The 230,686-nt window shown below is 40.4% G+C and carries 162 protein-coding genes, 1 tRNA gene and 2 pseudogenes (2 of these 165 cut by a window edge); 103 read left to right on the top strand and 62 right to left on the bottom strand.

Annotated features, from left to right (window positions below; translation table 11 throughout):
* The 5 genes from DW173_RS01310 to DW173_RS01290 all read left to right on the top strand — a co-directional run.
* A protein-coding gene (locus DW173_RS01310; protein WP_117706976.1) for a DNA methyltransferase crosses the window boundary here: on the top strand, nt 1–672 show its 3' portion. Its footprint begins 696 nt before the window's first position; only the last 672 of its 1,368 coding nucleotides appear in the window; its start codon lies beyond the left edge, outside the window; the stop codon is at nt 670–672.
* Nucleotides 662–1,654, top strand: a complete 993-nt coding sequence (locus DW173_RS01305; protein WP_117706977.1) for a hypothetical protein — start codon at nt 662–664, stop codon at nt 1,652–1,654. Before DW173_RS01310 ends, DW173_RS01305 begins: the two co-directional genes overlap by 11 nt.
* Nucleotides 1,655–1,656: 2 nt before the next feature.
* Nucleotides 1,657–3,768, top strand: coding sequence for a hypothetical protein (locus DW173_RS01300; RefSeq protein ID WP_117706978.1), 2,112 nt, complete (start codon nt 1,657–1,659; stop codon nt 3,766–3,768).
* Nucleotides 3,768–4,700 (top strand): hypothetical protein, encoded by a 933-nt coding sequence (locus DW173_RS01295; protein WP_117706979.1) that lies wholly within the window; start codon nt 3,768–3,770, stop codon nt 4,698–4,700. The genes DW173_RS01300 and DW173_RS01295 overlap by 1 nt, the downstream gene beginning before the upstream one ends.
* A gap of 309 nt (nt 4,701–5,009) precedes the next feature.
* Nucleotides 5,010–5,097: transfer RNA gene (locus DW173_RS01290), tRNA-Ser, on the top strand.
* Nucleotides 5,098–5,176: 79 nt separating this feature from the next.
* On the opposite strand, the gene nuoE is transcribed toward DW173_RS01290, so the two are convergent.
* The 3 genes from nuoE to nuoF are packed head-to-tail and all read right to left on the bottom strand — an operon-like array spanning nt 5,177 to nt 9,357.
* Nucleotides 5,177–5,653 carry an NADH-quinone oxidoreductase subunit NuoE gene (gene nuoE, locus DW173_RS01285; protein ID WP_008021615.1) on the bottom strand — a complete coding sequence of 159 codons (477 nt, stop codon included), beginning with the start codon at nt 5,651–5,653 and terminating at the stop codon, nt 5,177–5,179.
* Between the two features lie 18 nt (nt 5,654–5,671).
* Nucleotides 5,672–7,438 (bottom strand): NADH-dependent [FeFe] hydrogenase, group A6, encoded by a 1,767-nt coding sequence (locus tag DW173_RS01280; protein ID WP_120143464.1) that lies wholly within the window; start codon nt 7,436–7,438, stop codon nt 5,672–5,674.
* A gap of 11 nt (nt 7,439–7,449) precedes the next feature.
* The gene (gene nuoF / locus DW173_RS01275) at nt 7,450–9,357 is read right to left on the bottom strand and encodes an NADH-quinone oxidoreductase subunit NuoF (protein ID WP_008774971.1); all 1,908 of its coding nucleotides are present in this window, start codon (nt 9,355–9,357) and stop codon (nt 7,450–7,452) included.
* 161 nt (nt 9,358–9,518) lie between these two features.
* Between nuoF and DW173_RS01270 the strand changes: the two genes are divergently transcribed.
* The 3 genes from DW173_RS01270 to DW173_RS01260 all read left to right on the top strand — a co-directional run bounded on the left by DW173_RS01270 (nt 9,519) and on the right by DW173_RS01260 (nt 14,475).
* Nucleotides 9,519–12,287, top strand: a complete 2,769-nt coding sequence (locus DW173_RS01270) for a heparinase II/III family protein (RefSeq protein WP_120143462.1) — start codon at nt 9,519–9,521, stop codon at nt 12,285–12,287.
* Nucleotides 12,288–12,417: 130 nt separating this feature from the next.
* On the top strand, nt 12,418–13,830 hold the full coding sequence (locus tag DW173_RS01265; RefSeq protein WP_032811824.1) for a glycosyl hydrolase family 28 protein: 1,413 nt from the start codon (nt 12,418–12,420) through the stop codon (nt 13,828–13,830).
* A 270-nt stretch (nt 13,831–14,100) separates the two neighbouring features.
* Nucleotides 14,101–14,475 (top strand): hypothetical protein, encoded by a 375-nt coding sequence (locus DW173_RS01260; protein WP_008021620.1) that lies wholly within the window; start codon nt 14,101–14,103, stop codon nt 14,473–14,475.
* Between the two features lie 208 nt (nt 14,476–14,683).
* Here the strand turns inward: DW173_RS01260 and DW173_RS01255 are convergent, their stop codons facing one another.
* From DW173_RS01255 to DW173_RS01245, 3 genes are all read right to left on the bottom strand, one after another.
* Nucleotides 14,684–15,529 carry a pilus assembly protein N-terminal domain-containing protein gene (locus DW173_RS01255; protein ID WP_008021621.1) on the bottom strand — a complete coding sequence of 282 codons (846 nt, stop codon included), beginning with the start codon at nt 15,527–15,529 and terminating at the stop codon, nt 14,684–14,686.
* Between the two features lie 77 nt (nt 15,530–15,606).
* Nucleotides 15,607–16,794 carry a mannonate dehydratase gene (gene uxuA, locus DW173_RS01250; protein ID WP_008021624.1) on the bottom strand — a complete coding sequence of 396 codons (1,188 nt, stop codon included), beginning with the start codon at nt 16,792–16,794 and terminating at the stop codon, nt 15,607–15,609.
* A gap of 29 nt (nt 16,795–16,823) precedes the next feature.
* The gene (locus DW173_RS01245; RefSeq protein WP_008021626.1) at nt 16,824–17,639 is read right to left on the bottom strand and encodes an SDR family oxidoreductase; all 816 of its coding nucleotides are present in this window, start codon (nt 17,637–17,639) and stop codon (nt 16,824–16,826) included.
* A gap of 120 nt (nt 17,640–17,759) precedes the next feature.
* Here DW173_RS01245 and DW173_RS01240 point away from each other — a divergent pair, with 120 nt between their 5' ends.
* Together DW173_RS01240 and DW173_RS01235 are read left to right on the top strand one after the other, a co-directional pair.
* Entirely contained in the window at nt 17,760–18,641 is an 882-nt protein-coding gene (locus DW173_RS01240) for an AraC family transcriptional regulator (protein ID WP_008021627.1), read from the top strand.
* A gap of 72 nt (nt 18,642–18,713) precedes the next feature.
* Complete coding sequence (locus DW173_RS01235) at nt 18,714–20,663, top strand: glycoside hydrolase family 97 protein (protein ID WP_008021629.1); 1,950 nt, start codon at nt 18,714–18,716, stop codon at nt 20,661–20,663.
* 217 nt (nt 20,664–20,880) lie between these two features.
* On the opposite strand, the gene DW173_RS01230 is transcribed toward DW173_RS01235, so the two are convergent.
* Entirely contained in the window at nt 20,881–21,264 is a 384-nt protein-coding gene (locus DW173_RS01230) for a DUF3037 domain-containing protein (RefSeq protein WP_004316036.1), read from the bottom strand.
* A complete protein-coding gene (locus DW173_RS01225; RefSeq protein ID WP_004316035.1) occupies nt 21,242–22,024 on the bottom strand; it encodes a HipA family kinase in 783 nt (260 codons plus the stop codon). Before DW173_RS01225 ends, DW173_RS01230 begins: the two co-directional genes overlap by 23 nt.
* A gap of 153 nt (nt 22,025–22,177) precedes the next feature.
* On the opposite strand from DW173_RS01225, the gene DW173_RS01220 reads away from it, so the two are divergent.
* The 19 genes from DW173_RS01220 (at nt 22,178) to DW173_RS01130 (ending at nt 60,284) form a co-directional block, all read left to right on the top strand.
* Nucleotides 22,178–23,788, top strand: coding sequence for a hypothetical protein (locus DW173_RS01220; protein ID WP_049703405.1), 1,611 nt, complete (start codon nt 22,178–22,180; stop codon nt 23,786–23,788).
* A 76-nt stretch (nt 23,789–23,864) separates the two neighbouring features.
* A complete protein-coding gene (locus tag DW173_RS01215) occupies nt 23,865–25,793 on the top strand; it encodes a glycoside hydrolase family 127 protein (protein WP_120143460.1) in 1,929 nt (642 codons plus the stop codon).
* A gap of 127 nt (nt 25,794–25,920) precedes the next feature.
* Nucleotides 25,921–27,843, top strand: a complete 1,923-nt coding sequence (locus DW173_RS01210) for an alpha/beta fold hydrolase (protein ID WP_008021636.1) — start codon at nt 25,921–25,923, stop codon at nt 27,841–27,843.
* Nucleotides 27,844–27,887: 44 nt separating this feature from the next.
* Entirely contained in the window at nt 27,888–30,167 is a 2,280-nt protein-coding gene (locus DW173_RS01205) for a heparinase II/III family protein (RefSeq protein ID WP_120143458.1), read from the top strand.
* Between the two features lie 101 nt (nt 30,168–30,268).
* Nucleotides 30,269–33,040, top strand: a complete 2,772-nt coding sequence (locus DW173_RS01200) for a two-component regulator propeller domain-containing protein (protein ID WP_120143510.1) — start codon at nt 30,269–30,271, stop codon at nt 33,038–33,040.
* A 186-nt stretch (nt 33,041–33,226) separates the two neighbouring features.
* Nucleotides 33,227–33,742: a sigma-70 family RNA polymerase sigma factor gene (locus DW173_RS01195; protein ID WP_008021644.1), complete on the top strand. Its 516-nt coding sequence runs from the start codon at nt 33,227–33,229 to the stop codon at nt 33,740–33,742.
* A 44-nt stretch (nt 33,743–33,786) separates the two neighbouring features.
* The gene (locus DW173_RS01190) at nt 33,787–36,996 is read left to right on the top strand and encodes a SusC/RagA family TonB-linked outer membrane protein (RefSeq protein WP_199722802.1); all 3,210 of its coding nucleotides are present in this window, start codon (nt 33,787–33,789) and stop codon (nt 36,994–36,996) included.
* Between the two features lie 27 nt (nt 36,997–37,023).
* The gene (locus tag DW173_RS01185) at nt 37,024–38,745 is read left to right on the top strand and encodes a RagB/SusD family nutrient uptake outer membrane protein (protein ID WP_120143455.1); all 1,722 of its coding nucleotides are present in this window, start codon (nt 37,024–37,026) and stop codon (nt 38,743–38,745) included.
* Nucleotides 38,746–38,779: 34 nt separating this feature from the next.
* Nucleotides 38,780–40,246, top strand: coding sequence for an Ig-like domain-containing protein (locus tag DW173_RS01180; RefSeq protein ID WP_004316026.1), 1,467 nt, complete (start codon nt 38,780–38,782; stop codon nt 40,244–40,246).
* Between the two features lie 50 nt (nt 40,247–40,296).
* Nucleotides 40,297–41,562 carry an alginate lyase family protein gene (locus DW173_RS01175; protein ID WP_229067690.1) on the top strand — a complete coding sequence of 422 codons (1,266 nt, stop codon included), beginning with the start codon at nt 40,297–40,299 and terminating at the stop codon, nt 41,560–41,562.
* Between the two features lie 97 nt (nt 41,563–41,659).
* On the top strand, nt 41,660–44,815 hold the full coding sequence (locus DW173_RS01170) for a glycoside hydrolase family 2 TIM barrel-domain containing protein (RefSeq protein ID WP_120143509.1): 3,156 nt from the start codon (nt 41,660–41,662) through the stop codon (nt 44,813–44,815).
* A gap of 187 nt (nt 44,816–45,002) precedes the next feature.
* Complete coding sequence (locus DW173_RS01165) at nt 45,003–47,837, top strand: two-component regulator propeller domain-containing protein (protein ID WP_120143453.1); 2,835 nt, start codon at nt 45,003–45,005, stop codon at nt 47,835–47,837.
* Nucleotides 47,838–48,527: 690 nt separating this feature from the next.
* Nucleotides 48,528–49,043, top strand: a complete 516-nt coding sequence (locus DW173_RS01160) for an RNA polymerase sigma-70 factor (protein ID WP_008021654.1) — start codon at nt 48,528–48,530, stop codon at nt 49,041–49,043.
* A gap of 69 nt (nt 49,044–49,112) precedes the next feature.
* The gene (locus DW173_RS01155) at nt 49,113–52,412 is read left to right on the top strand and encodes a SusC/RagA family TonB-linked outer membrane protein (protein ID WP_118195591.1); all 3,300 of its coding nucleotides are present in this window, start codon (nt 49,113–49,115) and stop codon (nt 52,410–52,412) included.
* Nucleotides 52,413–52,415: 3 nt separating this feature from the next.
* Nucleotides 52,416–54,149 carry a RagB/SusD family nutrient uptake outer membrane protein gene (locus tag DW173_RS01150; protein WP_120143451.1) on the top strand — a complete coding sequence of 578 codons (1,734 nt, stop codon included), beginning with the start codon at nt 52,416–52,418 and terminating at the stop codon, nt 54,147–54,149.
* A gap of 31 nt (nt 54,150–54,180) precedes the next feature.
* Nucleotides 54,181–55,686 carry an Ig-like domain-containing protein gene (locus DW173_RS01145; RefSeq protein ID WP_087321382.1) on the top strand — a complete coding sequence of 502 codons (1,506 nt, stop codon included), beginning with the start codon at nt 54,181–54,183 and terminating at the stop codon, nt 55,684–55,686.
* Nucleotides 55,687–55,691: 5 nt separating this feature from the next.
* Nucleotides 55,692–57,095 (top strand): alginate lyase family protein, encoded by a 1,404-nt coding sequence (locus DW173_RS01140; protein WP_120143450.1) that lies wholly within the window; start codon nt 55,692–55,694, stop codon nt 57,093–57,095.
* A 252-nt stretch (nt 57,096–57,347) separates the two neighbouring features.
* A complete protein-coding gene (locus DW173_RS01135) occupies nt 57,348–58,997 on the top strand; it encodes a glycoside hydrolase 43 family protein (protein ID WP_120143448.1) in 1,650 nt (549 codons plus the stop codon).
* Nucleotides 58,998–59,063: 66 nt separating this feature from the next.
* Complete coding sequence (locus DW173_RS01130) at nt 59,064–60,284, top strand: glycoside hydrolase family 88 protein (protein WP_120143446.1); 1,221 nt, start codon at nt 59,064–59,066, stop codon at nt 60,282–60,284.
* A 162-nt stretch (nt 60,285–60,446) separates the two neighbouring features.
* On the opposite strand, the gene DW173_RS01125 is transcribed toward DW173_RS01130, so the two are convergent.
* The 4 genes from DW173_RS01125 to DW173_RS01110 form a co-directional block, all read right to left on the bottom strand.
* Entirely contained in the window at nt 60,447–60,920 is a 474-nt protein-coding gene (locus DW173_RS01125; RefSeq protein ID WP_032853868.1) for a copper resistance protein NlpE N-terminal domain-containing protein, read from the bottom strand.
* A 57-nt stretch (nt 60,921–60,977) separates the two neighbouring features.
* Complete coding sequence (locus tag DW173_RS01120) at nt 60,978–62,270, bottom strand: hemolysin family protein (RefSeq protein WP_049703120.1); 1,293 nt, start codon at nt 62,268–62,270, stop codon at nt 60,978–60,980.
* Between the two features lie 231 nt (nt 62,271–62,501).
* On the bottom strand, nt 62,502–63,287 hold the full coding sequence (locus DW173_RS01115) for a M48 family metallopeptidase (protein WP_004296962.1): 786 nt from the start codon (nt 63,285–63,287) through the stop codon (nt 62,502–62,504).
* 33 nt (nt 63,288–63,320) lie between these two features.
* A complete protein-coding gene (locus tag DW173_RS01110; protein WP_120143445.1) occupies nt 63,321–65,699 on the bottom strand; it encodes a TonB-dependent receptor in 2,379 nt (792 codons plus the stop codon).
* Nucleotides 65,700–65,880: 181 nt separating this feature from the next.
* Here DW173_RS01110 and DW173_RS01105 point away from each other — a divergent pair, with 181 nt between their 5' ends.
* Together DW173_RS01105 and DW173_RS01100 are read left to right on the top strand one after the other, a co-directional pair.
* Entirely contained in the window at nt 65,881–66,315 is a 435-nt protein-coding gene (locus tag DW173_RS01105; protein WP_004316013.1) for a DUF2007 domain-containing protein, read from the top strand.
* Between the two features lie 26 nt (nt 66,316–66,341).
* The gene (locus tag DW173_RS01100; RefSeq protein ID WP_120143443.1) at nt 66,342–67,160 is read left to right on the top strand and encodes an alpha/beta hydrolase; all 819 of its coding nucleotides are present in this window, start codon (nt 66,342–66,344) and stop codon (nt 67,158–67,160) included.
* A gap of 408 nt (nt 67,161–67,568) precedes the next feature.
* Here the strand turns inward: DW173_RS01100 and DW173_RS01095 are convergent, their stop codons facing one another.
* Together DW173_RS01095 and DW173_RS01090 are read right to left on the bottom strand one after the other, a co-directional pair.
* On the bottom strand, nt 67,569–68,363 hold the full coding sequence (locus DW173_RS01095; protein ID WP_120143441.1) for a DUF4595 domain-containing protein: 795 nt from the start codon (nt 68,361–68,363) through the stop codon (nt 67,569–67,571).
* 6 nt (nt 68,364–68,369) lie between these two features.
* Nucleotides 68,370–69,785, bottom strand: coding sequence for a S41 family peptidase (locus DW173_RS01090; RefSeq protein ID WP_120143439.1), 1,416 nt, complete (start codon nt 69,783–69,785; stop codon nt 68,370–68,372).
* A 180-nt stretch (nt 69,786–69,965) separates the two neighbouring features.
* On the opposite strand from DW173_RS01090, the gene mnmA reads away from it, so the two are divergent.
* The 3 genes from mnmA (at nt 69,966) to DW173_RS01075 (ending at nt 71,707) form a co-directional block, all read left to right on the top strand.
* Nucleotides 69,966–71,033 carry a tRNA 2-thiouridine(34) synthase MnmA gene (gene mnmA / locus DW173_RS01085; protein WP_120143438.1) on the top strand — a complete coding sequence of 356 codons (1,068 nt, stop codon included), beginning with the start codon at nt 69,966–69,968 and terminating at the stop codon, nt 71,031–71,033.
* A gap of 88 nt (nt 71,034–71,121) precedes the next feature.
* Nucleotides 71,122–71,376 (top strand): hypothetical protein, encoded by a 255-nt coding sequence (locus DW173_RS01080; protein WP_004316007.1) that lies wholly within the window; start codon nt 71,122–71,124, stop codon nt 71,374–71,376.
* Nucleotides 71,366–71,707: a type II toxin-antitoxin system RelE/ParE family toxin gene (locus DW173_RS01075; protein WP_008643242.1), complete on the top strand. Its 342-nt coding sequence runs from the start codon at nt 71,366–71,368 to the stop codon at nt 71,705–71,707. Before DW173_RS01080 ends, DW173_RS01075 begins: the two co-directional genes overlap by 11 nt.
* Nucleotides 71,708–71,777: 70 nt before the next feature.
* On the opposite strand, the gene DW173_RS01070 is transcribed toward DW173_RS01075, so the two are convergent.
* The 7 genes from DW173_RS01070 to DW173_RS01040 form a co-directional block, all read right to left on the bottom strand.
* Nucleotides 71,778–72,437: a LuxR C-terminal-related transcriptional regulator gene (locus DW173_RS01070; RefSeq protein ID WP_008770885.1), complete on the bottom strand. Its 660-nt coding sequence runs from the start codon at nt 72,435–72,437 to the stop codon at nt 71,778–71,780.
* Nucleotides 72,438–72,524: 87 nt separating this feature from the next.
* Nucleotides 72,525–73,115, bottom strand: coding sequence for a DUF4251 domain-containing protein (locus tag DW173_RS01065; RefSeq protein ID WP_004305931.1), 591 nt, complete (start codon nt 73,113–73,115; stop codon nt 72,525–72,527).
* Nucleotides 73,116–73,182: 67 nt separating this feature from the next.
* Nucleotides 73,183–74,610, bottom strand: a complete 1,428-nt coding sequence (gene nhaC / locus DW173_RS01060) for a Na+/H+ antiporter NhaC (RefSeq protein ID WP_049703115.1) — start codon at nt 74,608–74,610, stop codon at nt 73,183–73,185.
* A gap of 154 nt (nt 74,611–74,764) precedes the next feature.
* Nucleotides 74,765–75,199: a hypothetical protein gene (locus tag DW173_RS01055; protein WP_008018526.1), complete on the bottom strand. Its 435-nt coding sequence runs from the start codon at nt 75,197–75,199 to the stop codon at nt 74,765–74,767.
* 46 nt (nt 75,200–75,245) lie between these two features.
* Nucleotides 75,246–76,421, bottom strand: a complete 1,176-nt coding sequence (locus tag DW173_RS01050; RefSeq protein WP_004315999.1) for an MFS transporter — start codon at nt 76,419–76,421, stop codon at nt 75,246–75,248.
* Nucleotides 76,422–76,447: 26 nt separating this feature from the next.
* Nucleotides 76,448–78,892, bottom strand: coding sequence for a penicillin-binding protein 1C (gene pbpC / locus DW173_RS01045; protein ID WP_199722801.1), 2,445 nt, complete (start codon nt 78,890–78,892; stop codon nt 76,448–76,450).
* A 148-nt stretch (nt 78,893–79,040) separates the two neighbouring features.
* Nucleotides 79,041–84,671 (bottom strand): alpha-2-macroglobulin family protein, encoded by a 5,631-nt coding sequence (locus DW173_RS01040; protein WP_120143434.1) that lies wholly within the window; start codon nt 84,669–84,671, stop codon nt 79,041–79,043.
* Nucleotides 84,672–84,770: 99 nt separating this feature from the next.
* Here DW173_RS01040 and DW173_RS01035 point away from each other — a divergent pair, with 99 nt between their 5' ends.
* On the top strand, nt 84,771–85,172 hold the full coding sequence (locus DW173_RS01035) for an FKBP-type peptidyl-prolyl cis-trans isomerase (RefSeq protein WP_008021699.1): 402 nt from the start codon (nt 84,771–84,773) through the stop codon (nt 85,170–85,172).
* A 152-nt stretch (nt 85,173–85,324) separates the two neighbouring features.
* On the opposite strand, the gene DW173_RS01030 is transcribed toward DW173_RS01035, so the two are convergent.
* From DW173_RS01030 to DW173_RS01005, 7 genes and pseudogenes are all read right to left on the bottom strand, one after another.
* Entirely contained in the window at nt 85,325–85,687 is a 363-nt protein-coding gene (locus tag DW173_RS01030) for a DUF1622 domain-containing protein (RefSeq protein WP_049703112.1), read from the bottom strand.
* A gap of 102 nt (nt 85,688–85,789) precedes the next feature.
* Entirely contained in the window at nt 85,790–86,065 is a 276-nt protein-coding gene (locus DW173_RS23770; protein WP_233562071.1) for a hypothetical protein, read from the bottom strand.
* Between the two features lie 281 nt (nt 86,066–86,346).
* Nucleotides 86,347–86,520: pseudogene (locus DW173_RS01025) on the bottom strand (GGGtGRT protein); the annotation flags it as partial.
* Between the two features lie 142 nt (nt 86,521–86,662).
* Nucleotides 86,663–87,001, bottom strand: coding sequence for a DUF86 domain-containing protein (locus DW173_RS01020; RefSeq protein ID WP_004315993.1), 339 nt, complete (start codon nt 86,999–87,001; stop codon nt 86,663–86,665).
* On the bottom strand, nt 86,994–87,293 hold the full coding sequence (locus DW173_RS01015; RefSeq protein WP_008021707.1) for a nucleotidyltransferase family protein: 300 nt from the start codon (nt 87,291–87,293) through the stop codon (nt 86,994–86,996). Before DW173_RS01015 ends, DW173_RS01020 begins: the two co-directional genes overlap by 8 nt.
* A gap of 307 nt (nt 87,294–87,600) precedes the next feature.
* Nucleotides 87,601–88,611 carry a GGGtGRT protein gene (locus DW173_RS01010; RefSeq protein ID WP_004315991.1) on the bottom strand — a complete coding sequence of 337 codons (1,011 nt, stop codon included), beginning with the start codon at nt 88,609–88,611 and terminating at the stop codon, nt 87,601–87,603.
* 19 nt (nt 88,612–88,630) lie between these two features.
* Complete coding sequence (locus tag DW173_RS01005; protein ID WP_007759112.1) at nt 88,631–89,332, bottom strand: iron-sulfur cluster assembly scaffold protein; 702 nt, start codon at nt 89,330–89,332, stop codon at nt 88,631–88,633.
* 237 nt (nt 89,333–89,569) lie between these two features.
* On the opposite strand from DW173_RS01005, the gene DW173_RS01000 reads away from it, so the two are divergent.
* The 9 genes from DW173_RS01000 (at nt 89,570) to DW173_RS00965 (ending at nt 97,993) form a co-directional block, all read left to right on the top strand.
* On the top strand, nt 89,570–89,974 hold the full coding sequence (locus tag DW173_RS01000; protein ID WP_008021711.1) for an HsmA family protein: 405 nt from the start codon (nt 89,570–89,572) through the stop codon (nt 89,972–89,974).
* A gap of 436 nt (nt 89,975–90,410) precedes the next feature.
* Nucleotides 90,411–90,911 carry a DMP19 family protein gene (locus tag DW173_RS00995; RefSeq protein WP_008021714.1) on the top strand — a complete coding sequence of 167 codons (501 nt, stop codon included), beginning with the start codon at nt 90,411–90,413 and terminating at the stop codon, nt 90,909–90,911.
* Between the two features lie 82 nt (nt 90,912–90,993).
* Nucleotides 90,994–91,767: a hypothetical protein gene (locus DW173_RS00990; protein ID WP_117809150.1), complete on the top strand. Its 774-nt coding sequence runs from the start codon at nt 90,994–90,996 to the stop codon at nt 91,765–91,767.
* A gap of 32 nt (nt 91,768–91,799) precedes the next feature.
* Complete coding sequence (locus DW173_RS00985) at nt 91,800–92,345, top strand: Yip1 family protein (protein ID WP_004315986.1); 546 nt, start codon at nt 91,800–91,802, stop codon at nt 92,343–92,345.
* A 9-nt stretch (nt 92,346–92,354) separates the two neighbouring features.
* Nucleotides 92,355–92,807 carry an SsrA-binding protein gene (gene smpB, locus DW173_RS00980; protein ID WP_004310798.1) on the top strand — a complete coding sequence of 151 codons (453 nt, stop codon included), beginning with the start codon at nt 92,355–92,357 and terminating at the stop codon, nt 92,805–92,807.
* A gap of 89 nt (nt 92,808–92,896) precedes the next feature.
* On the top strand, nt 92,897–95,644 hold the full coding sequence (gene metH / locus DW173_RS00975) for a methionine synthase (RefSeq protein ID WP_120143433.1): 2,748 nt from the start codon (nt 92,897–92,899) through the stop codon (nt 95,642–95,644).
* An 11-nt stretch (nt 95,645–95,655) separates the two neighbouring features.
* The gene (locus DW173_RS00970; RefSeq protein ID WP_004315984.1) at nt 95,656–96,258 is read left to right on the top strand and encodes a nitroreductase family protein; all 603 of its coding nucleotides are present in this window, start codon (nt 95,656–95,658) and stop codon (nt 96,256–96,258) included.
* Nucleotides 96,259–96,326: 68 nt separating this feature from the next.
* Complete coding sequence (locus tag DW173_RS24370) at nt 96,327–96,452, top strand: symporter small accessory protein (RefSeq protein ID WP_004296931.1); 126 nt, start codon at nt 96,327–96,329, stop codon at nt 96,450–96,452.
* Nucleotides 96,449–97,993, top strand: coding sequence for a sodium:solute symporter (locus DW173_RS00965; RefSeq protein WP_015532799.1), 1,545 nt, complete (start codon nt 96,449–96,451; stop codon nt 97,991–97,993). Before DW173_RS24370 ends, DW173_RS00965 begins: the two co-directional genes overlap by 4 nt.
* 101 nt (nt 97,994–98,094) lie before the next feature.
* On the opposite strand, the gene DW173_RS00960 is transcribed toward DW173_RS00965, so the two are convergent.
* Complete coding sequence (locus tag DW173_RS00960; RefSeq protein WP_004315982.1) at nt 98,095–99,486, bottom strand: transglycosylase SLT domain-containing protein; 1,392 nt, start codon at nt 99,484–99,486, stop codon at nt 98,095–98,097.
* A gap of 44 nt (nt 99,487–99,530) precedes the next feature.
* Nucleotides 99,531–100,142: a uridine kinase gene (udk, locus tag DW173_RS00955; protein WP_032811070.1), complete on the bottom strand. Its 612-nt coding sequence runs from the start codon at nt 100,140–100,142 to the stop codon at nt 99,531–99,533.
* Between the two features lie 108 nt (nt 100,143–100,250).
* Between udk and DW173_RS00950 the strand changes: the two genes are divergently transcribed.
* The 11 genes from DW173_RS00950 to DW173_RS00900 all read left to right on the top strand — a co-directional run bounded on the left by DW173_RS00950 (nt 100,251) and on the right by DW173_RS00900 (nt 115,778).
* Nucleotides 100,251–100,550 carry a Dabb family protein gene (locus DW173_RS00950; protein ID WP_004315980.1) on the top strand — a complete coding sequence of 100 codons (300 nt, stop codon included), beginning with the start codon at nt 100,251–100,253 and terminating at the stop codon, nt 100,548–100,550.
* Nucleotides 100,551–100,565: 15 nt separating this feature from the next.
* Nucleotides 100,566–102,647 (top strand): protein-disulfide reductase DsbD family protein, encoded by a 2,082-nt coding sequence (locus DW173_RS00945; RefSeq protein ID WP_199722800.1) that lies wholly within the window; start codon nt 100,566–100,568, stop codon nt 102,645–102,647.
* Between the two features lie 149 nt (nt 102,648–102,796).
* Nucleotides 102,797–103,399 carry an RNA polymerase sigma-70 factor gene (locus DW173_RS00940; RefSeq protein ID WP_009040891.1) on the top strand — a complete coding sequence of 201 codons (603 nt, stop codon included), beginning with the start codon at nt 102,797–102,799 and terminating at the stop codon, nt 103,397–103,399.
* Between the two features lie 86 nt (nt 103,400–103,485).
* Nucleotides 103,486–104,475: a FecR family protein gene (locus tag DW173_RS00935; protein ID WP_199722799.1), complete on the top strand. Its 990-nt coding sequence runs from the start codon at nt 103,486–103,488 to the stop codon at nt 104,473–104,475.
* Nucleotides 104,476–104,682: 207 nt separating this feature from the next.
* A complete protein-coding gene (locus DW173_RS00930; RefSeq protein WP_120143429.1) occupies nt 104,683–108,126 on the top strand; it encodes a TonB-dependent receptor in 3,444 nt (1,147 codons plus the stop codon).
* A gap of 23 nt (nt 108,127–108,149) precedes the next feature.
* Nucleotides 108,150–109,541: a RagB/SusD family nutrient uptake outer membrane protein gene (locus DW173_RS00925; RefSeq protein WP_087321406.1), complete on the top strand. Its 1,392-nt coding sequence runs from the start codon at nt 108,150–108,152 to the stop codon at nt 109,539–109,541.
* A gap of 27 nt (nt 109,542–109,568) precedes the next feature.
* Nucleotides 109,569–111,542, top strand: a complete 1,974-nt coding sequence (locus tag DW173_RS00920) for a PQQ-binding-like beta-propeller repeat protein (RefSeq protein WP_120143427.1) — start codon at nt 109,569–109,571, stop codon at nt 111,540–111,542.
* A gap of 6 nt (nt 111,543–111,548) precedes the next feature.
* Nucleotides 111,549–112,430, top strand: a complete 882-nt coding sequence (locus DW173_RS00915; protein WP_120143426.1) for a sugar phosphate isomerase/epimerase family protein — start codon at nt 111,549–111,551, stop codon at nt 112,428–112,430.
* A gap of 1 nt (nt 112,431) precedes the next feature.
* Nucleotides 112,432–113,490 carry an MBL fold metallo-hydrolase gene (locus DW173_RS00910; protein WP_117809103.1) on the top strand — a complete coding sequence of 353 codons (1,059 nt, stop codon included), beginning with the start codon at nt 112,432–112,434 and terminating at the stop codon, nt 113,488–113,490.
* 20 nt (nt 113,491–113,510) lie between these two features.
* A complete protein-coding gene (locus DW173_RS00905; protein WP_120143505.1) occupies nt 113,511–114,410 on the top strand; it encodes a glycerophosphodiester phosphodiesterase family protein in 900 nt (299 codons plus the stop codon).
* A gap of 12 nt (nt 114,411–114,422) precedes the next feature.
* On the top strand, nt 114,423–115,778 hold the full coding sequence (locus tag DW173_RS00900; RefSeq protein WP_120143424.1) for an MFS transporter: 1,356 nt from the start codon (nt 114,423–114,425) through the stop codon (nt 115,776–115,778).
* Nucleotides 115,779–115,910: 132 nt separating this feature from the next.
* Here the strand turns inward: DW173_RS00900 and DW173_RS00895 are convergent, their stop codons facing one another.
* Nucleotides 115,911–117,476 carry an ATP-binding protein gene (locus tag DW173_RS00895; protein WP_120143422.1) on the bottom strand — a complete coding sequence of 522 codons (1,566 nt, stop codon included), beginning with the start codon at nt 117,474–117,476 and terminating at the stop codon, nt 115,911–115,913.
* Between the two features lie 154 nt (nt 117,477–117,630).
* Between DW173_RS00895 and DW173_RS00890 the strand changes: the two genes are divergently transcribed.
* The 8 genes from DW173_RS00890 to DW173_RS00855 all read left to right on the top strand — a co-directional run bounded on the left by DW173_RS00890 (nt 117,631) and on the right by DW173_RS00855 (nt 126,270).
* The gene (locus DW173_RS00890; RefSeq protein WP_120143421.1) at nt 117,631–118,284 is read left to right on the top strand and encodes a DUF2490 domain-containing protein; all 654 of its coding nucleotides are present in this window, start codon (nt 117,631–117,633) and stop codon (nt 118,282–118,284) included.
* A gap of 324 nt (nt 118,285–118,608) precedes the next feature.
* A complete protein-coding gene (locus tag DW173_RS00885) occupies nt 118,609–120,513 on the top strand; it encodes a fimbrillin family protein (protein WP_120143419.1) in 1,905 nt (634 codons plus the stop codon).
* 73 nt (nt 120,514–120,586) lie between these two features.
* Nucleotides 120,587–121,078 (top strand): PaaI family thioesterase, encoded by a 492-nt coding sequence (locus DW173_RS00880; protein WP_004310812.1) that lies wholly within the window; start codon nt 120,587–120,589, stop codon nt 121,076–121,078.
* 246 nt (nt 121,079–121,324) lie between these two features.
* Nucleotides 121,325–122,176 carry an ATP phosphoribosyltransferase gene (hisG, locus tag DW173_RS00875; RefSeq protein WP_004310813.1) on the top strand — a complete coding sequence of 284 codons (852 nt, stop codon included), beginning with the start codon at nt 121,325–121,327 and terminating at the stop codon, nt 122,174–122,176.
* A 29-nt stretch (nt 122,177–122,205) separates the two neighbouring features.
* Complete coding sequence (gene hisD / locus DW173_RS00870) at nt 122,206–123,495, top strand: histidinol dehydrogenase (protein ID WP_120143417.1); 1,290 nt, start codon at nt 122,206–122,208, stop codon at nt 123,493–123,495.
* Nucleotides 123,455–124,552, top strand: a complete 1,098-nt coding sequence (hisC, locus tag DW173_RS00865; RefSeq protein WP_182019495.1) for a histidinol-phosphate transaminase — start codon at nt 123,455–123,457, stop codon at nt 124,550–124,552. Before hisD ends, hisC begins: the two co-directional genes overlap by 41 nt.
* A 3-nt stretch (nt 124,553–124,555) precedes the next feature.
* The gene (gene hisB, locus DW173_RS00860) at nt 124,556–125,680 is read left to right on the top strand and encodes a bifunctional histidinol-phosphatase/imidazoleglycerol-phosphate dehydratase HisB (protein ID WP_117809099.1); all 1,125 of its coding nucleotides are present in this window, start codon (nt 124,556–124,558) and stop codon (nt 125,678–125,680) included.
* A gap of 26 nt (nt 125,681–125,706) precedes the next feature.
* Nucleotides 125,707–126,270 (top strand): dual specificity protein phosphatase family protein, encoded by a 564-nt coding sequence (locus DW173_RS00855; RefSeq protein ID WP_004315962.1) that lies wholly within the window; start codon nt 125,707–125,709, stop codon nt 126,268–126,270.
* Between the two features lie 183 nt (nt 126,271–126,453).
* On the opposite strand, the gene DW173_RS00850 is transcribed toward DW173_RS00855, so the two are convergent.
* Nucleotides 126,454–128,379 carry an NAD(+) synthase gene (locus tag DW173_RS00850; protein ID WP_004310818.1) on the bottom strand — a complete coding sequence of 642 codons (1,926 nt, stop codon included), beginning with the start codon at nt 128,377–128,379 and terminating at the stop codon, nt 126,454–126,456.
* A 645-nt stretch (nt 128,380–129,024) separates the two neighbouring features.
* On the opposite strand from DW173_RS00850, the gene DW173_RS00845 reads away from it, so the two are divergent.
* From DW173_RS00845 to DW173_RS00790, 12 genes are all read left to right on the top strand, one after another.
* Nucleotides 129,025–131,958, top strand: coding sequence for a SusC/RagA family TonB-linked outer membrane protein (locus tag DW173_RS00845; RefSeq protein WP_117809097.1), 2,934 nt, complete (start codon nt 129,025–129,027; stop codon nt 131,956–131,958).
* A 12-nt stretch (nt 131,959–131,970) separates the two neighbouring features.
* Nucleotides 131,971–133,488, top strand: a complete 1,518-nt coding sequence (locus DW173_RS00840) for a RagB/SusD family nutrient uptake outer membrane protein (protein WP_008643286.1) — start codon at nt 131,971–131,973, stop codon at nt 133,486–133,488.
* Between the two features lie 25 nt (nt 133,489–133,513).
* A complete protein-coding gene (locus tag DW173_RS00835) occupies nt 133,514–134,404 on the top strand; it encodes a DUF4984 domain-containing protein (protein ID WP_015532815.1) in 891 nt (296 codons plus the stop codon).
* A gap of 19 nt (nt 134,405–134,423) precedes the next feature.
* On the top strand, nt 134,424–135,965 hold the full coding sequence (locus tag DW173_RS00830) for a DUF5003 domain-containing protein (protein ID WP_117810662.1): 1,542 nt from the start codon (nt 134,424–134,426) through the stop codon (nt 135,963–135,965).
* Between the two features lie 22 nt (nt 135,966–135,987).
* Nucleotides 135,988–138,630 carry a DUF4458 domain-containing protein gene (locus tag DW173_RS00825; protein WP_120143415.1) on the top strand — a complete coding sequence of 881 codons (2,643 nt, stop codon included), beginning with the start codon at nt 135,988–135,990 and terminating at the stop codon, nt 138,628–138,630.
* Nucleotides 138,631–138,657: 27 nt separating this feature from the next.
* Nucleotides 138,658–140,358: a BACON domain-containing protein gene (locus DW173_RS00820; RefSeq protein ID WP_087318200.1), complete on the top strand. Its 1,701-nt coding sequence runs from the start codon at nt 138,658–138,660 to the stop codon at nt 140,356–140,358.
* A gap of 7 nt (nt 140,359–140,365) precedes the next feature.
* Complete coding sequence (locus DW173_RS00815; protein ID WP_087318199.1) at nt 140,366–142,429, top strand: S8 family serine peptidase; 2,064 nt, start codon at nt 140,366–140,368, stop codon at nt 142,427–142,429.
* An 8-nt stretch (nt 142,430–142,437) separates the two neighbouring features.
* Nucleotides 142,438–143,199, top strand: coding sequence for a DUF1573 domain-containing protein (locus tag DW173_RS00810; protein WP_049703397.1), 762 nt, complete (start codon nt 142,438–142,440; stop codon nt 143,197–143,199).
* A 21-nt stretch (nt 143,200–143,220) separates the two neighbouring features.
* The gene (locus DW173_RS00805; protein ID WP_225472761.1) at nt 143,221–143,715 is read left to right on the top strand and encodes a lipocalin family protein; all 495 of its coding nucleotides are present in this window, start codon (nt 143,221–143,223) and stop codon (nt 143,713–143,715) included.
* 241 nt (nt 143,716–143,956) lie between these two features.
* Entirely contained in the window at nt 143,957–144,385 is a 429-nt protein-coding gene (locus DW173_RS00800) for a Fur family transcriptional regulator (RefSeq protein WP_004312036.1), read from the top strand.
* 22 nt (nt 144,386–144,407) lie between these two features.
* Nucleotides 144,408–144,968: an NADH peroxidase gene (locus tag DW173_RS00795; protein WP_004297333.1), complete on the top strand. Its 561-nt coding sequence runs from the start codon at nt 144,408–144,410 to the stop codon at nt 144,966–144,968.
* Between the two features lie 94 nt (nt 144,969–145,062).
* Complete coding sequence (locus DW173_RS00790) at nt 145,063–145,698, top strand: SagB/ThcOx family dehydrogenase (RefSeq protein ID WP_008021781.1); 636 nt, start codon at nt 145,063–145,065, stop codon at nt 145,696–145,698.
* Between the two features lie 144 nt (nt 145,699–145,842).
* On the opposite strand, the gene DW173_RS00785 is transcribed toward DW173_RS00790, so the two are convergent.
* From DW173_RS00785 to DW173_RS00765, 5 genes are all read right to left on the bottom strand, one after another.
* On the bottom strand, nt 145,843–146,307 hold the full coding sequence (locus DW173_RS00785) for a thioredoxin family protein (protein ID WP_008021783.1): 465 nt from the start codon (nt 146,305–146,307) through the stop codon (nt 145,843–145,845).
* Nucleotides 146,308–146,324: 17 nt separating this feature from the next.
* Nucleotides 146,325–146,624, bottom strand: coding sequence for a thioredoxin (gene trxA, locus DW173_RS00780; RefSeq protein ID WP_004315954.1), 300 nt, complete (start codon nt 146,622–146,624; stop codon nt 146,325–146,327).
* A gap of 243 nt (nt 146,625–146,867) precedes the next feature.
* On the bottom strand, nt 146,868–149,027 hold the full coding sequence (locus DW173_RS00775; RefSeq protein ID WP_120143414.1) for a S46 family peptidase: 2,160 nt from the start codon (nt 149,025–149,027) through the stop codon (nt 146,868–146,870).
* Nucleotides 149,028–151,187 carry a S46 family peptidase gene (locus DW173_RS00770; RefSeq protein WP_009040909.1) on the bottom strand — a complete coding sequence of 720 codons (2,160 nt, stop codon included), beginning with the start codon at nt 151,185–151,187 and terminating at the stop codon, nt 149,028–149,030.
* 54 nt (nt 151,188–151,241) lie between these two features.
* The gene (locus DW173_RS00765) at nt 151,242–152,486 is read right to left on the bottom strand and encodes an anaerobic sulfatase-maturation protein (protein WP_008021790.1); all 1,245 of its coding nucleotides are present in this window, start codon (nt 152,484–152,486) and stop codon (nt 151,242–151,244) included.
* 157 nt (nt 152,487–152,643) lie between these two features.
* Here DW173_RS00765 and DW173_RS00760 point away from each other — a divergent pair, with 157 nt between their 5' ends.
* The 3 genes from DW173_RS00760 (at nt 152,644) to DW173_RS00750 (ending at nt 155,817) form a co-directional block, all read left to right on the top strand.
* Complete coding sequence (locus tag DW173_RS00760; RefSeq protein ID WP_004297344.1) at nt 152,644–153,378, top strand: DUF4369 domain-containing protein; 735 nt, start codon at nt 152,644–152,646, stop codon at nt 153,376–153,378.
* Nucleotides 153,379–153,420: 42 nt separating this feature from the next.
* The gene (locus DW173_RS00755) at nt 153,421–155,175 is read left to right on the top strand and encodes a tetratricopeptide repeat protein (protein WP_118196586.1); all 1,755 of its coding nucleotides are present in this window, start codon (nt 153,421–153,423) and stop codon (nt 155,173–155,175) included.
* A 165-nt stretch (nt 155,176–155,340) separates the two neighbouring features.
* A complete protein-coding gene (locus DW173_RS00750) occupies nt 155,341–155,817 on the top strand; it encodes a polysaccharide deacetylase (RefSeq protein WP_118196594.1) in 477 nt (158 codons plus the stop codon).
* 109 nt (nt 155,818–155,926) lie between these two features.
* On the opposite strand, the gene DW173_RS00745 is transcribed toward DW173_RS00750, so the two are convergent.
* Entirely contained in the window at nt 155,927–156,685 is a 759-nt protein-coding gene (locus DW173_RS00745) for a lysophospholipid acyltransferase family protein (RefSeq protein WP_004315944.1), read from the bottom strand.
* A gap of 120 nt (nt 156,686–156,805) precedes the next feature.
* Here DW173_RS00745 and DW173_RS00740 point away from each other — a divergent pair, with 120 nt between their 5' ends.
* The 3 genes and pseudogenes from DW173_RS00740 to DW173_RS24365 form a co-directional block, all read left to right on the top strand.
* Nucleotides 156,806–158,059: an exonuclease SbcCD subunit D C-terminal domain-containing protein gene (locus DW173_RS00740; protein WP_008643301.1), complete on the top strand. Its 1,254-nt coding sequence runs from the start codon at nt 156,806–156,808 to the stop codon at nt 158,057–158,059.
* A complete protein-coding gene (locus DW173_RS00735) occupies nt 158,056–160,923 on the top strand; it encodes an AAA family ATPase (RefSeq protein WP_120143412.1) in 2,868 nt (955 codons plus the stop codon). Before DW173_RS00740 ends, DW173_RS00735 begins: the two co-directional genes overlap by 4 nt.
* A 483-nt stretch (nt 160,924–161,406) precedes the next feature.
* Nucleotides 161,407–161,451 (top strand): annotated as a pseudogene (locus tag DW173_RS24365) (hypothetical protein); the annotation flags it as partial.
* Nucleotides 161,452–161,523: 72 nt separating this feature from the next.
* On the opposite strand, the gene DW173_RS00725 reads toward DW173_RS24365, so the two are convergent.
* The 4 genes from DW173_RS00725 to DW173_RS00710 form a co-directional block, all read right to left on the bottom strand.
* Nucleotides 161,524–162,036: an RNA polymerase sigma factor gene (locus DW173_RS00725; protein WP_120143411.1), complete on the bottom strand. Its 513-nt coding sequence runs from the start codon at nt 162,034–162,036 to the stop codon at nt 161,524–161,526.
* Between the two features lie 68 nt (nt 162,037–162,104).
* Complete coding sequence (locus DW173_RS00720; protein ID WP_117810647.1) at nt 162,105–163,007, bottom strand: vitamin B12 dependent-methionine synthase activation domain-containing protein; 903 nt, start codon at nt 163,005–163,007, stop codon at nt 162,105–162,107.
* A gap of 281 nt (nt 163,008–163,288) precedes the next feature.
* The gene (locus DW173_RS00715) at nt 163,289–164,629 is read right to left on the bottom strand and encodes a dihydroorotase (RefSeq protein ID WP_120143409.1); all 1,341 of its coding nucleotides are present in this window, start codon (nt 164,627–164,629) and stop codon (nt 163,289–163,291) included.
* On the bottom strand, nt 164,626–165,369 hold the full coding sequence (locus DW173_RS00710) for a polyprenol monophosphomannose synthase (RefSeq protein WP_120069211.1): 744 nt from the start codon (nt 165,367–165,369) through the stop codon (nt 164,626–164,628). Before DW173_RS00710 ends, DW173_RS00715 begins: the two co-directional genes overlap by 4 nt.
* Nucleotides 165,370–165,628: 259 nt before the next feature.
* On the opposite strand from DW173_RS00710, the gene mfd reads away from it, so the two are divergent.
* From mfd to DW173_RS00695, 3 genes are all read left to right on the top strand, one after another.
* The gene (mfd, locus tag DW173_RS00705) at nt 165,629–169,003 is read left to right on the top strand and encodes a transcription-repair coupling factor (RefSeq protein ID WP_120143503.1); all 3,375 of its coding nucleotides are present in this window, start codon (nt 165,629–165,631) and stop codon (nt 169,001–169,003) included.
* A gap of 87 nt (nt 169,004–169,090) precedes the next feature.
* The gene (locus DW173_RS00700; RefSeq protein WP_004312604.1) at nt 169,091–169,303 is read left to right on the top strand and encodes a hypothetical protein; all 213 of its coding nucleotides are present in this window, start codon (nt 169,091–169,093) and stop codon (nt 169,301–169,303) included.
* A complete protein-coding gene (locus tag DW173_RS00695; RefSeq protein ID WP_004312602.1) occupies nt 169,291–169,587 on the top strand; it encodes a type II toxin-antitoxin system RelE/ParE family toxin in 297 nt (98 codons plus the stop codon). The genes DW173_RS00700 and DW173_RS00695 overlap by 13 nt, the downstream gene beginning before the upstream one ends.
* A 32-nt stretch (nt 169,588–169,619) precedes the next feature.
* Here the strand turns inward: DW173_RS00695 and DW173_RS00690 are convergent, their stop codons facing one another.
* From DW173_RS00690 to DW173_RS00640, 11 genes are all read right to left on the bottom strand, one after another.
* Nucleotides 169,620–171,476, bottom strand: coding sequence for a YgiQ family radical SAM protein (locus tag DW173_RS00690; protein ID WP_004312601.1), 1,857 nt, complete (start codon nt 171,474–171,476; stop codon nt 169,620–169,622).
* A 106-nt stretch (nt 171,477–171,582) separates the two neighbouring features.
* The gene (locus DW173_RS00685; RefSeq protein ID WP_004312598.1) at nt 171,583–171,807 is read right to left on the bottom strand and encodes a sulfurtransferase TusA family protein; all 225 of its coding nucleotides are present in this window, start codon (nt 171,805–171,807) and stop codon (nt 171,583–171,585) included.
* Entirely contained in the window at nt 171,807–172,124 is a 318-nt protein-coding gene (locus DW173_RS00680; protein ID WP_004312597.1) for a hypothetical protein, read from the bottom strand. The genes DW173_RS00685 and DW173_RS00680 overlap by 1 nt, the downstream gene beginning before the upstream one ends.
* Before the next feature lie 79 nt (nt 172,125–172,203).
* Entirely contained in the window at nt 172,204–175,113 is a 2,910-nt protein-coding gene (locus tag DW173_RS00675) for a xanthan lyase (protein ID WP_120143407.1), read from the bottom strand.
* 218 nt (nt 175,114–175,331) lie between these two features.
* The gene (locus DW173_RS00670) at nt 175,332–177,323 is read right to left on the bottom strand and encodes a glucosamine-6-phosphate deaminase (protein WP_120143405.1); all 1,992 of its coding nucleotides are present in this window, start codon (nt 177,321–177,323) and stop codon (nt 175,332–175,334) included.
* A 148-nt stretch (nt 177,324–177,471) separates the two neighbouring features.
* Entirely contained in the window at nt 177,472–178,248 is a 777-nt protein-coding gene (locus DW173_RS00665; RefSeq protein WP_120143404.1) for an amidohydrolase, read from the bottom strand.
* Nucleotides 178,249–178,342: 94 nt separating this feature from the next.
* Nucleotides 178,343–178,897: a 1-acyl-sn-glycerol-3-phosphate acyltransferase gene (locus DW173_RS00660; RefSeq protein ID WP_004312588.1), complete on the bottom strand. Its 555-nt coding sequence runs from the start codon at nt 178,895–178,897 to the stop codon at nt 178,343–178,345.
* Between the two features lie 7 nt (nt 178,898–178,904).
* Nucleotides 178,905–179,174 (bottom strand): hypothetical protein, encoded by a 270-nt coding sequence (locus DW173_RS00655; RefSeq protein WP_004306027.1) that lies wholly within the window; start codon nt 179,172–179,174, stop codon nt 178,905–178,907.
* A 192-nt stretch (nt 179,175–179,366) separates the two neighbouring features.
* Nucleotides 179,367–181,124 (bottom strand): family 43 glycosylhydrolase, encoded by a 1,758-nt coding sequence (locus DW173_RS00650; protein WP_120143402.1) that lies wholly within the window; start codon nt 181,122–181,124, stop codon nt 179,367–179,369.
* Between the two features lie 42 nt (nt 181,125–181,166).
* Entirely contained in the window at nt 181,167–182,648 is a 1,482-nt protein-coding gene (locus DW173_RS00645) for a family 43 glycosylhydrolase (RefSeq protein ID WP_120143401.1), read from the bottom strand.
* 47 nt (nt 182,649–182,695) lie between these two features.
* Nucleotides 182,696–184,156, bottom strand: coding sequence for a sugar-binding protein (locus DW173_RS00640; protein WP_120143399.1), 1,461 nt, complete (start codon nt 184,154–184,156; stop codon nt 182,696–182,698).
* Between the two features lie 287 nt (nt 184,157–184,443).
* On the opposite strand from DW173_RS00640, the gene DW173_RS00635 reads away from it, so the two are divergent.
* The 15 genes from DW173_RS00635 (at nt 184,444) to DW173_RS00565 (ending at nt 214,455) form a co-directional block, all read left to right on the top strand.
* A complete protein-coding gene (locus DW173_RS00635) occupies nt 184,444–188,532 on the top strand; it encodes a two-component regulator propeller domain-containing protein (RefSeq protein WP_120143398.1) in 4,089 nt (1,362 codons plus the stop codon).
* A 280-nt stretch (nt 188,533–188,812) separates the two neighbouring features.
* Nucleotides 188,813–190,093 carry a hypothetical protein gene (locus tag DW173_RS00630; protein WP_120143396.1) on the top strand — a complete coding sequence of 427 codons (1,281 nt, stop codon included), beginning with the start codon at nt 188,813–188,815 and terminating at the stop codon, nt 190,091–190,093.
* 13 nt (nt 190,094–190,106) lie between these two features.
* The gene (locus DW173_RS00625) at nt 190,107–192,965 is read left to right on the top strand and encodes a hypothetical protein (protein ID WP_233562068.1); all 2,859 of its coding nucleotides are present in this window, start codon (nt 190,107–190,109) and stop codon (nt 192,963–192,965) included.
* Nucleotides 192,966–193,204: 239 nt separating this feature from the next.
* Nucleotides 193,205–196,189 (top strand): SusC/RagA family TonB-linked outer membrane protein, encoded by a 2,985-nt coding sequence (locus DW173_RS00620; RefSeq protein ID WP_120143394.1) that lies wholly within the window; start codon nt 193,205–193,207, stop codon nt 196,187–196,189.
* A gap of 19 nt (nt 196,190–196,208) precedes the next feature.
* Entirely contained in the window at nt 196,209–197,795 is a 1,587-nt protein-coding gene (locus DW173_RS00615; RefSeq protein ID WP_120143393.1) for a RagB/SusD family nutrient uptake outer membrane protein, read from the top strand.
* Nucleotides 197,796–197,812: 17 nt separating this feature from the next.
* The gene (locus DW173_RS00610; RefSeq protein ID WP_120143500.1) at nt 197,813–198,679 is read left to right on the top strand and encodes a hypothetical protein; all 867 of its coding nucleotides are present in this window, start codon (nt 197,813–197,815) and stop codon (nt 198,677–198,679) included.
* Nucleotides 198,669–199,739 carry a DUF5007 domain-containing protein gene (locus DW173_RS00605; RefSeq protein WP_120143391.1) on the top strand — a complete coding sequence of 357 codons (1,071 nt, stop codon included), beginning with the start codon at nt 198,669–198,671 and terminating at the stop codon, nt 199,737–199,739. The genes DW173_RS00610 and DW173_RS00605 overlap by 11 nt, the downstream gene beginning before the upstream one ends.
* Before the next feature lie 18 nt (nt 199,740–199,757).
* On the top strand, nt 199,758–202,979 hold the full coding sequence (locus DW173_RS00600; protein WP_120143389.1) for a SusC/RagA family TonB-linked outer membrane protein: 3,222 nt from the start codon (nt 199,758–199,760) through the stop codon (nt 202,977–202,979).
* A 23-nt stretch (nt 202,980–203,002) separates the two neighbouring features.
* Nucleotides 203,003–204,529, top strand: a complete 1,527-nt coding sequence (locus tag DW173_RS00595; RefSeq protein ID WP_120143499.1) for a RagB/SusD family nutrient uptake outer membrane protein — start codon at nt 203,003–203,005, stop codon at nt 204,527–204,529.
* Nucleotides 204,530–204,541: 12 nt separating this feature from the next.
* The gene (locus DW173_RS00590) at nt 204,542–205,339 is read left to right on the top strand and encodes a fasciclin domain-containing protein (RefSeq protein ID WP_120143388.1); all 798 of its coding nucleotides are present in this window, start codon (nt 204,542–204,544) and stop codon (nt 205,337–205,339) included.
* Nucleotides 205,329–207,194, top strand: a complete 1,866-nt coding sequence (locus DW173_RS00585) for a DUF5008 domain-containing protein (protein ID WP_233562066.1) — start codon at nt 205,329–205,331, stop codon at nt 207,192–207,194. The genes DW173_RS00590 and DW173_RS00585 overlap by 11 nt, the downstream gene beginning before the upstream one ends.
* 22 nt (nt 207,195–207,216) lie before the next feature.
* Nucleotides 207,217–209,172, top strand: coding sequence for a LamG-like jellyroll fold domain-containing protein (locus DW173_RS00580; protein ID WP_120143495.1), 1,956 nt, complete (start codon nt 207,217–207,219; stop codon nt 209,170–209,172).
* A 19-nt stretch (nt 209,173–209,191) separates the two neighbouring features.
* Complete coding sequence (locus tag DW173_RS00575; protein ID WP_120143386.1) at nt 209,192–211,684, top strand: M60 family peptidase N-terminal accessory domain-containing protein; 2,493 nt, start codon at nt 209,192–209,194, stop codon at nt 211,682–211,684.
* Nucleotides 211,685–211,689: 5 nt separating this feature from the next.
* Nucleotides 211,690–213,861: an alkaline phosphatase family protein gene (locus tag DW173_RS00570; RefSeq protein ID WP_120143385.1), complete on the top strand. Its 2,172-nt coding sequence runs from the start codon at nt 211,690–211,692 to the stop codon at nt 213,859–213,861.
* A gap of 132 nt (nt 213,862–213,993) precedes the next feature.
* Nucleotides 213,994–214,455, top strand: a complete 462-nt coding sequence (locus DW173_RS00565; RefSeq protein ID WP_120143383.1) for a hypothetical protein — start codon at nt 213,994–213,996, stop codon at nt 214,453–214,455.
* A 367-nt stretch (nt 214,456–214,822) separates the two neighbouring features.
* Here DW173_RS00565 and DW173_RS00555 read toward each other — a convergent pair whose 3' ends face one another.
* From DW173_RS00555 to DW173_RS00515, 9 genes are all read right to left on the bottom strand, one after another.
* Entirely contained in the window at nt 214,823–217,510 is a 2,688-nt protein-coding gene (locus tag DW173_RS00555; RefSeq protein ID WP_120143380.1) for a TonB-dependent receptor family protein, read from the bottom strand.
* Between the two features lie 34 nt (nt 217,511–217,544).
* The gene (locus tag DW173_RS00550; protein WP_147402048.1) at nt 217,545–217,949 is read right to left on the bottom strand and encodes a hypothetical protein; all 405 of its coding nucleotides are present in this window, start codon (nt 217,947–217,949) and stop codon (nt 217,545–217,547) included.
* An 18-nt stretch (nt 217,950–217,967) separates the two neighbouring features.
* Complete coding sequence (locus DW173_RS00545) at nt 217,968–218,375, bottom strand: hypothetical protein (protein ID WP_147402047.1); 408 nt, start codon at nt 218,373–218,375, stop codon at nt 217,968–217,970.
* Nucleotides 218,376–218,462: 87 nt separating this feature from the next.
* Nucleotides 218,463–219,434, bottom strand: a complete 972-nt coding sequence (locus tag DW173_RS00540; RefSeq protein WP_147402046.1) for a hypothetical protein — start codon at nt 219,432–219,434, stop codon at nt 218,463–218,465.
* A gap of 44 nt (nt 219,435–219,478) precedes the next feature.
* On the bottom strand, nt 219,479–220,996 hold the full coding sequence (locus DW173_RS00535; RefSeq protein ID WP_199722798.1) for an O-antigen ligase family protein: 1,518 nt from the start codon (nt 220,994–220,996) through the stop codon (nt 219,479–219,481).
* 290 nt (nt 220,997–221,286) lie between these two features.
* Nucleotides 221,287–221,730 (bottom strand): helix-turn-helix transcriptional regulator, encoded by a 444-nt coding sequence (locus tag DW173_RS00530; protein WP_147402045.1) that lies wholly within the window; start codon nt 221,728–221,730, stop codon nt 221,287–221,289.
* 74 nt (nt 221,731–221,804) lie between these two features.
* Nucleotides 221,805–223,763 (bottom strand): hypothetical protein, encoded by a 1,959-nt coding sequence (locus tag DW173_RS00525; protein ID WP_120143370.1) that lies wholly within the window; start codon nt 223,761–223,763, stop codon nt 221,805–221,807.
* Between the two features lie 155 nt (nt 223,764–223,918).
* Complete coding sequence (locus DW173_RS00520) at nt 223,919–225,106, bottom strand: ATP-binding protein (protein WP_120143368.1); 1,188 nt, start codon at nt 225,104–225,106, stop codon at nt 223,919–223,921.
* 113 nt (nt 225,107–225,219) lie between these two features.
* On the bottom strand, nt 225,220–225,858 hold the full coding sequence (locus DW173_RS00515) for an HU family DNA-binding protein (RefSeq protein ID WP_120143367.1): 639 nt from the start codon (nt 225,856–225,858) through the stop codon (nt 225,220–225,222).
* A gap of 324 nt (nt 225,859–226,182) precedes the next feature.
* On the opposite strand from DW173_RS00515, the gene DW173_RS00510 reads away from it, so the two are divergent.
* The 4 genes from DW173_RS00510 to DW173_RS00495 all read left to right on the top strand — a co-directional run.
* Complete coding sequence (locus DW173_RS00510) at nt 226,183–227,481, top strand: VapE domain-containing protein (protein ID WP_120143365.1); 1,299 nt, start codon at nt 226,183–226,185, stop codon at nt 227,479–227,481.
* Between the two features lie 696 nt (nt 227,482–228,177).
* Nucleotides 228,178–228,804: a hypothetical protein gene (locus DW173_RS00505; protein WP_147402044.1), complete on the top strand. Its 627-nt coding sequence runs from the start codon at nt 228,178–228,180 to the stop codon at nt 228,802–228,804.
* Nucleotides 228,805–229,252: 448 nt separating this feature from the next.
* Nucleotides 229,253–230,638 (top strand): MotA/TolQ/ExbB proton channel family protein, encoded by a 1,386-nt coding sequence (locus DW173_RS00500; protein WP_120143362.1) that lies wholly within the window; start codon nt 229,253–229,255, stop codon nt 230,636–230,638.
* Nucleotides 230,622–230,686, top strand: the start of a protein-coding gene (locus DW173_RS00495; RefSeq protein WP_004325585.1) for an ExbD/TolR family protein. The gene runs 382 nt beyond the window's last position; 65 of the gene's 447 nt are visible here — the first part of the coding sequence; the start codon lies at nt 230,622–230,624; its stop codon lies off the right edge, out of view. Before DW173_RS00500 ends, DW173_RS00495 begins: the two co-directional genes overlap by 17 nt.

The raw sequence follows: 230,686 nt of genomic DNA, 5'->3' as shown, positions 1-230,686 counted from the left end.
GATAAATTTAATGCCATATGCGCTGAAAATATTATAAGAATTAAGAAGATAAATTCTTTGTCATCTGATGTTTTTTCTAAAATAGTATCAGATAATGCTCAAATCCTTACTACTGTTATTGGTGGGAAAGAAATGTTACAAGATGGGAGTGTTGATATGGTTCTTACTTCACCTCCTTATGCTGGAGCTCAGAAATATATAAGGTCTTCTAGTTTAAATTTGGGCTGGCTTGGATTTACTGAATTAGAAGATCTAAGAAATCTTGATAGTAAAAGCATTGGACGAGAAAACTATTGTTTGACGGATGTAAAGGACGTGAAGACGGGTATTGACAGTGCTGATAAATTATTGTCCAATTTGTTTTTGCTAAATAAGAAGAGGGCATATATTGTAGGCAATTATTTGCAAGAAATGAAAATAGCTCTCAATGAGTCGATTCGTGTTTTAAAGGCTAATGGCTATTTTATTATTGTAATTGGAAATAACAAAGTTTGTAATAATGAGTTCAATACGCAAGCTTATCTGACAGAATATGTTGAGGCGCAGGGACTAAAGTTGCAGTTTAAGTTGATTGACGATATAAAATCTTATGGATTAATGACTAAACGCAATAAAACTGCTGATATAATATCAAGAGAATGGATTTTAGTTTTTAAAAAAAATGAGTGCTAATATTACTGAAAATACATTACCTATATATGATAGATTATTATACAAAGTAATAACCTATTATGCTACGATATGGAAAGATCGTCGTTCTGATAAAATATATAATGATTGGCTGAATAATTTTAAAGATTCATCTTGTGAAGAAAAAGAGAAGCTTCATGCGTTATTTCTTCTTTCAAAATTTATGTATTTTGGGAATGTTGAACTTAGAGAGTTATTGAGATGTGTATTTAGAGATTTATTTAAGTATCCAATTGTGGCTGAAATAAGAAGAAATAACAATAATACTAAAGACATATCTTTGATAAACAGAATGTTTAATGATGAATTGTCGAAAACTAAATTTTTAGGTGTGGGAAATCCGTCTGAAAGTGGTGTGCATCTATTATATTATTTTAGACAAGAAAATAATTTGGAAAAAGGGTGTTTTATAAATACACATGAAATCTTTAAAACTAACTTAATTAAAGAAAAAGATGCAAATGATGTTGATATTTCAAGGATTGATATTAAAATTCGAAACAATAATATTAAACGTTATGTATTTATTGATGATTTCTGTGGTAGTGGAACTCAGGCAAAAGATTATTCTAAAGATATAGTGGAGCAGATTAAGCATATTAATAAAGACATAGAAGTAAATTATCTGATGCTTTTTGGTACTGAGGATGGTATAAATTCTGTTAAGAATGAAACTAAATTTGATAAAGTTGAAACAGTTTTTACTATTGATAATTCGTTTAAATGTTTTTCTGACAATTCTCGATATTTCTGCAAACCAATTAATGAAATAGAAAAAGATTTTTGTAAAAATATGTGTGAAAAGTATGGTAATACTCTATGGAACATGCATCCGCTGGGATATAAAGATGGGCAGTTATTATTGTCTCTTTTTCATAATACTCCAGACAATACACTCCCTATTTTTTGGGTAGAGAATACAAATTGGACGCCTATTTTTAAACGGTTTCATAAAATATATTGAATATGAATACATTTCCCAAAAACAACCCTTTTGGCATAACAAAGGCTACAGATTTTTCAGATAATGAGATAAATGAATATTGGGTTAATGTTAATCCCGATTATAAGATTTTGAATCCTAATGAGTTGCTTCCTAAATATATATTAGGAGGGAAAGGTTGTGGAAAAACTCATTTGCTAAGATATTTTTCTTATCCATTGCAAAAAATAAGAAAGGGAAATTTGTCTAGAATAGTAAATGACGATAAATATATTGGCATATATTCTGTTCTTGATGGAATTAATTCGAGTCGCTTTAAAGGAAAGGGCATTGATGAGGAACAATGGAAAAGTGCTTTTGAATATTACTTTGAGTTATATATCAGCGATATTCTTTTGAATATTTCTAAAGATGTATTTGCGGATGGTATTTCTAAAGGTTATAGTGAGAAGGATTTTGTGCGAGATATATCACTTCTATTTTATGAAAATGTGATAGATATAAATGAGCTTCAATCTATTGATGATTTTCTAGAGAGACTGTCTGTTTTGAGAAAAAAGATTGATCTTGAAATTGTAAATGCTGCTTTTAATCGCACATTGAACATCTCAACAATGAGAATATTATTTTCTCCTGGAGACTTATTGTTTGGAATACCTGCTTTGCTATCTAAGAATATAGCTTTACTACAAAATGTACAATTTGTTTATATCCTAGATGAATATGAAAAATTATTTGAATGGCAAAAAGTTTTTGTTAATACTTTAGTTTGGGAAAAAAAACAACCTTGTACATTTTGGATTGGAGCTAGAAAATATGGATATACTACTACGCAAACTAAGACAGAAGAACAAATAAAGCCAGGGTCAGAGTTTCAACCAATACTTTTGGACGAAATTTTTCAGGGAGATGATGTGTTGTATAAAAAATTTGCTAAGGAGCTATATCTTAATCGATTGAAAAAGTATTATTTAAATGATTTAACAGCAGAACAGATTGAAAAACAGTTTTCTGCAAAACTTGAAAAATATTCAGAAGATAAGATTATTAATGAACTTCAAAAGCGATACCAAAATAAGGAGTATCGACATTTTAAAGATCTGCGGACAGAAATAAGGGAAGGCATTACTAGTAAACTTCTTAATGAAGTCGATAATTTGGACTTAAAATTAGAATATTTTATTTCTGATACTGATAATAATCCTTTAGAACAAAAGTATAAGATATATTTACTGTATAAGGAATGGGCTAATTGGGGTACCAAAAAGAGTAAAGTGTTTAGTAAGGTTAATAAACTAACAGTTGATATCGAAGCTATTATGGACTTTGTAAATCAACAATATGCTATATACAAAAAGGAGAAAAAAGGAGAAACTGAATTTACTAATATAGAGGAGAAGTATAAGGCAGATTTTTTAGCTCAGTTAGCATATGAAAATAATATCAAAAATACTTGCTATTCAGGAATTGATGAATTTATAAATCTTTCATGGGGAAATCCTAGAATTTTTTTATTAACTCTTAAATTGATTGTTGAAAAATCAGATCTGCTTGGGGAAAAACCACTAGAGGAGGGATCTGTAATATCTTTGGAAGCTCAATATCAAGGAGTTTTTGAAACAGCAAAATGGTTCTATCAAGATGTGGAAATAATAGGAGATGTTGGAAAAAAATTATATAGATCGCTAAATAGTTTAAGTAGTGTTTTTCAAATATATCGTTTTTCTGATAAACCAACAGATACAAGTGTGTGTGCATTTAATTTTGGCATAGAAAGTATTTCCTCACTGGCTAAAGATTATATAAATATGGCAAAAACACACTCTATTATCGTCGAAGTATCTAATCGAAAACAAAAAAATTCAGGGAGAAAGGAACAGACTTATCAACTGCATAGAATTTTGGCCCCTTTATGGAATTTGCCATCTTCTCGTAGGGGGATAGCCGACTTAGATGCAGACATGATTAATTCTATATTTGATCCTCAGAAATATGACAGGTTTGAAGCTCAATATAACGAGATGAAGTCTCGTTTTATGGCCCCAACTTTTGGAAAGAAAAAGAGTAATAAACAGAGGAAATCAAAGAGAGAAGGTGGTGTAAATAATATTTTAAATCTTTTTGATGAAGAATAATGGATTATACTATTTTTTATAAAGACTCATATACTAATGGGGATTTAACAAATTCTCCTGAGTATGATATTTTTTTGTCCGCATTTGACAATTGTAATAGGACTAAAGAAGTTTTTGAAAGAGTAAAATCATATCAAAAACAATGGTTTATATTTCCACAATATAAGGGTATTCGACAAGATGAACTGCCACTTAAAGATGTATATATTAGTGAATTTTTGTCAGAATCAGAGTATTTTGAAAATTTTATTCTTAATTTCAATGCAAATGATTATAAAACGAAGAAAATTTGTATTGATATAACTGGATTTATTAGACCTCATTTAATTTATTTATTAAAATTACTTTCTCATTTTGGAATATCTCAAGTGGATCTGCTTTATACTGAACCTATCCATTATAAAGATGCAGACGATACGAAATTCTCGGGGTACATTGATGAAATACATGATGTAGAAGGGTGTTCATCTATAAATAATAATCCGAATACTGATAATGATTTGTTGATTATTTGTGCTGGCTATGATGACAACTTGATTGCTAAAATTGCCCAAAGTAAAGGACATTGTCAAAAGAAATATTATATACTTGGATTTCCATCTCTTCAACCTGATATGTACCAAGAAAGTATTTTAAAAATGGAAAATGCAAAACAGTCAACAGGTGAATTTATGAAAATTAGATTTGCACCTGCTTTTGATCCATTTGTTACGGCTCAGATAATTCATGAAATAGTTGAAGAAAACCCAAAATCTACAAATATCTATTTAAGTCCACTTTCAACTAAGCCGCAAACTGTTGGTGTGGCTTTATTTTATATTATAAACTATGCAAAGCTTCCGGTAAGTATCGTTTTCCCATATAGTAAAACTTATACATCTAAGCATGCGGAGGGTATTAAAAGAACATGGAAATATACGATTGAATTTTGAAATACTAAATTGCATAAACTCATCAAAGTAACAAAAATAACAAATAAATTTGTAGTCACAAATTTATTTGTTATTTTTGTATTGTTAAGATGGACGGACACCATGAAGACGATGTGGGACTGAATCAGACAAACTTCGGTTACTAAAACATTACTAAGAGTAAAATTGACATTATTATAACCTTGTAAATAAGGAACTTGTGTAGAAAAGGTTCATAACCCTGTCTCTCCGCTAGGATAGCAGCTTTTAAGCTGCTATTTCTTTTGTGGAAAATATATTTCCATTGTCTGTTTCTTTATTGGAAAATAAGGAGAGGTGCTCGAGTGGTTGAAGAGGCACGCCTGGAAAGCGTGTATACCCCTAAAGGGTATCACGAGTTCGAATCTCGTTCTCTCCGCTTTTTTGTTTGTTGTTTAAAAAATGTTTGAAAGCGGCTGCCTTGATTTTTCAAAGCAGCCACTTTTTATTCTGGACATTTATTCCAACTCCTCGATAATCTTCTTCACATCTATCGGTTGCAATCTTCCGTACACTTTCTCGCCAATCATCACTACCGGAGCCAGTCCGCAGGCACCTACGCAGCGCAGGCAGTCCAATGAGAATTTTCCATCCGGTGTAGTTTCGCCGACTTCGATGCCTAGTACGCGTTTGAATTCTTCGAGCAACTTCTCGGAGCCGCGCACGTAACATGCCGTACCCATGCAGACGGAGATGGGATGTTTCCCTTTCGGGGTCATGGTGAAGAAGGTATAGAAGGTGACCACTCCATATACTTTCGATACGGGGATATTGAGTTTGGAAGCGATGATGCGTTGCATCTCTTCGGGCAGGTAGCCGTGCAGGTGTTGCGCTTCGTGCAAAATATTGATTAGTTCGCCCGGGTTGTTTCCGTGCTTGTCGCAAATCGTTCGGACTTGTTCTGCCACATCGCAGGCTAGTTTTATATCTGACATAATACTCTTCGTTTAAAGTTAATCCATAGATTTGTTGAAATAGTGCGTGTGCAATAGCGTTTCCGATATCTCGCCCAGTGGTTTGCCGAGATATTCTTCGTACAAGGTCTTGATGTACGGATTCTCGTGCGATTTGCGCAAAGGCTTGTTGGCGTCTTCGCGGTAGAGTGCGTTGGCGCGTGCATACAATATTTCCGAGTTGCCGTGATGCAACGGCTGTCCGCCTCCTCCGATGCAACCTCCGGGACAAGCCATAATTTCGATTACATGATATTCGTTGTGCCCGTTCCGTATATCTTCCAATAGATGGCGGGCGTTGCCTAGTCCGTGTGCGATGCCTACTTTTAATTCAAATCCGTTTAGGTTGATGGTAGCACGCCGGACACCGTTAAGTCCGCGTACTTGTTCGAAGTTTACATTTTTCAGAGATTCTCCGGTATAGATTTCATAAACAGAACGGAGGGCGGCTTCCATTACACCACCTGTTGTACCGAAAATAACGCCGGCACCGGTCGACTCACCCATAGGGTTGTCAAACGGGCTGTCCAGTACCAGCGGGAAGCCGATATTGGCGCGTTTAATCAGTCGTGCCAGTTCGCGGGTGGAAATAGAATAATCTACGTCGGGAATACCGTTCACTTTAAATTCATCGCGGGCACATTCATACTTCTTTGCCAGACAGGGCATGATGGATACGACTACCAGCTTTTCTCTAGGGATTCCCATCTTTTCCGCCCAATAGGATTTGGCGATAGAACCGAACATCTGTTGCGGTGAACGGGCGGTGGATGGAATGTCCAGCATATCCGGGAAGTGATGTTCGAAGAAGTTCACCCATGCCGGACAGCAGGAGGTCAGGATAGGTAACCGTACGGACTTATCTCCGTTGAGATAGCGCGTCAGACGGTTTAGTATTTCCGATCCTTCTTCCATGATGGTGAGGTCGGCGGCAAAGTCAGTATCGAATACATAGTCGAATCCCAGTTCACGCAGGGCATAAACCATTTTTCCGGTTACCAGTGTGCCGGGAGGAAAACCGAATTCTTCGCCCAGGGCAGCACGTACGGCAGGAGCTGTTTGCACAATCACCACTTTATCCGGGTTAGCTAAGTCGTCGAGCAGGCGGTTCGTATAATCGCGTTCGGTCAGTGCACCCACCGGACAGACAGCTACGCATTGTCCGCAATAGGTACATTCGCTTTCCGTCATCATCCGGTCGAAGGCAGGGGCTATCGTCGTGTTGAATCCGCGACGGATGGCACCGAGCGCACCGACTGTCTGAACATCGTTACAGACACTTTCGCAGCGGCGACAGAAAATACATTTATCCATGTTGCGCACGATGGAGGCGGTGATTTCCCGCTTGCGGGGAGAGAGCTCGCCTCCATTGAAAGGCATTTCGCGGATATTAAAGCGTAGCGCTAATGTCTGAAGTTCGCAATTGCCACATTTGGGGCAGGTGAGACAGTCGTTGGGATGATCCGACAGGATAAGTTCGGCTACCACTTTGCGTGCGTTCATCACACGTAGCGTACTGGTTTTCACTATCATTCCTTCCGTGCAACGGGTAGCGCAGGCAGGAGCCAGATTGCGGCGTCCTATTACCTCGACTACGCAGATGCGGCAGGAAGCAGGATTGTTCTTTATGCAGGTGCCTTTCAGGTCGATGTGACACAAAGTAGGTATGTTGATGCCGATTTTCGTGGCAGCTTCAAGGATGGTACTTCCTTCGGGGACGGTGATGAAATGACCGTCTATCTGGAGGGTGATTTGTTTATCTTCCATAGTAATCGATTTTAGCAGACAAGAATAGCGTTGAATTTGCAGCGTGCCATGCACATACCGCACTTGATACATTTATCGGGAGCAATGACATGTGGCTTGCGCACCAGCCCGCTGATAGCATCCGCCGGACAGTTTTTGGCGCATAGATGACAACCAATGCAACGTTCCGGACTGATGGTATACGTTAATAGTGATTTACATTGCTTGGAACGACAAGTCTTATCCCGTACGTGTTCCATATATTCATCGTAGAAGTTATCCAATGTGGATAAAACGGGATTCGGAGAGGTTTGTCCCAGTCCGCAGAGGGCCGTATCTTTGATGACTTGTCCCAAAGTGGCAAGTGTGTCCAGGTCTTTTTCTGTGCCTTTTCCTTCCGTAATCTTGTTCAGTAGTTCCAGCAGACGTTTGTTTCCAATGCGGCAAGGTGTGCATTTCCCGCAGGACTCTTCCACTGTAAAATCCAGATAAAAGCGGGCTACGGATACCATGCAGTCGTCCTCATCCATGACAATCATCCCTCCTGAACCCATCATGGAACCGGCCGAGAGAAGGTTGTCAAAGTCAATGGGAGTGTCCAGATGTTTTTCTGTCAGACAGCCGCCTGACGGTCCTCCTGTTTGTACAGCTTTGAATTTCTTTCCGCCTTTGATGCCTCCTCCGATTTCGTAGATTACTTCCCGAAGAGTAGTTCCCATCGGCACTTCGATCAGCCCTACATTATTAATCTTTCCGGCAAGAGCAAACACTTTGGTTCCTTTGGAACGTTCTGTGCCAATCGTTGCAAACCAGTCGGCTCCTTTGGTTAGAATAATGGGAATATTGGCAAGTGTTTCCACATTATTTACATTGGTTGGTTTTCCCAGATAACCGGATTCGGCAGGGAAGGGAGGTTTCAGAGTCGGCTCTCCCCGTTTTCCTTCCATCGAATGAATAAGGGCAGTTTCTTCTCCGCAGACAAAAGCTCCGGCTCCGTATCGTATTTCTATGTCGAAACTGAAATCTGTTCCTAAGATATGATCTCCCAGTAATCCGTATTCGCGTGCCTGATTGATAGCTGTTTTCAGTCGGTTGATAGCTAACGGATATTCGGCACGGATATATACTAATCCTTTGGTGGACCCGATGGAATAACCGCAGACACACATCGCTTCTACAATCGAGTGTGGGTCGCCCTCCATAATGGAACGGTCCATGAATGCACCGGGATCTCCTTCGTCGGCGTTACAAACTACGTATTTGACATCTGACTGTTGTTTGTTGGCAAATTCCCATTTCAGTCCCGTCGGGAAACCGCCACCGCCACGTCCGCGAAGTCCCGAACGTTTGATAATATCAATAACGTCCGTCGGCTGTTTGTTAAGCAGGCAATCGGCCAATGCAAAGTATCCTTCACGGGCGATATACTCTTCAATATTTTCGGGATCGATAAAACCACAGTTACGCAATGCGATGCGGAGTTGTTTCCGGTAGAAATCCATGTGTTTGGAGTCGCTGACGGTATGTTCCGTTTTAGGATCTACATACAGCAACCGTTCGATTCTTCGTCCTCCGATGATATGCTCGTTGATGATTTCTTCCGCATCTTCGGGAGTGACTTGGGTGTAAAAGGTATTATCGGGGATAATTTTCACGATAGGACCTTTTTCACAGAAGCCGAAACAGCCTACGGTGATGACTTCTACTTTGTCGGTGATTTCGTTCTTTTGGATGGCTTTTAGAAGATTGTCTGTAATACCCTGGCTGGAAGATGCCTTACAGCCTGTACCACCGCAGATCAGAATCTGAAGATGTTGCGCACCGGATGCCAGTCCGTAACACTTTTCAGTCACCTTTTCATTACTTTCTTCGCGCAATGAAAGATTGTGCTCTGCTCTCTTCCTGATTGTTGCCAAATCATGGATAGATAAAATTTTCATAAGTATCAGAATTGTTAGTCGGTTTTTTTGCAAATATAGTTCTTTGTTTGAATAAAAGCAGCGTTCGGGCAAATAAAACAGGTCTTAATGAAAGTAATTAGGTAAATAATTCTCTATCTTCGTATTTAATAGGTAGTAAACCTAAAAATGAAATATAAAGTATGAGACAAATTTTACTGGGACTATGTCTTCTTTGCTTATTGAATAATGCATCCGGACAGGAAAACGGACGGGAAATTCCGTTGCCGGAGAAAATGCCGCAAGAACATCCGAGAGTGTTGACTACACCGGATGGAAAGCAGGATACGTGGGAGCTGATTAAAAAAGAGAAATGGGCGAAAGACGTATTCAATAAATTGAAGGAACGAACCGAAGTATATACCAATCTGACGGAGGCTCAACCCGCATGGTTGTTATCCCGTCTGGCCATGTATTGGAAATCTCATGCAACCGAGGTATATGTGAAAGGTGAGACTTACGATCACGCCGGAGGTGAAAAAGCTCCTTATCCAACTGTCCGTTATACAGGAACACGTGGAACGGCTGCTACTCATGGCCGTCCCAAACTGGCAGATGTAGTGCCTTATGACGATGACGAAAACGGAAATGTGACTTTTTGCAATAATGCATTGCCGGAACGTCCTTTGGAAAGTGTACATCCGTCAAAAACGGGACGGAATATCGAAAGTCTGAACCGGGAAATTCTGGGAATAGCTTGTGATGCAGCCTTCCTCTATTGGATGACAGATGAGGAAAAATTCGCGAAACTGGCTGCCGGTGTGTTTGATACGTATATGACTGGAATTTATTACAGAAATGTTCCCATTGATCTGAATCATGGTCATCAACAGACATTGGTGGGATTGACTTCTTTTGAAGTGATTCACGAAGATGCCCTGCATATCGTTGTTCCCTTGTATGATTTTCTTTATAATTACCTGAAGACCAACTATCCGGAAAAGATGGATATCTATGCCGGTGCATTTAAGAAATGGGCGGATAACATCATTGCGAATGGAGTCCCTCATAATAACTGGGATTTATTGCAGGCACGATATATCATGAATGTGGGATTGGTGCTTGAAGATAATAAAGAGTATGCAGATGGAAAAGGACGTGAATATTATATTGATTATGTGTTGAACCGTTCCAGTATCCGTCAATGGAGTCTGACTCGTCTTGCCGATTATGGCTTTGATTCAACAACTGGTATCTGGGCAGAGTGTCCGGGATATAGCAGTGTGGTAATCAACGATTATGCTAATTTTGCCAACCAGTTTGATAATAATTTGAAATATGATTTGGTAAAGGCTATGCCTGTACTGTCGAAAGCAGTGGCAGCCACTCCGCAATATCTTTTTCCCAACCGGATGATTTGTGGGTTCGGAGATACGCATCCAAGCTATTTGAATACGAATTTCTTTATCCGCATGATACAGAATGCGCAGGCAAACGGTAAAACGGAACAGGAGAACTACTTCACTGCTTTGCTGAAATGCTTGAATCCCGAAATTGATAATGAAAAGGGAGAGAAAAATAACGTGCGTGTATCTGTCAATTCTTTCTTTGAAGATAAACCGTTAAGTCTGAATCCGAAAGTGAAAGCAGGGAAGATAGAGGACTATGTTTCTCCTTTATTCTATGCTCCCAATGTGTCATGGCTGGTGCAGCGGAACGGAATGCATCCGCGTCATAGTCTGATGATTTCTCTGAATGCCAGTGAAGGAAACCACATGCACGCTAACGGCATCTCCATGGAACTTTATGGAAAAGAATATGTGCTTGGGCCAGATGCAGGAATTGGTCTGACTTTGTATAGTGGCCTGGATTATGCCGAATATTATTCTCAATTTCCAAGTCACAATACAGTATGCGTAGATGGAATATCGAGCTATCCGGTAATGAAAAGCAATCATTCTTTTGACTTGCTTTCCTGTTTTCCTGCTTCGGCAGAACCGGGAAAGGAGTTTACTTCTGTGACTTATAGCAATGTCTATTTTCGTGAACCGGAAAGCAGGGCGGATCAGACCCGAATGATGAGCATTGTTACCACTGGCTCCGAGACAGGATATTATGTGGATGTATTCCGGAGCCGGAAAGAGCGTGGAGGGGATAAGATGCATGATTATTTCTATCATAATCTCGGACAGACCATGACATTGACAGCAGCTGATGGTACAGACCTGAATCTTCAACCGACAGAAGAACTCGCTTTTGCTGGAGCGCATCTGTATGGCTATTCTTATTTATATGACAAGAAAGTAGCGGCTACCGGTAAAGATGTAAAAGCGACCTTTACCATCGACATGAAAGATAAAGGTGGGGATGATATAGTAATGAATCTCTGGATAAAAGGGGAACCGGATCGTGAAGTTTTCACAGCCTTGTCACCGATGACCGAAGGTTTAAGTCGTACGCCTGGTATGCCATATAATATAAAAGAACAACCAACATTGACTTTCGTGGCCCGTCAGCATGGAGAAGCATGGACTCGTCCTTTTGTCGCAGTCTATGAACCGAGTACGAAGAAAGAACCGTCTGCCATTCAGTCTGTATCCTATTTTGATGCGGAAGAAACTGTTTTGAAAGACTTTGCCGGTATCTGTGTGAAAAGCAAAAATGGGCGTACAGATCATATTTTCTCCTTGTCTGATGCTACGCAGACCGCCACTTATCAAGGAATGAAAGTAAAAGCAGACTATGCAATTGTCAGCAATGAATATGCAGGAAACCGGACTTTATTCCTGGGGAACGGAACACAACTTGTTGCACCCGAGGTGACCGTTCATACGGATCAGGCGGGCAATGTGTTACTCGAAAAGAAACAGGGAAAATGGTATATCCTTTCTTCTGTTCCTTGTACGGTGGTTATTAATAGAAAGAAGATAAAATCAGGAATAACATCGCAACTCACGTTATTACCTATCTGATTAAAATGATTCTGAATGAAAAAAGCATATCTAGTGTGGGGGGATTAATGATACTTATGATGGAATTAAACAGGGTAGGACAAAATGTGTCTTTTCTGTGATGGGAGGATTATATATGGAAATAACAAAGATGGATCTATTTAGGATATTACAAGGTAGAAAGAAGGGGCTATTGCTCACATTTATTGCATTTTCAATTTTTGCAAATGCGCAACTGGTGACTTATCCGGAAGGATTGAAAGCAGGGATGCAACATAATGACGATTATACTGTCCGGGTACGTGTGCCGGGTGGAGAATGGAAAGACTTGTTTGAATATAATGTCAGTGTGGATATGGACAATGTACAATCAGCTTCTATGGTACAGTTTGATATGGGCAGTCCTGTTGAGGTGATGGTAAAGAAGAATAACGGGCTGATTCAAGATGTACAAATCCGACCTTTGGTAAATGGAATCCGGCATACGGTAAATCAGAACACTATTTTATTTACTTTAGAGAAACCACGATATCTATCTGTGGAATTTAATGGTGACCGCTTGCATAATCTTCATCTGTTTGCTAATCCTTTGGAGACAGAAACTTACTCGGAAAGTAGTGCGGACGTCATGTATTTTGGACCGGGAATACATCGTCCCCAGGATGTTCCCAATAATCAAATAAGGATTCCTTCTAATACAACCGTTTATCTGGCACCGGGCGCTGTCGTAAAAGCAAAATTATTGATAGATAAAGCCGAGAATGTACGTATCATTGGTCGTGGAATCCTCGATCATCCACTGCGCGGCATTGAAGTAACTTATTCTAAAAATGTATTGGTTGATGGAATAACCATTGTAAATCCCGATCATTATACAGTTTTCGGAGGTGAAACCACCGGCTTGACCATCAAGAACCTGAAATCTTTCAGTTGTAAAGGATGGAGCGACGGCATTGATCTGATGTGTTGCAATGAGGTATTGATTGATAATGTTTTCATGCGAAATAGTGATGACTGCATTGCTGTTTATGCACATCGTTGGAATTATTACGGCGGAAGTAAAAATATCACTTTACAGAACTCTATCCTTTGGGCTGATATTGCACACCCTGTCAATATCGGCGGACATGGCAATTCGGCGGATGAAGTGGGAGAGACAGTAGAAAACATAACTGTCCGCAATATCGATATTCTGGAACATGATGAAGATGATCCTCTTTATCAGGGATGCATGACGATAGATTGCGGTGATAAGAACCTGGTACGTAATATCTTGTTCGATAATATAAGAGTAGAAAGTATTCAGGAAGGACGTTTGTTCCATGTCAATGTCCGCTTCAATCCGAAATATGACAAGCAGCCCGGACGGGGTATTGAGGATGTTATTTTCCGTAATATAACCTATAATGGAGTAGGCGAGAATCCCTCTCTATTGAAAGGATTAGATGAGAATCGTAGAATAAAAAATGTGACTTTTGATAATGTGATGATAAATGGGGTGAAGATGAAGAATATCGATGGCTTTATAACGAATGAATTTGTGAAAGGGATTAAGGTAAAATAATAATCTTTGTTCGTAACTAAGACATAGCAGAAAAAAGAGACTACCGATAGATGTTGCAAAACTAATGCGTGACTATCCGGATTGTAAAGGGATGTTTGGAATGTTACTTAAGCGGTATATAGAAGAGCATGAGAAAAAAGAATGATGAAAAAGGTCAGACTGTAATATAATTTATTACTTTTGCAACAATTTGCTTATTCGAAAGTCTGTCTAATGGGCATAGTGTCGCAGACTTTTAAATTTTAATCTTTAATTTTTAATCGATATTATATGAAAGTATTAGTTTTCATTTCATTGGTAGGAAGTTTGTTGTTGGCTTCTTGTGGAGGTAGTAGTTCGAAAGGGAACGCAAACGCTCAAGAGGTAAATCCGGCAGATACTATTTATTTAGGTGATTTGCGTGAGAAGTTTGAGGGGGATAGTATTTTCTTTAAAATTGTTGCTCCAGATCTGATGTTGATGGATTACCAGTATTTGTGGGCTGTAACAGAATCGGAAGCAATCGAGAAAGGCTTGACAAAAGAATACTATAAACGTGTGAAGAAAGAAATCACCGATACGAATGAAGCTATCAAAAGAGGTGTGATGAAAGGGGCGAACGTAAAACGTATACCGGATTTCCAAGCATTTCAGGAAAACAAATAATGAATCTTTCCGGATGAAAGCTTTCATCCATACAAATATAAAAACAGGGGAGTCGCTAAATGTAACGGCATCCCCTTTTTATTGTTGTGACGGTTGGGTTTTGTATTGAGAAACTTCAGTCTATGGCTGGAAACTCTAGTTCCTACGTAGGAAATCATTACTTCATATTAGCTTGTAGTGTTTGCGAAAAAAAAATGGCGTTTACAACCTATCGTAAAGGAGTGAATGAACCTATATAAATGCGTTCTATTTTCAGGGAGGTGACATTTATTCCGAATAGGTCGGTCACATCTGATTTATAATCTTCAGTTACATCTTCCACTAACCAATAAGGAATCGGGCCAAGGTCTCGTGTGGTGATACTCTTTGAAGTATCGGAACGTTCGGGAAGTTTAAATTTGCAGTCATACTCTTTACCATTGATTGTAATTTGGAATGTAGTGCCTGACTCTGATGTGGAGCGGGAGAAGCTTCCTTCTATTTTCGGAGTATTATCTTTACTAGTAACAATTGTCACTTTACCACTACTTTTTTGGTCATAAGAGAAAGCTATTCCTCCTGTAGCTTGTATACCCGCTTCATCCTTTATCTTTTTTATGACCGCTTCTAGTTTTTCTTTTTGTTGTTCATCCAACAGACTTTCATCTATTCCTGTGATTCTTGCTTCCACGGAATTCACTGAAAAAGATTGTTTGCCGTTGACGACCTTTAGCCCTATTTTTATGATTCTTCCATCAGCGTCTTTTACCATCAATGACGTGCTGCCCAGTTTTATAGAACTGATTTGAATATCATTGTTTTCATCCACATAAGCTGTAGCAATTTGCCCATCGGCTATTTCTGCTGTATAAGGAGCTACGCCACCTTTAATTCCCAACTTTGTTCCTCCCGTGATTGACAAACTGGCTTCACTAATAGGAGGTTCCGGGTCGAACATTACTTCCCAATATTCATATAGGTAAAAAGCATCAGCTTCGTCGCTGCATGAATAAAATACAGGAAGGGAGCATAATAGAATAAATAGTAGACAGAGCTTCGTCATTTTTGCTTTCATAATATTCTTCTTTTTTATTTCTTCACAAAAGTAAAGCTCCTTTCCTGTATTTCAAAGTATATTGATGAAAAATAAGATTAAAACTCTATCTTATGTTGTTTCTCATCATCCACCACAGCCATCATTCCTTCTACCTGTGCTAAAGCCAGCATACGTCCGTGGAAAGAATAACCGGCATTGTAGCCTTTATCTTCATCTCCGAGCATCATTCGTCCATGATCTACGCGCATGGGAAGTCCCGGATTCTCTTTCTCGAAAATGCGGATGAGATCAATCAGATGTCCTCTTCCTGATAGATGAGAACTTTCGATGAAGTTTCCACCCGGCATGGCCTCTGTACTGCGCAGATGAACGAAATGAGTTCTTCCTGCAAACTTCTTTGCCAATTCACGAGTATCATTATGTGCGCCTGCACTAAGAGAACCAGCACAGAAAGTCAGCCCATTATGCGGATTGTCTACGGCATTCAGGAACCAGGCTATATCTTCTTCATTGGTGACAATACGGGGTAGGCCGAGAACCTGGAATGGAGGATCATCCGGGTGTACGCACATGTTGATACCATATTCATCGCATACAGGCATAATTGCAGAAAGGAAGTAACACATATTCTCTCGTAAAGCGTCCCGGTCTATGTCTTTATATAAACCTAACAGACGTTTGAATATAGCAACCGGGTTTTTATCTCCTTCTTTGATATTACCGTTTACAAATCCTTGTGTCTTGACGATAATAGTATCAATCAAATTGTCCTTTTCGGTATCTGTAATCACTTTGTCCAGTTCGGCAACTTTATGCAGTTCTTCTTCTGTATAGTCTTTTTCAGCTCCTTCACGTTCCAGTATTTTGATGTCGAAGTAAGCGAAACGAATACGGTCGTAGTAAAGCGAACTGGTACCGTCCGGCCAAGGGTACTGTAAATCCGTACGTATCCAGTCGATTACCGGCATGAAGTTGTAACAGACTGTTTTCACTCCGCATTTACCCAAGTTGGCAAGACTTACTTTATAATTTTCAATCAACTGTTCACGTTCCGTACCCGCATACTTGATTGCCTCACAAACCGGAAGACTTTCCACGACCGACCAGCGCAACCCATACGATTCAATATACGATTTTAAATCGTTGATGGCTTCTACTGTCCAAATCTCTCCGTTCGGTACCTCGTGTAATGCAGTGACGATTCCTTCAACACCTATCTGACGGAGCATCGGCAAGGTGATTTTATCTTTCTTGCCGAACCATCTCCATGTTTTTTCCATCATAGCGTTTGAATAAATTAAAAGATTAAATATTAAACGCCGCTGAATGCACTGAAACCACCATCGATAGGCAACATAGCTCCCGTTACGAAACTAGCGGCTTCACTGCACAGGAATTGTACAGCACCATTCAATTCTTTGATGTCACCGAAACGATTCATCGGAGTTTTGGCTAACACCTTTTTACTTCTGTCGGTCAATGAACCATCCGGATTGATTAGTACACGACGGTTTTGGTCACCGATAAAGAATCCCGGAGCGATAGCATTTACACGGATACCATCACCATATTTCAGTGCCATTTCGCTTGCCAGCCATTGGGTGAAGTTGGCTACTGCCGTTTTAGCGGCCGAATATCCCGGTACACGGGTGATAGCGCTATAAGCAGCCATAGAAGATACATTGATGATGCATCCTTTCTTCTGTTTTGCCATTACCTTACCGAATATCATAGACGGATAAACTGTACCGTTCATATTCAGGTTAGTCACTTTTTCCCAGCAAGAGATGTCCATATCATAGAAGTGCTGATCCGGTTCGAGAGTAGCTCCCGGCATATTTCCACCGGCAATGTTCAATAGAATATCGATCTGTCCCCATTTGGCTACGACTTCTTCGGCTACTTTTTCTAGACTGGCAATGTCAAGGACATTGCCGATAATACCGATTACATCGTCACCATATTGTTTGAGTTCAGCTACACGATTGTCCAGTTGCTCCTGACGAATGTCAATAGCTACAACTTTTGCTCCCTGCTGTACAAAGTGTTGGGCAATATTTCCGCCCAGTACACCACCTGCTCCGGTAATAACAGCAACTTTACCGGCAATACTAAATAATTCGTTCATGGTTTCTATCAAATGTTTTTATGAATGGATGCAAAAATAGTGGGTTTTTATACATACTATGATGCGTATTTTTGCAAGATATTTACCTATCTTTGCAAAAGCAGTTTAGAAAGGAGATTTATGAAGAAGATAATGAATGAGAAGTTGACTATTACGACTTCTAATCCCGTCCGTGCCCGCTTTTATGAATATCCACGTTTCACGTATCCGTGGCATTTTCATAGTGAGTATGAAATTATTTATGTGGAGAAGGGAGAGGGGGATTGTCTGGTGGGTGACAGCATTATCTCCTATTCAAAAGGTGACCTGATTCTTTTCGGTTCCGAACTGCCTCATAGTATGCAAAGTCCACCGGACGGCGGGGAAGAATCTGATAACGAAGAAAAATCCGAACCGAAAGTAAGAGGAGTCAATATTCAGTTTGAGAAAGATTTTATGCATTATTCTATTTCTCAATACTCTCAGTTTATTCCTATCAGGAATTTATTGGAGGATGCTTGCAGAGGAATTAAATTCACAATTACCCGTTCGGGGAAAATCATTAAATTATTGGAACAAATACCTTCTGCTAAAGGAGCAGATCAAATCATCCTGTTGCTTTCACTTCTACAGATGATGGCTACCAGTAATCATAAGAAATATCTGACTACTTCTCATTATACTCCGTTCCCTTCTATTATGCGTAATGAAAGAATGGAAAAGGTGATTGCCTATTTGAATAAACATTATACCGAGTCTATCGGTCTGGATGAAATTGCTTCTTATACAGCGATGAATCCTGCTGCTTTCTGCCGATACTTTAAAGAAAACACAGGAAAGACATTTAAAGAGTATGTACTTGATATGCGTATCGGATATGCTTGTAAACTATTGAATAGTAGTATGATGAATATATCTCAAATCAGTGCTACTTGCGGATTTGAATCACCTGTACATTTTAACCGTATCTTTAAAAGGGTGACAGGAATGACACCTACTTTTTATAGGGAACAGATGGAATAAGCTTTTTCAGGCAATAAACATTTGAGTATAATTTCTTCCTCGTTCGTATATAATTAGGAAAGATGAATAAACATGAACGTAAATAGAATGAAGAAAAGAATTTTGCTTTTGTTGTTGGTGATACCGGCATTGGTAAAAGCGCAAGATGTGATGACAGAAACCCGTCAGGAACTGACGTCTCCTGATGGAGCTTATCGTTTTACCTTTTATCAACGTGCGGTGGGAGAGGATAATGCACAAATGTATTATACCTTGACTTATAAGAATCGTCCGGTGATTGAAGAAAGTAAACTGGGTGTTCTGATTGAAAATCAGTTATTTGAATCGGCGTTGGGTATACCGAATGATACTTGTCATTTTTGGTGTGAGAATCTGAAGTTGACAGAGACTGAACATCAAAAGACGGACGAGAGATGGAAGCCTGTATATGGCGAACGTGCGGAAGTACGTGATTGCTACAATGAGATGACTTTGAAACTCAAGAAGGGAGAAGGAAATGGCAATCAGGACGGTGGTTATGATAAGCGTAAGAATTACTTTATGAATATCATAGTTCGTGCCTATAATGAAGGAGTTGCTTTCCGCTATCATTTTCCGGAAATGACAAACGGGCTTTTCTTGCATATCGTTGGTGAGCAGACTAGCTTCACAATGCCTGAAGGAACGATGGCGTATTATGAACGTTGGGCGCAAGGACCTTATGAACTTCGTCCGTTGGAAGGATGGGGCAAAGAGGAGAGTGAGCGTCCTTTGACCTTGAAACTGCCTGATGGATTATCTGTAGCCTTGTTGGAAGCGGAAATGGTGGATTATGTTCGTGGTAAATTCCGTTTATCGGCAGAGAAACCTTCCACTTTGGAGACAAGCCTGTATAGTAGTGCCGATATTATTTCTCCTTACAGTACTCCGTGGCGTGTAATCATGGTTGGCGAACGTCCGGTCGATTTAATTAATAACAATGATATTGTCTTGAATCTGAATCCGGCTTGCAAACTGGCTGATACTTCTTGGATTAACCCCGGGAAGGTATTCCGTTCGGGCGACTTGAAACAAGATAGAGTAAAAGCAGCCATTGACTTTGCGGCAGAACGTGGTATTCAGTATGTGCACATGGATGCAGGATGGTATGGGCCGGAAATGAAGATGAGTTCGGACGCTACTACCGTTTCTCCGGATAAAGACCTTGATATACCAGCTTTGTGCCAGTATGCCGAATCGAAAGGAATCGGACTTATGGTGTATGTCAATCAGCGTGCATTAGTGCAGCAGTTGGATACTCTGTTGCCTTTGTATAAAAAATGGGGACTGAAAGGTGTCAAGTTCGGTTTTGTACAGATAGGTAATCAGCGTTGGAGTACCTGGCTGCATGATGCAGTTCGTAAATGTGGAGAATATGGTCTGATGGTAGATATTCATGACGAATATCGTCCGACAGGTTTCAGCCGTACTTATCCTAACCTGATGACGCAGGAAGGTATTCGTGGAAATGAAGAAATGCCGGATGCCACACACAATACGACTCTTCCTTTCACCCGCTATCTGGCAGGTGCAGGAGACTATACGCTTTGCTATTTCAATAATCGGGTGAAGAATACGAAAGCACATCAGTTGGCGATGGCAGCTGTGTATTACAGTCCTTTGCAATTTATGTTTTGGTATGACAGACCGGAATTCTACCAGGGAGAAGAAGAACTGGAATTTTGGAAAGCAATTCCGAGTGTATGGGATGACAGCCGCGCGTTAGATGGAGAGGTTGGTGAATATATCGTTCAGGCACGTCGTTCGGGGAATGACTGGTTTGTAGGAGCAATGACGAATACGGAAGCCCGCACAATTACATTGACTACGGATTTTCTGGAACCGGGTAAGAAGTATATGCTTCACCTGTACGAAGATGATGACAAGCTGAATACACGAACGAAAGTACGCAGTACTCATAAGAAGATAAAAGCCGGAGATAAGCTTGTTTTGAAGCTAAAAGCAAGTGGCGGAGCTGCATTGCATTTTATTCCGTTTAAGTAGGCAAGTTTATGTTTCTTTTTAGGCACGGATAACGCAGATTACACTGTTGCTTTATGCAACCATCATTTCTAAAACCGTGAAATCCGTGTAATCCGTGCCTGAAAAATATAGTGAGGTATTATTTGCTATAATTAATCAACCACTTCACCATTTCCGGGTCGTAATGAGAGAAGAGGAGAGTTTTCTCATTCATTGAGTGGAAAGGTTATTCAAGGAATTAAAGAACTAATTCCTTGAACAACCTTTCTAAAGTATTATCTAAATCTGTAGAGAATCCCGGATGAGGACGGGACACTTGAATACAGGAGCTTTTTACCGCAGTCAGCCACCGGAAGCGGTCCGGAATATCCATATTGGCAATAACTCCTCCTTCTTTATTTCCCTGACAAATCTTGTCGAAGACTTTCAGACCTTCTATCAGACAGTTGATGTCCAATTCGGAAGAGAACAGTTTCAATTTGTTTTCATCTATTGTATAAAGAGATTTGAGATATTTGCACCGTTTGGAAAACAGTACAATACCTACATTAATAAATTCCTCACGTTCTACTTTAGGAACGAAACGGATAACTGCGTATTCATATAAGTGCCTTTCTTGCATTTTGCGCTTCATTTACAAATATTTCGGAATGCTTGATCCTTTCTTCTAAAAATTGAATATAAACATCTCTCAAGTCTTGCGGAGTTTCCTGTCCTTCCGTCCAGTTCAGCCAGTCGTCAGGGACGGCATTGACTATCTCTCGTATCTTGTCATCGGTAAGTAGTTGTTTGAATGTTGCGTCTACTTCTTCCAGTTGATCGGCAAACGGCAATAGTACATGATCTTTTATTTGTACGAACGGACTAAGTGCGTGTTTCTGCCAATTCGTCCACGAATGATGGAAATAAAGGGAAGCTCCATGATCGATTAACCACAATTCTTTATGCCACATCAGCATATTCGTATTCTTGATTGTACGGTCTACATTGGTCAATAACGCATCCAGCCACACAATTTGCGAAGCAGTTTTACCGTCCACCTTATGCACAACAGGGTCGAACGTCAATGAACCGGACAGGAAATGCAGACCCATGTTCAACCCACGGCTCCATTGCAGTAAATCCTGTATTTCTTCATCCGCTTCTGTCCGTCCGAAAGCCTCATCCAGATTCAAAAATATAATCTCCGGAACTCTGAATCCCAGTGTACGGGCTATTTCTCCCCCTATCAATTCGGCAATAAGGGCTTTAGTCCCATGTCCTGCTCCTCTGAATTTTACGACATATTTAAATTCATCATCCGCTTCAGCCAAAGCCGGCAATGACCCTCCTTCCCGCAAGGGAAGAATATATCTTGTTACGTTTGCTGTACGTAAATCCATATCACTCCTTTCTTAAATTGAGAATAAAGATACAACGTTTTTATGGAATAGTCAGTGAAAGGCTTCCTATAATAATAGTTTTTTTATATTTTTCGGTTGAGTATACTTTCTTCCTGCTACGTATTATATAAAACAATGATAAATGAATTAAACATGAAACTACTTCGATTTTTGGTGTTTGGAATAATGTCCGTTATTCTGTTACCCAGCATTATAGCAGCCGAATGGCAGTGGTCTGTACAACTACCAAGTATTATTTCCAACGAAACGAACGATCATCCGCAAGCATTCTTGTGGATACCTTCCGATTGTACTCAATTGAAAGCTGTGATAATAGGCAATCATAATATGACAGAGGAAACTTTGTTTGAAAATTCTCTATTTCGTGAAAGATTATCAGAAGCGGGTATAGCACTGATATGGATTACTCCCGGATGGGATCAAAGATGGGATATAACTACCGGATGTCAGGAAGCTTTTGAAAAGATGATGGAGGATTTTGCGAATGTCAGTGGCTATAGTGAATTGAAATATGCGCCTATTGTCCCTTTAGGACATTCGGCAATGGCTACCTATCCGTGGAACTTCGCTGCTTGGAATCCCGACCGCACATTAGCCATTATCTCTTTGCATGGAGATGCGCCACGCACTAACCTTACCGGATATGGTCGTGACAATATGGAGTGGGGGAAACGTACGATTGACGGCATCCCTGGATTGATGATTGAAGGCGAATACGAATGGTGGGAAGACCGTGTAAATCCGGCTTTGGCATTCCGTATGATGTATCCTAAAAGTTGTGTCTCTTTCCTTTGCGACACAGGACGAGGACATTTCGATATAGCCGACCGCACCGCTGGTTATATCGCGTTGTTCTTAAAGAAAGCACTGGAATATCGTATACCCGCAACGTATGATTTGAATAAGCCTGTGGAATTGAAGAAGCTGAATCCGCAGAATGGCTGGCTTGCCGAAAGGTGGCATCCGAATCAGAAGAAACGTGCAAAAGCTGCTCCTTATAAAGAGTATAAAGGAGACTCGCACGATGCATTCTGGTATTTCGATAAGGAAATGGCTGAAATGACGGAAGAACGCTATCGCCGGGAGAGAGGGAAGAAACCACAATACTTAGGTTTCGTACAAAAGGGGCAATTACTCACATATAATCCCAAATCCCATGTGAAAGTTGCCGCCCGCTTCCTGCCGGAAAAAGACGGATTGACTTTTCATCTGAAAGCTGTATATACGGATAGCTTGCATACTGCAATTTCTGGCGAACATTCGCTCACTTCTCCTGAAATAACCCGTATCTGTGGCCCGGTTCAGAAAGTGAACGACACAACCTTTACTGTCCGTTTCTACCGTATGGGAATGTACAATCAGCGTCGTACGGGAGATATTTGCCTTCTAGCCGGTAATGATGGTGACAAGCACTATAAAAGCACTGTTCAGGAACTTAGTTTCCGGATTCCCTATCGCAATACGGAAGGTAAACGCCAGTATATTCTTTTTCCGGGTCTTGACGATGTGAAGAAAGGCACGGAAACTATCTCTTTACAGGCAACTTCCGATTGCGGGCTACCCGTATATTACTACGTGAAAGAAGGACCGGCAGAAATAGAGGGAAACAAGTTGGTATTTACTCGAATTCCCCCACGCAGTAAGTTCCCGTTGAAAGTGACTGTGGTGGCATGGCAATATGGATTGGCAGGAGAAGTACAGACTGCCGAACCGGTAGAACGGAGTTTTTTCATTTATCCATGAAATATTAAATTCGTATTTTTGCATTGAGTAATAGGCGGAGTCTATTCGTATCCAATAATAAATAAGGATATTAAAAATGATTATGAATAAGAAATCTTTAGTTGCAATCGCATTATTGGCAGTATCGGCTATATCGTCGGCTCAATCTGTGTACCCCGGACAGCACCAGGGGAAAATGAAAAAAGAGACAGTGGCTCCTGTTCGGGTAGAAAGTTTTGATTTGAAAGACGTCCGTTTATTACCGAGTCGCTTTCGTGACAATATGTTGCGGGATTCCGCATGGATGACCTCTATCGACGTAAGTCGCCTGTTGCATAGTTTCCGGACAAATGCCGGAGTCTTTGCCGGTCGTGAAGGCGGTTATATGACAGTGAAAAAACTTGGTGGCTGGGAATCTTTGGACTGTGAGCTTCGCGGCCATACTACCGGACATCTGCTTTCGGCTTACGCTTTGATGTATGCCGCTACCGGAAGTGAGATTTTCAAGTTGAAAGGGGATAGCCTTGTCAACGGGCTGACCGAAGTTCAGAACGCTTTGAAAGGCGGATATTTAAGTGCTTTTCCCGAAGAACTGATAAACCGTAATATCCGGGGAAAGAGTGTTTGGGCACCTTGGTACACCTTGCATAAACTTTATTCCGGTCTGATAGATCAATATCTGTATGCGGATAATCAGCAGGCTTTGAAAACAGTGACCAAAATGGGCGACTGGGCTTATAACAAACTGAAACCACTTAGTGAAGAAACCCGCAAACTCATGATACGCAATGAGTTTGGAGGTGTCAATGAATCATTCTACAATTTGTATGCTATCACAGGAGATGAACGTTACCGTTGGTTGGCTGAATATTTCTACCATAATGATGTAATTGACCCGTTGAAAGAACTTCGGGACGATTTGGGAACCAAACATACGAATACGTTTATCCCGAAAGTCATAGCCGAAGCGCGTAACTATGAACTGACAGAGAATGAGACCAGCAAAAAGCTCTCGGAATTCTTCTGGCATACCATGATTGACCACCATACTTTTGCTCCGGGATGCAGTAGTGATAAGGAGCATTTTTTCGACCCGAAGAATTTTTCTAAACACTTGACCGGCTATACCGGAGAAACCTGCTGTACTTATAATATGTTGAAGCTTAGTCGTCATCTTTTCTGTTGGACGGGCGATTCATCTATTGCCGATTATTATGAAAGGGCACTATATAATCATATCCTGGGACAGCAAGATCCGGAAACAGGAATGGTCACTTATTTCTTACCCTTACTTTCGGGTTCACATAAACTGTATAGTACCAAAGAGAACTCTTTCTGGTGTTGTGTCGGCAGTGGATTCGAAAATCATGCTAAATATGGAGAAGCTATCTACTACCACAACAACCAGGGAATCTACGTAAATCTGTTTATTCCTTCCCAAGTCACCTGGAAAGAAAAAGGGGTAACCCTTCTCCAGGAAACGGAATTTCCGAAAGAGGAAACGACCCTGTTAACTATTCGTGCCGAGAAACCGGTTCGTACTACTGTTTATCTAAGATATCCTTCATGGAGTAAAAAAGCGGAAGTTCTTGTGAACGGTAAAAAAGTAGCAGTAAAACAAAAGCCAGGTTCTTACATCGCTATCACCCGTGACTGGAAAGACAATGACCGTATCTCGGCTACTTACCCGATGCAGATTGAATTGGAAGCCACTCCCGATAATCCGAATAAAGTGGCTTTATTGTATGGCCCGTTAGTGCTTGCCGGAGAACGGGGTACAGAAGGTATGCAGGCTCCCGCACCTTTCTCTAATCCTGCTCTTTATAATGATTATTATACTTATAATTTCCATGTGCCTGCCGATTTGCGTACCTCATTGAAAGTAGATATGAAACATCCGGAACGTACTTTGCAGCGTACAGGAAAAGACCTGAAATTTACAACAGAACAAGGAGATGTGATTCGTCCGCTTTATGATTTGCATCATCAGCGTTATGTGGTATATTGGGATTTGCAGTCGAAATAGAAAATTTTAAGAACGAATTACACGAATTGCGCGGTTTTATAATTATAATTGCATCAAATATAACTGCATCAAACAACAGCGTAGTTCGTGTAATTTGTGTTTAATACGAAGTTAATAGATAACGAAAATGAAGGGAAGATTATTAATCATAATTTTTATAAGTATCTGTTTTATTGCAGGTTCCTGCAATGTATCATCCGTACAAGGGAGTCGTTATAACTTCTCTTCATTAGATTCTGTTATTCAAGGCTGGGTGAGTAAAGAGTACTATCCCGGTGCTTCTATCTGTGTAGTAAAGAATGATTCTGTCATTTTTCAGAAGAACTATGGTAGCTATACTCCTGACACAAAAGTATACGTAGCCTCTGCCGGAAAATGGGTGGCGGCTGCTGTTATCGGAGCGGTAGTGGACAGTACCAGTTTGGACTGGGATGATCCAGTGGAGAAGTGGTTGCCGGAATTTAAAGGAGATGCCAAAGGTAAAATCCTTTTGCGACAATTGTTATCTCATACTTCCGGAGTGTGTCCCTATCTTCCTGAACCGCGCGTAGATAATTACAATCATCTGGATTCCGCCATTATTGAGATATTGCCGTTAGATACGGTTTTTACTCCGGGAAGCCGGTTCCAATATGGAGGACTTGCCATGCAGATTGCTGGAAGAATGGCGGAAGTGGCAATGGGGAAAGAGTTTGAAACTCTTTTTCAGGAATTATTAGCACAGCCATTAGAAATGAAGAATTCTCATTTTACTCCGATAAATACAGATGGCGGGCATGCCCCGATGTTAGGTGGTGGTCTGTGTACTACCTTGAACGATTATATTCATTTCCTATCAATGATTTATCACGATGGAATGTATAACGATAAGCGAATTATATCTGCACAAACTGTAAAAGAAATGCAGGCCGACCAAGTGAAAGATGCAATAATCCCTTCGAATAACTCGGATAATTATGTAGCGAAAGGGCTAGGACAATCCCACAATGGAATCTACGGATTGGGCGAATGGCGTGAATTAATAGATAAGAAGACGGGCGAAGCCTATCAAATCAGTTCTCCGGGTTGGGCTGGCGCTTACCCCTGGATAAATAAACGTGATAGTGTTTACGGCTTCTTTATTGCCCATGTAGCAGGTTCTTCCGCTAAGGAAGACGGCTTTTCCTCTTTCTATGGCAGTCCTGTGATTTCGCGGACCGTTTCAGAAATACTGAAAGGCAATTCATTGGTCATTAAACAAGGACGTGTCAATGTAGGAAATGGCTCTTTATACTATGAAGAAGCCGGTCAAGGTGAACCGATAATCTTTGTTCATGGTCATTCTTTGGATCATCGTATGTGGGATGAACAATTTTCCGTACTGGCAAAAAAATATCGTGTGATCCGCTATGATTTGAGAGGATATGGCATTTCGTCTTCACAAACGGAAGACTATCAATTCACACACGCTGAAGATTTAGTTACTTTGATGGATTCTTTGCACATCAAAAAAGCGCATATCGTCGGACTTTCTTTAGGTGGTTTTATTACTGCCGATATGTTGGCGTACTTCCCGGATCGGATGTTATCTGCTTTTTTAGCCAGTGGGAACATAAGAAAATCGAAAGGTCCCAGTGAACCGATGACTCCGGAAGAAGCAAGAGTACGTGATAAGGAGATTGCTGCTTTGAAAGAGAAAGGGGTAGATGTGATGAAGAAAGAGTGGTTTGAAGGATTGATGAAGTCAGGAGGAAGTCAGCGGGAACGAATGCGTGAGTCTCTTTGGCAAATGATCGATGAGTGGGATGCGTGGCAACCTTTACACAAAGAAGTACGGGTGGTAGCTGGTTTGGATGCCATCGAGGAATTGAAAAAGAATCATCCCGATGTACCTGCTTTAATTGTTGAAGGTCATTCTTCCGGCAACCGATTCTCAAAAGAACCTCCCATTTTACAATATCTTCCCAATGGAAAACTGAAAGTAATTGACGATTGCGGACACATGCTGAATATGGAACGCCCGGAAGAATTTAATGCAGCATTGGAAGAATTTTTGAAAAACGTTCAATAAAGAATAATATTGTAACTGATTATATATAGAATAGACTAAGTACCATGAAACAAACTATTATTGCTGTTATCTGTTTTTTGTGTGTTTCTTCATTATATATACAAGCACAAAAAATAAATCATCCTTCATTACTGTATACTCCACAACGCATACAGCAAGTGAAACAGCGTATGCAGCATGAACCTAAATTGCAGGAAGCATGGGGAGATATTAAGAAAACAGCAGATAAAGCTTTGCAAAAGAAAGATTTTAATCGATTAGACTATTTGTCGTTAGCTTATTTGATGACTGATAATAAGGAGTATGCAGACGCAATCAAAGAAATCCTCCTGAAAGCTGTGGAAGCCGAATCATGGGGAGATGTGGAAATGATGGCACGTATTCCTGCATGGCGTTCACAACTGGGTATGGCTCATAAGAGTTTTCTTTCCGCAGTGGGGTATGATGCTGCATACAATGTCATGTCTTCTTCAGAAAGAAAAAAGATAGCCGAAGGATTGAAACGGTTAGCCGTAGAACCGGCATTGGGAGACTGGTTGTTGGAACCGACCCGTATTCACTCATTGAATTCGATGGGACATAATTGGTGGACCTCCTGTGTTTGTCAGGGTGGAATATTGGCTTTGAGTCTTCAAAATGAACTTCCTGAAGTTAAAGAATGGGTGGAGCAACTTCACGAATCACTTCCTGAATGGTTTGATTTTGCCGGTGATGTATTGCAACAGAAAGCAAAGAGTTTTGATGAGGCCGGTGGAATGTATGAAAGTCTGAATTACGCCAACTTTGGTATTCAGGAAGCTTTGTTGTTCAGGATCGCTTGGATAAATACTCATCCCGGACAGAATCTGGGTGATATTCCTCAATTGGCAAAATTGCCGAGTTACTTCTCACAAGTCTGCTATCCGCGTACAGGTATGCTGCATAGTTTGAATTTTGGAGATAGCCATAAAAATGTATCAGCAGAATCCAGCATGATGTTATTGTATGCATTGGGGGTGAAAGATCCAACAATATTGTGGTATATAGCCCAGGTGGAACAAGGACAACATCGTGATGGCTTTTTCCTGAATCGTCCCATGGGCTTCCTTTACACTCCTGATTGGAGTAAGGCGCCCGCTGTCCCTCAACTGCCGACTTCTCAATTATTTGCCGATTTTGGTTGGGCTACGATGCGTGATTCGTGGGAAAAGGATGCTACGATGCTGGCTGTAAAAAGCGGTCATACATGGAATCATTCTCACGCAGATGCCAATTCATTTATTGTCTTTCATAAAGGGGTGGATATTATTAAAGACGGGGGAAACTGCTGGTATCCTAATCCTGCTTATCGGAATTATTTCTTTCAAAGTCAGGCGCATAATGTAGTATTGTTTAATGGAGAGGGACAACCTCGTGAGCAGCAGTACAGCGGTTCTACTTTGAGAGGATATTTATATCATCTTCTGGATGCGGGAAATGTGAAGTATGTTCTGGCTAATGGAACAGGTCCTGTATCTAATAATTTCAGTCGTAATTTCCGTCATTTCCTTTGGATGGATAATGTTATTTATATGATTGATGATTTGAAAACACATAAAATAGGGCAATTTGAATGGTTATGGCATACGAACGGGACATATAAAAAGTCGGGAGTTGACGTGAATGTGACGAATGGTAACTCATCGGTTGTGATTCGTCCGTTATATCCTCGTTTGCTGGCTAAATCCGATTTTGTGCATGACTACCCGGAAGATTTGTATTGGGAAGAAATAGAAGCTCCCACTGAAGATTTGAAAGGCACTGAAACCTATTATTCATTTCATTTGCCGGCAGAAGTCAATCGTGTAAAAGGGCTGACAGCTATTATATTAAAGGAGACTCCTAATGAGAAAGACTTGCCACAAATGGAACGGCGGGAAGGACAAGATTGGATTGGGCTTCGTATCCGTCATAAAGGGAAAGTGACCGATCTTTATATTAATCAATTAGCGGACGGCAGGCTAATGCACAGCAACTCATGGATTATGCCGGACGGCTGGATGACAGATGCTTATATGTTTGCTGTCTCTTATCCCGAAGGTACTGAAGCTGCTGATGCAAAAGATTTCTTTATCTGTCATGGCAGTGCATTGAGACGTGATAAGGAGACTTATTTTTCTTCTTTGGCCAAGTTGTTTGTCATTCAAAAGGAAGAAGATAAGAAACTCAATCTTTGGATAGACGGGCAACCGAAGATCCATGCTAGTTTCAGGAGTAAGAAGAAGCCAATAAGAGTAGAGGTTAATAATAAGAGAATTCCAGTTGTGTATAAACAATCCCAATTGAGTATAAAGCTGGTAGATTAACACTCATTTTTATTGAGGAGTGTGTTTTGTTTTTGTATAAACCTACATAAAATTCGGGATATTTTATGTAGGTTTGCATTGTTTCATCAAATATGAATCCTATGAATAATCTGATACGACATATAACAAGCCTTATATTTATTTCTCTTTCTCTGTCTGCCTATCCGATTTCTTATTCTTTTCGTGGTCTGTCAGAAACAAATGGATTATCTGATTTAACGGTCAGTGCCTTGTATAAAGACTCCGTAGGTTATCTTTGGATTGGAACAGCTACGTCTGTTGAATGTTTTGATGGTTTTCGTTTCAAGCATTATCCGATATTCGGAGATGATGAGAAACTGAAATGGGTGAATGTGATTGCGGAAACGCAAGGCAATCAGATTTTGGTGGGAAACGATATGGGCCTTTGGCGGATAAATAAAGAATCAGGTAAATTAGAACCGTTTGTTGCTGAAGTGATAAAATTCGGAGTTCGTTCTTTATTGACCGATGCGCAGGGAACCTTATATATTGGCAGCGAAAAAGGATTGTTTGTCTGCAAAAATAATGAATTGGAGCAGATTACTATCAATGCGGATATGTGGTCATCGGATAATTTCATAGTCGATTTGAATATGGGAGAAAAGGATACATTATGGATTCTGACTCGCTCCAAACTATATTCAATGAATCTGTCTACCCGAAAAATAACTTTATGTCCATGCGGTGACAATGATAGACAGGATTATACTTATCGGAAAATGGCACGAATTGGCTCCAGGCTCTATTTAGGGACAATGGAACATGGAGTGGTTGTTTACGATATACCGACAGGGAAGTTCAGGGATAATTGGATTGATTTGGGATGCAATGTAATTTCTTCTTTGTCGGGTGACGGAAAAGATATACTTTATGTTGGGACAGACGGAAATGGAGTACATTTTGTATCTGTCAAGGAAAATAAGGTTATGAAATCTTTCCGCTATGAACCCGGTACTAATGGCGGAATCCGCTCTAACTCTGTCTATTCATTGCTGGTGGACAGGGAAGGATTGATATGGGTTGGATTCTATCAGTTGGGACTTGATTATACACTGTATCAGAGCGGGCTTTTCTCTACCTATTCTTATTCTCCTTATTTTGATTCAAAAGACATACCGGTACGGGCCATAGCTATCAATGAGAATGAAAGATTGATAGGTTCCCGCAATGGTCTCTTCTATGTTGATGAGACGAAACGGCGTTTTAGGAGTTTCAAGTCACCCCAATTACGCTCTAATATGATAATGTGCATTTACCCGTTTCAAGGAAAGTATTATATCGGTACGTATGGTGGTGGCATGTATATACTGGATTCTTCTACATTAACTATCCGTGATTTTGAACCTTCGGAGTCTCCTTTTGTGAAAGGACATGTTTTCTGCATCAAGTCGGACAATGACGGTTGTTTGTGGATTGCCACTTCAATGGGGTTGTATCAGTATAAAGATGGCGAACAACTCAATCACTATACCAGTTCGAATTCCAAACTCCCGGAAGGGAATGTGCTTGATATATGCTTTGATTCTACAGGAAAGGGCTGGATTTGTACGGCTACCGGTTTATGTATCTGGGATCCTTCCACTCGTAGTATCAAATCAGATGTATTCCCCGAAGGCTTTATACATAAAGAGAAAATCAGGACAGTATATGAAGATTCTTCCCACGAGCTCTATTTCCTTCCGGATAAAGGCCCTATTTTTATTTCCGATTTGTCAATGACTCATTTCCGAAGATTCCAGCCGGGCACTCTTTTGGAAGGGAAAGATGCCATGTTTATGATCGAAGACCGTGAAGGGTGGCTGTGGATTGGTACGAATCTGGGCCTGTACCGTTATGATAAAAAAAGTACAATTGTTCCTTATACTTTTGTAGATGGATTACCGAGTTCTGTTTTTATTACCTGTTGCCCTGTTATAGATGCTTCGGGAACAATCTGGTTTGGCAATTCCAAAGGATTGATTTATTTGACCAGGGATTTACGTGATATAAATGAAGAAAACAGTTATCCCTTGGCTATTACAGATGTATATGTGAATGGTAAAGAACCTTATCATCCTGCTATACAGAGAGAACAGCATCTCTATAAAGTCTCTTTGGAATCGTCGCACAAGAATCTGACTATCTGTTTCTCCGGATTTACCTATTCCGACCCTGCATATATGTCTTATGAATATAAAATGGAAGGGATGGATGATGATTGGCAGTTGTTGGGTGGTAAATCCGAACTGACCTATTATGACTTGTCTTCCGGGAAATATCAATTCAAAACCCGTCGGATTGGTGAGCCCGGTTCGGAAATCTGTTTATCAGTGACTATTGCTTCCTCTTTTAACGCGACCTTATGGGGAACAATTCTATTATTGATTGCAATAATATGCTTAAGCTATGCTTATTACCGGAGAAAAAAGAACTCTCCGGCTCTTGCGGCGGACGCCATAGAAACCGGGAAACCGGTAGTTGAAGAAAAATACAGAAAGAGCAATGTGAGTATGGAAGAATGTTATCGGCTGGCAAACGAACTGGATATGCTGATGCAGGAAAAAAGACTGTATGTTAACCCTGATTTAAAGATTGCGGATTTGGCGTCAGTATTGAACGTCTCTCCATATACATTGTCCTACGTGTTTAATCAGTTCTTGAACAAGAATTATTATGATTATCTGAATGATTACCGCATAGCTGAGTTTAAACGGTTGCTTAATGAGGATGAATATTCAAAATATACCTTAAGTGCTTTAGCTGAACTGTGTGGTTTTAGTTCTCGTACTTCCTTTTTCCGTTATTTTAAAAAGACGACCGGAATAACCCCGAACGAATACGTCCAAAGTATAGGACGAACTAATGAAGATTGATTGCCGGAGTCTCATATAATAATTTGAGACTCCAGCTTTCGGTTATCTAATTAGTTGATTACCAGTAGCTATTACGACTTCTGTTTCCCTTCCAATAGGATGAAATCTATCCGCCCTTTTTTATTGTTTCTTTTCCGTATTTACCATTTATATTTGCCAGCGTAATGATAAACAAAAATCTAAGCAATGGAAAATATAAACATGAAATCCACTCAACTGGTTGCTGACTCTTATAAGAGTTATCATCATTCCGTTTATCTTTATATCTATTATAAAATAGGTAAGGACGAAGAAGCAAAAGACCTGTCACAAGATGTCTTTTTGCGTTTGATGGACTATAAGCAGATATTGCGTCCGGAAACAGTGAAACATTTTATATTCGCGATTTGCCGGAATCTGGTAACGGACTATTTGCGTCGTTTTTACAAAGCTCAAGAAGTAACTTCCTATCTTTTCGACCGGATTCCTACTTGTACCAATGAAGTGGAGAGCCAGATTATTGCCAATAATCTATTGACATGCGAATGGGAGAGAGCCAATCAGCTTCCTGAACAACGTCGGAAGATTTATATCATGAGTCGTTTCGAAAATAAATCCTCGGCTGATATTGCCGCCCAATTGGGAATTTCTTCCCGTACGGTGGAAAACCACTTATTTATCAGTCGGAAAGAAATCCGTGAGTATATCCAACAGTGTATCTAATATTAGAATAAATAGTATAAATGTTAGTTTTAAATTTTATGTATATGAAAAAAAATCTCTTCAGATTCTCATCGAGAAGATTTCTATTCTCTACGGTGATGGCCTCTGCCCTTGTAACAGGTGCTCCGCAGGCGGTATTTGCCAATGTGGGAGAAGTGCAGGCTGTTTCGCAGACTGGGGCAATCAAAGGTAAAATCGTGGATTCCTATGGCGAACCTGTTATTGGTGCCAATGTCAAAGTGAAAGGCACTACCAATGGTACGATAACGGATATGGATGGAAACTTTACTTTGAATAATGTATCAGGTGGTACGTTGGTGATTTCTTTTATTGGTTATAAGACGTTGGAAGTTTCTGTAAAAGGGACGAATCTGGCTAAAATTATCATGCACGAAGATACAGAGGTGCTGGATGAAGTTGTTGTGGTAGGTTATGGTACTCAGAAAAAAGAATCGTTGACAGGCTCGGTAACAGTGGTCGACCAAAAACTTTTTAAGGACAAAGGTACAGTGGCCAATCCGCTCTCGGCTATGCAAGGTCAGGTTCCGGGCTTACGCATCACCCGCTCGTCGGCTGCTCCCGGCGAAGAAGGATGGGGTGTCTCAATCCGTGGCTCTGTCTCAAAGAACAAGGTAGAACCTCTTTTGATTATTGACGGTGTACCAGCCAGTGGTGTGAGCGAGATGGCTCAACTCAATGCCGACGACATCGAAACCATTAACTTCCTGAAAGATGCTTCGGCTGCTATTTATGGCGCAAAAGCAGCGGGTGGTGTGATTTTGGTAACTACCAAACGTCCCGATGCCGGCAAAACCAGAGTGGAATATAGCGGTTCGGTTACACGTAAAATTGTAGGTTTGCAACCCCGCATGATGAGCATGGACGAATGGACGGACGGTGTGCTCCAAGCCCGTTTGAATGATGGCTATGGAGAAGACGACAACTGGGTGCGCTATGCCCGTTTGGCTAAAGCGATGAAGGGGAGTTGGATTAATCTGCATGGTGGAAACAATCCCGATGAAGATCCCATTCCGGGAGGATTCCGTGGTGTGGCCGACTTTGTGTTTCACGATATGAACTGGACTGATGTGCTGTGGGGAAACGCCACTTCTACCCAGCATAACCTCAGCGTAAGCGGAGGTTCGGAAAAATCGACCTACCGACTTTCGTTGGGGTATTTGAACGACCAAGGGACGCTGCAATGGGGGAACAACTCGAACGAACGCTATAATGTACGTTTATTCAACAGTTTCAAGATAAACAACCGTATCAGCTTGGAAACCAACATGTCAGCTAGTCGTCAGCATCAAGTGGCTCCTACACAGATTGGTAGTATATTGGGTAGCAGCATACCGCAGCCAGGGCTACCGGTTTCGACTATTGATGGCAAACCGTATGCGTGGGGAGGCATTCATACCCCCAACTGGTCGGCCGAATTGGGTGGTGACAACAAACTTGTGGTGACCACAATGAATGTGAACGAGATTTTGAAAGTGAACATTTTGGATGGTCTTGATTTTCAGGGAACTTTGGGATACTCAACGAACAATGCGGCCCGTGACGAACAATATCTTTCGGTTGATTGGTATCAATACGACGGCACTCCGATTCTGAATGAGAACTCTCCCTATCCCGCAAAAGAAAAATCATCGTATACTAAAAGTTCTGCGCGTACCGACAATTACACGGCATCAGCTTTCCTCACTTATAAGAAATTATTTGATGAGGTTCATGACATATCGCTTATGGGAGGTGTGCAATACGACTATGCCGCTTACGATTATAGCGGCACCAAAGCAATGGACGTGGAAGCGGCAATCGAATCGCTTAACGGTAAAGGACAAATCTACATAGACAAAGTAGACCGTTGGGAGGAAGCCATTCTTTCTTATTTCGGTCGCTTGAATTATAACTACAAGTCGAGATATATGGTCGAAGTGAATGCTCGTTACGACGGCTCTTCGAAATTTTTGCCCAAGAATCGCTGGAACTTCTTCTGGGGCGCATCAGCCGGATGGCGTATCACTGAAGAAAAATTCATGGAGAACTTGCGTGACTATGTGAATGAACTGAAACTACGTGCCTCATATGGTGAGGTAGGTAACCAAAATGGTATCGGACGCTATGACGGCATCCAACTTTACAACTACAAATCGAACAGCGGCGCTTTGTTGGGCAACTCGAAGGGAACCTATGTGGAATCTGCCGGACTGGTGAGCACCGTGCGTACTTGGGAACGTATCTACAACTATAACTTGGGTATTGACTTCGGATTCCTCAACAATCGCCTTACGGGTACGTTCGAGGTCTTTAAAAAGAAAAACGATAATATGCTGGTTTCGCGTCTGCACCCCGGTGTCCTGGGTGGAACTGCTCCCAGCACTAATAGCGGTAAGTTTGAAGCCAATGGTTACGATGCCAGCTTGACTTGGCGTGACAAGATAGGCAGTTTCAACTACCATGTTGGCGGTACGTTAACCTATATGACCAACAAACTAGTCGATGGAGGTAACATCGTGGTGAGTGCAGGTTATAACGAAGCCGTGAATGGCTACCCACTCAACTCGGTATTTGGTTACCGCTATGTGGGCAAGGTACAAAACCAAGACCAACTGGACTATTATGTGGACAAATATGTGGGCAGCAACTCTATCGCCCTGCCTGCCAACTTGCGTTTGGGCGACCACATGTATGAAGATGTGAACAAAGATGGTAAACTGACACAAGACGACCTTGTATTTCTTGGTTCCGACGACCCCAAATATTCGTTCTCGTTTAATTTCGGATGCGAGTGGAAAGGATTCGATTTCAATACCGTGTTCCAAGGTGTGGGCAAGCGTACCATCTATCGTGAAATTGACTCTTGGAAAGTGCCTTTCAAAGCTATTTGGCTGAACACTACCAACCAGTCGGTAGGTAATGTATGGAGTCCTGAAACTCCTAACAACCATTTTCCTACTTATTCAAACAGTAATGACATCAATAACTATAACTACATTCCCTCTACCTGGTCGGCCGATAATGGAGCATACCTGCGTCTCAAAGAGATTGTACTAGGTTATACATTGCCAAAGGCATGGATGAATAAGAGCGGTTTCATCAGCAACCTGCGTATTTATGTATCGGGCGCCGACTTGTGGGAAAAATCATATATCACCGATGGTTGGGATCCCGAAGCCACCCGCAAAGTGGAAAACAAGCAACGCTATCCGTTTAACCGCACCGTGACTTTCGGTGTGAATGCCACATTCTAATTTTTATTCTTAATATTGAAGATAACAATGAAAAAAATAGCATATATTTTAGGAATCATTTGCGCCATGACCATGCAGTCGTGTTTAGACCTTGAGCCCAAGACACAATTGGCGGATACCAACTATTGGAAGTCGCCCGAACACTTCAAACTTTTTGCCACCCAGTTCTACGGCTGGTCGGCCGACTTTCGATGGCTCGACGACAGTCAGCACGCTGATATTCGCTCGGACTTGTTTGCCGGTAGCACGGTGAACATCTATAGCAACGGAACAAACAGTATTCCGTCATCTGACAAGCATTATACCGACAATTACAATCGTATTCGTCAAACCAATACTTTATTGCAACAAGCCGATGCGTATGAACAACAAGCCGACATCGCCATTTCGGTGGGGGAAGCCCGTTTCTTCCGTGCTTATTGTTACTTTGAGTTGTTGCAGGCTTATGGTGACCTTATCATTACCCGCACGCCGCTCGACATCGACTCGCCTGAGATGCAGAAGGCCCGTAATCCGCGTACCGAGGTAGCTGACTTCATCATTGACGACTTGAAAGAAGCCGCTAAACTATTACCCGTCGATAAGGCTATCAGCAGCAGCGATGAAGGCCGCCTCTCCAGCGAAGCCGCTTTGGCATTTCTTTCGCGTGTAGCCCTCTATGAAGGTACATGGGAGAAATTCCATAATGGCGGTCAAAATACCGAACGTACAAAAGATTTGCTCAATACCGCAGCACAGGCGGCTCATGATGTAATGGCGGGTGGAGCATTCGAACTTTTTGCTCCTCAAGAATTGGGTACGGAAGCTTACAAATATCTCTTTATCTTGGAGAATGAAAAGTCGAACCCTGCCAGTATCAATAAAACAGGTAATAAAGAGTATATCTTTACCCGCCGCCACGACCCTGTTATCAATTCTATCGGCTTCAACATCACCCAAGGGCGTTTGGGCAATGCCTTGTACGTTACTCGCAAAATGGCTAATATGTATCTGCAAAGCAATGGATTGCCCATCAATCCCCAAACGTGGAATTACACGAAAGTGGATGATGAATATAAAAATCGCGACAACCGCATGAACAATCAGCTTATGGTGCCCGGACAAACTTACTGGGGTACAAACGGCGGACGCATCGATTGGAGCGGCAATGCTGCCGAAATAGCCAATGCCTCGCATAGGAACTTCATACCTCAAACGGGTACAGGCTACTTTCCCCACAAGTGGTGTAGCGAACGCGACGGAGTGCCTACCGGTATGGAAGCTTACGATTTCCCCATCATCCGCTATGCCGAGGTGCTGCTGAACTATGCCGAAGCCGTGTTTGAACGCGATGGACAAATATCGGATGAAGACTTAGCCATCAGTTTGAACTTGACACGCAAACGCATCAACCCCGAAATGCCTGACTTGACTAACGACTTTGTTACGGCAAATAATTTGGATATGCGCACAGAGATTCGTCGTGAGCGTACCATCGAATTTTTCGATGAGAATTTCCGCATTGATGATCTGAAGCGTTGGAAAACGGCCGAAGACGAAATGCCGATGAATCTCACCGGTGTGAAGTGGAAAGGTACCGATTTTGAAAACAGATGGCCTGATGCTTCCTTTAAGGAGAAAGATGGTGAAGGTTGCATTATCCACGAGAAAGGACGCAACTGGCACGAAAAGCATTACTTATTGCCGCTGCCCACCGACCAGCTCAAACTGAACTCCAACTTGAAACAAAATCCGGGTTGGAACCAATAATCCATTCATTATTCATTTATAAAGTAATCGAATTATGACATACAAAAATATACTTCAAAAGGGTGCGTTTGCAGCACTGATGACGGCTGGCTTAATGATGACCGTTTCGTGCAACGATGACGATGTATCCCCTGTTTTAGAAGAGAGAGTGCTCGTTAAGGAAATCAACCTTGAAGTGACCCCCGAACTGCCTCTGCTGATAGGCACTGACACTTTGATAAAATATACCGTAGGTCCTGATGAGGCTTTCAACAAAGAGGTGGTATGGAAATCGACTGTGCCCGATGTGGCTACCGTAGATGCCGAAGGACGCATCACGGCAGTGAAGGCCGGTAGTACGGTAATTTCGGCCAAGCCGGCTGTGGGTTATTCTGCCACTTCGACCATTAATGTGAAGGTAGTAAACGAAATTATTCACATCACTGATATCAATCTCACTAACGAAGACCTCGAAGTGTTTGTAACCTCAACTTTGCCCCTCACTTGGCAGACTTCCCCGGCCGACCCCACTTACCCCGGGTTGATTTGGAAAAGCCTTACTCCCGATAAAGCCACTGTCAATGAAAAAGGCGAGGTGAAGGGCATAGCTGAAGGAAAGGCACGCATCCAAGTTACTGCTACCGACGACAAACATTTCACGAAAGAGTTTGAAATTAAGGTGAAGCCCATTATCTATATCGAAAGTATGGAATTTGTGAAAGAAGCAGACAAACTGGCTTTGGGTGAAACCTACACTCCGCAGATGAATGTAACGCCGATAGATGCTACGCTTTCGTACATCGTATGGGAAAGCAGTAAGCCGGATGTTGTAGAGATTGACGAAAAAGGCCGGTTCGTGGCGAAGGCTTATGGCAATGCAGTAATTACCGCTTTGGCCGACTATGGTGACGGTAAACCTGTCAAAGCTACGATGAGTGTCAACGTGAGCGAAGGTTTAATGAACGACCAGTTTACTGTCGAGAACATCTGGCAGCCATTCGGAAACTTTACTCACCGGGAATTTGAATGGATGGAGAATGACGGAGTACTTCGTATTTTCCCCGGTGAAGATAAGACTTACAAAGCTGTCCGCATTTGTCGCAACGGCGGTTTTGGGTTCAACGTAACCAACTATCCCATCTTGGCCTTTAAAATGAAATTCCCCGAAAATGTGTTCGAAGCATCGACAAGTATAGAGTGGTATCTAGATATTTGGGGCGGAAGCGGCATTACCGTAGCCGGTAAATATGGCGAAGATACCGATAAAGGAAAAAATGCCATGACTGTGGTAGATTGCGGTGAATACAAAGTATTCTACGCCGACTTCACGAAGAAATTCCTTGGCAAAAATCAACAGTATATGCCTACCTCATTGACGAAGTACGACACGGTAGAACTTCAATTTTGGAAAATCTGGTATGAAGCCAATGAAACAGGCAGCATCTATGTGGATTGGATAAAGACTTTCGAATCGGAACAAGAACTGAAAGATTTGATAAAGAACGAAAGTGGTAAACAATAGCATCTACTTTCTCTGGAAACTGATTGAATAACAAAATGAAAATTGAATGTATGAAAAATCTTATTTATACCTTCGTGGGCAGCGTAACGCTTGTGTTGCTGACCAGCTGTAGTGCTGAGTTCGAGAACGGAACTCCCGAACCATGGCAACGCGAAATCAACCCCAATGAAAATTATGAGTACACCATCAAGCATCCTTGTCTGGTGAACACCGAAGCCGACTTTGAACGCGCACGCCGCAAAGTGAACGAACGTGCCGAACCTTGGATTAGCGGTTGGGAAAAATTGTGCGAAAGCCGATTTGCCCAACTGAGCTACAACGCAAACCCGCAAGAAGAAATTGTACGTCACTCGCAAGGCGGCAACTTCAATACGGCCGCTTTCGATGCCGGTGCCGCTTATCAGTTGGCTGTACGCTGGAAAATTTCGGGAGATGAAGATTATGCCAAGGCAGCTGTTAAAATTCTGAACGGATGGGCTAAGACTTGTAAGGGGGTGAATTATAAAACATGGCCCGATGACAGCCATCGTCTGCTTGCCGCCGGATTTATCGGATACCAGTTTGCTGCTCCCGCTGAATTGATGCGGGATTACGAAGGTTGGAAAACCGAAGATTTTGAAGTCTTCAAGAAATGGATAGATAAAACTTTCTATCCCATCTGTGATGATTTCTTGGATAACCACTTTAATTCTTCAGCCATTTCGGGCTGGATGAGTTGGGATTTGCCCGCCATGCTCACCATTCTTTCTATCGGCGTGCTGAATGACGACGATGCCAAGATTAAACAAGCTTTGGAGTTTTTCTATCACGGAAAAGGTATGGGCTGTATCGAATGGTCGGTGAAAGGCATGCACGAGGATCCTGCGGGAAAAGTGAAAGGCAGACATTTGGCACAGAGCCAGGAGATGGGACGCGACCAGGGGCATGCTACTCTCAACGTAGGCTTACACGCTTACTTCTGTCGTACAGCTTATAACATGGGCATCGACCTTTTTGCCTACAACGACAACATCATTCTCGACCTCTGCGAATATACGGCTAAGTATAACTTAACTTCGGCCGAAGATGTGGAAATGCCTTTCGAACCTTACTATCACCCTAAATACGGTTGGCACGAGAAGGTGTCGGCCGACGGTAAGGGGCGTGCCCGTCCGGGATGGGAACTCCTTTACAACCATTACGCCAAGGTGAAAGGTATGAATGCTCCATATTCGCAAGCTTTTGCTGAAAAAGAACGCCCCGAAGGATATGGCGAGCGTGGTACTGCCGAAGCCGGTGATTTGGGGTTTGGAACATTATTGTATACTGAAGAATAACTTTTTGAGATTTTCCTACTGATTTCAAGGAGTTAAGAGGTTAGGCTTCTTAACTCCTTGACGTTACTCAATGGAAACCCTTACAACCCTTTATCTTATGATAAATAGATTATTTTCTACCTTATTATTCCTTTCCTGTCTTTTTTGTGGTTTGTCCCCAACGGCAAAGGCGCAAAACAACGAGTGGGAAAATCCCACCCAATATGAGTGGAACAAAGAGAAACCACACGCTGACTTTCGCCTCTACGAGCGCGCAGATGATGCAGTGAACGATAATCCCCAAAAATCGCCTTGGCAATACTCGTTGAATGGTACGTGGAAATTTGTTTATGCTCCCTCTATCGCAGAAAGCATAAGAGATTTTTATCGTACAGATTTATCCGACAATGATTGGGATACAATTATTGTCCCTTCCAACTGGGAAATCCAAGGATTCGGTGAGCCGATAATCCGCAACATTCAGTATGTGTTTTCACCCAATCCACCTTATATCGACGTTGATAATCCTGTGGGGACTTACCGGCGCACATTTACGGTTCCTCAAAACTGGCAGGGGCGTGAAGTGTTGTTGCACTTCGGTTCCATCAGCGGCTACGCCCGTATCTATGTGAACGGGCAGCAGGTGGGGATGACTAAAGCATCCAAGACTCCGGCAGAATTTAATGTGACAAACTATTTGAAAAAAGGAGAGAACTTACTTGCTGTACAGGTGTATCGCTGGCACGATGGCAGCTATATGGAAGACCAGGATTTTTGGCGTCTAAGCGGTATCGAACGTGATGTTTTCCTGACCGCTTATCCCCAAACGACCATTTGGGATTTCTTTCTGCATGCAGGACTGGACGATACCTACCGACACGGGCAATTCCGGGCTACTGTAGACTTGCGTTCGTTCAATACCAATGCAACCCTGCAAAAGGGGACACTTACACTCGATTTGAAGGACGCAGGGGGGAAGACTGTCTTATCAGTGCAGAAAGCATATTGTATCTCAGACATAAGTACTACACTTGCTTTCGAAGGCACTGTGCGCAATGTGCGGAAATGGAGCGCCGAACACCCTTCGCTCTACGACTGTATCCTGACACTTCGAGCCGATGGCGACAAGCAACAGACGGTAGTGGCTCATAAAGTCGGATTCCGCCGCATTGAGATAAAGAATGCACGGCTACTAGTGAATGGTGTACCTACCTATATAAAAGGTGTCAACCGTCACGAGCATAATGATACGTTGGGACATGTGCAGACCCGCGAAATCTTAATGAATGATTTGCGACTGATTAAACAACTGAACATGAATGCCATTCGTACCAGCCATTATCCAAATCATCCGTTATTCTATCAATTGTGTGACCAATATGGTATCTATGTAGTGGATGAAGCCAATATTGAAACTCATGGAATGGGTTCGGTTCCTTATTTCAAAGATACCATCCCGCATCCTGCTTATCGGCCCGAATGGTATGCAGCTCACGTCGACCGTATCACCCGAATGGTGGAAAGGGATAAAAATCATCCATGTATCATCGGATGGTCATTAGGAAACGAATGTGGTAATGGAATCGTGTTCCACGATGAGTATAAGCGCTTGAAGAAATATGACCCCGGTCGTTTTGTACAGTTCGAGCAGGCTTGGGAGGATTGGAATACAGATGTTGTCTGTCCGATGTATCCCAATATGTGGAAAATAACAGAATATCGGAAGTCCGGCAAACAGCGACCGTTTATCATGTGTGAGTATGCTCACGCCCAAGGAAACAGTAATGGCAATTTTAAAGACCTTTGGGATATTATTTATGACAGCCCTAACTTGCAAGGCGGTTTTATCTGGGATTTTATGGATCAGGGATTTAAGGTAAAGACCGAACCAAGAGACGGACGTACTTATTGGACGTATAATGGTAAGATGGGTAGCTATAAATGGCTGGAAGATAAGAAAGGGGAACTAAACACGGGAACTGACGGTTTGATTTCTGCCAATGGTATTCCCAAACCACAAGCGTATGAAGTGAAGAAAGTGTATCAGTACATTCAGTTTAGCGCAAAAGACTTGGGGAAAGGAATTATTTCCATTAAAAACCGTTATGACTTTACCAATCTGGATGAGTATGCTTTCATATGGGAAATATACAAAAACGGAGAAAAAATATCTACAGGGGATTTCAACGTTGATTTAATACCTCACGAAGAGAAAGAGATACGTTTATCTCTTCCTGTTATACCGGAAGACGGGAATGAGTATTTCCTTAATCTCTATGCGCACACCCGGGTTGCTACCGATTTAGTACCTGCCCGCTATGAAGTAGCTAGAGAGCAGATGCAATTAAATAAAAGTAGTTTCTTCACATCGCTTCCGCCTTGTTCGGGAAAACTATCTTATGAAACGAAAGATAATATTTTGTCTTTTCAATCGGGTGCCGTTTCAGGTAAGATTGATTTGAAAAAGGGAATCTTGTTTGATTATATGATAAATGGCAAGCAACCTATCAGGCAATATCCCGAACCTGCCTTTTGGCGTGCTCCAGTCGATAATGATTTTGGAAATAAAATGCCCACTTTGGCAGGTGTTTGGCGGACAGCTCATGTCAACCGTTATGTGAAGAAAGTGACAATAGACGAACAGAATGAAAAAGGATTATCCATCAGGATTGATTGGATATTAAATGATATTCAGGTTCCTTATATGATGGAATATTTGATCTGTAATAATGGTGCTATTGTTGTGACAGGCAGTATCGACCTGACAGGAACGAAACTTCCCGAACTTCCCCGTTTTGGTATGCGTATGGAATTGCATCAACCTTATGAAAACTTGGTCTATTACGGTAGAGGGCCTTTTGAGAACTATATCGACCGTTATTCGAGTTCCTTCATCGGACGATATGAGGATAAGGTTGAAAATCAGTTCTATTGGTATATACGTCCGCAGGAAACAGGAAATAAAACAGATGTTCGTTGGCTGTCCTTATTGGATAGCGAAGGGCAAGGAGTGAGAATTACAGGCTTGCAACCTATCGCATTTTCCGCTTTGCATTTCTCACCGGAAGACCTTGATCCCGGCCTGACCCGTAAATTGCAGCATACTATCGACATTGTTCCACAAAAGAATATCTTTCTGCACGTTGACTTGAAGCAACGTGGATTAGGCGGCGATAATAGTTGGGGAATGTATCCGCACAATGAATATCGCTTGCTTGACAAGAAATATACTTATAGCTATATGATTGAATTGGTAGAAAAGAATTCAGATTAAGGCTATTGTTTGAATCAGTGGCAGATAAAATCTTCAATAGCATTGAGTAAATAAATTCTCCCCTTCGTATTTGTTTTCCATATATAACAAATACGAAGGGACTATTTTTTTGTATAAAGGAATGTGCTCTTTTGGAGATTTTTATGTATGTTTGTCACATGTTTAATATGAAAGGAAGCGGTTGTAAGTGAAGAACACGATTAAATATCTGATTCTTTTAATCATATACTTGGTTTGTGGTGTAAATCTGCAAGCCCAGAATTATACATTTCGTAATGTAGTCATGTCCGATGGACTGTCCGGGTTATTGGTGAATGCCATTTATAAAGACTCGGAAGGTTTTGTCTGGCTAGGAACAGATAATTGTCTCGATCGTTTTGATGGTGTGAAAGTTCGACATTATGAATTTCGAGGCGTGGATTCCGGAAGAAAGAAACGGGTGAACTGCATCACGGAAACAGCCGACAATCAGCTTTGGGTAGGAAACGGTATCGGACTTTGGCGTCTGAATCGTGCGAACGGCCAGTTGGAGAGAATTGTTCCCGAAAAGATAGATTTTGCTGTAAATACTTTACTTCCGGATGGAGATATTCTCTATATCGGTACGGAGAAAGGATTGTTCATTCAAAAGGACGGGCAATTGCTCCAAGTATTGACCGACCGGAATATGCTGGCTGCCTGTAATCGAATTATGGATCTCTGTCTGAATGAAGATAAAAGTGCGTTATGGCTGGCTACAGTGCAAGGTTTGTTCTCTTATTCATTGAAAGATGGTAAGATTGATTCCTGGCATTTCCAGGAGAATGTTCCCGAGGCCGATTATTTCCGCTGCCTGACTCGTATTGGAGAAACCCTTTATTTAGGTACAATGAGTCAGGGAGTAGTTCGTTTCGATATAAACAAAAAGAGCTTTTCGCATACGGTGTCTTTAGGCTGTGATGTCATTTCCGACATATCCAGTGATGGAAAGGAGACAGTATACATTGCAACAGATGGTAATGGCGTTCATTTCCTTTCACATAAAGCCCAACAAGTGGCACGTCGTTTTTGTCACGATGTAAGTGATAAAGAAGGTATTCGCAGTAATTCCATTTATTCACTATTGGTGGATGACAGAGGTGCTGTTTGGGTGGGGCACTTCCAGGCAGGTTTGGACTACTCACTTTATCAGAATGGTCTTTTCCAAACTTATGCTTATCCTCCTCTGTTTAACTCTGCCAATCTTTCCATTCGTTCTTTTGTCAACAGAGGACACGAGAAAGTCATCGGTTCACGTGACGGCTTGTATTATATAAATGAAGCTACCGGAGTCGTAAAGAGTTTTGTGAAACCTGTTTTGACTTCGGATTTGATATTGACTATCTGTTTTTATGAAGGCGAATATTATATTGGTACGTATGGCGGAGGCATGATGGTGTTGAATCCGGAGACGTTATCTCTAAAATATTTTGCCCAGGGAGGAGATGGAGATACAGAGCTATTTCAGAAAGGACATATCTTTTGTGTGCGACCGGATGAAAAAGGAAATCTCTGGATAGGCACTTCACAGGGATTGTTCTGTTATAATAGACAGGCAAAACAGATCAAACACTTTACCAGCGCCAATTCCCAATTGCCGGAAGGTAACGTTTATGAAGTTAGTTTTGACTCTACCGGCAAAGGATGGATTGCCACGGAAACCGGCATGTGTATATATGATCCTGCTTCTCAAAGTTTACGATCTAATGTGTTCCCTGAAGGATTTGTGCATAGGGATAAGGTGCGTACCATTTATGAAGATACAGGACACAACCTTTATTTTATTCGTGAAAAGGGAAGTCTGTTTACCTCTACTTTAACGATGGATCGTTTTCGGAACCGTTCCGTCTTTTCTACGCTTCCTGACAATTCGCTGATGTCGATTGTGGAAGATAACCAGGGTTGGTTGTGGGTGGCTTGCAATGATGGATTGTTACGCATAAAGGAAGAAGGAGAAGAGTACGATGCCTTCACTTTCAACGATGGAGTACCGGGACCCACTTTTACGAATGGGGCTGCTTATAAAGATGAAAAAGGAATATTATGGTTCGGCAACACCAAAGGTTTGATTTATGTCGATCCGAAGCGGGTGGATGAAGTGCGTGGTAAAGTCCGTCCGATTGTGTTTACGGATATATTGGCTAATGGCATTTCTTTTACCAACCCGTCTTTAAAATATAATCAGAATAATCTGACTTTCTGCTTTACGGATTTTGCTTATGGTCTGCCTTCGGCTCTATTGTACGAATATCAGTTGGAAGGAGTGGATAAAGACTGGAAACTATTGGCTGCGCAGAATGAGGTTTCCTATTATGGATTATCTTCCGGAACTTATACGTTCCGTGTGCGCCTTCCGGGAAATGAACAGTCGGAAGCTGTTTACCAAGTAACGGTACGTCCTATGATACCTTGGTGGGGATGGGCACTTTCTGTTTTATTAGTTGTAGGCATTATTGCTTTTATACGATATTATGTGTGGAATCGTATGCGCCGCCTGCTTACTTCTCCTGCATCGGCAATCTCCGTATCCGTAGAGAATACACAGCAGAAAGACCAAACGATAGAACAAGCGGAAGTGATTTCTGAAGAGTCTTCTATCGCTGCAACCGAAGAAAAGTATAAAACCAACAGGCTGACTGAAGAAGAATGTAAAGAACTCCATAAGAAACTGGTTGCTTATGTGGAGAAAGAAAAGCCATATATTAATCCTGATTTGAAAATGGGCGATCTGGCTTCTGCTCTGGATACTTCTTCGCATTCATTATCGTATCTTTTGAATCAATATCTCAATCAGTCTTATTATGATTTTATAAACGAATACCGCGTCACTCAATTCAAGAAAATGGTGGTGGATAGTCAATATTCCCGCTATACATTAACTGCACTGGCAGAACTCTGCGGCTTCAGTTCTCGTGCTTCTTTCTTCCGCTCATTCAAAAAGAGTACGGGAGTCACTCCGAATGAATATATTCGTAGTATAGGTGGAACAGCCAAGGAAGAGTAACTTTTCGACTTATTATCACTGAAATCTATTTTATACTCATATCCCTTTCACCCTTCACACCGCCCTATTCATCGGGGTTAGAGGGTGAAGGACCTCCCTTCACCAAGTGGATTTTCCTTTTACTAGTCTTTTTCTCGTAATCTATTAATAGATAAGTTCTTCTTCTCCCTATATAAACTTCTTTTGGTCCTATTGTAAAGTTGTTTTCTATAGGGAGTAATCTATAAACGCAAGCTTTGTTTTTATAAATGAAACTTGCGTTTATAAAAACAAAGCTTGCAATTATATAATTGAAGCTTTCATTTATAGTTTACCCTTAATCAAACGTAACTTTACAATAAGTGCAATGCAAGTTTATCTTTAATGAAACGGAACTTATCTATTAATGTTCGTACTTCATTAATAGCTTTGATGTGACAATGAAACGATCAAATAATAAAATTGAAGAGGGGAAGAGGATGGGAGCAAACGAGCGTAAGTGGAGCAAAGATACGTTGATTTGAGTGATTTGAGTCTCATTTTATAAAGTGATACTCTCTTTTTTGTAAACGTAATATATTGATAATTAGAGTTGTATATTTAAATGAGTCTACCTAGATTCATTGAGATTGATCTGCTTTATTTTCTGGCTGTTATATCCAAAATCACCTCTATATTTGCATCGTGATCAAAACCGAAAAAGATAGTATTATGGAGACAACAGCTAACACTTCCGACAACATTATCACCCGTTCTTATGAAGAATATTATCAGGTGATTCTTACCTATATTACTTATCGTATCACTCATCGCTACGAAGCGGAGGATCTAACCCAGGATGTATTTGTACGTCTGCTGGACTACAAGCAAATGCTCCGTCCGGACACAGTGAAATATTTCTTGTTCACCATTGCCCGCAATATTGTAATCGACTATATCCGTCGTTATTATAAGAAACAGGAGATAGACAGCTACATCTATGATACTATGTCCACTTCTACCAATGAAACCGAAGAAAAAATTATCGGTGATGATTTAATGACAATGGAACGGACCCGCTTGGCTGCTATGCCCGAACAACGTCGGTTAATTTATACATTGAACCGCTTCGAAAATAAAACGTCTCCGGAAATCGCAAATGAACTGAATTTAAGTTGCAGGACGGTGGAAAACCATCTGTTTCTGGGACGTCGTGAAATGCGCGAGTTTTTCCGGAATTGTATATAATCTTATTCATTAATAAATAACCCTTTGTGCTTATGGAAAAGGAGTCAGAATTTACAAAGAGGTACTTGTATGCCTCACCTTATTTTAGAGAACAAAAATTTAATACTATTTTTAAACCTCAAATTTAATTTTATGAAACGAAGAGGATTAATATTTAATTCGCGGCCTAACAAAACAGCGGTGTTTGCGTTAGGATTAATGCTGGGACTTTGTCCTGTTTCAAAGGCGTGGGCCGATACAAACATGAAAGATAGTCAAGTAGTGGCACAGGCTCAAAAGAAAGTGAAAGGTCAAGTCGTTGATGCAACAGGCGAACCATTGATTGGTGTGAATATTACTGTAATAGGAGGAACAGAAGGAACTATTACGGATATCGACGGAAATTATACGATTGGTGTACCTGCTGGAGCTAAGTTGAAATTCAGCTATATTGGTTATAAGGATCAAATTATAGATGTGGCTGCACAAACTGTGATAAATGTAAAATTGCAGGAAGATAGCGAAGTATTGGACGAAGTTGTGGTAGTGGGATACGGTTCACAAAAGAAGGAGACATTGACTGGTGCTGTAACAGTGGTATCTGATAAAATGTTGAAGAATAAAGGAACGATGTCAAGTCCGTTACAGGCAATGCAAGGTCAGGTTCCGGGTGTTACGATCACTCGCAATTCGGCAGCTCCGGGAGATGAGAGCTGGGGCTTGAAATTGCGTGGTTCTGTTTCTGCAAATAATGCGGAGCCATTGATCGTTATTGACGGAGTTGCTTATGATGGTGTAAATGCACTGCGTAATATCAACCCTTCTGATATTCAGTCTATCAATTTTCTGAAAGATGCATCGGCTGCTATTTATGGTTCCCGGGCTGCAGGTGGTGTGGTATTGGTAACCACTAAGCAGGCAAAGGAAGGAAAAGCGAGAATAGAATATAGCGGTTCATACACTTACAAGATGGTGGGATTGCAGCCGGAGCTGATGACTATGAACGAGTGGGCGAATGCAGTGTTACAGACTTGTCAGAACGATGGTCAGCCGGATTCTTACTCATGGGTGAAATATGCGAAAATGGCATTGGCTAATGAAGGTAAATACATTGATTTGGATCACAGTGCAAATCCTTTCGCTCCCAGCTATTCAGATGTAATGGATTTCGTGTTCATGGATACCAACTGGCAAGACGTGTTGTTCGGCAATTCTTATTCTACGCAACATGACTTAGCTGTTTCCGGAGGTACAGAAAAGAATTTATATCGCTTGTCCGTAGGGTATATGTATGATGACAGTAACTTGAAGTGGGGAAATAATAACAATCAGCGTTTCAATCTTCGTTTGACTAATAAACTGAAAGTCTTTGATAACTTTTCTATTGAATCTGTGATAGCCTATAACCGTCAGGATCAGGTGGCTCCTTCACAACTGAATAGAACATTGACTTCCAGTTATCCGCAACCGGGACTTCCGGCTTCTACGATTGATGGAAAACCTTATTCGTGGGGAACTTGGTTGTCACCGATTTGGTTTGCCGAACTGGGTGGAGATAATAAACTGAAAGTATCTGAAATTAATATCAGTGAGAAATTCACTTACAATATTAATAAACATCTGGATGTAGTAGCAAATCTCGGTTATAACTCCGGAGTAGCTTCACGTGATATAAAGAAGATGGCTATTACTTCTTATAATTATGCGGGAACCAAGATAAACACTAAGGCTGACGGTTACAAACAGGAAGAGTCGTCTTACGAGAAAACAAGTTCGCGTACAGACTTCTATTCTATGGCAGGTTATGTTGATTATCATAATACATTTGCGCAGCATCATAATGTAAGTGCAATGGTTGGTGCTCAATATGAATTGAAAGAATACGATTATTTTGGTGTATCGGTGAAAGATATACAGAACTCGTTGGAAACTGTAAATGGGGCAGGTTTGGTAAATCTGACAGATAAACATGGTACAAAGTGGCATGAGGCTGTGATGTCCTACTATTCTCGTTTAAACTATAATTATAAGTCAAAATACTTATTGGAAGTAAATATGCGTTATGATGGTTCTTCCAAGTTTAAACCGGAAAATCGCTGGGACTTCTTTTATGGAATATCCGGTGGATGGCGTATTACGGAAGAGGCGTTTATGAAGAACATCAAATGGTTGAACGATTTGAAAATCCGTCTTTCTTATGGTGAAGTTGGTAACCAGAGTGGTATTGATCGATATGATGGTACACAATTCTATAAATTTGAATCTCAAAGCGGAGCTTATATCGGTCCTAACAAAGGCACTATCATAGATACGAATGGTAAAATCGCTTCTCTGGGACGTGAATGGGAACGCATTAAGAACTATAATTTAGGATTGGATTTTTCCTTGTTCAATTCCCGTCTGACAGGTACTGCCGAAGTATACATGAAACGTAATGATAATATGTTGATTAATGTTTCTTATCCGGGAGTTCTGGGTGATAACGCAGGTATGTCAAACAATGGAAAATTCAGATCACATGGATGGGAAGTCATGGTAAACTGGTCTGATAAGATTGGAAAAGACTTCACTTATCATGTAGGAGGTACTTATTCTTTCAATACGAATAAACTGACGGATATTGGTGCAGTTTCAGTTCTGAAATCCGGTTTTGTTGATAAACAGCAAGGTTATCCGTTGAATAGTATTTTTGGTTTGCGTTATGCCGGCAAAGCACAGACAGAAGAAGAACGTCAAAAATATCTATATCGCTTCCTGACTGGTAATACTATCGGACTGACAGAACAAAACTTCCGTTTGGGAGATAATATGTATGCTGACGTAAATAATGACGGCAAACTGGATCAGAATGATATTGTTTATTTAGGTACAGATGATCCGAAAATCTCTTTCTCTTTTAATGTAGGAGCAGAATGGAAGGGATTTGATTTATCATTGGTTTTCCAGGGTGCTGCTCAACGTACAATCTTCCGTACGGGAGATAATAACGGTAATGAGATTTGGCGTATACCGATGAAAGCATTATATCTGAACACTTCGAATCAATCGGTAGGTAACACGTGGAGTCCGGAGAACCGGGGTGCTTATTATCCGACATATAGTAATAAGAATGAAATCAATGACTACAACTATCAGGCTTCTTCCTGGTCAGTGGAAGATGGTTCTTACATTCGTCTGAAAAATGTGACATTGGGATACAATGTACCTTCTGCCTTTTTAGCTAAAACGAAAGCAATTAGTTCTTGTCGTGTATATGTAGCAGGTGCTGATCTTTGGGAATATTCTAAAATTAACGACGGATGGGATCCGGAGGCTAGCCGTAAGGTATCAGCAGCAGGACGTTTCCCCTTTGTCCGTACAGTGACTTTCGGATTAAATCTAACTTTTTAATGTATGAAGAATATGAAACTATATAAGAAAGCTCTTTTAATTTTATCGCTTGGTCTGACACTGAATTCGTGTCTGGATCTTGATCCGCAGGACCAACTGGCAGATGGCAACTTATGGGGGGCAGCAGATGATTTTAAATATTTTGCAACTAATTTCTATGGTTGGACTCGTGATTTTACATCGGTAATTTCTGATGGTGCACATTCTGACTGGCGTTCGGACTTGATGACTTCCAGTTCTGTAAATATGTACAGCAATGGTAGTAATCCGATTCCTACTTCAGACGGTAACTATACCAGCAATTATGCCCATATCCGCCGTTGCAATTTGTTGCTGCAAAAAGCGGCGTCTTTTTCCGGTAACGGTGATATTAGTCGCTATGTAGCAGAAGCGAAGTTCTTCCGTGCTTATTCTTATTTTGATTTGGTGCAATTGTTTGGCAATGTGATTATCACTAAAGAACCGTTGGATATTACTTCACCCGAGTTACGCATGAGCCGCAATGACCGTAGCGAAGTGATTGACTTCGTGATTCAGGATTTGAAGGATGCGGCTGAAGTATTGCCGGAAACAATTACGACAGACGATGAAGGGCGTATCTCAAAATGGGGAGCTTATGCATTCCTTTCACGTGTCGCTTTATATGAAGGCACATGGCAACAAAACCGCAATAATGAAGAACGTGGCAAAGCATTGTTGAGTATTGCAGCGGATGCGGCGAAAAAAGTTATCGACAGTAAGCAATTCGAGCTATTCAAACCGGCAGCTTTGGGAGAGATGGCTTATAAATACCTGTTCATTTTAGAGAATGTACAGTCTAATCCTGCGAATCTGACTAAGAGTGCCAATAAAGAATATATATTCTATCGTCGTCATGATGAAACGATTGCTCCGATCGGGACTAATATCACACATGGTTGTGTAGCGAACGTGCAATATATTAACCGTAAATTTGTGAATATGTATCTTTGTAGCAATGGGCTACCTATTGACCATGCCAAGAGTGCTGACCTCTTTAAAGGTTATGGAGGTCTGACTACGGAATTTGAAAATCGTGATAATCGCATGAAGAACTGTCTTCTGGCTCATGGCACTAAATATTGGGATAACGACAAACCGCGTATTGACTGGAAAGGTATGGATGGGGAAGATGCGACCAATGCCATTACATGTAATGTATTCCAAGGTTCCGGTTATCAAAACCAAAAATGGGGTACGGAACGTAAGGTGGCTGATACATTTGAAGGTTACGACTTTCCGATTATTCGTTATGCAGAAGTTTTATTGAATTATGCAGAAGCTATGTATGAGTTGGGAACCACTGGCAAAGCTTTGGATGATGCTTTGAATATCTCGTTGAATTTGGTTCGTCTCCGTGTAAATCCGGATATGCCTAAACTGACTACGTCTTTTGCTTCAGAAAACAGTTTGAATATGCGAGAGGAAATCCGTCGTGAACGTACCATCGAATTGTACAATGAAGGTTTCCGAGTTGATGATTTGAAGCGTTGGAATACTGCTATTGTAGAGATGCCTAAACCTATTCTAGGAGTGAAATGGACAGGAACTGATTTTGCGACTTCATGGGCTGGCGCTTCTAATATGGCAAAAGACTCCGATGGCTGTTTGATCTTGGAAAATAGTCGGCGCTGGGGTAGTAAAAATGACCTGTATCCGCTTCCGGTAGATCAGTGTCAGTTGAATCCGAACTTGGGACAGAATCCGGGATGGCAATAATCAAGTCTGAATAACTTAAAGAATAAGAATCATGAAAAGAGATTATATAAAATATTTTGTTGGACTGGCGGCTTGTTCGTTTTTAGGTCTGACTTCATGTGATGATGATAAGGATTTAGGAGGAAAGATGGACGAAATGATTACAGTATCCACCATTACTCTTAACGAAACTCAATATGATGCAGGGAATAAAACAATTTGTCTGCTGAAGAACAAAGAACTGCAACTCTCTTGGAGTATTGCACCTGAAAATGCAACCGATGCTAATGTGCAATGGACTTCGTCGGATGAATCTATTGTTGCTGTTACACGGGAAGGTAAGGTCGTGACTAAGGATAAAGCAGGAAAAGCTATTATTACATTAACGCCGGAAATCGGTTTCGGTCCGGAAGCTACGATCGTCACTAGAACAGTTGAAGTTATGGACGAATATACCTATATGTCAGCCATCAATATAACGAATGTTCCGGCAGAAGAGATTGCGGCAGGCGATGAATATCAATTAACTGTTTCTTCAGAACCGGCAACTACTACGTTCAAGCGTTATAAATGGACAAGTAGTAACCCGGAAGTAGCTACGGTGGATGAAAAGACAGGTTTGGTGACCGGAATCAGCAAAGGGGATGCGACTATTATAGTGACGGCTGATGATTTCAGTTCGAATCCGGTGTCTGCAAGTTGCGAGATAGGGGTTAAGATAGTAACTCCAATTACCGGAATGACGTTTACTGAAGATAAAGAACTCAATCAATTAGGATACGGACAGGAATACCAGATCAAATATACATTGGATCCTGTAGATGCTACTGCATCTTTACTGACTTGGACAAGTGATAATCCGGAGGTGATTAGTGTGGATAAGACTGGTAAATTGAGTATTAAAACAATGACCAATGGCTCTGCGACGATTACGGCTTCTTATGGACCTGTGGTACAGTCAAAGACGGTGACTGTTGCTGAAGGGCGTTTCTGCTATTCATTTGATAATAGTGTAGGGCCTTGGACTTTGGAGAATGGTGCTACTGCCACTTCGGACGGTGAAAAGACGGTGGTACAAATGGGATTCGATAAGGGTAAGTATCGTGGGGATTTAGTTCTGGTAAAGAATAATAGTGGGAAGACAGTAATAATAACTCCGGCTACATATAGGTATGTTGCTCTGAAAATAAAACCGCTATCTGTTCTTCAATCGGGCAATAATAGCGCAGGGTGTGTTAAATTTGAGATATATGACAATCCTTTAACTATTGGTTATAACTATCTTGGCGGTAAGGGTAGTGCTAATAATTCATTTTCGATATTGAATAGGACACAAGTATCTACAACAGAGCCGAATATTCTTTATTTTGATTTGATGTCAAATTTTGATAATAAGAATCCGGAAGTCAGAACTAAGTTTGATTTGGTGCAATTAAAATTTGTAATAGCTGACTATTTAGCTCCTGCTGTATCCTATGATTTATATTGGGTACGTACGTTTAAAACTTTGGAAGATTTGCAAGCTTTTGTAGATAGTGAAAACAATACTAACGAATAACTACCATGAATAAGATGAAATTATATACAATAATAGGAGCAGGGCTTTTTGCCCTGACTTCTACCACGCTTTTAGCATGTAGCGAAATAGAAGACGGCTCTAATGATATGAGTAGTTGGCCGGAAGTGAAGGATTATGTTACGACTTTGGAACATCCTTGTATGCTTCATACAGAAACGGATTTTGAGTTTGTAAAAGGAAAAGTGCAAGCCGGTGCGCAACCTTGGAAAAATGCGTTCGATCATTTAAGTCGTGGTGAGAATAGCTTGTCACAATCAAATTATAAGGCTTCTCCGGTGAAATTATTGGCGCGTCTCGATCAAAATAATTGGGCAGGCAAATATCCCAATGACTGGAATAACTATACGAAGTTGATGAAGGACGCTGCCGCAGCCTATCAATTGGCTCTTCGATGGAAATTGTCGGAGACTGACGGTGCACAGTATGCAGATGCTGCTGTCGCTATTTTGAATGACTGGGCTAAAACATGTACAGGATTTATCGTGAATGATAAAGGTGAATTTATAGATCCGAACGAGTTCTTGATTTTTATTCAGGTACATCAAATAGCAAATGCAGCGGAGATTATGCGTTCTTATTCAGGATGGCAGGAAGCTGATTTCATTAAGTTTAAAGCATGGATTGCAGATGTCTTTTATCCTCATATTACAAAATTCCTGTCTACGCACAATGGAAACGAATGTGCGCTCCATTATTGGCTGAACTGGGATTTATCTGCAATGACAGCATTGCTTTCTATCGGTATTTTGGCGGATGATAACTTTAAAATCAATGAAGCTATCCAATATTTCAAATTTGGTATTGGTTCGGGAAATATAGGAAATGGCGTTCCTTTCATACATTTAGATCCGGATAGTAATGAAATGCTGGGACAATGTCAGGAATCAGGTCGTGACCAGGGACATGCTACCTTGTGTGTCAGTCTGCTGGGTGCTTTCTGTCAGATGGCAAAGAATGTAGGTGAAGACCTTTTCATCTTTGATGACGGACGTGCATTGGCTATGTGTGAATATGTAGCTAAATACAATATCGGTGGTGCTGAAACCGGTAGTTCAAGTGCCAGTTGGAAGATGACGAGTTTTAAATATACAGATAATGATCTGCCTTATACTACTTATACAAATTGTAGTGGAAGCTGGGATACCATTTCTGCACAGGAAAGAAGAGAGGGAAAGGATTCACGTGGTGAAGTGCGTCCTGCGTGGGAGCTGGTGAATCGTTTGGCGCAGGATTATGGTAAATCAAGCATCTATGCTAAGATGTGGGTTGATAAAATGCGTGAAAATGCATCACGCGGAAATTCCGATGGTGGAGCAGGTGACTATGGACCTAATAGCGGCGGTTATGACCAATTAGGTTTCGGAACCCTGATGTTTGCAAAAGAGTAAAGAAAAAGCTGTTGGTAATATAGCATGATTGTTTTACAATAATCTTGCATAAATAGAAAAAAGTTGGAAAGGGATTAGGTATTTACCTAATCCCTTTCGTATATATAAGTAAATAGGTCAGTAAATAGATTGTTTTGAAATCAGAGATGATAGGATTCAGTTTTAAAAGTGCTTGGTTTTTATATAAGGTAGAAAGAACCTGTTTTTAGGAGTAACGAATCTAGTTTTGAATGAAATTGATTAGTAAGGTATATGCGTAAAAAGATTCTGTTTTTAGCAGGAATGATGGCTTGCGGTTCATTGGCAGGCGCACAAGAAATTTCTAAGACCTGGGTGGCTGATAAGGGGAATGGCACTTATCAGAACCCGGTTCTCCATGCTGACTATTCGGATCCGGATGTCTGTGCGGCCGGAGATGATTTCTATATGACAGCATCCAGTTTTAACTGTATTCCCGGAATTCCTATTCTTCATTCCAATGATTTGGTCAATTGGTCACTGGTAAACTATGCATTACCGGTTCAGGAGCCGGAACCTTTCTTCGATAAGGCACAGCATGGCAAAGGCGTATGGGCACCGGCCATTCGTTTTCATAACGGAGAATTTTATATTTACTGGGGGGATCCGGATTATGGAATCTATATGATTAAAACCAAAGACCCGAAAGGAAAATGGAGCAAACCGGTATTGGTGAAAGCAGGGAAAGGAATGATTGATGCAACTCCTTTGTGGGACGAAGACGGAAAAGTATATTTGATACATGCTTATGCCGGAAGTCGTAGTGGGGTGAACAGTATCCTCGTCATTTGCGAACTGAATGCGGAAGGAACAGAAGTTATTTCCGATCCGGTGATGGTGTTCGACGGAAATGATGGAAAGAATCATACCGTAGAAGGACCGAAGCTCTATAAACGCAACGGATACTATTATATTTTTGCTCCGGCAGGAGGGGTAGCAACCGGTTGGCAATTGGTACTTCGCTCAAAGAACATCTATGGCCCTTACGAATCGAAAATCGTGATGGTACAAGGAAAGACAACGATAAACGGACCTCATCAGGGTGGTTGGGTAGACACCAACACAGGAGAATCATGGTTCGTCCATTTTCAAGATAAGGGCGCTTACGGACGTGTGATTCATCTGAATCCGATGATGTGGGTAAATGACTGGCCTGTAATCGGAGTGGACAAGGATAAAGACGGTTGCGGTGAACCTGTAACGACCTATAAGAAACCGAATGTGGGAAAGACCTATCCGATTGCTACTCCGCCGGAGAGTGACGAATTCAATACCCGGCATTTGGGATTACAATGGCAATGGCATGCCAATAAAAAAGACACTTACGGGTTTACTACCGATTTGGGATTTATCCGTCTTTATGCAGGCAGCCTTTCGAAAGAGTTTGTGAACTTCTGGGAAGTTCCGAATCTGTTGATGCAAAAGTTCCCGGCTGAAGAGTTTACAGCTACGACCAAGCTGACATTTACTGCCAAGCAGGATGGAGAACAAACCGGAATCATTGTGATGGGATGGGATTATAGTTATCTTTCTATTCGCAAGGCGGGAGATCAGTTTATTCTGCAACAGGCAGTTTGTAAGGATGCGGAACAGCAAAATCCCGAACAGATAAAAGAATTGGCAAACATTCCGGTAAAATATCTAAAGATGCCGGGAGTAGCAGATAATGAATGGCAAACAGTTTATTTACAGGTAAAGGTTCGGAAAGGAGCCGTTTGTACATTTGCTTATAGTCTGGACGGGAAGAAATATACGACAGTGGGAGAGACTTTCATAGCCCGTCAAGGCAAATGGATTGGAGCCAAAGTCGGACTATTCTGTGTGACTCCGAATGAAGGCAATCGGGGATGGGCAGATGTCGATTGGTTTCGGATGAATAAGTAATTGACCAATCAATAATTGACAAAGAGAAATAAAGATTAAGAATTAACTCGAAGATATCAGATTAAGATGAAAAAGATTGTAGTAGGTTTGGCTGTAATGTTAGGTTTCTGTACGTGTGCTCATCAGCCGTCCGGTACATTGGATGTGAATAAGGCATTGGACTATTGTGCAGAGCAGACACAACGTACGCTTGCGGAACTGAAAACAGACTCCGGCATCGACTATACAATGATGCCACGTAATATCATGACTGACGAACATCATTGGAATTGTCGGAAAGCGACGAAGGAAGAATGGTGTGCCGGTTTCTGGCCCGGAGTATTGTGGTATGATTACGAATATACGAAAGATAAACAGATTCAGGAAGAAGCGGAGAAGTTCACGAACTCTCTGGAGTTCCTTTCCAAGTCTCCGGCTTTCGACCATGATTTGGGCTTCCTCGTGTTCTGTAGCTACGGAAATGGTTATCGTCTGACCAAGAATCCGGCTTACAAACAAGTGATTCTTGATACAGCCGATACGTTGGCTACTCTGTTCAATCCCATTGTAGGAACTATCCTTTCATGGCCTCGTGAAGTGGAACCCCGCAACTGGCCGCACAATACCATCATGGATAACATGATTAACCTCGAAATGCTTTTCTGGGCAGCGAAGAATGGTGGAAATCCTTATTTATATGATATTGCCGTTTCTCATGCTGATAAAACGATGAAATGCCAGTTCCGTCCCGACTATACATCTTACCATGTAGCGGTATACGACACCATTACAGGTAATCTGATAAAAGGAGTAACCCACCAAGGTTATGCTGACAGCACCATGTGGGCGCGTGGTCAGGCATGGGCAATCTATGGATACACGGTAGTTTATCGTGAAACGAAAGATCCTAAGTATCTTGATTTCGCGCAGAAAGTGACAGATGTCTATCTCGAACGTCTGCCGGAAGACAAGGTTCCTTATTGGGACTTCAGTGCCCCGGGAATACCGGATGCTCCGCGTGACGCTTCTGCTGCGGCAGTGGTGGCCTCTGCTTTGCTTGAACTATCCACTTACCTCCCGAATGGAACCGGAAAACGTTATAAAGATGCAGCTATTGAAATGCTGGCAAGCCTGAACTCTGACAGTTATCAGAGTGGCAAAAGCAAACCGTCATTCCTGTTGCATAGTGTAGGACACTGGCCCGCTCATTCTGAAATAGATGCTTCTATTATTTATGCAGATTATTATTATATCGAAGCCTTGTTGAGGCTGAAACGTCTGCAAGAAGGACACGGGGTATTGGGATAACAGTATTACCGGGCTTATGAATACGGTAATATCAAAGTATCGGTAGAACTAATAAAGTGAATAGTCCGATTAGAATAGGTGATAGTGTAAAAAAGGAAAAGCTCTGCAAGAACGAAGGTTCTATACAGAGCTTTTTTTACTGGTTAGGGTTAGGCTTATTTATTATTTTACCTTGATGATGTCATAATTCAAATTGCTGACAGCTTCTTGCAAGCTATCGTTCACCAAACGAAGAGTGGTGTCGTTAACAACCACGAAATACATCGGAGCTTCACCATCCTTCGGAGTTAACTTAACAGCAGTAACAGGTTTTTTGTTCACAACCTTGTGTACTGTTTGTTGTTTTCCTTTTGAAGTGAAAGTCTTGTTTTGTCCTTGACCTTCAGCATCGAGGTAAGTCATATCCAGTGTATACGCAGTATCCACACCGTCGGTTGCAGCGTTCAGGGTCAGTACATAGTCAATACCCGGACCGTCGGCAGCAGGAAGAGTACCTTCATAAACTTCAGTCAATTCGGTAATCGGAGTCATCGCAAGAGCTAGACTGTCTGCTTGTGCCTCTGCGGCTTTGTTTGCTTTTGATTGGCAAGATGCCAAAGCAGCTACGACTGCTGCTAACATAATTACTTTTTTCATCGTTAAGTGCTTTAAGTTAATATAAATATAGTGAGCTATTGCTCGTTTTTTGCTATCCTATTCCTGTTCATCGTCCCGTTTGATGACAAGCAGTTTGTCTACTCGTCCGCGGTCCATATCCACCACTTCGAATTGCAGATTCTTGTAGGTGAAGATGTCTCCTGCTTTCGGGATGCGGCCAATCAGGAACATGGCCAATCCACCCAAAGTGGTGAAGTCTTCCGATTCCAGATCTTCATAGGATAGGATACCCATTTCCTCCATGAAGTCGTCGATATTCATTGAAGCTTCCACCAGCATTGAACCATCCTGCCTTGTGACGATTTCTTCTTCTTCCATTTCATCCTCTTCAAGGATGTCTCCAAAGATACTTTCGGTCAGGTCGTGCAGTGTGATAATGCCTTCTGTGCTGCCATACTCGTTAACAACAACTCCGAACTTGTTTTTGTTCTTCTTAAATAGCTCTAAAACTTTATTTGCATACAAACTTTCCGGAATAAAGAGGGGAGGACGGGCAATTTCGCGCAGGTTAAACACCTTTTTGTTGCCTACCATCAGGATAATATCCTTTACGGAAACCACACCGATAATCTCATCTTTCCGTTCGTCTACCAATAGATATTTACTGTAATGTTCTTCTTCGATAATCTTCATCACTTTTTCCTGTGTATCATCGGGATGAAGGATAATAAGATCTCTGCGATGTGTCATCAGTTCGTTGGCGCGTTTATCAGAGAAGCGGAATACGTCACGTATCATTTCCGTTTCCTCTTTGTCAATCACACCCTGCTCCGAACTTTGGTGCAGGATCATTTTGATTTCCTCCTGTGTCATGGGGCGTTCTTCGCTTTTCAGACCGATAAGTTTGTTCAGTAACCGGGTAGAGACGCTTAGCAACCACACAAAAGGATAAGAAACCTTCGTCAGCAAAATCATGACCGGGCTGAACAAAGTGGCGTACCGTTCCGGATTACTAAGAGCAATGGATTTAGGAACCAGCTCTCCGATAATCAGAGAAAGATAGGTGATGATTGCTACGGTAGTAATCATTGCCAGGTTGCGTGCGTATGCTTCTGCGCCCGGAATGAGAGAAAAGAAAGGTACGAGGTCGTCGGCAATAGCCACACCACCATACGCACCGGATACGATACCGATCAGCGTGATACCAATCTGAATGGTAGACAAGAACTTTTCCGGTTCTTCCAATTGTTTTAAAACTCCTCGGGCTGATTTGTTACCTTTTGCGACAAGTGTTTCAAGACGTGCTTTGCTGGATGATACCAACGCAATTTCATACATGGCAAAAATGCCATTCAGTACAAGTAAGAAAACGATAATAAGAAATTCCATAAATGGATTAAAATGGTTATTGCTTCGAAATTATATAAAAAAAGAATACTCTCTTTATATATTAATGATAATTAGGTAAAATTGTTTGCTTCGCTATGTCGGTATTTTACAAAACGGAGGAGAATATGGGATATATTAAAGCATTTGAATATAGGTTGTATTGATAAATATTCAGGCACGGAATTATACAAAATTCCGTGCCTGGTAGTAGTCATACGAAAGTCTTGTTTATTACTTCTTAGCGTAGCTGTCTGCTTTGGCTTTTGTACGTTCAATGCGCTTTTGAGTGTCCGGATGTGAAGAGAACATTCTTTGTGCATAGGATGCTTTAGGAGCATCTTTTGCAAGTTCTGCCAATTTACTCAAGGCATTTGCCATTGCATAAGGGTCGATGCCGTTTTTTACGCAGAATTCAACACCATAATCATCGGCTTCATTTTCTTGCTTTTGTGAGAATTGTGCACCGGCAAGAGCTTCTGCCATGGCTCCCAGTTCGGAGTCTGTCAGTTTGGCTACTTTGTCGTTGGCTGCACCTGCCGCGTTCTTCACAGCTGAACGTAGGTAGGCATTTTTCATAGCGTCTTTGGAATCTGTGTGAACCACATGACCGATTTCATGACCTACCACTGCCATTACTTCTTCGTCCGTCATAACATCCATCAGACCGGCGCAGATACGTACACTACCGTCACCGCAGGCAAAGGCGTTTACGTCTATTACTTCATATACGCCAAAGTTAAGTTTCAGTCCGTCCACTTCTTTGATATGTCCCGTCAGTTTCTCCAACCGTTTGCCATATTCAGTATCAGGTTTTGTCAATGGATTATGAGTGTCCATCCATGCCATATATTCCTTACTCATATTAGCAATGTCCGCATCAGATAATGTAACGGCTGATACTACATCTTTACCTGCTTGTAAAGCTTTTCCTAAATTAATCTTCTTGCCGAATTGTGCAGAAGCTGTCATTCCCATGCCTAATAATACGAAGGCAATCATAGCGATTTCTCTTTTCATACTCTTTTTCTAGTTTAATGTTCTATGCATAAATTAATACTCAAATGTTATTCCTAATGTGGGGAGCAAAGTCCCGCTCGATTGTTGGAGGCGTTTCATTTTATAGTGTTGGCTGTCGGCAGGAGCTTCCGGATTCTCGATGATGCCGGTGCTCATCAGCACATCCTGCTGTTTCAGTTTGCTGGCCGTGATATTCTGCAAATCAAGATAGAATCCCAGCATGCAATGTTTCAGATAAAATGTCTTGTCGATACGGAGGTCTACCTGTGCAAAGGCCGGAAGACGTTCCTTATTATATTTTGAATAGTCGTAATATGCTTTGCCTTGTGCATCCCAGGCGGATACCAAAGATGACTTTTCTTCATCGTATGGGGTATAAGGAGCACCACCGATGCAACTGACTTTCATGCCGACACTCCATTGGTGGGGCAGATTGTAAGTTCCCCGTAAATTGAAAATATATCGGTTGTCCCATGCGGATGCAATGTATTCGCTCTCTTTGTCGTTGCGGTATTCACTTTTAAAGATGGTGAAGGAGGAAGCCAGATTCAGTTTCTTGGCGATCAGCCACTTTACCAGAATCTCCGCGCCATACGAACGTCCTTGAGCGGTAGAAGTCAGCAATTCATTGCCAATCACTCCATAGTCATTTCCTTTGCAGGTAAGAGGAATCCCGTCTACAACGGAGAGCGGAATTTTGTCATAGTCTTTATAGAATCCTTCGACGGAGACTTCGAACGTATCTCCTTTGCGCCAACTAATGCCCAGACTTTCCTGGCTGACTTTCATATAACGCAGATTGTATTTGTTGACATACGTTCCGTTATTATCTTTAAAACCGAGTGCCGTGTAAGGAGGCAACTGATAATAAAGTCCTGCATTTCCGCTAACGAACCAGTGCTCGGCAAGTTGGTAGGAAAGCGATATGCGGGGAGAAAGCTGGTCGGAGAGTGACTTCATGGCCGACGAATAATTGTTGGCATCAGCTCTCAATCCCAAGGAAGCTGTGAAACGTTCGTCCATCGAAGAGTAGCTGATAGTGCCGAAAAGTCCCCAACGCATCATTCCCAAATAGGTATGGTAATCAAACGTTTGTGCCTGATTGGTATATGCCTTTTGAAAGGTGGTATTGGTATATTGACTATAATCCAGATTCACTCCGAGATTGACTTTCCAGTTGCGGAAAGAAGAATTGTTTTCGAAGCGGAACTTCGTTTCCTGTTCGGTAGAACGGAGGCGGAGCATCAGATTCTCCGGAATGCTTTCATCATTCTGCCGGTATTTGGTATTGCGGTTGTTCAGGTAACTGTGACTGACTACCACCGATTGCACATGCGGGCCTGCATAGTGACGATATACAGCACCTAAGGTAAACGTTTCCTGCTTGATTTTTGGCAGGTAACTAAGGATATATTCATTGTCCTCGCTATCTGCTTTCGTGTTCAATCGCATATTGTCGATTCCTCCAAGCCCCAATACCGTCAGTTCGTTCTGTTCGTTGAACCGGGTTTTCAACTTGAATTGCGCATCGGTGAAAGTCGGCAGGAAAGGCAGGTCGAGCATATCAAACAGGAATTGCAGATAAGATTGACGCACGGATACCAGATAGGAGGTTTTCTTTCCAATATGTCCGTTAGAGGTCAGAGAGACTTCGGATGCTCCGAGGGTAGCTTTTAGTGAGTTATGCTCCATATCTCCGTCGCGCAATTTGAAATCAAGCACGGAGCTAAGTGCGTTCCCTCTATCAGTGGGAAAAGCACCTGTATAGAAATTTACTTCACGGATCAGGTCGGCATTGAGAATCCCCACCGGACCGCCGGAGGCTCCTTGTGTGCTGAAGTGATTGATATTAGGTATTTCCACTCCGTCCAGATAGAAACGGTTTTCAGAAGGAGAACCACCGCGTACAATCAAGTCATTGCGGTAGCCGATAGGAGAGAAGGCAACTCCCGGATAAGACTGAACAATACGCGAAATGTCCCGGTTGGCTCCCGGACTCTTTTCTATTTCCTGCAATCCGATGATGCGCAGGCTGACCGGACTTTCCAAGTCGCGCCGGAAAGGAGAAGCGGTGACGGTTACTCCTGCGAGTTCGGTCAGGTTCTCTTCCATTTCTATCGAAATGTTCAGATCTTTGGTAGATAAGATATATTCGGGAGTAGTGACACTCTTGTAGCCGATGGCTGTCGCTTGTAGGCGGTAGATGCCGGGAGGCACTTGTTCGATGGTGAAATGACCTTCCGCATTGGTGACACCACCTTTGTTCAGCCCAAGAACCATTACGTTAATGAATTCTAATGGCTGACGGCTGTTTTTCTCAATCACCGTTCCCTTTATTTGATGTACAGGTTGTGCCTGTAACAGGGAAAACAGGATGTTGGAAAATAGTAGCAGTGTCAATAGTTTTTTCATGTGATTGCCAATTGTCGCTGCGAAAGTACGAAAAAAGTATTAAATAATGATATCTTCCGTGAATAAAAATAGAATCACTTCTGATTTGGTTCGTTTTACCTGCTGATAAAGTTAGTCGGGTTTTGTTTCACATTTCATTTTTATATCTTATTTTTGTGGGACATATTAAAACAGATTCCTTATGAAGACTGTAAAATTGATCACTTGTAATGATGCGATGAAGGCACATATCCTTCAGGGAGCATTGGAGAATGAAGGCATCGAGTCTATTCTGCACAATGAGAATTTCTCTACTTTGTATAAAAGTTGCGTAAGTAGTATAGCAGGGGTGGATATATTGGTGGCAGATGAAGACTACGAGAATGCTGTCCAAGTGTTGAAGGATAACGATAGTTGGCCGGAAGAGTTAACGCTTTGTCCGTACTGCGGTTCATCGGACATCCAGTTGGTTTTGAGAAAAGAAAAGCGTTGGCGTGCTATGGGGGCTGCTATCATTTCTGCATTAATGGTCATTCCCCCGGGAGACAACCACTGGAACTATACCTGTAAACAGTGTCATAAAAACTTTGAAATGCCGGTTGCTAAATTTAATCCTGCTGCAGAGCCAGAGGAATAATTATATCTAACTATTTATAACACACAATGGAAAAGAAAAAAAATCTATTAATTGCTCTTCTTTTAATTTGGGTAGCTCCCTCTTTTGCTGCCAAAGTAGATACCTTGTTAATTAAAAGTCCTTCCATGAATAAGGAAGTGCAAGTGGTCGTTGTTACGCCGGATGTTGCATCAGGAAAGAAATCGGTGGCTTGTCCCACCATTTATTTACTGCACGGTTACGGTGGAAATGCTAAAACATGGATTGGCATTAAACCGAATCTTCCCCAAATTGCGGACGAAAAAGGAATCATATTCGTTTGTCCGGACGGAAAGACCAGTTGGTACTGGGATAGTCCGGTCAATCCGTCTTTCCGCTATGAAACTTTTATTTCGTCGGAACTGGTGAAGTATATCGACGAACATTACAAGACGATTGCCGACCGTAAGGGACGCGCCATCACCGGATTGAGTATGGGTGGACACGGAGCGATGTGGAATGCAATCCGTCATAAAGATACGTTTGGTGCCAGTGGAAGTACAAGCGGAGGGATGGATATTCGCCCGTTCCCGAAAAACTGGGACATGGCTAAACAGTTGGGAGAATATGAATCGAATAAGGAGGTATGGGATAATCATACCGTTATCAATCAGATTGATAAGATAGAGAATGGCGATTTGGCTATCATTGTCGATTGTGGAGAAGATGATTTCTTCCTGAATGTGAACAAGGATTTGCATAACCGCCTGTTGGAAAGAAAGATCGATCATGATTTTATTACCCGCCCGGGAGCGCATAATGGACAGTATTGGAATAATTCCATTGATTATCAGATTCTGTTCTTTGATAAGTTTTTCAAGAAATAAAACCGGGAATACTTGACTTTGGCTTTTCAATGTTGTATCTTTGGTACAGAATCATAAAATAGATTGAGGTTAAACTACGATAGAAGGAGGGAGCGGAAGCTTTCTCCTTTTTTGTTGTATCCTTGGGAGTCGTGAGCTTTATCCCGGTTTATAAAAGGGATGAAACTAGAGATTAACGTGTTTTATACCGTAGCTTTATAAAAATTAGACGGTGCGTTACGACTCATTAAACGCTGCATTAGGAGAAGTTAGAGCCTTTGTTAGGTAAAATCAGAGCCTTTGTTTCGGAATAAACAAAGTTGAGGCATGAAAAGTATCTTTATAGGTTAAGAATCTATAATTCTGCTCTTGACAGAAATAGAGTGATTATACTACTTTAAAAGAGAATTCGATGTTCGGAATGAAAGATTATTCGAAAGAAATCGAAATGTTGCGTGTGTATGGATAATAGCTGGCCTGTCCTCCGGCATAGGTCGTCTGACAAATCATCCTGGATGGATTTCCTTTTTTATCAAACCCATACGAATAGACTGTCTTTTCGTCGTTACTTCCTGCAGGACAACTGTGCATGGTGAAATGGCGCGGATCCTTACCCAATAACCCTGCGTAAAGAGCTTCAATATGGAATGTCAGAGGGTGTATTTCCAATAAACCGAGGCAGGGCAAATGATATGTCGAACTTTCTTCTCCCGGTTCATAAATGAACTTGTTTTCAAGGCCGTTCATCTTGGAACTGATAGAGGTTATATCTCCGTTCTCGTATGTAAGTGATGTTGATGAATATTCTGTATCGTCAATATTCTCGACAATTCCGGTTAAGTATCCTTCTGCAGAGTAAGAAAATAGATAAATACGATTTTGTGAAGACAAACTGTATACACATTGACTGGCATAGCCTTCGCTATTTAATGTATATATTAAAGTGAGATAGTCAGTGGTAACTGTTACCTGATTATCAGAGTAGCTCAAGTTTACTTCGTTACTGATTTCTTCTTCGAAATACCGTTGTTTTATAATATGTTGGATCAGGCGTTCATCATCGAACATAAACTTCTCTGTTCTATCTACAGGATTTGAATCGCTTTTGATGGTTTCATTGAAAATCATAGCCCATTGCCCTTTATTCTCTTCTGTGCCCTTTTCATCATCATCCGAACAACTGAATGTCAGTATTGCCAGCAATAAAATAGCTACTATTTTCATCCTTTCTTATTTTAATCGTAATCCGTTACTACTAAAACGCCTACTTGCCGGACTTATAACGCTTTTCTCTATCTTGAATTGCGCTTTTGTGGTCTCTTCGGTTTCCTCGTCCTTTGGTGGATAAGTTTTGTTCAATACCCCGAGAGCTACACTCAACAAAGTCTCTTTTTCATCACCGAAAGGTAGGAAAGTTAAGTAATCGGTTGAAGCATTGACTGCGTATGTCGGTTTGAATCCACCATAAGTGTCATGTTCTGAATTATAGATAGTGCATACAGCCGGATTGATAGACCACAAAAATTCTTCATTGATAAATTGTTCCGTAGCTACATTTTGTCCTTTGGTTGAACTGCCGATAGCTATTAACTGTTGGATTTTTCCGTTCAGGCTATGCATCAACATTTCCGGAGCTCCTGCCGTTTCTCCACTAATCAAAACGATAAGAGTCGTTAAATCCAGGTTCTTGCCACCGGAGGTGCCTAATAAATCAGAATTAAAGATCAGAGTTGCATCTTTTGCCGTATTCTTATCATTATATTCCAAGAATGCCATTGTTTGGTCAAGGTAAAAAGAAGACACAAGAATAGTGCTTAATAGTTGCGTACAATCAATGCTTCCTCCTTTGTTATATCGTAGGTCGAGTATCACTTGATGGATATTCTTTTGGGCAAGCTCATCCGACCATTCACGTAATTCGGTGTTGTATTTTTCCGGATTGTCTTTAGTACCTGCTGTAAAGCTGTTGTACATTAGGTAACCGACTTCACTTCCATCAGTCAACGTTAATATTTTCTTGCAGTGAATAGGGTTGTCTACCAATGATACAGCTGCTCCCATTTCTACAGGGTCGCCTACCGGTACAACTCGGTAAATATCTTCTTCCTCCTCGCCTTCTACTGGCGGCTCTGTAGGTGGTACTTTTTGATATTTTCCCAAAGTTATTTCCAAAGGTCCTGTGCCTTGCAGTAGTTGAGCCTCATATTTTTTGCTGATATACGATGTATCTACTTTTACAATCCAGTCGCCTCGCTTTAGTACGGCAGCAGCTGGCGAACCAGGAATTACATAAGTAATCAATGCGTTGTAGGCAGTATCGATGTCCGGGTTGCGAACCAGTGAATAGTCGAATCCATAAGTAGGCAGCGGAGTCTCCATCACAGAATCTACAAACGAGTAGCTGTCTTTTTTTGATTTCACTTTAGATAAGAACGAGGCAGGTTCCAGAAACAGATTCACATCATCGTAGGAAGGTAGATCTTGATACCACAGATAGTTCTGTTGCATGATGTCGTACATCCATGTATCCAGTGCAGTTTGATGGGCATACTCCGGCCAGCGGTCGACACCACAGGAGAAGAAACCACTGATAGATACGAGGATCAGGGCAGGTATGAGGATTATCTTTCTTAATTTCGTCATCATAAAAAGCTTTTTACTGTGCAAATGTAGGAAATACTTTGCTTATCTACCACATTTATGGTATAAAAATGCCTTCAATGTGTGATTGGGTGTTAGAGAATCTTGCCTTATCTTTGTGACATCAAAGTTTTCGATAGGTATTAGCTAAAATATAGAAAGTTATTAATAGACGGATTTTTATTCATGGAGATAGCTGCATTATTATCAGGAGGTGTCGACAGTTCGGTTGTCGTACATCTCCTTTGTGAGCAAGGATATAAGCCTACTCTTTTTTACATTAAGATAGGTATGGACGGAGCGGAATATATGGACTGTTCGGCAGAGGAGGATATTGAATTATCTACTGCAACGGCACGTAAATACGGTCTGTCTTTGGAAGTGGTGGACCTGCATCAGGAGTATTGGGAGAATGTGGCGGCGTATGCCATTGATAAAATTCGGCAGGGATTGACACCGAATCCGGACGTGATGTGTAATAAGCTTATCAAATTCGGCTGCTTTGAACAGCGTGTCGGGAAAGATTTCGACTTTACGGCAACCGGTCACTATGCCACCACCTTACAACGTGATGGTAGAACTTGGCTGGGCACAGCAAAAGATCCCGTGAAAGATCAGACAGACTTTCTCGCCCAGATTGATTACCTGCAAGTTTCTAAGCTCATGTTTCCCATTGGAGGGTTGATGAAGCAGGAGGTACGTGAGATTGCAAACCGTGCCGGATTGCCTAGTGCCAAAAGGAAAGACAGTCAGGGGATTTGTTTTCTCGGAAAGATAAACTACAATGATTTCGTTCGTCGTTTTTTAGGAGAAAAGGAAGGGGCGATTGTTGAACTGGAAACCGGAAAGAAAGTGGGTACACATCGCGGCTATTGGTTCCACACAATTGGTCAGCGGAAAGGGCTCGGATTGAGTGGTGGTCCCTGGTTTGTAGTCAAGAAGGATATTGAGGAAAATACTATCTACGTATCTCGTGGCTACGGTGTAGAGACACAATACGGTAATGAATTCAGGATGCATGATTTCCATTTTATTACTGATAATCCTTGGAAAGGTCAGGAGAAGGAGCTAGACATTACTTTCAAGATTCGCCACACTCCCGAATTTACAAAAGGAAAACTGATACAGGAAGGGGAGAAGCAGTTTCACATTTTGTCGTTCGAAAAGTTGCAAGGCATTGCTCCGGGACAGTTTGGGGTGATTTATGATGAAGAAGCAAAAGTTTGTGTGGGGAGTGGTGAAATCATCTGTTAAATAGTTTATTTTGATTGGTGAAGATTGGATTATCAGGAGATTTTTCACTACTTTTGTTTCGTAGAATATAAATAAAGGAGGATTGCTTATGACAACGATGGAATTGAAAAGTCTGAAGATGGACTTGGTGGAGGAACTCCTGAGTTTGAATGACAAAGAGATGCTCAATCGAGTGAAGAACTATTTGAAACGACTGAAAAAAATGGAAGCTGAAAAAGAAGAGGAAGAAATCACGAAAGAAGAAGTTCTAGCAGGGATTGACGCCGGACTGAAAGAGGTAAAACTTTCAATGGAAGGTAAGTTGGAGGTAAAGACTGCAAGAGAGTTCATTAATGAATTATGAAATTATAGTTAAGCCGACATTTCAGCGGGAGGCTAAAAGGCTGGCGAAACACTATTCCTCTTTTAAGGAGGATTTTGTTTCATTGATTGATGATTTAGAACAGAATCCTCTGCTAGGAACGGACTTGGGACATGGACTGCGCAAAGTTCGTATGAAAATAACTTCAAAAGGAAAAGGTAAAAGTGGAGGAGCAAGGGTTATAACATTTACTTTAGTCGTTTCTCAACAAGATGCAGTTTTGAATCTTCTCTATATTTATGATAAAGCAGATAGAGCGTCTATATCAGAAAAGGAAATAGAACAACTTCTGAAACAGAATGGATTGAAATAGAATAGAGAAAGGCACTGTTCACTAGTTTGTGCTAATAGGATGTGTAGGGTAATTCTTATAAGGCGGCATCTCAGATGTAGTATTCCGCTAAATCCACAATCCCAGCCCTCATCGCATATTTAGTAGCTTCATGTACATTATTTACTCCCAATTTGCGAAAGATATTCTTACGATGACTGTTTATCGTATGGAAACTAAGATTTTTCTCTGCTGCAATCTCTTTCGTCGTTTTTCCCAATGCAATTTCTTTTAGGATATTCTTCTCCGTTTGTGTCAATAGATGATCGTCTACGCTTGAGGCAGCCAGCGGAGAAGAAGCGCCCGAAAGCAACAGATTGCTGACATGATTGCAAATATACCGTTGTTTGCGGGTGGCACATTGAATGGCAGTCATGATTTCTTCTTTTGAATTATCTTTCATCACTACCCCGAAAGCCATACTGCTGAACAGTACCTGGCGGAGAAAGTTCAGGCTAAGTTCGTCAGAGAATAGAATCCAGTCGGCTTCCTTGAATCTTTCCTGCAAGACAATCAATTCATCCGCCCCGGCAAAATTGAACAGTGTATAATCCAATACAATCACCGCTTGCGGATGCAATCGTAGCTGCTGAATCAGTTCCGCCTTGTTATCAGCTTCTAAAAGGAGGGACACTTCCTTTTGTTTACTTAGCAGGAACATCATTCCTGCCTTACTGATATCCTGATTGTCTGCGATGATAAATTCTCTCATAAGCAACGATGAATAAAAAACTCCGCTACAAATGTACGCATTTTGCGCGATTTGTAGCGGAGTTATGATAAGATTCTTGTATCCGGATTACCAGGAACGTCCTTTGAAGATATTTGACTGGTCAAGCGGAACGATATTTCCGTTCAATGTCAGGTTATTGTTGCTGAAGTTCGGGCTGATGCTAACCGAAGCAGTATTGTTTCCGCTACTCATATTGATAAATACTTGAGCGGAGATGCCGATACCCTGAACGCTGAATGAGCAGTTCACATTTCCTTTTTTGTCGATATTCATCTTCATATCCGAAGAATTACCATCTACTGTAACACCACCGATTCCGTTAGGACCTGGGTAAGGAGTGTTGAAAGCAGTCTGTACGGTAGCTCTGTTGCCGTTCATCAAGACGAAGTTGGTGTTTGAAGTAACAAAAGCACTCATACCGTTGCGGAAGACAACTTGATTAGCTTCCAATACAAATTGCTTGTTCTTCAAAGCCTGTACAGCTTGTTGATAGGCTGCCATGTCCTGCACCTCTTCTTCGGCACGGAGTTTTGCTCTTTCTGCATCTCTTTGAGCTTTTCTTTCTGCGCGGCGTGCTGCTGCGTTACTTTCTTGTGCATACATCATTGTGCTTGCACTTACTAATACTAATGCTACTAATGCAATAAACTTTTTCATAACTTTTTTTTGTTTAGGTTTAATACGTTGTTCGTTTATTGCAAAAACAAAGTGTATGCCAGATTGTTCACGAACGTCTTGCAATTTTATATCCGATGGCTGCCACAGTGATACTCATTAAGGGGCTGATAATGTTGAAAAAACAATAAGGTAGATACACAAGTGTGGGTACACTCAAGATAGTAGCTTGTGTCATTCCGCAACTATTCCACGGAATCAATACGGATGTAACGGTTACTGCATCTTCCGTCGTACGGCTTAGTAAGCAACTTTCATACCCTTTCTTGGCATAAATATCGCGAAACATATTTCCCGTCAGAATGATACTGATGTATTGGTCGGCAGTTGTCAGATTAAGAAACAGGCCGGAGCAGACTGTCGCTCCAACCACGCTGACTGTTTTCTTCATGAAGCGGACGAAGATGGAAGTGATACTTCCCAGCATACCGCTTGCTGTCATTGCCCCGCCAAAACACATGGCGCACAGAATCAGCCAAATCGTATTCATCATTCCCGCCATCCCACGTGTAGCGATTAAATCTGTCAGAACGGCATTGTCTGTATGTAAATTTGTCGCTCCATAGACGGTCATCATCAGTCCTTTGAACAAAGAATCGAATCCGGAAACGGCAACTCCGGAAATCTCTTGCAACAACTCCGGCTGAAATATCAAAGCAAAGACACCAGCTAGCAGAGTGGATAGGAACAGCGTAACGATAGAGGGTACTTTCCGTGCTATCAGTATTCCGGTTACAACAGGGACTATTAACAACCACGGAGTGATATGAAACTTTTCGTTCAAAGCGGTTGCCACCTCCGCAATATGTTGTGTATTGCTGGCATCATGGGAAAGTCCTGCCACTGTGAAAATAATCAGCGTGATGATAAGAGACGGTACCGTAGTAATCATCATATAACGAATGTGACGGAACAGGGGAGTGTCTGTGATGGAAGACGCCAGGATAGTGGTTTCGGATAAAGGAGATATTTTATCCCCGAAGTATGCCCCCGAAATGATAGCTCCGGCAATCCATCCATCTTCAAAGCCTTGCGCCTTTCCGATACCCATCAATGCAATACCGATAGTGGCAATAGTGGTCCACGAACTTCCGGTCATTACAGAAATCAACGCGCAGATGATGCAGGTCGATGCCAGGAAGAAACTGGGATGGATAATTTGCATCCCGTAATAGATTAAGGTCGGCACTACTCCGCTAATCATCCAAATGCCACTCAACGCACCGATTATCAACAGAATGATGATGGCTGTTGCCACTCCGGCAATATTGTTGGTGATGGCGAGCTCGTAATCTTTCCAGGGAATCTTATAAAACGCCATACCAATCAGGATACAAATGGCTGTAGTGGTAAGCAATGACACTTGACTTCCGCCGCTTAGGGCATCACTGCCAAAGGTACGGATAGTGGCAAACAATAATAACACCAGTACAACAATCGGTATCAACGATACGAGGGGAGAGGGAGCTTTTTTCATCTTGATTCTTATAACCTTTTATTTATTTTCCGGCTACTGCTTGTTGATAGCCGCGCAAAGATACAACAAAAAAGAATGAAATCTTTTGCTTCAAAACATCAGGTAATAAAAATTATTAGATGTTTATATTTAATCGGAATATGTAGGAGACGGCTCAACTGGCAAAAGTCTTGCGCCTGATCCACCAGTAACGGATGAAAAGCACTCCTGTCAGGATGAGGGCGATGGATAATCCGGTATAGAAAACAGAAATGAACGTTTCGGGCAGGAGGTGGAAGCTACGGATGGTGATTCCCAGGGAAATCATGAATATCATTGTAATCCAGCTTTTCACATCGAAAAAGGAGAACGGACAATTCCGGCGTTCTTTCTTTTGCTCGATTCGCTGGGTATGTTTATAGTAGAGCCTTCTGAAAACCAATACGAAGAATAATAAGAAAACCACGGTGGCTTCTCCTATTTTGAACATCCAATCTTGGGAAGTGTTTAACCAGGTCACAATTCCTATTCGCAGAATATTGGCACCGGCTATAATCCAGACGGCACCGGCTGTGATAAGTAAGATTTGTCTGTTAACTCCGTATTTCATTGGCGTTTTTTTTATAATAAACGGTTTGAGTGTTCGTTTTGTTGACTCATTTCTTGTAGAAAATCGTAATTAATAAAGAAATCCCGGTTAAAACAACTCCGGTACTGATAACTCCGTGCCAGCCATACAGTTGCCAAAAGCTGCCTGCCAGAAATGTTCCCATAGAACCACCGATAAAGTAAGTAGTCATGAAAACTGTATTAATACGGTTCGAAGCACGCGGATTTAGTTCGAAGATACTTGTCTGGTTACTTAGCTGAATACATTGCATTCCTATGTCAATGATGATGATACCGGCGATGATACCGACAAAGGTGTTTTCACCGACGAAGAACAACAACCATGCAAAGAGAATCAAACCGCAGCCGATAAAGTTGAAGCGGCGTACGCCTACCCGTTTTACGTATCTTCCGACAAAAGAAGCAGTCAGTGCACCGGCTACTCCGCAAAGTCCCAGCATACCGATTACATCGCTGTTGGCGAAGAACGGAGCTTGTCCCATTTTAAAAGCCAGACAGGACCACATGGCAAGGAGGGAACCGAAATTCAGTGCCGCCCGAATCGAATAAATGCGTAGTTGCGGATATTCTTTCACTAAGGCTAACAGAGATTTCATCAGGTCGCTATATTTTCCTTGGAAGTTGGTTTGAATATCGGGAAGGACTTTTAATACAACAATCGCGCAGATAAACATCATGCCTGCAGCAATGTGATACATTTCCCGCCAGCCAATCAGTTCACCGATAAATCCGCTGACGACACGTGAAGCCAGAATACCGGTCAATAGTCCTGATAAGACAATTCCTACGTTTCTGCCTTTATGTTCCGGACGGGAAAACTGCGCGGCTATGGGAATGAATATCTGTGGAATCATGGAACAGACTCCAGTGAGGAATGAAGCGATGAGTATCAGATGGAAGCTGTGTGTCAGGGCAATCGTCAAGAGGGAGAAGATCAGGACGGTGAAATTGACAAGGATGATTTTCTTTCGTTGATATAAGTCGCCTAAGGGGGTGATGAACAACAGTCCTGCTGCATAGCCTATTTGCGTGACCATGGCAATCAGGTTAGTTCTGAACTCTGATATGCCAAGTTCATGGCGTATCATATTTAATAGAGGTTGGATATAATAGATGTTGGCTACCGAGACACCTGCCACAATAGCAAGTGTCCAGAGGATGGATGCCGGTAGTCCTCCGTTTTCTTTTAATGGCTGTTTCATGCGGCAAAGATAATAAAATAAGATGTTTATTCGATGAAGAAAGTAGTGGAAACTGTGTTGCCTTCTCCGTCTACTGCCGTCAGGGAATGTTTGCCGGGAGCGGGTTGCAGGGAAATTTTGTGGAAATCCTGCGTCTGTGTCTGATAAGTGTCGTCAAGATGCCAAAAGATAGTCGCATTGGGGTTGCTGTGTGCCAGTTCGACCGTGAGAAACCCTTTGCTGCCGTCCAATTGTTTGGGTAACTTGATGTGGGCGTTCATCGGAGGGTAGATGAACTGCATGGATTGGAAAGAATCTTCTCCACAGCCGGCTTTGAAAGGTGGCAGTGGTTTATATTCCGGATGGTGCTGCTTATAGTACCATTCCCATACAGGTGGCAGGGCAAACCATGATTTCTGAATGGTAGGTTCGGTATTTGCACAGTTTTCATAGATGCGGTGGCTTTCGTCAGCGGATAGCGTGACGAGATGATGGTAAGGACAAGCCTCCGTCCGTAATTCGGCGGGAAGAATTAATACGGTATCAGTTTCTTCACAGAAACGTCCTTTCAGATGACCGGACTGGCGGCATATTTCTGCATCAACGAAAACGCCTGTGGGACGTTCGAACCACGGTGAAGAAGGGAGGTAACTGAATATATCGAATAATACAGGACCGGCTGTTTGTGCACCAACCAATCCGGGCTTTCCCTCTCCGGTTGCATTGCCTACCCATACGCCTACTGCATAGCGCGGAGTCACCCCCACTGCCCACGCATCACGGAATCCGTAGCTGGTTCCGGTTTTCCATGCGATGGTCTGCATGGATGGAATTGATTTCCAGTCAATCTCTTCGGGGCGGTTGACTTCTGTTAAGGCGGAGAGGGTAAGCCAGGCTGCTCCTGCATTAGCCGAAGTGGTTTCTTCCGAATCCTCTTCTACGGAGATAGGACTGGAGTTACTTTGTTCTCGTTTTTCCTGCTTGTTATGATTGCTTTTATGATTACGGCTTGTTTGCTTCGTATCATTGTTTATTGGCTCTGTATTTTCTGTTTCCAGTAGTATCTGTGCTTCCTTTCCTTGAGATACGGTCGGGGAGGGGCTATTGCTGGAAAGGCTTCGTCCCATTTGTGCATAGGCATTCGTTACATCCCATAATGTTGCTTCTGCACCTCCTAAAATCAGTGACAAACCATAATGAGAAGCCGCCCGATTGATAGTCTTGAATCCCATCTGTTGCAACAAATGGTGAAACTTGGGTACTCCATATCTTTGTAACATGGTTACAGCCGGGATATTCAACGAACGGGCAAGGGCTTCGGAAGCGGGAACGGCTCCTTCAAACTGCATACTGAAGTTTTGGGGAGTAAAGCCGTTGATATTAACCGGTACATCCGGTAACAGCATTTTCGGTAATAAACTTCCTTCCTGTAGCATGGCATTGTAGAGAAAAGGTTTTAAAATACTGCCTGTGCTTCTGGGAGCTTGGATCACATCTACCTGGTTTCCTCCTTGTTTACGGTCGAAATGTACATTTCCGCAGTATGCTACTACTTGATTGGTGGGAATGTCGATAACCAGAATTGCCAGGTTGCGGATATCACTTCGATTAAACTCGTTGCTCCACCGTTCTGCCAAACTCTCTATGTGGGTTTGTATCCCTCTGTCAATAGTTGAACGGGTATATAGCCCGTTTCTTTCCTGATAGAAACGACTGACTAGGTGGGGAGCTATTTGAGGAAGCGGATGCGGCTCGTCGGGTAACGGTTCGCTGACAGCTAATTCATAGGTGGATGCGTCGATAATCTCTTCTTCAAGAAGTTGCTTTAATAGACGGTTGCGTTTGGAAAGCAGTGTCTTTCGTCCTTTGGATAGATGGATCATGGCAGGGGCATTGGGGAGGACAGCCAGCATAGCCGATTCCGCCCATGATAAATCTTCGGCAGAATGACCGAAGTAACGCCAGGCAGCAGCATCCAATCCTACAACATTTCCTCCGAATGGTGCATGAGAGACATACATGGATAAGATTTCCTCTTTAGAAGCCCGAAATTCCAGACGGGTAGCCCATATCATTTCAACGACTTTCTCTCCGAGAGTTCTAGGTTTGTTCCGGGCGAGACGAATGGTTTGCATGGTAAGGGTACTGCCTCCGCTTACGACACGTTTGTTCTTTAAATTTTGATAGAGTGCCCTTCCGGTAGCTAACGGATTAACTCCCCAGTGGTGATAAAAGTGTTTGTCTTCAAAGGTAATGAGGCATTGCTTGATTTTTTCGGGTGTTGTCTTTCGGGGAGGAAACCGCCATTGACCGTCCGAGGCGATGCGTGCTCCCAATAATTCTTCATTTCGATCAGTCACAACGGTAGAATAGGGTACATGAAACAGTTGCCGGGGAAGGCAAAAGATGTATCCTATTATCAAAAGAGTAATGCTTATAGTCATTACTTTTTTAGTGACAGATAATCGTTTGAAGAATTTTATAGGATTCATTTAAATATTAAAAGCTAAGAGACATATCTTTATGACAAATAATTAAGTAAGAAATAATAAGGTACGAAATAATTAGGCACGGATTACACGGATTACGCGGTTTAAGTGAACGAGTAGAACCGTGAAATCCGTGTATCCGTGCCAAGTATTATCGACTGACAATGGTTCTTCCTGCTTTGCTTCGTGCCTGTACGTTTGCATCATACATCGCTTCACATTGAACGGCAGGGAGAATAAAGTTACCAGCATAGGTCGCTTGTAACCTGACAGTGAATACCTTTGTCTCACCGCGGCGCAGATTGAAATAGGTCAACACCCTGTCATCACGTATATCCTGATAGCTGTACTTGCTGACTGATTGACCGGAGCCGTCGGCTGCTGCGTTTTCCGTTTCGGGAGCAACCATTCTTTCATTGTATATTTCCCAACCGGACGGTATGATATGTGTCAGTGCCAGATTAGTGTAATCAGAAGTACCGCTGATATTGGATATTGAGGTGATAGCCATAAAGTCAGTTCCCTGTATGATGTCATTGACAGAGAGCGGTGTACCGTTCAGGTTAGCATATCTTATATCCATGCGGAGGTTATCGCTGATAGCCGGTAACGTATCGTTTAATAACTGCGTACGTGTGATAAGGTCTACGCTAAGCGCTCCCTTTCCTTGATTCTTCACAGAAACAGTGCCGGATTTTGGAGTGGTAGCGATCTCTTTTTCAAACACAGCTTTGGCTGATTTTACAGCAGGTTGCTGTTTATCGTTCCATGACCACACAAAATCCAGTGTGCCTGATAACTTTTCTGCCAGACGTCCCATTGCCATCAGAGCAAAAGCGGTAGATTGTGTACTGAACCAATCCTCTTGTGACAGATTCTTAGAAACGACTTTCGCTTGTTGCAAAGCATCCCGTTCCCGGTTCATCAGGATGAGTGTTTCCAAAATCATTGCTTCGTCACGATCGGAAGAACCGTAAATCTGATTCATGGAAGAGTAGGGGTTCACCGTTGTTTCTACATTATAAACAAGTTCTTCAGCCGGTTTCATCTTTCCGGTCAGTGCGTATGCGGCTGCCAGCCTCCATTTGGCCTGAATAGATAATCCGGTCTGTTCTTTCATTCGGTTCATAGCTCCATATTCCGGTACTCCTGCCAATGCAAGGGTATATAAACGGAAGGCTTGTTGCAATTCCGACTGCCATTGCTGCCAACCGCTTGCTTCCTGCGGCATACGCCAGTTTTGTGCGGCTGCACGTTGGAAGCGCTTCCACTTGTTCAGTACGTTCGCATGAACGGCATATCCTTTTTCTTGCGCCAGCGTCAGGAACATTCCTGCATAAGAACTGATCCATTCGTCGGCAACAGCATTCCCCGGCCAATATACAAATCCGCCGTTGGGGAGCTGACGACCATAAATCTGCCGGATAGCTTCCTGTACATTCGTCTTTATCTTTTCGGCTTCCGTCTTATCTATCGTCTTGAATTGAGCGACAAACAGAAGAGGCAGAGCCTTGGAAGTCAACTGCTCCGTGCAATGGTGCTGATAATTGTATAAGAAGTCGAACCGACGGCTGATATCTACCGAAGGTATGCGGGATACTTCCAGCTTGATCTGATTATTTGTGGAAGAACTGCTTAGGTTGTATGACAATTCTTTGCTTTGTCCGGCTTCTATCCATTGACTGTTGCGCAGGGTTACTACCGGATTCGGATTGCGTACGTCTATTTCAATGGTTTCTTTGGTTTGTTGTCCGCCGCCATTTGCTGTCAGGTGGATTGTAGCCTTTCCGGTTTTGCTGCCTGTTTTTAAGGTAAAGAAGACAAGCTGGTCTCCCGGTTGGGTGAATTTGAGCGATTGTTGGTTAGCTCCTACAATCTGTACTCCTCCACCGGATGCCTGAAGTGATACGGTCACATTCTTCACTTGATTCTCCATCGCAAAGATATTGACCGGAACGGTAATTTCTTCCTGAATACTAAGCACACGGGGCAAAGTAGACAACATCATCAATGGAGTTCGTACGAAGGCAGTCTTTTCCGTATTACCATAAGCACCATCCTGTCCGGCAACCACCATGGCACGTACCGAACCCACATACATCGGAAGTTTCAATGTATGTGTCTGGCTCTTTCCTTTTCCCAGATAGAAAGGACCTATAAACTTGACTACCGGTTTAAAACGGTTTGCTTTAGCATCGGCAGGTTTCAACGTAGCGTCTCCTCCTGTGCTGAAAAGCGAACTGTAGCTTCCGGAAGAAGCTCCCAATACATTATCATACATATCCCATGTCCGGATGCCAAGCGCTTCGCGTGAATAGAAATCATTCCATGGGTCCGGGGTCTTAAAGTTGGTAAGATCCAATAAACCGTCGTCTACGATAGCCAATGTATAAGTCATTGGTTTCCCGCTCTTTTCGCTGACGGTCACGTTGAAGTTGGTTTCCGGGCGTAACACTTCCGGCATCTGTATCTGTGGTTGCAATACTGTCTGACTGTTAGTGACAAATACCGGAACAACGCCGTACATACGGATAGGCAGGTCGTTGACTGTTTGCGCGTGAGGCTGTAGCAGACTAATATGCAAATATACGTTCGGAGTCATCTCCGGCGTAATCTTGAATGTATATTTCGTATCTCCTCCGTTGGAGACTTCTATCCATTCCTGACGCAAAACTGTCGAACCGTTTTCAATGGATACCAGTGCACGTCCTCCCGCTGCCGCAGGAATAATGGCTGTGGCTGTTTCTCCAATTTCGTATGAATCTTTGTTCAGAGAGAAAGCAAGCATCTTGATGCCGCTGGGATCTGTTTTGCTCGAACGTCCGCGCCATTCCGGCCAGTCTATATAAACGGTTCCTCCGGTGGCATGTCCGCTCTCTTTGTCTTTTACGTAAACCAGGTAGCGTCCCCATGACGGATAATCGACGCGGAACTTGAAGGATGCTTTTCCGCCTCTTGTCTGTAAGTTGCCGCTGGCAACAGGTGTGATGGAACTGTTGTTGATGTAAGTGCCAAAAGATTCACCGCTGTTCTCCCACCACCAGCTCCAGCCGATGCGGTATATTTTGTATTCCAGATTAGTACGGTTCACTAGCTGTCCCTGCGTGTTTACAGTTACAATATCGAATACGTGGTCTTTGTCCGTTTCAATATATTTGCCTTTCGGTTGGTTCAGGTTGATACCGACGTAAGATGTAAATGGCGAGAATGGGATTGTTTGGGTGTAGATGCTGGCATCTCCTCCCGGTTCGAATACACGGGTGGTGAAAGTTGCATTCAACATACCCGGTGCTTCGGTTGCAGTCGGAACTTTCAGTGTGACGCTGGCTTTTCCTTCTGCATCCAGTGTACCGTCAAATACATCTGTTTTGATAGTCGTGAAATCCGTAGCCGGATTATTGAAGATATATTGTCCGTAATTCTTAAACTGTGTATTCACTTTAGATAAAGACATTTCTATTTTAGCTTTCAATTTGGAGGCAGTGGCTCCTGTCAGCCAGGTTGAAGTGAGTGGGGCGTAGACATCCTTGTCCGTAGCTTGAAGAATCTTCGGCAATGCCAGGTTTATTTTCAAGCGGTTGGGCTTTATGGTTTCGATACGCAGACCTTTGTGGAAGGTGGTTCCTCCTACTTTAATATATGCATTCCAGAGCCCGGTTGGATCTGTAGCCTGTGTCGGAACGTCGAATGTATAAAATCCGTTCATTCCTTGCGTTGAAATCATTTTGGTGTAGAACTGTCCTCTCGGATTGTATATTTCCAGTGCTACGGGATGCTTGTCGGGGATTCTCTTTTCGCGGTCCTCCAATATAAAGGAAATGTGCAATGTGTCTCCCGGTCGCCATACTCCTCTTTCGCCATATATGAATCCTTTCAATCCCTTTTGAATATCTTTTCCTCCCACGTCGAATCTGCTGACGGACTGTTCTTCACCGTCTACGACACGCACATACGCCTTTTGCTTTTCCGATTCAGCCACGATAATGAAAGGTACGCCCTTCGGAGCGATTTCAACGAACCCGTCTCCATTGGTCTCTCCCTTTCCTATAGGCTGTAACTGGAAGTTATATGCTGTTACTTGTGCTTTCCCTATCGGTTTGGTGTCCAAAATATTGCTTACGGCAATCCATAGTTTGTTCAGTGAATTCCGTTTTACAATCATCCCCAGATTGGAAGCAAACACATTACATGCAGCAATTCGGTCTGAATTCATATAATAAGATGGATGGCATGGATTGTCGCGTTCCGTCCATCGGTACACGCTCCAGTCCATTGTTCCTCCGTTGTAATAATAGTAAGCTTCGGGCGTATTCCAGATGGCTTCATCTTCTTCAGACAAGACACTTCCGCTTACTTTGGTCAACCCATCGGATGTGTTACTGTCGGCGAATTTCATATCCTGATTCTTGTTTCCTCCACAAGGATAAGCGGAGTATTCCTGACGGAATGAAAGTATGACACGGTATATGGCACCCGGCTCCTGATGAATCAACCCGGCAAGATCTATTGAGTAATCCCCCCAATGATGAATGTCTTTGGAAGCATCTTTGGCAAGCCATAATGTTTTCTTATAAACCAGCCTTCCTGAGCGGCGTAGCTCATTGGCTGAGGCGAGCGAATTGGTTTGCATGAACATCAATACATTATTCTCGAAGATACGGATCACACTCAAATCCACGGCATACAGATTGACAGCCCTGAAAGGAATAATCAGATTTTTCGAATCGGGCAGGATGGCGGCGGAGGTAGACATTTCTACTTGTGGTTTCAGACTAACTTCACTGAACGAGATCGTATGTGAAGTTCCCAGCGCTTTACCTTGACTGTCTTTGACTCCTTCATGGATATTCAATGTCAGTTTATTCTGCGTGTTTGCTTCGAAATAGATGAAGACTCTGTTCTCGCTGATTTGGAAGATAGATGAGGAGACTTCCGGAATCTCAATCAGTCCTTTTAAATCCTGGGTAGTGGATAAAGGAGCGGAGAAAACAATCTCAATTCCGTTTTCCGGTTGTTCAATGCGTTCGGCAGACATAAAACGGAAGCAATCTTTAGCCGGTATCAGCACTTCTTCGCTTTGTTTGCGGTCAATGCCGGCTGGGTTACCATTGGCTGTAATGGTCAATGGGTAATCATCAGCTTCTCTGGGTATTTGTCTGATGTTGAACTGATACCGGGTAAGGTTGTCTGTCGTGGTGACTTCTACCGGATAACTCTTCTTGCCATCGCTGGCAGTCAGCATCTTTTCCACTTCCTCTTTTTTCACTACATCGCTGAAGCGTATTTCTCCTTTAATATTTATTTCATCCGGTTGGGCAGCTGTAATTGGTAACGACTCCAACTGCAAAGTGAAGTTACGTTCCTGCACACGGAATGAGAAGTTGAACTCTTTTAGTTTTTTGTCCACTTCAATGAAGTCTCCAAGCCGGAAAGTTCCTTCGTAGAGCGTTCCCGGTTTCAATGCTCCTTCTTCCGGCACAAACTCAATGGTGTTGTTGCTTACCCAATATGCTTTTCCTTTTAATGAAGGGGAAAAGCTGAACGGATTGTTTTTTAACTCACTGTTCAGATCCACCATGGGTTGGTCATGGGTCAACTCTATGCGTATGGTTGAATTCTGTGAAATAACTCCTCCCGTATACGCATTTACATACGGTGCATAATCGGCAGAAGGAATGATGTCTTTTTGAGTACGTGTGCATGAATATAGGCCCACAGTCATCATGATAAGTAGGAGTAGTCCGGTAGCACTAATGCTACGTGTAGTCTTTGTTAGTCCCATAGCGATGAGTTTTTTATAGTTCAACAAACAAATATACAGTTTTTATGCTAAATCCTTTGTTATTCTGATTATTTTTGCAAGTTCTTAATCAATTTATTTATGGGGAAAAAGAAAGAATACAAAGAGGCCAATCGACGATTTCTGAAAAAACTGTCTTTTCAGGAAGGTGTTTTTGCGTTGCCGTGTGGAATTTATTACAAAGTTTTGGAAACTGGTGAAGGTACGATTTCTCCGGGTGCGCGGAGTATTGTTACCGTGCATTACAAAGGAAGTCTGATTGATGGCCGGGTATTTGATAATTCTTATGAACGTACTTGTCCCGATGCCTTACGTCTTAGTGATGTAATAGAAGGGTGGCAGGTAGCACTTCAGAAAATGCATGTTGGGGATAAATGGATTATCTATATACCTTATGCAATGGGATATGGTATTAAATCTTTTGATTCTATTCCTGCTTACTCGACATTGATATTCGAAGTGGAACTGCTTGGAGTTGCATAGAGTATAAAAATGAGCTATATATAATTAGATGCATGGATATTTTTCTTTTAGCTTCTTTATAAAGGATTTGCTTTTGCAAAGGTAGCTAAAAGTAGAAATATCCGGTAATAAAAATATGCAGCTTTGGAGAAAGTTAGTAATGCTGACCTTTCTTATATTTCCTTTATTTCCTTAGATGAACCATCTTCTGCCAGTTCTTTAATCTCTTTATTCAAAAACACGGAAAGTACAGTTCTTACTACAACAACTCCGCCCAAGATTGCCAGCTCATCCAAAGTAGGATCAACTACAGTTTTCAGAATGTCGGATGCGATTAGAAATTCCAGTCCCAGCAAAAGGTAACTGCCGAAATCTGCTCTAAGTTGCCGGATATTATTAATGGTATAAGTTCCGTTGAACCGTTTTATCTCATTGCGTAGGAAGGCAATGAAGCCGACGAGTACGCCATAAGTCACAATCAGTAAACTGATGACACTGATGATAGTAGCGAGTGTATTTAAGAATGTGAGTAGCATTGTTGTATAATGTTTAGTATCTGTTATATAAACAAGTGAAGTTGTATAATAGTTCTCAAATAGATCTTTCGTTAGGATTGAGTTCTCAATCTAATTTGTGTATCAATAAAATACAAATCTCCATCTATTCCATAAATCATCGCCTGCGTACTCAAAGTTGTTCAGCTTTACAACTATATCTTCATTTCCTGTATAGACTTCATTTTCTCCACCTTTACTTAAGAATTCTATATTCAAATTAGAGGGGGAAATCCATAAATTGTCTGAATTGGCCAATGAAATTAGCTCTTCAATTTGCCTTCTCTTATAGCTTTCTGTTGGTCCAAACGTTCTTGTTGCTTCCTTTTTTCTTCTAATGAGGCTGGCTGCTTGCTCCATAATGCTATTGACTTGCGAGTACGCTCTATCCATTGCTTGTGAAATTCGTTGATGTATTCCATAATTTTATTGATTATGAGCTTATGCAGATATGGTTATTAGGTTTATATCCAACAAAGTTCAGTTGATAAATTAGCATTGTTATATAATAATTTTTTGGTGTTTATGCCAATATCTTTTAATAAATATAGAATGGAAACGCTATTCCAAAAGTTTTTGTTTTTAAGTAAAAATAGGAGAGTGCTGTATTGAACACTCTCCTTATGTATAAAAGTAATAAATTACTTACCCAAAGCCTGAGCTATGTCAACAGCACAAGCTACTGTACAACCTACCATCGGGTTGTTACCAATTCCCAGGAATCCCATCATTTCTATGTGAGCAGGAACAGATGAAGAACCAGTGAACTGAGCGTCTGAGTGCATACGACCCATCGTATCTGTCATACCGTATGAAGTAGCGACACTGCATCCCTATAATTCAATCAAATTAATCGTAAATGAATGTTTTACAGGTGAATATTGAAATGCTTTAAAGAACGCTCCAGATTATAAATCTCTCTGTTTTGAATAAATGGTCGTGAATAAGTCACAAACCTTATATATTTAGTAATGCTGTTACTTCATTTTTTAGTTTTGGTAAATGGTTAATAACCATACTCCAAAGTATATCTACGGATAGACTATCATAGCCATGTATGATATAATTTCTGGCATCTACTATTTTACGAGAATTGGTTATAGCTATATCTTTATCAACTTTTAGTATTCTATTCATTGCTTCACCAATAATTTCTATGTTTCTTTCAACGGCTCGTCTAAGGCATAGGTTACTATAGAAGTCATCATAAACTTTAGGAGCATTGCCGAAGAAACTTTCTACTTCTTCAATGGCAGTTAGAATATCTTGCAAGTGTTTCTTTATTAACTCATCCATAGATTAAAGTTTTAGTTGCATCCACATTCTTCTTCAAATATGGATTCTTAATAGTCTGTTCTTCCAGTAAATCTACTTTTCTACCAAACAAATTTTCTAAAGCATATTTGAAATCAAAGAAATTATCAAAGTAATCGCTTACTTCTGCCTTATTAAAATCGACAACTAAATCAACATCGCTGTTGTCATTAAAACGACTCGTAAGAACAGAACCAAAGACAAATAATTTATGTACCTTATGTTTTTTGCATAGGTCAATTATCTTTTGGATATTATTTTCAATCAGCTTCATAGGTGTATCTCCTTTCAATGCAAAGATAATTAATAACTCTTACTTTAACAAGGTATCATTAGGGATAGTTGTATTAATACTCTACTTTTTTTGCATTGGACTAATAAATACTTTCTTTTTTAGTTTAAAGTAGTATCTATATCCATCTTAGTAAAGTGAAATCAGTATTAGGTAGGAATACAAAACTAAACTATATTAGAAAGGTAGGAGAGAGGTAAATCAGCAGTTCAACCTACGAACATACTGAAAATAAAAATCCCCATAACCTTATCAGTTACAGGGATTTACTATATGGTAATTATTTGAATTACTTACTCAAGGCCTGAGCTACGTCAACAGCGCAAGCCACTGTACAACCTACCATAGGATTGTTACCAATTCCAAGGAATCCCATCATTTCTACGTGAGCAGGAACTGAGGATGAACCGGCGAACTGAGCGTCTGAGTGCATACGACCCATCGTATCTGTCATACCGTATGAAGCAGGACCGGCAGCCATGTTATCCGGGTGAAGAGTACGACCTGTACCACCACCTGAAGCTACAGAGAAATATGGTTTACCAGCAAGAACACGTTCTTTCTTGTAAGTACCTGCAACTGGATGTTGGAAACGAGTCGGGTTAGTAGAGTTACCTGTGATAGATACGTCTACACCTTCTTTCCACATGATAGCTACACCTTCGCGAACGTCGTCAGCACCATAACATTTTACTTTTGCACGAGGACCGTCAGAGTAAGCGATTTCGCGAACAACTTTCAGTTCACCAGTAAAGTAATCGAATTGAGTCTGAACGTATGTAAAGCCGTTGATACGAGAGATGATCTGAGCAGCGTCTTTTCCAAGACCGTTCAAGATACAACGCAACGGTTCTTTACGTACTTTGTCTGCTTTAGCAGCGATTTTGATAGCACCTTCAGCAGCAGCGAAAGATTCGTGACCTGCCAGGAAAGCGAAACATTTAGTTTCTTCACGCAGCAACATAGCAGCAAGGTTACCATGGCCGATACCAACTTTACGGTCGTCAGCTACAGAACCCGGGATGCAGAATGCTTGCAGACCGATACCGATAGCTTCAGCAGCTTCAGCAGCGTTTGTACAACCTTTTTTAATAGCAATGGCAGTACCTACGACATAAGCCCATTTTGCATTTTCAAAACAGATAGGCTGAGTTTCTTCACACGTTTTATAAGGATCAAGTCCATGAGCTTCACAGATAGCGTTAGCTTCTTCGATATCTTTGATGCCGTTAGCGTTCAAAGCAGCGATAATCTGTTTGATACGACGGTCTTGGCTTTCGAATTTTACTTCTCTAATCATTGTTTCTTTCCTCCTTATATTATTCGTGACGTGGATCAATAGATTTAACTGCTCCCTGTTCTGCTGTTACGCGTCCGTAAGTACCTGTAACTTTCTTCAAAGCTTCGTTAGCATCAGTACCTTTCTTGATTTCGTCCATGAACTTACCCATGTGTACGAATTCGTATCCGCAGATTTCGTCGTTCTTGTCCAAGAAGATTTGTTTGATATAACCTTCTGCCATTTCAAGGTAACGAGGACCTTTAGCCAAAGTACCATAAAGAGTACCTACCTGGCTACGAAGACCTTTACCCAAGTCTTCCAAACCTGCACCGATAATCAAACCACCTTCAGAGAAAGCTGATTGAGTACGTCCGTATACGATTTGCAAGAAAAGTTCGCGCATTGCAGTATTGATAGCGTCGCAAACAAGGTCAGTGTTCAATGCTTCAAGGATCGTTTTTCCCGGAAGAATTTCAGCAGCCATAGCAGCAGAGTGAGTCATACCGGAACATCCGATAGTTTCAACTAAAGCTTCCTGAATGATACCTTCTTTAACGTTCAGTGTCAGTTTACAAGCACCTTGTTGAGGAGCGCACCAACCGATACCGTGTGTCAAACCAGAAATATCAACGATTTCTTTAGATTTTACCCATTTGCCTTCTTCGGGTATGGGAGCCGGTCCGTGGTTAGGGCCCTTCTTTACAACACACATGTGTTCCACTTCGTGTGAATAAGTCATAATTAGCTCTTTTTTTAGTGATATAATTAAAAATACGTAGTCACGATTCTCTAAATCGCCCACAAAGGTAGTCGATTTATTTGTTTCTGCAAATCGCCTTTTATTACTTTTTTGTGAAAAGAGACAAATCTGTTTACGTTTTTTCGTCGTTTGTAAAGTCGGGATTGCATTTGTGAAAGATTGAGACCGCGAGAACTATCTATCCTGTGCTTTGTTGTTATTAGAAAAAGAAAATTTATGGAACTGAATCAGATAGATATACATTATTTAATAGCGGCAATTTGCGTTATTTCATCTGCGCTTGTGTTTTATACGATAGGTGTTTGGGGAGAACGTCTTCAAAGGAAATTAAAGTTTTGGCATATCATTTTCTTTCTTCTCGGGTTGCTGGCCGACACGGTGGGTACAAGCCTGATGGAGCATATTGCCGAACTGACTCATTTGCATGACGAAATGCATACGGTGATAGGGGCAATTGCTATTCTTCTGATGTTTGTACATGCGTTATGGGCGATATGGACCTATGTGAAGGGAACGCCTATAGAAAAGAGACATTTTAATCGTTTCAGCATTGTAGTTTGGTGCATTTGGCTTATACCTTATCTAATAGGAGTTTATTTGGGGATGCGATTACATGTATAATAAACAGCCTGAATAGAGCCGGCAATTCATAAATCACCTTACAATATTCTTGTCAGCTGACTCTAGCCGGCCATTCGGACAACTATCGTTGTCTGATTAGTCGACTAGAGTTGACTGGATAGCCGACTGGAGTCGTCTGTTATTAAACAGTTGCTTTTCATTCGGGATATATATGCTATTTGCCTGTTTCTATTAATATAGCAAGTATTGGTTCTCACTATGTGGTGAAACTGTGAAATACATATTCTGTGAAGGATGTGAATACCGTGTTTTATATGATTTGTTCACAGGAAGTGTCTGTAAATGAGATGATATGGATCGTGTGAAGAACGTGGAGGACGGATAATGGAGTTAAGATTGGCAAGATTATGGAGGGATTATTACTGGATGTAGAATAAAATTCGTAGCTTTGCTGCATCATTATATAAAGAAGATTATGATCGAAGTTGTAGAATCAGCCTTACAAAAGGCTGCGGGTGAAGGAATGGATGAATTTATCCAGGCGTTTACAGATAAATATAAAGAGGTAATCGGTGGTGAATTGACTGCGGAGACGATGCCTTTGTTGACGGGAGAACAACATTCTTTGCTGGCTTATCAGATTTTTCGTGATGAGATGATGGTTGGCGGGTTCTGTCAATTGATTCAGAATGGCTATGGTGGTTATATCTTTGATAATCCGTTTGCGAAAGTGATGCGTTTGTGGGGAGCGGAAGAGTTTTCGAAATTAGTTTATAAGGCTAAGAAAATCTTTGATGCCAACCGGAAAGATTTGGAAAAGGAACGGACGGATGATGAATTTATGGCTATGTACGAGCAATATGAAGCTTTTGATGAGTTGGAAGAAGCCTATTTAGAGATGGAAGAACAAGTCACAGCATTGATTGCAAGCTACGTAGATGATCATTTGGAACTTTTTGCAAAAATAATAAAGTAACTGATGCAGTATTTTTTAAGTACTTGCATTTATTAATTATGAATTAGAATTTATATCTTTGCAAAATCTAAAAAATATGTTTATGAAACAAGTGAAATTTTTCTTGGTGGCTTTGATGGCTGTGGTTATGGGTATGTCAGTTACTTCTTGTATGAATGGAGATGATAACCACAATGTTACAATGACTGTTCCTGTTAAGTATAATTTTGGATCATTTCTGATGGGGGATGCAACTACGAAGTTGGTTCCAACTACAGAATTGGGCTTTTTGGATGGAAATATGTATATAATTTCATGCCAATATGACCAATCACAGGTGACAGCAAATAGTACTAGTATACCAGTTACTTTGCTATCTACTCCGCTTTGTATTGACCCTAAAGGTAATGAAGGTTTGAATCCTCAAAAAACGGAACCTACTAATCCTCTTTATTCATTGGATAAGCAACAGTCAAGTTTGGTTTATTATGACAAAAATACAATCGTTTTGACAATGCCATATTGGGTGAAAGTTACAAACTCTAGTGTTGAAGATTCAGAAGTAAAGAAGCATTCATTTGTTCTTTCTTATGATCCTGAAGCAATGACTGCCTCTGACACTAAGTTAAAACTATATATTAGCCATGTTGTTGAGGATGCAGGTGAGACCGTAACTCGTTCTAATTTTACATATGCTTATAGGGCTTATTCAATTAGAGCTGCTCTTGCTGCATTTAAGGAGAAAACAGGCAAATTACCGAAATACCTGGAACTGACAGCTGAAATCAATAACTCAAAAGATGAATTGGTCGATAAGGATGGGAAGGAAACTTCGGTTGAACGTTCGGTTGAATATGATTACGCATTTACAGAATAACATTGAACTACAAAGAACTATTTAACATAGCAATGAAATTGATTTCCTCTCCGGCCAAGGCCTGGGAGGAAATTTCTATGGAAGAGGATAGGCGAAAAGTATTTATGGCTTTTGTCTATCCTATGATTGGTTTATGCGGTCTGTCCGTATTCATCGGTTCGTTATTGACGAATGGGTGGGGAGGTCCGCAAAGTTTCCAGATAGCTATGACCAATTGTTGCGCCGTAGCTGTAGCCTTGTTCGGTGGCTATTTTCTGGCAGCTTATGCCATCAATGAAATGGGAACAAGGATGTTTGGCATGCATAGTAATATGCCGTTGACACAACAGTTTGCAGGATATGCATTGGTTGTGTCTTTCCTGCTTCAGATAGTAACCGGACTATTACCTGATTTTAGAATTATTGCTTGGTTGCTGCAGTTCTACATCGTCTATGTGGTATGGGAGGGAGTTCCTATACTGATGGGAGTAGAAGAAAAACAACGATTAAAATACACCCTTTTGTCGTCTGTATTGTTAATACTATGTCCGGCAGTGATACAGATCGTGTTTAATAGACTGACGGCTATACTTAATTAATGAGTAAAGATGAAACAACCTCCTGTAAATATAAAGAATAAACGGGCTACGTTTGATTACGAGCTGATAGATACCTACACAGCAGGTATTGTATTGACCGGTACGGAAATAAAGTCCATTCGTTTGGGAAAAGCCAGTCTGGTAGATACGTTTTGCTATTTTACGAAAGGCGAATTGTGGGTGAAGAATATGCACATTGCCGAATATTTCTATGGATCGTACAATAACCATACGGCACGTAGAGAGAGGAAGTTGTTGCTTAGTAAAAAAGAATTGGAGAAACTTCAGCGGGAGATGAAAAATCCCGGCTTTACGATTGTTCCTGTACGCTTGTTTATCAATGAAAAAGGTTTGGCGAAACTGGTAGTCGCTTTGGCGAAAGGTAAGAAAGAATACGATAAACGAGAATCTATAAAGGAGAAAGACGACCGTAGAGATATGGCAAGAATGTTCAAGCGGTAAGTAAAAACCGCTATAAGATAAACGCCGGACTGCGAAGTGTCTGGCAGAAGATGGCAGAGTAGGTATTTAGGTATTAATGTGATAGGGTAATGAAAAAGACAATTTCTCAAGTCGTATCCGAGCGCATCCTTATTCTGGATGGGGCAATGGGTACAATGATTCAACAATATAACCTCAAGGAAGAAGATTTTCGTGGTGAACGGTTTGCGCATATCCCCGGACAGTTGAAAGGGAATAACGACTTATTGTGTCTTACACGTCCCGACGTGATTCAGGATATTCATCGTAAATACCTGGAAGCAGGTGCGGATATCATCGAAACCAATACATTCAGTTCGACTACAGTTTCTATGGCTGATTATCACGTAGAAGAATACGTGCGTGAGATGAATCTGGCAGCCGTAAAACTAGCCCGTGATCTTGCCGACGAGTACACTGCAAAGAATCCCGATAAACCGCGTTTTGTAGCCGGCTCTGTAGGCCCAACCAATAAAACCTGCTCTATGAGCCCGGACGTGAACAATCCGGCTTATCGTGCTTTGAGTTACGACGAACTGGCTGCATCCTATCAGCAACAGATGGAAGCAATGCTTGAAGGTGGCGTAGACGCCATTCTGATCGAAACAATCTTTGATACCCTGAATGCTAAAGCTGCTATTTTTGCAGCCGAACAAGCAATGAAAGCAACAGGTGTCGAAGTGCCTGTCATGTTATCTGTAACGGTGTCTGATATTGGCGGACGAACATTGTCCGGCCAGACATTGGACGCATTTCTTGCTTCCGTGCAACATGCCAATATCTTTTCTGTCGGTTTAAACTGTTCTTTCGGAGCCCGCCAATTGAAACCATTCCTTGAACAACTGGCAGCTCGTGCACCTTATTATATTAGCGCCTATCCGAATGCCGGATTACCGAATAGCCTGGGTAAGTATGACCAGACACCTGCTGATATGGCTCACGAAGTGAGAGAATATATCGAAGAAGGACTAATCAATATCATTGGCGGCTGTTGTGGAACGACGGATGCCTATATTGCCGAATATCCCGCCCTCGTGAAAGGTGCTAAACCACACGTCCCTGCTCTTGCACCGGATTGTATGTGGCTTTCCGGACTTGAACTATTGGAAGTCAAACCGGAAATTAACTTTGTAAATGTCGGCGAACGTTGCAACGTAGCCGGTTCTCGTAAGTTTCTTCGTCTGATAAACGAAAAGAAATATGATGAAGCTCTCTCCATCGCCCGTCAACAAGTGGAAGATGGTGCCTTGGTGATTGACGTCAATATGGATGACGGACTGTTGGACGCAAAGACAGAGATGACTACTTTCCTGAATCTTATCATGTCCGAACCGGAAATAGCCCGTGTTCCGGTAATGATTGACTCTTCCAAATGGGAAGTGATTGAAGCCGGCCTGAAATGTCTGCAAGGAAAGTCAATCGTTAACTCCATTTCTCTGAAAGAAGGCGAGGACGTTTTCCTCGAACATGCCCGTATCATCCGCCAATATGGAGCGGCCGCCGTCGTAATGGCTTTTGATGAGAAAGGTCAGGCAGATACAGCCGCCCGTAAAATAGAAGTTTGCGAACGGGCTTACCGTCTTTTGGTAGATAAAGTAGGTTTTAATCCTCATGATATTATTTTTGACCCCAATGTACTTGCCGTAGCTACGGGGATCGAAGAACATAATAACTATGCCGTAGATTTCATTGAAGCTACCGCATGGATCAAAAAGAATCTTCCGGGTGCTCATATTAGCGGAGGAGTCAGTAACCTTTCTTTCTCTTTCCGTGGCAATAATTATATCCGTGAGGCGATGCACGCTGTATTCCTTTATCATGCCATTCAGCGAGGAATGGACATGGGGATTGTGAATCCGGGTACTTCCGTGTTATATAGTGATATCCCGACCGATGTATTGGAAAAGATAGAAGATGTCGTCTTGAATCGTCGTCCGGACGCAGCGGAACGTCTGATAGAATTGGCGGAATCGCTGAAAGCAACTATGAGCGGAACTGCCGGACAACCAGCTGCCAAACAAGATGCGTGGAGAGAAGAATCCGTTCAGGAACGCTTGAAATATGCCTTGATGAAAGGAATCGGAGATTTCCTTGAACAGGATTTGGCGGAAGCATTGCCGCTTTATGATAAAGCAGTCGATGTGATTGAAGGCCCGTTGATGGATGGAATGAATTATGTAGGCGAGTTGTTTGGTGCCGGTAAGATGTTCCTTCCCCAGGTTGTGAAGACTGCCCGTACGATGAAAAAAGCCGTAGCTATCCTGCAACCGATTATCGAATCGGAAAAAGTGGAAGGAAGCGCCGCGGCTGGAAAAGTGTTGCTGGCAACTGTAAAGGGCGATGTGCACGATATTGGAAAAAATATTGTAGCGGTGGTGATGGCTTGCAATGGTTATGATATTGTAGACTTGGGAGTGATGGTGCCGGCGGAAACCATTGTGCAGCGTGCCATTGAAGAAAAAGTGGATATGATCGGATTGAGTGGTCTGATTACTCCCTCTTTGGAAGAAATGGCGCATGTGGCTTTGGAACTCGAAAAAGCAGGACTGGATATTCCTCTTCTGATTGGTGGGGCCACTACATCGAAAATGCATACGGCATTGAAGATTGCTCCTGTCTATCACGCTCCGGTGGTACATCTGAAAGATGCTTCCCAGAATGCAAGTGTTGCTTCCAAATTATTGAATCCACAGCTGAAAGCCGAATTGGTGAACGAACTGAATAGCGAATATGAGGTGCTTCGTGAAAAAAGCGGTCTGCTGAAACGTGAAACGGTTTCATTGGAAGAGGCGCAGAAAAATAAGTTGAATCTGTTTTAAATAGTATCACAATGAAAAAGATTTTCTCTTTCTTATGTCTGATTGCAGCAATAGTTGTTGCTATGAGCGCATGTTCTTCTACCAAAGAAGAAAAAGGAACGTCCGAAACCGGAAATGCTGCTTTGGATAATATCTTCGCACGTAAAAGTGTGCGTACTTATCTGAATAAGGGAGTGGAGAAAGAGAAAATAGACTTGATGCTTCGTGCCGGAATGGCTGCCCCTTCGGGTAAAGATGTCCGTCCTTGGGAGTTTATAGTAGTATCCGACCGTGCCAAACTGGATTCAATGGCTGCTGCGCTTCCTTATGCAAAGATGTTAACCCAAGCCCGTAACGCTATCATTGTCTGCGGAGATTCTGTACGTTCGTCTTATTGGTATTTGGATTGTTCAGCAGCAGCGCAAAATATTCTGCTGGCTGCCGAAAGTCTGGGACTGGGGGCTGTATGGACGGCTGCCTATCCTTATGAAGACCGTATGCAGGTGGTACGCAAATATACCAATCTACCTGATAATATCCTTCCGCTTTGTGTCATTCCTTTCGGCTATCCGGCTACAAAAGAGAACCCGAAACAGAAATTTGACGAGAAAAAGATACATTATAATCAGTATTAGTAAGCAAAAGTTTTGTCTTTTCAATAATTTCCTTACATTTGCAACGCTAATTAAAATCTGATACGCAAATGTTTGGAATAGACGACCCTTTTATAATTCTGCCTTACCTTCTTTCAGTGGTATGTGTGATCTTTGCTGCCTGGTTTGGGCTGAAGTATTGGAATAAGGACGACGAAAAAGACGAAACTCGATGAATACATTTACACTCGGCTTGATTGTGATAGGATATCTCCTGTCACTTGCTTACCTCGGCTTTTTGGGATACAAGAAAACAACGAATACCAGTGACTATCTGGTAGGCGGACGTCAGATGAATCCTATTGTTATGGCACTTTCTTACGGTGCTACGTTTATCTCTGCATCTGCTATTGTAGGTTTTGGAGGAGTGGCGGCAGCTTTCGGAATGGGTATTCAGTGGCTCTGTTTCCTGAATATGTTTATTGGGGTTGTCATTGCTTTTATCTTTTTCGGTTTACGCACCCGGCGTATGGGTGCAAAACTGAATGTGAGCACTTTTCCTCAATTATTAGGGCGTCATTTTCGTTCCCGTAATATACAGGTATTTATTGCTGCTGTTATTTTTGTCGGAATGCCGCTTTATGCAGCAGTTGTGATGAAAGGTGGAGCTGTATTTATCGAACAGATCTTTCAGATTGATTTCAATATCTCTTTGTTGATATTTACATTGGTTATTGCTGCTTATGTTATTGCAGGCGGTATGAAAGGAGTCATGTATACAGATGCGTTGCAGGCAGTAATCATGTTCGGTTGCATGCTGTTTCTATTATTCTCTTTATACCAGGTGCTCGGTATGGGTTTTACCGAGGCGAATAAAGAGTTGACTGCTATTGCTCCGTTAGTCCCGGAAAAATTTAAAGCATTGGGACATCAGGGATGGACTGCAATGCCTGTTACAGGTTCACCACAATGGTACTCACTTGTTACTTCCCTTATTTTAGGAGTAGGAATCGGATGTCTTGCGCAACCCCAGCTAGTGGTTCGTTTTATGACTGTGGAGAGTAGCAAACAATTAAACCGCGGTGTATTTATCGGTTGTTTCTTTTTGATTATAACAGTAGGAGCTATCTATCATGCCGGAGCTTTGAGTAACCTTTTCTTCCTGAAAACAGAAGGAGCGGTTGCTACCGAAGTAGTGCAGGACATCGATAAGATTATTCCATATTTTATTAATAAAGCGATGCCCGACTGGTTTGCCGCACTTTTTATGTTATGTATCCTTTCGGCCAGTATGTCTACACTAAGCTCGCAGTTCCATACAATGGGTGCTTCGGTAGGTTCTGATATTTATGGAACTTATAAACCCCGTTCGCGGAATAAACTGACCAACGTGATTCGTTTGGGAGTATTGTTCTCTATTCTGGTCAGCTACATTATTTGCTATATGTTGCCTCATGATATTATCGCCCGTGGAACTTCTATCTTTATGGGGATTTGTGCTGCAGCTTTCCTTCCAGCCTATTTCTGTGCTTTATATTGGAAGAAAGCCACTAAGCAGGGTGTCATGGCAAGTCTTTGGGTCGGAACAATCGGTAGCCTGTTTGCCCTTGTATTTCTTCATCAGAAAGAATCTGCAGCATTAGGTATCTGCAAAGCATTATTTGGACGGGATGTATTGATTACCACTTATCCTTTCCCTGTGATTGATCCGATATTATTTGCCTTACCATTATCTGTATTAGCCATCATCGTAATCAGCTTAGTAACCAAAAAATAAGTATTAAGTAAGTATCAAGTATTAAGTATCAAGTATTACGCCATGCGGATAAGCACCTCAAAGGGCACGGTTAATACTTAATACTTGATACTTAATATTAATCATGCTTTTATTTTCTTCTTGTAGGATTCGTAGCGCGACATGATATCACGGACGAAATTGTAAGTCTCGATACCACGGAAATACCCGTTTTTGCAGACAGGGTCGGTAAAGTATTCTTCATTGCTTTTGAGCAGGATGAAGTTTTCTACATTGTCTTTCCATACCAGTTTGTTCTTTCCGTATTTTTCGGCTAGCGCCATAGCATCGTATATATGTCCCAAGCCGGCATTATAAGATGCCAGAATGAAGTTGAGTCGTTCCTGTTTGTCGGGAATCATACTGAAACTGCGGTCGGTGGCGGCGATATATTTAATGGCTGCTTTCACACTTTCCTCCGGATTCTGCTCCTTGCCGGGAGGTACTCCCATTGCCCGGGCGGTGGCAGGCATTAACTGCATCAGTCCTTTGGCGCCAGCCCAGGAAACAGCGGTGGTATCGAAATTAGATTCAGTATAGGCTAGTGACGCCAGCATACGCCAATCCCATCCGATATCTTTGGAATATTTTCTGAATAAATCATCATAATGAGATATTTTCCCCTCTTTCAATGAAAGGATAGGAGAGTGGGGCATCATTTTACTATTCTCAAAATAACGTTTCATACTGGCTGTGTAGGCAGGAGAGGTCATATTTTCCTGATGCCATTTAGTAGCGGCGGCTGCCAGTTCGGGGCTGTCTTTTCGTACTGCCCACGAAGACCGTTGATCGAAACTGATAGACAGATCGATATTTAAATTAGGATAATAGGTCTTATTTAATTTTGCCAGGTCATTGTCGGCTACTGTATACGGGATTTTTCCTTGCGCCACTTGCGTTATCAAGTCCTCGATGGTAGTACTGTCATTGGTAACTTCATGAATCCGGATGCCGCCTCCTAATTCGCTGTTCAGATTGACGAGGCGGTCGTAATATTTCCCTGGCTTTACGTATATATCTTTTCCTACCAGTTCGGTTACGTCTTTTAATGGCTTCTGTTTTCCTCTTCCTTGCTGAACGATTACTTGATGGGTGATGACATCTTCACCACAATAAAGCAGACTGTCTTTCCACTCTTTGGTGATAGGCAGATTATAGGCAATCATATCTCCTTCGCCTGCCCGCAATTTTTGAATCATCTCGTCAACGCTTTTGGCAACTTCAATCCTAAGCTTTAGTCCCAGACTTTTGGCAAACTGCTCGCTAAGTTCATACTGGAATCCCATTTCCTGTCCCCGGTAAATAAAATAGGAAGTAGAGCTATACAATGTCAATACAACGAGTTCGCCACTATCTTTTATTTGTGGAAGATCACGTGCGGATTCATCCGTTGTACTATGTTGTTTGTTCCGGCATCCGAACACACAACAGAACAATACGAGGAATAAAGGGATAATCAGTGTCTTGACATTCATACCTGACATTTTGCTTTTAACTCTCAACTCTCCATTCTCCACTTTCAACTCTTCAAGTGTTTCTTGATATACATAGTCAGTATATCAATAGCTACCTTATTACTGCCGCCTTCCGGTACAATAAGGTCGGCATATCGTTTGCAAGGTTCGATAAATTGCAGGTGCATAGGCTTTAAAACCCGTGTGTAGCGTTCCATTACAGCTTCGGCAGTACGTCCGCGCTCAATAACATCTCTTTGGATAACACGTATCAGGCGTTCGTCGGGATCGGCATCTACAAAGATTTTAAGGTCCATCATATTGCGTAGCTTTTTATCACATAAAGCAAGGATTCCTTCAATGATAACCACTTCACGAGGTTCGATATGAATCGTTTCGGGCTGGCGCGTACAAGTGAGATAAGAATAGGTAGGCTGTTCAATACTATTTCCTTCTTTCAGCATCATGACATGTTTGGATAGTAGGCTCCATTCAAAAGCATCGGGATGGTCAAAATTGATATTCTGGCGTTCTTCAACCGGGACATGACTACTGTCTTTGTAGTATGAATCCTGTGGTAAGAGTACTACTTCCCCTGCGGGGAGACTTTCTATAATTTTCCGTACGACGGTGGTCTTTCCGGAGCCTGTTCCGCCTGCTATTCCTATAATTAACATCTCTTTAAATGTATATTTGAACCAAATAGAGTATTTTTGCATTACTATTAATGCGATGATTGCATTAACAAGACAAATATAGAAACAATTCATTAAAATAACAACGTAATGGTAAAACACATTGTATTATTTAAGTTAAAAGACGAAGTTCCTGCTGAAGAGAAACTGGTAGTCATGACTAAATTTAAGGAAGCGATAGAAGCTCTTCCTGCTAAAATCTCTGTCATTCGTAAAGTGGAAGTCGGATTGAATATGAATCCCGGTGAAACATGGAATATTGCGCTTTACAGTGAGTTTGATACACTAGAAGATGTGAAATTCTATGCAACACACCCCGACCACGTAGCTGCCGGCAAGATTCTGGCTGAAACGAAAGAAAGCCGTGCATGCGTAGACTATGAATTATAAATCCCAAAAATAAAGATGAGAAAAATAATTTCTTTCCTGCTTTTAAGCTTTGTTGTATATGCATTGCAAGCGCAGATCAAAGATCCGGTAAAGTTTAAAACAGAACTGACACCTCTCTCCGATACGGAGGCAGAGGTGGTGTTTACGGCTGCCATTGATAAAGGTTGGCATGTTTATTCTACCGACCTGGGAGATGGCGGTCCTATTTCTGCAACATTTAATATTGATAATAAATCGGGTGTCGAGCTTGTCGGTAAACTGAAGCCTGTGGGCAAAGAAGTAGCTACTTTCGATAAATTGTTCGAAATGAAGGTGCGTTATTTCGAGAATACAGCAAAGTTTGTACAGAAAGTGAAGTTTACGGGTGGAGCTTACGCGATAGAAGGTTATCTGGAATACGGAGCTTGTGATGACGAGAGCTGCCTGCCTCCTACTCAAGTGCCATTCAAGTTTTCGGGAGTAGCGAAAGCCGGAAATGCTGCCGCAACGAAAACAGAACAACCGAAAGCAGAACAACCGGAACAAAAAGTAGTGGATAAGGCAGATAAGAAAGAAGGGGCAACTCCTGTTGCTTCGAAAGATTCATCTGCTATGATGGAGTTGGTTCCTGCAACTACAACGGAAGCAGCCACGGATATTCAGCCGGCAGTTGCCTCTAGTGAACTTTGGAAACCCGTTATCAGTGATCTGCAAGCATTAGGCGAGGAGCACGGGCAGGAGGATATGTCCTGGATATATATATTCATAACAGGGTTCCTTGGGGGATTATTGGCTTTGTTTACTCCTTGTGTGTGGCCGATTATTCCAATGACAGTCAGCTTTTTCCTGAAACGCAGTAAAGACAAAAAGAAAGGAATTCGTGATGCGTGGACGTATGGTGCATCTATCGTCGTGATTTATGTGGCATTGGGTTTGGCTATCACGTTGATTTTCGGTGCCAGCGCATTAAACGCTTTATCTACCAATGCTATTTTCAACATTCTCTTCTTCCTGATGTTGGTGATTTTTGCCGCTTCATTCTTTGGAGCGTTTGAAATCAGACTACCCTCGAAATGGGGAAACGCAGTAGATAGCAAAGCGGAATCTACGACCGGATTACTAAGTATTTTCCTGATGGCTTTTACGCTTTCATTGGTATCTTTCTCTTGCACAGGTCCGATTATCGGATTTCTGCTGGTACAGGTATCTACCACAGGAAGTGTGGTTGCTCCGGCAATCGGTATGTTGGGATTTGCCATTGCTTTGGCATTGCCGTTTACGCTTTTTGCCCTGTTCCCGTCTTGGCTGAAATCTATGCCGAAGTCCGGTGGATGGATGAATGTAATCAAAGTAACGCTGGGTTTCCTCGAATTGGCGTTTGCGCTTAAATTCTTGTCGGTAGCTGACTTGGCTTATGGTTGGAGACTGCTTGACCGCGAAACATTCCTGGCTCTGTGGATTGTAATCTTTGCTTTGCTTGGATTCTATCTGTTGGGTAAGATCAAATTTCCGCATGATGACGATGATAATAAGGTGGGAGTCACCCGCTTCTTTATGGCATTAATCTCTTTTGCGTTTGCCGTATATATGGTTCCCGGTTTGTGGGGAGCACCATTGAAGGCTGTATCTGCATTTGCTCCGCCTATGCAGACGCAAGACTTCAATTTGTATAAGAACGAGGTACATGCGAAATTTGATGATTATGACTTAGGTATGGAATATGCCCGTCTGAACGGAAAACCCGTTATGCTCGACTTTACCGGATATGGTTGCGTAAACTGTCGTAAGATGGAAGCAGCGGTGTGGACTGATCCGAAAGTGAGTGATTTGATTAATAACGATTATGTACTGATTACTCTCTATGTGGATAATAAGACTCCGTTGACCGAGCCCGTAAAGATAATCGAGAACGGTACAGAACGTACTTTGCGTACTGTCGGTGATAAATGGAGTTATCTGCAACGTGTGAAATTCGGAGCCAACGCCCAGCCTTTCTATGTATTATTGGACAATCAGGGCAAACCGTTGAATAAGTCGTATGCTTATAACGAAGATATTCCTAAGTATATCGAATTCTTGCAGACCGGATTGGAGAATTATAAGAAAGGGAAAAATTAAAATCTTCGATAAGGCACTGTCTTGAATGATAAATGAAATAAAAGCGGTCTCATCTTTTCGGTGAGATCGCTTTTATTTTTTTATTTCAGAAAAAATACATACGTTTGTAACATCATAACAATACCTTTGTGCCCAAAAATAAAGAAAATATGTACGCAACAGACACTCTTGTAAATGAACGGGAATTGGTTCTCCGTCTGATAGACGGAGATGAAGAGGCCTTTTGCGAACTTTATGCCGCTTACAAGAATCGTTTGCTCTACTTCGCCCTGAAGTTCGTCAAGTCGCGTGAATTTGCTGAAGATATTTTTCAGGATGCATTTACGGTAGTCTGGCAAACTCGTCGTTTCATCAATCCCGAAGCCTCTTTTTCTTCCTACCTTTATACCATCGTACGTAATCGTATTCTGAATCAGTTGCGCGACATGGCTAATGAAGATCAGCTGAAGGAACAGATTCTTTCTCAAGCGATCGATTCAACTAACGAGACCAATAACCATATTTTGCTCAATGATTTGAAAGAGATTGTTGCTCGTGCATTGGAACAATTGACACCCCGCCAACGGGAAGTGTTCAAAATGAGCCGTGAGTTACAGATGTCTCATAAAGAAATAGCCGAAGCGTTGGGTGTCTCTGTTCATACGGTGCAGGAACATATTTCTGTTTCTCTGAAAGTGATTCGTTCTTATCTGACTAAATATTCAAGTACATCAGCTGATATACTTTTGATTCTATTTTGTTTAAACTTATAATAAATGTTAATCACACCCTAGCTCTTTCTTACTTTTGTGTATTACTTATACAAAGGGAAGGAAATTAATATTCTTATTTTGAATGTATGATGAAAGATACTAAAACAGAAAAAGATAAATTGCATCGTTACCTGGATGACCTTTATACCCGGGAAGAGGCTTCGCAACTTTTGCAAAGCATAAAAGAGGCAGAAAACCAAGATTTATTGGATGAACTAGCAGCAGAGGTTTGGGAAGAATCCGGGAACTTGCAACCTGCTACTGATTTGGAACGGGAAAAATATAAGAGAGAGGCACGTCAGTTATTGAAACGTATTGAACACAAAAAACGTACCTGGTTCCGTCGGGCATCTGTGGTGGCGGTTAGTACGGCGGCTGTCATAGCCATTATAATAGGGAGTGTCAACTTTTTCCGGTATATGAATGAGCAGCAGGTCACGCTTGCCGAAGTCACTACTTCTTTTGGTGAAAAAAGGCAAGTGACTTTGTCGGATGGAACTCTTTTGGTATTGAATTCTTGTTCTCAAGTGCGTTATCCGGAACGTTTTGTGGGAGATAGCCGTGAAATAGAACTTGAAGGTGAGGGATATTTCCGTGTTGCCCGTAATGAAAAGATGCCATTTGTTGTAAAGACGAAGCGGCTGGATGTTCGGGTATTGGGTACTCGTTTTGATGTCAAGTCCTATTCAACGGATGAGATTGTATCTGTGAGTGTGGAGAGTGGTAAAGTACAGGTTGATTTACCGGAAGCGATGATGAGGCTGACCGCAAAAGAGCAAGTGCTTATCAATACGGTTTCCGGTGAATATAGTAAGAAAACAGAAGATAGGGGAGTGGCTGTCTGGATGAAAGGAGGTTTACGTTTCTACAGTACACCGATTCGGGATGTGGCAAAAGAACTGGAGCGTGTATATAATTGCCGGATTACTTTTGCTCCCGGTCAGGATTTCAACAACTTGATTACCGGTGAGCACGATAATAAGAGTCTGGAGGCCGTACTTAAATCCATCGAATTTATCAGTGGTGATATCAAATATAAGAAAGAAGGCATTAATGTCCTTCTTTATAAAGAATGAGATGAAGAAAAGATAATGTTTAACCTTTAAAAGAATAATAGATGAAAACAGCCCCTTCATGAACCCCCTAAAATGATAGAAGCACTCCAAAGGAATGCCCCTATCCGCAATCCGGACGGATATTCATAAGCTTCGACCCAAATGAATAACGTATCGCGTATTGCTTGTTTTTAATAACTTTAGTCAATTACTAAAACGCACAAATTTATGAATAATCTTCTTATTTGTAAAGGGATAAGTAAAAATAGCTGTTCGTTTTTAGCTTTTTTACTATTCACCTTCATTTTAATTGTTCCGGCTGCTGCTCAAACACTGAAAGAGCACGATATAACGCTTCGCGTGCAAAATGAGCCGGTAGAAAGTGTTTTCAATAAAATCAGCAAACAGACTAATTTTAAATTTCTCTATGACCAGGAGACAGTGAACAAAGCTCCGAGAGTTTCTTTCGACATTAAAAATGCTTCATTAAAACAGATTCTGGGGGAGATAACCACCCAGGCCAAACTTTATTTCAATAGGACCGATCATACAATTGCTGTCAGCAAACAGCCGCTTAAAAAGGAAGAAACAGCTCAACGTACACGCACTATCCAGGGAATTGTTGCAGATGATAAAGGAGAACCGGTGATTGGTGCCAGTGTTCAGATTAAAGGAGAAGGCAGTGGTACCATTACCGATATCGACGGACGTTATTCAATCATGAATGTACCGGAATCTGCCACACTGACTATTTCTTATATCGGCTATAAAACGGTGAATATCTCTGCAAAAGATAAGAATACGGCAAAAATCACGTTGGTGGAAGATAGTAAGATGATCGATGAAGTAGTCGTGGTAGGCTATGGCGTTCAGAGAAAAAGAGATGTTTCTACTTCTATTTCTTCCGTGAAAGCTGAACAAATAGCAGAAGTTTCCGCTTCCGATTTTCGTCAGGCGTTGGCGGGAAAAATGCCGGGAGTACAGGTTACGCAACCTAGTGGTGATCCGGAAGGAAGCGTAAGTATCCGTGTTCGTGGTATCAGCACAGTGAATGCAGGTAGTGATCCTCTCTATATTATCGACGGTGTACCGGTGGAACGTGGATTTGCCAATCTGAATAATAATGACGTTGAATCTGTAGAAGTCTTGAAAGATGCTTCTTCGGCAGCTATTTATGGTAGTCGTGGATCGAATGGTGTAATTATTATCACAACCAAACAGGGGCAGTCGGAGAAAATGAAAGTGCAGTATGATGGATATTATGGTATCCAGAGTGTTTCAAAGAAACTTTCAATGATGAATGCATATCAGTTTGCCGAATTTGCAAAAGATGGGCATGACAACGCCTATTTGGATGCCAATCCCGGTGGATCACCGGACGATCCGAATGGAATGCGTCCCAACTCATGGGAACGTATCCCCACCGAACTCTTTCCTTATCTGAATGGTGACAAAGGACTGACCGATACGGACTGGCAAGACGCTATTTTCCGTACTGCTGCTACTACCAGCCACAATGTATCTATTTCCGGCAGAGGAAAAACAGTCGGTTATTTTATTTCAGCCAACTATTATGATAAAGAAGGTATTATCATTAATTCCGATTTTAAGAAATATAGTATGCGTATGAATTTGGACGGGAAATATAAAAGACTGAAATTCGGTCTGAATTTTTCTCCTTCTTATTCTACTTCCAACCGGGTAGATGCTTCCGGGTCCAATGGTATTGTGCAATCAGCCTTGATGATGCCTCCGGTATGGCCGGTGTATAATGCGGATGGAAGCTATAACTATCAGGGAAACGGATATTGGAGAATTGGGAATGACTATCAGCACAATGCCGTATTAAATCCGGTAGCCATGGCAAACCTCCAATCGGATGTTGTAGACCGTATGGCTATTGTGGGAAAAGTCTTTGCGGAATTGGAGTTATATAAAGGGCTTACCTATAACATTTCTTTTGGTGGTGATTATTACGGTTCGCATAACGATCAATACCGTTCATCGGAACTTCCATTGTTAGGACAGAAATATTATGATGTGAAGTCGAATCCTACTGCATACAGTTCATCTGGTTTTTACTTCAACTGGTTGGTTGAGAATAAAATCAATTATAATACGACCATCAAGGATGCTCATTCTATCAATGTCGTTTTAGTACAATCGGCTCAAAAAGAAACATATAAAGGTGATAATGTAACGGCTACCGATTTCCCGAATGACTATATACAAACAATTTCCGGAGGTACGGTGACGAAAGGTGCATCTGATAAAACACAGTGGACAATTGCTTCTTATCTGGCACGTGTACAGTATAGCTATAAAGGTAAGTATATGGCTTCAGCAGCCATTCGTGCAGACGGTTCTTCCCGTTTTGGAAAAAACAACCGTTGGGGATATTTTCCTTCTGCTTCTTTTGCATGGAGAATAAGTGGAGAAGACTTTTTCACGAAAGCAAAATTCCTGTCATTTGTTGATGACTTGAAACTTAGAGCCAGTTATGGGGTTACCGGTAATTTCCAGATTGGTAATTATGACCACCTGTCTCTGATGGCTTCCGATAACTATATACTCGGTACAGGTAATGGGCAGTTGGTGAATGGATATAAACCTAGTACCATAAAGAATGAGGATTTGAGTTGGGAAAAGAATGCGATGGTGAATGTGGGTCTTGATTTACAAATGTTCAAAGGATTGCTGGGACTGACTGTGGATTATTATAATACCAACACTTCTAATATGTTGTTGAACGTACCTGTTCCTCATTTGACCGGATATAGCACTGCATTGATGAATATCGGTAAAGTAAACAACAGGGGATGGGAAATAGCATTGACCTCGCAGAAGAATATAACGAAAGATCTCGGTTATTCATTCAATGCCAATTATGCTACGAATACAAACGAAGTAAAGGCGCTCGGTCCGGGTAATGCTCCTATCATATCTACCGGTAGCGTAGATCATGCGTATTACATAACGAAAGTTGGTGAACCTATCGGCTGTTATTATCTGTTGGTGCAGGATGGTATTTTCTCCAATGAAGAAGAATTGAAGAAATATCCTCATTTCAGCAATACCAAGCCCGGAGATTTCCGGTTTGTGGATGTAGATGGAGACGGTGTGATGGACTTGGATAAAGACCGTACGATAGTAGGTAACTATATGCCTGATTTCACCTATGGATTCGGGGGAAAAGTGTGGTTTAAGGGATTTGATCTTGATTTCAATTTCCAGGGAGTGTATGGTAATGAGATTTTGAACTTGAATCGCCGATACATTGATAATCTGGAAGGCAATACCAATGGCACTACCATCGCCTTGAATCGTTGGAAGAGTCCGGAAGATCCGGGAAACGGTCAGGTGAATCGTGCCAATCGTAAATCAAAAGGTTATAATGGACGTACGTCAACTTGGCATTTGGAAGATGGTTCTTATCTGCGGTTGCAGAATGTGACACTGGGATATACTCTGCCGAAGAATCTGACCCAGCGCTTTTTTGTAGAAAAGTTGAGAGTATACGTTTCCGGACAAAATCTCTGGACTTCAACTAATTATAGTGGATACAATCCGGAAGTGAATGCCCGGCCGTCTAATTCTCTTTCACCAGGTGAGGATTATGGTACTTATCCATTGGCTAAAACATTCTTATTTGGATTGAATATAACTCTTTAATCATCCTTTAAAATACACGTTGTATGAAAAAATATAAACTAATACTATTCTTGTCAACTGCTTTTCTATCAGTTGCCTGTACAGATAGTTTCTTCGATTTGGAACCAAGTAGCAGTGTACCTACCGATAAGGTATATAAGACAGCAGACGATTTTAATGTAGCTGTGATGGGATGTTACTCTAAATTGCAGACACAGGTTTCCTATTTTACGGAGTGCTGCGAATATCGGAGTGATAATTTGACATTGAGCGCACCTACTGCCGGAACGCAGGACCGTTATGATATCGACCAGTTTGCAGATAAAGCTTCTAACGGCATTCTGGAAGATGCTTGGGCGAATTTTAATAATGGAGTCTATCGTTGTAATCTTATATTAGATAGGATTGATGAAGCCAACTTTGACGCTACTCTGAAAAAACAATATAAAGGAGAAGCCCTTTTCATTCGTGCACTTACCTATTTTAATATGTACCGTCTGTGGGGAGGAATACCTATGACTAATAAGGTGGTAACAGTGGCCGAAGCTCTGAAAATCGGACGTAGTTCAGACCAGCAGGTTTATGATTTCCTTGTCGGTGATTTGAATCAGGTTATTAATGAAAGTATGTTGCCGTCTTCTTATGCAAGTGCCGATATGGGACGAGTGACTTCCGGTGCTGCAATGGCACTGCTCGGCAAGATTTACCTCACTTTCCATAAATGGACGGAAGCTCGAAATGTGTTATCTCAATTGATAGGTAAGTATTCTCTGATGACTACTCCGGACCGGGTTTTTGATGTAAATAATAAAATGAATGATGAGATCATTTTTGCTGTTCGCTTTAATAAGGATGTGGAAGGAGAAGGGCATGGATACTGGTTCTCTATTATTAACCTGACCGACGATACCAATCAGACAAAGGCGCTGAAAGAATGTTATAAAGACGGGGATAAGCGGAAAGATTTGATTACTTATGTAAAGGTGGAAGATAAGGTCTGTGTCATGAATAAATTTAAAGATATCAAGAGCGCGACTTATAACACTGTTGGTAATGACCAGATTATTCTCCGTTATGCCGATGTATTGTTGATGTATGCGGAAGCTTTGAATGAAATTAGTTACAGCAATTTGCAGAATTCAGAAGCCTTGGTTGCTTTGAATGCTGTACATACCCGTGCCGGATTGTCTCCGATTTTGATTACAGAGTTACCCGACCAGGATAGTTTCCGTAGTGCGATCATGCTGGAACGTCAACAGGAATTTCCTTATGAGGGACAGCGTTGGTTCGATTTGGTACGTATGGGAGGTGCTAAGGAAGCCATGAAAGCGGAAGGACATATTATTCAGGATTACCAATTCCTGTATCCTATTCCCAAAACAGAATTGGAAAGAATAAACAACACAGAATTGTTGTGGCAGAATACGGGATATTAATAGGGTTAAACTAAAAGAATTCAGACAATGAAAAAAATAATATATAGCTTGTTGTTTATTCTCACAGTAGTTTTTACTGCTTGTGAAGAAGATCTGCCAAAAGCGAATTTCGATTTATATGAACTGAAGTCACTTACGGCAACAGCCGGAGATATGAATGTGACTCTTGCTTGGGAGGCATACGAAAATGCCCGGCCTAATGAATATTTGATTCTTTGGACTTCCGGATCGTCAGACGCGGAAGGAGGTGAGATGACTGTGGATGCGAAAACAATGACTGCCACAATCAATAATCTGGTGAATGACGTTGCTTACACTTTTTCTGTACAGCCTCGTTATACAGGAGGATTGGCTAGTAAAACGACTGCTGCTTGTACGCCGAAGAATGCGAGATACCCGATTTCTGATCTGACGGCAGCAGCCGGCAATGAAAGAGTGCGTTTGAGATGGACAAAACCTGCCAGTGAACGTTTTACCCGTTATCAGGTTACTGTTAATCCGGGCAATCAGATTATCAATCTGGATGACACTTCATTGGAAGAATACATTGTTGACGGGTTGACTAACGATCAGGAATATACGTTCAACGTAGTTTGTGTTTATCCTACAGGCAATTCTATTCCAGTGGAAACTTCAGCTACTCCGGGATTGATCTATCCTATTCTTGCCAATACGGAACTGGTCGTGTGGGAACCTTGCGCCTTTGCTTATAACGATATGTATTTTATGGCAGGTGAAGTGAAATCGGTAAGCTGGGATTTTGGTGATGGTACGACATCAGGAGAAAACAACCCTGTACATGCATTTGCTACTACCGGAACTTATACAGTAGCTGTTACGGTGACTTATGTAAATAACACAACCGAGTCGGGTAGTCTGGCTGTTACAGTCGGCAATTATAAATGGAATTCTGTCGATTTGAACTTTGGCGGACTTACCGGATATGTAAAGACTTCCAATCCGGTGTTCTCTCCGGATGGAAAAACAATGTACATCCCAACATCTACTCCTGCAGGGCATTTATTTGCTATTGATGTAGTGAGCGGTGAATTCAAATGGGTGTTTGCTATTGATAAGGTGACTTATGGCGGAGGAGCGTTAGTCGGTTCTGATGGCACTATTTATCAGTGTGTAAGTAATGCTTCCGTAAATAATGTATATGCAATAGCACCTACTAATGGTAAACAAAAATGGGCGGTTAAATTGGATGGCGTAATAGGAGCTTTCCCTGCATTGTCTGCAGATGGTATCCTTTATTGTTTGACTAATAAAAGCATATTGTATGCACTTGATGTAGCTAATCAGGGCAGTATCAAATGGCAAAAACAGTTAGATGGTGACACGGGAGGTGCTGTTGTCCTTGATAAAAAGGGCAATGTTTACGCTGGTACGAATGCAACTATTTATGCCTTCAACTCAAAGGGTGAACCGCTTTGGACATTAGAGGGAGATAATAAAGTTACAGAACGAGGAGCTTTTGCGTTGAATGGTAATATGCTTTATGCGACGTTGAAAGGAGGAGGACTTGTTGCTGTCGATATGACAAACGGGACAAAGATATGGACGTATCCGACTACGAAAGGTGATGCCTATTTTCCGATTGTAGATAAAAATGGTAATATTTACTTTACGGAGAAAAATTCACAGACGGTTCATGCGGTGAATTCTAGCGGATCTAAAATCTGGGAGAAAAAAGTAGGCAACAATTTGAATTACAGTGGAGGTGCCTTGAGCACGGATGGTATTCTTTATATAGGTACTCAATCGAATAACAAAGTGTTGGGACTTGATATCACTAATGGAAACATCGTTTTTGAAGAAACTGTAGGACAACAAGTCATGGCAGCTGTTACTATTGGTCCGGACAAACGGCTTTATTGCGGAACGATCGGATCTGGTAATATCGGTGCTGTCAAAGCATTTGATATTAATAAGACTTTGGAGACAGACTCCTGGAGTATTCGTGGTGGTGATATTCAAGGTACAAACCGTCAAAAGTAAGCGATAATGAGAGTTTCTGTTTTTATCTTATTTATAGCGATGACAATAGGTTTATATGCACAGAAATATAAAGTAGGTACTACTACGGCTTTGTGGAAAGTACCTGCTTCCACAGACTTTTCTCAAGCTCGGTCTGTGGGGCTAGAGTATGTGGAAGTTGCATTTAACCAGTGTTATAGAGGCGTTCCGGCAAATGAGGTCATTCCTCGTGTTCGGGATATGAAAGCAAAAATTGATAGTGCCGGTATCAAAGTCTGGTCTATACATCTTCCTTTTTCCCGCACGCTGGATATATCGGTTCTTGATGAAAAGAAAAGGAAAGAAAATGTAGATTTTATGGTGGAGATGATTGAACAGTGTGCTCAATTTCAACCGAAATGTTTAGTTCTGCATCCAAGTTCCGAACCGATTGACGACAGTATTCGGGCACAAAGAATAGCCAATGCTTCCAGGTCTATCGCTTATCTGAAGAAGTATGCGGATCAGATAGGAGCACAGTTATGTATAGAGAATCTGCCGCGGACTTGTCTGGGAAATACTCCTGAAGAACTTTGGGAGATTATCAAAGACATTCCCGGTGTGAAGGTTTGTTTTGATACCAATCATTATACAAAAGGAACGACGGAACATTTTGTAGAAACCATTGGTGAACGTATTGGCACCATACATGCTTCGGATTTTGATTTTGTCAACGAGTGCCACTGGCTTCCTACGCAAGGCGATATTAAGTGGGGAAAGTTAATGCACGCACTCGAAGGAGTCGGTTATGAAGGAGTTTTCATGTATGAAGCGACTAAAGATCATGAAAGCCATGATACACGTCCAACACCGGAACGGGTCGTTGAAACTTTCAATAAAATAATAAATGATTATAAAACACTGAAATAAGATGGATATAATAAGAAAAATTCAATATTTACTGTTTTGCCTTTTGGCAATAGGTTTTGTTGCTTGCGATGATGATGACAACAACAGTACCGAAACAGGTCATGAAGGAATCCTTACTCAATTGGCAGAGGAAGTGGATGCCACAGCACAACAGTTGTGGAGTTCTTCTCCTTTGATTGTCAATGCCGGACGTACTGCTACTTTGACCAAAATTCAGGGGTATGCGGATAAATGTAAAGATGATTATTTCATCAGTTATCTGAATGGTTTCGACCAGGCAAGTACAAGTATGGAAAAGTGTGATCCTATTATCTATTTTTATCGGAGCGCATTTGACCGCGTGATGGATGGAGTTAAAAACTCAAAAGTGGAAAATGGTACGGCAGAGATTTGGGCACTCTATAATATGGGGTATGTGGTTAAGACTCCGTCAGGGTGTTTTGCTATTGACATATCTCATCGTTGGGCAAAAGAACTGGCACCTTATATTGATTTTCTCTGCGTCACTCATAAGCATTCCGATCATTATAACAATGATCTTATTCAGGCTATGTTTGATTTAGGCAAACCGGTATTGTCTAACTACCTGAAAGATACGACATATCCTTATACCGCAAAAGGAGATAAAGATTATGAAATAGGAAAATTCAAAATTAAAACCTGTATCACCGATCACAACAATTCCGGGTTATCTAATTTTGTGACTGTATTTTCGATTGATTGTGGTGAAGATACCGGTAACTTCGTCTTTATGCATGTAGGAGACTCCAACTATAAACCGGAACAATATACGAATCTAGCTTCTCATGTGAATGTATTGATACCACGTTACGCTCCCAATGCACTGACTGAAAATAATATTCTGGGTTCGGGTGCAGGGCAGGTAGAACCGGATTATGTCTTGTTATCGCATATTCTGGAACTTGCTCATGCCGGTGTTGACGAATCGAGATGGTCATTGGAACTGGCACTCGAACGGGCTTCGAAGATTAACTGTGAACAGACCTATGTACCAATGTGGGGAGAAAAAATGGTCTGGAAAAACAATAAACTGAATTAAAATTCTTAATGTTTGAACTTATGAAACGGATATGTAACTTCATACTTCTTCTATGCTTGGTACAACTGGCTGTTGCCCAAAATAGAATAACTGAAATCAAAGAAAACCTGTTAGGAGATCATCCTGATAAAATACTGGTTGTATCACATCGGGCCGACTGGCGTAATGCTCCGGAAAACTCATTGCAAGGTATACAGAATTGCATTGATATGGGAGTCGATATGGTAGAGATCGATTTGAAAAGAACAAAAGACGGACATTTGGTAGTGATGCATGATAAAACAATCAATCGCACCATGAACGGAAAAGGGCTGGTAGAAGATTATACATTAGCGGAATTGAAAGCAATGCGTCTTAAAAATGGCGTCGCTTGTAAAACAAGACATCAGATTCCTACATTGGAGGAAGTCATGTTGCTCTGCAAAGGTAAGATAATGGTAAATATTGATAAGGGCTATGATTATTTTCAGGAGGCTTATGCCGTACTCGAGAAGACAGGAACAGTCGACCAGTGTGTTATCAAAGCCGGGCTTCCTTATGAACAAGTGAAAGCTGAAAACGGTGCTGTGTTGGATAAAGTAATTTTTATGCCTATTGTACAGTTGCACAAAGAAGGAGCCGAAGCTATTATTGATAGTTACCAGACACACATGAAGCCTGCTGCTTATGAATTAGTATTCGACAATGATAATCCGGAGGTTCTTAACTTGATAAAGAAAGTGCGTGATACAGGTTCTAACTTGTTTATCAATTCTCTTTGGCCCGAACTATGTGGCGGTCATGATGATGACCGTGCGGTGGAACTCCATCAACCGGAAGAAAGCTGGGGATGGATCATTAATCAGGGAGCGAAATTAATTCAAACCGATCGTCCTGCGCTGTTATTGGAATATCTGCGCAAAAAGAAACTTCACGACTAACCGTATTTCTTCATGTTAAAACAGCTTATAAACTTTTACAAGGTCTCTTCACCGGGACCTTGTAACGGGGAGGCTTTGTCCTCTTCCGATGAACGTCGTCTGAAGTATCTGAAATGGTCTACCTTCCTTTCGGCAACTTTTGGCTACGGTATGTATTACGTTTGCCGCCTTAGCCTGAATGTCGTAAAGAAGCCCATCGTAGAGGAAGGAATCTTCTCTGAAACGGAGCTGGGAATAATCGGCTCCGTATTATTCTTCACTTACGCCCTCGGAAAGTTCACGAATGGTTTCCTTGCCGACCGTAGCAATATCAATCGCTTCATGACTACTGGTTTATTGGTTACGGCATTAGTGAACTTATGTCTCGGCTTTACCAATTCTTTTATTCTGTTTGCTGTCCTTTGGGGGATTAGCGGATGGTTTCAGTCTATGGGGGCCGCCTCCTGTGTGGTTGGCCTTTCCCGTTGGTTCACGGACAAAGAACGGGGTTCCTATTACGGATTTTGGTCTGCCAGCCATAACATCGGTGAAGCGTTAACCTTTTTGATAATTGCGTCTATTGTCAGTCTCTTGGGTTGGCGATACGGCTTCTTCGGAGCCGGTATTGTCGGTTTGCTTGGAGCTTTAATCGTGTGGAAGTTCTTTCATGACACTCCCGAGAGTCAGGGTTTCCCTCCAGTGAATGTTCCCAAACAGAAAAAAGAGATGAGTGCAACAGAAACGGCGGATTTCAATAAAGCACAGCGCCAGGTGTTGATGATGCCTGCCATTTGGATTCTTGCCCTTTCGAGTGCTTTTATGTATATCAGTCGTTATGCGATAAACAGCTGGGGCGTCTTTTACTTGGAAGCTCAAAAAGGGTATTCTACCCTGGATGCCAGTTTTATCATTTCTATCTGTCCGGTTTGTGGTATCATCGGTACGATGTTTTCCGGAGTGATTTCGGATAAATTGTTTGGTGGTCGTCGCAATGTTCCTGCCTTAATCTTCGGATTGATGAATGTATTTGCACTTTGCCTTTTCCTGTTGGTTCCGGGCGTACATTTTTGGATAGATGTATTGGCTATGATTCTTTTTGGTTTAGGAATTGGAGTACTAATTTGCTTTTTGGGTGGTTTGATGGCTGTCGATATTGCTCCTCGCAATGCATCGGGAGCTGCATTGGGAGTTGTTGGCATTGCCAGTTATATTGGTGCCGGATTGCAGGATGTGATGAGTGGTATACTGATAGAAGGGCAAAAAACGGTTCAGAACGGAGTAGATGTTTATGACTTCACTTATATTAATTGGTTTTGGATAGGGTCGGCTCTACTGTCAGTACTTTTTGCGTTATTGGTCTGGAAAGCAAAATCAAAAGAGACAGATTAGTTCCAAGTATATTAGGTTAGATTGAAAAAACTTGTTTGTAAAAGAATGTAACAGGTGTTTGTTTTCAAAGGTATTGGATTTAATTTCGGGAAGTTCGTTGTTACGATTCTTCCCGAAATGTTTTTATCATATTTACTTTGTCTCTGCCAGCCAACGATTGATATTGCGGGTTTCCGCACTGAATTCCACACCGATCCTCACTACTTCCCGATGATCTTTCTGATAAGGAATTAGGTAACCTTTTTCATTAATCTGTTTTATTGCTTCTTCTGCGGTTCCATTTAGTTTGAATTCAAATACATAGACATATTGGGGCGTTTTGACCACAGCATCGGCACGTCCGCGAGCACTGCGTACTTCTGCTTCTGTGAATTGTCCCATTAGTTTGAATACAAGATAGAAAATAACCTGATAGTGCCGTTCGGTCTGGTCATTCAGTTCATACGGAATATCAGCAAAGAAAGCCTCCAAACGGGTGAGGAAAGATTCATAATCACCTGTGCGTAATTCCTGAACGAATTTTCCGATATAAAATCCTTGATCGTTGTTCTTCATTGGAGTGTAAAACGGAACAAGAAAGTTAATGAATCCGTAGCGCACTTCATCATTCGGAAAATCAAGCCGATAGTTCTGAAACTCTCTGTCGTAATCCTTAATAGTCAGATATCCACTTTGATAAATCAGCGGTATAGGATTATTAGCATCCATTCTGTATTCTACAAAAGAAGAAGCAGGCGCTTCTATACCATTTAATAAAGTACGGAGATCATATTCACTTTTTTGTAGTAGTTCAACCAAGAATGTTGGCGTACCGGTTTGGAACCAATAGCTGCCCAACTCTAATTTACTGAAAGCATTCAATACGCTGAACGGATTGAATACCCCTGAGCCATCCGAGTGAAAATGATAACCGTCATAGTTGCGTTTCATTGCTGCGACTACTTCTTCTGGAGTCTGATGATTTTTGCGACCGAAAATTTCAATCTCGGGTTTGAAAGTACTCTCCAGTTCTTCTCGGGTAATACCGCAAAGTGTGGCATAAGAATAGTCTAGGCTAATGTCATTCAACTGATTCAGATCGCTGAATACGCTGACTTGAGAGAACTTCGTAACTCCGGTCAGGAAAACAAAACGGAGATATGCGTCAGCACTTTTCAATACTCCATAAAAGGCTTTCAATATCTGACGATACTCTTCGAACAATCTCGGACGGGTAATGGCTTGCAAAAGAGGTTTGTCATATTCGTCTACTAATACAACGACGTTTTTTCCAGTTTTCAGAAAAGCTTGCTCGATCACATAGCTAAAGCGTTCTTCGGGGCTACGATCTTTTTTCTCATCACCATAAATAGCTTCCCATTTCTCTAAATATTGGTTTAGCATTGCGATTAAATCCGCTGCCGTCTCATATTTTTTTGCATTCAGATCAAGGTGTAAAACAGGAAACTGCTCCCATTTCGTCTCTAGTTGTTCAATGGCCAAACCATTAAATAGCTCTTTTTTTCCTTGGAAATAAGCATCGAATGTCGAAATTAATAGACTTTTACCAAAGCGGCGTGGTCTGCTTAGAAAATATGGCTTTCCCAAATTGGCCATACGCCATACAAGCGCAGTTTTATCCACATAAAGATAATTCTCCTTCCGTATTCCTTCAAATGTCTGTATTCCAATAGGAAGTTTACGCATTAAGTTGTCCATATCCGATGGTTTTAGAGTTTCTTACGCAAAGATACAATATGCAAATGAGAATTTAAGTAGAATACAAACATTATCTTTTCAGAATAAATTCAGTATTATGCTTTTCCTTTGCCGGAGATAATTTATTATCTTTGTAACTTTAACCCGATAATCAATGAGTAGAATAATATTAAATACTAAGATTTGGCTGTTTGTGTTGTTGCTTGGAATGTCGTTTCCCGCATGGGCACAAAGTGATGATTTCAATACATGGACTAAATTTAAGGTAAATCATAAGATAGATTCCCGTTTCTCGGTTTCAGGCGATTTGGAATTACGTATGAAGGATGATATAAGTCGATTAGATCGTTGGGGACTGACAGTTGGTGGAAGTTATCGCCCTTGTTCTTTTTTGAATCTGGGGGTGGGATATGAGACCCATCTTCGGAATTTGGGTGATTCAGACTGGAAGTTGAGACATCGATATCATATATCTGCCACTGCCAACTTTCGTTATCAATGGTTGAAAGTGTCTTTGCGGGAGAGGTTTCAGCAGACTTTTGACCGTGGTGATTCTGAAACTCGTCTACGTTCTCGTTTGAAGTTATCCTATGCTCCTACAAAAGGAATCGTTTCTCCTTATTTCTCTGTTGAAATTTATCAAAGTCTGGATGATACCTCTTTTTGGAGAGCAGACCGTATGCGCTATCGTCCCGGAGTGGAGATTGCTTTAGCCAAACGATGGTCATTGGATGCATTTTATTGTTATCAATATGCATCTTCGCAAGGCAGACACATTGCCGGAATAGAAGTGGGGTATTCTTTTTGAAATAAATGACGGATAGTAAATAATAACCAATGCTAATATAATAATGTGGAGTTCAGAATGTCTTGTTTTTGCATGTGTTATGTAAATGGCTGATTACGTGCTTTTTATATAAAAGATTAATCTTTTTAAAGGAAAATATTTCTTTTCTTAACTATAATCTGTACTTTCGCTTCCACATTTCAAACTGTAATGTGGGAATTTAAGATTCTACAGTTGCAACAGACGTGTTGTATGGTTTTTCATAACCGAAAGTGAATACTTCCTCTTATGGCATTCTTTCTGCTTAATCAAGAATTTCTTTTTTTGAACTAATAGAAAAACAAAATGAAAACATGCCATAACCTATTTGTGGGAGTAGGTTTTTTTATCCTTTGTTGTACTATGTTTACTGCTTGTGTAAACCATATTTCGGAGGAAGAAGGGGAAATCATTAATAATGGAGATATTCCGTTGAAGTTTGTAGCTGATATTCATGAGATTATGAATACTCGTGTAGTAAACAATAGTTTTGGAGAAAAAGATGAAGTGGGATTATTTGCACTTGCAGGAACTACTACAATGCAAGAAGAACGTTATGCAGATAATCTTCATTTTGTGCGTTCATCTACTGGTGAGTTTGTATCTGATGAGTCGGTTTACTATCCGGATGATGGAGTAACATTGAATTTAATCAGTTATTATCCATATCAGAAGGGCGGGGTAGCAATGGGTGAAAGTTCCATGCAAGTGACCGTTGCAACAACTCAAGATAAACTGGATGATTATTCTCATTCTGATTTTCTAGTTGCTTCCAAAAAGGAAGTATTAGCTAGTAAAGATGCAGTTGCTTTGACTTACAACCACCAGTTCTTTCGCATGAAAATAGTCCTTGTCCCCGGAGAGGAAGAGAATATAGAAGAAATACTATCTGTGAAACCTACACTTTCGGTGAGTGGCTTTTATACTAAGACCATTTATGATTTTCAGAAGAAAACATTCTCTGCCTATTCTGAAGAGAAAGATATTACTCCTGCAGGAGAATGGGAAATAAAAGACGGTCGACTGGTAGGAAAAGAGCTTATTTTGATCCCTCAAGAGGCGACAGCCGGATACCAATACATAACATTGGAAGCTGCCGGCAAACTATATACCAGTTTATTACCATCCACTTTACAATTGGAAAGTGGAAAACAGAGAGAGTTGGAAATAACGTTTGTATCGGCCGAAGATATATTAATGAGTAAAGTGAACGGAGAAATCGGAGATTGGGATGGGACAGAAGTGGACCATACCGAATCGGGTATTTTGCATAAATACATAGATGTATCGAAGCTGACTTTTGAAAAATCGAATGTGTACAAAGTGATACATTCGGGAAAACAAGTAGCCGAAATATGTAAAGAGTATCTTGTAACTCCGGATTTTTCTTCTCAAGCGATTGTTGCCTATCCGATGAAAGAAGACGGTAGCGTTAATTTATCTCAAGGGATTGTAGCACAGTTATTAGGAAAATCAGGAAAAGTGAATGGTGGAAGTGTATCATGGAATATGGAAGATCATTCATTAACCTATGTGGATGGCACCTTATTGGCTCGTAATAATGTTTATGTGCTGGCAGACGGAACAATCTCCTTATCAGTAACACTGGCAGATGATGTGTTACCTGTTTTGGCACAGGAAGATATTGTTCGTGATGTTCGTGGAGGAGTCATCCATAATTATCCGTTAGTGAAGATCGGAACTCAATACTGGATGAGGAGTAATTTGGAGACATCTTTATATGTAAACGGTGATGCGCTCCCTAAATTGAATCAGGTAACAGCAAATATAGCCGGATATTTGCAATCTACTACAGAGCATTATTTTTATACCGCTAATGTTGCGCTTTCCGGTAGGATCTTGCCAACTCACTGGAGTATACCGAATTGGGAAGACTGGAATATTTTAAAAGACTACTTGAAGGGGGAAGCTTCTTTGTTGAAGTCAGGGACCTGGTTGTCCCTGAAGACGGAAGAACAAGTGCAACCTGCAACTAATTTATCCGGTTTTAATGGTATTCCTGTAGGAATGTATGTAGGGGCTTTTCAAGCAGATTATGAGAACAAACATTTGGCATATTGGACATTGGACAATACAAATGCCACCATCGATACTAAGGTTTTCTACATGAAAAGTGATACGAATATCATAGAAGAATCTAATGCGGGTATTGATACGAAAGCTTTCGCTATTCGTTGTATTAGAAAGTAAATCAGTGAAAATTGCATCTCCTTTTCATAAATTGCTTATATTTGGGAAGTAAAACTAACTAAAAGAGAGAACTATGAAGAAGATAATAAATCCCTGGAAGGGTTTGGAAGGGTACAATTGTTTCGGTTGTGCTCCTAATAATGAAGCCGGAGTAAAAATGGAATTTTATGAGGATGGTGACGAAGTAGTGAGCATTTGGAAGCCACGTCCCGAGTATCAAGGCTGGATTGACACTTTGCATGGCGGTATTCAAGCAGTTTTGATGGATGAAATCTGTGCGTGGGTGGTGCTTCGTAAACTACAAACGACTGGAGTGACTTCGAAGATGGAAACCCGTTACCGAAAATCTGTTGATACCAAAGATTCTCATATAGTATTGCGCGCCTCTATTAAAGAAGTGAAGCGGAACATTGTCATTGTTGAAGCAAAATTATATAATGAGGATGGAGAAGTATGCACAGAATCGGTTTGTACCTACTTTACTTTCTCGAAAGAAAAGTCGAAAGACGAAATGCATTTTACGAAATGTGATGTAGAGCCGGAAGAGATATTGCCTTTAATTTGAAATAAAAACTCAAGTTTTTGTGATAAATGTTTGGTGGTTTCAAACAAATGCTTTACTTTTGTCGCAGTTAATAAAAGAAATATGAAATATACAACTACACATCATCATCATCATTTTCCTAACGAATAATCGGTGGGCGTGGATGATATTGTGTATAACTATATAAACGATAACTAAGGCTTGCCGAATACGGTAAGCCTTTTTTTATTTCTCAACGCATATTATAATTAAAAATTAAATAAAGTCATGTTAAGAATCGCAGTACAAGCCAAAGGACGTCTCTTCGAAGAGACAATGGCACTTTTAGGAGAGTCGGATATTAAGTTGAGCACTACAAAACGTACCTTATTGGTGCAGTCTTCCAATTTCCCTATTGAAGTTCTATTCCTTCGTGATGATGATATCCCGCAGACAGTGGCTACCGGTGTGGCAGACCTAGGAATTGTTGGCGAAAACGAATTTATGGAAAAGGAAGAAGATGCGGAAATCATCAAACGTTTGGGATTCAGTAAGTGTCGCCTTTCATTGGCTATGCCGAAAGATATTGAATATCCCGGTTTGTCATGGTTTAACGGTAAGAAGATCGCTACTTCTTATCCGGTTATTCTTCGCAACTTCCTGAAGAAAAATGGTGTAAATGCTGAAATTCACGTGATTACCGGTTCCGTAGAAGTGTCTCCGGGAATTGGATTGGCTGATGCTATTTTTGATATTGTAAGCTCCGGTTCTACGTTGGTAAGTAACCGTTTGAAAGAAGTGGAAGTCGTAATGAAGTCGGAAGCATTGCTGATTGGCAACAAGAATATGAGCGACGAGAAAAAAGAAGTGCTCGAAGAACTGCTGTTCCGCATGAATGCCGTAAAAACAGCCGAAGATAAAAAATATGTATTGATGAATGCTCCGAAAGATAAACTGGAAGAAATCATTGCTGTATTGCCGGGTATGAAGAGTCCTACGGTGATGCCGTTAGCACAGGAAGGCTGGTGCTCTGTCCATACAGTACTTGATGAAAAACGTTTTTGGGAAATCATTGGAAAACTGAAAGGACTGGGAGCAGAAGGCATTTTAGTACTGCCAATTGAAAAGATGATTGTATAAATATATAGGCATCTAATAAAATAGTAACCATGAGATTGATTAAATATCCCTCAAAAGAACAGTGGACGGAACTTTTGAAACGTCCGGCACTGAATACGGAAAATTTGTTCGACACTGTTCGCTCTATTATAAATAAGGTAAAAACAGAAGGTGACAAAGCCGTCTTGGAATATGAAGCTACTTTTGATAAAGTCACCTTGTCTGCGCTTGCTGTGACTCCTGAAGAGATACAGGTTGCCGGAACATTGGTAAGCGATGAACTGAAAGCAGCCATCTCCCTGGCAAAACAAAATATTGAAACCTTTCATGCTTCCCAACGTTTTATCGGAAAGAAGGTAGAAACAATGAACGGTGTGACTTGCTGGCAAAAATCGGTAGGAATCGAAAAAGTGGGATTGTATATTCCGGGTGGAACAGCACCACTTTTCTCAACTGTATTGATGTTGTCTGTTCCGGCTAAAATTGCAGGATGCAAGGAAATCGTACTTTGCACGCCTCCCGATAAGAATGGAAATATTCATCCGGCTATTCTTTTTGCTGCGCAACTGGCAGGTGTCAGTAAAATATTCAAGGCTGGTGGTGTGCAGGCTATTGCCGCTATGGCCTATGGAACGGAGAGTGTCCCCAAAGTATATAAGATATTTGGTCCAGGCAATCAATATGTGACAGCTGCCAAACAGTTGGTAAGCCTGCGTGATGTAGCTATTGATATGCCTGCCGGTCCTTCTGAAGTCGAAGTTCTGGCAGATGCATCTGCCAACCCGGTTTTTGTAGCAGCAGATCTTTTGTCACAGGCAGAACACGGAATAGATAGCCAGGCTATATTGATTACCACTTCCGAGAAGCTTCAAACAGAAGTAATGACGGAAGTAGAACGTCAATTAGCCGAATTGCCCCGTCGTGAAATTGCTGCAAAATCATTAGAGAATAGTAAACTGATTTTAGTAAAGGATTTGGATGAAGCATTGGAACTGACTAACGCATACGCGCCGGAACACTTAATTATAGAAACGGAAAACTACATGGAAGTAGCAGAGCGTGTAACAAATGCCGGTTCTGTTTTCCTTGGATCGTTAACTCCCGAAAGTGCCGGCGACTATGCTTCCGGAACGAATCATACCTTGCCTACCAACGGTTATGCCAAAGCATATAGCGGCGTCAGTCTGGATAGTTTTATCCGCAAGATTACGTTCCAGGAAATTCTCCCGGAAGGAATAAAGGCTATTGGTCCTGCTATTGAGGAGATGGCGGCTAACGAACATTTGGATGCGCATAAAAATGCGGTCACAGTTCGTCTCAAAGCAATTCAAAATTCATAACTTAAAATTTAAAGAAGTGAAAACATTACAAGAATTAACCCGGCCGAATATCTGGAAATTAAAGCCTTACTCTTCGGCACGTGATGAATATAAAGGAGTCACCGCTTCTGTTTTCCTGGATGCAAACGAAAATCCGTACAATACGCCTCACAATCGTTATCCGGACCCTATGCAGTGTGAACTGAAAACATTGTTGTCGAAAATTAAGAAAGTATCTCCCGAACATATTTTTCTCGGAAACGGCAGTGATGAAGCCATCGACTTGGTCTTTCGTGCTTTCTGCGAACCGGGTAAAGATAATGTAGTAGCTATCGATCCTACCTATGGAATGTATCAGGTCTGTGCCGATGTAAACGATGTGGAATATCGGAAAGTATTGTTGGATGATAACTTCCAGTTCTCTGCTGACAAATTGCTGGCAGCTACCGACGAGCATACCAAACTTATTTTCCTTTGCTCTCCTAATAATCCGACAGGAAATGATTTGCTTCGTTCCGAAATAGAAAAGGTACTTTGCCAGTTTGAAGGATTGGTAATGTTGGATGAGGCTTACAATGATTTTTCTAAAGCTCCGTCTTTCCTCGAAGAGTTGGACAAATATCCCAATCTCGTCGTATTCCAGACATTCTCCAAAGCCTGGGGATGTGCTGCTATCCGTTTGGGAATGGCTTTTGCTTCCAAAGAGATTATTGATATTCTTAGTAAAATCAAATATCCCTATAATGTCAACCAGTTGACTCAACAGCAAGCCATCGCCATGTTGCATAAACATTATGAGATAGAACGTTGGGTGAAAACTCTGAAGGAAGAACGTGACTATTTGGAAGCGGAATTTGAAAAGCTTCCATGTACCATTAAACTGTTCCCGTCTGATGCGAATTTCTTTCTGGCAAAAGTGACGGATGCCGTGAAAATCTACAATTATTTGGTAGGTGAAGGAATTATTGTGCGTAATCGCCATAACATTTCGCTTTGCTGCAACTGTTTGCGTGTGACTGTCGGTACCCGTGTAGAGAATAATACCCTATTGGCTACCCTTAAAAAATACCCGGGATAATTTATGAAGAAGAAAGTATTATTTATAGATAGAGATGGTACGTTGGTGATCGAACCTCCCGTAGATTACCAACTCGACTCATTGGAGAAGCTGGAATTCTATCCGAAAGTTTTCCGTAATTTAGGTTTTATCCGCAGCAAACTCGATTTTGAATTTGTGATGGTCACCAATCAGGATGGATTGGGTACATCTTCTTTCCCGGAAGAAACGTTTTGGCCTGCCCATAATCTGATGCTTAAAACATTAGAAGGAGAGGGGATTACTTTTGATGAGATTCTGATAGACCGTAGTTTCCCGGAAGATAATGCGCCCACCCGTAAACCACGTACCGGAATGCTGACGAAGTATCTAAATAATCCGGAATACGATCTTGCCGGAAGTTTTGTTATAGGCGACCGTCCTACGGATGTGGAACTTGCCAAGAATTTGGGTTGTCGGGCAATCTATCTGCAAAATTCACCTGAAACCCTGAAAGAAAAAGGACTGGAAGAAGTCTGCGCCCTTGCAACAACTGACTGGGATCAGATATCCGAGTTCCTTTTTGCCGGAGAACGGAAAGCGGAAGTACGTCGTACAACCAAAGAAACAGATATTGATGTGGCTTTGAACTTGGATGGAAACGGCGCTTGTGACATCTCTACCGGTCTTGGCTTTTTCGACCACATGCTCGAGCAGATTGGAAAACACTCCAGTATGGACTTGACAATCCGTGTAAAAGGAGATCTGGAGGTGGACGAACATCATACAATCGAAGATACTGCTATTGCATTAGGAGAATGTATTTACCAGGCTTTAGGTAGTAAGCGTGGAATTGAACGTTATGGCTATGCTTTACCGATGGATGATTGTCTTTGTCAGGTTTGTCTGGACTTTGGTGGTCGTCCCTGGCTGGTTTGGGATGCCGAATTCAAGCGTGAGAAGATAGGGGAGATGCCGACGGAAATGTTCCTTCATTTCTTTAAGTCACTAAGTGATGCGGCAAAAATGAATCTGAACATTAAGGCGGAAGGACAAAATGAACATCATAAGATAGAAGGTATTTTTAAAGCCCTTGCCCGTGCCTTGAAAATGGCAATCAAAAGAGATATCTATCATTTTGAACTTCCATCCAGCAAGGGAGTACTTTGATCTTTTTATAATAACAATATAGACTTATGCAGAAAAGAATCCTGTTAAGCCTACTTTTGGGAGTAATCTTCTCTATATCTATTTTTAGTCAGAATTTGAAAGTAGAGAAGATTACTCTTCCTGATAGTGAATTAACCAATCTGTACAAGATCGATTCGGGTGTATATCGTTCAGAGCAACCTTCGCATGAAGACTTTAAAGCTTTAGAAAAGTATGGTATTGGCGAAGCTCTCAATCTCCGTAATAGACATAGCGATGATGATGAAGCCGCAGGAACGAACGTAAAGCTTCATCGGGTAAAGACCAAAGCTCATTCCATCAATGAAGAACAGTTGATTGAAGCATTGCGTATTATAAAGAATCGTAAAGCGCCGATTGTTATCCATTGCCATCACGGATCAGATCGCACAGGAGCTGTTTGCGCACTTTATCGAGTGGTATTTCAGAATGTTTCAAAAGAAGACGCGATTCATGAAATGACTGAAGGCGGTTTTGGCTTTCATCGTATTTATAAAAATATCATTCGGAGGATTAAAGAAGCGGATATAGAGCAAATAAGAAGAAAAGTTATGTGTACAGAGGGATTTTAGTATGTAATTTTGTGCAGATACATGTCTTGCTAAAATGTTGTATCGAAGCTATGATGAGGCGTTATATTTTCTCAACTATTCTCACTGCTATGAGAAAAAATTCTCACTATAATGAGAAAATCTTCTCATAGTAATGAGTATTTTTTCTCATAGCAGTGAGAATAGTTTGATGTTTGTACTTCCCTATAAATTCTCTATTTCTTTAAGCCACATAGCTGAATTGGCATCACTAGGCATCCTCCAATCCCCCCGTGGACTAATAGAAATACTTCCTACTTTAGGTCCGTCCGGTAAGCAAGAACGTTTGAACTGCTGATTGAAGAAACGACGGAAGAAAGTGGAAAGCCATTTCTTGATGGTTTCTTCATCATACATATCTTTGAATGTCGTTTTTGCCAAATAGAATATCTTGGAAGGCCGGAAGCCGAAACGTAAGAAATAATATAGGAAGAAGTCGTGCAGTTCATAAGGACCTACCAAATCTTCTGTTTTCTGTTTAATTTCTCCGTTCTCATCCGCCGGAATCAATTCCGGGCTAATAGGAGTGTCTACAATATCAAGCAAAGTAGCTTTCGAGTTTTCGTCCATACCGTTTTCTGCCACCCATTGTACTAAATATTTCACAAGTGTTTTGGGAACACTCGCATTTACCCCGTACATGGACATGTGATCGCCGTTGTAAGTAGCCCATCCCAATGCAAGTTCGGATAAATCCCCTGTGCCGATAACCATTCCCCAAGTCTGATTGGCCACATCCATTAGTATTTGTGTACGTTCGCGCGCTTGCGAATTCTCGTATGTAACGTCATGTACATTCATGTCATGTTCGATGTCCTTAAAATGTTGGATGCAGGCATCTTTAATACTAATTTCACGGATGGATATACCTAATGATTTCATTAGATCGATCGCATTATGGTAGGTGCGGTCAGTCGTTCCGAAACCCGGCATCGTGATTCCGAGAATACCTTTCCGGGATAATCCCAGTTTATCGAAGGTCTTCACGCAGACGAGCAGTGCCAGTGTTGAGTCTAGTCCGCCTGAAATACCCACTACAGCTGTTTTGGCTCCGGTGTGAACTAATCTTTGTGCTAGTCCGGCCACTTGGATAGAGAATATTTCTTCGCAATGTTCATTTAGCTCAATTCCTTGTGGTACGAAAGGATGGGCATTGAACTTCCGGGTTAAGGTCAGTTCTTTGCTGTTGACAAATTCTGTTGCGATAGAAACCGCCTTCTTGTCTCCTAAATTTGCCTGATTAGCGGCGAAGGTAGTATTTATTCTGCGTTCTGCCCGGATGCGTTCCACATCAATTTCGCTGATAATCAGTTGCTCTTTCATACTGAAACGTTCGCTGCGTGCAAGCAGTGAACCGTTTTCATAAATCAGCCCATTACCGGCAAAAACCACATCGGTAGTAGATTCTCCAAAGCCACAAGACGAGAATACATATCCGGCAATACAACGTGCAGATTGTTGGCTGATGAGAGAACAAAGATAATTGTTCTTTCCAATGCCTTCATTATCAGCAGACATATTGAACAGAATTTCTGCTCCTTGCAGTGCCAATGAGGAACTTGGAGGTATAGTAGACCAAAGGTCCTCGCATATCTCAATGCCAAAAGTCGTATCTGAAGTCTCAAAAAGCAGATTTGCACCTATGGGAACGATTTGTCCACACAAGCGTACGTTGTTTGTAGTCAACTGAAGCGCTGATGTGAACCAACGTTGTTCGTAGAATTCTTTATAATTCGGCAGATAGGTCTTGGCTGCAACTCCCAACACTTTCCCTTTCTGAATCACTACGGCTGCATTGATAACTGTCGAATTGACAACGACAGGCATGCCAACAATAGAAATGATATCTAATTGACGGGTGTTATTCAGAATTTGCATCAGCCCCATTTCTGCTTCTTCCAGCAAAAGTTGTTGTCCGAATAGGTCACCACAAGTATATCCGGTGATACTCATTTCCGGGAAAATAATGATCTGCACTCCTTTTCCTTCAGCCACTGCAATCAGACTTTCTATCTTCTCTACATTGAATTTACAGTCAGCCACTTTTACGTGTGGCACGGCTGCAGCTACTTTTACAAATCCGTAGTTCATCTTATACCTTATTTATATATAATGAGTGCAAAAATAGGAAATAGTTTTGAATAATTATCTTTTCTATATTGAATCCTCTTAATAAGCTATTTTGTATGAGTTGTGATGTTGTTATTTGAGTAATTAAAGTAACTGTCAAAATGAACGTTTATATTCAACTATCATTGAAATATGTTGTGGATTTATTTTCATTTATGGGTTTGTGTACTTAAATATGTATCAAAAAGATATAAGTGGAAATTTGGTATAAAATATGCGACATATTGTTTCTTTTATTTAAATATAATATATATATTTGTAGCCAAAATAGAACAATATTAGAAGTGTATAACACCTAAACAGAACAAGTGATATTAGTGTTTAATTTATAACTTAAGAGAGCAGATGGTCATACATTTAATTCACACAGCAGTAACACGAAAAATCTATTTGGATATTTGGCGCAATATTAAGAATTTGCCAAGTTAGTCTATTCCTATTCTATATTTATAGATAATAATAGCCTGTCCCAAGTCGGTGCAGAAAATGCATAAACCGATTTTGGGAAAGGAGTGTATTATTCTACGCGAAGACTGCGTATTCCTTATTGTAGATAAATCTATAAAAATAAATCAATTTCATTAATTTAAAATCAAAGTATCAAAGATGAGAAAATCAATTCTCTTGTTTGTACTCTTTACTCTGACAAGTATCCCCCTGTTGCTTTTTGCACAGGGTGGATATCAGGTAACGGGACACATTATTTCGGCGGAAGACAATCAGCCGATGATTGGTGTGTCTGTTTTGGAGAAGGGTACGACGAACGGAGTAATTACCGATATGAATGGTAATTACAGTATCACAGTGACGAAATCCCCTGCTATTTTGCAGTTTTCTTACATTGGAATGAAAACGATGGAAAAGCAGGTGTCTGCTGCCACTCGCATGAATCTGAAGATGGAGAGTGATGCACAAATGGTAGAAGAAGTAGTGGTTGTTGCCTACGGTGTACGTAAGAAAGGTACGATTGCAGGTTCTGTATCTACGGTAAAAGCTGAAAAGATGGAAGATGTTCCTGCTCCGAGTTTCGATCAGGCACTGCAAGGGCAGGCACCGGGATTAATGGTGCTTTCTGAATCAGGTGAACCCAGTAAGGCAGCAACTTTTCGTATTCGCGGAACAAATTCAATTAATTCGGGGAAAGATCCTCTTTTTATATTGGATGGAGTGGCTATTTCAAGTTCAGATTTCAACACGATTAGTCCTAATGATATTGAGAGCATTTCAGTGTTGAAAGATGCTTCTTCTACTTCTATCTATGGCGCACGTGCTTCTAATGGCGTGGTAGTAATCACTTCCAAGCGTGGACGTATGGGGGAAGCTGCCAAGATTACTTTCCGTACACAACTAGGTTTTTCCCAATTAGCTTCAAAGGACTGGGATCAGATGGATACGAACGAACGTATTCAGTTTGAAAAAGAAGTGGGATTGGATAAAGGACAGGATTACGAGAAATTAAGTAAGATAAATATCAATTGGCTGGATAAGGTATACAATGACAAAGCACCCTTGCAGAATTACGAGTTATCAGTAAATGGTGGTACGGAAAAGTTAAATTATTATGTTTCGGGAAGCTATTATGATCAGGATGGTATTGCAGTAGGTTCTACATTTGAGCGTGTTAACTTCCGTGCCAATGTGGAGGCGAAAGCTAATAAATGGTTGAAAATAGGAACGAATACAATGTTTACTTATCAGGAGGTAGAACAGAGTGATGATGGTGAATATGCATTGTGGGCTCCTATTTCCGCATCTTTTTTCATGTTGCCTTACTGGAATCCTTATAAGGAGGATGGAAGTCTGGCTCTTCAGGATGACGGCAGTTGGAAAGGAACGACGGAGAATCCGTTAGCATGGATGGAAAACAATCCGTTATCAAATAAGAAGTATAAACTTTTATCTACTTTCTATGCTGAAGCTACACCTATAAAGAATCTCACAATTCGTTCACAACTAAGTGCAGATTATGGTCATACTACTTCTTTTTATCGAAGTTTTCCGAGTTATAAGCCAAATAATAATTATGGAGGTGCCCAGCGTAGTTCGTATGATATGCTTAATCTGATGATTACAAATACAGCAAACTACCGTTTTATGTTGAATGATGTTCATTCATTCAACTTTATGGTTGGGCAGGAAGGAGTCGATTATCATTATGAAGGTTTTCAGGTTACGACTCGTGGACAGACAAATGATATTTTGACAAACTTGTCTTCCGGTTCTACCGCTTCATCATGGGGAGATCCCGTTACGGAATATTCTTTTCTCTCTTTTTTTGGTCGTGGTGAATATAATTATGATGATCGTTACTATGCTGACTTTTCGGTTCGTGGGGATGGATCTTCCCGTTTCGGAACAGATAAACATTGGGGAGCTTTTTGGTCAGTCGGGTTTATGTGGAATCTCCGTAAGGAGAAGTTCATGCAAAAATATAAATGGCTTACTAATGCGCAAATAGCGATTAATACCGGTACATCGGGCAACTCTTCTATTAATAACTATGAACATTTGGCTTTAGTTTCCGGTGGATATAAGTATAACAATGAATCAGGTATTGCTATTTCCCAGTTGGGAAATGAAGAATTAAGTTGGGAGTCTACATGGGCTACTAATGTGGCACTGCATTTAGGTTTTATTGATCGTATAAATTTGGATGTGGAGTTTTATAATAAGAAAACTACTAATATGTTGATGGCAGTTCCCATTTCTTACACAACTAGCGGTTTTGGAACTCGTTGGGATAATGTGGGAGCTATGCGAAACCGTGGTGTAGAAATTAATGTCAGTGCAGACGTACTTCGCATCAAAGACTTTACATGGAATGTGAACGCCAATGTTTCATATAATAAAAATGAGATAACCGAGCTTTATAATGGGATAACAGAATATGTAGCCTCTGATACTGGTAGAATGGTTGCGGTAGGTCATCCGTTAGGTGAATTTTATCTGAACCGTTATGCAGGAGTCAATCCTACTAATGGAGATGCTTTATGGTATACCAAAGACGGTGAAATTACTACAGAATATAATGAAAATGACAAAGTGATGCTGGGTAAGACACATGAAGCTCCTTGGCAAGGTGGTTTTGGTACTACACTTTCTTGGCAAGGATTTTCACTTTCCGCACAGTTCACGTGGGTGGCCGATCGCTGGATGCTTAACAATGACAGAGTTTTTCAAGAGAGCAACGGACTGTTCAGTGCCTACAATCAGTCAAAACGTATGCTTTATGATCGATGGAAAAAGCCGGGAGATGTGACTGATATCCCTCGTTATGGAGTTACTCCTCAACTAGATTCACGATTCTTGGAAGATGCTTCTTTCCTGCGTCTGAAAAATTTAATGCTTAGCTATACATTCCCACAGAAATGGTTGCAGCGGACTAATTTTTTAAGTAGTGCCCGTATTTATGCGCAGGGACAGAATTTGTTGACATTTACAAGTTTTACAGGGATGGATCCGGAGTCTACCTCCAATGTGTATAAGGCTCAATACCCTATGTCCCGTCAGTTTACATTCGGACTGGAAGTTTCATTCTAAAATTAATCAGTGATGATAAGAAAAATAAAATTATATATAGTTTTAGTTGCGGTATTGCTTTCGGCATCTTCCTGTCTTGATAAATATCCGCAAGATGCAATTCCGCAAGAAGAGGCTATTAAGACAGTGAGCGATGTACGCCAAGCTTTGGTCGGTATTTATGCACAGTTTAAAAATGCCAGCCTATATAGCGGATACTTGACTTTATTGCCTGATATTCAGACGGATCTGGTATACGCTGTTAAAGGATATACAAATATCTATGGTGATGTATGGCGTAATGAAATATTAGCTATCAATAAACAGGTGGAATATGTGTATGGTGGCTTGTATACTGTCATCGGACGTTGCAATTTTGTTCTTGATAACATTGCTGCTGTAGAGGCCAACACTTCAGATGATGAACAACTGGACAAGTTGGATACCTATAAAGGTCATATCTATTTTGCCCGTGCGCTGGCTTATTCAGAACTGTTGAAGTGTTTCTGTAAAGCTTATGAAAGTGACGAAGAAGCTGCCAATGAACTGGGAGTTGTACTGCAGTCCAGCTACGTTAATCCGGGACCTGTAAAACGTGCTTCTTTAAAAGATTCGTATCAGTTTGTATTGGATGATTTGGCTAGATCGGCCGAATATCTGGCTACGGATGATGACACTGAGGTTATTTATAATTCTGCATATTTCACGATTGGTACAGTCAATGCTTTATATGCTCGTATGTACCTGTATATGCGGAAGTGGGAGAAAGCTGTTGAATATGCTACTAAAGTAATAGATAGTAAGAAATATATATTAGCTGATGCAACCAAGCATAGTTATTCGGTTACTTATAATGATTTTGCATACATGTGGCAGTATGATAATTCTACTGAAATCATTTGGAAAGTAATGTTTGAGGTAAATTCCTATGGAGGGGCATTAGGCACTGTATTCCTCAATTATGATTATACATCTTATAAACCGGATTATGTACCAGCTAAATGGGCATTGGATACCTATGCCAATGCTGATTTACGCTATAATGCTTATTTCGCTACGGCAACGACCGGATTTTCTCATGGGTTGACTTGGCCTCTTTTGGTTAAATACATGGGAAATCAGGATTTTATAAGCCAAAGATTGCTGTGTGTATCCATGCCGAAACCGTTCCGGTTAGCGGAACAATATCTGATTCGTGCAGAGGCTTATTGCCGGATGGGAGCATCTTATTATGGAAAAGCAGGAATTGATATTTCTACTTTACGTATGGCTCGTTATTCTTCTTATGGTGGCTCTACTACGCTTACAGAAGAAAATTGGTTTAAAACTGTCAGTGAAGAACGTATGAAAGAACTCTTTATGGAAGGTTTCCGTCTTAACGACTTGAAACGTTGGCATGAGGGATTTGAACGTAAAGAACAAACTTCGACTATCTCTCCGGGTAATACGTTGAAGTTAGAGAAAGACGATCCTCGTTTTGTATGGCCTATTCCACAACATGAGTTGGATGCTCCTGGCGTGGATCTAGCACCTAATGAAAGCAATAAATAATGTATAAAGATAATATAGAGAAACAATGAAACGATTAATAACAGGAATAGTAACACTTACGACGTTGGCTGTCGGATTCTGGGGATGTAATGATCTTTCCCGGACGACTTACAGCGGTTCCGACTACGTGATGTTCTCCGATACATTATCTATGTATCCGGTGCAGGACAGTGAGAAATGGTTTGAGATTCCGGTAGTAGCTACGAATATATGCGATTATGACCGTTCTTTTGGTGTGGAAGTAGACGATAAGGCTAGTAATGCAATTGAAAAAAAGCAATATGTAGTTGAATCAAATACGGTAACCATTAAAGCAGGGGAGCGAGTTGCAAAGTTCCGGATGAAGGGTGTTTATGAAAATATAGGTAAAACTGACTCTTTGTCGGTTACATTCAATTTGCTTCCGAAAGATGAAAATATATGGGATTTGTACGGTACACGTACTCGTGTTCAAATGCAAAAAGCATGTCCTTTTGAACTAAGTACTTTTGAAGGCTATTGTCTATTGACTTCTTCTTTCTTTAATGCATATATGACGGATACGGAACATCGGTTATTGCAGGCAGAAAGAGACAAGACGGAAGATAATACTATCATATTACATGATTTTTTCTACAAGAATTATGATCTTAAAATTAAGTATGATCCTTCCGATCCGTTGAAACCATTTGTAGAGTTTGATGATCAAATTATAGGTAGTACGGCAGAAGCCTTCGGAACCATTTACGGTAATGGAAAGCTGATGTGTACTCAGCCTGTTGCATACGATTCTTATTATAATGTATGCCAGAAATTCGTATTCTTATATAGCACTATTTATGTGGTGGGTAAAGGTACAGTAGGTACTTATGTGAATATCTTGGAGTGGATTAGTGATGAAGAAGCGGAACAGTATAAGAAAGAGGAAGGACTCTAAACTATAATCGGAAATAAATATGAAAGATATAATGAAATATTATTTGCAATTGATTACGTTAGTGTTTTGTCTCTTCGTATCTGCTTGCAGTGATGATGACGAGACTACAACGCCTGTATTCCCGGATTTGCAGAAAATAGAATGTGAAATCGGAGATACCAAGACACTGACTTTTGAGGCTGCCGATAACTGGATATTGACTTCCTCATCGTTATGGTGCTATTTTGAACAGGATGGTGAGAGGACGTTCGTTTGTTCAGGCAATGCCGGAAAGCAGACAGTCACTATCCATATTAGTGATGATGCTACCGAACTGTTAAAATCTTATAAGGCAGAGCTGACTATGAAGCTGGCAGGAAGCCAGCAGGTGATAGCGGAGGTGACGCGTCCGTCTACTGGTTATGAAGTTCGGGCTTTCAATGCGGACAAGTCTGTAATGTACACAGAAGAAAATCCTTTTGTCATCAATTTTGATGGAACTGACATATTGGTGTTAGAAGCTAATGAGGATTGGGCTTTGAAAAGTAACCCCGAATGGATGGAATTCAATCGTAGAGCATCAGACAGCGAAGTTGTATCTGGCAATGCTGGAGATAATGTCAGCGTCACTCCACAGATGATAATGCAATATAAAAAGAATGAAGTTACCGGCTTTCTGACAATTGAAAGTAGAAGCGGAGCTGTTGCAAAAGTCCCTGTGAAGTATGAAGGTATTCCTGCTGATAGAATTATTGGTACTCTGAAAGATAACATAGAAGTCTCGGTTGATGGAGAAAGTTATATTGCAGGCGATAATAGTTATGATAGCGAGGGAGTTCCTGTAACGGTAATGGCTAAGAATGATGAATATACCTTGGTATGTGTGGAATATGTGGCAGAACGGAATCAGATGACATGGGAGCTTGAATATTCTTATACAATAATGGATTCCTTTAATCGTTGGCTTTGGATAGATGATGATAAAGAAGGGAATATTAATATAGCAGCAAGCGCAAATAATTCGAAAGCAAGAACTGCGTATGTATTAGCATTTCCTAACGTTATATATGCTGAAATTAAGGATCATCTATCCGATCTTGTTTTACTTGAAAAGGGGATTCCAAAGGAATATGATGAAAATATAATTGCTGATATAAAACAGGAAGGAGTGGCAGGAGATCTGATATCTTTGGTTAAAGAAAGTGGTGAACCTATTTTGGATGGTACAGGCAATCCTGTGAAAGCTGTACCTTCGGATATGCCAGATGAACAATTAGAAAGTGAATATGGTACTACAAATGTATTTTTGGTTTCATCGTTGACTTTAGGTGTTAATTATGATCCATTCCATATTATTGTAAATGGCTACTCCGGTTGGAATTTGCAAGCTGAAACTAAGCATAATGGTCAGGATACCGTATGGGAAGGAATTGAAGTTGAGGGAAGGTATATGACAAGTGCATTTGTCAATGTTTCAGGCATGGACGAAAGCAAGAATGGAACAAAGCCTATGGTTATTAAATTAATGGATAATGAAACTATTTTAGGAGTATTGCTGATTCAACCCCGATATGAGGATTGATAACATGTAAAATTTAGCTTATATGAAAACTAAGATATTATTTATAAAAATGTTTGTCCTTTCTTGCATGTTGTTTACTTTAGGGTTTACAGCTGGAAGTTGCTCTGACGATGATGACGTACTTCAGGCAGGATATGGATATGCTCAGTTCAAACTTTATAAAGGTGTTTCGACAGGTACACGTGCCAGTACGAATGAGCTGGATTATTTGCGTGATGCGCAAAAAATGAAAATCGTGCTTATCAATCAGGAAGACGGTACTGAAATTGTACAGACTGTCGGTCTGGAAGCGATGGGCGACGATAGTGAATTTGGCTTGAGAAGTGACAAACTTCAATTGATGGCCGGAACTTATCAGATTATCGGTTTCTATCTGTATAAAGCAGATGGAACTACGCAGGATTTGAAACAGATTCTTTCCGGCGAACCGGATAAAAAGACAATTTTGACTGTAGTAAATGGTGGGTTAGCTGTACAAGACATACAGGTGAAAGTAGTGAATCGAGGGATAGTGAAATTTACTATAACTAAAAAATTTCTACCATCCACTCGGGCAATAGGCGAAGATTATGTTTTCTCCGATATCAAATACATCAATGTAACGGTACAGGAACAGTTTACGAAAAAAGAGACGACTCTTGAGAATATTGCCGTAAAGTATACAGAGAAGCTGGATGATAGTGGAAAGAAGATATCCGTGGCTGTCAGTGATTCATTATTCCGTCTTTCTGCCGGTAAATATAAGATTAAAAGTTATACGACTAAAAAGAAAAATAAGGGGTCTTTGGAATATGGAGAAGTAAACGGTGCTGACTTTGAAGTGCTGGATAATGTGACTACTGAAGTTAACGTTCCGATTAACTTCAGTAAAACTACCGGCAGTATTAAGGATTATCTTGTTCTGAAAGAAATGTGGGAAGCCTTGAAAGGCCCGTCTATTCCGGAAAAGAATCAGAAGGGATGGAGTTATTCGGGTACTACATATCCTTTAGGTACTAACTGGGATTTCAATAAAGATATTGATTTGTGGGGAGATCAACCTGGTGTCGATTTGGATGCCAAAGGACGTGTCACAGGTCTTTCTATCGGTGCGTTCGGTCCTGAAGGTGATATTCCTGAATCTTTAGGAGACTTAACGGAGCTTAGAACTTTATCTTTAGGTAATCATTCCGACCAAGTAGGTGATAATATCATTGAGAAGACGATGGGAACTGAATTGACTGAAGTACAGAAGAACTCTATAAGAAGTGATTATTATAATAAGTTTGTAAAGGTAGATATTGAATCATATTTCTCTGAACCGATACAAGTTGCTTTGAAATGGCAGAAAGAGGGGATACCCGATAGTTTTTCTCAGCCTACTGTAAATAGCAAAGCCAATCGTCCTTCTTTGAAAGATGTCCCGGCCAATCGGTTGACAAATGGAATTCATAGAATACCCGCTTCTATTGGAAACCTGAAAAAATTGCAATATTTGTATATTGCCAACGGTAAATTCGAAGGATTTGAACCGGGGACTGACCTGAGTGGGCTGGAGAATCTGACAGACCTTGAAATTTACAATTGTCCGTCTATGACAAAACTTCCGGAAGAACTGAATAAACTGCCGAACCTTCAATCATTCAACTTGGCGAGTAATCCGAGTTTGGGAGATTTTCATGAGGATTTAGGTAAGTTTGTAGCCAGCGAAAGTATAAGTAAAACATTGCAGATCTTTTATTTGACTTATAATAAACTGACTGTTTTGCCGGATATGTCAATGGTGAAAAAACTTGGTAAACTGGATTGTGCATACAATCAGATTAAAAAGATTGAGAAAGCATTCGGTAGTGATGTTATTTTGGTACAATTGTCAATGGATCACAATCAGATAGAGGAATTGCCACGTGATGAAAGTGGACATTTCTGCGGATATGCTGATGTGGAGTCTTTCTCTTTTGCTTATAATAAATTGAAGAAATTCCCTAATATATTCAGTTCGCAATCTGTATATGTAATGTCTTCTGTTAATTTTTCATTCAATGAAATTGATGGATTTGAGGGTGAAGAGAATGGAACTTTTAAGGGCGTAAATGCCAGTACGATTGCATTGGGGGGGAATAAATTGAAAAAATTCCCGAAGATACTGTTTGATACAAATTCTCAGGTGTCAGCTTTAGGACTGAACGGTAATGGAATAGAAGAGATACCGAAAGGTACATTCAATGCATCAAAATATTCGTATATGATGAAAACATTCGACTTGACTTATAATCACTTATCAAAGCTTCCGGATGATTTTAATGGGAAAAATATGCCTTTCCTTTATGGTGTGGATCTAAGTAACAACCGCTTTACGGAAGTTCCTACCGGACCGATGGACGCTGCCACATTAACTGTTTATGCTGTACGTAACCAGCGCGATGAGAATGGTAACCGCTTGTTGAGAAAATGGCCGGGCAATTTAGGCTTATGTCCGAGTTTGAGACAATTCTGTATTGGTGGAAATGATTTGCGAAAGATTTCTGATACGATATCATCGGCTATTATCGTTTTTGAGATAAAGGATAATCCAAATATCTCTCTCAATCTTTCCAATGTTTGCGATCTGATTAAAGAGGGAAGATATCTCCTCATCTACGATCCGGAACAGGATATTCGTGGATGTGATTATTTGAAAGAATAAATAGATAAATAACAAAAAAGAATCTATATGAAACCATTGTTTAAAATATATTTATGCCTCTTTGCAAGCTTGTGTTTTATTGCTGCTTGTGATGATTCGGATGAGGAAGGCATTTCTGGCTTCACCATCGATGCCCAGGAGTTCACCTTGGGTGCTACAGGTGGAATGGAGTCGGTGAAAGTGGCTTCGGGTACTAAATGGGTGGCAAAGGTCAACCAGCCTTGGGTGAAGGTGATGCCTGCTAATGGTGTCGGAAGCACTAATTGTGAGATTGTAGTGGATTCTACACTTTCTAATGATGTGAGACATGCTGTCGTGACGTTTGTACCGGAAGGACAGTCTAAGCAAGAACTGAAAATACATCAGACCGGATATGGAAAGATGATAGGTCTGGATAAATATGAAGTGGAAGTTGCCAGTATGGCTAACGAGGATAAAAGATATTTTGATATATCGGTGACTACAAATGTCAAATTCAAGGTCGATTATCCTTTGATGGGCTCTTGGGTGACTACTTCCAAAAGACAACCTGATATATCTTTGGATTATGGAGCTCGTCCCCGTACCATCAAGATGCGATTTAAGTGGGATATGAATACGGATCCGAAAGAAAGAATCGCTTCGATTAAGTTCCTTCCGGTGAACGAGGAAGATGAACTGGAGAAAGAGGTAGCTTTGACTATAAAACAGGAAGCTTCACCGGAAATAACAGATGATAGACGGGGAGATTCCATTGCTATTGTCATTGCAAGTACCAAATTGCGTTCAATGATAAGTTGGGATACCAGCGAACGTCTTGACTATTGGGCAGGCATAACCGTATGGGAGAGAACTGATAAAGGTGTGACTCCAGAACAAATCGGTCGTGTACGTTCTGTTGAATTCAAAATGCTGAATACAAAGGAGGAATTACCTGCTGAAATCGGTAAAATCAAATATTTGGAGACATTGGTTGTTGCTAGTAACACGAATACGCAGTTGCTTCCTGCTACTTATAGGATTGGAAACGCATTAAAGGGATTGCAGCATCTGAAGAATCTGACAATAAATGCGATGGGTATTACAACTATCTCAAAATCAGAATTAGAAGGATCTTGTCAGATTTTAACTAAATTGGATTTGAGTAGTAATAACTTTACGGCTATACCGTCTGACTTACAATCCAAAAACTTCCCGGAACTGACTCATTTGAGTTTGACAGGTAATCGTCGATACAGTTCAATTACAGATTTGAACGATACACGTGAAAATCTCGGCTTGAAATTTGATGCGAGTAATAATTATAATTTTAAGAACTTGTTGAAGTGGGAAAAACTGAAATCGTTGTCATTATCCTATAATTTGATATATGGGGAATTACCTACATTCATTAATTCATGGTCACATTTACCGGAAGTTCCTGCTTATACCGATGAAGATATTCAGAGTAACGATACATTAAACAGTGCAAGCGATGAAGTGAAGGAAAAATTAAAGACTATTCCAAGGATTCTGCCTAATGTCGAGAGGTTCACTATTAACTTGAACTTCTTGTCGGGAGATGATTTACCGGAATGGCTACTTTACCATCCGCGTTTCGCACGTTTCGATCCGTTCACTTTGATTTATACACAGGATTCTGGAAAGGATATGAATGGTAATGTTCCGGGATTTAAGAACGAACCTTCTAATTTGGAATGGTTTTACGAGCGTTATCCGAAAGCCAGACCTACATTAACTGAATATTGATTTGATTATGAAAAGAATATATTTAATTCTAATAGCCGCTGTAGCAATCACTTTTACATCCTGTTCCGACCGGGATATGGATACAGTGAAACCTGATACAGGACAGGGAGCTCCAATTATTAATTTACCCGAGGGAGCGAGCCAGGGAAAAATAATGGTAAAATTCAAACCGGAAGCGGCATCCTTTTTGGATGCTGCTGTAACTCGCTCTATCGGAGGTGCGATGACCCGTTCGGGAATTTCGGATATGGATATAATTCTACAACGAATCGGTACTCATAAATTGGAGCGTATTTTCCCGATAGATAACCGCACGGAAGAACGCACCCGCAAGGCAGGACTGAATCTTTGGTATGTTATCCATTTTGATGAAGATACGAATTTGGAGCAGGTGGCTAAAGATTTGTCGCAGGTAGCAGATGTGGCGAAAGTCCAATTTAGCCATATTATCCAACGTTCATACGATCCTAATGTGCGGGCAACAGTTCTCACCAAACAAGCAATGAGTCATGTGATGCGTAACACTCGCGCCATAAATGTCACACCGGATGATACCTATTTTAATCTACAATGGGGGTGTAAGAATGATGGTTCTATTCTTCAGAATGAAGACAAGAATGACAAGGGTGACAAGGTAGTACCTGCTGTAACGGGGGTTGATGTAAATTGTGGAGAAGCTTGGAAACTTTGTACGGGAGATCCTTCCATTATCGTAGCTGTGCTTGATGAAGGTGTGATGTATGATCATCCTGATTTAAAGGGGAATATGTGGGTGAATGAGGCCGAAACATTTGCTTCAAAGGAAGATGCTGATGGAAATGGTTATGCCGGTGACCGTTATGGCTACAATTTCACAGATGATAAAGGTTATATTTCTTATGATGACCCGAATGATACCGGACATGGAACTCATGTGGCTGGGATTATCAGTGCAGTGAGAAATAATGGTGAAGGTATTAGTGGTATTGCAGGAGGGGATAAAGCTAGTAATATAGGTGGTGTAAAGATAATGAGTTGTCAGGTGTTTTCCGGTTCTAAAGGATGTAACCTGTATCAGGAAGCGAAAGCCGTGAAATATGCAGCAGATAATGGTGCCGTTATTTTGCAGTGTAGTTGGGGATACAATTCGGGACTTGCCAATCCCATTAGCGGATATAGTCCGGGTTATACTTCTGATAAAGCCTGGGTAGACAGTGCTCCGCTGGAGAAAGAGGCTTTTGACTATTTTATTCATAATGCCGGCTCGCCAAATGATGTCATAGACGGAGGTATCATCGTGTTTGCTTCAGGTAATGAATATGCAGCTATGGCCGGATATCCGGGCGCTTATCCTGATTATATTTCGGTAGCGGCCGTAGCAGCCGATGGTACTCCATCCAGTTATTCTAATTATGCGCATGGAGTTTCTATCTGTGCTCCAGGTGGAGACAGTGATTATCATCAGAGTCCCAAAGGTAAAATATATTCCACAATACCATCTTCTGCCAGTGAAGATGGTGGGAATTATGGATACATGGAAGGAACGTCACAGGCTTGTCCACATGTTTCGGGAGTAGCCGCACTGGGACTTTCTTATGCTGCCAAATTGCATCGTCATTTTCGTGCAGATGAATTCCGTAAAATGATATTGGAATCTGTCAAGCCGGTAGAACCATATTTCACGGAAATGAAAGTATATTGGTACACAAATGCTTCATTTGGCCAAATTGCAGCCGGACAGATGGAACCTGCTGCTTATACAGGTAATATGGGTACAGGACTGATTGATGCCTATCAGTTATTGAAAGCTGTTGAGGGCAGAGGTGTCGAGATGACTGTTCCCAATATGTATGTGTCCGTTGGTGGTACAAGTAAGATCAATTACTCCCGTTATTTTAAGAATGGAGAGAATATGACTTTCTCATGTAAAGTTGATGATAGCTCGATAGCTGTTTTTCTCACTGCGGAAGACAACATTACTTTCACCTTGAAAGGATTGAAAGTGGGTTCTACGAAAGCTACCGTTACGGCGACTGACGGTACCAAGCAAGATTTCTTTATTACTGTTCGTAAAAACGATAGTTGGTTGTAAATGTGATTATGAAACGATACTTTACCGGAGCCATCAAGTATGGACTGTTCTTTTTCTTTCTTCTGTCTTCTGCGCATAGTTTTGCGCAGGAAACAGGAGGGGAGCAAGTCTTGCAGTTTGAATGTACTGCAATCAATATAGGGACTTTGTCGGAAGACGATGCGCCAGTAACGTATCATTTTAAATACTGTAATGTAAGTAAAAAAACGGTGCGTATCTCTAAGTTGACTACTTCCTGTGGCTGTACGGTAGCCAAGTGTAATAAAGACTTGGTACAACCGGGGGAACGGGGAGAAATCAATTTGATTTTTCATCCTAAGGATCAGGCTGGTGATTTGTATCGGGAAGCATTTGTCTATACCGATCTCTCCGGAAAGAAACCGATGATCAGGCTGGTACTTACTGGCAAGGTATCACCTACCAGCGACCAATGGAAGGGATATCCCGTAGCTATTGGGAATACATTGCGACTGAAACGGAAAGAATGGCAGATTAGAGTGCTTTCTCGAGAAGGAATGCAAGTGGAAAGATTCATTTGTGTCAATACAGGAAAGCAACCTTTAAATTTGTCAGCCTTGATGCTGCCGGAATACATTCGTTTTCGAACAGAGCCGAAAGTTATTCTTCCGGAAACGGAAGCCGACATGATTCTTTCTATTGATAGAAGTTTGTTGCCTCAAAAGAATGAAATTACATTTTGTTTGGTCTTGGACGGCATTTCAGTACGCCCTTCTGAACGGACAGTACAAGTGAAATTATTGTTACAATAATAAATAATATAAAATATGTATATGAAAAATATATTCAGAATAATGCTACTACTCACCACGATGCTGTTTGTGTCATGTGGGGATGATGATGAAGTAAAGCTTCCTGATACTAAGGATGTAAATTATGCGAATATCGCAGGAAGCTGGCGATTGAGTGAATGGAATGGAGAAAACCTGGAAGGTGACACACGTTACTATTATATAACGTTTGATCGGAAGGGAAAAGACGGAAAACGTTCTTACACTATTTATACGAATCTCAACAGTGCTACATCTGAGCAAATTCCCGGTTCTTTTCTTTTGAGTAAAGAAGATGATTACGGAGATATTATTAGCGGTACTTACTATTATCAGCTTGATACGGATGATGAATGGGAATATTCATACATTGTTTCGGGGTTGACTGATACTTCGATGATATGGACTGCCAAAGAAGATATGGGAGAAATGAAAGTTTATACTCGTTGTAATGAAGTTCCGGCAGATATCATAGCCGGAACAAGAGCTTCATTCTAGTTGTATTCTGTTTCTTACTTTATTGCCATCAGATTTTCTTGAAAATTGGGGCATCTTTTTATAATAAAACCGTTTAAGCAAATCTTTGTATTTAAACGGTTTTTATTTTTGTATTTATCTTTATTGGTACAAGACCGCACAAATAAAATCAAAGATTTATTTGGAAATAAAATAAAGACTTCTTATCTTTGCATTAGATTTATAATTGTAATGAATACAACTTTGAAAAGAAAGGAAGATAATGAAACCATACGATCGATTATTAGAGCATAATATCAAGCCTTCCATGCAACGCATCGCTATCATGGAATATTTGATGGAGCATCCGATTCATCCGTCGGCTGATGATATTTACACAGCATTGTCTCCTTCAATGCCGACACTTTCAAAGACAACGGTCTATAATACTTTGAAATTGTTTTCCGAACAGGGAGCGGCATTAATGCTTACGATTGACGAAAAGAATACAAACTTTGATGCGGATACTTCTGTACATTCCCATTTCCTTTGCAAACGTTGCGGACATATTTATGACTTGGAATGTCCGGAAGCGATTAAACAAGTGGAAAATTTGGAAATGGATGGTCATCAGGTATCGGAAGTTCATTATTATTATAAAGGTATTTGCAAGAATTGCTTAAGTAAAGATAAAGAAACACGTATTGACTAATTAATTTAAAATTGAGAAGAAAATGAAGAAATTTAGATGTACTGTATGCGGTTACGTTCATGAAGGTGACGCAGCTCCTGAGAAATGTCCATTGTGTAAAGCTCCTGCCAGCAAGTTCGTAGAAGTTGTTGAAGTAGAAGGTGGCGCATTGTCTTTTGCTGACGAACACGTTATCGGTGTTGCAAAAGGTTGTGACGAAGAAATGATTAAGGACCTGAACAATCACTTCATGGGAGAATGTACTGAAGTTGGTATGTATTTGGCCATGAGCCGTCAGGCAGACCGCGAAGGTTATCCTGAAGTAGCTGAAGCTTTCAAACGTTACGCTTGGGAAGAAGCTGAACATGCTGCTAAGTTTGCAGAACTGTTGGGTGACTGCGTATGGGATACTAAAACTAACCTGCAGAAACGTAAAGACGCTGAACAAGGTGCATGTGAAGACAAAAAACGCATTGCAACTCGTGCTAAAGCTCTGAACCTGGATGCTATCCATGACACTGTACACGAAATGTGCAAAGACGAAGCTCGTCACGGTAAAGGTTTTGAAGGATTATACAACCGTTATTTCGGTGATAAGAAATAATTAAGCCTAATAAACTCTTAAAAGGTCTGTATTCCACAACGAATACAGACCTTTTTTATTTATATTTGTCTATCAATTTTTAAATACCACAGTTATGAGAAAAGTACAACTATTGTTAGTTTGTTTAATGCTTTCAGCGGCTGCCTTTGCTGCTGATAAGGTGATTAAATTGCCGAAGCCTAATTTAAACCGCACTGGTGCGGTGATGAAGGCATTGTCTGAACGACATTCAACTCGCGAATATGCTTCGAAAGCATTGAGCCTGGCTGATCTGTCTGATTTGTTGTGGGCTGCTAATGGAATAAATCGTAAGGAATCCGGAATGAGAACCGCTCCGTCAGCGTTGAATAAACAGGATGTGGATGTATATGTAGTGTTGCCTGAAGGAAGTTATCTGTATGATGCTAAAAATCATCAGTTGACACTGATAGCTGCGGGAGATTATCGTGGTGCAGTGGCAGGTGGTCAGGCGTTTGTGAAAACAGCTCCGGTATCATTGGTTTTAATCAGCGATCTTTCTCGGTTTGGTGATGCCAAAAGTCCACGCAGCCAGTTGATGGGGGCTATGGATGCCGGTATTGTTTCCCAAAATATTTCAATCTTTTGTTCTGCTGCTAACTTGGCAACAGTACCACGTGCTTCGATGGACAATGAGCAGCTAAAGAAATTTTTGAAATTGAAAGATAGTCAGATGCCAATGATGAATCATCCTGTAGGATACTTCAAATAAGGATTCGCAGGAAGACTTATAAGCCGTATAAAGAAGATTTATAAGCCTATAAAAAAGAGTGACGCTATCTCTATCGGATACCGTCACTCTTTGCTTGTTATAGCGTCACTATCCTGACCGGATACCGTCACTATATTTTCTTCATTATTTCAAGAGAAATTCATCAATCGCTTTCTTGTAAGTTGCTTTATCAGCAGCTCCACGGAAAAGCTGTGGATCCCCTTTCATCGGAATGAACACAAACAATGGAATACTTGTAGCATTAAACAAAGCTGCCAGTTCTTTTTGTTTATCCACGTTAACTTTGTAGATGACAATTTTCCCTGCATATTCCTTTGCCAGTTCTTTCATGATAGGAGCTGTCTGACGGCAAGGTCCGCACCAGTCTGCATATAAATCGATGATGGCGGGCTTGTCGCCTTTGTATTTCCACTCCTTTGATTTCTCATAATCGAAGACGTCTTTCAGAAACATATCTTTGTCCATTACGACGACTTCACCGTTACCTGTTACCTCTTTTTTGCCTTGATTGGATTCCCCGCTGTCATTGAAAGCGTATACAATCACGCTTACCATGACAAGGGCTACCACTACTAATACTTTCTTCATTCGTTATCTTTATCTTTTTAACTATAATGCTTTTCAATAACCCCTTGCAGCTCGCTGCTATGGATTACGCCGGAATGTCTCCAGACAGCCTCTCCGTTTTTAAATAATATAAAGGTCGGGACAGCTTGTATGCGATATTTAGTAGCCAGGTCTTCATGCTGGTCAACATCTATCTTTGCAATACGTGCTTTATCTCCTACAATTAATTTTAGTTCTTCTAAAACTGGTTTCATAGCTTTACAGGGTCCACACCATTCTGCAAAGAAATCAACTAAAACCGGTACCGGTGACTGTATTAAATCTTCAAACTTTTCCATAATCTTTCCTTTCTTAGAGTTAAATAGCAGTCATTGGAGACTGCAAATATAAATCCTATTTTATTATAATAACGAAAAAAAGTCGTTTTTGTTCATGCAATAGTAATCGTAAGATTTGTGAAATAGTAATTAGGAGGAGTTTGTCTGAATGAGGATAAGTTGAAAAGAAAAATGGATAATGAACGACGATGTAAATCCATCAGGCTTCATTATCCATTTTTTCTTTATAAATGATTCTTCTGTTTATTCCACAATAGTCAATTCATCAATAATATGAGATGCTCCCGCATATTTGTCGATAATAAATAAGGTATAGCGGATGTCGACGCAAGCGGCTCGTTGTGAGGAAGGACGGAAAGCGATGTCTCCTGTCAAACCTTCAAAGTTGCGGTCGAAAGCAGTTCCTATCAATTGGCCTTTGCTGTTAAATACCGGGCTACCGGAATTTCCTCCTGTATTGTCGGTGTTTACAATAAAGCAGACGGGCATTTCACCGTTTTTACCATAGCGTCCATAATCCTGGGATTTATACAGTTCTTTCAATTTTTGAGGCACTACAAACTCCCAGTTACCCTGATCTTCTTTCTCCATTACACCTTTGAGGGTGGTATGAGCATCATACACAACACCGTCAGCGGGTTCATAAGAAAGTACCTGGCCGTAGGTCAAACGTAAAGTTGAATTGGCGTCCGGATAAATAGGTGTACCTTTTTCCTGTCTCATATCCATCATGCCTTTCACCCATACTTTATGAGCAGCGTCATAGTTCTGATTGGCTTCTTTCATGGCAATGGCTGTTTTCAGGATCCCGTCGGTAATAGAATATTTGAATAATATCATCCAGTCATATCCTATTTTATACAAACTTGGTTTCTTGATAAACTTTTCAAAGTTTTTAGGATTGCCAAAAATAGAATGTTCAAAGCAAGCATCGACGAAGGCATCGATACTTCCCTTGAAGCGGGAATTGATGATTTCGAAGATATTGATTCGTTGTTCCTCCGGAATATAGTTGGCATAAGTTTTCAGCATCTCTTTGGCAACCATCCGTTCTACTTCGGGGAAGGGGACAGAAGCAAAATACTTATCAGCTTCTTGCTTTAATTTTAGCTTCGCCTCTTTTATTTGCTCCTTATCTTTTGATTTCAGAGCGGCAACCAATTCCATCGTGGAAGGGATGCGCATAAAATCAAGGGCGGTGACCAATGCTTCATTGATAGCCTGCTGATGATAGATCGCGTCACGGCGATGAGCCACAATAGAACGAATCTCATCAAAAGCTTTCTGGTATGAATCATCTCCTTTTTCACGGCCACGGGCTAATAATTCCTCTTGTTGCGCACGTTTGGTATCCAGTACGTTGAGACGTACCAGTCCTTCATTCATACCGATGGCATTCTTCCAGTAGTTGGCTGATGAAGCATATTTGCTCGCATAATGAATACGTACGGCAGGATCTTTCAGCATTTGCTCCATGAGTACTTTCTGACGGGCTCCACGTACATGCTGGCGCATAAAGTTGGTCGTTTGCATCCGCTCTTCCACTTCGTCGGAAATCATATATCGCCAGTTACGTCCCGGAAATCCCATCACAAAGGTGAAATCTCCTTCCTGAACTCCGGCAATGCTGATTTTCAGGTGTTTCTTTACCTGCAAAGGAACGTTATCTTTTGAATATTTGGCTGGTTTTCCGTTCTTGTCCGCATAAATACGGAAAAGGGAAAAGTCACCTGTGTGACGAGGCCACATCCAGTTGTCGGTATCTGCACCGAATTTGCCGATGGAAGAAGGAGGAGCGCCTACCATACGAATATCACTGTACACCGTTTTGATGAACATATAATATTTGTTTCCTCCGTAAAAAGCCTTGAGCTCCAGTTTTGTTGCAGGAGTTATTTCTATGTTCTCTGCTTTGGCGAAACGTTCTGCCACGGTGTCCAGATAACTTGGTGACAGGTAGTTAACACCTTCCGGGTCCGGATCTTTTTTCAGTTGCTCATTGACGTAATCGGTCACATCCAGAATCCGGTCGATAAATGTAACGGTCAATCCCGGAGTAGGAAGTTCCGCGTCACGATTCATAGCCCAGAAACCATCTGTCAGGTAGTCATGTTCTACATTACTGTGTTGCTGGATAGCTCCATAACCACAGTGGTGATTCGTCAGTACCAGTCCTTCGGAAGAGATAATTTCTCCCGTGCATCCTCCTCCAAAGTGTACCACAGCATCTTTCAGAGAAAGACGGTTCGCGTCATATACTTCTTCGATCGGAATTTCAAGACCGAGTTCGCGCATGGCAACTGCGTTCTGGGTTTTCAGATCGGTTAGCATCCACATGCCTTCGTCGGCGTGGATGCTAAGAGTTGCCAGTGAAAATAGGACAAATAGGATTTGTTTTCTCATTTATTCTACGATTGTCATTTCATTAATCAGGTGTCCGCAGTTGCCTAACTTCTCCAGAATGAACAGGACATAACGGATATCCAGGTTAATGCAACGTTGCAGGTTGTTGTCGAAGTTGATGTCACCGCTCAATGATTCCCAGTTACCATCAAAAGCACAACCGATCAGTTCTCCGTTTTCATTCAATACCGGGCTGCCGGAGTTACCACCGGTGATGTCATTGGTGGACAGGAAGCAGACAGGCATATCACCGTTCGGTAAAGCATAACGGCCATAATCTTTCTTCTCAATCAGCTCTTTCAGTTTGGCGGGGACAACGAACTCGCGGTCTTCCGGATTTTCTTTCTCAAGAATTCCTTTAGTGGTGGTGTAATAGTTGTAGTGTACGCCGTCTTTCGGATCGTATGGTTTCACGTTACCATAAGTCAGACGAATGGTAAAGTTTGCGTCCGGGTAAGAAGGTACAGGCAATTTCATTTCGCCCAGACCACGAATATAAGTTTTGTGCAGCAAAGCCAGTTCCTGATCCATGTCCTTGAGCTGGGAAACCAGTTTATCCATCAAGTCATATTTAGATTGGCAGTATTGCAATGCAAGATCGTTGTCGATTGCTTTCACTGACGGCTTCTTTGTAAACTTCTCAAAGTTTGCGCGGTTGGCAAAAATAGAGTTGTCGTACATATCATCAACAAACTTGTTGTAATCGCCCTTATATTTCTGCTCAATTACTTTGTAGATAGACGGACGCTGGTTAGCCGGAACCATTTCCGCATATAACGGGAACAATGCTTTAGCAACTTTGCGGTCTACTTCATGGTCATAATCTTTGTTATGGATACTTTCGTAAGTGCTTTCCAGCGCTTTCATACGTGCTTCGATCACAGAGTCGTTCTTTTCAAGCAATGCTTCACGCGTTTTAGATAACATGACATTACCAAATTCGATAGCTCCGAAGAAAGTCTCTCTCAAACAAGTATATTGATAATTGAGAGGGGTTGTTTTAGCTACCAGGTCATCGATGTTCTTCACGACTGCCGCATATTCGGCATTGTTTTGTGCCTTTGCAAATTCTGCGAATTTAGCTTCCTGTGCAGCTTTCGTTCCCAACACATCATTATCGATGATGGCTTTATTCATACCGATGGAGTTTTTCCAATAATTGCTGGAACCCGCATACTTGTTAGCATACTGAATACGGATTTTGTCACTGGCATTCATCACTTCTTTCAGGACAGCCAAACGAGCGCCACGAATACGGATACGCGGGTCGTTCTCCGATTCCATACGTTCTTTCACCTCTGATACAGTCAGGTAACGGCTCGTGCTTCCGGGGAATCCCATAATCATTGCGTAATCTCCTTCTTTCAACCCTTTGATAGAGATAGACAAATGTTTCTTTGTTTTCAGGGGAACATTGTTTTCACTGTATTCTGCCGGTTCACCGTTCGCGTCAGCATAGATACGGAACATGGAGAAGTCGCCGGTATGGCGCGGCCACATCCAGTTGTCTGTCTCGCCACCGAACTTACCGATAGAAGAGGGGGGAGCAGCTACCATACGTACATCCGGATATATTTTCTTATAGAAAAGATAGAATTTATTTCCGGCATAGAACGGAAGAGCCTGCGGAACAATTCCTTTTTTGTCTGCCAGGTCACTTTTGAAATAAAGGTCATGAGCCAGCTTTTGAAGGAATGTATTGCTGAATGATTCGGATTCGGTGATTTCCTTTGCCGCAATCTTGGCATTGACAATGTCTGTAACATCTTCGATACGTTCGATAAATGTAAATTTCAGTCCCGGAGTAGGAAGCTCCTTGTCTCTGGAAGTAGCCCAGAAACCATCTGTCAGATAATCGTGCTCAACACTACTATGTTGCTGGATGGATGCGTAGCCACAGTGGTGATTGGTTAGAATCAAACCTTCGGGTGAGATAATTTCTCCCGTACATCCACCTCCGAATATACCTACGGCATCTTTGAGAGAAACGCCGTTTGGATTATATAAGTCCTGGGCTTCTAGTTTTAATCCCTGTTTTTTCATCATATCTATGGAATGTTGCTGTTGCATCAATTGCAATAGCCACATACCCTCATCCGCTCTAACGGAAAATACAAAAAGCGCAGCCAGCGCTACCAGATAAAATCTTAGTTTGTTCATTATTTAATGATAAAATTTGAATATATGATTGTTAATATCTTCTGTTTCTCATTCTCAACTCTCCACTCTCAATTCTCCATTTCTTAAAGCTTCCATGATATTAGCAGGCGGACGTTGATTCATCAGTTCGTTTTTCATAAAGTCCATGTAAGGAGCTACGTGTTTAAAGAACTGATAATAACCTTTGCATAAGTAGTTCAATCCCGGTTCACCTTCTGCCGTTTGGCTAAAACGATTTTTCGGGCATTCCCCGTTGCAGGCAAACAGGAACTCACACTCCTTGCATTGAGTAGGGAGAGACTGGTATTTCATGTTTCCGAAGTTGTGCTGACGCTCGCTATGCATCATTTCTACCAGTGTCTTACTGTAAATGTTACCTAATTTATATTCGGGGAATACAAAGTGGTCGCAAGAATAAACGTCTCCGTTGAATTCCATTACACCGGCATGTCCGCAAGTCTTTGCCATCGTGCATATACCGGGTTGCTCACCCATCCAGTTGGCCAGGGTAGAATCGAATATCTGCACATAGTATTTGCCTACATCTTCTTTCACCCATTCGTCAAAGAGAGTACAGAGGAAGTTCCCCCATTGTTCCGGAGTGATTGAAAAGTCAGCCAGTGTTCCGGCTTTATTTTCGGCAAGAGAAGCGAGATGACGTCCGTCTTCATGTGAAAGAATACGTTCAACGATGGGAGCGAACTGGATATATTGGCAACCGATCTCTTTGAAGAAACGATAAAACTCCAACGGATATTCGGCATTGAAGTCATTAATAACTGCCATTGCATTCCATTCTACCCCGTGTTTCTTCAGAAGATTGATGCCTTGCATCACTTTCACAAAAGAAGGTTTTCCCAATTTGTTTTTGCGATACTCGTCATGAAACTCCTGCGGACCGTCGATGGAGACACCTACCAACCAATTGTTTTCACGGAAGAATTCGCACCATTCGTCAGTGAGCATGGTTCCGTTGGTCTGTATGCAGTTGTCGATTGTACGTCCGCGGGCGTATTTCTTTTGTAGTTCCATTGCCTTTTTATAGAAGGAGAGCGGTCGCATCAGCGTTTCTCCTCCGTGCCAGGTGAAAAGTACCTGCGGCATGGTTTGTGAGTTAATGTACTCGTCGATAAACTTTTCCAGAAGTTCATCGCTCATTACGTGTTTCGGATTGTCTTTGTATAGGTTGGCCTTTTCCAAATAATAGCAATAATCGCATGCTAGATTACATACGGCACCTACAGGCTTTACCATTACGTAAAGCGGTTTTGCAAAAGGGGCAAATGTTGATGTTTTCATGACTGCAAAATTAGATAAACTAAATGAAAAAAATAGCCTTACACCTATGTTTATAAGGATTATTAAAGAAAAGACTCTTACAAGATTTAAATATTGATAAAATGTTTCTTTGAATTCTGAATCAGTTGTACCTTTGTGCACAGAATTTAATGAATAGATGAACGTGAATAAAATTTTGCCTTTTTTGCTTTTGCTTCCGTTTCTGGCTTCCTGTACCAGTAAGTACAAGATTGAAGGAACATCTTCAGTGAATAGTCTGGATGGAAAGATGCTGTATCTTAAATCCCTGCGTGATGGCGAGTGGGTGAAGCTGGATTCTGCTGAAGTGGTGCATGGTCTGTTTTCAATGAAAGGGAAAATAGATTCCGTACAGATGGTGACGCTTTATATGGATGAAGAAAGCATTATGCCGATCGTTCTGGAAAGTGGAAAAATAACAGTTACCATCAGCAATACGGACTTGAAGGCAGTGGGAACCTCTTTAAATAATGCGTTGTACGAGTTTATCAGCAAAAGAAACCAATTAGAAGAAAGTATCAGCGAACTGGAGCAGAAAGAAACCCGTATGGTATTGGATGGAGGGGATCTGGATGAAATTCACAGTCAGCTGGTGGTGGAAGGTGATTCACTGATGCAAGCGATGAATCAGTATGTGAAAACGTTTATTTCCGACAATTACGAAAATGTATTGGGACCCAGTGTATTTATGATGCTTTGCAGCTCTTTGCCCTATCCCATTATGACTCCGCAGATAGATGATATTATAAAGGATGCTCCTTACTCTTTTAAAGATAATAAGCTGGTAAGAGAATTCCTGTCTAAAGCAAGAGAAAACATGAAGTTGATAGAAGAACATCAACGATTGGAACAAAATGCTTCAACAAATAAGTAATACTTGAGTTTTTTGTGTATTTTTGCATAAAACTCAAGTAAAATGAAAACGACTACTGTTTCGGTATACGCCGCTTTCTTTTTTATTTTAGTCTTATCGGTTTCTTGTCATAGAGATTCGGAGGTCCCTGATGCGGCATTCCAGAAGATCGAAATGTGTATGGAATCTCTCCCTGATACGGCTCTGTATCTATTAAAATCAGTTCCTCATCCTGAAAAATTGCGTGGAAAATCGCAGGCGGATTATGCGCTTTTATTAACGCAGGCAATGGATCAGAACTATGTGAAGTTTACTTCTGATTCGTTGATTGCATTGGCACTGAATTACTATACTGTAGAGCGTGGTGACACTGCCATGCGTGCTAAAGCACAGTATTATTATGGTAGAGTGCTGCGTGAATTGGGCAAAGATGAAGAGGCTTTGTCGTTCCTGTCTTCAGCAAAGGAAATGTTCGGGAAGATTCAATGTTGCAAGATGTTTGCCATGGCTACTGATGAAATAGGGATGGTGAACCGGAAAAAGAAATTGTATCAGGAGTCATTGAAGAATTTTCAGGAGTCATACGCTATCTATGAAGAGTTAAAAGATTCTGTGGGTATTGTCAGAGCCGAGCAGAATATAGGACGGGCTTATTTGTTTCAGAATAAATGGGATAGCTGTTATTTCTATTATAATAATGCTTTAGAATTAGCCAGGAAAAAACAGTATCCGTCTGAAGTTTCCATTTTACATGAGTTGGGTATCCTGTATCGTTCTATGGGAGAGTTGAAAAAGTCAGAGCGCTATTTCCTTGCTGCTTATGAAAAAGAAACGGATGAGGAAAGGAAATATGTAGAGTGTATGTCTTTGGGATATTTGTATATACAAATGGGGGATGTGGAGAATGCCAGAAGATACTTTAAGATGAGTGTAAATTCTTCTAAAGAGTATACCCGTATTGACGCATACAACAATTTATACTTTCTGGAAAAGGATATTGATAATTTTGAAGAAGCAATTACTTATCATGAAAAAGCGGATTCCATTGTCAGCGTATTGGATGAGGTCGATTCTTTGGAGTTGATAACAGAACTGCAAAAACAGTATGAGAACGAAAAACTCCGGAGCGATAATTTACAAATGAAAATGCACCGTACAGTTTTTCTGTTTTGCGGTACGATTGTTTTTCTGATTGTAGCCTTCTATATGTGTTATTACTATTACAAAAGTAAGAACCATAAAAAGAAGATTGCCGAGATTGAATCCCAGATTAGAGATAATGAAGAGGAGATAAAGCGATATCAGCAGGAGATGGAAGAAATCCAGGAGTTGAAAGACCAAGTGCTGGAAGAGAACCGCATACTCGAAGAAAATCGAATGAAGGTAGGCGAGTTGAATGGAAAGATTGTGCTTTTGAGTATGCAGAACAAAACCTTATCGGGGTTGTTGAAAGAACTAGGAGGAGAATTAACTGTCGGACCGTCTTCTGAACAATACATATCTGCCTTTCGATTACTGCTTGCTATAAAAGAGGGAACATTAAGAGGTAAGTTGTCTGATGGAGAACGCTATAAATTGTTTAGTCTGTTTGATTTACTCTATGCTAATTACGTTACCCGATTGCTTGACAAAGCTCCTTTATTGACGAAACGTGATCTTGAAATCTGTTGCTTCCTTAAATTTGGGCTGACTAATGAAGAGTTGGCTCGTATTTTCCAGACCTCTTCCGACTCGGTAACCAAGGCGAAGGGGAGACTAAAAGGCCGGTTAGGCATTTCTTCACAAGAAGATTTAAATGCATTTTTAAGGGACTTTTGATAAATAAAAAATGAATTGTCCGGGTCAATAACAGAATCAAAATATGTATTTTGTTGGATTTTAGATGTTTACGATGAATCAGACACACTGATTTTGTCCGGGTGACTTTTTTTGTGTTTTCAGATGCATGCCGTACTTTTGACCCAACAAAAACCAAATAGCTATATGAAAAATCCTAATGAATTATCTGCTACCTCTTCATGGAGAGGTAACGAATTGCAGTTGATAGAACAGAAAGCCAATATTGTTGTCGGAGTAGCTAATTCTCGTACGCGGTTAAGGATAGGAGTTCTATTAAGTAAATATTCAGAGTATCAGGTGGATTATATATCCTCCGAGAGTGAAACGGGTAAACTGATTGAAGAAGCCGATCTAATAATTGGTGCGGGGATTACTGCCTATGAAGGGGTGTTACGTCGGAAACCGGTGGTTGTAGTGGGGGATTATGGCCTTGGAGGCTTGGTCACTCCGGATACATTCCGCAAGCATTATAACAATCGGTTTAGAGGAAAGATTAATGGTGCAAGAGGTGAATCTTTCTCATTGGAGAATTTAGAAAAAGAAATTCATAAAGGTTTTAATTTGACTTTTCAAGAATTGCAAATGATGTCAAACCAAACCATAACTTTGCAAAACATCTAAATATCTGAATTCCTTAATTTCTTAATTTAATAGTTTGATGCATAAAACTGGTTAGGAGTGTGGGGGTGCGTGAGCATCCCCATATTCATTTTTAGGTATAATACACAAATTACCGGTCTTGATCTTCGTTTTTCACCATTCCCTTATGTTGCTCCGGGAGGGCACTTTCAACAGCAGCGTATGCCTCTGCCATGGTTGCCTTGATATTTTCCATGCCTTTTCCTTTGGGAGGAATAGGGTCGTGAATAGTCAGAATCATGCGATGGCGATGTATCCATTTGCCTGTGCGTGGAAGGATTTCAAATGAGCCATCGATAGTGACGGGCACCACTGCCAACTGTAAATCATCCGCCAATTGGAAAGCCCCTTTTTTAAAATATCCCATGTGTCCGGTAAAAGTGCGTGCACCTTCGGGAAAGACCACCAGAGAAACTCCGTCTTTCAACGAGTCTTTTGCCTGCCGGATGGTTTCCAAAACCTTCTTCGGGCCGGAACGGTCTACAAAGATATGTCCTGCGCTTTCACAGGCTTTTCCGACGAATGGCAATTTACGCAGACTTTTTTTCATCATCCATTTAAAGTTTCTTCCAATGAAGCCGTAGATGAGGAAAATATCAAATGAACCCTGATGGTTAGGTACAAAAATATAGGAAGTTTTGTCATGCAGCTTTTCGCGCCCCTCAATCTTCACGGGAATCAACAGGAACAGACAAATTAATTGTGACCATATCTTTCCCGGATAATATCCCCAGAAGTGGGCTCCTCCCAAGAGGGAACCTACAATAGTGACGATTGCCGTAAGGATGGTCAGCACTAATAAAATAGGCAAAGCGATGCAAATCTGATAAATATAATACAGTATCTTCATAGGGTTGGATTTTTATCCTGCAAATATACATGATTATTGGTAAAAAAGAGAGGCAGATGCGAGATAATCTTTCCGATTGTGTTATTTTTGCCTCTTGTTAGTAGAGATAGTTATAAAATTATGATACGTATATTACATACTGCCGACTGGCATTTGGGACAAACCTTTTTTGGATATGATCGCACGGGAGAACATGAGGTATTCCTGAATTGGCTGGCAGAAGAAATTCGTCAGAAAGAGATTGATGCATTGATTATAGCCGGAGATGTTTTTGATGTTTCCAACCCTTCCGCTGCATCCCAAAGCATGTATTATCAGTTTATTTATCGGGTGACAGTGGAGAATCCGAATCTGCAAATTGTCATTGTGGCCGGCAATCATGATTCGGCAGCACGTCTGGAAGCTCCTTTGCCTCTGTTGCAGGCTATGCGGACAGAAGTCAGAGGGGTGGTGCGCAAACTTGAAGGTGGAGAAATTGATTATGACCATTTGATCGTGGAACTGAAGAACCGGAAAGGGGAAGTGGAACTGCTTTGCATGGCTGTCCCTTTTTTGCGCCAGGGGGATTATCCGGTCGTGCAGACGGAAGGCAACCTGTACGCGGAGGGAGTTCGCGAACTATATTCGCAGCTTCTGCAAAGGCTATGGAAGCAAAGGACAGCGAATCAGTCGATTCTTGCCATCGGTCATTTGCAGGCTACAGGATCGGAGATTGCAGAAAAAGATTATAGTGAACGTACTGTGATTGGTGGTCTGGAATGTGTATCGCCGGAAGCTTTTTCCGAACAGATAGCGTATACGGCATTGGGGCATATACATAAAGCGCAGCGAGTGTCGGGAAGGGAGAATGTGAGATATGCAGGAAGTCCTATTCCGATGTCTTTTGCAGAGAAACATTATCATCATGGAGTCGTGATGGTGACTTTTGACGGAGGTTGTGCAGTGGATATTGAACGGTTGGAATGCCCGAAATTAATCCCTTTGGTAAGTGTGCCGAATGGAGAACCTGCCTTGCCGGAAGTGGTGTTGGAAGCTTTGAAAGAATTGCCGGAGACAAAGGATGTAGCTCCTTATTTAGAAGTGAAGGTACTGCTGGAGGAGCCGGAACCCATGCTTCGGCAGGAGATTGAGGAGGCATTGGCAGATAAAAATTATCGATTGGCACGCATTGTGTCTACCTATCGCACCGATGTAGAAAATAAGGAGAAAGAAAACGAGAACTGGAAGAGAGGATTGCAGGAGATGTCTCCCTTACAGATTGCGCAGTCTGCCTTTGAAAAGATTTATCAGGTGGAAATGCCTGCCGAACTGACAGGCTTGTTTCAGGAAGCCTATTGGGCTGCTACTCATAAAGAAGAGGAGGAAGAAGAATGAAAATACTGGCTATACGATTGAAGAATCTGACTTCGATAGAAGGGACAGTAGAAGTCGATTTTACAGCAGAACCATTACATTCTGCAGGTATATTTGCTATTTCGGGACCTACGGGTGCCGGTAAGTCTACTTTACTAGATGCTTTATGTCTGGCACTGTATGATAAAGCTCCCCGTTTCGCAACTTCGGTGGAAAGTGTGAATCTGGCAGATGTAGGAGACAATCAGATAAATCAGTCCGATGTAAGAAATTTATTGCGTCGGGGAACAAGCGACGGTTATGCGGAAGTCGATTTCTTAGGCATTGACGGACGGCGTTACCGTTCTCGCTGGTCGGTAAGACGGACAAGAAATAAGATAAGCGGTTCTTTGCAGCCACAAACGCTGGAGGTGAAAGAACTGGATACGGAGAAAGAATTCCAGGGTACCAAAAAAGAGTTGTTGATTCAGTTGGTGGAGTTGGTGGGGTTGACGTATGAGCAGTTTACCCGTACCGTATTATTGGCGCAGAATGATTTTGCAACATTCCTGAAATCGAAAGGAGCGGCCAAAGCGGAGTTGCTTGAGAAGTTGACGGGAACCGGTGTTTATTCCCGGATTTCTCAAGAAGTCTATGCCCGGAATAAGGCGGCACAGGAAGAAGTCACTTTGATTCAGAATCGAATGAATGTGATCGAATTGATGCCGGAAGAAGAATTGCTTGCTTTACAAAAAGAGAAAGAGTTGTTGGCCGAAAAGCGTGTGACAGGAATCAAACTGCTGGCGGAACAGAATGAACAGCTGAATGTGGTTCGTTCATTAAAAATGCAGGAAGATCTTTGGAAGAAGAAGCAACAGGAAGAACAGGAGGAACAGGCCAGATTGAAAGTGTTACAGGGCGCATTGGTTTCACAAGAAGAAGGATTGGTGCATTTCAAGGCACAATGGGAGGCCATACAGCCGGACTTGAAGAAAGCCCGTCAGTTGGATGTACAGATACAGTCACAGCAGGACAGTTACACACAATCGAAACAGATGTTACAGTCCGCTAATAAACAGGTGTCGGAGCAGGAACAAAAAATGCGGATGGCTACGGAGCAGTTGCAGGTTTCTTATTCTTCTCTGAACCGTTTGCTGAATCATGTAGGAATAAAAGAAGTGTTGCAACTAGAACAGGTGGAAGAAATTCTACGGCAGGAAGAAAATAAACTGACAGCCGGGATAAACACGAATGAAGAACGGTTGTTGCGATTAAACTCTTTCGGATATCCGTTATTGACCGAAGAACAGATGAAGTTGCAAAAAGAGCTGACACGCCAACAGAATATCCGGCAATTGACGGAAACGCAGACGAAAACCAAGGCGGAAGTAGAACGGTTGGAGAAAGAAACAACTGATTGCCTGAAACAATTGACTGAACAAGAAACCGCATTGAAAGTGACTCAACGCCTTTACGAAAATGCACGTATGGCAGTGGGAAAAGACGTGAAAGCATTGCGTCAGCAATTGCAGGAGGGGGAAGCTTGTCCAGTTTGCGGTAGTACGGCGCATCCTTACCATCAGGAACAGGAGGTAGTAGATACTCTTTTCCGGAGTATAGAACAGGAATATAATGCAGCAGTAGCAAACTGTCAACAGATCAATAACCGGAGCATTGTTTTGCAACGTGATTGGACGCATCAGAAGATGGTGGACGGACAGATTGGAGAACAGTTGGCGGCATTGTATAAAGCTGGGATCGATGCTGGTAACGAAGAGCAGATACAACATCGTTTGACGGAACTGGCAGAACGTATTTTAGAATATCGTAATCTTTATGCAGAATGGCAACGCAGCGATGAAGAAATTAAAAAGATGCGTGCGCATTGTGAAGCTCTTCGTGAGAATGTATCTCTTTGTCGCCTGGCGATGCAGAAAGTATCGTCTGCTAAAGAACAGTTGTTATTACTGCAGAATACTGCTTCAGCCGAACAAAAGAGATTTGAAGTTATAGAGAAAGCGTTGAATGTGCTCCGTCAGGAACGTTCGCAACTGTTGAAAGGAAAAAGTGCGGATGAAGCGGAAGCAGCCGTGGCAAAAAGAGAAAAAGAGCTGAATTTGGCTTTGGAGAAAGCACGCAAAGAGGTAGAGGCTGTGCACAATCGCCTTTCTGGTCTGCAAGGAGAGATGAAGCAAATTACGCTGGCTATCGGAGAATTGCAGGAACAGTATAAAAAGATTGAGTCTCCCGAACAACTTCCCGAAATAATAAAGAAACAACAGGAAGAAAACCTGAATATCGAACGTACCTTTTCTACTATGGAAGCCCGTCTTTTGCAACAGGCAAAGAATAAGCTAACTGTGGAACAGATTGCGAAGGAACTGGCAGAGAAACAGACGATTGCCGAACGTTGGGCGAAACTTAATAAACTGATAGGCAGTGCGGACGGAGCGAAATTTAAAGTGATAGCTCAAAGTTACACTTTGAATTTGCTGTTGCTTCATGCCAATAAACATTTATCCTACCTTTCTAAACGCTATAAGTTGCAACAGGTTCCCGACACGTTGGCGCTTCAAGTGATAGATTGTGATATGTGTGATGAAATACGGACTGTGTACTCTCTTTCCGGTGGTGAATCATTCCTGATATCTTTGGCGTTGGCTTTGGGCTTGTCTTCCTTATCAAGCAATAACCTGAAAGTAGAATCTCTATTTATTGATGAAGGATTCGGCTCTTTGGATGCGGAAAGCCTGCGTACGGCAATGGAAGCATTGGAACAATTACAGATGCAGGGACGGAAAATCGGAGTTATTTCTCACGTACAGGAGATGAGTGAACGAATTTCTGTTCAGGTGCAAGTGCATAAGAAAGTGAATGGAAAGAGTGTGCTTACCGTTGTAGGGTAAGCACATCCATTATCTCCTTTTACATTAATTCGTTCAATTCGCTTAAATTCTTCTTTATTTCGTGGATGCGATTTAAGAACTTCTTGCGGTAAATCCATAAAATCAATCCTAGTCCTCCGCCCCATAACAGGATAAAGAAGGCTATCATGCCTATTCCATATTGCCACACTTGCCAGTAGATAAATGAGAGTACAGCCAGTACCAGGAGGAAAGCAATAGCAATCAGTCGTTCTCTGATGGTCCATCGGTGTATACGGTTCACGCGGCTGATTACCTCTACCAGAGGCATCTCGTCTATTTGAGTCCGTTGGAGGTAGCGGGTGGTGACGATGTCCCAGCAAAGTGCGGGAATCCATGCGAAAATGATAATGATGTAGATCGGGTTCAATCTGTTGTGCAACAACACCTCCGCTAAAAACAAGATCAATATCGGCAAAGAAATCAGAATAAGCTTGATGTTCAGGCTGGCAATGGCATGGATACCTTTGTCTGCATGCCTTATCAGCTTTTCAAGCTCTTCTTCTTTGATGAACTCTTTATCTTTCAAGTGTTCATCCAGGGCATTCCAAGATTTTTTCAGTTCTTCCAGTTCCATATATCTTATTCCTCCTTTTTCATTCTTTTAAGTTTGTCTTTGATGCGGCTTAGTTTAGTCGCTACATTGGTAACCGTCAGTCCGGTAATTTCTGCTATTTCTTCATAACTTTTGTCTTCGAGATAGAGCAGGATAATTGATTTGTCTAGTTGTCCCAGCTGGTTAATCATCTGATAAAGCTGTTTCAGCATTTCGTTGATCGGGTCGTGTGCTTCTATGGTCCAGTCAGTATCTTTGGTGAGACTGACTATTTCCGGTATATTCTTTTCTTTACGATAAAAACTGATACAAGTGTTGAGAGCAATACGATAAATCCATGTAGATACTTTACATTCTTTTCTGAATTTAGGATAGGCTTTCCAAAGATTCAGTAGCACATCCTGATAAAGGTCATTGAGCGGAGCATTGGGGTTGGCGTACAGATAGCACACTTTGTAGATCACCCGTTCATATTCGCGGATTACCGACAAGAACTCTTGCTCAATAGGAGGATTGGCTTCTGTTGTTCGTTCTCTCATGGAATCTATGCTTGCTTTTCTGGTTAGTTAGTCGTGAGAAAAGGAGAAAAATCACAGGAGAATGATGATTATTGAAGATTCGCTGCCAGAAACTTGCGCATTTCTTCGATGCTTTTTCCCCGGCGGCGGGTATAATCTTCGAGTTGGTCTTCTCCAATCTTTCCTACAGAGAAATATTCGGAAGCCGGATGTGAAAACATAAGTCCGCAAACAGAAGCGTGCGGATACATGGCCCCGTTTTCAGTCAATGAAATGCCTATCTGTTTCATGTCCAGCAGTTCATCCAACAGGAAGTTGACAGACTGATCCGGTAAAGACGGGTAGCCGACGGCAGGGCGAATACCTTGATACTTCTCGACCAGTAAATCCGCTATGCCCAGATTTTCTTCTTTGGCATATCCCCATGCTTCTTTTCGTACATACTCATGCATCTTTTCTGTTGCAGCTTCTGCCAGTCGGTCGGAGAGGGTTTGGACAAGCAAGTGTTTATATGGGTCCTGTTCATACAGTCCTTCCATGTCCGCATCAATAGAAGAAGCAAAAGCACCGATGGTGTCGGGGATACCGGAAGAAAGAGGACGGATAAAGTCGCTTAGACAAAGGAAAGGACTTCCATCTCTTTTGGGCGTCTGCTGACGCAGTAAAGGAAAGGTGACGAATTGGTCTTTTTCTTTCTCAATAATTAGATTATCTCCGTCAGCGTTCGCTTTACAGAGCTTGAATAGGGTCTTTACCTCATAATCCCGGTCGAGCAGATCGAGCATCCGGTTGGCTTCTTTAAATAGCTGCATGGCTTCGGAGGCCTTGTTACGCTCTTCTTCCGGAAAAGTCGTCAGCCACGAAGCACGGCAGACGTCACATCCGTGAATGTTAGCAATGGCTGCAAAACGTGGCTGGAAACCCCATGCATGGAAAAAGTAAATCCAGTTGATGTAAGGGGTAACTGTGTGTATTTTATAAGATAGAATCATAATTTATACAATTAAATGGGAATTTATCGGTTAAATGAGAATTTTGCAGTTAGGCTGAAAGCCTTACAATTATATATTTATTGGGGTGCCCTGAAAGGGCTTAATTATATAGCGTAGGGCAACGCCCTACGAAAAAGACACACCAGCCACAAGCCCTGAAAGGGCGGAACTGTATACAATTATGCCCTTTCAGGGCGCAAATTCAGATTATCGTTTTTACGTAGGGCGTTGCCTTACGCTATATAATTAAGCCCTTTCAGGGCACTCCGCAAAATTATCATTTATCGTTCGAAGAACAATTCTTGTCCGCGATAAGACTCGTCTATTTCTCCGTTGTTATATAACAGATGTCCGTTTGCAAATGTTTTCTCTACCTTCCAGTTGAATGTATGGCCTTCCAGCGGGCTCCATTTGCATTTGCTTAAGATGCAGTCTGTGGTTACAGTCCATTCGTTTCCGGGACGGACTAATACCAGGTCAGCCTGATAGCCTTTGCGGATGAATCCCCTGTTTGCTATCTCATACATCTGCGCAGGAGCATGAGCCATTTTTTCTACTACTTTCTCGATGGTAAACACTCCTTTATCTGCCAACTCCAGCATGCTGACTAGCGAGAACTGAATCATCGGCATCCCGGACATTGCCTTTAATGCACCTCCTTCTTTTTCACTAAGCAAGTGTGGGGCATGATCGGTTGCGATGGCATCAATCAGACCGCTGTTGACAGCCTCTTGCAAGGCTTTCCGGTCTTGTGCAGTCTTGATGGCAGGGTTACATTTAATGCGGGCACCCAATGTCTGATAATCTTCTTCCGTAAAGAGTAGATGGGAAACGCAGGCTTCTGCTGTAATTCTTTTTTGTGCCAGAGGAACGTTGGAAAACAGACTCAACTCTTTAGCGGTGGAAATATGCATGATGTGCAGGCGGGCATTTGTTTCCCGTGCCAGTTGCACAGCCAGCTCGGACGAACGATAGCAAGCCTCTTCCGAACGGAGAAGCGGATGAAGAGCCAGAGGTACATCGTCTCCGTATTCTTTCTTATATTTATCCGTATTTTCTTTGATAATTCCCTGGTCTTCGCAATGGGCGGCGATGAGCAGATCGGTTCCGCCGAATATATTACGCAAGCTGGCCATCCGGTCTACCAGCATATTGCCGGTGCTTGAACCCATAAATAACTTCACGCCACAAACCCGGTGTTTATCCAGTTGCGCAAACTGGGTATAGTTATTATTCGTTGCTCCGAAATAGCAGGAATAGTTGACTGCTGATTTCTCGCCTAGTAGGATGAATTTCTCTTCCAAAGCCTCCAGCGTCGTAGTCTGCGGGTTTGTATTGGGCATGTCCATGATGGAAGTGACACCTCCTGCTGCAGCGGCATGGCTTTCTGTGGTAATATCAGCTTTATGAGTCAGTCCGGGATCGCGGAAATGAACATGTTCGTCGATGGCACCCGGCAGGAGATAACACCCGCTTGCGTCAATGACTTCGTCACAAGGGGCAGTTGCTTTTTCTTCACCCACCAATATTTCGGCTATCTTTTCATTTTCAATGACTACTGAACCCAGTACTTTTCTTCCTTCGTTAACAATAACGGCATTTTGAATCAGTGTACGTTTCATGACTTTTGCGGGAATTTATGGAACCAACTATTTACTTTTAATTTAATCACACCAAATATGGCCTCTCCAAAGATGCTGCTATTCATCTTGGAAGTCCCTAGTTCACGATTAATGAAAATCACGGGAACCTCGATGATTTTAAAACCACATTTGTAAGCGGTGAATTTCATTTCAATCTGAAAAGCATATCCCTTAAAACGGATATGATCCAAATCGATCATTTCCAGTACCTGACGGCGGTAGCAGACAAATCCGGCAGTTGTGTCTTGTACGGGTATTCCTGTGATGAACCGCACATATTTGGAAGCAAAGTACGACATCAATACCCGTCCCATCGGCCAGTTCACTACATTCACTCCGCTGATGTAGCGGGAGCCGATGGATACATCTCCACCCTGTTCCGAACAAGCCTGATACAAACGGGGTAAATCGTTCGGATTATGACTGAAGTCGGCATCCATTTCAAAGATATACTCGTATGCGTGTTCCAGTGCCCATTTAAATCCGGTAATATAGGCAGTGCCCAATCCCAGTTTCCCTTTACGCTCAATCATAAAAAGCCGTTCGGGAAATTCTTGTTGCAAGGTTTTTACGATGGTTGCCGTTCCGTCCGGAGAGCCGTCTTCTATTACCAGAATATGGAATACTTTGGGAAGGCCGAATACGGCACGGATGATATTTTCTATGTTCTCCCGTTCATTATAGGTAGGGATAATTACAATGCTATCCGATGTCTGCATATAGATACTATAAAATTTAAAACAAAAGTAGTTCTTTTCCTTTAGTTATAGCCGAACTAAGGAAAATTTAACGTGAAGAGCAGAATGCAATCTTTTGTTTCTTGGTGTGAAACGGTTTGTTCCTCGGTGTGAAACAAGTTGTTTCTCGGTGTGGAACACTTTGTTTCTCGGTGAGAAACTTTGGGGGGATGAAAACTTTCCCACACTTATGTCTGTCCTGCGATTCTTTTTTGTAATTTTGCGGGGAAATTTTATAGGTATGACAATAACTGAATTACAACAACAATATGCTGCCCACCCCAATATGGCAGTAATGAAGCGCTTGTTGAAGGACACTTCTGTTCAGACTGTTTTTTGTGGAGGACTGTGTGCATCTGCTGCTTCTCTTTTTTCTTCTGTATTGGTACAAGAGAGTGGTTGTCCGTTTGTCTTTATTTTAGGTGATCTTGAAGAAGCCGGCTATTTTTATCATGACTTGACGCAGATATTGGGTACGGAAAAGGTGTTATTCTTTCCATCTTCATTCCGTCGCTCTATTAAATATGGGCAAAAAGACGCAGCCAATGAGATTCTGCGCACGGAAGTACTTAGCCGCTTGCAAAAAAGGGAGGAGGGACTATGTATCGTTACGTACCCGGATGCATTGGCAGAGAAAGTAGTGTCGCGAAAGGAATTGAGCGATAAAACCCTGAAATTGAATGTAGGGGAGAAAGTGGATACCACTTTTATCACTGATGTGTTGCATAGTTATGGCTTCGAATACGTAGATTATGTATATGAACCGGGGCAATACGCTGTTCGCGGTAGCATTATCGACGTTTTCTCTTTTGCTTCGGAATATCCTTATCGTATTGATTTCTTTGGTGATGAAGTAGAAAGTATCCGTACCTTTGAAGTAGAGTCCCAATTATCCCGCGAGAAGAAAAGTGGAGTGTCCATTGTTCCCGATTTAGCAGTGACAGGAGATGTGACAACTTCCTTTCTGGATTTTATCCCGAAAGATACTACTCTGGCAATGCGCGATTTTCTTTGGTTGCGTGAACGAATCCAGGTGGTGCATGATGAAGCGTTGACTCCCCAGGCAATAGCTGTTCAGGAAGCCGCAGAAAATGGAGGCATTACATTAGAAGGAAAACTGATAGACGGCAGTGAATTCACTGTACGGGCACTCGATTTCCGCCGATTGGAATTTGGTAACAAACCAACCGGAACGCCGAATGCCAGTGTTACTTTCAATACATCTGCCCAACCCATCTTTCATAAGAATTTCGATTTGGTAGCTTCTTCTTTCAAAGATTATTTGGAAAAAGGTTATTCGCTATATATCTGTAGTGACAGTATGAAGCAGACAGATCGTATCAAGGCTATTTTTGAAGATCGGGGCGATCAGATTAATTTTACTCCCGTAGAGCGTACCATACATGAAGGATTTGTAGATAACACACTACGGCTCTGTATCTTCACCGACCATCAGTTGTTTGACCGTTTCCATAAATATAACCTGAAAAGTGATAAAGCCCGTTCGGGAAAAGTAGCACTGTCCTTAAAAGAACTGAATCAGTTTACTCCGGGAGATTATGTGGTGCATACCGATCATGGTATCGGACGTTTTTCCGGTTTGGTGCGTATACCGAATGGTGATACCACGCAGGAAGTTTTGAAACTGGTGTTTCAGAATGAAGATGTAGTGTTCGTTTCCATTCATTCACTGCATAAAGTTTCTAAATATAAAGGTAAGGAGGGAGAGGCTCCCCGGCTTAACAAATTAGGTACAGGGGCATGGGAGAAACTGAAAGAACGTACGAAGAGCAAAATCAAGGATATTGCCCGCGATTTGATAAAATTGTATTCGCAGCGTCGTCAGGAAAAAGGGTTCTCTTATAGTCCCGATAGTTTCTTGCAGCGTGAGTTGGAAGCATCCTTTATTTATGAAGATACACCGGATCAGAGTAAGGCGACGATTGATGTCAAAGCGGATATGGAAAGTGACCGCCCGATGGACCGTCTGGTTTGTGGAGATGTAGGATTTGGAAAAACAGAAGTTGCGATCCGTGCCGCTTTCAAAGCCGTTGCCGATAATAAACAAGTAGCTGTTCTGGTTCCGACAACGGTGCTTGCTTACCAGCATTTTCAAACATTCCGCGAACGTCTGAAAGGACTGCCATGCCGGGTGGAATATTTAAGCCGCGCACGTACTGCCGCACAAACCAAAGCTGTATTGAAAGGACTGAAGGATGGAGATGTCGGTATTTTGATAGGTACCCACCGTATCTTAGGCAAGGATGTTCAGTTTAAAGACTTGGGACTGCTGATTGTTGACGAAGAGCAGAAATTCGGAGTTTCCGTAAAAGAAAAGCTGCGTCAGTTGAAAGTGAATGTAGATACACTGACAATGACTGCTACTCCGATTCCCCGTACCCTTCAATTTTCGTTGATGGGCGCGCGTGATTTGAGCGTGATTTCCACTCCACCGCCTAACCGCTATCCGATTCAGACCGAAGTGCATACTTTTAATGAAGAAGTGATTACGGATGCCATCAACTTTGAGATGAGTCGCAACGGGCAGGTCTTTTTCGTCAATAACCGGATTGCGAACTTGCCGGAACTGAAAGCAATGATAGAGCGCCATATCCCGGATTGTCGTGTAGCAATCGGACACGGACAGATGGAGCCGACAGAACTGGAGAAAATTATTCTGGATTTTGTCAACTATGACTATGACGTGCTCTTGGCAACCACAATCATCGAAAGTGGTATCGATATTCCGAATGCAAATACCATCATTATCAATCAGGCGCAAAACTTCGGCTTGAGTGATCTCCATCAGATGCGTGGACGGGTAGGGCGTAGTAACAAGAAAGCATTCTGTTATCTGCTGGCTCCTCCGTTGAGCAGTCTGACAGCCGAAGGAAGACGACGTCTTCAAGCGATTGAAAACTTTAGTGATTTGGGAAGTGGTATTCATATTGCTATGCAGGATTTGGACATTCGTGGAGCCGGAAATTTGCTCGGAGCCGAGCAAAGTGGCTTTGTCGCTGATTTGGGATATGAAACATATCAGAAGATACTGACTGAAGCTGTCCATGAGTTGAAAACAGATGAATTTGCAGAACTGTATGCTGATGAAATAAAAGGTGAAGGACAAATTAGTGGAGAAGAATTTGTAGAGGAGTGTCAGGTAGAAAGTGACCTCGAACTTTTATTGCCGGCCAACTACGTAACCGGCAGCAGCGAACGTATGTTGCTCTATCGTGAACTGGATGGACTGACATTGGACAAAGATGTGGAGGCTTTCCGCTCCCGCTTGGAAGACCGCTTCGGACCGGTTCCCCGGGAAACGGAAGAATTACTCCGCATTGTTCCTTTACGCCGTTTGTCAGCTCGTTTGGGAGCAGAGAAGATTTTCCTGAAAGGCGGACGAATGACCTTGTTCTTTGTTTCCAATCCGGATAGTCCGTTCTATCAAAGTAAGGCTTTCGGTAAAGTGATAGACTATATGATGAAGTATACCCGGCGCTGTGATCTGCGTGAGCAAAATGGCAGACGGAGTATGTTGATTAAAAATGTTACTAATGTGGAGACGGCAGTCAGTGTGTTGCAGGAGATTGTGGCGTTGCCGGTGAAAGAAGAATAAATAAGCTTTTCGGGGAAGATAAGCGAGGAATTGTTTGTTTTATACCAAGGGGATCTTTATCTTTGTAGATATAACTTAATAACTGATATGGCTAAGAAATCATATAAACCTCAAGATAATGAATTGCCACAGGTCAATGAACCAGTGGCTGCTTATCATGTAACTACTCCTAATGCAAATCTTTATGTTCCTACAGAATATGAACAGGAAATTATAATGCATTCTGAAAAAGATTATGAGGAGGGTAGATTGCATACTCAAGAAGATGTGGATAAGCTGGTGGAACAATGGCTAAGTTAAAAATAGTCTGGACAGAAACAGCGACTATTGTTTTTCAGCAAATTCTGACTTTCTATAATGTGAGAAATGGAAATACCCAATATAGCCGTTCCATTTATACAATGGTGAGAGACGTATTGCAATTAGTCGCTAAATATCCTTATATGTATAAAGCTACCTCTGTTCCTAATATACGTGTTTTTCATTGTGATTATTTCAAAGTCTATTATCGGGTACTTGAAAAGCAGATTCTTGTGGAAGCTGTTTTTGATACTCGCCAAGATCCTGATAAGGCTCCTTTTTAGAGGTGGTTTTGTAAGTGATGGAATGGAGCGAATTAGCGTTTTCCGTATAATTTGTCTATCAAATCAGAACGTCCGATACGTCTCAACTCATTGATGATATTTCTCCTTTCTTCCGGTTTATACCAAAAAAAGAACTGTCGTTGTGCTAGTTTCTCCCGTTGGGTTTTAGCACTGAATATCGGTTCTAACGTGTATGGATGGAATCCGGTATACCAAGCTTCGGTAGCAACCGTCATCGGAGTGGGAGTGAAGTCCTGCACTTGTTCCAGGTGGAAGTCCAGACGTTTAGTGATAACGGCAAGTTCCGCCATATCTTCTTCTTTGCATCCGGGATGCGAGGAAATGAAATACGGAATCAGTTGTTGACGTAGATTCTCTTCCCGGTTGATACGGTCGAATATCCTCTTGAATGTTTCAAATTGCTCGAAAGAAGGTTTGCGCATCACAGATAATACCCGGTCACTGGTATGCTCCGGAGCTACTTTCAGCCGACCACTTACGTGATTGACAATCAATTCACGGGTATACTCGGCAGTGCTGCGGTTGATCGCTTCATCTTTACTTTGATGAAGTAACAGGTCATAGCGTACTCCGCTACCGATAAACGATTTTTTTATTCCGGGCAAGGCATCTACTGCACGGTAAATATCCAGTAAGGGGCGATGGTCGGTATTTAGATTTGGGCAAACTTTCGGATGGATACATGACGGTCGTTTGCACTTCTTGCAAATAGCTTCGTCTTTTCCTTTCATCTGATACATGTTAGCGGAAGGACCACCCAAATCGCTTAAATATCCTTTGAAATCGGGTAACTGGATGACCTCTTTCACCTCTTTCAGTATGGACTCTTTGCTACGGCTGACGATAAACTTTCCCTGATGAGCGGAAATGGTGCAGAAGGCACAACCGCCGAAACATCCCCGGTGAATGTTGATGGAAAACTTAATCATGTCATAAGCCGGAATCCGTTTCCCTTTATATTTAGGATGAGGTAGCCGGGTATATGGCAAATCAAACGAACGATCGAGATCTTCCTGGCTCATCGGAGGATATGGAGGATTGACTACTACTATCTTGTTTCCGACGGCTTGCGTGATTCGGGAAGCCGAATATTTGTTAGATTCTTCTTCGATATGCCGGAAATTACTAGCCTGTTTCTTTTTATCTGCCAAACATTCTTCGTGCGAATAAAGTGAAAGGTCATTTTCGGCAGAGGTCCATTCTGTTGCACGACAAAGATAGGCTGTTTGAGGAACTGATCCGATGATTGTTCTGAATTTACTGCTTGTCAGTACTGGCTCTTCAGTAGTAAGCAGACTTTTCATATTCTTCACCAGGTCTGGAAGTGGTTTTTCTCCCATTCCGTAAATGAGCAGGTCGGCACCGCTGTCGCATAAAATGCTCTTTTGCACTTTGTCCTGCCAATAATCGTAATGACTTAACCGTCTTAAACTGGCTTCGATTCCTCCGATAACTACGGGAACATCCGGATAAAGTTTCTTTAGTATCTGGCTATAAACCGTGGAAGGATATTCCGGACGCATATCCGGACGACCGTCCGGGGTATACGCATCTTCACTGCGCAATCGTTTGTTGGCTGTGTATTTATTTACCATTGAGTCCATACATCCACCGGAGATGCCGAAGAATAGCCGTGGACGTCCCAACTTCTTGAAGTCACGCAGGTCATCACGCCAGTTGGGCTGGGGCACAATGGCTATTTTCAAACCTTCCGCTTCAAGAATCCGTCCAATAACGGCAGCACCAAAAGAAGGGTGATCCACATAGGCATCAGCACTGAATAGAATGACATCCAATTCATTCCATCCGCGAAGTTCTACTTCTTTCTTGGTAGTAGGTAACCAGTCAGTCAATCGATATTCTTTCATGCTGCAAAGATACGGATAATAAAAAACATCCCAATGATTTTTTTATTCATTGAGATGTTTAACTTCGATTATCGGGATGTTTTGCTTCAATCATTGAGATGTTTTTTTATAACTTCCCATTGATTGTGAACTGTAATGTCATTTGTTCTCCATCATAGATTTCACGAAAACCGATACCTTGCTCGGACAGATATTCCTTTAGATCCTGAAACGCGTCAGCATGGTTCATGATAATCTCTATCGTTTCTCCCGGAGAGGCAGTGCACATTGCTCTTATTGCAGGAATCAGCGGACTGTATGCTGTTATTCCGCAGGTATCTACCGTAATCATTATTCCTCCTCTTCTTCCGCTTCCGTGTTGGAAAGCCAGGTAAGATAGAGCTTGATGAGCTGTTGCAGACCGAATGCCTTCATATTATTGTGATAAATCACGTCGATACAAAGGTCCAGCAAGTCTTTACTGTCTTCTTCCTGACTGGCGATAAGGGAGCGGATATTTAGTTTCAACTTATCCAGAACTGCTTCATCTACAATACCGGTACTGTCGATAAGATGACGGAACAGAGCATATTTCTCAATCGTTCTCAAGTTTTCATTAGATACTTCTATGCTGCGTGTACCGCTAGGATTTGCTTGTATAGTATACATTGTTTTTTAGTTTTAAAGGTTATTATAGTAGCAAAGATAGAATTTAAAATGAGAAACGGATTAAAAAAAAGGATATTTTTTATTTTTGAGTAAAGAATCCCAAGATGCCTGCCATGATGGTTGCCCGATCCGCTTCCGACTGGATGCTTTCGAAAGGAAAGCCCAATACAAAAGTGCGGTAGTTTCCTTTGTAAGCGATACCTGCGCTCTGATTGCCGGGTACATACGTAAATACAGGGAAAGCAGTATCTACGGGAACGATGCAATCTGCTGCAGGAACCGCATAACTGTTCTCATTGGGCAGACGCGGGATCGTGATTGCGCGCCCCAATCCTTTAATCTGATTCGAACTCTTATCCGTCAGGCTACTTTGATAACCATATTTCAGTATTTTCTCTGTAAACTCCCGGTTTCCTTGTGTGCCGCTCATATCGCTTCCTACATAAGCACCGCTGACAAACAGATTACCTCCCGACTGACAATAACTGGTCATAATTCGTTGCATAGCCGAGGAGAATGTCTTGTAGTACGCTTTATTTGCGGGATCTTCTTTTTCCAGTCCCAGGATATAATCTACCACCGGATAATCTTCTAACGTAACCAATCCGTTTTCTACTGCTTCGTCACTGCATGACACAAAACTATATTTGCCGGCTGCCTGAATCGCTTTTCCATGAATGAAAGGATAATCGAATGTGTTCCCCGCTATTTTCATTCCTTCTAACTCGTTTCCGCTATGTCCCAGACTGCCTTTTCCTTCTTTTCCGGCTTGTGTACGGTCGAAGCCTGTTTGTGCTCCGCAAAACGAAATGTTTGATATATACGGGACTCCGGGATCTTGTGATAAATCGAATCCTGCTCTATCAGAAGTATTAACGACCGCCGGACCGCTGATTCTATCAAAGCCATTGATGATAATTACCTTTTCCTGTTCGCGTTTGGCTTTATAAGCGGAAAGGATTTCGGAGGGAAAGCTTTCCCCGCCGCGGTTTACGGCAGTCACTTTGAATGAATAAACGAGCCCCGGTTCTATTTTAACGGTGTGGGACGTTTTGCTGACTAAGGTTCCATTGTCAAAGCCTCCATAACCAATGCGTGTATATACGATGTATTCCCGTGGGCGTGCAGTCGGTTCTTGTGGATCATCTTCACCTTTCCATGAAAGTTCCAATGTATTCTTTTTCTTTCCGAATTGAATGGCGAAATTGCTGACTGGCAGGGGCTGAACTATATATTCTTTATCATGCTGGCTGGTAATGAACTGCAAAATACCTTTGTAAATGGCTCGTCCCACTGTAAACTTGAAGTTCGGATCATGCCCTAACTGCATATCTGCGAAGTTCTGATGGGAGAGCAGTTCGATAATCGTAGAAGGTGTAGCCGGGAGACGTGTTTCACTGTAATTCCGGTTCCACATACTGCGGCGTGTCCAGGGGATGCTGTAACTTGAATAAATATCTTTCTGAATCTGTGTAAGCAGAATATCGGCTAAATCACGTGATGCATACCGGTCTGTTCCTGTATTCAGTTTTCCATTATTGAAATCGGTGGTATAGATACCGAGCGATCCGATAAGCTCATCAGTCTTGCTGCATCCGGCATCACTGTGCAACGCCATAGTCATTTCCAAAGGTACGCCTAAACCCGATTGTTGCGGGTTGTAGACAGAACTGCCCGACAAATAGTTGATAGCGTTGGAACGTGTGTTGATGTCGTCTGTATAGTCGTTTTCACCTTTACGACCTGCATATACTTCGTATGGCATTCCCGCCCATTGCGCAGAGTAGCGTGCTCCTTCCAAATAACGGGGCAGCCCGCTGGTTCTTCCTCCACGGGCAATGTTTCCCATTCCACCTCCAAAACGTACTGCATCGGCGCATACAACTCCATGTTCGCTGCTCTCGTTGCTAAGTACCACCATGCCGTAGTCGTTGTTCCCTTTATCAAATTCAAACGTTCCGAGGTAAACCCATGTGCCTCCACCTATTTTCTGATTAACTTTAAATTCGGTTACTCCTCCGTTATGGAATACCAGATATTTGGCGTCGCTTACACTATTGGGGAGTGTCTGATAAGAAACATAAACAGCATACTTACCTGTTGCCGGTAGGGTAGGTACCCATTCGGCAAATACCTGGTCTTTATTCTTCTTTTTCTTTCTTTCGGTTGGTATGAAACGGCAGGTTCCGTCAGTGAAAGGATTCTCTCCCTCTTTATAGATCGTTTTCTTTTGAGCAAATCCTCTTACCGGGGCATTTGTCCAATTAGCTTTTTTGCTACCCACTTCCAGATAAAGGGAAGCGTTGGGAGTGTCATTATCTACGATGATTTCATTCTTCTGCGTATCCCGTTCACGGGGAGTATAAACAATCGCTCCAGCATTCTCCAACATGGGAATCACGTATGGAAGAACGAAAGATTGAGTGAACATATCTTCCGTGGTGCAGAATAATCGGGGGCGTTGCCATCCCCATTCGTTTTTATCATTCTTGAAATAGTTGCCGTGGCTTTGCCAGATTGCGATATGACGGTCTTGCAGTCCGCGTGAAATTTCATTGGGGCGTGAGATGTTTTTCACCCAGGGAGCTCCTTTATAGTCTATATTCAAAGATAACCGCTCCTTATCCTTTTTCTTATTCCGGTAGAAATTAGGAACCAAATCTTCAATAGGTTTTCCATCTGTATAAATGGTGAGCTGGTAATAATGAACAGGCCCCGGAAGCAGTTCTTTAACTTGATTATAAATGTATTCTACAGTTTCCGGACGGAAAGGCTGATAGGCGAAACTTTCCGATGCGTAGATTGCAATTGTCTTGCGATCATAATTTATATCGAAACTGTTCAGTTTAGGAGTGCTGATTTTGGCTGTTGCGGTATATTTGTTGAAGTAATCCGTCAGCCGTTCTTTTACATTTCTTTCAATATCTTGAGCGAAAAGAAAATTAGCACTTACAGTAAGGCATAGAAGAAACACTATTATCTTTTTCATTATTCAATGCTTTTGTTCTCATTTTCACCACAGAGGAAAGGAGGACACGGAGGTTAAATCTATGAAGCGATATAAAATGGTTGTTCATAATAACTCTGTGTCCTCCTTTCCTCTGTGGTGAATTATCCCCGCAAAAATAACAAAAAAAGAGCGAGAAGTATCGAAACTTCCCACTCTTCTTTCATTGTTTTATATTCTCTTAATTAAGAATATTATTCTTATAAAGGAACGTATTCTACAAATGCTTCCATTGCTTCGTAAGAAGCCAGTCCTAACTTATCATACAAAGTAGCTGTGCCACGGTTGCGGTCTTCACTACGTTGCCAGAACAAACGTTCGTCATTACCCAAGAACGGAGCGCTTTCCATCTGCGACTGATGTTTCAGGATAGAGTTACGTTTTGCACGAAGTTCTTCCGGACTGATCGGCACTGCCATTTCAATATTTTCGATTTCCCATTCAGCCCACGCACCACGGTACATCCAGATACGGCAGTCTTTCAGCCATTTGGCACCTTCTTCTTTTTCAAGATCAACAGCTGCGAATACGGCGTCCGTACATACACGGTGTGTTCCGTGCGGGTCGGCCAGGTCACCTGCAACGAAAATCTGATGAGGTTTCACTTCACGAAGCAAGTTACGTACGATTTCCACGTCTGCTTCACTGATCGGGTTTTTCTGAATCTTACCTGTTTCATAGAACGGCAAGTCTAGGAAGTGGCATCGTTCCAATGGTATATTGTTATAAGTACAGGCCGTACGGGCTTCACCACGACGAATCAGACCTTTGATAGTCAGAATGTCACGACTGTCCATATCACCATCTTTCTTCTCTTTCAAGAAATTACGTATTTCTGCATATTTCTCATTGATAACCTGATCTGCACTGTTATTGAAGAGTTGGTTGAATCCGTTGATGAAATGCATGAAACGAACTACTTCTTCGTCACCTACGGCGATATTACCGGAAGTCTCGTAAGCTACGTGTACTTCGTGCTTTTGTTCTACCAAACGGCGAAGCGTACCACCCATTGAAATAACATCATCATCCGGATGCGGAGAGAAGATGACCACACGTTTCGGATACGGTTTTGCACGTTCCGGACGGTAGGTGTCATCAGCATTAGGTTTGCCACCCGGCCATCCGGTAATGGTGTGCTGTAAATCATTGAAGATTTTGATGTTTACATTGTACGCAGAACCGTAAAGTGCCAGAAGTTCACTCAAACCGTTTTCGTTATAGTCTTTATTAGTCAACTTCAGAATCGGTTTGCCAGTCAACTGACACAACCAAACAATGGCGCTACGTATTAATTTATCATTCCATTCGCAAGAAGTTACCAGCCACGGACGTTGGATACGTGTTAAGTTCATAGCTGCTGAAAGATCAAGAGCTACATGCGCGTTGTTGTGAGTTTGCAGATAAGAAGCCGGAATAGTGTCAGTGATCGCACCTTCCACACATTCTTTAATCATAGCTGCTTTGTTTTCCCCCCATGCAAGCAGATAAACCTTCTTTGCGCCAAGGATAGTGGATACACCCATTGTAATAGAACTGATCGGCGTATTATCCAGCGTTCCGAAAATCTTGGATGCTTCGTTGCGTGATGCATTATCCAACAAGATCAGACGAGTGGTAGAATTCAGTCGGGAACCCGGTTCGTTGAACGCGATGTTACCTACACGGCCAATGCCCAACAAGGCAATATCAATACCTCCGAAGCTTTCAATGCGTTGTTCGTACAGACGGCAATATTCGAAGATGGTATCTTTGGCAATGCTTCCGTCGGGAGTGAATATATTCTGTTTGTCAATATCGATGTGATCCAGCAACATACTCTTCAAAGCATTGAAGTTGCTGTTGATTGCATCGGGAGCCAACGGATAATATTCATACATGTTAAATACGATCACATTGCGGAAGCTAAGACCTTCTTCCTTATGCATGCGGATGAGTTCGGTATATACGTGGCTGGGCGAATCACCTCCGGGGAGTGCCAATACGCAGAAGCGTCCTGCTTTTTGTTTTTCGCGGATGGTTTGTGCTATTTCGCGAGCAATATAGTTAGCACCTTCTTCTACGGATTCGTAGATGTCCGTAGGGATTTTTTCGAGTCTTGTCAAGACTGATTTTTCAAATGCATTCTCCGGTCTGTAGTATCTGGGGGAGACCCGGTGGAGACTGATTTGAGAACTAAGATTTGTTTTCATAAAGTTGTTAATTAAGTTATGTAAGATTAGCGTCCTTACGACTGTATTTTCACGACAAAGATACAAAAGAAGTCTATATAATTAACTACCGAGTTCTAGGTATTGTTGCTACATGAATCTGTTTTTAACATTTGTTATTTGGCAAATGTTATAGATGGAATTCGTCTGCATCTTTCCATACCGGGAACTTCTCTCTGAATTGGTTGAGAGCAGTGAGATTTACACTGACAGTCGTAATTCCTTCCTTTCCATCTGGAAATGAGCCGATTTCTTCTCCGAAAGCGGAATAGACTTTACTTCCTCCATTATATGAAAGTTGGTACCCGTCTGTACCTACTCTGTTGACACCGCATACATAGCATTGATTTTCTAAAGCGCGTGCCCGGAGTAGAGTATCCCAAACCAGACGGCGGGGGATAGGCCAGTTGGCTACATATATTAAAAGGTCGTACTCGTTGCCTACGTTTCGGCTCCATACAGGGAAACGAAGGTCATAGCAAACCAGCAGGCAGATATTCCATCCATGATAGGGGATGATGAGTCGTTTATCACCGGCCGAAAAATGTTCGGCTTCCCGTCCCATACGAAACAGATGTCGTTTGTCATAATAGAACTCTTCTCCTTCCGGTGTCAGAAAGAACGCACGGTTATAAAACTGTTCGTTCTCTGTTGCTATATAGCTTCCGCAAATGGCTAGCTGGAATTTGGCGGCCCATTGTTTGAGTGTTGTAATGGTTTCTCCGGAATTTGGCTCTGCCAGTATTTTACTCTGCATACTGAATCCGGTAGAAAACATCTCCGGTAAAACAACAATCTCCGTTATTCCACGAAGACTTTGCAGCTTTTCGTGGAGCAAACGGAGATTTTCTTGTTTATTTTCCCAAACAATATCGGTTTGTATGATAGAAATACGGATAGACTCCATGATAACTAAGTATTAAGTAATAAGTATTAAGTATTAAGCCGTGCGGATAAGTATATCAAAAACTACGATTAATACTTAATACCTGATACTTAAATCATATTTCTCCAAGAGCAAAATTCTCCGGATGTTTTCCTTTGAAATCCTTGAAGTAAAGTTTGATTTCTCTCATGTCCTTATTAATATCTCCTGACGGCATGATAGCTTTCGTTGCCGAAATCGTTTTCTTGCTGTAATCAATACCAATCAGAACGATCGGAACCTGGGCTTTCAAGGCTATAAAATAAAAGCCTTTTTTCCAGTTTGGATTCGCTTTACGGGTTCCTTCGGGAGTGATAGCCAAATTAAACTTTTTATATTCGGCAAATTTATGAACCATCTGATCTACTAGCGAAGTTTTTCGACTACGGTCGACGGGAATTCCGCCAACTGCTTTGAAAAAAATTCCAAGCGGAAAGAAAAACCATTCCTTTTTCATCATGAAACTTGTCTTACGGCCTATAGCACCATAAAATAGTTTTCCAATAAATAAATCAAGGTTTGTTGTGTGTGGAGCGGCACATATCACGCATTTATCATAATTAGGTACCGTAACGTTTGTCTTCCACCCTAACAGGCGGTAATAGATAAAGCTATAAATTGCTTTTTTCATTCTGTTGTTAGTTCAATTTCCCTATAGCTTCAATAATCTCGTTTACCTTTGCATTAAAATCAGCACGGAATTTCTTATAAAAACCTTTCACGTTGCCCGGTTCTGTGTGGCTGATGCGAGTAACAAATTCATCCTGCATCTTCAGTACCTCTGCCATCAGTTCATCTGCTTTCACCTTGTCTGTGCCAGGGATGAACATACTGTTGATTAAACACTCGGTGAATAATTCTCCTGCGATATAGTTTACGTTCTTTTTGAGTTCTCTTCTACTTGCCATAATCTTTACATTTAATGGTGAATAATAAAAAATACTTGCGGTAAAGATAGGCACTTTCTTTGATTCTAGCGAATTATATGGGGAAAAAATAAAATAGAGATGGCTTTTAATATCTTTTATACGTATATAAACAAAAGCCGGTTAACTGTTTAAACAGCTAACCGGCTTTTTCTATAAATTTTGCTTTATTATTTATTGTGGAGTTCCAAAAGCAGTAAACTCATAAATACCATCAGCCCACATGGCAGAATTGCCTTTATGTACATTGACAACACCATAAACACGCAGACGCAGGTATCTATAAGACGCAGGATCTTCTATATTCAGAATTAGAAATCCTAACTGCCAATTCGTTCTGCCATCTACAAGCGTTTTGTAATTTTTGCCATCCAAACTCCCTTCGATTGTATATTTATATGCAGCTTCAGAGCCATTAACTAACCTTGTTGAAAGGTTTATTTCTGAAATTTTGGCCTCTTTTTTCATATCTATAGTAAACATATAAGGAGCACCGGTAGCGGCATTTGAGCTTTTTTGGAAATAAGTAGAAGATTCTAAATCAGCTCCATCGGTGATACAATCAGCTTTCACTCCTTTTGCTCCTGGGATAGCTGATGTAACAGATGCATTCAATGTTAGGTTTTTCCCATTCTGCACAGGAATGATACCATATTTATCATTAAATTCCAAATATCTGTAGTAATCCATCGAAGCATATCCATTATTGAATGCAGCAATAGAAATTCTGGGGAAGTTTCCATTTGGTGTTTTATATTTTCGTTGTGCTCCCCAATGGTAGCTCCATACCCCATAGGTTTTTCCTACCATTGCTATTCTGTTAAACTGTGCATCAAATGTAGTGTTATTACCAATTTCTCTTATAGGTGTCCATTCACCTACCAAGTCAGTTGTTGAGGTATACATCGTTTGACTTGGATACCATCCGGAGGCCTTTGAACTGAAGAAGTAGTATTCTCCGTCTTTTTTGATAATTGCAGGAGTTTCTCTATGTAATCCTTTGCATATTGTATTGACTAATTCGACTGGTTTTGTCCAAGAGGCATCCAATTTATATATATTTATATCACTGTTTGTGTTAGTGGCAGAAAGAAGATATGCCGTATTATCATCATCAATAAAAAGCGATTGATCTCTTGAATCATGTCCTAATGGACGTTCCATAGTACCTACTTCAAGTTTACCTTTAGGGGTAATTTGCGCTAGATAGATTTTAGCTGCTGTGTATCCATTTTCATCTTCATAATGCGAAGATAATACAACTTTTCCTGTCTTTGGATTATATCGGAACGCATTACCTTCCATTTTAACATTCGGATAAAAGGCCAACTCTCTAGGAGTACTCCAACTTCCATTTAATCCTGTTTTAGAGTAACTTTCAGTGACTAGCCATCCTTTGAGTTGTTGTCCATCAACAGTCTTCTCCGTATTTTCTATTTTATAAGAAAAATAAAGATCATTGATTTTCATTCCTTGTGGTTTGTCGCCGGAGGATTTTTTTGTGATATATTTGCCATTCAGGTTGTCGTAAACTTTACTTTCACCGGTAGGGATAAAAGTGGTAGCTTGTTGAGAAATGGAAGTCGCAACTTTTTGTCCGTTATAAAAAGCTTCTATATGGTAAGTAAAAGTTTTGTTGACCATTAGGTTGTAATCATCGTATGTGTTACCTTTAGCTTCTCCAATCAGGTTATTGTCCCGGTATATTTTGTAGAGGTCAGCATCTTTTCGTTGCATCCAGTTTAATTTGACATTGTTAACTTCATTGCTGCCTGCTAGTTTGAAAACGGTAGTTGTGACTGCCCAACTACTTGCTGTCTCCATACTGATCTCTCTGGATTGAAAAGCGAAAGAAGGAACAATTGACAGATTGGGCAGACATATAAAAATGAATAAGAGGTAGATCTTTATTCGTTGCTTCTTTATATTCATAATCTAATTAATTTAATTAATTGTTTGAAATATGTCTGGAAGTTATTGGGCTCCCATTAGTTTCAAATTATTAGTCCTGTAAGTTGCAGCGAAAATGTCTGCTTCTTTATATTGGTATTTGTCTGAATCGAAATATACAGCAAAATCCTGCATAAGTTTTTTAGAATACTCTGTAAGGTATAAACTTGTTCCATCGAATGTATTTGAACCGGAAACAGTAATATATTTCTTGTCTTTTGCATTCTGTATCTGATAATAACCGTCTTCTAGCAAGTTAAATATCCAACATTGGGCATCATTCTGTTTTTCCGGATTTAAACGCAGAGTTCCGAACAATGATTCTAAGAATTTTCCAGTTTTAATGTCTTTTAGTTTATATCCATTAGGAATATCAGTTTTAATAAACTCTAAACTTAAATTAATGGTATCATTGTCATCTGCTATACTAAAACCATTAATCGGTTTTGATACCAAACGGTCTGAGTTTTTCTCCAATAGTGAATAAATATTACCGTTTATGATCTTTTCAGCTCTTTTGTAACGGTACATTTTATCAAAGATACTTAAATCCCATTTGTTATACCATTTCACCACAGGATATCCTGAACGCATACTGATCGGCAACCATACATGGTGGGATTTCTCTACATTTTTGGAATTCCAGCGATCTCCCATGTAGATATATGCATTTGTTTTATTGTTCACTTTAAAAACATAGCAGCTTTGTGAATTATAAGTTACTTGTTTTAGTTTGTCTACTGCAAAGTTGCGACCGGTAGTCCATTCATTTAAAATACTAGTAGTATATGCTGTTTTTCCTGGATTAGGAGCCCAGCCAGTACAACCCGAGAACAACCCATAATAGTAATCACCAACTTTAAAAATAGCTGGTGCCTCGTATTTTAGCCCTTTTAATATTTTGGTTTCAGTAGGGGTGGGTTCTAAATAATCATCTCTCAATAAAGAAACATTCATGTTGGTGTTCATGTCTGTTGAACAGAAATGGTAGGCATCTCCGTTTGTATCTACAAAAAGAGTTTGATCACGTGATTCGTTTTTGTTGGGACGAAAAGTTTTATATAGTATATAGGGACCTTCTATCCTGTCACTTGTTGCCACACAGACTCTTGCAGCTCCATATCCATTACCACTTTCCCAATGAGTCCACATAACCCACTTTTTTGTTTGAGGGTTATAAATAACCTTGGGACGTTCAAATAAGCGTCCATGTGATATGTCATTCATGTCCTCTTTTGGTTCTCCTTTTGTTTTCAAAGATAACCCCAGTCGCTTCCAATTATATAAATCTTTAGACTGATAACAACTTACCCCATTAGAAACAAAGCCTGTACGATCTTCTCCAAACCAATAATAAAAACCTTTTTCAAATACCACGCAACCACCGTGTGCGTTGATTTGTTCCCCGTTTATATCATTCCACAAAACACCCGGACTAATCTGAGTGTTTTGTGAAAAAGCAGAAATAACAGAAAACATAAAGTATATAAATAGAATATGTCTCATGATTTTGCTATTTATTTTTCTATATTTTATTATATTTTTTGGCAATGTTATTTAGATGGAAGATTAATTGTTATAGTAGGTTGCATGGGGGCATAGGCACCGGATTCATCAATAGCGAAGTATTCTATATCTGCAGTATTATCTACGAAACCAAATTTGGGTACATAGTTGCATGATACACCAGTTAATTTGGCGTTGTCAACTCGGATTGCACCGATGTCATTACCCCATTTACCACGTCCTACAGTGAAGGATATGCGTAGCTGTTTACAATCTGCAGAAGTTGTATAGTCCATAGAGTACATTTCCCAATTATCACTGGCTATTTCTGTAACGACTCTTTTTTCTTTATTTTGTGCTTCTTCAATGATCATTTTACCAGTCAGTGTACCTGCTTTTTTGGCAATGCCACCTTTGAGTAAGGCAGATAATGTATAAGTTTCATTAGGGGCGACGTCTACGACCTGCATGAGAATTCCGTCACTCCAGCCAGCGGCCCATTTATAAGGCTTTATTTCGAAGATATGATTATCAATATCTTGCATATTGTCTATTTCTTCAGACTTAATATATTGTTCAGAATTCCATCGATCACCTATTACAACATCCCATCCTTCAACGGCTGTTACTAGTTTGCTTTCCGGATTTGTATCAAACTCCCCTTCAAAGCCGGGATTTTTCAATAGATTTTCTACTGCTTTTCCGATTCCCGATGCAAAATATGGCTGGGGAGCATAGTCGATTATACGAACTGAGTCAATTGGCATACCGTCTCTGTAAATGAAAGCACGGTTATCAGAGGTTACTGCAATACGATAAGTGTGTGCCTCTCCGTCGTTGTTATAGAATTTACCTTGTCCACCTTCCTTTCCTGCAGTGGCGGGGTTGGAAATATTTTTTTTGTATGCATTATATAATCCAACTTCAGTAGAAGTTATATATGCCTTAAATCCATATCCTTTTTCATTGACAAAGTAAGGATAGAAGCATTTTTCCGGTTCATCAGTTTTTACTCTAAATTCAAGAGTGTATCCTTTGGAACCGGGAGTAAACGTTTTATTGAAGTCGGAATCATTTCCACCTTTGTAAACGGATGATTTTGAAATATCTTTTGCGGGAAGTGCAGTGCCATATCCTTTTACTTGCAAATAAGAACGATAATCTCCATTTCGTAGTACTATTTTGCCTTCTGTTAGTATTTTGGAACTGTTTAAAGTTACGGTTACTTTTTGTTTGCCGCTATTGGCAGGTATAACGGATGGAGATACGGTAAATCCGTTTGGTGCAGTAATTCTTATTTCTTTATTTGTGAGTGATTCGGAACTAACGAAAAAGTGTTCAGAGTTGTTTGTTCCATTGATAATCATTAGTGGCAAATGAGCATCTTCTGTTACTTTTGGTGCTTCTTCTTTTTTCTCATCTTCTGGTATTGTAGCGTAAGCAGTTGTTATACTACTAGTCAACAATGTCATTGATAAGAACATGATTTTTACATACTTTCTTTTCATGATACTGAATGTTTTATAGTTTAATATTAATAATTGATTTTATGAGCGTATTATTCTTTTGCAAAGTTGCGGAAACTATTTATAATAAGAGTTCTTGAATTAATCAAATACGTCTAATTTTGAATTATTAGTTTTTAGTTGTGGTTACAGGGGTATAAAAATCATTCAGAAGGTTTGAAAATCATTCATAAACATCATTTCATAACATTTTAGCTCTATTTTATAGTTAAATGGTTTGCTTGAAAATAATATTTGCTTTAATATTGTATTTAAATAATAAAAGTGCTATGGAAATAAAGAAAAGAATTATCATATTTTTGCTATTTATTTTAAATATATGGAGTTTTATTGCTGCGCAACAATTATCTGTTGATGTACTACCTTTGGGGGGGCAGTTGCCTTCAAATTCCGTGCAAAGAATATTTCAGGATCGTGAAGGTTTTATGTGGTTTGGTACTCGTGAAGGATTATCACGTTATGATGGCTATCGAGTGTTAACTTTCCGATCTGGAAAAACAACGCCGAATCTTTTGACTGATAATCAAATTACAAGTATTACTGATTCATGGGAACGTGTCTTGATTGGTACAAAGAAAGGATTGAATATATTAAATAAGAAAACTTATGAAATCTGTCATGTGGATAATGAGGAATTAAAAGATCAGGAAATTCGTTCGATTCTTTTTGATTCTAAAGGATATATATGGGTAGGCACTTATATCGCCCTATACAGATGTTCCAGTGACTTTTCTTCTTGTAAAAGATATGATAATTCTTTGCCAATCACTAGTGTGAACTCTATTTACGAAGATGTTGATAATAATATTTGGGTAACTTTCTGGAGAAAGGGTATATTTCGCTATGATCGGGTAAAAGATACTTTTGTTAAATATCCGTCAGTCGGTAAAGAGAATAATCCGTTTTGTGTTTTTCAAGATGACAAAAAACAGCATTGGGTAGGTACTTGGGGAGAGGGGCTTTATAAGTTTTATCCGGAAGAAAAAAATGAGCAGATTTATATACCGGTTAAAAGTATTAAAGAAGGCGAATTGCCGGAAAATGGAACTTTCTTTAGTATTCAGCAGGATGATAGATATGGATATCTTTGGTTAGTTAGTGCTCGGGGACTTTATGCTATTCGGAAAAGAGTAGATAATTTTGTGGAAACTGTCGATATTAGTGATATTTCCTCAAAATTGAATAATATATTTAGTGAAATATGTAAAGATAAAGCGGGTAATTTGTGGATTGCTTCCTTTAATGAGGGAGTATCTTATATTAATATGGATAAACCTGTTATCCAGAATTATCTGATGCCTTTTATTAAGGAGACGACAGGATTAACAACCAATATTCAAGCTATCTATAAGGATAAGGATGGAGATATTTGGATAAATCAAAATCGTTTAGGATTAGGAATTTATAAAAAAAATAGCGATAAAGTTATTTGGTATAAGGATATACCGGACTTGAATAGTTTGCTAGGCATGGAGACTATTAATTTTATTGGATATTCCTCTTCAAATGATGAAATATGGGTCGGCCCATCTTATCAGCCATTTATTTATACAATGAGAAAGGAGAATGGGAAAATACGACTTATTTCTCGTCTAAATTTGCAACAATATACAAAAGGGGTAGGCAATAATCCACAATTCTTTTATGAAGATAAAAAACAGAATGTATGGATTGTAACATCATTGGGATTGTTGGTGAAACCTGCCAATAGTCATAATATATTAAAGGAAACTGGTTTTCTCCAAAGGGAAATAACAGGTCTAGCTGAAGATAATTCAGGACATATATGGATTAGCACAAGACGCAATGGTGTTTTTTGTTTGACTGTATCTGAGGATTTCCAGATTAGAAAGGAAAATATTGTAAAGTTTGATATGGCGTCAGGACGTTTAATCAGTGATAATATCGAAGACCTATGTACAGATAAAGAAGGACGAGTATGGATGGGGAGTCAAGAAGGTTATGTCTTTCTATATGACCAAAAAACAAAAACGGTTGAGGATTATTCTGATATATTTCCTACTTTAACTGAGGGGGTACAGGATATGAAGATGGATGATACAGGTCATCTTTGGATTTCTACTAACAAGAAGATTATAGAATATGACCCTAAGACTGGAGGGCAGATTAGTTATCAGGCTGGACAGGATATTGTTGTAAACTCTTTCCCTAAACATTCTTGCTTTAAAAGTCCGGTAGGAGAAATGTTTTATGGAGGTAATAGGGGCATTGCGGTGTTTGTCCCTTATAAAAAGTTGGCTGATAAACCAAAGAAAATTCGGACACACATTGTAGATGTGAAAATGGATGATGAGTCATTATTGACAGGAAAGACTAATGAACGTTTTAATTTGCTTAAGCGGACATTAAAATTACATGCTGAAGACCAGAATATTGAGATTGATTTTTCTTCCTTAAATTATAGTTTCCCAACAAAAATACAATATGCTTATAAAATGGAAGGAGTAGATAAAGACTGGGTGTATATCAAAGATGGACGTCGTTTTGCGTATTATAATCGGCTTCCAAAAGGGAAACGTACTTTTTGTGTAAAGGCAACAGATGTTAACGGATTATGGAGTAGTCTTGTAACGAAGATACAAGTGGATAAAGCTCCGGCATTTTACGAGACTTGGTGGGCTTATACGGCTTATGTTGTGTTTGTTTTATTGGCTGGTTATTCATTTTATTATAGGACAAAACGAAGGATGCAATTGCGTCATGAATTGAGAATAGTTCAGATTGAAAAGGAAAAATCGGAAGAACTCGTTCAGGCTAAATTGCGTTATTTTACGAATATTTCTCATGATCTTCTCACTCCTTTGACTATTGTTACTTGTTTGATTGATGATGCAGAAATCACTTACAAGAATAAGATTCCACAGTTTGAAATGATTCGTGCTAATGTAAACCGCTTGAAAAGATTGTTGCAGCAGATTCTTGACTTCCGTAAAGTTGAGAGTGGAAATATGAAATTGAAAGTAACTTCAGGAGATATTGTATCTTTGATTTGCAATGTTTGTAATTCTAATTTTATGCCTTTAATTCAAAAGAAAAAGTTGACAATTTCTTTTGAATCATCAGAGGACACAATACAAGCATATTTTGATGTAGATAAGATAGATAAAGTGGTCTTTAATCTTTTATCTAATGCTTGTAAATATACAGAAGAAGGGGGAGAAATAAAGATTGCACTATCGACCCATTCGCAGAATGGGCATACTTATTTATCTATTATAGTCAGTGATACAGGCAAGGGGATTGCTCCTGAAGATCTAGATAAGATATTTACGCGGTTCTATACTAATCAACATTGGGTATCTAGTGAAACTAATGGCATAGGACTTTCACTTACAAAAGACTTGTTGGAAATACACCACGGAACAATTAGTGTAGAAAGTGAAATAGAAAAAGGAACTTCATTTACAGTAATTATTCCTATTGATAAAGAAAGCTATGCTGAGAGTGAGATAAATATCGAATCATCACAGGAACTGAGAAAGGAAGGTAGGACGGATATTGTAGATGTTGATATGGAAGCTTGGGAGCAGCATGAAGGAGAGAATGTGGAAACTACAGTTAATGATATTCATTTGTTACTAGTAGAAGACAATGAAGAATTATTGTATTTAATGGAGCGTATTTTGTCCAGACGTTATCATGTGATGATGGCTAAAAATGGGGTAGAAGCTTTAGAACTGATGAAAGATAATGAAGTCGATATCATTGTAAGTGATGTTATGATGCCTGAAATGGATGGTTTGGAATTATGTCGCACCATTAAGGGAAATTTAGAGACGAGTCATATACCTATTATTCTATTAACAGCGAAAAATACGGCAGAGGATCGTATTGAATGTTATAATGCCGGAGCTAATGCCTATATATCCAAACCTTTTGAGTTAAAGGTACTTGAAGCGCGTCTTGATAATTTCTTAATGGATAAAAGGACCAAGCAAGAAGAATTTCGTACTGATATAGAGGACATAAACTTTAATTTGTTGGATGCTACCGATATTGATAAAGAATTCTTGGAGAAGGTTATAGAGGTTATACAAGAAAATTTATCTTCTTCTACGTTTGACGTCATTCAGTTGGCAGATGCTTTGGCTATGTCCAAATCTTCTCTTTATCGTAAGACAAAAGCGATAATAGGTTTGTCCCCGGTTGAGTTTATCCGGAATGTCCGTTTAAAGCAAGGCGTAAAGATGTTGAGAAATAAATCAATATCTGTATCAGAAGTTGCGTATACGTGTGGATTCTCCAATCCTAAATATTTTTCGACATGTTTCAAAGAGGAATTTGGGGTGACTCCTAAAGAGTTTCAAAAAGCAGATACTAAAATTAATAAATTATAAATATATTAATCTTAGTATGATTTATCATGAATATCGACTATTTGTTTTATAGTTGATATTCATGATGTTTTTAGGGTGTATTTATTCTCATTACTTTTAAAATATTAATTGATTTTTAAACCTTATGAATAATTCTCGAACTAACTGCCATAACATAAATAAGTAATTTTATCATTGCTCCAAATTTAAACCCATTTGATTGATTTCTGTACTTCAACTTTCTCGGAAAGTCTCAATTTTGTCTTTTGATAAATGAGTACTAATTTTAAATTCTACGTAAATGAAAAAACGTTTTTTTATATTGAGCATATCTTTGACTTTTATTTCTATAATACATGCGGCTCAATATATTGAGAATCCATTAATTATTTCTACTGCTGAAGGTTTAAGAGCTTTTTCAGAGTCTGTTAATAATGGGAATTCTTATCAGGGGAGAGTGGTCAAACTATCAGCTGATATTTGGTTAAATGATACAATTGGATGGCAAGAGTGGAATCGACAAACAAAAATAAAGTCATGGATCCCCATTGGAACATCTAAGAACCCTTTTGAAGGGACCTTTGACGGGAATGGACACTATATTGCAGGTCTGTTTACGAGAGCGGGTTCTGAAACCTTTTTTCAGGGGCTATTTGGTTTTTTGAAAAAAGCAACAGTGAAGAATACTCACATTCGCTATTCTCATATAATTGCATACAATTATGTTGGTGCCATTGCTGGTTATATTTCATGTAATACACAGATATTGAATTGTTCAAATGGAGGTATTGTGGAAAATGATCGTAATTTTACAGGTGGACTTATAGGTTTTTCTTCTGGACAAAACCGTATTATCGGCTGTAGTAATTATGGTAAGGTTTATGGGCATCGTTGTGTTGGGGGGATTATCGGTTATTTTGAAGGCGGCTCTATTTATAATTCTTTTAATAGAGGAGAGATTATTGGGCGTTATGAACATGTAGGAGGTATTATAGGTGAATTTACGGAACCTTATCAAAAGTCTATAAAAGATTCAGGATTGAAAGAACTTCCGAATGATACTGTGGCTAATTGTTATAATACAGGAATCATCATGGCAAGAGATGTGGCAGGTGGCATTGCCGGGCATATAAACTTACATCCAATACAGATTTCTACATGGAAAGTTTTGTTTGCTAATAATTACAGCTCTGGAAAAATTCGTACTAGATATCCTGTTATTACTGACGGGTTGGTAGGTGTATATGCTTATTTTGCCAATTCTGATAATTTGGTAATACCGACTATTGATCGTATCAACCGTGATGGAGCTGCATGTTATTGGAGTGAAGAATCTTGTAAACTAAGCACTATTAAGAAACCTCGTTTTGAAGGAAGTAAAATTCGCTCTGAAGCTTGGAATGAAATCATGTACGGATCGATGAAAATACCCGACTCTTTTAGATATTTCAGTAATAGTGAGATGAAACAGGATTCATTTGTTGATTTGTTGAACAAATGGGTAGACAAAAAAAATGTATTTAACCAGTGGGGGCTGGATAAAAAAGGCATAAACGATGGATTCCCTATTTTTATAAATTAAATAAATACACATTATGAAGAAAATTTGTATTCTATTGATATTAATCTTGTTTGCGGCAGGAGTAATGAAGGGGTATGGGCAAACTGAAAAGTTTAATAAAGATTCATTAACCAATCGTTTTGTGACTCAATTAAGTGTATTTCCGCAAGAAAAAGTTTATTTGCATATTGATAAAGCTACCTATATGGCAGGTGATACTTTGTGGTTTCGGTCTTATATTGTGGATGCTACATTACATAGTCCCTTACATGACAAATATATATATGTAGAATTAGTAAATCCTCTGGATTCTATTGTTTCCCAAGCATTAGTGCGTCCTGATAATGGTATTTATCATGGTTATCTATCTTTGGGACGTGAACTGGCTGATGGTGATTATACGTTGCGTGCTTATTCTCGTTATATGTTGAAAAATAGAAGCGAATGTATTTTCAGACGTCCTGTTCGAATAGTGACTGTTTCATGGAATAAAATAAAGATGAAGCCTTTTGTAAGGAATAATAGTAAGTTTCCAGACTTGACCTTTAAATTTACTGCCAGTGATACCCTTATGGTCCTTAATCAGGCAACTATGTCAGTAAATAAACAGCCGGGCATGTCGTTGAAACTGTTAGAGATGAAGAATGGATTTATGGTAGAACGGGGCCAAAAGGATTGGAAAGGCAATACATCATGGCTTTTGTCAATGAAGGATAAAGATGATAATGTTTATCGTCGGTATTTGCCGATTTCTACCCAAAATGAAGATTATGATGTGACATTTTATCCTGAAGGCGGATATTTATTGGCCGGACAAGCCTGTCGTATTGCCTTTAAAGTAATTGGTTGTACAGGAAATGCAGCGGATGTGCAATTGGATATTGTGGATGAATTTGGAGAGGTGATTACTTCTACTCGTACGCTTCATGAAGGAATGGGATCATTTATTCTGACTCCGGAAACAGGTAAGTTATATATGGTAAAATGTGTGGATAAGTTTGGACGGAGGAAAGAGTTTAAGTTGCCTTCTATTGATATGAAAGCATTGTATGGATTGAGAGTTGACACACAACGGGAGAATTTCAGAGTTTCTTTATTGTCTGTAGAGGGAGCACCTTTGGAGTCTCTGTATTTAGTGGCTCATGTTCGTGGAATTGTCATTGCGTCGGAAGAGTGGAAAGAGCCTCAAAAAAAATATTTGTTTCCCAAACAATATTTTCCGGCTGGTGTTGTGCAGTTTTTGTTATTAAACAAAGATGGGAAGGTGTTAAGTGAACGCCTTGCGTTTTCAGATTCTTATCTTCCTGTAATTTGTAATCTGACAATTGATGGTATTCTTGAGCAGAAGCGGGAAGCAGTTTCAATAAGTACTAATCTTTTAGATGCTAACCAACGACCTTTAGCAGGAGTTTATTCAGTATCAGTGACTGATAGCAAATTCGCATCGGTTGATTCATGTTACAATATTCTTTCCCATTTGTTATTAACCTCTGAACTAAAAGGGGCTATACGGTCTCCCGGATTTTATTTTAAACAAGGAAGTGCAATAGCTCGGAATAGTTTGGATCTGCTAATGTTGACACAAGGATGGAGGCGATATAAGTTACCAGAAATTATTCAAGGTAAATATGAAACACCAATTCTGGAAAAACATACAGAGATGGCAGTGCAAGGACGTACGCTAAGTGCTGGAGGTATTTTGACGAAATCAAGTAATGAACATTTGGTTTCAATTTCCGGTACTGGTAGTTTGAAAGGTTTCCAGCGAATTATTTCTACTGATAAGAATGGCTACTTCTGTTTCGATAGTATAGCCTATGCCGATGGCAGTGGTTTTCATATTAATGCTGTGCAGATGAAAGCAAAGGAGACTGGAAAAATCGAGCTTTTTGATAGAGAGTATCCTCATAATATTCCCCTCTATCCACAAAGTCCGTTAGAAGAAGATTCTATGCATAATGTACAGAAAGAGGATATGGAGATGATTACTCGTTTGGATAATTTGCATTTTATGTTGCAGGATATCATTGTCAGGGCACCAATGTGGGGAAGTCGTGATTATAGTAAGTTCACGGATAGAGAAATGGTACGTTATAAGGATATGCGTGCATTATTGAAATCTCAAGGCCTGACTATTTCTACATTAGCTGAAGATACAGATGCAATGCAGGCCCGTCTGAAGGCGGACGAAATATTGGCTACTCGTGATACATCGCTTTTTAGCGGGTATGAGTTGGATGCGGTAGAAAGTAATTCTTCTCGATCCATGCAATTGGTCGAGGATATGGTATATTATGGTGATCAGCAGATATTGTTGTTTGTCGATGATAATTTCTGTAAGCCGGATATATTGGTAAATTGGATAACTCCAGGTGACGTAGAGAGCATGGTATTGGTTAAGGATGTTGACCGAAATAGAGCGAATGCTTTGTTGCAGGGAACATTGAAGTGGAGCGAGAAGTTTTATTTGAATACTGGTCGTGATTTATGTCAGGCTTATTGTCGTATTCCTCTTAATCGGAAAAAAATTGCAATTTTAAATGTTACTACAAAAGACAATTTTGATTCACGTTGTCTAGGATGGTGGTCGAAATATTATGATGGCATCCAACAACAAAACATGCGAAATACTACATTCTATCCTTTAGGCTATCAACAACCAATAGAATTTTATTCACCGAAATATGATACGACTATTGGAAAAAATAGTGAAATACCTGATCTGCGTACTACTCTTTATTGGAGTCCGAGATTGATGACAGATGAGCAAGGTAATGCAAGTTTTTCTTTTTATACTTCTGATCAACCAGGTAATTATTTCCTAAATATAGAAGGGATAGCAGAAAATGGGGAATTGGTTCATGTCATAAAAGCATTAATGCCATCGCATTAACGAAATGAATAAATATTTGCAGTTAATGTCTTGAACTATATTTATACCTTTCTGAATGATTTTTGGTAATATATAGTCCTGAAGATGTCTGAACCGCAAAAAGGTCTGAATTTAGACCTTTTTGAACCAAATCTAGGACATAGGTTGATGAGATTTTATCTTCCTTTGTGTCATCAAGCTTTCATTATATAATGTTTGGGTAATTGAATTTATAATATCTTTTAAAATCTAATCAACAGATGAGAAATGCAATAATTCGTTTTTGCGCTATTGTAGCTTTGTTGGGATTTGGAAATGAAATAAGGGCAGTCCGAAGTAGTGGACACCTTTTTCTTCTGAATGATAGTATTTCCCCGGATGAAAATAACGGGAAAGTAGTAGGAGAGTATGATTCTATTCGTGCGGTTTATGCTATGAAGGAAAACGCAGTAGTTTATGCTTCTAAAGACACGCTTGATTTATGGCGGTTGTCATGTTCTCCTTATATCTCTTTACAACAATACCTAAAAGGTACATTGCCTGGAATATATGTACAAGAGACGACGGGTGAGCCGGGAAGTATTCAGAATATGCTGATTCGTGGATTGTCTTCTCCTGTATTTTCTAAAGGAGATATGTCTTCCGCACAACCAGTAGTTTATCTTAATGGAATCCCCTTGTTAACCAATGATGCTTTTGTATATGGCATTAAATCTACGGAAGTGAATCCTATTGGTACTGCTACTAATATATTATCCGGTTTGAATCTAGATAATGTGGAATCTATTGAAGTAGTAAAAGATGCTGCTCGTTTAGCGAAGTTAGGTCCACTTGCTGTTAATGGGGCAATATTAGTCAATATGAAAGATGGTTATTACGGTGGTAGTAATATGTTTATCCGTGCTAATGGGGGGATCGCTATTCCTCCATCAAATGTGAAAATGACAAATGCTGCCAATGATTATGCTTTTCGTATGCGATTTGCTGATTATTGTGCTACTAAGGAGCAACATACCGCTTATTTGAACAAAATGCCGTCTTGGATGCGAGATATTCGTGATATGAATTTCTTCGGAGAACCGGGATGGGCAGATGAATATTACAGTATATCACCCCTTTATAATTTCAGTGCTTCCATGGGAAGTGGCGGTAGCTTTTCAAATTATATATTTATGATGGGCTATACGGGCAATGATGGGGTAGCTGATGAAACAAAGTTTAATAAATTAACTGCTAATTTTGCTTTGAACATGAAACTTCTGGAGCAATTGGGAGTTTCTTGTTTGATTAATCTTTCACGTGTCTCCCGTGATGGTAATCGTAACTTGCGTGATCGTTATGCTGAGATCGAGTATTTACCGGATCTGACTACTCCTCTTTCTCCTGTTAGTTCTGTTTATCGTTCTTATCTCGATATTTATGAAGAATATAAAAAGAATGATAATTTAAACAATTTGTTGAATGGTTATTTGGAGATGAATTACAATTGGCGTGGATTATATGTAGATACTCGTTTAATGCTAGACTATAATACGAATGTGCGTCATGTTTTTTGGCCGATGGACTTGATGGAGTCAGTAAACTATGTCTCCAATTATTCCGGGTATAATCGTCGTTTGATTTGGCAGTCGTCTGCAGATTATAAGTTTGATTTTTTGAAGAATCATTTTTTCAAAATAGGCTTGCAAGAGATTATCATGAAAAGTGTGCAACACTATAACTATACGCAAGGCTATGATGGAGATGATGATACAAAACCGACTACTAGTGGCGGTGGTTTCAAACAGATGAAGCGCTATGTCGATAAAATGCAAAATAATATGGTAAGTACATTGTTTTCGATTGACTACCGATATAGAAATTTTTTTGATGTACAGCTCGTGCTTCGTGCAGATGGCTCATCCAATGTACAGAAAGATAATCGTTGGTTGTTTACTCCGGCTGCTAGTGCAAGTATAAATTTAAAAGATTTGTTGTTGAAAGATGTCAAACAACTATCTGACTTGTCAATGCGTGGGTCATGGGCTAGAATAGGACGCTATCAGGATAATAATAGATTTGCTGCAGGGCCACAATATACGGGAGAAGAGTTGACAGGTATTGGACAGCCTGTTATGTCTTCCTACTATGGATATGCTACAATAGCACGTCCTTATAACACAGCTTGGGTCGGTTATGGTTTGGGGTGGCCTTATTCGGATAAATGGAATATAGGGTTGAATACCTCTTTTTTTAACAAACGTCTTTCTTTGGATGTAGAATATTATAATAATACAGACTGTGATTTGATTACAACCATTCCTGTAAATGAAGAATTCGGATATAAATATAGGTATGCCAATGGTATGAAGGTCCGTAATTCAGGAGTGGAACTGACTCTGTCCGGTAAGCCTTTTGAAAACCCTAAAGGTTTCTCTTGGGATGCTTCATTTTCATTAGCTTACAATAAAAATGAATTATTGCAATTACCTGAAAATTTGAATGAATTAGTCATAGGTAATCGTATGTTAAAAGTAGGACATGCTATTGATCAATTCTGGCTTTATCAAAATGAGGGAGTTTATACTTCAGATACCGAAGTTCCAGTCCAGAATGGAAAGAAGCTTGCTATGGGTTCCATACCATTTGCAAAGAATGATCCGAAATGGAAAGATCAGAATGGTGATAACCAGATCAATGATGATGATAAAATTTTAAAAGGCCATAGTTTACCGCCTGTAACAGGAAGTTTCATTAATAACTTCAAACTAGGACAATTTGACTTAGGTATCAATCTTTTCTTTGCATTAGGCCATGATGCCATTAATTATCGTTCATCGCAACGTTATAACTTCTTTGCATTGGAGAATACACCGTCACTTGAAAGTTTGCGCGAAATATTTTTCTGGCAAAGTACAAATGACAAGGATGATTATCCTTTATACAATCAAATGAGTGGTTTGACTCCTTACCGTGCAGAACAAGACTTATTTATGGAGAAACTGTCTTATCTTAAATTGCGTTCGGTAACAGTGGGTTATACGTTACCAGTCAAGAAAAAGGCTTATAAAGGAGGTGGAAAGAAAAAGGTTGTATCAAAAAACAAATTGGAAAATATCTATTTCTATGTGACTGGCAATAATTTGCTAACCTTTACCGGATTTAGTGGAGATGATCCGGAGTTGATAGATATGGATGGGTATTACAGAGGATATGGTCAGCCGCTTTCTCGTTCGGTTATCGTAGGAATGAAGTTTAATTTCTAATCTAATACATTAATTATATATGAATCAGATATTGTGGATCAGAAAAATGATAAAACCATTGGTGCTTGCTTCTGTTCTTTTCTTCTCATCATGTAGTGATTTGTTGGAAAATGATGATGCATTTTTCCATGTAGCTACTCAAGAGCAACAATGGAATTCGTTGACGGATACTCGTGCTGCTTTGTTCGGCGTTTATGGATTGATGCGTACGGCGCTAGGAGAGAATAATACTTTTTGGGCAGTTGGTGATCTGCGTTTAGGTGATTTTTCCGTACGGATGCGCGATGATTTACAAGCTATCCGTGAGAATCGTTTAGATGCTCCTTATGAAAATATTCGTCAGATATCCAATTGGAATCGGTTTTATAGAGTGATCAATGCTGCCTGTGTTTTTATAGAGAATGCAAAAAAAGTGATGGATAAGGATGATGCTTATTCTGAAATCAACTATACGTATGATGTAGCGCAGGTACGTGCTCTTAGAGCATTAGCTTATTTTTATATGATACAGATGTGGGGTGATGTTCCGTTGATTACTCAGTCTTATGATAACGGTTCATTTCCGGAAATGAAACGAACAGATGCACAGACCGTGTTGAATTATGTGGAGGGTGAGTTGTTGGCAGTAGCAAAGTTGTTGCCTTTGCAGTTAGGGTCTTCATCTGATAAATATTATGATGGTGATACTAGTGCATGGCGGGGATTACTTATTAATCGTCTTTCTGTGTATGCTATATTAGCTTATGTGGAAGCTTGGAAAGGTAATTATGTCGATGCAGAAGCATATACTGCATATGTGATTAAGAACATAGGTGTTTATATTGTAGGCACTATTGATTGTGTGACTATTACTAATATGGTTAGTCCGACAGGACTTTTTAGTCAGGAGTATAGTAATGATTATAAGGCTGCCCGTTTGGTTACTTTTGGCTATAGATATGGTACGGATAATGCAAACGAGACGGGGACGGATGGTCATCTGGAGTCATGGACATTAGCAGAACCGGTTACAAGGAAACAATTACCGGAGATTTACGTGTCAATCGATACGCTAAAGAATCTGTTTATGAATCAATTTACGACAGATAATCGTTTTGGTTATGATGAGTTGTCGAAGCCAATGAAGTATTATTCCAATTATGTAACGGGACTTTCCAGAGAATATCCTATATTTTCAAAAATAAACGTTGTGCGTGAAGGAAAGGATAATACAGGTGATTTTGGTGTTTTTACCTCATTTATTATTTGGTCCCGTTTTGAGGATGTTTTGTTATTACGTGCCGAGGCTTTGGTGATGTTAAATCGTTCAGAGGATGCGATTAATTGTTTGAATGAGCTTCGTGGAGTACGTAATTTGAGAAATTTATCATATTTGAAAGATTTAAAGGGAGATGCTAAAGCATTATTAAAAGAAATTTTTCGTGAACGCCGTAGAGAACTGATGGGAGAAGGACATCATTGGTTTGATCGTATTCGTGAAGCGCGGATTGTTGGAGATGATACTGAAATGGTAAAGCTGATTAATGAAGGAGGCATTTATTGGCCTGTGGCAGAAGAAGTGATGAGAGAGAATCCTTCTATTACACAAAATGAATATTGGAAATGATGAAAATACAAAATACTATGAACAGGTTATTGACTATTGTATGTGGATGGGGGATAATGCTACTATCTTCATGTATGGATACTGCGGTGGTAGATGCTGATATTTCAGAGTTGCAGCCGCAGGGCCTGACTCGATTTGATGGTACTATCTATGAGTATTTACAGAGTGATGATCTTAATTTGGGAGTAACTTATGATTCGTTGATGCTTTTAATAGATTATGAAGAACCAGATTGTCCGGTAGAGTTGAAATTTTCAGAGTTAAAGCGATGTTTGCAAGATGAGGCCGGACAGTATACTTTCATGGCGATTCCTGATTCTTGTTTCCGGTATGCTTTACAAGAATTGAATCGTTATCGCCGGCTGAACGAGCTGATGATAGATTCCGATGATTTTTCAGAAGAAATTCCGGAATCGGAGAAATATGCTGCCGGAGAACTAACATTAAACAAGTTGTTAAATTATCGTAAGGATATAGAGAGAACAGATGAAAAGAATCCGGAGAAAAAATGGACAGATAGTTATATCTATAAGGATGGGTTGGATTCGCTGGTGTGCCGTTATATGACCCTGGGTATTTACGATACGGAAACACTTTCCGGATTTTCTTACGTGGAGGGAAAGGTTATTCAAGGCTTACATAATTATCGGATGAATCTTGCTTATCGGCGGTTGCCTGCTAGCGGATTTGTTGGTGGAGGCCTGAAAGATCTTACTATTTATGATATGCGTAATACGCTAGAGAAAGAAAAATGGGAATCTGCTAAAATGTTATGGACTGACATATATGCTAAGAACGGTGTTATCCATGTTTTGCTTCCGCAACACGAATTTGGATTTGGACGATTTATTCAGTATTTTAGAAATGTAGGCCATGAAAAATAGAAGAAAGATACATAAATTGGGATGGAACGGTTTGTTGTGTTCATTATTGATAGTAAACGCAGGTTGTCTTGACAAGTACTTGCCAGAAGAGAAAGATGCTTTTGATCGGGATGTTAATTTTACGCGAACATCTTTTGATCCTGTAATGGGGCATACTGTATATTATACAGATATTTGTAATACAGGAAACTCTACACTACCTTTGACTTTTGCTATTACAGATATAAAGCACAATGATGGGACACCAGCTCCTGAACTGGAAGAGTATTACCCGGTACGGGTATGGAAAAAGCCTTATTTGGGGACGGAAAAAACAATAGAGGAAATTAATGCTAAACGGGGAACAGAATACCGTCGATTATTCGATGTAATTAAGCATAGTGGAGAAATAGTAATGTGGGGAGAAGCAAATTCAGGTATTCTGCGCTGCCAACCCGATTCCGGATATGTTTTTAATATGGAGATTGCTAACTCGGGTGGTTTTAAAACGATTAAAAGAATGCGGCTTATGCCAAAAAGGGAAGTAGATTTCGAACCATCTATTTATGATTCGGAAACAGGTTTACCTATCGCTGAATTTGTATCACCTTCTACCTCGCTGATGACTTATGAAAACAAGAACAATTCTTCTATATCCTATATAATTAAACCGGAGGATATTCATATCTACTTTAGAGAAAATAAGGATGCAGGAGAAGGAACTTCGCTTTCTATTTCTTTTTATGATTCATCATGGGCTGTTATTGACCCGCGTCGTTTTAATGAAACTTCATGGGATAATTTGTTTCAAGCAGGTTTTCTGAAAGACATAAATGAAAACAAAGTTGTATATGATATGGCTTATCCGCTTCCGTTGTTTACAGGAAAGACCAATTACACGGATGATAAAGGAGAAAAGGCACGAATTAGGTTTACAACGAGTTATATGTCTAAATATGGTACTCGTCGCAGAGGGTATTTCGTTTTTGAGTTTGCCATTTATAAAGAGGCACATTGGGATATGTTTATTCATTTTTCCAAAGGAATGCCTATGCTGGGAGACGCTAAGATCAACAATTAATCTTAAATGCGAATAAAAATGAAAAATAGATATACTTTACTTTTATTTTTTCTGTTTTCCGTAGTTGCGGATTCTGTTGCGCAGCAGTTGGAAAGGGTCACTATCAGCGGAACGGTATATGATAAGGCTATAGGGGAGGCAGAAACATTTCCGGGTGTAAATATTATATGTCAGGATGCCAAGACTAAAAAAAGAATTGCCGGTACAGCATCCGATTTGGAGGGCGCATTCTCTATCAAGGTTCCTGTAGGTTCTGAGCTAGTGTTCAGTTATGTATCCTATAAACCTACTATATATAAGGTGCGGAAAGCAGCATCTGGCATTAGTATCTTTTTGGAGGAAAATGTCAATGAAATCGAAGAAACCGTTATTATAGGTAATCGTAAGGTTAGCAAAGCTAATGCAACCTCTGCCCATACGGTAATAAAGGCGGACGAATTAGCACAGACACCTGTTTCCAATGTGATGAGCTTGTTACAAGGACGTGTTGCTGGTATGGAAGTTCAGTTGAATAACGGTTTACCAGGAGCACAAGGGACATTCAATATTCGTGGTATTTCGGATATTTCAGTTGTTGGCGATAAAGAAACCGGATGGGATTTAGCATCTTCTGCTCCTCTATTCGTGGTTGACGATATTCCACAGGATGATGTAAGTGATTATAATTCTGAAGGTTTGATTAGTGGTTCAGGCGTGAGTCCTCTTTCTACTATTGCACTGGAAGATATTGATAATATACAAATATTGAAGGATGCAGCTGCTACATCACTTTATGGTTCGAAAGGGGCTTATGGAGTAATTTTGATAACAACTAAAAAAGGAAATTCATCCAAACCTAAAGTGACCTATTCTGGTAATTTTACAGTTTCTACACCACCTAGTTTACGCGAAGTGGCTATTGGTAATGCGGAACGAAATATTCTGAAATGGCAGATATTGAATAATGATACTTCAAAAATATACCACGGTTATTATGATATCATGTTTATGCCGTCTGTGTCTGATAGTTTGAATCCTTACTTTAATAACAACACTGACTGGCAGGAACAATTTTATCGGGTTACTTATAATCACTCACACAACTTGAGTTTCATGGGAGGAAGTGATTTGTTTAATTATAAGATCAATGGTAATTATTATACAGAAAAAGGTATTGTAAAGAATACAGATTTCAATCGTTATGCTCTGACTGGAAACATGAACTATAGATCACCTAATTCTAAGTTTACTATTGGTGTGGACATGAAGGTTAGTTTTACCGACAATAGTACTGGTAGTGGAAATGCTGTGTCGCAATCAGGGGTTGCTAGTGCTGCAAACGCTTCTTCATTGCTCCCTCCACCTTCACTTTATTCTGCTTCAGTAGATGCTTTACAAGTTTTTGGCATCACCAATTCAACAGTGAAATCCGGATATTCGGCAACCGTGAATTTGGGATATAAACTTCCGTTTAATATTGACTGGAAAGGAATTTTTAATTATTCGTATGATGCAAGTGAACAAGAAAAGTTCACACCAGCTATTCTTGCCGATAATAGTTATCAGTCTATAGCCTATAATTATAGTGGTAATACCTCTAAAATTTATGTAAGTACTCATGCAACTCGTTCTTTTGATTTGAAATATATTCGTTTAGGGCTTACTGCTGGTATTCGTTATGATTCAAGGACTGCTACTGGTAATTCGATTACTTTTACGGGATTACCTAATGATTATATTATTGGTCCTGTTGGTCATGGCAAATCAAGTGGAAATGCTACAGTCAGTGAAAATCAGAGTACATTCTCATTGATTTTTAACCCAAGTATTAATCTTAAGACCAAACAGAGTTTTAGAGCTGGTGGAGATAAATACATTATCGAACCCTCTATTAGTCCGGAGCTTAGTTCTGTGTATGGCACTAAAACGAAGTGGAATATAAATCCTGGAGTTGGACTTCGTTGGAATATTGGTTATGAAGATTTTATGCGTCCTTTTGAAAGTTGGCTGGATAATATGAATATTCGTCTGACTTGGGGACAGGTGGTGAAATACAAAGCCACTCGTTATGATGTATGGGGTACATATGACATCAAGGCTGAAAATACTTATAATGGACAATCTTATATCCCTATTGATTTTGCAAAGCTTCCTAATGCACAATTAGACCCTATTACAACTACTACGTGGAATTTGGGTTATGGGTTTTCATTATTCAATGGGCGTTTGAGTACAACTCTTGATGCCTACTATAAGCAAGTAGATAATCAATTGAGTGACATCTATTTGCCTGATCATTCCGGATTTGACAAGATGCGAAGTACTGAAGTCAGTTTGGTCAACTATGGTTTAGAAGTTGCGTTGACTGGAAGACCTCTCCCTACGCGTAGTAATTGGAACCTCACTTGCGGGTTAAATTTTGCAATCAATAGAGATGTAATCACTAAGTTGCCAAATGAAGCTCGTCAGATTTTAAATAATGATGCATGGGTTGCTAATCGGTTAGGAGCCAACACAACTTCTATGTTACTTTATATTAATAAGGGGGTATATGCTACAGATGAGGATGTACCGGTTAATCCAGTGACGGGTAAACGACTCAAGATCGGTAGAAATGATACTGAAGAAGCTTATTTCAAAGCAGGCGATCCTATTTGGGTAGATGTCAATGGTGATTATGTTATTGACGAGAAGGATCGTGTAGTAGCTGCTAATGCACGTCCTAAAGTAACTGGGGGATTCTATTTTAACTTGAGTTACAAAGAATTCAGTATGCATGTAAATACTTCATTTGTGTTTGGGCGTGATATTATCAATACTGTGTTGGCAAGAACTTTTGAATCATATAGTAATCCTGTAAAGAAAAAAATAAGCGATTTGCGTAAAAATGCAGCTCTTGCTCCTATAGAACGATATAACTTTTGGACGGAAAACAATCGTTATAATGCTAAATACCCTAATCCGTACGATTATATCCATAACGATATTATTGATCCTTTTAGAGAGGAACAAACTCTTTTTGTAGAGGATGGATCTTATTTCAAATTGAATACAGTATCTCTTTCATATCGTTTCCCAAAAGAGTGGTTGAGTTTTTTTCGGGTGAGTGGTGTTACACTGAAAGCATCTGTTAACAATATTTGGACTTTTTCCAAATATTCAGGTATTAGTCCTGAGAGTGTGACTGGTTTAGGACGGGATAATTCAGGCGGATATCCTAATGCTCGTACATGGACAGTAGGTGTGGTATTGAATTTATAATTAGTAATGTAAAAATAATGATTATGTTGAAATATATATCAATGGGTTTGCTCCTGATTTTTGCCTCCACGTTTAGCAGCTGCAAATTAGATAAGGATGATGAAGAAAAAATGCCGGGAGATAAATTCTGGAGTGGATCACCGGCTAATGCTGAGGCTTTTATGCTTAGTATATATCAGAGTTTGCGTACGGCTACCACATCATGCGGTTTCTTTCTTTACTCTGGAGATGTACGTTGTGCACCTATTACAGGACAGAGTACTAATAATTATTTGTATCTGATTCAGAACGATATGAAAAATTATAAAAGTAAGAAAGATAGTAAAGAAGAAGGTAAATCTGCAGATTGTGGTGCTATTTATAATTGGAAAAAGATGTATAGGGTTGTGCAAGGTGCCAATATCATGATGGAGGAAATTACTAACATTCAAGGATTATCAGGAGAAGAGGTGGAGCGGTATCGTGCGGAATGTTGTTTTTTGCGTAGTTTAGCCTATTTCTTCATGGTACGTTTGTTTGGTGATGTGCCTTATTATACCGAAGCTTATTTTGCCAATCCATTGCCTCGCACTGATAAATCTGTAGTGCTTACAAATTGTTTGGCAGACTTACAATCATTGCTGGATAATGATCCGGAAGGAAAAATTTTACGTTGGCGGAATGGAAATGGGAGTTGGCGTGCCAATCGTGGTTCTGTGTTGGCATTAATGATGCATATAAATATGTGGTTAGCTTTCTTTGATACAGGTAATGCACAAACTTATTATAGTGAAGTGGTGCGTTTGGCAGAGGTTGATTCTTGGATAGATGGTACGTACTATTCTTTGCAGTCAATGGAACAGATGTCCAATGTATTTAGAGGAAACTCTAATGAAGGGTTGTTTGAGATTGTGCAAAATATTACAATGGGTGAAGTCTTTGATACGAATAACATGTGGTGTACGAAAGTTGTGTATGAGGTTCGGAATAAAACAGAAGCGGATTTTGCTTATAGTGAAGCCTTTTTGACTCATCTTTATCCCGAGGAAACAAATGACATGAGAAAGGAATATTGGTTCAAAAATTTATATCGTGAAGAGGGAACTGGAGGAAGCTCGAGTATTCGTCCGGTAGAAATTATAAAATTGTTGAATGCGGATGAATATAAATCCACTACTATCCCCAATGCTGGTAATTATATTGTTTTTCGTCTTGCTGATGTGATTTTACTTTATGCTGAGGCACTCAACAATTTAGGAGAAAGGGAAAAAGCACTACAGGAAGTTAATCGAATTAGACAGCGGGCAGGAGCTCCTGACTTTACGATGGAAGATGACTTGGACGCCTCTATTTATTGGGAACGTGTACGCGAACTGATGGGAGAGGGACAGTATTATTACGATTTAGTGCGGACGATGAAAATAACGGATGCTTCTTTTGCTGTATTTTCTGATGATAGTGGTCATCGCGAAACGATGGCAAATCTAAAACAAGGTTCATGGACATGGCCCATCTATAAAGGTGCATTGGATAATAATCCATATATGTCAAAGAATATTTATTGGGAATAATGACTATGATAAATGAATAAATATAATGTGAAAGTCATGAATAATATAAGGAAAGCAGTTTATGGAATATGTATATTACTGTCTACTCTTTTGATGAGTAGTTGTAATAACGATGATTATCTGGTAGATGGAGGAATTAGTAACCCTTATTTTGATGGGAATGTGATGCAATATTTGGAGTCTCGTCCCGATTTATTTGAGGATTTGGTGAAAGTTATTAAACTAACGAAATGGAACGATATCTTGCGTAATGAAGAAGTTACTTTTTTTGCTCCTACAGATTTTTCTATTAATAAAAGTGTAGATCGTCTAAACTATTATTTGTACAATTATGAAGGGAAAGATCAGATCACAGACCTGTCACAAGTAAAGTCCGAAGTTTGGGAGGACCTTATCGGTATGTATGTAATGGAGGGTAAATACCGGTTGAACGATATTGCACAGATAGATACTACAGCAGTAAGTACGTATCCGGGACAGACCAACCTTACTTATGATAAAAGTTACAAGATGACTATGGGAGTCTGTTATGGGGATGCAAATGGAATTAAATATGCAGGTTATAGACAGATTATGTATGCTTATCAAGATTTTGGATATCCGCTATATGCTTATGTATCATCTTGTAACATAGAACCTCATAATGGTATCGTACACGTCATCAGGCTTGATCATTATCTTGGATTTAGTAGTTCGACTTTATATATGAAGGCGCTTGAAGCGGGTATTGATTATCCGGACAAGAACCGGATGATTGTTGGAAAAGAAGACGACGAAGAACACTTATTAAAAGAAAAGAATGATGAATAAAAGATATTGTTATAATTACAGAGGATGGTTGCATAAATCGATAGAGATGTTGTGTATGATTGCTTTGTCATTGGCTGTAGCCGGGTGCAATGCTGATGAAGAAGATTCTATCAAGGAAAATCCATATTCGGGCGGGCGTGAACCGTTGACTGTGAAACTGTTGTCGGAAACTCCTGAACCGGAGACTGCCGGACCTGGTACGAAGGTGACTTTCAAAGCTGCAGGATTGGCTAAATATTCTAATAAGGATGAAAATAAATTCGATTTTGAATTTTATATATCTGATGAACAATGTGAGATTGCGGCTGCTACTGATTCTACATTAACTATCATTATACCGGAAAATGTAAGCTCGGGAACCACTTATTTAGTATTGGAGAATCAGATCTTTTACGGACCTTATTTTAATGTATCAGGTAGCGTATCTGTTGATCAGGGATTTGAGTACTATAAGACTGGTCCTAGTTACGGCTCTATTTTTGCTTGTGTACCTTGGTCTGGTAATACACAACAAACTACAGAATTTTATCTGTGTGGTGATTTTGAGCAAAGTAAAAATAGCTGGTATGCTGGACTTTTGATGGTCAATAATGAAAAAGGATTAGTGAATTTTGGTACAGCTAATAAGTTTGCGCTTAAATATGGAATATATAGGCGTATATATGTTAATGATGGAAATACGACTTCTTCTTATGCTGCTAAGTTGAGTGGTATGGATTCTTGGAAAGCAGATAAAGAATCATCAAAAGCATTGTTATATGGTTGGTTTAATGATTATGAAAGATGGTCCTCTGTGACGTTGGATGGATTTAATTTTAGAAATGTGCTTTTAGTAAATAGCGATATGACAGTTCTGACGGAGAAGAGAAAATTTCCGGATCCTGATGGTAATATGAAAGAGATCAATATTCCGGTTTTTAATGGAGGTACAGACATGTTAAATGGAATTATACGTGCTTTCAGTACAACAGATGGAAAAATAATAGCTGTTACTAATTCTAGGTGGCATGTATACACGGACTATGAAAATACAACCTGTAGCGCGAACGGTAAGGCTATTATTCCGGCCGAGATATATACAAAAATTAAATCCGTGATGAGGATGGATGAATACGGTACTTTGGATTTGGAATATCGTCGAAGTAGCGTTAATCCGGAAGAAGAAGCATTGCCAGGAGCTGATGGAGAAATAAAAGATGCATGTATGACAAATGATGAGTCAATCATTATTGTCGGTGATTTGACGGCATTTGATGGTAAAGCTATTAATAATATTGTAAAGCTGGATAAGGATGGAATAATGGATGATACTTTCAGTGCGAATGTAGGTGCTGGTGCTGACGGAGAGATAAATAAAATAACTTATACCTCTTACGTTGATGGAGAAGGAATTGCACAAGAGCGTATTGTGATTGTGGGGGCTTTTACTACTTTTAATGGAAAATCTGTTCCAGGATTAGCGGTATTGAATGTTGATGGCACTTTTGATATGGCTTTCGAACTGAAAGCAATGGAAGGCGGAAGACCTAATTTTGCGAAAATAGTCGATTTGACACCTTATTCAGACATGCATAAACCACATCTTGTTATTTCCGGAACATTTAATAAATATGCAGGAATTACTCGTCAGGGATTCTTAATTTTAGATATGAAAGGTAATGCCATTCAGGAATTTAATGTACCCGGCAGATTCTATGGCGAGCTGTACGATGTGCAATATTCCTTAACGTCAGATTACGCTAACGGACTATTGTTGACTGGTGACTTCACTTCTTTTGATGGTAAACGGATGAATAATATTGTGATGTTGAAAGTGGATGTGAAGAATGTAGTAAATAGAGGCATGAATGAGTAACCTTAAAATGAAGAGGAATAATATGAAAACAATGAACTACAAAACGATAAAAAAAGTGGTATGTAGGAGTATCGCGGGAATGTTGTTACTGTCTACCGTAAGTTGTGACGGTACAATGGAAGATTCGTTGCGCTATAATTATCCGGCATCAGGCTCCAATTATGATTCGGGACACGTATTACTCGTAGTGATGGATGGTGCTGCCGGGCGTTCGGTACAGTCAGCCAGAAATGCGGATAAGACTCCAAATCTGAAAACGATGATTGCTCACGCGATGTATACTGATTATGGATTGGCAGATGGAACCAATAAATTGCTTAATGATGAACAAATGACAGGAGCACGTGGATGGGCTAATTTGATGACAGGTAGCACTGCACATGGTATAAAGACAGAGACACAATTGGAGCAAGCCGGAACAGTGGATAATTTTTTGTCAAGACTGGTGGATGCTGGTGCTTCTGTCAGTATGTATGCAGCAAGCAATCTGTTTCACGCATCTTTTAGTTCAGATAATATGAATGCTCCTGCATTGGTAGGAGGAGATGAGGCTGTAAGAGAACATGTTTTGGAAGAACTACAATTACCACAAACCTCCGATTTGGTTGTTGCACAATTCAAAGGGGTAGTTGATGCGGCTGACGGAACTTTTTATAAAGATAATGGAGATCCGACAGAAGATGTATCAAATGCTATTGGAAAGTTGGATAGTTATATTGGGGAATTTTGGAATGCATTGAAAGAGCGTCCCGGCTATATTCGGGAAAGATGGCTGATTATAGTTACCTCTAATTATGGGGGGAGTTATTCATCTATAGAATCTCCTGCTACCCATTACGAAGATAGAACAAGAAATACGTTTACGTTGATGTATAATCCTGATTTGGAATCCACTGTACAAGTTACTCCGGGTAACTCTGCACTTGCTTATACTTTTTATACTCCTGTTTATTCATACGATAACCGATATCCGAATCCTGCAACGTATGCAGAATCAGCTCGATTGGGGAATTTGGAGATGGGAGAATTCGTCTTTGATCCAACGACGAAAGAAATATCTCCTATTACGATTCAATTTTTTTTGAGAGCAAGTACTTTAGGGTCCCAGAAATATATTATTTTGTCTAAGAGTACTGATATGAATGAAGATAATAAGGAAGCTAATGGATGGTTTTTTCATTTTAATCAGGATAAAAGTAATAGACGTATTTGTTTTGGATTCGGGGATAAAAGAGCAATTTTTCAGACTCAGAATGAAGATGTTCTTGAGCTTGATTGGAGAGAATGGCACGTCGTTACATTGACATTGGAGCCTGATCCTAAAAAGAAGGTGAATACATTGTTGAGTATATATTTGGATGGAAAACTTAATAACTCTAGCAGCCAGACAAATGCTAACATGGTGAAATGGTATGCTGCAACTCCTAGTTTGGCTACATCCAAACAAGCACCGTTACGCATCGGAGGTACTGAAAACAGGGATTCTCAAAACACCCAAAGGAATACCAAAGGACAGCAAGCAAAAAATTATATGTATCTGTCAAATCTCCAGATTTATGATAAAGCTTTGTCTGCAGAGGAGGTGGAATTATATGCCGGAAAGAATCAGCTACATAAATTGGCGGATGCATATCCACTTTGGAATAATCTGGTGGGGTATTGGCCTTGTGATTTGGAAGAAGATCAGTTGGAGCCAATTATGAAGAATTACGCTAAAGATAATAAAGAAAACGACGATTCTGATGATTTTATCATAGATCGTGGTGTAGCTAATGCTTGGACATCGGGTAGTGAAATATCTTCAGGTATGCATCCTATTCCCGAATCAGACATAACATACTATAGTAAAACATTTAATACAGTAGACGTTTCGCGTCAAGTATTGTCTTGGCTTGGAAAGACTGTGCGATGGGATTGGAATATGGAAGGAAAAGCTTGGAAGTTAACTTATACTCAACTTTCAGACGAAAACAATTAATGCTTAAATTTTACAGAAAATGAAAGATAAGATAGTTTATGTGCTTCTGACCATAGGACTTGTGTGGGGAGCGATAGCGTGCGAAGATAAAGACTTTGAGGGAATTATCTCCAATACAGATGATTATGTGTCTGAGACTGGAGGCGATTATTACGAAGGAGGAGGCATTGATGTTAGTCATTATGATCGTGCGCGTGCTTTTCCCGGGCTGGTTGATACGCTGAAGGAAAGACGGCTTGAAGAGGCTATTGTAAAAATAGATTTGTCCCGTAATTCGATAGCTTCAGATAAAGTGAACTTGAAAGCAGTGGCTCCCGCTATTTATAGTACTGGGTTATATGCGGGAGCGGGTGAAAAAATAACATTGACATTGGATGATGATGTGAAAGGATTGATTGTGCAGATTGGTGTTCATACACGTGACCTTTCTTCTTTGGTAGGAACTGCGTATTTAGAACGTGACGCAAAAATAACATCAGCTATGCCATTGTTCCAGGGAACAAATGAGATTCGTAATCCTTATGGTGGATATATTTGGATCAAGCGTACCGGAGCTAATAATCCTGATGCCCCAACGATTGCTGTGAAAGTAAAAGGAGCGTATGCAGCTCCTGACTATATACAGGGGGAAACTGATGCGGACGAGTGGATACAGAAAATAAATGAGACAACAGTACCATGGATAGAATTGCGGGGAGAGCAGATGGCTTTTTCAGTCCCTGTAAAATATATGAAGCAAAAAGTGCAAAAAGGCAAAGCATTTGTTACTCAAATGGAAGAGGCTCTTCGTATGTGGAATGACTGGATGCTTTGTTATAACGAATTTTACGGGCTTGATGGAGAAGATATGGAAAACTATCCGGACTTTCCTGTATTAGGATTTCCATTTAGAGAAGTGCTGGATGCGCACTTACTGACTGAACGTTTCTCATATTACAGTACGACCAATGTTGAACTGTTGTCTTCTGAAGAAGTAATTGATGCTATTACTGATCCCGAACAGATTAAGCAAAATGCAATGAATATTTGTCATATTATGGGATGGGTACAGACAGATATGTATACCCCAACTTCTTTCCCAGTAAGTACTTTGGTAAGTTTTAAAGATATGTATCTACTGATGCCTAACTATTATTTTCTATATAAAAATAATTGGTGGGGAGAGACAAATACTTCTAAACTGTTTTCAGGTAGGAAACAAGGAACCAATGTTATGGCTAGTACTTCTTATCAGTTAATGTCATCAGCCTTTACAAATTTAGCGGCTTTTGCAAATGCGGACAGTTGTAAAATATTTAATAAAAATGTGGGAGAGTCTGTGAAATCAGATTATGGAAGTGCACAGACTTGGCCTGCTGTATTCTCTTTTTTCTCTGCTATATTGAGTTATAAGCAAGTTGATACAGATAAAGATGGTTGGAAATACTTCGGTTATCTCAATCGCTTTCTTAAAAAACAGAGTGAACTGTTTCCAACCTCTCGAAGATTGAATATTCAGGATGCTATGTTGACTTGTTTAACTACTTATTTTGAACGCGACTTTTCTCAATTATTTGATCGTTGGGGAATTATGGTAGGAGATGCACAGCGTGTAGAAGCTGCCAAGTATAAGCATGTGGAAAAACGTATATGGGATTATAATCCATTAAAGAAAAATGAAACTGCAGTATTTGATGGAAAGGCATTTCAAACATTATCAGGGAAATATCCATACCTGCATTTACGTTCTGACTGGGCTGTAGTTGCTTATTCGGGTGAAGGAGATAACTTGAAGGCAAAAAATTACAGTTATAATTTCTCTGGTAACAAGCATTTGACTAATTTAGAAGATAATCCTGATAAATACAATGAGGCGTATTGTTCACCCTATAATCTTTTTGATAATGATCCTGCTACACTTTGGTCCTCTTATCACGATCCTTATACTGATGTAAAGTGGTTTGACGGAGAGCAGAAATATGCTTTTAAAGTAGACAAATTGTATTATGAAGCCAAGACCCCTGATTACCCTTATTCTCTAGTGGTTCAGCCAGGAAATGCGGGAATAGATATAGATGGAGTTTATGTGGCGTTTGGTGATTATGATTCCGAAGCATCTATTTATAATGGTGATGTGAAAGATTATCAGAAATATGATTTCCATCCTCAACATATTATGGTGGAGGTAACGAATGACCTGTTGAGTTATGATGATATAGATACGTTGTATACCAATATTAAAGATATTCAGTGGAGACGTGTGTATGATTCAAAAGATGATCCGAAAGGAGGGAAAGTAAATGGGCAGCAGTTTTGGCCGGATCGGCGCAATACATTCTATGTAGAATTTGCAAGACAGAGCGGAGTGACAGGAATCCGTCTTATTATGGATACAGATAGTCACGTGGCAAAAGATCGTCCCGCAAATTTTCCGATTGAAGAGAAACCTAACCGCCCGGAATTTGCTAACAAATACCTGAACCGTATACAGAAGATTGCAGAGTTTGGAACGTTTTATTTTAAGGAGGATTGATAAATATGAAAACACAACAGATATGGAAATATGGCTTCTTGGTAGTAATGGTATTGGGAAGTGTACTGACTGCATGTACCAAATATGATACGCCTATGGAAGTGGAAGAGGAAGGCAAAACGGCAAGCCGTGCCTCTATTGAAAAGTATGTGCTTTGGATTAATCTCGATGGTGCTGGAGGAGGGGATTTGGCAAAAAATGCTTTTCCCGAGAATGGAACTATAAAGGGAATGCTTCCTCACAGTCGTTATTCTTGGAATGGGATGGAAGCGGAGCATGTGGAAGGAGAGAACTATGTATCTACAGCGGAAAATGCAATTGCATCCGCTTCGATGCTGACTGGCAATATACCTTTAAGACATGGGATGTCGGATAATACTTATCAGTCGGAACAAGTGTTTGATCCGGATTTTGACGAGTCATTGAAAGCTTATCCTGGCTTTTTTCAGTATATTACTGATTATAACAAATCAATGAAAACATTAGCTATTACACCATGGAAAACACTGAATGATAAATTATTGGATGAAGCAAGCGTAACATTCACATCTACTTCGGATGAGGAAACATTGAATAAAGCTTTGCAAAATATAGATGAAGAAAATAACCGGGTAATTTATCTTTCTTTTCGAAGTGTTTTAGATGCTGCAGTGAGTGGAGGAGGATGGAATACAGGAAATACCGCTTATGTGGAAGCTATGTCGAAGATGGATGATTATATAGGTCAGTTGCTGGACGCTGTTAGGGCGCGTCCGAATTATTATTACGAAGATTGGTTAGTAGTTGTTACTTCTAATCATGGCGGAACAGCTAATGGTACTTATGGAGGGATGTCTTTGGAAGAACGAAGTATGTTTGGTATTTTTTATTATGATCACTTTACACAGCCGAAAGAGATGAATCCGGGAGTAGTAGAAGATGTATTGTGTTTTGATCGGTCATTTTATGGGACAGTTATTGATTCCATAACTCGTACTCCAGACTTGAAAGATATTGCGGCTATGCGTCAGATTTATTCGCCCGATTCATTAGATGGTGGAATGACTGTTGAATTCATAATGGCGGCAAGACCTTCTAATAGTCATAGCTATGTTCCTTGGAATCAGAATGGGATAAATATTCTTAGTAAAGGCAATTGGTATGTAAAATTAGATCATACTTATACTTCTGGAGCTGCTTCCTTTTTTGGACAAAGTGATGGGACTATGTCACAAAACGGTGCTGCTAATTTTCTGAATCCTATGGTTCACACGTTGACTTCTACCATGAAACTTTATAATTCAGAAGCATATATCGAGACGAAAGAAGAGACTGGTAATGAATATGACAAGGATGGTAATTATGTGGGTGGTGATCAATGGGGGAATATAACTCCTCCATATACAAGGTATATTTCTAAGCGAAGAGGAAAACTGGCTTTATATAATTATTATGATGGGATAAAAAAAACGGCATCTGCTACTGTTATAGAAAAGGAGGTTGATAAGGAAAGTAGGTCTTTTATAGATAATTTCAATTTGGAAATTAATGGAGGAATGAGAAATTCATGCCGTTACATTCTAGAAATTCGTATTTGGAATAAAGAGTTTGCACCGGAGGAGGTTGTGAGTTACAGTAATAAACTGAAGTTGACGGCTTCAGATCCTAATTATAAACATCTTATTGGTTATTGGCAGTTTTATAAGGGCGATAATGGACAATATATACAAGATGATTCGATTGTTGTCAATCAGATAAAGACAGTGAAGAAACGATTTGTAAAAAGCCGTACAATAGGTGCTGATGGCAAAGAAGTGGTAGAATATGAGTATAGGGATATACCGACGGAGGGTATTCGTTTGCGGAAGAAAATAATAGGTGCCGATGGTAGGAGTTATTATACCAATATTAAAAAAGAGGAAGGTGATATATTGCGGTATATGACTATGCCTAATACGCTATATCAGACGATGTTGGCCGATGGAAGAATGATGGAAAGTGTATTACCAGTGCCTGCCGTTCTGGAATGGATGGGAGTTCCTTTCCCAACTGAAACGACACGTGATCAGAAATTTAAGACCTCTAAATTGGATGGTGTGGCTAGCTCGTATGAAGCAGAGAGTAAAAAAGTGGTATGGCGTGGTATGTTCTTAGGAGATTATACGAAAGATTTGGAATGGCGTGATTATGACAAATAAGCTGTCCATACTTCATTAAGTAAAGAATATAAAAAAGAGCTGAGTATGTGTTGAAAGTTTGAGACATATTCGGCTCTTGTATGATATAAGCCAAAGTTGGCATAATTAAATGTTTCAGAATAGTTGAAAGTTATGATCTACTTTTATAGAAAGACTGTTATTGTATGGATGCTTGCTTGTATATTCGGCTGTATAGCAATAAATGCTCAACCTTCTTTGAAGGAACAGAAAGTGAAAGTTGAAAAGTGGGATAGAAAATTGAAGGTAATGCAGAGTCAATATAGTACCAATCGTTTGTCTCTGGGGAGAAAAACTACCCAAGTGTCAAATGACGATTTGGAGCAGTGGAGAGCATTATATAAGGAAGCTGCAGACGATCGTTTGTCGGCGAAGATGGAGTGGCATCGACTAAGGAATATGTATAGAGAAACAACAGATAGCTTGAAAAAGGCTGAGTTAAAACCAATGGTACATGCATGGCTTAAAACTTTTCAGATTTTTGATGGACGATGTCGCCGTGCTTTAGACTACATAGCGCGTTTAGATGTTGATCGTATATTAACTCTGAATGAACAGAACAGGCTCTTCAAATAGCTAAATTGTAATTGGAGAAGGAAAAAGCGATGAAGGGAAATAAACCTGAAACAATAAGAAGGGCTGTTCTAAAAATAAAGAATGATTATATCTCTGATTTGTATAAACAACTGGACACATTATCCGAATCAGAAAAAGATCTCCAACGTGATTCTATCGCTTTAATATCTAAGGTCTTGGAGTATTATAAGAAAGCGACAATATGGGAGGATATTTCATAATTGTAGTAACCTCATGACGAAAAATCTTGCCCTTTATCTTTCCTTTCTACTTTAATAAGAGAAGACGGATGGAGGGCTTACACTTTATATTAGTTTTATCTCTCAAAATTGTACTGTCATATAGAACTTATTTTATTTCTGTTGATTTATTTGTTTACGGTGCTTGTGCGTTTCTTTTTTGTCCCAAACGAACTGAAACTATAGGTGAGGTGTGCCATAAAATATATGGTAGATGTATTTGTTTCACTGTCAGTAATCGTATTTTCTGAAATACTTCTCCTGAAATCTTCATTCTGACGCAGGATATCGTAAAAATTAAGGCGGACGGTCATTCTCTTCTTTTTCAATAACTGTTTGGAGATTTGGGCATCCCATGTGGTTCGCGTATAATCGCTTTTACCCCCATATCCCCGTCTGATTCGGCTATCTACTTCGGTTGACAGTTTAATGTTCCAGGGAAGATTGAAGTTCGCATTACCGCCTATTTCATAATCAAACGTCTCTCTTCGCTTGTCGCTGTTGATGGAATGTGTTGATTTACCATACCTGACGCTTGTGGAGATTCCGAAATCATAGATCTTCGTGCGATAATTCATCTTCAGTCGTTCGGACAATCGCAGGTTGGTAGTGTTGCTCCTGACTGCCGATTTCTTTTTATCTACCACGGTGTATCCGATGGTATTGCTGTACGAATGGGTCAGGAAGGAACTGACTCTAAACTTCTTCTTTTTTCCAAAAGATGAAGTGAGGGTGACCGAACCGTTCAGTCTCCAGTTCCCGTTTACATTGACAGGCAATGTGGTGCGCACACCGGTCGTTTCATCGTAAGTGACTATTCTTGTAATGCTGTTCAACGTATTGCTGTAGGTAAGTCCGATGTTCAGGCTAGTGAAATGTGCGGGCAAATAGGTTCTGAAAGTCGTCATGACCGAGTTGTTGAATGTCGATTTCAAGTCGGGGTTACCGGTCCGGATATTTAAGGGGTCCGAAATATCTTTTACCGGTTGTAGATCGTTGATACTAGGCTGCACACTTCTTCCGCGATAATTGACATTCAACGTTGTCTGTTTTGTGAAGTTATATCTGAATGTGACATTCGGAGCATAATTCAGTACATTTCTTGACTGACGTTTGATGATACTGTCCTGCACATAGCTTCTGTTGTCCGTTTGTTGCGCTTCCAGGTTGATTCCAACCAGATAGAAATAACTGGGACGGACGGTCCGGACAGAAATCCCGGCAGTGTGAATGGAATTAATATTCTCATAACAGTTACTGTGTGCAGTGTCCGGATATTGATAATAGTCGTTGTTCAGCTCATCCCAATTGTACGCATACCTTTCAGAACGGCTGGTGTTATTCTTGTAGCTGTATTTTATCTCCAGAAAACGGTTGGTGAATACAGGCTCCAGATAAGAGAGTTGCACGCGATATCTGTGGCTATTGTTTGCCCCGTCTATCCATTGATTCTGTACTTTGACACTGTCGCCGTACTTAAAGTAAGAAGTCCGGGAAATGGAATTGCGGTCTGAATGATTATTCGTCAAGTCATAATCGACAGTCAACGTGAGATTCCGGCCTTTCCTGGCAAACTGCCGGTTGACCGTCAACGTACCATTTGTGGAAAAGTCCTTTGCTTTTTGTCTGTCAGATGCTTCTTGCCGGTTGATGGGTACGTGTCCGTCATCCTGCGTCTCCGACCCGCTTCCCGAGATGCTATGATCGTTTGAATAGCTGACGGAAGGACGGAAAATAAGGCTTGTCCGGTTATTGACTTTCCAGTCCAGACGGAGCGAGGTGGAAAAACGGTTCGTTCCGCTATTGGAATTGCTGTTTTGCTGCGAGAATTGCGAAGTAGAGTTATCCATAAACTCTTCCGTGCTTCTCCTGCTCCATGTATGACGCTCATTTCTCTGATAATCGACGCCACCACCATATTTTATTTTCTTACTGGTGTGCGAATAATTGATACCGGTTCGTTTGACCGCTTGGGTGCCATTATCATTCATATTGGCAGTAGCCGAAACATTGTCGGCCTTATTGAAACGATTGATGTTGCCTCTTCCCTCGTAGCGGTCGTCATTGCCATATCCTCCTTCGAAGTTTCCGTTCCATCCTTTTTTCATTCCGGGCTTGATGACAAGGTCGAGCACTATACTTCCGTCTCCGTCATCAATACCCGTCAGGGCCGCCATATCGGTCTGCCGTTTGTAAGTCTTGAGTTCTTCTACTATTTCGGCAGGTAAATCTTTCAGGGCATTGATGTTATTCATGAAAAATTCTTCACCATCCATGATTATTTTGGTGATTGTTTGTCCGTTGATTGTCAGTTTTCCTTCTTCATCTATATCCGCTCCGGGAAGCTGCTTCACCAGTTCTTCCAGCATCGAACCTTCAGGTACGGGGAAAGCGGAGGCATTGTAAATTGTTGTGTCACCGGAGATGACGACAGGTGGTGCCTGTGCTGTGACCAGTGTTTCATCCAGCACGATGACGTCCGGACGAAGGCGTATCTCTCCCACATGAACGTCGGACGAGTGGGAAGGTTTAACCTTACGATATTCCGGCATTAGTCCGGTATATGACACCTTTAATAAATAAGATCCGGAGACCACTGAAATGGTGAATTTTCCGGCAGCATCGCTGACTGTTCCTTTCATATAGATACTATCAGGAAGGGAATATAGTCGGATAGTGGCATTTTCAACCGGAAGGCGGATGTCTTCATCTATCACGATTCCGTCAATGAGAATCGGCTTTGACTGTGCCCATAACGGAGCATATCCCGTATACAGGACAAGACAGGTCAATAATATATGAAGAAAACCTTTCATGGCATTTGCAAGTCATTTACTGTTACGTAAACACCTATTTCTTTTTCTTTTCTGTTTCGAATATCCTCAAAGGGGGAATCTCCTCCAAACGGAGCGATTGTTTTTCATTTTTGGCGTAATAAATGTATTCAATGTGCTTAGGAATACGTAGAAACCTCTCTCTTGTCTTTTCGCTTTTCCGGATAGATAAATTGGCGGAAGATTCATAGGTGATCAATATCAATGAATTCCCCCTGCATATCCCTTTCACATGTGTCAAATACATGTTTTTCGGATTTTGGGTTTCTATATTTAGTAATCTGGTCTTAGGGTCGTAACGTAAAGACACGCTGTAATTGTTCTTATATGGCTTACCGCTGAACGTTATTGCTATCAAGGCTACACAGAGGAAAACGATCAGTGCGATAAGAGCAGTTTTCTTTTTTATATTCTTCATCATATCCATATTTTTCATGATTCAATATTCTATGTAATATAATCTAATCGCATTAGAACGATTGATAGGTTGCAATTCATCCAGGCGCTTCACTTTCACTTTTGATCTATCTTTAAATTTTACATATTCTATCCCATCAGGAACGCGTATGAAACGCTCCCAAGTCTGCTCACTGTTTCTAAAGACCAGATAGGCGAATTCCTGATAAGTATCTATCTGTAAGGTATCTCCTAATAGAGTTGTATCTACACGAATGATATATAAAGGTATAGGGGAGAGAGAATAAACGGACAACAATTTCATTTCGGGCGAATAACGTGCATTTATACGCAAAGGTAAATTTTTATAGGGTCTACCTATCACGAACAATAGTATGATGAATAATGCTGCGAACACGGACAGGGTAATGAGACAACCTTTGTTTTTCATATTTATATTATGGATTAATAAACTATAAATCATTGAATACAGTTCCCTCTTTAAAAATCAAGGGAACTATATTTAACATTACAAGTATTAATGGCTTTCTATATATTCTGTTAATGCAGACGGAGTACTTGGAGTATTTTCTAAATATATGTTATCTCCTGTTACTGTATTCCATAGATCCATTGAATAGTCTGTACAATTCCATGAGAATAGATTATAACTAACATTAGAAGATTCTGCATTATAGTCTAACACCTCCTGAAAACCATCATAAGTTATTTCATTACTCATACTTGCACTAACATCTTCTTCAAGATCGTCATTGATATCCAAACCTATAAACATAAAAATGGATGTTGTTACTTCTTCACAACCAGAAGAAGAACCATCAACAGGTTCATTCCAGGCCTCTATTCTAATCCATGCATGTCCGAAGATTTTCAGAGATCCACTGGAGTCAGAACTAGAACCGGAATCCGTAGTTTCAATATAAATATCCCCAAAGGTGGTGCTTCCATCATAATCATGATTTCCTTCTAATGCAAAATATAAATCCTCTGCACTACCATTTTCAACATTGTTTTCTAATAGATCAGCCATTTCACCTCCACTACTTCTTGTTCTTGAAATATTCATTTTGCCTAGTAGTTGGAGGTTGTACACTTTCAAATCTTTTATTGTTGTACTTCTCGTTTGTACTATTTTAGTTGGTGCTTCTGTCACATAAATAGCTAAATTACCTTTGTTGATAAGTCCGACAGCTACTCTTGTATACTTTGATACACAAACTAGAGGAACTGAAATCATTTCCGTATCTTCATATTTCATCCATTTCATTTCTTTCCATACTGGGTACCCCAAATTCTGGATAAAGAAATTCGGAGCAATCTCCTTGTTGTTTATTTTATCCAACAATTGTTTTTTGAACATGGCTTCATACTGCTCTTTCGTGATATTAGATTGTGTAGGAGTAGCATCTTCATTACTCGTACATCCAATTATCAATAGACCGGCTAACATAATTGAGAGCATGGTCGTTTTAACAAATTTAATTTTCATAATCATTTTATCTTTTAATTAATTATTTATATAAAACAGTTGTTTCAGTCTTTTAGTGACAAATACAATTTAATATCCGCTATTATATATTGTACTTGTAGGGAATTTATCTTTATGGGCTTCTTTAATATAGTCTTAGCCATTCTGATAGATTTTTCTTTATTGTTCGTATTCTTATATATTTTAAACAATTCATATAAAGGAATAAAGCGAGTAGGGCACATGTTTGCTGCTAACATTATATGCTTTTCTGCTTCTTTGTACCGTTTTAATTGATTATAATTATCCCCTAATAAAAGTTGAAGATTATAATCAGCCCATAATTTCTCACAGAGTTGTGCTATTTGTATACTTTCTTTGTAGCGTTTCCCGTAATTAAGCTCAACTGCATAATTATAGAGAAAATATTTATTGTCTTTCAATAGAGGAAACAAATCTTTATACTTTGCAAAAGTACTTGCGGTTTGTTCTTTTAACGAAGCTTTCGCTACCTGCCCCCACGAATATTGCACGAATAGTTTTGTACCTGAATATAATAGTATGACTGTAGAAAGAACTACACCGAGTGAATATAATAATTTCTTCCAACGCAACACTTGTAATGTAATAGTATTGTTTGCGAAGAATAAAATGATGCTTATACTCAATAAAAGCATACACCATATAAAGATGTATGATAAAGGATAAGAAAACAAAGCCAATAGACCAATAGAGGTTAAGCATAATGTAGCCGTTTGGGTTTCATCACATCTGTTCCATTTACACAAATTCCATAAGACAAGAAATACAGAAAATACAATCAAACAGCCTACAAGTCCATAGTTTATTAGCAATCCGAGATATTCGTTAAATGGATAATTTACATTATCTGACAGTCGGCTATATTTGCTGTCGGGATGGTTTTCAAAGTAGATTGCTTGATAGTTCATATAGTTTGCCTGAAATCCTCCTATTCCATGTCCTGCAAAAGGTTTATCCATAAACATATCCCAGGAACACTTCCATACCAACAAGCGTCCGTCTGCCGAGTCTTTTCTTAGAAAATATAGTCCTCCGGTTAGTATTATTAATCCTGTCGCAAATAAAATTATACTTTTCTTCGAAAAGCGTATTTTTCTTAATTGATGGATGATGATGATGCCAATAACGCCCATTGTTAATATAGCTGTTCTTGAACCTGAAATGGAAATACAAATAACGACGATTAGTAAGATGCTGATATTGCTATATTTCAGTGGGAGAAATTTAGCTTTTCTTATTGAATATACAATAAATGGAATGCTTGCGCATAAAGAGGCTACCAACCCCACTGGATTTTCAAAAGTTCCAGTTATTATAAAATATCTGCTACAAGGTACTACTTCCATAGCCTGAAGCAAACCATGTAATGCTAAAATGCAAGAAAAATCAGTTATAATTATGCTTATGTAGTAAATTACGGTTTTCTGATTTATCTTGCTTAAAGGATTGTTTATTTTGTATATAGATAATAGACAGGTGGCTAATGAAAAAGAGAAAGCAAATAAATGCCATTTAGATATCGCTTCTATTTCGGATAACATTTGCGTCTTCCCAAACAATGTGAGAAAACATGTTACTATAAATATTGTTAACAGAACTTTCTCCAACCAATTGAGAGTTGCTCTCTTCTTTGATATGTAGTTAAAATAGTTGAGCATATCATACTTGTTTCTTTTGTTTGCAAAGGAAGCAGTTTTATGGATATAGCTCTAATCTCGGGCGTATACAAATGCGATGATTAGCGTATACAAATGATGTTACGGTAAGAAAAATGTTCAAAAATCATTCAGTAGTTTGAATATGAATCAAAATGCTGCCTCTATTAAAGATATTACAAATAAAGGCTGTTGATGTAATCCGTGAAAGAATTGCACTCTATATTCATCTTCTTTTTTAAGCGACCGCGTCTTACTCGAAATGAAGACATTTTGATATTTAGAAATTCTGCAATTTCAGCATGGTCTTTCTTTGTACGTAATAGAAAGATGATATGAAAATCATCTTCTGTTAAAGAAGAATAGTTACTACGTAATTTTTCAGCGAAATTGTTTTGTGTCTTATTTATCCAATTTTCCAACTCGCTCCAATTTCCATTTCCCGCCATTTGAAACGCTTCTTCAAAATTGGCATTTTCTGAAGCGCTGTTTTTTTTCAAGTATAGTTCTGTTTGTGTTTGCTTTTCTATCTGTTGTATCTTATTCTCATCACTGCTCTTAGACTTTGATTTTCCTTTGAAATACTTAGTCCATAGTAATAATAAAATTAATAGCATCATTGACGTTATTACCACGATTTCGGATTGAGCGTATATGATGACCAAAAGGAGAATACATAATGCAATTAATATAACTACCACCATATTTGTTCCCCTCCTTCATAGGTGAATATCCGTTCTTCCTTTCCCCTAGTTAAGTCTTTCAGTAAGTAAAGCGCTTTGGAGGGGACTGAATCATAAGTTAAGACATCTCCTGTCGCTACTTTCTGTCCTAAAGAACAAGGACCATTTTTGCCAAAGTAGAAAAGCTCATAGAGATGTCCGGCTATGATATTGTTGTCATCGTTGCGAGGTAGATATTTAATTTGCTCTATAGCCACGGGACTTCCGAAATCAATTCCAATCCAGGAGGAAGATGGCTCTGAAGATTCATAATAAGTAAGAGGATCACGGTCAAAAGGGGTATTTAATTGACTTTTAGATGCCATTTTTCCATCATTTAGTATTTTACAATTAGACACATTCAAGAGCTTTCCTGAAGAAAAAAACTCAATTTCTGCAATATTACAATAACTCTTTTCGGGAGATACATAACGCCAATATCTATATGCATCTTTTATAGATACGGATAAAGAATCCCAGCACATTTGAGGGACTCGTCTAATTTTATCACTACGTACTGAATGATGAAATAAAGGACTATTTGAGGCTTCAAAGTAACCACCTTTTAGGCGCTCACTATATCTTAATACTCCATTGAATACGGGAAACTTACGTTTTAAAATAAGGGTATCAAGATTTTCCATGTCAGGTATTAAAAAAGTCTGTGTCCCATTAGCTTTTACTTGCAAAGGATAGGTAGCAGGAAGCATCTCGTTGTGTTCATAAAAGGAAGGAAGATAAACGATGTCTTTTCCCATGCAAGAGAATAACACATTTCCATTATTGAACTTACTCCAGGTTACGGCAATCCAGTATTGATTATCGAAAACAGATAAATATGCAAATCGAGGTTTTTTCTTTCCTGTAGACTTTAGTTTTAGGGAAATATCTACCCCTTTCATGTATTCATCTGAAACATCCTTTATAAAAGGTGAATCTAAAGTTTGAGGTATGGTATCATTCCCTTTTTGTGCATATAAACTTTGTTCTTGATAGCCAAATGTACATCGGTAGACTTTGGCCATTTTATAATCATCTTTATTAGGATATCCGGGGTTACTTTCTCCACCGACAAAAGGTTTGTTTTTCCCACGGTTCTCAAGTAATATATTCCAATAATGAGAGTGAGAACGAAATGGCCATTGGGGAGTAAAATCAACTCCTACCGGAATCCCACAAGCACGCATGACATAAGTCGCATATCGAACATAATCTTTGCAACTTCCCATTTGCATATTTCTTAGTACTGTCATAGGTAAATCTACACTAGATCCCGGTAGTGCCTCATGCAAATGAAATCCGCGTTTCTTTAATTGATCATTCAAATAAAGAGCTGCCCAATATGAAGAATTCCTCATATCATCCCGACTTTTAATCCATTCGATAGTTTCCAAATATTTATTTTCTAACTCATGGCGCCACTCTTCAATATTTTCACTACCAACACGATAAGGAAGCAAATATTCACAAAATTCATCAAAAGAAAGATGAGAGGCCCAATATCCTTCTTTCCACATGCGAAAAGCATGATCAATGTTTTGTATCAGGTAATCAGCTTTTATATATTTAATGTCTTCTATTTTCATTAGTCCTCCATCTGGATGTCCTAATTCTTCACGAATGGAATCATATAATATTAAACATCTATCATAATCGGTCTTTCGTACATTAATACTATCAATTATTTTATAATATTTCCGTAAACGTTCGCTGGTGAAAGAATAGTGATGAATCATGTTGTCAATTAAAAAACGCGCAGCCTTATATTTCAGACTGTCTCCTTCATAATGTGATAATACTTTTATTAATTCAGTGCGATTGGTACTTGCATAATCTAATGCTATGTTTACACTGTCTTTATCTTTACAAGAGATAAAGACAAAGATAAATATCAGTGTTAAAATCAAAAATATTTTTGTCTTATTTTGCATGTTTAATAGAATTTGATTTAACAAAGGTATGTTATTTACCACTGATTACCAAAGAATCATCACATTTTTTATTGTAGATTTATTCTTCACATTTTCGCTGAAACCCTTATTGGGAAGGGAAAAGAGGGTGAAGGAGGAGAGGTTCACCCTTTCTTTCACTCGAACAGCTTAGCAGGATTGATACTTAGAAAATATTCAACTTCCATACCTCCTTCTCCAACAACCATTGTTGCGTATGGGTGATACATTTTTCTGATTTCTTCGAGCCCTGCATTGTAGGTTTCGCTATTGCTTTTTACTTCAATCGCTACTATACGACTTTTCTTTTTCAGTATATAATCTACTTCTTTGTCTTTTTCCCGCCAGTAAAAAACATCATAGTCACCAGTGAAAGCATTGGAAATAATATGTGCACCAACGGCAGATTCAAAAAAACGTCCCCATTCTTTCCTGTTCAAGATAGCTTCTTTGTATGTTAAGTCGCTATACACCGTTTTCAGTGCATTATTGTAAACCTGGAATTTGGGGGCACTTGCTCTTTGGCGTGATTTGTCCATGGCGAATTTTTGCAGTCCGGTAAGCAGCCCGCTATCACCTAATAAATTCAGATAACCGGCTAACGTTGTCGTATTTCCCGCATCTTGCAGTGAGCCGATCATCTTTGTCAGAGATACGATTTCTCCTGAATAGGACGCACCCAGTTCAAATGTCTGGCGCAATAAGGCCGGTTTTCCAATGGGAGAATCAAATAAAATATCTTTGTTGATAGTAGCATCAATAATTGCTCCGTTGATATATTGACTCCATCGCTCTTCGTCCTCAATCAGAAAAGCGGCACCGGGATAGCCACCGAAATAAATGTATTGCTCCAAAGAGATTCCGAATGCGTCGCGCATTTCTGGATAAGACCAGTGAGTCATTCTGATTTCTTCGAAGCGTCCCATCATCGAATCCGATAATCCTTTCTCCAACAACACACGTGAAGAACCGAGAAGAACTACTTTTATATTGATGTCATTGAAGGTATCCGCATCCCATTCTTTTTTGACTACTTCACTCCAGTTTTTTATTTTCTGGACTTCGTCGATGACTAGAATAAATTCAGTTTTGTTTTCTACCCGCATTTGTATTCTTGCCGTATTCCAACAGTCTGAAATCCACCCTGTTTGTGTCGCAGGGACACTGTCGGCAGAATAAAGTTGGAACGGTAGTCCCAAGTCTTTAAGAACCTGCTTCACAACCGTTGTTTTTCCGACTTGTCGAGGACCTAATACCACTTGCAGAAAATGTCGAGGCTCTTTTAACCTTTTTATAATCGTTTGATATTGAGCTCTTTTGTACATATCGTTCTGATTTACTCAATACATTGAGTTATTTTACTCAATGTATTATTGGTTTTTACTCAATGGCATCTACAAATATAAATAATTTATTGTTTTGCATTGCCTTTATGTTCTTATTCTTTGTATTTCACAGCTACCGAAACCCTGTAATTGCCTGGAACGGGTGTATAAATGGGTTGGTGGGTAGTCCCTTTGTTTTGCAACTTCTTTTCTGCGATTAGTCTTTTTATATGCCGGTATGCAGTAATTTGTGTCATTCCACAGAGGTACTGGAAGTCTTTCCGGGTGATAAGTTGGTTTTCCGAAAAATACTTTGTCAATTCCATATCTATCTCCACTTCAGAAAGCCTGGCAGAATGTGGCCTGTATTTCGAACGGTGGAATTCCATATCGGAAAGTTCGGCTTTCAGTTCTTTGTCTGCTTTGAATTTGATTGCTTTCAGTTTAACTTTATGCACTCGCTTATCTTTAGGATCCCGTATTTCTTCTTCGCAGGAAAGAGTTACTTGTAGATATCCCAATCCGTCGATATGCACCTTTTTCCCTTCTTTAAGGCACTGTGCCACTTCGTATTTCAGTTCTTCCAAAGTTGCTGTCACATCAGACGGGCTTAATGAACAGCGATCGTGAATCCGGTAAACCAGTTTTTTCGTATTTACTGTTTCATAACTAATCGGACGCGCATGATATCTTACCTTGTTTTTCTTCTCCTTCGGCATCGGAGTCTTATATAGTTCAAATTGTACTGCCATAGTCTTTCTTTTATCTTTAGATGTTTGTAGATTATCTTCTTGATGTTTCTTAATTTTCTTCTTGATATTTATTACTTATCATTGATGTGATAAGTACTTATCATTAACGTGATATATACATGTCATTACTGTGATAAGATATTATCATTATTGTGATAAACTATAAATATCCGCACCAAAGATAAGGTTTAATTAGGAGATAAACAAGAAACAATAAGGTAAAACGCCAAGTTCATTTTTATAAAAATGAAGGGATTAAAAAATTGTAAATCCCATATTCCGGATATTATATTCGCATCCATTAAATACTAAAAACGAAATTTTATGGACAAGAAAAGTGTGCTGCTTTCATTATGGCAGAAGTTTGTAAACCGCTTTTATAAAAGCGGAGAGTGTGAAGGATTACTGGAAGACGCATCAAAGCCTTCGGTTAGTTGTTATGAAGAGCCTAAAGAGAGAAAGGAGATAAAAGAGAGGGATTCGCTTTCTAAAACGAAACAGTTGACTGAAAGGGTAGACCTTTTCTTGAAATCTCATTATGATTTTCGTTATAATGTTCTGACGGAAGAAACTGAATTTCGTTTGTTGGAACGGATGAACGAGGGATTTCAACCTGTCAATCAACGTGTGTTGAATACTATCTGTCTGGAAGCGCATGAGGCCGGTATTGGGTGCTGGGATCGTGATTTGTCGCGGTGTATTTATTCCACCCGCATAGCAGAATATCATCCTTTCAGGCTGTATCTGAATGAATTGTCGGAATGGGATGGGATAGATCGTGTGTCCGCATTGGCACGACGGGTTTCGGAAAACCCGTCGTGGGAAAAAGGATTCCGCATTTGGATGTTGGGGATGACGGCACAATGGATGGGGGTAATGGGAGATCATGCGAATAGTGTTGCTCCCTTGCTCATCAGTACGGAACAGGGATATTTTAAATCTACTTTTTGTAAATCTTTGCTTCCTCCTATGCTTCGGCGTTATTATATGGATAAGGTGGATTTAACAAGTCAGGGGAATGTGGAGCGTAGACTGGCGGAGATGGGACTTCTCAATTTGGATGAATTTGACAAGTTTTCTCCTGCAAAAATGCCTTTGTTGAAGAATCTGATGCAAATGGCTTCATTGAGCCTATGCAAAGCATATCAGAAAAACTACCGCTCCTTACCTCGTATTGCTTCTTTTATTGGTACGTCTAACAGGAAAGATTTGCTTACTGACCCGACTGGTAGCCGCAGATTTATTTGCGTGGAAGTAGAGCGCCCTATTGATTGTGAAGCGATTGAATATGAACAACTTTATTCACAATTGAAAGTGGCAATCTTGTCAGGTCAGCGTTATTGGTTTACGAAAGAAGAAGAACAGGAATTGCAAAGGAACAATATGGCGTTTTACCGTCAAGGACCAGTGGAAGATGTACTGCGTGCTTGTTATCGATCGGCAGAAAGAGGAGAGGAGTGTGATCTTCTTTCTGCAGCTGATATATTTCAATGTTTAAAAAAGAGGAATCCTGCAGCTATGCGTGGTGCAAATCCGGCAAGTTTGGCGCAAATATTGGTAGCGGTGGGGATAGAACGTAAACATACTAAGTTTGGAAATGTATATCGGGTAATATCGGTTTGAGGAGGGTGAACTTGGTGGTGAAGGAGACCCCTTCACCCGCTATTGCCCTATAGGAAGGCGCTGTGAAGGGTGAAGAGATTTTATTCATTTTGTTTAAATTGAATGTCTGATTGAAAAATGAACCTTTTTGAATGATATGGGTACTTATTGGATTAATATTTTCAGGATATTTGTACGATAATTCTAATAAATAACAATATTGTATACTTATAAAATTTTTAGGAACAAATGACATTTGATGATTGGAATAATATTGTTACATCTAATGCGTATTGGATAAACTTGGTATTGGTAATGATTATATTAGTTGTTTTTTATAGGCATTATAGAGAAATACATATAAGATATGAGGAGGTGATACCATTTCTGCTGAAGAACATAATTCCATTGTCTAACTTATAGGGCGTATTTGAACTTAAATTATTGAATGATAATATTTTGTTGTCTGGAATATTCTTCTTTTTTAATGATTTTACGAAAAAAAAGTTTATTTTTGTATATTAAAAATTCATAATGCGATCACTTGGTTAAAAAAATACTATACACATCCTCCTTTAACAAATTGTGATGAGACAGTTTGGAGAAAAACTGGTCCATTTGATGAAGACAATAGTAATTATGATAAACTGGAATATGCTGTTACTGCAAAGATCTAGATATTACTATAAATTTATTAATAACTTAAACAACAGGAATATGAAAGAGATGATCTTTATCTTTAGTTTATTGGTTTTGCTCTCATGGGGCACTAACGGTGTGTACGCCCAAGTTCCGCAAGAAATATCAGAAGAATATAGAGCGTTGGATCGTGAATTGTATAAAGACGAGCGCGGCGGCATGTCATATGAAGCATTGCGGGGTAAATATTTGGAGAAACTTACTCGATTAAAAGAGCAAGCGGACGCTTTAATGAATACTCGGACCGGCGATGTTAAAACGGAAGAGAAGAAAGAATTGGTGAAATGCCTGAAGAGGATGGAAAATAACATTTTCAAACTGACGACTGCACAGGAACTGCTAAAACAACCGCATACAAAATTGGTGGCGGATAGTTTGAGGGCTACTACGCAGGACTCTGAAGGTTATACAAAGAGTTCTCAAATCATGAGAAATTATCAAAATACGCTGATGCGGGAGGTTTTGGATCGTTACCCCGGAAAAAGCAATGACAAGATTCGGAGAGCGGCGGTGGATTCCGTTTTCACTATCATGAGGGCTTTGCGCACCGTTCCTCGGAAACCTGTTAAAAAGACAATCAAATTATCGAACGGGATGATGAAGTCCGGCCATCTCGTGTATGCTATTTCTGCTTTGGGGGATTGAATGAAGCGGGAAAGAGTGAAACCGTGTTCCGTTTCATCTCATTTAATAGTAAAGGAAACTCAAAAGAGATTCTATAAAATTGATATTAGATTCTTTATGATATTATAAGAGATCATCATTTTTTACCAACTTGAAAAAGTTGCTCTTGGATTATATTGATATGATGTTCGGTTAGTTTTAAAAAGGTCGTCTATTATTAGGATAGATGGCCTTTTAATTTATAGCATATGAACAACTGTTTATGAAGGAAGATTTAGGCATGATTTATTTTTGAACCTCTTTGAATGATTATCAGACTCCATATAAAGTCGTATACCAAAGATTTGGAACTTTTTGAATGATTAGAATACCCGTTTCTCTATTATTTTTAAGAACTTTGCCACTGTGAATTAGTTCGATGACTTTCGTTGGCTATAAATTTAAAGTTAATAATAAAAAAAGAATAGACATGAATTACACAAAAATGAAATCAGGTTTAAAGAAAGGGATAGTAGGTGTATGCATCTTGGGAGCAACACTATTGTTTACTACCCCGCTTTCGGCACAAACGAATGGCAAATCCGGTAAAGGACTATACGAACTGTTTAGTACTAAACTGCCGGATGGGGCACAATGGGTAAAAGATAACAAGTATGTTCGGAAAGGAGGGTACTCAAAGAAGGCAGAAAACTATATATATGTAGGAGCTGCTAAAAGTCCCGCAGAAATGACTGGTTTATCTATTCCTATCCGAGAAAACCCGGGACCGGGAGAGTATCGTTATATTACTTTTGCCTGGGTGAAATGGGGCGGAGAACAGATTGGAATGAAATTTCATGTTTCCGAAAAGTCAGCCAGTCAAAGAGGAAAGAAATATGATTTTACTTATATCGCCGGAGAACCAAAAGATTTGATAAACCAGTTGAAAGGTCTGGATCTTGGTGACAAGCCTGGACACTGGATGGTGATGACGCGCGACCTTTGGAAGGATTTCGGTAATATTACTTTAGCCGGTATATCATTTATCTGCCCTGAAAAACGGGATGCGGGTTTTGATGAAATCTTTTTAGCAAAAACGCAGGATGATATAAAAAATGCTCCGAAAGTACTTCCGAGTGAGGTTGCTACTGTTGTTCCGGCAGTGGAGGAAGATGATGAGTTGATGTATGATGAGGCTGTATCAGATAGCATTGCTGCTGGTCAGGGGGTACAAATCGACTGGGGAGCACAGATTAAGGCAGGTGGTACAATGATGTATCCATTGTATTTGTTGGGATTGATTGCTCTTGTAATTGCAATTCAGAGACTGATAACTTCGCGTCAAGGTCGTCTGGCTCCGAAACCTTTGTGCAAAAGTGTCAACGAATGTTTGGCAAATGGAGATTTGAAAGGAGCATTGGCTGCTTGTGACAAATATCCTTCTACATTAGCCAACTCACTACGTTTTATTTTTGAGCATGTGAAAGCCGGGCGTGAGGCTGTAAGCCAGACGGCAGGTGACATGGCTGCACGCGATATTCGTACACATTTGGCACGTATATATCCTCTTTCTGTTATTGCTTCATTGGCTCCGTTGATTGGTCTGTTAGGTACTGTTGTCGGTATGATCGAGGCATTCGGCCTGGTTGCTTTATATGGCGATGAAGGTGGTGCTTCTATTTTGTCTGATTCTATCTCCAAGGCATTGATAACAACTGCTGCCGGTTTGATTATAGCTGCTCCTGCCATTGCTTTATACTTTATTATCAAGAATCGTATCATGCGTATGGCTTCACTGGTAGAGGTCAAGGTGGAAGAAGTGATTACCAAATTGTATCTGGACAACAAGGAGGAAAAGAATGAGACTGAATTATGATGATGATGATAAGGTAGAAGTACAAATGTCTCCTTTGATAGACTGTGT

The sequence above is a fragment of the Bacteroides sp. AM16-13 genome, from assembly GCF_003602705.1.
Taxonomy (GTDB): Bacteria; Bacteroidota; Bacteroidia; order Bacteroidales; family Bacteroidaceae; genus Bacteroides; species Bacteroides xylanisolvens.
The sequence above is the reverse complement of the archived record's forward strand: the minus strand, read 5'-3'. Positions and strand labels throughout refer to the sequence as shown.

Excerpts from the sequence above, each read along its gene's own strand:
- DW173_RS01305 (WP_117706977.1), top strand. The coding sequence starts at position 662 with ATGAGTGCTAATATTACTGAAAATACATTACCTATATATGATAGATTA.
- DW173_RS01300 (WP_117706978.1), top strand. The coding sequence starts at position 1,657 with ATGAATACATTTCCCAAAAACAACCCTTTTGGCATAACAAAGGCTACA.
- DW173_RS01295 (WP_117706979.1), top strand. The coding sequence starts at position 3,768 with ATGGATTATACTATTTTTTATAAAGACTCATATACTAATGGGGATTTA.
- nuoE (WP_008021615.1), bottom strand. The coding sequence starts at position 5,653 with ATGTCAGATATAAAACTAGCCTGCGATGTGGCAGAACAAGTCCGAACG.
- DW173_RS01280 (WP_120143464.1), bottom strand. The coding sequence starts at position 7,438 with ATGGAAGATAAACAAATCACCCTCCAGATAGACGGTCATTTCATCACC.
- nuoF (WP_008774971.1), bottom strand. The coding sequence starts at position 9,357 with ATGAAAATTTTATCTATCCATGATTTGGCAACAATCAGGAAGAGAGCA.
- DW173_RS01270 (WP_120143462.1), top strand. The coding sequence starts at position 9,519 with ATGAGACAAATTTTACTGGGACTATGTCTTCTTTGCTTATTGAATAAT.
- DW173_RS01265 (WP_032811824.1), top strand. The coding sequence starts at position 12,418 with ATGGATCTATTTAGGATATTACAAGGTAGAAAGAAGGGGCTATTGCTC.
- DW173_RS01260 (WP_008021620.1), top strand. The coding sequence starts at position 14,101 with ATGAAAGTATTAGTTTTCATTTCATTGGTAGGAAGTTTGTTGTTGGCT.
- DW173_RS01255 (WP_008021621.1), bottom strand. The coding sequence starts at position 15,529 with ATGAAAGCAAAAATGACGAAGCTCTGTCTACTATTTATTCTATTATGC.
- uxuA (WP_008021624.1), bottom strand. The coding sequence starts at position 16,794 with ATGATGGAAAAAACATGGAGATGGTTCGGCAAGAAAGATAAAATCACC.
- DW173_RS01245 (WP_008021626.1), bottom strand. The coding sequence starts at position 17,639 with ATGAACGAATTATTTAGTATTGCCGGTAAAGTTGCTGTTATTACCGGA.
- DW173_RS01240 (WP_008021627.1), top strand. The coding sequence starts at position 17,760 with ATGAAGAAGATAATGAATGAGAAGTTGACTATTACGACTTCTAATCCC.
- DW173_RS01235 (WP_008021629.1), top strand. The coding sequence starts at position 18,714 with ATGAACGTAAATAGAATGAAGAAAAGAATTTTGCTTTTGTTGTTGGTG.
- DW173_RS01230 (WP_004316036.1), bottom strand. The coding sequence starts at position 21,264 with ATGCAAGAAAGGCACTTATATGAATACGCAGTTATCCGTTTCGTTCCT.
- DW173_RS01225 (WP_004316035.1), bottom strand. The coding sequence starts at position 22,024 with ATGGATTTACGTACAGCAAACGTAACAAGATATATTCTTCCCTTGCGG.
- DW173_RS01220 (WP_049703405.1), top strand. The coding sequence starts at position 22,178 with ATGAAACTACTTCGATTTTTGGTGTTTGGAATAATGTCCGTTATTCTG.
- DW173_RS01215 (WP_120143460.1), top strand. The coding sequence starts at position 23,865 with ATGATTATGAATAAGAAATCTTTAGTTGCAATCGCATTATTGGCAGTA.
- DW173_RS01210 (WP_008021636.1), top strand. The coding sequence starts at position 25,921 with ATGAAGGGAAGATTATTAATCATAATTTTTATAAGTATCTGTTTTATT.
- DW173_RS01205 (WP_120143458.1), top strand. The coding sequence starts at position 27,888 with ATGAAACAAACTATTATTGCTGTTATCTGTTTTTTGTGTGTTTCTTCA.
- DW173_RS01200 (WP_120143510.1), top strand. The coding sequence starts at position 30,269 with ATGAATAATCTGATACGACATATAACAAGCCTTATATTTATTTCTCTT.
- DW173_RS01195 (WP_008021644.1), top strand. The coding sequence starts at position 33,227 with ATGGAAAATATAAACATGAAATCCACTCAACTGGTTGCTGACTCTTAT.
- DW173_RS01190 (WP_199722802.1), top strand. The coding sequence starts at position 33,787 with ATGAAAAAAAATCTCTTCAGATTCTCATCGAGAAGATTTCTATTCTCT.
- DW173_RS01185 (WP_120143455.1), top strand. The coding sequence starts at position 37,024 with ATGAAAAAAATAGCATATATTTTAGGAATCATTTGCGCCATGACCATG.
- DW173_RS01180 (WP_004316026.1), top strand. The coding sequence starts at position 38,780 with ATGACATACAAAAATATACTTCAAAAGGGTGCGTTTGCAGCACTGATG.
- DW173_RS01175 (WP_229067690.1), top strand. The coding sequence starts at position 40,297 with ATGAAAAATCTTATTTATACCTTCGTGGGCAGCGTAACGCTTGTGTTG.
- DW173_RS01170 (WP_120143509.1), top strand. The coding sequence starts at position 41,660 with ATGATAAATAGATTATTTTCTACCTTATTATTCCTTTCCTGTCTTTTT.
- DW173_RS01160 (WP_008021654.1), top strand. The coding sequence starts at position 48,528 with ATGGAGACAACAGCTAACACTTCCGACAACATTATCACCCGTTCTTAT.
- DW173_RS01155 (WP_118195591.1), top strand. The coding sequence starts at position 49,113 with ATGCCTCACCTTATTTTAGAGAACAAAAATTTAATACTATTTTTAAAC.
- DW173_RS01150 (WP_120143451.1), top strand. The coding sequence starts at position 52,416 with ATGAAGAATATGAAACTATATAAGAAAGCTCTTTTAATTTTATCGCTT.
- DW173_RS01145 (WP_087321382.1), top strand. The coding sequence starts at position 54,181 with ATGAAAAGAGATTATATAAAATATTTTGTTGGACTGGCGGCTTGTTCG.
- DW173_RS01140 (WP_120143450.1), top strand. The coding sequence starts at position 55,692 with ATGAATAAGATGAAATTATATACAATAATAGGAGCAGGGCTTTTTGCC.
- DW173_RS01135 (WP_120143448.1), top strand. The coding sequence starts at position 57,348 with ATGCGTAAAAAGATTCTGTTTTTAGCAGGAATGATGGCTTGCGGTTCA.
- DW173_RS01130 (WP_120143446.1), top strand. The coding sequence starts at position 59,064 with ATGAAAAAGATTGTAGTAGGTTTGGCTGTAATGTTAGGTTTCTGTACG.
- DW173_RS01125 (WP_032853868.1), bottom strand. The coding sequence starts at position 60,920 with ATGAAAAAAGTAATTATGTTAGCAGCAGTCGTAGCTGCTTTGGCATCT.
- DW173_RS01120 (WP_049703120.1), bottom strand. The coding sequence starts at position 62,270 with ATGGAATTTCTTATTATCGTTTTCTTACTTGTACTGAATGGCATTTTT.
- DW173_RS01115 (WP_004296962.1), bottom strand. The coding sequence starts at position 63,287 with ATGAAAAGAGAAATCGCTATGATTGCCTTCGTATTATTAGGCATGGGA.
- DW173_RS01110 (WP_120143445.1), bottom strand. The coding sequence starts at position 65,699 with ATGAAAAAACTATTGACACTGCTACTATTTTCCAACATCCTGTTTTCC.
- DW173_RS01105 (WP_004316013.1), top strand. The coding sequence starts at position 65,881 with ATGAAGACTGTAAAATTGATCACTTGTAATGATGCGATGAAGGCACAT.
- DW173_RS01100 (WP_120143443.1), top strand. The coding sequence starts at position 66,342 with ATGGAAAAGAAAAAAAATCTATTAATTGCTCTTCTTTTAATTTGGGTA.
- DW173_RS01095 (WP_120143441.1), bottom strand. The coding sequence starts at position 68,363 with ATGAAAATAGTAGCTATTTTATTGCTGGCAATACTGACATTCAGTTGT.
- DW173_RS01090 (WP_120143439.1), bottom strand. The coding sequence starts at position 69,785 with ATGATGACGAAATTAAGAAAGATAATCCTCATACCTGCCCTGATCCTC.
- mnmA (WP_120143438.1), top strand. The coding sequence starts at position 69,966 with ATGGAGATAGCTGCATTATTATCAGGAGGTGTCGACAGTTCGGTTGTC.
- DW173_RS01080 (WP_004316007.1), top strand. The coding sequence starts at position 71,122 with ATGACAACGATGGAATTGAAAAGTCTGAAGATGGACTTGGTGGAGGAA.
- DW173_RS01075 (WP_008643242.1), top strand. The coding sequence starts at position 71,366 with ATGAATTATGAAATTATAGTTAAGCCGACATTTCAGCGGGAGGCTAAA.
- DW173_RS01070 (WP_008770885.1), bottom strand. The coding sequence starts at position 72,437 with ATGAGAGAATTTATCATCGCAGACAATCAGGATATCAGTAAGGCAGGA.
- DW173_RS01065 (WP_004305931.1), bottom strand. The coding sequence starts at position 73,115 with ATGAAAAAGTTTATTGCATTAGTAGCATTAGTATTAGTAAGTGCAAGC.
- nhaC (WP_049703115.1), bottom strand. The coding sequence starts at position 74,610 with ATGAAAAAAGCTCCCTCTCCCCTCGTATCGTTGATACCGATTGTTGTA.
- DW173_RS01055 (WP_008018526.1), bottom strand. The coding sequence starts at position 75,199 with ATGAAATACGGAGTTAACAGACAAATCTTACTTATCACAGCCGGTGCC.
- DW173_RS01050 (WP_004315999.1), bottom strand. The coding sequence starts at position 76,421 with ATGAAACAGCCATTAAAAGAAAACGGAGGACTACCGGCATCCATCCTC.
- pbpC (WP_199722801.1), bottom strand. The coding sequence starts at position 78,892 with ATGAATCCTATAAAATTCTTCAAACGATTATCTGTCACTAAAAAAGTA.
- DW173_RS01040 (WP_120143434.1), bottom strand. The coding sequence starts at position 84,671 with ATGGGACTAACAAAGACTACACGTAGCATTAGTGCTACCGGACTACTC.
- DW173_RS01035 (WP_008021699.1), top strand. The coding sequence starts at position 84,771 with ATGGGGAAAAAGAAAGAATACAAAGAGGCCAATCGACGATTTCTGAAA.
- DW173_RS01030 (WP_049703112.1), bottom strand. The coding sequence starts at position 85,687 with ATGCTACTCACATTCTTAAATACACTCGCTACTATCATCAGTGTCATC.
- DW173_RS23770 (WP_233562071.1), bottom strand. The coding sequence starts at position 86,065 with ATGGAGCAAGCAGCCAGCCTCATTAGAAGAAAAAAGGAAGCAACAAGA.
- DW173_RS01020 (WP_004315993.1), bottom strand. The coding sequence starts at position 87,001 with ATGGATGAGTTAATAAAGAAACACTTGCAAGATATTCTAACTGCCATT.
- DW173_RS01015 (WP_008021707.1), bottom strand. The coding sequence starts at position 87,293 with ATGAAGCTGATTGAAAATAATATCCAAAAGATAATTGACCTATGCAAA.
- DW173_RS01010 (WP_004315991.1), bottom strand. The coding sequence starts at position 88,611 with ATGATTAGAGAAGTAAAATTCGAAAGCCAAGACCGTCGTATCAAACAG.
- DW173_RS01005 (WP_007759112.1), bottom strand. The coding sequence starts at position 89,332 with ATGACTTATTCACACGAAGTGGAACACATGTGTGTTGTAAAGAAGGGC.
- DW173_RS01000 (WP_008021711.1), top strand. The coding sequence starts at position 89,570 with ATGGAACTGAATCAGATAGATATACATTATTTAATAGCGGCAATTTGC.
- DW173_RS00995 (WP_008021714.1), top strand. The coding sequence starts at position 90,411 with ATGATCGAAGTTGTAGAATCAGCCTTACAAAAGGCTGCGGGTGAAGGA.
- DW173_RS00990 (WP_117809150.1), top strand. The coding sequence starts at position 90,994 with ATGAAACAAGTGAAATTTTTCTTGGTGGCTTTGATGGCTGTGGTTATG.
- DW173_RS00985 (WP_004315986.1), top strand. The coding sequence starts at position 91,800 with ATGAAATTGATTTCCTCTCCGGCCAAGGCCTGGGAGGAAATTTCTATG.
- smpB (WP_004310798.1), top strand. The coding sequence starts at position 92,355 with ATGAAACAACCTCCTGTAAATATAAAGAATAAACGGGCTACGTTTGAT.
- metH (WP_120143433.1), top strand. The coding sequence starts at position 92,897 with ATGAAAAAGACAATTTCTCAAGTCGTATCCGAGCGCATCCTTATTCTG.
- DW173_RS00970 (WP_004315984.1), top strand. The coding sequence starts at position 95,656 with ATGAAAAAGATTTTCTCTTTCTTATGTCTGATTGCAGCAATAGTTGTT.
- DW173_RS24370 (WP_004296931.1), top strand. The coding sequence starts at position 96,327 with ATGTTTGGAATAGACGACCCTTTTATAATTCTGCCTTACCTTCTTTCA.
- DW173_RS00965 (WP_015532799.1), top strand. The coding sequence starts at position 96,449 with ATGAATACATTTACACTCGGCTTGATTGTGATAGGATATCTCCTGTCA.
- DW173_RS00960 (WP_004315982.1), bottom strand. The coding sequence starts at position 99,486 with ATGAATGTCAAGACACTGATTATCCCTTTATTCCTCGTATTGTTCTGT.
- udk (WP_032811070.1), bottom strand. The coding sequence starts at position 100,142 with ATGTTAATTATAGGAATAGCAGGCGGAACAGGCTCCGGAAAGACCACC.
- DW173_RS00950 (WP_004315980.1), top strand. The coding sequence starts at position 100,251 with ATGGTAAAACACATTGTATTATTTAAGTTAAAAGACGAAGTTCCTGCT.
- DW173_RS00945 (WP_199722800.1), top strand. The coding sequence starts at position 100,566 with ATGAGAAAAATAATTTCTTTCCTGCTTTTAAGCTTTGTTGTATATGCA.
- DW173_RS00940 (WP_009040891.1), top strand. The coding sequence starts at position 102,797 with ATGTACGCAACAGACACTCTTGTAAATGAACGGGAATTGGTTCTCCGT.
- DW173_RS00935 (WP_199722799.1), top strand. The coding sequence starts at position 103,486 with ATGATGAAAGATACTAAAACAGAAAAAGATAAATTGCATCGTTACCTG.
- DW173_RS00930 (WP_120143429.1), top strand. The coding sequence starts at position 104,683 with ATGAATAATCTTCTTATTTGTAAAGGGATAAGTAAAAATAGCTGTTCG.
- DW173_RS00925 (WP_087321406.1), top strand. The coding sequence starts at position 108,150 with ATGAAAAAATATAAACTAATACTATTCTTGTCAACTGCTTTTCTATCA.
- DW173_RS00920 (WP_120143427.1), top strand. The coding sequence starts at position 109,569 with ATGAAAAAAATAATATATAGCTTGTTGTTTATTCTCACAGTAGTTTTT.
- DW173_RS00915 (WP_120143426.1), top strand. The coding sequence starts at position 111,549 with ATGAGAGTTTCTGTTTTTATCTTATTTATAGCGATGACAATAGGTTTA.
- DW173_RS00910 (WP_117809103.1), top strand. The coding sequence starts at position 112,432 with ATGGATATAATAAGAAAAATTCAATATTTACTGTTTTGCCTTTTGGCA.
- DW173_RS00905 (WP_120143505.1), top strand. The coding sequence starts at position 113,511 with ATGAAACGGATATGTAACTTCATACTTCTTCTATGCTTGGTACAACTG.
- DW173_RS00900 (WP_120143424.1), top strand. The coding sequence starts at position 114,423 with ATGTTAAAACAGCTTATAAACTTTTACAAGGTCTCTTCACCGGGACCT.
- DW173_RS00895 (WP_120143422.1), bottom strand. The coding sequence starts at position 117,476 with ATGGACAACTTAATGCGTAAACTTCCTATTGGAATACAGACATTTGAA.
- DW173_RS00890 (WP_120143421.1), top strand. The coding sequence starts at position 117,631 with ATGAGTAGAATAATATTAAATACTAAGATTTGGCTGTTTGTGTTGTTG.
- DW173_RS00885 (WP_120143419.1), top strand. The coding sequence starts at position 118,609 with ATGAAAACATGCCATAACCTATTTGTGGGAGTAGGTTTTTTTATCCTT.
- DW173_RS00880 (WP_004310812.1), top strand. The coding sequence starts at position 120,587 with ATGAAGAAGATAATAAATCCCTGGAAGGGTTTGGAAGGGTACAATTGT.
- hisG (WP_004310813.1), top strand. The coding sequence starts at position 121,325 with ATGTTAAGAATCGCAGTACAAGCCAAAGGACGTCTCTTCGAAGAGACA.
- hisD (WP_120143417.1), top strand. The coding sequence starts at position 122,206 with ATGAGATTGATTAAATATCCCTCAAAAGAACAGTGGACGGAACTTTTG.
- hisC (WP_182019495.1), top strand. The coding sequence starts at position 123,455 with ATGCGGTCACAGTTCGTCTCAAAGCAATTCAAAATTCATAACTTAAAA.
- hisB (WP_117809099.1), top strand. The coding sequence starts at position 124,556 with ATGAAGAAGAAAGTATTATTTATAGATAGAGATGGTACGTTGGTGATC.
- DW173_RS00855 (WP_004315962.1), top strand. The coding sequence starts at position 125,707 with ATGCAGAAAAGAATCCTGTTAAGCCTACTTTTGGGAGTAATCTTCTCT.
- DW173_RS00850 (WP_004310818.1), bottom strand. The coding sequence starts at position 128,379 with ATGAACTACGGATTTGTAAAAGTAGCTGCAGCCGTGCCACACGTAAAA.
- DW173_RS00845 (WP_117809097.1), top strand. The coding sequence starts at position 129,025 with ATGAGAAAATCAATTCTCTTGTTTGTACTCTTTACTCTGACAAGTATC.
- DW173_RS00840 (WP_008643286.1), top strand. The coding sequence starts at position 131,971 with ATGATAAGAAAAATAAAATTATATATAGTTTTAGTTGCGGTATTGCTT.
- DW173_RS00835 (WP_015532815.1), top strand. The coding sequence starts at position 133,514 with ATGAAACGATTAATAACAGGAATAGTAACACTTACGACGTTGGCTGTC.
- DW173_RS00830 (WP_117810662.1), top strand. The coding sequence starts at position 134,424 with ATGAAAGATATAATGAAATATTATTTGCAATTGATTACGTTAGTGTTT.
- DW173_RS00825 (WP_120143415.1), top strand. The coding sequence starts at position 135,988 with ATGAAAACTAAGATATTATTTATAAAAATGTTTGTCCTTTCTTGCATG.
- DW173_RS00820 (WP_087318200.1), top strand. The coding sequence starts at position 138,658 with ATGAAACCATTGTTTAAAATATATTTATGCCTCTTTGCAAGCTTGTGT.
- DW173_RS00815 (WP_087318199.1), top strand. The coding sequence starts at position 140,366 with ATGAAAAGAATATATTTAATTCTAATAGCCGCTGTAGCAATCACTTTT.
- DW173_RS00810 (WP_049703397.1), top strand. The coding sequence starts at position 142,438 with ATGAAACGATACTTTACCGGAGCCATCAAGTATGGACTGTTCTTTTTC.
- DW173_RS00805 (WP_225472761.1), top strand. The coding sequence starts at position 143,221 with ATGAAAAATATATTCAGAATAATGCTACTACTCACCACGATGCTGTTT.
- DW173_RS00800 (WP_004312036.1), top strand. The coding sequence starts at position 143,957 with ATGAAACCATACGATCGATTATTAGAGCATAATATCAAGCCTTCCATG.
- DW173_RS00795 (WP_004297333.1), top strand. The coding sequence starts at position 144,408 with ATGAAGAAATTTAGATGTACTGTATGCGGTTACGTTCATGAAGGTGAC.
- DW173_RS00790 (WP_008021781.1), top strand. The coding sequence starts at position 145,063 with ATGAGAAAAGTACAACTATTGTTAGTTTGTTTAATGCTTTCAGCGGCT.
- DW173_RS00785 (WP_008021783.1), bottom strand. The coding sequence starts at position 146,307 with ATGAAGAAAGTATTAGTAGTGGTAGCCCTTGTCATGGTAAGCGTGATT.
- trxA (WP_004315954.1), bottom strand. The coding sequence starts at position 146,624 with ATGGAAAAGTTTGAAGATTTAATACAGTCACCGGTACCGGTTTTAGTT.
- DW173_RS00775 (WP_120143414.1), bottom strand. The coding sequence starts at position 149,027 with ATGAGAAAACAAATCCTATTTGTCCTATTTTCACTGGCAACTCTTAGC.
- DW173_RS00770 (WP_009040909.1), bottom strand. The coding sequence starts at position 151,187 with ATGAACAAACTAAGATTTTATCTGGTAGCGCTGGCTGCGCTTTTTGTA.
- DW173_RS00765 (WP_008021790.1), bottom strand. The coding sequence starts at position 152,486 with ATGAAAACATCAACATTTGCCCCTTTTGCAAAACCGCTTTACGTAATG.
- DW173_RS00760 (WP_004297344.1), top strand. The coding sequence starts at position 152,644 with ATGAACGTGAATAAAATTTTGCCTTTTTTGCTTTTGCTTCCGTTTCTG.
- DW173_RS00755 (WP_118196586.1), top strand. The coding sequence starts at position 153,421 with ATGAAAACGACTACTGTTTCGGTATACGCCGCTTTCTTTTTTATTTTA.
- DW173_RS00750 (WP_118196594.1), top strand. The coding sequence starts at position 155,341 with ATGAAAAATCCTAATGAATTATCTGCTACCTCTTCATGGAGAGGTAAC.
- DW173_RS00745 (WP_004315944.1), bottom strand. The coding sequence starts at position 156,685 with ATGAAGATACTGTATTATATTTATCAGATTTGCATCGCTTTGCCTATT.
- DW173_RS00740 (WP_008643301.1), top strand. The coding sequence starts at position 156,806 with ATGATACGTATATTACATACTGCCGACTGGCATTTGGGACAAACCTTT.
- DW173_RS00735 (WP_120143412.1), top strand. The coding sequence starts at position 158,056 with ATGAAAATACTGGCTATACGATTGAAGAATCTGACTTCGATAGAAGGG.
- DW173_RS00725 (WP_120143411.1), bottom strand. The coding sequence starts at position 162,036 with ATGAGAGAACGAACAACAGAAGCCAATCCTCCTATTGAGCAAGAGTTC.
- DW173_RS00720 (WP_117810647.1), bottom strand. The coding sequence starts at position 163,007 with ATGATTCTATCTTATAAAATACACACAGTTACCCCTTACATCAACTGG.
- DW173_RS00715 (WP_120143409.1), bottom strand. The coding sequence starts at position 164,629 with ATGAAACGTACACTGATTCAAAATGCCGTTATTGTTAACGAAGGAAGA.
- DW173_RS00710 (WP_120069211.1), bottom strand. The coding sequence starts at position 165,369 with ATGCAGACATCGGATAGCATTGTAATTATCCCTACCTATAATGAACGG.
- mfd (WP_120143503.1), top strand. The coding sequence starts at position 165,629 with ATGACAATAACTGAATTACAACAACAATATGCTGCCCACCCCAATATG.
- DW173_RS00700 (WP_004312604.1), top strand. The coding sequence starts at position 169,091 with ATGGCTAAGAAATCATATAAACCTCAAGATAATGAATTGCCACAGGTC.
- DW173_RS00695 (WP_004312602.1), top strand. The coding sequence starts at position 169,291 with ATGGCTAAGTTAAAAATAGTCTGGACAGAAACAGCGACTATTGTTTTT.
- DW173_RS00690 (WP_004312601.1), bottom strand. The coding sequence starts at position 171,476 with ATGAAAGAATATCGATTGACTGACTGGTTACCTACTACCAAGAAAGAA.
- DW173_RS00685 (WP_004312598.1), bottom strand. The coding sequence starts at position 171,807 with ATGATTACGGTAGATACCTGCGGAATAACAGCATACAGTCCGCTGATT.
- DW173_RS00680 (WP_004312597.1), bottom strand. The coding sequence starts at position 172,124 with ATGTATACTATACAAGCAAATCCTAGCGGTACACGCAGCATAGAAGTA.
- DW173_RS00675 (WP_120143407.1), bottom strand. The coding sequence starts at position 175,113 with ATGAAAAAGATAATAGTGTTTCTTCTATGCCTTACTGTAAGTGCTAAT.
- DW173_RS00670 (WP_120143405.1), bottom strand. The coding sequence starts at position 177,323 with ATGAAAACAAATCTTAGTTCTCAAATCAGTCTCCACCGGGTCTCCCCC.
- DW173_RS00665 (WP_120143404.1), bottom strand. The coding sequence starts at position 178,248 with ATGGAGTCTATCCGTATTTCTATCATACAAACCGATATTGTTTGGGAA.
- DW173_RS00660 (WP_004312588.1), bottom strand. The coding sequence starts at position 178,897 with ATGAAAAAAGCAATTTATAGCTTTATCTATTACCGCCTGTTAGGGTGG.
- DW173_RS00655 (WP_004306027.1), bottom strand. The coding sequence starts at position 179,174 with ATGGCAAGTAGAAGAGAACTCAAAAAGAACGTAAACTATATCGCAGGA.
- DW173_RS00650 (WP_120143402.1), bottom strand. The coding sequence starts at position 181,124 with ATGAATATAAAGAAGCAACGAATAAAGATCTACCTCTTATTCATTTTT.
- DW173_RS00645 (WP_120143401.1), bottom strand. The coding sequence starts at position 182,648 with ATGAGACATATTCTATTTATATACTTTATGTTTTCTGTTATTTCTGCT.
- DW173_RS00640 (WP_120143399.1), bottom strand. The coding sequence starts at position 184,156 with ATGAAAAGAAAGTATGTAAAAATCATGTTCTTATCAATGACATTGTTG.
- DW173_RS00635 (WP_120143398.1), top strand. The coding sequence starts at position 184,444 with ATGGAAATAAAGAAAAGAATTATCATATTTTTGCTATTTATTTTAAAT.
- DW173_RS00630 (WP_120143396.1), top strand. The coding sequence starts at position 188,813 with ATGAAAAAACGTTTTTTTATATTGAGCATATCTTTGACTTTTATTTCT.
- DW173_RS00625 (WP_233562068.1), top strand. The coding sequence starts at position 190,107 with ATGAAGAAAATTTGTATTCTATTGATATTAATCTTGTTTGCGGCAGGA.
- DW173_RS00620 (WP_120143394.1), top strand. The coding sequence starts at position 193,205 with ATGAGAAATGCAATAATTCGTTTTTGCGCTATTGTAGCTTTGTTGGGA.
- DW173_RS00615 (WP_120143393.1), top strand. The coding sequence starts at position 196,209 with ATGAATCAGATATTGTGGATCAGAAAAATGATAAAACCATTGGTGCTT.
- DW173_RS00610 (WP_120143500.1), top strand. The coding sequence starts at position 197,813 with ATGAACAGGTTATTGACTATTGTATGTGGATGGGGGATAATGCTACTA.
- DW173_RS00605 (WP_120143391.1), top strand. The coding sequence starts at position 198,669 with ATGAAAAATAGAAGAAAGATACATAAATTGGGATGGAACGGTTTGTTG.
- DW173_RS00600 (WP_120143389.1), top strand. The coding sequence starts at position 199,758 with ATGAAAAATAGATATACTTTACTTTTATTTTTTCTGTTTTCCGTAGTT.
- DW173_RS00595 (WP_120143499.1), top strand. The coding sequence starts at position 203,003 with ATGTTGAAATATATATCAATGGGTTTGCTCCTGATTTTTGCCTCCACG.
- DW173_RS00590 (WP_120143388.1), top strand. The coding sequence starts at position 204,542 with ATGAATAAATATAATGTGAAAGTCATGAATAATATAAGGAAAGCAGTT.
- DW173_RS00585 (WP_233562066.1), top strand. The coding sequence starts at position 205,329 with ATGATGAATAAAAGATATTGTTATAATTACAGAGGATGGTTGCATAAA.
- DW173_RS00580 (WP_120143495.1), top strand. The coding sequence starts at position 207,217 with ATGAAAACAATGAACTACAAAACGATAAAAAAAGTGGTATGTAGGAGT.
- DW173_RS00575 (WP_120143386.1), top strand. The coding sequence starts at position 209,192 with ATGAAAGATAAGATAGTTTATGTGCTTCTGACCATAGGACTTGTGTGG.
- DW173_RS00570 (WP_120143385.1), top strand. The coding sequence starts at position 211,690 with ATGAAAACACAACAGATATGGAAATATGGCTTCTTGGTAGTAATGGTA.
- DW173_RS00565 (WP_120143383.1), top strand. The coding sequence starts at position 213,994 with ATGATCTACTTTTATAGAAAGACTGTTATTGTATGGATGCTTGCTTGT.
- DW173_RS00555 (WP_120143380.1), bottom strand. The coding sequence starts at position 217,510 with ATGAAAGGTTTTCTTCATATATTATTGACCTGTCTTGTCCTGTATACG.
- DW173_RS00550 (WP_147402048.1), bottom strand. The coding sequence starts at position 217,949 with ATGATGAAGAATATAAAAAAGAAAACTGCTCTTATCGCACTGATCGTT.
- DW173_RS00545 (WP_147402047.1), bottom strand. The coding sequence starts at position 218,375 with ATGAAAAACAAAGGTTGTCTCATTACCCTGTCCGTGTTCGCAGCATTA.
- DW173_RS00540 (WP_147402046.1), bottom strand. The coding sequence starts at position 219,434 with ATGAAAATTAAATTTGTTAAAACGACCATGCTCTCAATTATGTTAGCC.
- DW173_RS00535 (WP_199722798.1), bottom strand. The coding sequence starts at position 220,996 with ATGTTATCCGAAATAGAAGCGATATCTAAATGGCATTTATTTGCTTTC.
- DW173_RS00530 (WP_147402045.1), bottom strand. The coding sequence starts at position 221,730 with ATGATGCTATTAATTTTATTATTACTATGGACTAAGTATTTCAAAGGA.
- DW173_RS00525 (WP_120143370.1), bottom strand. The coding sequence starts at position 223,763 with ATGCAAAATAAGACAAAAATATTTTTGATTTTAACACTGATATTTATC.
- DW173_RS00520 (WP_120143368.1), bottom strand. The coding sequence starts at position 225,106 with ATGTACAAAAGAGCTCAATATCAAACGATTATAAAAAGGTTAAAAGAG.
- DW173_RS00515 (WP_120143367.1), bottom strand. The coding sequence starts at position 225,858 with ATGGCAGTACAATTTGAACTATATAAGACTCCGATGCCGAAGGAGAAG.
- DW173_RS00510 (WP_120143365.1), top strand. The coding sequence starts at position 226,183 with ATGGACAAGAAAAGTGTGCTGCTTTCATTATGGCAGAAGTTTGTAAAC.
- DW173_RS00505 (WP_147402044.1), top strand. The coding sequence starts at position 228,178 with ATGAAAGAGATGATCTTTATCTTTAGTTTATTGGTTTTGCTCTCATGG.
- DW173_RS00500 (WP_120143362.1), top strand. The coding sequence starts at position 229,253 with ATGAATTACACAAAAATGAAATCAGGTTTAAAGAAAGGGATAGTAGGT.